The organism is Bacillus sp. FSL K6-1560, from assembly GCF_038592935.1.
Classification (GTDB): domain Bacteria; phylum Bacillota; class Bacilli; order Bacillales; family Bacillaceae; genus Bacillus; species Bacillus subtilis.
The window spans coordinates 4,005,685-4,236,370 of sequence record NZ_CP151946.1 but is presented as its reverse complement, the minus strand read 5'-3'; the positions used below and the strand labels follow the sequence as shown (position 1 = coordinate 4,236,370).

Below are 230,686 nucleotides of genomic sequence, written 5' to 3'. Positions count from 1 at the left end.
CCTTGCATTTTAGAAGCTGTGAGCAGCCCGTAATATAACACGCTGATGACGATCATGATCAGCATAGTAGGCAAAAATGCAAGCGTCATGTATTTCACTAAATACTCTTCTTCCGTCATGTAAGGGTTTGTTGCCACAGCCCCAGCTACAAAAACAGAATTGATTACAAATAGAATAATATAACTAGGAACAGATACAATAATGCCATCAATAAAATAAGCTAAAAAACGAATCCAAAATCCTGCTGGTTTTTCCATGTATTTTTCTCTCTCCTCTGAATTAATCTGGAATAGTATACTTTGAAAAACAAGTACATGCAATATAGTATGGTGATAAAATCCTGATATTACAGAAAAATGAGTCTTTTATCCTTTGTTTTTTACTATATGAATATACTAGAAATAATCATATCATTTCTGTATGTTCTGGATTTTTTTAAAAAATATAATGAATATAACATTCAACTTACTTATAATAAAAAAGGTTAATATTTCTATTAAAGGAGGAGTTTGATGTCAAAAAAAAATAGCGTGGCGATCATGACAACCATTTCTGCGTTTCTTTTTTGCGCCGTGATTGTGGCGGCTTCACTTTCGCCGCTGGCCGGAACGGGAGCGGCGGCCAATCAGTTTAATTCAGCTGGCATGTGGTCAGCTGTCGGTATGATCCTTGTCTTGTATTTCATTCCATTTCTCGTTTATATGCTCGGAGTCGATGCAATGAGGTATGTCATGGCGGTGCTTTGCGGCTTCGGGCTTTTGATTCATTTGTCTTCGGCCGGTTTTATCTTGATGTTTAGTTTCTTTAGTGACCATCTGCTTTCTGAGGTGATCTTTGTTTTGGGAGTTAGTCTCGCTGCGGCTGCTGTCAACGTCATTTGGTTTGTGGCTGCATTTCGATCGGGTGCTGAAAAAACGTCCGTGAATACTCTTACATAGTTTTCTAGTTTGTGATGTTTTTGTGAAATAGATTTATAAAATGGATGAATATGTTATGATGGTCACAAATTAGAAGTTACATATAATGGGGGTCTCAATGATGGTCAAGTCATTTCGTATGAAAGCTTTGATTGCGGGAGCTGCGGTGGCGGCGGCTGTTTCGGCCGGCGCTGTTTCTGATGTGCCCGCTGCCAAAGTGCTTCAGCCGACAGCTGCTTATGCGGCGGAAACGGTGTTTTCTCAAAATAATGGAGCATCTGGCTTTTTGACAGGAAGATATGATGTACAAGCGATGGCACCTGCCATGTTTAACTGGTCACGCGAAAGCCGGTTCGCCGGAAATACAGACGGGACGCTGAAATGGCAAAACGACATCAGAACGACTCCGCAAAATGGAGCGGGGGCTGTGATTGACGGAGACGGCACAGTATATCTTCATTCCAGAGACGGGGAAATGAAAGCCTTTAATCCAGACGGCTCAGTCAAATGGGTGACGGGCAATCTTGGAAAAACATATACGCAATCTCCTGTACTTGGGACCAACGGCGTTATCTATTTGGCATCCTATGACAAAAAGATTTATTTTATTGACAAAGAAACGGGAGAAATTTTAACAACGGTTCCGTTAAGCGGCGGGCCAAGCTCTGAAACGGTGATCGGTTCAGACGGGACGCTGTATTTCTCAACACTTGATAATTATGTTCACGCGATCAAACCGACGTCAAAATCAACCTGGACAGAGCGCTGGAAGTTGAAAACAAATGGTGTCGTCAGCTCTGTGCCGGTGCTTGCCAAAAACGGCACCGTGTATGTCGGCACATATAATGACGTGTTTTATGCGATCAACTCCGGAACCGGACAGGTGAAATGGTCCAGAACGACGTCAAATGCGTTTAAAGGATATCCGGTGATTGATAAGGATGGAAACATTTATGCCGGCAACCAAGATGGACAGCTGTATGCTTATACATCAACAGGCAGTTTGAAATGGACATTCCCGCTAAACGGGTTCTCCAGCTCATCTCCTGCGATTGATCATAATGGCAATATCTACATCGGCTCAGGAAGCGGCGAGCTGTTTTCCATCAGCAAAAACGGGGATATGAACTGGTCATTCTACACAGACGGCCCTGTCAGAACGGCGCCGCTGATTGACGCGAAGGGAACGGTTTATTTCGGGTCAGATGATATGAAGGTTTATGCGGCAGACGCAAACGGCAATGAATTATGGAGCTATCAAACCGACAGCAACGTCGTGTCTTCTCCTCAGCTCGCTGAGGACGGAACGCTTTATATAGGAAGTTATACGAAGCTGATGGCTTTTGGGAAATAGTAAAACAGGCTGGCGAGGTTAACTCGGCAGCCTGTTTTTTGATCAATCAAGATATTTATTTTTATAGACAACTTTTGTCCCGCAAATATAATCGTGTAATGCCAGTTTAGAGGGAAAGGCCGCCATGATAAAACCGATATATAAGATCTTAAATAATGTGTAAGCGAAGAAACGGCCGAAGCTGTGCCAAAAAGAAATACGCTCGCTATACTGATTGACAACGATGATGCCCATGAGTTTTTTTCCCAATGTTGCTTGCATGTTTGAGGAAGTCAGCAAGCTATAGTAAAGAATAGCGAAAATAAATATGATGGCCAAAACAGGGATTGTGCCAATGATCAACATGAAAAACTCATATCGGGCTTCTGACATGTGTGTACCTGCTTCATCAATGAGTGGCAACACAATGAAGGTGTTAATAAAATCATAATGAAAGAGAATATAGCTATAATAAATACATCAATAATAGAGGCGGCTGCCCGAATCCAAAATCCAGCTGGTTTTTCCATGTATCATTTTACTCCTTTGAAGTTTTCTGGGATATTATACGTTAGAGGCTGCAGGGTTTGGTCTCGTAGTAAAAATGGTATTTTATCACTTTTAATCTCTTTATTTAGGTGATATAAAGAAAAAAAAAGAACCTGCAAGATGATGCAGATTCTCTTCATTACGATTATTTAGAGGCTTGAATAAATACACCCTTCTCATGAGAAAACTCTTTGAATCCGTATACCCCATGATAGGAGCCGATTCCGCTTGTGTTGACGCCGCCGAATGGCAGGTTGACGTCACTAAAATGGACGACGACATCATTGATGGCCGCATTTCCTGATGTCGTGTGCTGAAGGACGTTGTCAATCAGGTCTTGGTTTTTGCTGAACACATAAAGTGCAAGCGGTTTATCGCGGTCATTTACGTAATCGATGACCTCGTCGATGTCTTCATAGTTCATCATTGGCAGGATCGGTGCGAAGATTTCCTCCTGCATGATTTTCATGTCAGGCGTGACGTTTTTCAAAACTGTTGGCGAGATCGTGCGGTCGCTGGCATCGAATACGCCGCCGAACACCACTTCCGCCCCTTTTTCGATGGCATCGTCGAACAGATCTTTGACGCGGTTGAAGTTGCGGTCATTGACGATCTGCGTAAATTTGCTGCGGTCTGGGTTATGATCATCCTCCATAAATCCAGCGTTGACGACTGTTTGTAAAATCCCCGCGAACCGGTCCTGAACGTCTTTTTTAATGAACAGGTAATCAGGTGCGATGCAGGTTTGGCCGGCGTTTACGAATTTCCCGACGGCGATCTTTTTCGCTGCGTCCATCAGATCGTATTCACTGTCGATAATCGTCGGGCTCTTGCCGCCAAGCTCAAGTGTGACAGATGCCAAGTGTTTGGCAGCCGCTGTCATGACGATTTTCCCGACATTTGTGCTTCCAGTGAAGAAAATGTGGTCGAACGGCTGATCAAGTAGTTCGGTTGCCACCTCAACCTCTCCTTCAAAAATCGCGACTTCTTTTTCATCAAAAGCGTCTCTTATCACTTTAGCGGCAATGTTGCTCGTGTTCATCGTGAAATCGGACAGCTTCACAATCGCGCTGTTTCCGGCTGCGAGAGAAGCGGCAAGCGGCGCCATCGTCAGCATAAACGGATAGTTCCACGGGCCGAGGATGAGTGTGACGCCTTTAGGCTCGTACATAAGAATTCCGTTTGCGTCAGGGCTTAACGATGAACCGACTTCTTTAGGCGCCATCCATTGTTCCAGGTTATTCATATTATCTCTGATCGCTTTTTTTGTTCCTTCGATTTCCGCTTTTTTGACTTCGTGATATGGTTTGCGGACGTCTTTGCGGATCGCTTTGATGATTTCTTCTTCATGGGCGATGACGGAATCTAAAAAGCGTTGAAGCTTTTCTCTCCGCTGTTCTGCTGTTGAAGCGCGCAATGCTTTTTGATGTTTTTTCTGAAGCTGAAAGACACGCTGGATGTCGTCCTTTACTTGCTGTTCCATTGTAAAATCCCCCTCATTTGCTTTCTTCTTTTCTCGGACCTATTATAAGGTGGTACCTTTTCTGTAAGAAAGACAACGGTGAACCATCTATACGTTACCGTACATATATCTAAGATCTGTCTAATGATTGGAGGTGTCTTTTGTGCCGGAATCTGCCGAAGCTCAAGTGAAAGAGGCGCTGCTGGCTTTATTGAAAGAAAGAGATATTCAACACATCACAATGAAAGAAATCGCTGAGAAGGCCAAAGTGAGCCGCGGATCGCTCTACCTTTATTATGAGGATAAGTTTTCAATCATTGAGGATGTGATCGAAGACATGAAGGAAGGACTGGGCAAAGCGCTTTTTGACGCCTTCAGTCATATGGATACCCTTCATTTGAACAAAAAACGGCAAACGGTGCATCCGACGCTGTCCTTTGTTCATGAGCATCGATCCTTTTTTTCTGTGATGATGAACAGAGGACATTTCCATCGTTTTTTTAGGGATGTGTTTCAGCAGGATGTGCTGCTGACTCCGGTCCATGTGAATTTGACGCCGATCGAACGGGAAATTTACGGACATTACCGGGCCTTGTACACGTACGCGATTATCCTGTATTGGCTGAATGAGGATGCGGCCGCGACTCCGGAAGCTATCAGCCAAAAGGTATGGGAGCTTGTTTCTCAAAAGAGATTTTATTGGCTGTTTGGACAAGCTGTGCCAGGAGAGCGAGAGAAGGACAAGCAAATCGACAGGCGTGTGGTTCGAACGAGAGAGGCGCTCCAGAAGGCATTTCTGGACGTGCTGGCGGAGAAAAAAGACTACGCAGCCATCACAATTTCGGATATTACCCGGAAAAGCAATATCCGCCGTGCAACCTTTTATGATCACTATGCCAATAAGGAGGAATTGCTCCAAACCATGATACAGCGATCATGTGCGGAGATCATTGATCACCTGACGATTGCCTCCAGCCCGAATGAATTTTCCTTAAAGGAAGCGGAGAAGGCGCTCGCCAGTCTGCTTTCTGCTTTGTCAAACATGCCCATTGTCTATTTTCTCAATCGGGAATGGGGTGTTCCTCATGTGATACCTGATATGTTCAAAGCGCTGGAATCGTTTTATCTGCATCAGCAAACTGATATTCACGCAGAGAAAAAGCTTTATGCCCATTATGTATCCGCAATGATTATTGGGTTGCTTTTGTATCGGCTGGATGAAGGAAAGGCGCATCCGCCTGAAGTGCTGGCGAGGGAATTTTTGCAGTTTTTGGATGTGAAAAAGTATAAGGTTGTATTGCTTTGAAAGACAAAAAGAGAGGGACATCCCCTCTCTTATTTCGTTTCTTTCTTCCATTTCTCATCAATCAGCATTTTCCCTGGCCATGTGTAGGCCATGATGCCGCCGTCTGCGGTGATGTCCTCTCCTGTGACGTATGAGCTGTCGTCTGACGCGAGGAACAGGGCCACTGTCGCCATTTCCTTCGGCTGGCCGAGGCGGCCGAGCGGCGTGACCCATTTGTTGGCTTCGCGGAATTTTTCACCCATTTCCTGTTCTTTGGTGCCTGCTAATTTGTCAATCAGCGGGGTTTCGATCGTACCCGGTGAAATGGAATTGACGCGGATGCCGTTCCGTGCGTAGTCGATCGCCATCGCTTTTGTCAGGTTGGTGATGCCGCCTTTTGCTGCGTTGTAGCCCGAGCGGTCAAGGTCCGCGGCACGGCCTGACATGGAGGAGGTGTTGATGATGGAGCCTCCATTTTCGAGCATGAGCGGAATCAGATATTTGCTGCAAAGGAATGTGCCGCGCAGGTCGACAGCGATAATGCGGTCAAACAGGTCAACCGGATATTCGTGCACCTTTCCGCCTTCCTGATCAACGCCGGCATTATTAAACAGAATATCAATCGTTCCGCATGCATCCTTGATTTGATCAGCAAATGCTTTCACACTGTTTTCATCTGACACATCGAGGTGAAAGGATTCGGCCTGTCCTCCGTTTTTTCTGATTGCGTCAACTGTTTCTTCCATTTGATCTTTATTGATATCTCCGATGATCACACGCGCGCCTTCATTGGCAAAAACCTCTGCCGTCGCTTGCCCAATGCCTGTCGCGGCGCCTGTGATCACTGCTGTTTTGTTTTCGAGTCTTCCCATGATACGAGACCTCCTTTTTCTATTTGTCTTCCCGCTATATGCAGTGATAAACATGCGAGAAAAGAAAGGCCAGCATATGTTAAGATGAATTAGAAATTGTTGGGAGGTTTGTATGTTTGAAGGTACAGCATAAGAAGGAGCTCAAGTTTTATTGCATCGTGACCATTCCATCTGCATTTGTTGTGCTGACTGTCATCTCTTTTTTATTGCAAGAGATTACGTTTCCGGTGACTGCAAGCGCATTTCTGAATGCTTCATGGCATAATCTTTTGTTTTTGATACCGTTCGGTTTGTTTTTCTACCCGGTGCATATATGGATGAAGCGGGAGTTTGGCCGCTGGAATGACACAGAAAAAAAGAGAGGATGATGAAGCCTCTCTTTTTTATGAGAATGAGTGAGAAAAAGAGTGAAAACAAATCCAACTAATGTTAAATTTACATATATATGCATCTATCAATCTAATTGACAATTGTCATCTTATGTGATAAATAGATGCTGAAAAGGGTTTACATAATGGTAAAGGAGCGATCAAGAGTGGCGAAAAAAGAGTTTAAAGCAGAGTCTAAACGCTTGCTGGATATGATGATTAACTCCATTTATACCCAAAAAGAAATTTTCCTGCGCGAGTTAATCTCCAATTCGAGTGATGCGATTGACAAAATCTATTACAAAGCGCTTACGGACGATGCGCTTACGTTTGATAAAGACAGTTACTACATAAAGGTCGCAGCTGACAAAGATGCGAGAACATTAACCATCTCTGATACGGGGATCGGAATGACAAAGGATGAGCTTGAACAGCATCTTGGAACAATTGCAAAAAGCGGTTCCCTCGCGTTTAAAAAGGAAAACGAGCTGAAAGACGGACATGACATTATCGGGCAGTTCGGTGTCGGTTTTTACGCGGCATTTATGGTTGCCGATGTCGTGACAGTCATCAGTAAAGCGCTTGGCAGCGAAGAGGCTTATAAATGGGAGTCTGCGGGTGCAGACGGCTATACGATTGAGCCGTGTGAAAAGGATTCTGTCGGTACAGACATTATCCTGAAAATCAAAGAGAACACAGAAGATGATAGCTATGACGAGTTTTTAGAGGAATATCGTTTAAAAGCGATCATCAAGAAGTACTCCGACTTCATTCGCTACCCGATCAAAATGGATACAACCATTAATAAGCCGAAGGAAGGCAGCGAAAATGAATTTGAAGAGGTGCAGGAAGAGCAGACGGTCAACAGCATGGTGCCGATCTGGAGAAAAAACAAAAGCGAGCTGACAGATGAGGATTATGAAAAATTCTATGCTGAAAAGCATTACGGGTTTGATAAACCGCTGACACACGTTCATATTAGTGTGGATGGAGCCGTTCGCTACAACGCGATTCTATTCGTCCCTGAAAACATGCCGTTTGACTACTATTCCAAGGAATATGAGAAAGGCTTGGAGCTGTATTCCAATGGCGTGCTGATCATGAATAAGTGCGCAGACCTGCTACCGGACCACTTCAGCTTTGTGAAGGGCATGGTCGATTCTGAGGATCTGTCGCTGAATATTTCCAGAGAAATGCTGCAGCATGACCGCCAGCTGAAGCTGATCGCGAAAAACATCAGCAAGAAAATCAAAAGCGAGCTGCAAAGCCTGTTGAAAAAAGACCGCGAGAAATACGAGACGTTCTACAAGTCGTTCGGCAGACAGCTGAAATTCGGCGTGTACAATGATTTTGGCGCGAATAAGGATCAATTGAAGGATCTCCTATTATTCTACTCTTCAAAAGAGAAAAAACTGGTCAGCTTAGACGAGTATGTTTCCAGAATGCCAGAGGAGCAGAAATACATTTATTACGCGACCGGTGATTCTTACGACCGCATTGAGAAACTGCCGCAAACGGAAATGGTGGCGGACAAAGGCTATGAAATCCTCTACTTTACTGAGGACATCGATGAGTTTGCAATTAAAATGCTGGCTTCTTATCAGGAAAAAGAATTCAAGTCCGTATCAAGCGGAGACCTTGGCATAGACACGGATGAGGATCAAAAGCAGTCCGAGGAAGAGGAAAGCAAGTATAAGGATCTGTTTGAGGAAATGAAAAACATTCTGTCAGACAAAGTGAAAAACGTCAGAGTCTCAAAACGGCTTAAATCACATCCAGTCTGCCTTGCTGCTGACGGCGAAGTGACAATTGAGATGGAAAAAATCTTAAACGCGATGCCTGACAGCCAAAATGTGAAGGCGGAAAAAGTGCTGGAAATCAACCCAAATCACGAGGTATTCCAAACGCTGCAGGACGCGTTTGAACAAGATAAAGAGAAGCTGAGCCTGTACACAAACCTTCTGTACAATCAGGCGCTTCTCATCGAAGGCCTGCCGATTCAGGACCCCGTGGAATTTACGAACAATATTTGCAAGGTCATGGTGTAAACAGAAAAAGGAATCGTCCCATAAGGAGACGATTCCTTTTTTTTATAATGTACGCTCATTCAGCATTTGGTTTTGGGTGCTTTTCTTCTTTTTAAACCGGTTTTTCAGGCTTGCTTCAATTTCCTCCAAGCTTCGCCCTTTGGTTTCCGGCACCATGTAGAAAGCGAAGAAAAATGAGAGAAGACAAATGACTGAGAAAACCATAAAGACCCATGCGATTCCCATTGCGCTTAGCATCAGCGGGAAGACGAGCGACACGATCAGGTTGGCTGCCGATAACACCAAAGTCGTGAACCCTGTCGCGGCACCGCGCGCTTTGGACGGGAAGAGCTCAGGCATGAGCACCCACACTACCGGACCCCATGTCGCCTGGTAAAAGACGATATAGACGCCGAGAAAGACTACTGTCATCCACGCTGTTGATGCGGAAAGCCCCAGTGTCAGGAGCACGCCTGATAAAGCAGCAAGGCTCAGTGTGATGCCGACACTTCCCCAGATCAGAAGTTTTTTGCGTCCGACACGGTCAATTAAGATCATGGCAGTGATACACATGATGACGTTGAGGATGCCGATCCCCATTGTGCCGAGCGCCGAAGCTGATGTGCCAAGACCTGCCTTCGTAAAAATGGTTGGCGCGTAGTAGATGACCGTGTTAATGCCGACCGCCTGCTGGAAAATGGCAAGGCCGACGCCAATCAGAAGCATGGGGCGAATCCATTTGGCTTTTAGGACGCTGAGTGTCGTTTCTTTTTTCTCTGCTTCTCCTTGCTTCATCTCTGCCAATTCCATTTCGATGTCTTTTGGATCATGAGTGATGTTCATGATTCGTCTCGCTTCTTCTTCACGGCCGCGCTTCACGAGCCATCTTGGCGATTCTGGCATGAACGCGATGCCGATTAATAAAAGCACGGCAGGCACTGCGGCCAGACCGACCATCCAGCGCCACGCTTCAAACGGTGTGAACAGATAGTTAACGATATAGGCGAGCAAAATCCCGGTGACAATCATTAAGTTGTTCATTGTGCCGAGTGTCCCGCGAATTTTCGTCGGTGCCATTTCGGAAAGATACACGGGCACAAGTGCCGTTGAACCGCCGACGGCCAACCCGAGTATCACCCTAGATGCAATCAGCATGCCGATTGTTTGAGAAAACGCGCAAGCGAGCGCACCGATAATAAAAATGATGGAAAGGACAAATACAACCTTTCTCCTGCCCCAGCGGTCTGAGCATGTGCCGCTCAAGGCCGAACCGAAAATCGCGCCAAGGAGCAGCATGCTGACAACCAATCCTTCTGTCAATGTCGTTAAAGGAATATCGTTATTGATAAACAGGAGTGCCCCGGAGATAACGCCTGTATCGTAACCATATAGCAGTCCCCCTAAAGCGCCGAAAAAGTAGATCATATATTTCCTTGTGTCTTTCTTCACAAATGTCTCCTCCTCAGTTGTTGAGCCAATGAGTATCTAAAAATATGTAACAAAGTTAATAGATTAGTACCCATTTCCTATCTCATTTGAAACATTTGTTTTGAAAAAACGGAAACTTTATAGCCAAAAGGCGGGGTATTGGCGATTTTTTCGTAAGTTATTAATAATGAGAGCAATGATCACGATGATGACAGACCCAATGAGCACGGGAAATACTAAATAACTCCAAGCATATGCCCCTTGAATGACAACAATCGGGTCGGCGCCGGCAGGAGGATGAGTGGTTTTGGTCAGCATCATCAAGCAAATGGCAAGCCCTGTCCCCAATGCAAAGGTCCATGGATGGGCGCCGAATATGTGAAGGACAACAATCCCGGTAAGCGCGGAAATAAAATGGCCGCCAATCACATTTCTCGGTTGTGATAATGGAGCATTCCAAGCGCTGAAGACGAGCACACAGCTTGCCCCAAAAGGCGCCATTAACCATAAGCTTGATGTATAAGCGGTCAACGAAGCCAGTGTTAATATAGTCATAAATCCTCCGATAAGCCCTGTAACAGCGTCTTTGCCGTTTACCCGTAAAGGCGTTTTTCCTGTCCCTTTCATTTTTAAAAAGAAGTTGTTTTCCAAATTTATCCCTCCAGTATGTATAGAATAATAGGTAAATACTAACCTGTCAATTTAATTTTTAGGGGTTAATTTATCAAAACAATAAAAAAACCGTTCGCTGGGGAACGGATTCTTACTCATGATTTATTTTTTTCTGATGGCGTGAGACCTTATGTCTGTTGCCGCATATCTTCATCGAGCACCATTTTCGTCTTCCTGTTTTATCAAGAAAAAGCAAAATGCACTTTTCGTTTGCGCACCGTTTCAGCTGTTGGATTTCTTTTGTGTGAATCAGCCACAACGCATCGTAAGCGATAAGCGATAAAATGGAATCATCTGGTTTTCCATTCGGAATGCGGGCAAGTTTGTCATCTATGATTTGATAAGAAAAAGGAGCGGCGGTGATTTGGTCTTGCAGGAAAGAGATAAAAGCTGGGGAAGGTTCGCTGCCTTCGACGATACGCTCAAAGTGTTTTCTCAGCTCAGCCCGGAATTGATGAATCCGCTGCAATTGTCCTCGGACTTCCTGTAGCGTCAAAGAATTGAGAAAAGGAGCAGTTTCTCCCATTATTTCAAACCATGCCATCAGATCTTTTTCTGACTGGATGAGATCGTGCCGTTTATCATAGCTTACAATTTCAGTATTCACGAGATCGAGAGAAAGGTTTTGTGTGATAAGAGGGAATTGAGCATTTGCCATTGTGATCATTCCTTTCAAAATCATTGTAAGCGCCAAAACCTTTTTGACGCAAGGATATGAGTAAAAGGAGGTTTTGCATGTTATCTCTCAGGCGGTCTGCTGATTAAAGGGGAGATGCTCTACCTGTCTACTGGAAAACCATTATAAAAAACCTTACTCACCCGGAGTAAGGTTTTGGTTTTTATTCGTCCTCGTTGACAAAAACCAAGGCGGAGAAGCCTTTTTTCTTATCAAATTGCAATTCAACGACGGTAACGTCCGGATTGAAGTTGTGGTATTCCTCTAAGAACTGAATAATGCCTTCTGAAATGTCATCTGACATAAGCTGCTTGTGGTGCAGGCCAAATGTAGCTTCAGCGAAGAACCCTGTACGCTTGTTATAAGATAGCTCCTTTACTTCAACGTCTTCAGGGTAGATATCTTCTTCATTGGAAATATACACGCAAATTCCGTCTACAATTTCTTGCTCATTTAATATTAATCTCATTGCCTAAAATCTCCTTCTGTACGTCTTTGGTGCTTTAAATGCGCGAATCAATGCGATGACAATGATTAAAATAATAATCAAAGCGATGATATCAACGATCCAGGCAATGGGTGAAGCGCCATAAGAAACATAACCGGGGCCTCCGACTGGATGATAGGTGTAACCCCATGGGTGCATCATGCTGATCATGAACATACCCATTGTAAATCCGCTATAATATCCAAACCATCCTGATGGCGCGAAACCTGCGTGATAGTAATGATTGACTGAAACATATCGTCCGCCAACATAGGCTTTAGACGTTTTTCCGCTGTATGTCTTTCCGGTTACTTTTGATGTAGCGCCGGAAAAGGTGCCTGACGATTTTTTAGAGCTTGATGAACTTGCCTTTTCCGAAGGCTTCTTTTTAAGCGAAATCGATGATGATGAATCGTCAGACGTCTTGGATTTTTTGCTAGAAGAGCTTGATCCTGAGCTGTAGCTTGATTTCGGGCTTGATTTATAGCTTCCGCTGTATGACGAGCTTGAACTTCGGCTGCTGTAACTAGATGATGAGCGGCCGCTAAAGCTCTTTGCATGAGAAATCGTTGATGGCAGCAGTACACCTAAAGCAACGGTTACTGCAACTAAGGCTTTTACATATTTAAGTTTCATTCTGTTTCCTCCATAGACCATCGAAACGGTCCGCTATTCTGACCAGCAAATAAAAGAAGCTGGGTCAGCTTTATTTCATATGAGCTAGATGATATGAACGTTTCATACTTTTGCTTTCTCAATCACTTTCTTTCTGAGATAAACTACCTTTATTTTATCGGATTTATGGCTCATTTTGTAAGGTTTTGCTTCAAAATCAGTTATTTAGGAATTTATCGCACAAAAAAACAGCCTTCTCCATTGGAGAAGGCTGTTTTCTTCTTATGCGAACAGCTTATCAATAAATGAAATATCCTCTTGAGAAAGCGTCACGTCGGCTGTTTTGATGTTATCAATCAGCTGATCGGCACGTTTTGCTCCCGGGATTAAAATATCAATTTCCGGTCTTGCTAAATACCAGGCCAATACGATGTGAGGGATATCCACGTTGTGTTTTTCGGCAATCGGCGCAAGCTTGTTGACCTTTCTGATATTTTCTTTGAAACGCTCGCCCTTGAAGTGTTCCTGTTCGTTTCGCAGGTCGCCTTCTGGGAACGTTGTATCTTCTGTATACTTTCCTGCCAATAAACCTGATACGAGAGGGAAGTAAGGGATAAATGAAATATTATGCTCCTTTGTATACGGGAAGAATGTTTTTTCCGCTTCACGGTTTAACAGGTTGTATTCGCCTTGCAATACATCTACCAAACCGTCTTTGTTTGCTTCTTTCAATTGCTCTAAAGAGAAGTTGGATACACCGATGGAGCGGATTTTTCCGGCTTTCTTCATCTCATTCAGCGCGTTAACGGCTTCATCCTTAGGCGTATGTTCGTCAGGGAAGTGAATGTAGAACAAATCGATATAATCGGTATTCAAGCGCTTCAGGCTTTCATCAACTGATTTTTTAAGAAATTCTGGTGAATTATCAAAGACAAAATCATTGCCTTGTTTTCTGTGAGCGGCTTTTGTCGCGATGACAACATCTTCACGGTTGAATTCACGCAGCACTTCACCAATTAATTCTTCGGAACGGCCGATCCCGTAAATGTAAGCGGTGTCTAACATTGTCACGCCATTACGGATCGCCTCGCGCACCAATTCTTTTCCGGTTTCTTCATTTAGGTTCGGGTAGAGGTTATGTCCTCCGACAGCATTTGTTCCTAATCCGATAGGGAATACCTGCAAGTCTGATTTTCCGAGCTTCGCTTTTTTCATGATCTGCCTCCTAGAATAAAATGGATGATAGACTCTCAACACTATTGTAAACGTTCGGCCAGATGAATGCCGATTTGATGCTCATTGCAGTACTGCGTGTACTCGTCGTCTAATGGCTGAGAGGTCACAATGCAATGCAGCCTGTCAAACGGCGCATATGTCAGAAGCGTTGATTTTCCGAATTTAGAATGGTCAGCCAATAGATACACTTCTTTTGCTTTTTCCGAAATCCTCTTTTTAATTTCATACTCCAGCAGATCCGAGTTGGTCAATCCATGTGTCAGCGTCGTTCCGGTAGCAGACATAAAGGCTTTGTTGATATTGTACTTATCAAGCATAGCCGGGTCGTCCATACCGACAAAGGAGCGGGTTTTTCTCTTATAGTTGTTTCCGATAATGATTAAGTTGATATTCTTCAAAGCTGACGCCGCATTGATAATGTCTAAACTGTTGGTTAAGATGGTGACATTTTTGGCTGGATCAAGCGTATCAAGAATAGACTTTGTCGTCGTTCCTGAATCAATGAAGACCAAATCGTGATCTTCAATAAATCGGGAAGCATAATGGGCGATTTTTGTTTTTTCATCCTGGTGCTGAATGGTGCGATTTTCAAAAGGAACTAATGCGGTTTTTTCAATAGATGTTACGCCGCCGTATACTTTTTCAATCGCACCCTTTTCTGTAAGCTTGTTGATATCACGTCTGACTGTGTTTTTGGAGACATTGAACACCTGGCACAGCTCATCTAAGGAAACAGTGCCATGCGATAAAATGTACTCCTCCATTTCCTGAATCCGCATCAGTTTCATATTAAAAACTCCTTCTTGAATCTTTACGTAACATAAATATATAATAAAAACCAAAAGTTAATCAATAGTTGCTTAAAAAATGATAACATCGGTGTATATCTTTTGCAAGGTTCGACGGGCTTCTCTTACCTCTCTTACTTGATTAAAAGATTAATATAATAAAAATAATGAAAAAATTTAGTGTTTATGATTGACTTATGGGTATTATACGATTAGAATATAACCAAGAAATGACCAAAAAGTAACCTGTTGTGCATGAAATGGTTGCTTGTATGTAAATATGCATCCGCCATTTATTTTTTTGTTTTTTTTGAAAGCGTTTAATTCTTGGCTTGCTGAAAAGTGGATATTGATATGAATCTATCCGGAACCATCCATACAAGTGTATGTGTTTACTAATGAAGGAGGCAATAAGAATGGCAGAAATCAGAAAATTAAAAAACTACATCAACGGTGAATGGGTTGAAAGCAAAACAGATCAATATGAAGATGTCGTCAATCCGGCGACGAAAGAAGTACTATGCCAAGTGCCGATTTCTACACAAGAGGATATTGATTACGCAGCGCAAACGGCTGCTGAAGCATTTAAAACATGGTCAAAGGTGGCGGTTCCGCGCCGTGCCAGAATTCTATTTAACTTCCAGCAGCTGCTGTCTCAGCATAAAGAAGAACTTGCTCATCTAATTACCATTGAAAACGGAAAAAACACGAAAGAAGCTTTAGGTGAAGTGGGACGCGGGATTGAAAACGTAGAGTTCGCCGCTGGAGCACCTTCCCTGATGATGGGTGACTCACTTGCTTCCATCGCAACGGACGTTGAAGCGGCGAACTACCGTTACCCAATCGGAGTTGTCGGCGGAATCGCGCCATTCAACTTCCCGATGATGGTTCCTTGCTGGATGTTCCCGATGGCGATCGCGCTCGGCAACACATTTATTTTAAAGCCATCTGAGCGGACTCCGCTGTTAACAGAGAAATTGGTTGAGCTTTTTGAAAAAGCGGGCCTTCCGAAAGGGGTGTTCAACGTCGTATACGGTGCGCATGACGTTGTGAACGGCATCCTTGAGCATCCCGAAATTAAAGCAATTTCATTTGTAGGCTCCAAGCCAGTAGGCGAATACGTCTACAAAAAAGGAAGCGAAAACTTAAAACGCGTTCAATCTCTGACTGGCGCGAAAAACCATACGATTGTCTTGAACGATGCGAATCTTGAAGACACGGTCACAAACATCGTCGGAGCTGCCTTCGGTTCTGCCGGTGAACGCTGCATGGCTTGTGCGGTTGTGACAGTTGAAGAAGGAATCGCCGATGAATTTATGGCGAAGCTGCAGGAAAAAGTGGCGGACATTAAAATCGGTAATGGCCTTGATGACGGCGTGTTCTTAGGACCGGTGATTCGCGAAGACAACAAGAAGCGCACGCTCAGCTATATCGAAAAAGGTCTTGAAGAAGGTGCCAGACTCGTATGTGACGGACGTGAAAATGTGTCAGACGACGGCTACTTTGTCGGCCCGACGATCTTTGACAATGTCACAACAGAGATGACGATCTGGAAAGATGAAATTTTCGCTCCGGTCTTATCTGTCATTCGTGTGAAAAACCTGAAAGAAGCGATTGAAATCGCCAATAAGTCTGAGTTTGCGAACGGCGCCTGCTTGTTCACATCCAACTCAAACGCAATCCGCTACTTCCGTGAAAACATTGATGCGGGAATGCTAGGAATCAACCTTGGGGTGCCGGCTCCAATGGCGTTCTTCCCATTCTCAGGCTGGAAATCTTCATTCTTTGGAACGCTGCATGCGAACGGAAAAGACAGCGTCGACTTCTATACACGTAAAAAAGTGGTAACGGCAAGATATCCGGCACCTGATTTCAACTAAACGACGAACAGCCGAACGGCGTCCATGTGCGCTGTTCGGACTCATTCTGCCAATAGAAAGAGGAGGGCTTCACTATGAGTTATTTGTTGCGTAAGCCGCAGTCGCATGAAGTGTCTAATGGGGTCAAACTCGTGCACGAAGTAACGACATCCAACTCTGATCTCACTTATGTAGAGTTTAAAGTGTTAGATCTTGCATCAGGTTCAAGCTATACAGAAGAATTGAAAAAACAAGAAATCTGTATTGTGGCGGTAACGGGAAAAATTACAGTGACAGATTATGAGTCGACTTTTGAGAATATCGGCACGCGTGAAAGTGTATTTGAACGAAAACCGACAGACAGCGTCTATATATCAAATGACCGTGCATTTGAGATCACAGCGGTCAGCAACGCAAGAGTGGCGCTTTGCTATTCTCCATCGGAAAAGCAGCTTCCGACAAAGCTGATCAAAGCGGAAGACAACGGAATTGAACATCGCGGGCAATTTTCAAACAAACGTACTGTTCATAACATTCTTCCGGATTCAGACCCTTCAGCTAACAGTCTATTAGTAGTTGAAGTCTATACAGACAGCGGCAACTGGTCCAGCTACCCGCCTCACAAACATGATCAAGACAACTTGCCGGAAGAATCTTTCTTAGAAGAAACGTACTACCATGAGTTAGACCCGGGACAGGGCTTTGTATTTCAGCGCGTATACACAGATGACCGTTCTATTGACGAGACAATGACTGTGGAAAATGAAAACGTTGTCATCGTTCCTGCGGGATACCACCCGGTAGGCGTTCCGGACGGATACACATCCTACTATTTAAATGTCATGGCAGGGCCGACGCGAAAATGGAAGTTTCATAACGACCCGGTGCATGAGTGGATTTTAGAACGCTAACAAGTGAGGAGTGGCTGTTTACGATGAAGTATACATTCAATGAAGAGAAGGCTTTTGACATTATTGCCATCGGCCGGGCATGTATTGACCTGAACGCAGTGGAATACAACCGCCCAATGGAAGAGACGATGACATTTTCCAAATACGTCGGCGGTTCACCTGCGAATATCGCGATCGGCAGCGCGAAGCTTGGCTTAAAAGCGGGCTTCATCGGCAAAATTCCGGATGACCAGCATGGAAGATTCATAGAGTCCTATATGAGAAAGACCGGCGTTGATACAACACAGATGGTTGTTGATCAAGATGGACACAAAGCAGGCCTTGCATTTACAGAAATCCTCAGCCCTGAAGAATGCAGCATTTTAATGTATCGCGATGATGTGGCGGATCTTTATCTTGAGCCTTCAGAGGTAAGCGAGGACTATATCGCAAATGCGAAAATGCTGCTTGTTTCCGGGACAGCGCTCGCCAAAAGCCCGTCACGGGAAGCGGTATTAAAAGCTGTTCAATACGCGAAGAAGCATCAGGTTAAAGTGGTGTTCGAACTGGATTACCGCCCGTATACGTGGCAGTCATCAGATGAAACAGCCGTTTATTATTCTTTGGTTGCCGAGCAGTCTGATATCGTCATCGGCACACGCGATGAATTTGATGTGATGGAAAACCGCACAGGCGGAAGCAATGAAGAATCCGTCAATCATTTATTTGGCCATTCAGCCGACCTCGTTGTCATCAAACACGGCGTCGAAGGCTCTTACGCATACAGCAAATCCGGCGAGGTATTCCGCGCCCAAGCGTACAAGACAAAAGTGCTGAAAACTTTTGGAGCTGGTGACTCCTATGCGTCAGCTTTTATCTATGGCCTTGTCAGCGGAAAAGACATTGAAACGGCATTGAAATACGGCAGTGCTTCAGCTTCCATTGTGGTGAGCAAGCACAGTTCGTCAGAAGCGATGCCGACTGCGGAAGAAATCGTACAGCTTATTGAAGCACAGTCATAATTGAAAAAGATCGAGTAAAGGTGGGATCGTTTGTGGGCAAGAAAATTCGCTTAACAACAGCGCAGGCGCTGATTAAATTCTTAAACCAGCAGTACATCCATGTTGATGGAAAGGAAGAGCCTTTTGTCGAAGGGATTTTCACAATTTTCGGTCATGGAAACGTATTAGGGATCGGGCAAGCGCTTGAGCAGGATGCAGGCCATTTGAAAGTCTATCAAGGGAAAAATGAACAAGGAATGGCGCATGCGGCCATGGCGTACAGCAAGCAAATGCTGAGAAGAAAAATATATGCAGTGTCTACATCCGTCGGACCGGGAGCGGCTAACTTGGTGGCGGCAGCCGGCACTGCATTGGCAAACAATATCCCAGTTCTCTTGATTCCGGCAGACACATTTGCGACAAGACAGCCAGACCCTGTACTGCAGCAAATGGAGCAAGAATACAGCGCGGCGATTACGACAAACGATGCATTGAAACCTGTATCGAGATACTGGGACCGCATTACGCGCCCTGAACAGCTGATGAGCAGTTTGCTGCGCGCGTTTGAAGTCATGACTGATCCGGCAAAAGCAGGTCCGGCAACGATTTGTATTTCTCAGGATGTTGAAGGGGAAGCATACGATTTTGATGAAAGTTTCTTCGTCAAACGGGTTCACTATATTGATCGCATGCAGCCGAGCGAGCGCGAGCTTCAAGGTGCGGCGGAGCTGATTAAATCCAGCAAAAAACCTGTGATTCTCGTCGGCGGAGGCGCAAAATATTCCGGTGCGCGCGATGAATTGGTTGCTATTTCTGAAGCCTATAACATTCCGTTAGTTGAAACGCAGGCAGGAAAGTCTACCGTTGAGGCAGATTTTGCAAACAACCTTGGCGGAATGGGCATCACAGGTACACTTGCGGCAAACAAAGCGGCCCGCCAAGCTGATTTGATTATCGGCATCGGCACAAGGTATACAGATTTTGCGACATCCTCTAAGACCGCTTTTGATTTTGATAAAGCGAAGTTTTTGAACATTAACGTCAGCCGAATGCAGGCGTATAAACTTGATGCATTCCAAGTGGTGGCGGATGCGAAAGTGACGCTTGGCAAACTGCATGGCTTGCTTGAAGGCTATGAGAGCGAGTTCGGCACAACGATCCGGGAGCTGAAGGACGAATGGCTAGCTGAACGCGAGCGTCTCAGCAAAGTGACGTTTAAGCGGGAAGCATTTGATCCGGAAATCAAAAATCACTTTTCTCAAGAGGTCCTGAATGAATATGCTGACGCGTTGAATACGGAGCTTCCGCAAACAACGGCATTGCTGACAATCAACGAGACGATTCCTGAAGACAGCGTCATCATCTGTTCAGCAGGCTCACTCCCAGGAGATTTGCAGCGTCTGTGGCATTCTAATGTTCCGAATACGTATCACCTGGAGTATGGATATTCTTGCATGGGCTATGAAGTGTCCGGGACACTCGGTCTTAAACTGGCCCACCCTGACAGAGAAGTGTATTCAATCGTCGGAGACGGCAGCTTCCTGATGCTTCATTCTGAATTGATCACGGCGATTCAGTACAACAAGAAAATCAATGTGCTGCTCTTTGACAACTCAGGATTCGGATGCATCAACAACCTGCAAATGGATCACGGCAGCGGCAGCTACTATTGCGAGTTCCGCACAGATGACAACCAAATCCTGAATGTCGATTACGCGAAAGTCGCTGAGGGATACGGCGCGAAAACCTACCGCGCAAACACAGTAGAAGAATTAAAAGCGGCGTTAGAGGATGCGAAGAAACAGGATGTATCAACATTAATTGAAATGAAGGTGCTGCCTAAAACAATGACGGACGGCTATGACAGCTGGTGGCATGTCGGGGTGGCAGAGGTATCTGAACAAGAAAGCGTTCAGAAGGCATACGAAGCAAAAGAGAAAAAGCTGGAATCTGCGAAGCAGTATTAGAGGGGAGGCACCAAGATGGGCAAAAATGAAATCCTGTGGGGAATCGCTCCCATTGGGTGGCGGAATGATGACATGCCTGAAATTGGAGCGGGAAATACACTTCAGCATTTGTTAAGTGATATCGTTGTCGCACGTTTTCAAGGCACGGAGGTCGGGGGCTTTTTCCCCGAACCTGCCATCCTGAACAAAGAGCTGAAGCTTCGGAATTTACGCATTGCAGGAAAATGGTTCAGCAGTTTTATTTTGCGTGACGGACTTGGTGAAGCGGCAAAGGCATTTACCCTGCATTGTGAGTATTTGCAGCAAGTAAACGCGGATGTCGCAGTTGTCTCTGAACAAACGTACAGCGTGCAAGGCTTGGAGAAAAACGTGTTCACAGAGAAGCCGCACTTTACGGATGATGAATGGGAGCGGCTTTGCGAAGGGCTGAATCACCTTGGCGAAATTGCCGCTCAGCATGGCTTGAAGCTTGTCTATCATCATCATCTCGGCACTGGTGTCCAAACAGCGGAAGAAGTGGACCGCCTGATGGCAGGAACAGACCCTGCGCATGTACACCTCCTCTATGATACAGGCCATGCGTATATTTCTGACGGCGATTACATGGGGATGCTTGAGAAGCATATCGGCCGCATTAAGCATGTGCACTTTAAGGATGCCCGCCTGAATGTCATGGAACAATGCAGGCTCGAAGGACAATCGTTCCGGCAATCATTTTTAAAAGGCATGTTTACGGTTCCCGGTGACGGCTGCATTGACTTTAGAGAAGTATATCAGCTGCTGTTGAAGCACAGTTATTCCGGATGGATTGTCATTGAAGCTGAACAGGACCCCGATGTTGCAAACCCGCTGGAGTATGCATTGATTGCGAGAAACTATATTGATCAGCAGTTGTTGGATCTGGCTTAATGGGGAATGAACATATGGGCAATACCAATGGAGATTCAGCCTTCAATAAACGGACAATCGCGGCAGCATTGGCCAACTATATTGATGCCGGTTCAATTGTGGCAGGCTCCGCCGGTTTATCATTATGGGTCAGTTACCTTAAGCTATCCGATACACAAATCGGGCTGCTCGGCGCGCTGAGCGCAAATGCGATTTCTGCCGCTGTCGGCGCGCTGCTTGGCGGGTTTCTGGCTGATAAAGTCGGACGGAAGGCTGTTTATACCAATAGTATGCTGGTTTATGCACTAGGGATTTGTTTGGTTTTGTTCGGGGTTAATTTCCCCATGTTGTTAAGCGGTTACATCATTATCGGTTTATCAGTAGGAGCTGATATAACCGCGTCATGGACCATTATTGCGGAAAATGCGCCAAAGAAGAATCGGGCCAGGCATTGTGGCGTAGCACAAGTCGCTTGGGCCGCGGGCGCTGTCGTTGTACTGCTCCTCTCCGTACTGGCCGGTGACTTGGGACTCCTGGGGAATAAAATCGTATTTGCCCATCTGCTTGTGATTGCGCTGATTACGTACATCCTGAGAATCAGGCTTCCGGAATCAGACGCCTGGCAGACAAAAAATCAGCCGGAGGATGCTCAGGCAGAGAAGCCGGCTGTACTGAATAAGACATCATATTTTGATTTGCTCAAGCCTATGTATCTCAAAAGTATATTGTTTTTGATGGGTGTGTACTTGGTTTGGAACTTAGCCGCCGGGGTCATGGGCTTCTTTATGCCATACATTTATCAGCAGGTCGGTGGTGTATCTGCCAACATGGCCAACCTTTTGCAAATGGGGCTGTTTATCTTCACAGGATTGGGGGTCGCCTTGATCTTCATGCCCTTTGCCGACAAATATAGAAAAACCGTATTTGGAATCGCCGCTTTCATGGCGGTGATCGGGTGGACACTGTTTCTGCTGCCAGTTGAAGGCCTGCCGATTCTGCTCCTGTTTATTGTCGTGATCGGCATCAATAACGGAGCAGGGCAGCAAGCGAACTATCAGTTATGGGCCAGTGAAATCTTTCCTACGCAATATCGTGCTTCCGCACAAGGACTGATGTTTTTCCTTGTCCGTATTTCAATAGGGATTTGGAGTCTGTTTGTCCCAATGATTATCACCAATTTCGGCATTGGAACGATGGCTGCAATTCTTCTCGGATGTGTGACGGCCAGTATGATCATCGGGCTGCTCTTTGCGCCGAATACGTCTGGCAAGTCGCTTGAACAAATTCAAGAGGAACTCTACGGATCTCCTCAGAGCCAAGTAAAGCAAGGAACAGAAAGCAAAATGATGTAACCAACAGAAGGAGTGGCTGTCAATGAGTTTACGTATTGGCGTAATTGGAACTGGAGCAATCGGAAAAGAACATATTAACCGCATCACGAACAAGCTGTCCGGCGCAGAAATTGTAGCTGTAACGGATGTTAATCAAGAAGCTGCACAAAAGGTCGTTGAGCAATACCAATTAAACGCGACGGTTTATCCGAATGATGACAGCTTGCTTGCAGACGAAAATGTAGACGCTGTTTTAGTGACAAGCTGGGGGCCTGCGCATGAGTCAAGCGTGCTGAAAGCCATTAAAGCCCAGAAATATGTGTTCTGTGAAAAACCGCTCGCGACAACGGCTGAAGGATGCATGCGCATTGTCGAAGAAGAAATCAAAGTGGGCAAACGCCTTGTTCAAGTCGGCTTCATGCGCCGTTATGACAGCGGTTACGTACAGCTGAAGGAAGCACTCGACAATCATGTCATCGGCGAGCCGCTTATGATTCATTGCGCGCACCGCAACCCGACTGTAGGAGATAACTATACAACGGATATGGCCGTAGTTGACACGCTTGTTCATGAAATTGATGTGCTGCACTGGCTCGTCAATGATGACTACGAGTCCGTTCAAGTCATCTATCCGAAAAAATCAAAAAACGCGCTTCCGCATTTAAAAGATCCGCAAATCGTGGTGATTGAAACAAAAGGCGGCATCGTCATCAATGCTGAAATCTATGTGAACTGTAAATACGGCTATGACATTCAATGCGAAATCGTCGGAGAAGACGGCATCATCAAGCTTCCCGAGCCATCAAGCATCAGCTTGAGAAAAGAAGGCAAATTCAGCACTGATATTTTGATGGATTGGCAGAGACGCTTTGTTGCTGCGTACGATGTGGAAATCCAAGACTTTATTGATTCGATTCAAAAGAAAGGCGAGGTCAGCGGACCGACGGCATGGGACGGCTATATTGCTGCTGTCACGACTGACGCGTGTGTAAAAGCCCAGGAATCTGGACAAAAAGAAAAGGTTGAATTGAAGGAAAAACCGGAATTCTATCAATCTTTTACAACAGTTCAAAACTAAAAAACAGAGGAGTGAAAATATGAAGTTAGCATTGGATCCATCCATGTATCGTGATGATTTAACTTTAGAGGAAACGGTCTATAAAACGGCGGAGCTTGGCTATGAATATATCGAATTGTCTCCGCGCGAGGATTTTTGCCCGTTTTATAAATATCCGAAAGTCGATTCAGCAAAGATCAAACAATTAAAGCGCCTTTTAAGAGATACAGGTGTTAAGCTTTCATCGCTTCTTCCTCTTTACCACTGGGCGGGTCCTGATGAAGACCGCCGGCAGGCAGCGGTGCGCAATTGGAAACGGGCAATCGAAATTGCGGTTGAACTTGAAGTGGATTTGATGAACAGCGAATTCAGCGGTTCAAAATATGATCCTTTAACAAGTGAAGAAAAATTTATCAAATCCATGGATGAGCTTCTGCCAGTCTTTGAAAAAGAAGGTATTAAACTTAATCTTCAAGCCCACCCATACGATTTTATCGAAACGCACAAAGGTGCGATGGATATGATCCGCGCGCTTGACAAGGATTGGATCAATCTTGTCTACTCGACTGCGCATACGTTCTTCTATGATGACGGCAAAGGCGACATCGAGACCATGTTTGACGAAGCCGGCGACCGCCTCACACATGTTTTATTTGCAGATACCTATAATCATAAAGCGGCTCATGGTCTTCGCTATATCGTCAATCCGCCTGACGCGAAAGTAACGGTTCACCAGCATTTGGACATTGGTCAAGGCGAGGTTGATTTTGATACGATTTTCAGAAAACTGAGAGAGATGAAGTTCGACGGAATTGCGACGAATGCCGTATTTGCTTGGGTCGATGAAAGAGCGGATGAATCAAGCCGATTTATGCTTAAGAAAATAAAAGAAGAATTAGGTCTGGCATAAGCTGAGCATGGAGTTCGGCGGGATATGGCGACAGCCTTCCTGCCGAACTCCCTTCATATCTAAAACGCAGATGGGGGAGTCTGGCATGAAACTTTGTTTTAATGAAGCGACAACATTGGAAAACTCAAACCTTAAACAGGATTTAGAACTATGCGAAAAGCACGGCTATGATTATATTGAAATCCGCACAATGGATAAGCTGCCGGAGTACTTAAAAGATCATTCATTGGCAGATCTTGCGGAATATTTTCAAACCCATCACATCAAACCGCTTGCTTTAAACGCGCTTGTTTTCTTCAACAACCGTGATGAAAAGGGCCACAACGAGATCATCACTGAATTTAAAGGCATGATGGAAACATGCAAAACCCTCGGTGTGAAATATGTGGTGGCCGTTCCGCTTGTGACAGAGCAGAAGATTGTAAAAGAAGAGATCAAAAAGAGCAGTGTAGACGTGCTGACTGAGCTGTCAGATATCGCGGAGCCGTACGGCGTAAAAATCGCACTTGAATTTGTCGGCCATCCGCAATGTACGGTCAATACGTTTGAACAGGCGTATGAGATCGTAAACACAGTTAACCGTGACAATGTCGGGCTTGTCCTTGACAGTTTTCACTTCCATGCAATGGGTTCAAATATTGAGAGCTTAAAGCAGGCGGACGGAAAGAAAATCTTCATCTATCATATTGATGATACAGAAGATTTCCCAATCGGCTTTTTAACAGATGAGGATCGTGTATGGCCGGGACAAGGGGCAATTGACTTAGATGCCCACTTATCAGCACTGAAGGAAATCGGCTTCTCTGATGTTGTATCGGTTGAGCTCTTCCGGCCTGAATACTATAAGCTGACTGCTGAGGAAGCCATTCAAACAGCGAAAAAAACAACAGTGGACGTCGTATCAAAATACTTCAGCATGTAATGGATAAAGGAGGGGTGGACATGGCTTTTGTATCGATGAAAGAGCTTCTTGAAGATGCAAAGCGGGAGCAATATGCAATTGGCCAGTTTAATATCAACGGCCTGCAATGGACGAAGGCGATTTTGCAGGCGGCGCAAAAGGAGCAATCACCGGTCATCGCCGCGGCTTCCGATCGCCTGGTCGACTATTTAGGCGGATTTAAAACGATTGCCGCCATGGTAGGGGCGTTAATAGAGGACATGGCAATTACCGTTCCGGTCGTGCTTCATCTCGATCACGGCAGTAGTGCGGAACGCTGCAGACAGGCCATTGATGCCGGATTCAGCTCAGTGATGATTGACGGCTCCCATCAGCCGATTGACGAGAATATCGCAATGACAAAAGAAGTCACCGATTATGCCGCAAAACACGGCGTATCAGTAGAAGCCGAAGTCGGCACGGTCGGCGGAATGGAAGACGGACTTGTCGGCGGGGTCTGCTATGCCGATATCACGGAATGTGAGCGGATCGTCAAAGAAACCAATATCGACGCGCTGGCCGCCGCCCTCGGCTCTGTACACGGCAAATATCAGGGTGAGCCGAATCTCGGATTTAAGGAAATGGAGGCTATCTCCTGCATGACTGATATTCCCCTCGTTCTTCACGGGGCATCCGGGATTCCGCAGGATCAGATCAAAAAAGCCATCACGCTCGGCCACGCGAAGATCAATATCAATACGGAATGTATGGTAGCGTGGACAGACGAAACACGCCGCATGTTCCAGGAAAACAGCGATCTGTACGAACCGCGCGGCTATTTGACACCCGGCATTGAAGCCGTGGAAGAGACAGTGCGAAGCAAAATGAGAGAGTTCGGATCAGCCGGTAAAGCAGCTAAGCAGCAGGTCGGCTAAAGAGACCAGAAACCGCCGAGATGGCGGTTTTTTTGTGCGGTGTTGCGTCCATATGCCCAAAACGATTATGATGATGGCAGCAGTGTAAGAAACGGGAGTGGTTCAGTTTGAATAAAATCATGATTGTGGAAGACAGTGAAGACATTCGCGGACTATTGCAGAATTACCTTGAAAAATACGGATATCAAACAGTGGTCGCCGCGGATTTTACAGCTGTTCTTGATGTCTTTTTGCGGGAAAAGCCCGATGTGGTGCTGCTTGATATCAATTTGCCGGCATATGACGGATATTATTGGTGCCGGCAGATCCGCCAGCACTCCACAAGCCCGATCATCTTTATTTCTGCCAGAAGCGGGGAAATGGATCAGGTGATGGCGATTGAAAATGGGGGAGACGATTATATCGAAAAACCGTTTTCTTATGATATTGTGCTTGCGAAAATCAAAAGCCAGATCCGGAGGGCGTACGGGGAGTACGCCGCAAAGCAGGGAGAGAAAGTGGTTGAATATGCTGGCGTTCAGCTCTTTGTGGAACGGTTTGAACTGCGTTTTCAGGATGAAAAAAGCGAGCTTTCTAAAAAAGAAAGCAAGCTTTTGGAAGTGCTGCTTGAGCGGGGAGAAAAGGTGACGAGTCGGGACCGTCTCATGGAAAAGACGTGGGACACCGACATATTCATCGATGATAATACACTTAACGTGTATATCACGCGGCTCAGAAAAAAACTGCGGGAGCTGAATGCGCCTGTTTCTATTGAAGCGGTGCGGGGCGAAGGCTACCAGCTGAGGGCGCAGTCATGAAGCTGTTTCTCCGGTCTCATGCAGTGCTGATTCTGCTTTTTCTCCTTCAAGGGCTGTTTGTCTTCTTTTATTACTGGTTTGCGGGTCTTCATTCTTTTTCTCACTTGTTTTACATATTGGGCGTGCAGCTTCTTATTTTGGCGGGCTATCTTGCCTATCGCTGGTACAAAGACCGCGGCGTGTATCATTGGCTCAGCTCGGGGCAGGAAGGGACGGATATCCCGTATCTCGGTTCCTCAGTGTTCTGTTCAGAGCTGTATGAAAAGCAGATGGAGCTGATCCGGCTGCAGCACCAGAAGCTCCATGAGACCGAAGCCAAGCTGGACGCGCGGGTGACGTATATGAATCAATGGGTGCACCAAGTAAAGACGCCGCTGTCGGTCATTAATTTAATCATTCAAGAAGAGGATGAGCCCGTTTTTGAACAAATCAAAAAAGAAGTCCGGCAGATTGAATTCGGGCTGGAGACGCTTCTTTATTCTTCAAGGCTCGACCTGTTTGAAAGGGATTTTAAAATTGAAGCGGTTTCCCTGTCCGAGCTTCTCCAATCAGTTATTCAAAGCTATAAACGATTTTTTATTCAATATCGCGTTTATCCGAAAATGAACGTTTGCGATGATCATCAGATTTACACCGATGCCAAATGGCTCAAATTTGCGATCGGCCAAGTGGTCACAAATGCGGTCAAGTATTCAGCAGGCAAGAGTGACAGACTTGAGCTGAATGTCTTCCGCGATGAAGACAGGACGGTGCTTGAAGTTAAAGATTACGGTGTCGGGATTCCCTCACAAGACATCAAGCGGGTGTTTGACCCTTATTACACCGGTGAAAACGGGCGGCGTTTCCAAGAATCTACGGGAATCGGCCTCCATCTCGTCAAAGAAATTACAGGTAAGCTCAATCATACGGTGGACATCAGCTCGTCTCCCGGTGAAGGGACGTCAGTTCGATTTTCATTTCTTACAAAAATGTAAGGCTGCGTTAAGAAAACAACATAGCCCGCTTTGTTTCCCCTTGATAACATGGATTTATGTCAAGGGGATTTTTATGTTGAACGTCCCGGCACTACATGAAAGCAGCCCAGATCAACAAGAATAAAACCATAAGGAGGATTTTCATGGCGAATATGCTTGAAGTCAAACATATAAATAAAACCTATAAAGGACAAGTATCCTATCAAGCCTTAAAGCAAATTTCATTTTCAATAGAAGAAGGCGAGTTCACGGCGGTGATGGGGCCGTCCGGGTCCGGAAAAACAACGCTTTTGAATATCATTTCAACGATTGACCGTCCAGATTCAGGCGATATCCTGATTCACGGAGAAAACCCGCATCGCCTGAAGCGGACAAAGCTCGCTCATTTCCGCCGCAAGCAGCTCGGATTTGTGTTTCAGGATTTCAACCTTCTGGACACGCTGACGATCGGTGAAAATATCATGCTGCCGTTAACGCTTGAAAAAGAAGCGCCGTCTGTCATGGAAGAAAAACTGCACGGCATCGCGGCAAAGCTCGGAATCGAAAACCTGCTCAACAAACGGACGTTTGAAGTATCCGGAGGACAGCGCCAGCGTGCCGCCATCGCAAGAGCGGTCATTCATAAGCCGTCACTCATCCTGGCCGATGAACCGACGGGCAACCTTGATTCCAAAGCGTCAAAAGACGTCATGGAAACGATGCAGAGCCTAAATCAGGATGATCATGTCACGGCTTTGATGGTGACCCACGATCCTGTTGCGGCAAGCTACTGCCGCCGCGTCATCTTTATAAAAGACGGCGAACTGTTTAATGAGATTTACCGCGGGGAAAACCGCCAAGTATTTTATGAACAAATTCTCGATGTGCTGTCTATGCTGGGGGGAAACGCAAATGACCTTTCTTCAGTTCGCTTATAAAAACGTCACGAGAAACAAAAGGGCCTATCTTGCATTCTTTTTAAGCAGCGCCTTTTCCGTTTTGATTTTCTTTACCTTTGCGATGTTCTTGTTTCATCCGGCATTAAAGGAAGGCTACCTGAATAACATCGCCAAAAAAGGCTTAACCGCTGCGGAATGGATGATCTTTGTTTTTTCTTTCTTATTTGTTCTGTATTCGGTTAACGCATTTTTGAAATCGAGAAATAAAGAATTCGGCATTCTGCTCATGCAGGGCATCACGCCGGGTCAGCTGAGAAAGCTCATTACGGCGGAAAATATGATCATCGGCGTCATGTCAATTGCAGCCGGCATTATCGGAGGATTCATTTTTTCAAAGACGTTCTTTACGGTCGGCGCTTATATTTTAGAAATGGACGCGCTGCCTTTGTATATGCCTTGGAAAGCGCTCGGTATTACGGCCTGCGGATTTCTGCTCTTATTTTTCTTTTTATCGCAGTTTACGATCCTTTTTGTCAGATCAAATACGGTTATCAAATTAATAAAGGGCACTGGCAAGGTTAAGCCGGAGCCTAAGCCGTCCGTGCTTCTGTCCTTATTCGGCATCGCCTGTCTGTGCGGCGGGTACGGCATGGTTCTGAAAGGCAATGTCCACGGGGCCGAACCGTTTATCATTTTACTGCTCACCGTCATCGGAACATATTTCTTTTTCAGCCAAAGCAGCATATGGATTCTGCGAGCGCTGAAGAAGTGGAAAACCTTTTATCTGCGCGGGAAAAATGTCATTTGGGTTTCTGACCTTGTCTATCGTCTAAAAGACAACGCCCGCCTGTTCTTTATTGTCAGCATTATTTCCGCGGTTGCGTTTACTGCGACAGGCGTGCTCGCCATGTACAAATCGACCGTCGGAGCGGAAGAGTCCGCTTATGAAATGGAGTATTTATCTTACAGCAATAATCCAAAAGAACAGACTCATTTGAAAGATATTGACCATGAACTGAAAACACACGGCTTTACGTATAAGAAAGACAAAATAGATGTTTCCTATGTTCGCTATCAGGAAGGAGAAACTGTTCCCCCTGTTTACATGATCAGTGAATCGGATGCGGCAAAATACTTCCATGTCAAAGTGAACAGCCTGAAAGAAGACGAGGCTGTCTATTTCCCGGGCACGTATGACCGCAATTTCAAAAACGAAGCGCCGGATCAGCTGAAGCTGCTGAACCAAAAAGGGGAGCTGTCTGATCAAAAACTGTCGGTAAAAGAAGTCAAAAAACCGCTGATCTCATTGAATGCCATCATCGCGGTGAATGATCAAACCTTTGATCAGCTGAAATCACTCGGTGATAAAGCGTCATTATACGGCTACAGCTATGATCATTGGAAAGACAGTCTTGAGATCAGCCAATCCTTGCAAAATGAGATTTACGGCAATTATATCGACGTGCATTCTGACTTTGCTTCAAAAGCCGGGACTTACTATGATACGGTGCAGCTGCCGAGCCTGAGTTTATTTATCGGCCTGTTTATCGCAATTGTATTCTTTGTCGCGGCAGCAAGTTTCTTATATTTCAGGCTGTTCACTGATTTAGATGAAGACCGGGAGCGCTACCGTTCACTGGCCAAAATCGGCCTGAGTGAGCGTGAAATGGCACAAAGCGTGACAATACAATTGGCGATTCTTTTCTTCTTTCCATTTGTCATTGCCGTCATGCATACACTGTTTGCCTTGAGAACATTGGCTGTGGAAGGCTATTCTGATGTCGCGGGGCCGCTCAGTCTTACCATCGGAGGGTTTTTCATTTTTCAGCTTCTATTCTTCCTCGCGGTGCGGTCAAGCTATTTGAAAAAAATGAACAAGTAAGGGGAGTGCAAAGATGAAAAAAGCAATGGCAATCCTGGCCGTCTTGGCGGCTGCTGCCGTAATATGCGGGCTTCTCTTTTTTCATAACGATGTTACAGACAGATTTAATCCGTTTATTCACCAGCAAGATGTCTATGTTCAGATTGATCGAGATGGCAGACATCTTAGCCCGGGCGGTACTGAATATACATTAGACGGATATAATGCATCCGGGAAAAAAGAAGAAGTGACCTTTTTCGCCGGCAAAGAGCTTCGGAAGAACGCGTATTTGAAGGTGAAGGCGAAAGGAAAGTATGTCGAGACTTGGGAAGAAGTCAAGTTTGAAGATATGCCGGACTCCGTACAGTCAAAATTAAAGTGATTCATAAAAAACGGCACAGCGTCATGACTGTGCCGTTTTTTTATTTTTTATTTTCTTCGGCCCGTTTGATCAGCATGTCGGTGATGATATCCACCTGTTTGCTGACAGAAATCGGGTCGTACGGGTAGAACGTGTCAAAGTCATTGATAAACACGCGATTATGTTTAACAGCGTCAAGGTTCTTCCAAATAGAGGAATTCTCCAGCTTGTCGAGTGTTTTGCTTTCGCCTTTCGGGTTGTAATCCGTAATGAACATATAATCTGCGGCATACTCAGGAATAACCTCTTGAGAGAGCTGTTTCATCTCTCCTTTTTTGATGACATCTTGCTCAATTTTTTCAGGCGCTTTTAACCCAAGTGCATTGTATACAGCTTGGCCGCCGCGTCCGCCATTGTCATTGAACACCCAGAATTCGCCCTTGTCTGTGTTTTCATAAATGCCGAAGGTCGCATCTTTGTCGATGATGCCGGCAATTTTCTTCTTAGCTGCTTCCGCTTTTTTGTTAAAGTCATCCATAAAGGATTTTGCTTTGTCTTTCGCTCCGGCGATATCTCCGAACATGCTGACTGTGTCCTCTACGTTTTTCGCTGTGTTATAAGGTATGACAACAGTCGGAGCGATTTTCTTTAATTTATCAACATTCTCTTCATTCATGACAACAATTAAGTCAGGCTGAAGCTCCATCACTTTTTCAACGCTGATTGGATCACCGACATCCTTCACATTTTTCAGCTTTGATTTTAAAAACGGATTATCAAATGACCATGAGCCTGAGCCGACCACATTGGCCCCGACAGACAGCAATTCACCGGCATAAAAATCAGTGACGATGCGTTTCGGATGTGCAGGAATGTTGACGTTCCCTTTTGGTGATTTGTATGTTCTCATTTCTATTTTTTCGGAAGCAGAATCGCTTGAGCTCCCTTTAGAAGCCGTGCCGCTGCAAGCGCTGACAAACATGAGAAGCAGCACAAGCATGCCCACGAGCAATATGTTCTTTTTCATCAAGAACCCTCCCACTATGTATCTCAATAGATTAGTAATGATTATCATTATCAATTAATAATATAGCAAGAAACCTGTTCTCCGTCTATCACTATTTTTAAGGGAGAAAGTTTTTCCCGTTTATGGGTGACGCGGTATGCCTAATCGATTATTATAGGTAAATAGGAGGAGAAAAATATGGGAATTACAAAAAGAGGTTCCGCTTGGGAATGGCTGCATAGCTGGTGGATGCTGTTTATTTTCATGCCTTTTGCCATTACCAGTTTTTTTGCCTTTTTATTTATTGGCATCAAGGTTAGAAATAGAAAGTGGATCATGTACGGCATCATTTATTTTTTCATTTTTGCGTTTGGTTTTGTTTTGCCCGATCTGCCCGGTGTTTTTATTGTGGTCCCGTTATGGGCGGTGACCATTATTCATGGATTTAAAGTGCGCCCGCTGTATTTGATTCAGCTGGATGTCTACAAAGATCATGTGGAGGCGCGGGCTTTTGCCGAGGCAAGAAGTGAAGCCGAGAGCAGATTTCATGCACCGAAACAGTCTATTCAGGATATACATATTCGCAAAGAACAGTAAGAAAAAAAGCTCAACACTCGCATTGTGTTGAGCTTTTTATATGTTACTGCTGATAGGATTGCTGCTGAAATGTCGTGTTTTGGCCGAATGGAAGTGTAGACACATTCGTATTCATGACGCTGGATTGTCCAGTAAGTTCCTGTTGCATTTGGTTGCACATGTTGACAACCTGCTGGCACTTTTGAATCGCCATGTCATGCCCGTGCAGTGCTTGCTGAATGGTATGTGCAGCTTGTTGTTCGTGGTTTAGAATCTGCTGCAGCATTTGGATGTTTTGCTGTTCCTGATGAAGCATGTGGCGATATTGCTGGCTGCTTTGCTGTGTTTGCTGAATGAGCTGCTGAGCAGTCTGGCGGCATTGATTCAGCTGCTGCAAGCCGTGTTGTGTATTATGCATGAATGATCCCTCCATGTATCGATTGACGTGAGTCGGTATTATCATGCAACCTGATTGAAAAGAAATTCTGCAAATGAGGAACTACAATTATTTTCCTCAGCCCCTCTGTCTTTGAATGAAAACGGTAAAGATTGTATACTGGGTACAAACCCTTTTTATGTAAATGTTCCGTTTTAACATATAAGAATGGCGGAAAACGAAACCCTGAGATGGGAGAATCGTATTCCGCTTTTTTTCTTTGTTTCGCTCAGAAACCGCCTTCCCCTGCAGTAAATGGGATATTCAGCCGGTTTTCTACTGTACGGAGGCGCTGATTGAGCCGGTTTAAGCGGCGTGTATGGCGTTCAACAGCCTGGCTTAGCTGATTGACCTGTTCGGCAATCCGTGCAATTTCCCGATTTTGACGGCGGTCTTCGTTTGTCAGACGGGTTAATTCTCTTGACTGCTGTTCATTTTGCCGTTCAAGTGCTGCGATTCTTCTTTCCAATGCCGGCTGTCTGTCCATTTGGTATGGATCGTATACATCCTGCTGCGGATAAGGATTGTACTCATAGTGGCTATAGTAAGGTTCCTGCTGAGGCAGCTGAGGGCTGTAATATTGATAAGGGTTCATTATGATCAATCTCCTTGTGGGTGAATTCCTTATAACTTATGTAGTCATTGGCACAGTGGCACGGCATTCGCCCAAAAAGAGGAGGAAAGGATGGTGATCCCCTTGAGAAACAAATATGGCATTTTGTTTTTAATTGCTGTATGCATCATGGTATCGGGCTGCCAGCAGCAAAAAGAAGAGACGCCGTTTTATTACGGAACGTGGGATGAGGGGCTTGCCCCCGGGCCAACGGACGGCGTGAAATCAGCAACAGTCACATTTACCGAAGACGAGGTTGTGGAAACGGAAGTGATGGAAGGAAGAGGAGAGGTACAGCTGCCTTTTATGGCATACAAGGTGATTTCCCAAAGCACTGACGGGTCTATCGAGATTCAGTACCTCGGCCCCTATTATCCGCTCAAAAGCACGCTGAAAAGAGGAGAAAACGGGACATTGATATGGGAGCAAAATGGCCAGACAAAAACGATGACAAGAATCGAATCAAAGACCGGCAGGGAGGAGAAAGATGAGAAATCAAAAAGCTGAAAGACTGGTGGCAGCGGGGCTTGTTTTACATATCATTCAATGGATATTTATATTATGGGCTTTTCTCAAAGTCAAACATTTATTTAGTGACTATACGATCTATAACCCTAATGTAATCAGCGGCTCCATGCAGTCCTTATCGTTTATACAAATGATGCGCGCTATGATGTACTCAGGGGCAATCGTGAATTATGTTTTGTTTTTTGCCCTTGTATTGCTGATTTATGGCATAGTGCTTCATGCCATCCTGATCGTTCTGGAAATGGCGGCTTACGTCATGATCAGACGGAATCCATCATCTTCATGGGGGTTCTTTTTCATCGCGGCGGGTGTGAAGCTTGCCATCTTGAATATAACCGGCATTCCTTTTCTAGCTGCCGGCTTTCTGCTGATGAAACAGAAAAAAGCAGAAAACGGCGTCAAGGCAGAAAGAAAGCGGAAACCGCGCTTGCGTATCCGAAGACAAGGGCGGCGTCTAAACAGAATCCGGAGAAAAACATCTCTTCCGGTTGAATATCAAAAAGAAAAAACGATATGATGGGACTATAGCCTGAAAACGACATGAAGGAGATGCAGGATGTACAAACTAATTGCAATTGATATGGATGGAACACTTTTAAATGATCATCATGAAGTAACAGAGGAGGTCCGCGACGCCCTTCACGCGGCAAAAGCGGAAGGTGTCAAAATTGTGCTTTGCACCGGCCGGCCTATCGGGGGTGTGCAGAGATATTTAGATGAACTGAATTTAATTGAAGAAGGCGACTATGTTATTGCGTATAATGGAGCACTTGTTCAAAATACGCATACAAATGAAGTGGTCTCAGAGCTGTCTCTCGGTTATGATGATTTGACTTCATTATATGACCTGAGCTTAGAGCTGAAGACGCCGATGCATTTCTTTGACTCATCTAATTTGTATACGCCTAACCGGGATATTAGCGAATTTACCGTATACGAATCCTATGTGACACAGGTGCCGCTTCATTTCCGCAAGATTGACGAGGTGCCAAAAGATATCCTCATCCCGAAAGTGATGTTTATTGATAAACCGGAGAACTTAAGCCGCGTCATTACATCGATTCCAAAAGACGTGAGAGAAAAATATACAATGGTCAGAAGCGCGCCTTTCTTTTATGAAATTCTGCACTCGGAAGCCAGCAAAGGAAATGCTGTACGCCAGCTGGCTCAGCTGCTTGGAATTGAACAGGCGGAAGTCATGTGCATAGGCGACAATGGGAACGACCTGACAATGATCGAATGGGCGGGCTGCGGGGTTGCCATGGCAAACGCCATCCCAGAAGTATTGGAAGCCGCAAACTTTCAAACACGCTCCAATAATGAACATGGTGTTGCGCATGCGATTCACGAGCTTGTTTTGGCTAAATAATAAAAAATCCAGCCTTCTAAAGGCTGGATTTTTTCGTTTTATTTGATGTAATGTCAATTCTTTGACGAACCGATTTGACTTTCGTTATGCTGATAAAACCAATTCGTTCACAATATGTATGATATTAATCTGAATTGAAAAGGGGACTGATCAAATGTGCACAAGTCTTACATTGGAAACTGCTGACCGTAAACATGTATTAGCGAGAACAATGGATTTTGCATTTCAGCTGGGGACGGAGGTCATTCTCTATCCGCGCCGTTACAGCTGGAAGAGTGAAGCTGACGGAAAGGCCCATCAGACACAGTACGCGTTTATCGGTATGGGGAGAAAACTTGGAAATATATTATTTGCCGACGGTGTTAATGAAAGCGGTTTATCATGTGCTGCACTTTATTTTCCTGGCTATGCGGAGTACGAAAAAACGATACGGGAAGATACCGTTCACATTGCCCCGCATGAGTTTGTGACATGGGTGCTGTCAGTCTGTCAGTCTTTGGAAGACGTAAAAGAAAAGATTCGATCTTTAACGATTGTAGAGAAAAAATTAGATCTATTGGATACAGTTTTACCGCTTCACTGGATATTGTCAGACCGGACGGGCCGAAGCCTGACGATAGAACCAAGAGCAGACGGCTTCAAACTCTATGACAATCAACCTGGTGTCATGACGAACAGCCCCGACTTTATATGGCATGTAACCAATCTGCAGCAATATACAGGAATCAGACCGAAGCAATTAGAGAGCAAAGAGATGGGCGGATTAGCCCTTTCTGCTTTTGGCCAAGGCTTAGGAACTGTTGGTCTGCCGGGGGATTATACACCGCCTTCCCGGTTTGTCAGAGCTGTTTATTTGAAAGAACATCTAGAGCCGGCGGCCGATGAAACGAAAGGTGTAACAGCCGCTTTTCACATTTTGGCAAATATGACGATACCAAAGGGCGCAGTGATAACGGAAGAAGACGAGATTCATTATACGCAATATACTTCCGTGATGTGCAACGAAACTGGAAACTACTATTTCCACCACTATGACAATCGGCAAATCCAAAAAGTAAATTTATTTCATGAAGACCTTGACTGTTTGGAGCCTAAAGTGTTTTCCGCTAAAGCAGAAGAAAGTATTCTAGAACTTAATTAAGATTCAATTAGCTGATTTCGGTATGAATCCGGGATCAGCTTATTTTTTTATGTGATGTCTCAGCTTCTGAATGAGTTGGAAAATGGACCGTTCTACGACGGCGACACGCGCGTTTATTAGCAAAGAGCAAAAGCGACGGCAAAATGCGTATGGTCGGATGTAGAGATAAGGTACAAGCTACATTTATATAAAACTTGGATCAAAACGAGGTTCAGCATCAGACTGGTTTTGCCAGTATACAGGTTGCACAAATGCCGTCCCATGATACTGCGAAATTCTTTTCAGCTTAAAAAGAAAAATTTAATCTTAACTCATTGACAAACGTCCAAGACAAAGGTACATTTTGATTTATTCATATTAAACGACTAGGAATATAGGAGTTTATTTTTCGGATTATTCAGCCTAAAAACATGATAAAAGGAGTATCGTCATGACAAGCAAAAAGAAACAAATCAAATTAGGGGTATTTTTAGCAGGTACAGGCCATCATGTTGCGTCTTGGCGGCACCCGGACGCGCCGTCAGATGCGAGCATGAATTTGGATTATTTTAAAGAGCTTGCGAAAACAGCGGAGCGGGGCAAGCTGGATATGCTGTTTTTAGCGGACAGCCTTTCTATTGACAGCAAATCACATCCAAATGTATTAACAAGGTTTGAGCCATTCACCCTGCTCTCTGCTTTGGCGCAGGTCACATCAAAAATCGGACTGACAGCAACAGCCTCCACTACATACAGCGAGCCATTCCATATTGCCAGACAGTTTGCTTCATTGGATCATTTGTCCAATGGCCGTGCCGGATGGAACGTCGTCACTTCATCTATTGAATCCACAGCGCTGAATTTCAGCGGTGAAAAGCACCTTGAACACCATTTGCGCTATCAGCGGGCAGAGGAATTTGTCGAGGTTGTAAAGGGGCTTTGGGATTCATGGGAAGAGGACGCCTTTATCCGTAATAAAGAAACGGGTGAATTCTTTGACAAAGAAAAAATGCACGAGCTGAACCACAAAGGAGAATATTTCTCGGTTCGCGGACCTCTGAACGTTTCAAGAACGCCGCAGGGCCAGCCGGTCATTATCCAGGCAGGATCATCAGGAGACGGAAAAGCGCTGGCTGCCAAAACAGCCGAAGTGATCTTCACAGCACAAAACCACCTGGAATCAGCTCAAGAATTTTATCAATCCATTAAAGAACAGGTTGCGGAATTCGGACGTGATCCAGAAAAAATTGCCATCATGCCGGGTATTTTCCCAATCATTGCCGATACAGAAGAAGCAGCGCAAGCCAAATACAAGGAGCTTCAAGATCTGATTATCCCATCTGTCGGTCTGCAAATTCTCCAAAATTACTTAGGCGGAATTGATTTGTCGGTATATCCGCTTGATGGGCCGCTGCCGAAGCTTGACGCCGAAGCTTCCAATGCGGTGAAGAGCCGCTTCAAGCTTGTTCAGGAGATGGCTGAACGTGACAATATGACGATACGAGAGCTTTACAAATACGTTGCAGGCTCCAGAGGCCACCATATCTTCGTCGGCACGCCGGAGCAGCTCGCCGACAAGATGCAGGAATGGGTGGATACGAAAGCGTGTGACGGGTTTAACATCATGCCTCCGCTTCTTCCAGAAGGAATTGAAGTGTTTGTTGATCAAGTGGTTCCGATTTTACAGGAGCGCGGCGTGTTCAGAAAAGAATATGAAGGCACAACATTACGAGAGCACTTCGGTTTGGAAAAGCCGGTAAACCGCTATGCAAAGTAAGGAGGAACGCTAGATGAAGCCACGATACCGCCTTGCAGTTGAACGTGATGCCGAACAGCTTCTCGAGCTGACATTGCGGGCTTATGAACCGATTCGAAAGCTCGGCATTCGTTTTGCTGCCGCTCATGCGGATTTGGATTTGGTGCTGAAAAATATTCGGGAAAATGCTTGCTACGTCATGGAAGAAGACGGGCGGATCATCGCGACCATCACCTTGAGAATGCCTTGGGGAAAACAGCCGGGACCGTATGGCGTTCCGCATATCTGGTGGTTTGCTGTGGACCCCGACACCGGAAAAAAAGGAATCGGAACAAAGCTGCTTCAATGGCTGGAGGAAACAATCCTTCGCGATACGTTAAAGGTTCCGTTTGTCTCACTCGGAACAGCGGATAAGCATCCGTGGCTGATTGAGATGTACGAACGAAAAGGATATGTCCGCTCAGGTGAACAAGACCTTGGAAAAGGGCATATCACAGTCTATATGAAAAAACAATTGCGACATGATCTATAAAAATAGAAAAGGCGGGAAAATCAAATGAAGATGAAAAAATGGACAGTGCTGGTCGTTGCTGCATTATTAGCGGTGCTCTCAGCTTGCGGCAATGGAAACAGCAGCAGTAAAGCGGATGACAATGTGCTTCATGTCGGTGCGACAGGACAAAGTTACCCATTTGCTTATAAAGAAAACGGAAAGCTGACAGGCTTTGACGTGGAAGTGATGGAAGCAGTCGCTAAGAAAATTGACATGAAACTGGACTGGAAGCTGCTTGAATTCAGCGGGCTGATGGGAGAGCTTCAAACAGGCAAGCTTGACACCATTTCCAACCAGGTAGCTGTGACAGACGAACGTAAGGAAACGTATAACTTTACGAAACCATACGCTTATGCGGGAACACAGATTGTCGTCAAAAAAGACAATACAGACATCAAATCAGTAGACGATTTAAAAGGCAAGACAGTCGCAGCCGTTCTCGGTTCAAACCACGCGAAAAACCTTGAAAGCAAAGATCCTGATAAAAAAATCAATATCAAAACGTACGAAACACAAGAGGGTACGCTGAAGGATGTTGCGTACGGCCGTGTAGACGCTTATGTCAACAGCCGAACTGTATTGATCGCGCAAATCAAGAAGACCGGTTTGCCATTAAAGCTTGCAGGAGATCCGATTGTTTACGAACAGGTTGCATTCCCATTTGCCAAGGACGATGCGCACGACAAGCTCCGCAAAAAAGTCAATAAGGCGCTAGATGAATTGCGTAAAGACGGAACACTGAAAAAACTCTCTGAAAAATACTTTAATGAAGATATCACAGTAGAACAGAAGCATTAAGAAACGGCGGTGACTCACCAGAATGAACACGATTGATTGGGAATTCATGATATCAGCGTTCCCGACTTTAATTCAGGCCCTTCCGATCACCTTGTTTATGGCCATAGCAGCTATGATCTTTGCCATTATCGGAGGACTTATTCTCGCACTCATTACAAAAAACAAAATTCCAGTGCTTCATCAGCTGTCAAAGCTGTATATATCCTTTTTCCGAGGCGTGCCGACACTTGTACAGCTGTTCTTAATCTATTATGGGCTGCCGCAGCTGTTTCCAGAGATGAGCAAAATGACAGCTCTCACAGCCGCTATCATCGGGTTAAGCTTAAAAAATGCAGCATATTTGGCAGAAATCTTCCGGGCTGCCCTCAATTCTGTTGATGACGGGCAGCTGGAGGCGTGCCTGTCTGTCGGTATGACAAAATTTCAGGCATACAGACGGATTATTTTGCCGCAAGCGATCCGAAATGCGATCCCGGCAACGGGCAATACATTTATCGGGCTCCTGAAAGAAACGTCACTGGCCTTTACATTAGGGGTCATGGAGATGTTCGCCCAAGGGAAGATGTACGCTTCAGGAAACCTCAAATATTTTGAGACGTACTTGGCGGTTGCGATCGTCTATTGGGTTCTTACCATGATCTACAGCATGTTGCAGGACTTGTTTGAACGTGCCATGAGCAAGCCATACCGGACTTAGAGGTGAAATCAGTTGATAACAGTAAAAAATATTCGCAAAGCGTTTAAAGATCTCGTCGTGCTCGACGGAATCGATCTAGAAGTGAAACGCGGAGAAGTGGTGGCAATCATCGGTCCGTCCGGTTCCGGAAAATCAACGCTTCTCCGGTGCTTAAATCTATTAGAGCGTCCGGATCAAGGCCTTATTGAAATCGGAGAAGCCAAACTGAACGCGGAAAAGTTTACACGCAAGGAAGCACATCGGCTTCGCCAGCAAACGGCCATGGTCTTTCAAAACTACAATCTGTTTAAAAATAAAACGGCTCTGCAAAACATTACAGAAGCTTTAATCGTGGCTCAACATAAACCACGCGACGAAGCGAAACGTATTGGAATGGAGATTCTGAAACAAGTCGGTCTGGAGCATAAGGCTGACAGCTATCCGATCACAATGTCCGGCGGCCAGCAGCAGCGAATCGGCATCGCGCGGGCGCTTGCGGTCAATCCGCATGCGATTTTGCTGGATGAACCAACGTCAGCGCTTGACCCTGAGCTCGTCACAGGGGTGCTTCAGGTCATCAAGTCCATTGCGGAAAAACAAACAACGATGATCATTGTTACACACGAAATGGCGTTTGCAAAAGAGGTTGCTGATCAAGTGATTTTTATGGCAGACGGCCATATTATCGAGCAGGGAACGCCAGAGGAATTGTTTGACCATCCGAAAAACGAACGGACGAAACGATTTATCAAGCAGGTGGGAGAGCCTGCAGAGCTTATATAAGAAGGAGAGAAGAACAATGGCCGACAAAACGTTTCATACCCGTTTAATCAATATGCGGCGTGATCTTCATGAACATCCTGAGCTGTCATTTCAAGAGATTGAAACGACGAAAAAAATCCGCCGCTGGCTTGAGGAGGAGCAAATCGAAATACTTGATGTTCCTCAATTGGAGACTGGCGTGATTGCAGAAATCAAAGGACGGGAAGACGGCCCCGTGATAGCAATACGAGCGGATATTGACGCGCTCCCGATCCAAGAAAAGACGAATCTCCCATTTGCATCTAAGGTTGATGGCACAATGCATGCATGTGGACACGATTTTCATACTGCTTCTATTATTGGCACAGCGATGTTGCTGAATCAAAGAAAGGCCGAGCTGAAAGGTACAGTCCGCTTTATCTTTCAGCCGGCCGAAGAAATTGCCGCAGGAGCAAGAAAGGTTCTAGAAGCTGGCGTACTTAATGACGTTTCTGCGATTTTCGGCATGCACAATAAGCCGGATCTGCCTGTCGGGACCATTGGTGTAAAGGAAGGTCCGCTTATGGCAAGTGTTGACCGGTTTGAGATCGTCATCAAAGGGAAAGGCGGACACGCCGGCATCCCAAATAACAGTATTGATCCAATCGCTGCAGTCGGACAAATCATCAGCGGGCTGCAATCTGTGGTCAGCCGCAATATCAGCTCACTGCAAAACGCAGTCGTCAGTATCACAAGAGTACAGGCGGGCACCTCGTGGAACGTAATTCCAGACCAAGCTGAAATGGAGGGGACGGTACGAACCTTTCAAAAAGAAGCGCGGCAGGCTGTTCCGGAGCATATGAGACGAGTGGCTGAAGGAATTGCAGCGGGCTATGGGGCACAAGCAGAATTCAAGTGGTTTCCTTATTTGCCTTCCGTTCAGAATGACGGCACATTTTTGAATGCGGCATCCGAAGCTGCGGCACGGCTTGGCTATCAAACCGTTCACGCTGAGCAGTCTCCGGGCGGAGAAGACTTCGCTCTGTATCAAGAGAAGATTCCGGGATTTTTTGTCTGGATGGGAACGAACGGGACGGAGGAGTGGCATCATCCGGCCTTTACACTGGATGAAGAAGCCCTTACGGTTGCCTCTCAATACTTTGCGGAGCTGGCGGTTATTGTATTGGAGACCATCAAATGAGCAAACAAGGGCTGACAGCAGGTCTTGCAGCGGCTGTGAGAACATCACAACCTGAGCATTCAGTTGACGCGATTCGCGAAGCAAAAAAAGGATTACTTGATTTTACTGCCGCTTCATTCGCAGGAAGAGAAGATAAAGGAATTCAAAAGCTCCTCCGTCTGATAGAGGATGAAGGAGGCCGGCCCCTTGTTCCTATTATCGGACAGGGCAAAAAGGCCGCGCCATTACAATCCGTGATGCTGAATGGATTTATCGCCCATGCATTGGATTTTGATGATGTCCACTCCGATGTAAGAGGACACCCCAGTGCCGTCATCGTACCGGCCCTTATTGCATCTGCCGCTCGCGGACATGACGAGCGGCTTCTTGGCGCTTATATTGTTGGTGTTGAAGTGATGGCACGGCTGGGAGAATCAATTGGCAGCCGCCACTATGAAAAGGGCTGGCATAATACAGGAACGCTTGGTGCCATCGCTGCTGCCTGCGCCGTAGGTTATGCTGAGGCGCTGACTCAGGAAGAGCTGGAAAAAGCAATTGGTTTTGCGGCTACACAATCTGCTGGGATGAGGGTGCAATTTGGAACAGAAATGAAACCACTGCACGCCGGTTTGGCGGCTCAGGCTGGCTTGCTGGCCGTTAAGCTGGCCCAATCAGAATTTGGCGGGTCCCGCACGGCACTTGATGGAGAAACTGGTTTCTTCAGTCTGTACGGTGACGTTGAAAAAGCACAACATACTTTGCTAAACGATTGGGGGGCACCGTGGAGAATTGTGCAGCCGGGTCTATGGTTTAAAATCTATCCATTTTGTTCCGCGGCACACCATGCTGCAGATGCGGTACGACAGCTTATCTCCGAAGAAACCATTTCTGCTGCCAATACCGAACGTATTGAAGTGATATTTCCGCCAGGCGGAGATGCTGCATTGACGGAAAGATCTCCAAAAACTGGAGAGGAAGGCCGTTTCAGCGTTGAATATGTGATTGCTCTTGCTTTGCATGGACACGGCCTGACCGTTGAACATTTCAACAGCCAGCCGATCCCAAACGGCGTTCAAACGACAATAAGGCATATTCAGCGCGTATATGACAATGCTATTCAGCCGGCTCCTCATGCCGTTCCAAAAGGCCGTTTCACGATTGTCCGGGCCTATTTATCAGACGGCCGGATTTGCGAAGCGCGTGTGGACTGCCCAAAAGGGGCGCCAGGAAATGAGCTGTCTGAAGAAGACATAAAAGAAAAATTGACATTAACGGTCCCGCAAGAAAAAGCGCGGAGCATCATAACAGCCGTTGAAAAAGCCGATATAAAAGAATTTTTAGCTCATATTGAATAAGATCAACTCTATTCGGTGATTTCAGATGATATGATAAAACCAATTATACGTTTGAAAAAGGAGAAAACCATGACGGTGAATGACGCGGTTGTATTCATTTTGGCTGCCTTTTTACTATGGGGAGCGGCGGATTATTGTTTGGGAAACAGATGTGGGCTAGGCGAGCGGTTTGCGGCCGGCTTTAAGGCTATGGGGCCGCTGGCGCTGTCCATGATCGGAATTGTGTCGCTGGCGCCCGTGCTGGCAGCAATCCTGATTCCCATTGTTGCTCCGTTTTACACAGCGATTGGCGCGGACCCTTCTTCCTTTGCGAACACCATTTTGGCGATTGATATGGGAGGATATGCGCTGGCTGGAGAAATGGCGAAAGATCCGCAGGCCGGGCTGTTTTCATGGGTGTTTTTAGGAACAATGATGGGACCGGCAATCGTCTTCACGATTCCCGTCGCTCTTGGCATCATCGAAATAGAGGATCATCCGTATTTTGCGAAAGGCATATTAATCGGGCTGTGCACAGTGCCGATCGGTTGTTTCATCGGCGGATTATGCGCGGGCTTTGACATCGGCATGATAGGTAAAAACCTTCTGATCCCGAGTCTGTTATCTGCTGTGATCGCTTTTGGATTATGGCGGTATACCGACAGTATGATTCGGTTGTTTCATCTCTTCGGGAAAGCGGTCAGTGTTGTTGCGATTATCGGGCTTGCGGCTGTCTCCGTTGAAACGCTGACAGGCATTGTGCTGATTCCGGGAATGGAGAATGTCGAGACAGGGATACAAACGACAGGGACCATTGCCATTGCTCTGGCAGGGGCGTTTCCGATGACGGCTTTTATTACAAAAACCTTTAAAAAACCGCTACAGGCTCTGGGGAAATGCCTTCATTTAGATGAGACAGCAACTGCAGGCTTGGTGACCTCTTTGGCGCACCATATCCCAATGCTGGCTTCATTAAAGGATATGACGCCGAGAGGAAAGGTCATCAATGTCGCGTTTGCGGTCAGCGGCGCTTTTGTACTCGGCAGCCACCTCGGTTTTGTGGCTGGAATGAAAAAAGAAATGGCGGCGGCCATGATCATTGGGAAATTAGCAGGCGGAGTCACAGCTGCCGCAGCGGCTGCTTGGATGACACCTGCACAATCAGCTAATCAGCAAAAACGTATCTCAGCCGGCCATAGCTGAGGCAGAAGCTGTTTCAACTTTGTCCAATCGGGAATGTTACAGTAAAGATTTCTGTGAAAGAGGGTTGGACACATGGCGGTGAAAGACCGGTACATGTCAAAAATAAAACAGGAAACCAAGCCTTGGATCAAACGATTCGGGAGGCTTGGTTATTTTGCATTCGGCGGCGTTTTTATTCTGCTTGGGGTTTTGGCCTTTATGACGGCTGCCGGGGCAGGCCGCGCGAAAGATTCGAGCGGAGCTCTCCAAACGCTATCACGCATGCCGTATGGGTCACTATTGCTTTTTTTAATAGGTATTGGCCTTATCGGCTATGTGATCTGGATGGTGTTAAGCGCGATCAAGGACACGGAGGGGCACGGAAATAGCAGGCGAGGCCTGTCACGGAGAATAGGAAACTTTTTCAGTGCCGCCGTTTATACATCCATCGCTTGGAATGCCTTGCGATTTGTGTTTGGCCAAGGGGACGGCGGCACTTCAGAACAGACGTGGTCCGCTTATGTATTGGCGCAGCCATTCGGCCAATGGCTCACAGGGCTTACGGGTGCGGGTTTTATCGTATTTGCGATTGTTCAATTTATGAAAGGCGTTCGGGCTGCTTTTATGAAAGAATTCGATACATCAAAAATGAACAAACAGATGATATGCATCACGAAAAACACCGGGCGCGCAGGCAATATCGCCCGCGCCATTATTTTCTCAGCCATCGGCTATTTTCTCATCAAGACAGCCATGACCGCTGATCCTGACGACACAAGAGGCTTTGACGGTGCGCTCGCCGAACTCGCGCAGCAGCCGCATGGCAAATTGATTCTATCTATATTGGCATTAGGCCTGATCCTATATGGAATGTACGCCATTATGAAAGGCATTTATCAGCATATGACCTGGGAGAAGTAAGCTCTGGGCAGGTCCGCGCCCAGAGCGTTTTTCAGTTTCTTAGAAATCAGGTGGATGAAAGTCGGCGCCAGCCTGTATAATAAAAGCAAATCAAAAGCAGTTTTATCAGGACTGATCCACAGGGAGGTGCAGAATGGATCGGGAAAAACAACAATTAAGCATAGAAGCGGCAAGGCTTTACTATCAGTCTGACTACAGTCAGCAGCAAATTGCTGAGCAGCTCAACATTTCAAGGCCAACCGTTTCCCGGCTGCTGCAATATGCAAAGGAAAAAGGGTATGTCCAGATTCGCGTCATGGACCCTTTTGAGGATTTGGATGCGCTCGGTTCCATACTTGAAGAGAAATACGGGCTCCTTGAGGCGCATGTTGTGTTTTCCCCGACACCCGATTATGCAGGAATTACACATGACCTAAGCCGCTATGGTGCAGAATATATGCATGAAACGGTAAAAGACGGCGACATTGTCGGCGTCAGCTGGGGAACCACCATGTATCAAATCGCGCAAAACATGCAGCCGAAGCAGGTAAAAGGCGTCGAGGTCGTCCAGCTAAAAGGCGGCATCAGCCATTCCCGGGTAAACACGTATTCGGCTGAAACGATTCAGCTGTTTGCAGAGGCTTTTCAAACGATGCCGCGCTATCTCCCGCTTCCCGTCGTGTTTGATAATGCGGATGTGAAGCGAATGGTGGAGAAAGACCGTCATATTGAGCGGATCATCGAGATGGGAAAGCAGGCGAATATCGCTCTCTTCACGGTGGGGACTGTCCGTGATGAAGCGCTGTTGTTCCGACTCGGATATTTTAACGAAGAAGAGAAAGCCCTGCTGAAAAAACAGGCCGTGGGGGATATTTGTTCACGCTTTTTTGATGCGAAAGGGAATATTTGCAGCAGCGCCATCAATGACCGGACCATCGGTGTTGAGCTTCAAGACCTTAGACTGAAGGAACGCTCCATTTTAGTTGCCGGCGGAAGCAGAAAAGTATCTTCCATTCACGGAGCATTAACCGGAAAATATGCCAACGTTTTAATCATTGACCAGCATACCGCGAGGGCGCTTGTTAATGATTTGTGACACGTTCAAACCTTTCATTGAACAAAATTTCAATTACCAATTTACATATGTTCAAAAGTCGGTTATGCTAAAAAATATCTTAACAAAAAAGGAAGTGTGCGAAGGATGTCATTAGCCAACATAATTGATCATACAGCTTTGAAACCGCATACACAAAAAGCGGACATTCTAAAACTAATTGAAGAAGCGAAAACATACAAATTTGCTTCAGTATGTGTCAATCCGACATGGGTGGAGCTTGCTGCAAAAGAGCTTAAGGGAACTGGAGTCGACGTTTGTACGGTCATCGGCTTCCCGCTCGGTGCCAATACAACTGAAACAAAAGCGTTCGAGACAAAAGACGCCATTTCAAAAGGCGCCACTGAAGTGGATATGGTCATTAATATTGCCGCTTTAAAAGACAAGGAAGACGATGTGGTGGAAGCTGATATCCGCGGTGTAGTGGAAGCTGCAGCCGGAAAAGCGCTTGTCAAAGTCATTATCGAAACGTGCCTTCTGACTGATGAAGAAAAAGAACGTGCATGCCGTTTAGCGGTGTCTGCGGGAGCGGATTTCGTAAAAACATCAACAGGCTTTTCTACAGGCGGCGCAACGAAGGAAGATATCGCCTTAATGCGCAAAACAGTAGGACCTGATATCGGCGTGAAAGCATCTGGCGGAATCAGAACGAAAGAAGATGTAGACACAATGGTAGAGGCCGGAGCAAGCCGAATTGGCGCCAGCGCAGGCGTTTCTATCGTAAAAGGAGAAAATGCATCAGGCGGAGACAACTATTAAGAGCTGACGGAAGGCAGACTGCTTTCCGTTTTCTGAGGAAACAGTAATTGTAAGCGAATACAAATAAAGGAGAAACACATATGAAGTATTTGATTGGGATTATCGGTTTAATCGTGTTTTTAGGCCTCGCGTGGATCGCGAGCAGCGGCAAAAAAAGAATTAAGATCCGCCCAATTGTTGTTATGCTCATTTTGCAATTTATTCTTGGCTACATTCTCCTCAATACCGGAATAGGGAATTTCCTCGTGGGAGGATTTGCAAAAGGATTCGGTTATCTGCTTGAATACGCGGCTGAGGGAATTAACTTTGTGTTTGGCGGCTTGGTGAATGCGGACCAAACGACATTCTTTATGAATGTTCTCTTGCCAATCGTGTTTATTTCCGCTCTGATCGGGATTCTGCAAAAGTGGAAAGTCCTCCCGTTTATCATTAGATATATCGGCCTTGCCCTCAGCAAGGTAAACGGTATGGGAAGATTGGAATCGTATAACGCAGTGGCTTCTGCGATTTTAGGGCAGTCAGAAGTATTTATCTCCTTGAAGAAAGAACTCGGTCTTTTAAATCAGCAGCGCTTGTACACGCTTTGCGCATCTGCGATGTCAACTGTGTCAATGTCGATTGTCGGCGCGTATATGACCATGCTGAAACCGGAATATGTTGTAACAGCGCTGGTTTTGAACTTATTTGGCGGTTTCATAATTGCTTCTATTATTAATCCGTACGAGGTTGCAAAAGAAGAGGATATGCTTCGTGTTGAGGAAGAGGAAAAACAATCCTTCTTCGAAGTGCTCGGAGAATACATCCTTGACGGTTTCAAAGTAGCGGTTGTCGTCGCTGCGATGCTGATTGGATTTGTCGCGATTATTGCCTTGATCAATGGCATTTTTAATGCAGTATTCGGTATTTCGTTCCAAGGCATTCTTGGATATGTGTTTGCTCCATTCGCTTTTCTTGTGGGTATCCCATGGAATGAAGCTGTTAATGCGGGAAGCATTATGGCAACAAAAATGGTATCGAATGAATTTGTCGCCATGACGTCGCTTACGCAAAACGGTTTCCATTTCAGCGGCCGTACAACAGCGATCGTATCGGTATTCCTTGTGTCCTTTGCGAACTTCTCCTCAATCGGAATCATTGCCGGTGCCGTAAAAGGACTGAATGAAAAGCAAGGAAATGTCGTCGCTCGTTTCGGCTTGAAATTATTATACGGTGCTACGCTTGTCAGCTTTTTATCAGCAGCAATTGTGGGCTTGATTTACTGAACTTAATCGAAAAGGATCGGTGACCAAACATGAGAATGGTAGATATCATCATCAAAAAACAAAACGGAAAAGAACTCACCACTGAAGAAATTCAATTTTTCGTGAACGGCTACACAGACGGAAGCATTCCTGATTATCAGGCAAGCGCGCTTGCTATGGCGATTTTCTTCCAGGATATGAGTGACCGTGAACGCGCGGACTTGACGATGGCTATGGTGAACTCCGGTGAAACGATTGATCTTTCTGCCATTGAAGGAATTAAAGTGGATAAACACTCCACCGGCGGCGTCGGCGACACGACAACACTCGTTCTCGCTCCGCTTGTTGCGGCTCTTGACGTACCGGTTGCCAAAATGTCCGGCCGCGGCCTCGGCCATACGGGCGGCACGATTGATAAGTTAGAGGCAATCGACGGCTTCCACGTGGAACTGACGAAGGATGAATTTATTAAACTTGTGAACCGCGACAAGGTTGCGGTCATCGGCCAAAGCGGCAATTTAACGCCGGCTGATAAAAAACTGTACGCGCTTCGTGATGTAACGGGAACGGTCAATTCCATTCCGCTCATTGCAAGCTCGATTATGAGCAAAAAAATCGCTGCCGGGGCGGACGCCATCGTGCTTGACGTAAAAACGGGAGCGGGCGCCTTCATGAAAACAGAAGAAGACGCTGCTGAACTTGCCAAAGCGATGGTACGGATCGGAAATAACGTCGGCCGTCAAACAATGGCTGTCATTTCAGACATGTCCCAGCCGCTCGGCTTTGCGATCGGAAATGCGCTTGAAGTCAAAGAAGCGATCGACACACTCAAAGGCGAGGGACCTGAGGATCTTCATGAGCTTGTCTTAACGCTCGGCAGCCAGATGGTTGTGCTTGCGAAAAAAGCCGATACATTGGACGAAGCAAGAGCGAAGCTGGAAGAAGTCATGAAAAACGGCAAAGCGCTTGAGAAATTCAAGGATTTCCTGAAAAACCAAGGCGGCGACAGCTCAATTGTTGACGATCCGTCTAAGCTTCCGCAAGCCGCATATCAAATTGATGTGCCTGCCAAAGAAGCGGGTGTCGTCTCTGAAATCGTCGCGGACGAAATCGGCGTCGCGGCGATGCTGTTAGGTGCCGGCCGCGCCACAAAAGAAGACGAAATCGATTTAGCCGTCGGCATCATGCTCCGCAAAAAGGTCGGCGACAAAGTAGAAAAAGGGGAACCGCTCGTAACGCTTTACGCCAACCGAGAAAACGTCGATGAAGTCATCGCAAAAGTCTATGACAACATCCGCATCGCAGCGGAAGCGAAGGTGCCGAAGCTGATTCATACGTTAATTACAGAATAAAAAATAAAGCACATCCCATGCTGAGCGGGGTGTGCTTTTTTAATTATAGGATGTGATCGGCTGGATATTCCTCTTGGCTGATTTTTTTCGCTTTTGTAACATTTCTTTTGAAATGGTAGATGAGATAGCAAAGGATGATACAAGGAACTCCGCAGAAAAGTGCGATTCTTTGATTGGGATCAAAAGCAAGACCGATACAAGAAGCAGAACATAATAAGAGAGCGGCTATAGGCATAAGAGGATAAAGCGGCGTGCGAAATGTCAGATCTTTTACATTCCCCCCTTTTTTCAGAAATCTCTTTCGAAACAAGAGTTGGGACAAGGCAATGCTCATCCAGACCACGACTCCTGCAAATCCAGCAATTGCGACCATCACCACATAGACAGTTCCAGGGGCCACGATACTGGAAACGAGAGATAAACAAGATACAGCCATACTGATCATTAAGGCATTTAAAGGAATGCCTTTAGATGTGACTTTCTTAAAACGGGAGCTGATCATGTTTTCATTTGCTAACGACCACATCATACGGGTCGAAGCATATAAGCCTGAGTTGGCGACAGACAGCAAGGCTGTTAATATCACGAAATTCATAATATCAGCAGCGTAAGGGATTCCGATCTCCGCAAATACGGCTACAAACGGGCTTTCAATCACGCCTGCGTCCTTCCACGAAATCAACCCGGATAATATGAAGACAGCGCCAATGAAAAAAATCACGGTTCTCCATGCGACATTACGGATGGATCGCGGAATATCCTTTTGAGGATTTGCTGATTCTCCTGCTGTAACGCCGATTAACTCTGTACCAGAAAAGGCAAAACTCACAGATATCATTGCGATAAAAACGGCGAGAAAGCCATTCGGAAACAATCCGCCATGGTCCGTGAAGTTTGACAACATAGGAGCATCCGCCGTTCCGTTTAAAGAGATCAGGCCAAACATGGCGGCTCCTCCTAAAATGATAAATAAAATAATGGTGACAATCTTTACGCTGGAAAACCAAAATTCAGTTTCCGCAAATAACTTAACTGAAAATGCGTTGCATATAAAAAGAAGGGCTGCAAAAATCGCACTCCACATCCATACACTGCTGTCAGGGAACCAGCGCTGCATGAGAATACCGGATGCGGTAAACTCAGAGCCTACCGTCACCACCCAATTGATCCAGTACATGATGCCGACCATAAAACCGGTAGATGGACCGATAAATGTTGTAGCATATTTTTGAAAAGAGCCGGTTACCGGCATTGCAACCGACAATTCGCCGAGACATTGCATGACGAGGTACATCATCAACCCGCCGATTACATAAGCGAGTATCGTACCGCCGGGTCCGGCTTGATGTAGCGTATAGCCCGTACTGAGGAAAAGTCCTGTGCCTATGACGCCTCCCAATGAGATCATAAATAGGTGCCTGCTTTTCATTGTGCGTTTTAGCTGTTGGCTGCTGTTCTCCTGAAGATTCACTGTCTCGCCCTCCTTTTAGCTGCCATTCCTAAGGCAGATGAGTTTCTTATACCCAAAATACAACCTGCCAGAAGATCACTTGAATGTGGAGAGTTTCATTCCTTTTAATGCGTGTAACAGAACATGAGCTGCAGCTCTGCTTGTCATATCTCGAAAATCGAGGGTAGGGTCGACTTCAACAATTTCAATCCCGGCAACATTGGGCTGTTGTGCGATGTACTTAACTGCTTCAAGCAATTCGTCTGTATAGAGGCCGCCCGGGCCAATCGCTGGACAGCCGGGTGCATGGGACTGGTCTAAGACATCCATGTCAACAGAAATAAAAATGAAATCTGTTCTATTTTGAACGGCTGGCAAAACCTCTTTTATCGTGGAGATGAGCCCTTTTTCCCGGATCATGTCCATCGTGTGAATGTTCACGTTATGTTTTTTTGCATATGCTTCATAGGCCTGGCTGTTGCTGAATTCTCTGATACCCAGCTGGATCAAATGTTGACCTTCAATGATCTCTTCATCCAAAAGGCGGCGGAAGGGGGTGCCGTTTGTCGGCCCCCCGTCCTCCGTATTGCGAACATCGTGATGGGCATCAAATTGAATCACCGCTGTCGTTCCTTTTGTTTGTGCTATCGCTTTTATGGTGGAGTAGCTGATAGAGTTATCTCCCCCGAGAATGAGCGGCACCCAATCCGGATGGTCCGAAAGCAAAGCGTGCATGGTTTGGAAAATGTGATGATGTGACTTTGCGATATCAGTGACATGAATATCGATATCCCCCAGATCATATAGAAGCTCTGATACGACGTGCTCTCCAAGCTCAGCAGAATAGGCTGATGAATGTTTCAGAGCCTGGCGTATTGTTCCGGGTGCAAAGGAAGCGCCTGAATGACTGATGGAGGATTTTGATAGGGGGACACCTATCAACGCCGGTCCCTTAATGTCCTGACCGTCCCATGTTGCGATCAGGTCGCTCATTTTTGTGACATCCCGGTCTTTAAACGAAGATCCGGCCTCTTTGAGAAAAGGGTACTTATCCAAGAATGGCTCCCTCCCTGTTGACAACAATTGTTCCGTTTTTCATGACTTGATGTACATGATTGACCCCGTAGTGATACGGAATATACATATAGTTCGAGGCTTGCCAAATGACTAGATCAGCTGAGCGGCCGACTTTGAGCTGACCGGCTTCTTCTCCTTTCCCTATGGCATATGCGGCATTGACTGTGACCGCATGCCAAATTTCTTCTGCAGTCATTTTCAGATGAAGCGCGGCAATCGACATGATCAGCTGGATATTTTCAGTCGGCGAGCTGCCAGGATTAAAATCCGTTGCCAAGCTGACACATACACCTTCATCAATCATAGCTCTAGCCCTGGCGTATGTGCTTTTGCCAAGATAAAATGTCGTGCCCGGCAAGAGGACGGCGATCGTTCCTGCCTCAGCCAATTTCTTTATGCCTTCGTCCGATGCACCTACCAAATGGTCGGCTGAGAAGGCCTTTAGCTCACCTGCTAATTCAGCGCCTCCAAGCGGATCGATTTCATCTGCGTGTATTTTTAATCCGAAGCCTGCCTCAGCTGCTTTTTGTAAATAACGGCGGGATTGGCTGACTGTAAAAACGCCTGTTTCTGTAAAAATATCAGCAAAGCTGGCGAGCTCCTGCTCTTTGATTTCCGGCAAAAGGGAAAGCATTTGATCCAGAAATTCATCTGGATCGTTTTGATATTCGGGAGGAATCGCATGGGCTCCCATAAATGTGGAAACAAGGTCAACAGGCTGGCTTTCATGCAGTTTCTTTGCGACACGCAACTGTTTGAGCTCTGTCTCTTTTTCCAAGCCGTAGCCACTTTTCACTTCTGCTGTGGTTGTGCCGTAGGACAGCATTCTTTGCAGATGAAAATGGGCTTTTTGCAGCAGCTCTTCTTCTGAAGCCGCCCTGGTATCCTTGACTGTAGACAGAATCCCGCCGCCCTGCGCCAGAATATCCAAATATGAAATGCCCTGAAGCTTAAGGTTCATCTCCTTTTCACGAGATCCGCCAAATACAAGATGGGTGTGCGGATCAACGAGGCCAGGCGTTACAAGGCGTCCCGAACAGTCAATGATTTCATCTGCCTCGTAACCGGCTTCAGCCCCTTTTTGTCCGGCGAACACAATTTTCTGTTCATGGATGCCGACAACAGCGTCTTCGATCACATGAAGATCCTGCATGCTTTTGCCTGCCCGCGGGCCGCTGCTTTCCATCGTCAAAAGCTGACCGATGTTGATGAGAATCGTATCAATTTGCTTTGGCATGTCATCACTCCTTTATTTTTGCATCGGCACGATAATGTCCTGTTCCTTCGCTACTTCAACGGCACGTTCATAACCCGCATCCGCATGACGGATAATGCCCATTCCTGGGTCGCTCGTTAAGACCCGCGCGAGCCGCTCGTCAGCCAGCTCACTTCCATCGGCCACTGCGACCATGCCGGCATGAAGGGAATAGCCCATTCCGACGCCGCCGCCATGGTGGAAGGAAACCCAGCTTGCACCCGCCGCCGTGTTGACAAGCGCATTTAGCACAGCCCAATCACCGACAGCGTCACTTCCATCCTTCATCGCTTCTGTTTCCCGGTTTGGAGAGGCGACAGACCCGCAGTCCAAATGATCTCTCCCAATAACGACAGGCGCTTTTAGCTCCCCGGTTCTAACCAGCTCGTTAATGGCGAGGCCCATCTTTTTTCGTTCTCCATATCCAAGCCAGCAGATACGGGACGGCAAGCCTTGGAAGGTGACTTTTTCCTGTGCCATATCAATCCAGCGGTGAAGGGCTTTATTTGTCGGGAACAGCTCTTTTAATAACGCATCCGTACGGTAAATATCTGCCGGATCTCCGGAAAGCGCCGCCCAACGGAACGGCCCTTTTCCTTCACAGAATAAGGGGCGGATGTAGGCAGGGACAAACCCCGGAAAATCGAAGGCATTCTCCAGCCCTTCATCCTTTGCGACTTGCCGGATATTGTTGCCGTAGTCAAATACAATAGAGCCCTTTTGCTGAAAGGCCAGCATGGCTTCGACATGTTTTTTCATGCTTTGCTTCGCAAGGCGCACGTAAAGCTCTGGAGTGTCTTGACGCAAACGGTCAGCTTCATCAAGGGAATAGCCCTCGGGAACATAACCGATTAAAGGGTCATGGGCAGATGTCTGATCTGTCACAATATCAATTTTGACGCCTCGGTTCAAAAGTGTGTGATGCACCTCAGCTGCGTTTCCGAGAAGTGCAATGGACAAAGGTTTTCCTGCCCGCTTTGCCTCTTCAGCCCAAGCTAAGGCTTCCTCAATCGATGCTGTTTTTCGATCGCAGTATTTTGTTTCGATCCGCTTGTCGATGCGTTTCTCGTCAACCTCGACGGCAATCACGACGCCTTCATTCATCGTGACTGACAGCGGCTGGGCGCCTCCCATTCCGCCGAGACCCGCTGTCAGCGTCAACGTTCCTTTTAAGCTGCCCCCGAAGTGCTGTTGCGCCAGCTCAGCGAAGGTTTCATAGGTTCCTTGCAATATGCCTTGTGAGCCAATGTAAATCCAGCTGCCAGCCGTCATCTGTCCGTACATCATCAACCCTTTTTTCTCAAGTTCGTGGAAATGCTCCCAGTCTGCCCACTTCGGAACAAGAACAGAATTTGCTAAGAGCACGCGCGGGGCCTGCGGGTGTGTACGGAACATGCCAACGGGCTTTCCGGATTGCACGAGCAATGTTTCATCATTTTTTAGTGTTTTCAAGGAATGCTCAATGGCGTGAAAAGCGTCCCAATCTCGTGCGGCTTTGCCAATCCCGCCATATACGATGAGGTCCTCCGGCTTCTCGGCGACTTCTGGATCAAGGTTGTTTCGAAGCATCCGAAGCACTGCCTCTTGCTCCCATCCTAAGCATTCAAGCTCTGTTCCTCTGTTGGCACGGATTGATTTTTTTACATCAGTCATATGTTCATCCCCCTTAGTTCTTTATTCTGATGATCAGGTATTAAAGATTCCTTCTTCAGCCAGTCAGTCAAGCGTTCAATGTCATAGGAAAAAACACGGTCCTGCTGAATGGACGGCACGACTTTTCTCATTTCTTGAAAAAGCTGTTTCGTATAGGACGCAGCATGTTCTATGCCTCTGTATTCAACAGCCTGCAATGCGCAAATGGCTTCGATCGCAATGACTCTCCTTGTATTTGCGATCACCTGATAAGCATGCCGAGCGGCGATGGTTCCCATGCTGACATGGTCCTCTTGGTTGGCGGATGACGGAATGGAATCCACACTTGCCGGATGGGCCAGTGTTTTATTTTCAGAAACGAGTGAGGCCGCGGCGTACTGCATGATCATTGCACCGGATTGCAGACCGGGATGAGGGCTCAGGAACGGCGGCAGGTCATTCAGCTGCGGATTCACAAGTCGTTCGATCCGGCGCTCTGCGACATTCGCAAGCTCTGATATTGCGATTTTCAGAAAATCCATGGCAAAGGCGATCGGCTGTCCGTGAAAGTTTCCGCCGGAAATCACTTTGTCACCGTCATTGAAAATGAGAGGATTGTCTGTAGCTGCGTTCATTTCAATCTCTAATTTCTCTTTGACATAGCCTAGTGTCTGCCAAGTCGCACCGTGTACTTGCGGAATACAGCGCAATGAATAGGCATCCTGGACCCGCAGTTCTCCCTGGGAAGTTGTCAGGCCGCTGTCAGATAGATAAAAGCGAATTCGTTCTGCGACATCGATCTGCTCCTGATAGCCGCGGGCTGAGTGAATATCCTCGTCAAATGCATCGATAATTCCCCGCAACCCCTCAATCGTTAAGCTGGCAATGCGTTCTGTTTGATAGGCTAGTTTCTCAGCTTCAATGTAGGCGACCACCCCCATTGCAGTCATGGCCTGAGTCCCGTTAATCAAGGCAAGCCCTTCCTTGGATGTCAGCGTTACCGGTTGAATACCTGCTTTTTTCAAGCCTGTCATTGCCGGCATTCTTTCCCCCTCAAAAAAGACCTCTCCTTGTCCGATCAGCGCAAGCGCCAGGTGGGAAAGCGGCGCCAGATCTCCGCTTGCGCCAAGTGATCCCTGCTGGGGGATGACAGGATGGACGCGTTTATTTAAAAAAGCAAGCAACTGTTCGATCAGCTCAGCGCGTACACCGGAAAAGCCTTTTAACAGCGCATTGGCACGCAAAAGCAGCATTGCCCTAGAAACGCACTCAGGAAAAGGGTCGCCGACTCCGCAGGCATGAGAAAGGATTAAATTCAGCTGCAGCGCCGCCGAGTCTTCTTTCTGAATCAGGACATCGCTGAATTTGCCAAATCCGGTGTTGATGCCGTAGATTGTCTTTTCGTCGCGTACAATCCGTTCCACTGCCGCTCTGCTTTTTTTCACGCGCTCCATACTTTCCTCGGAAGCCGCTGCCTCCTCAAAATCAAACAGCACACGAGCGACGTCGGCTGTTGTCAATGAAGAACCGTCTAAAGTCACCATAAGCCCAACTCCTTTTTCTTTACTTTGGTAAAGCGCCCATACAAAAAGGAGCTATGCTGTGAACATCTGTTTTCACGCATAGCCCCCTATCGTCTAAGATCTATGGGCTGTTTCATATGTGATTAATTCCAACACCGAATGTCTCGTGCTCAAGACCTTTAATCGGCGCCCCGATTGTTCCGTAAAGCGAGACAGCAATCCAATCGCCTTCCGCTTCACTTTCATAAGGATTTCCCCTCAAAACGGCAAACCTCAAGCCCACCGTCCGAAGCAGCGATCCCAGCAGCATTTCACCTCTGGTCACGCCATGCAAAGCCTCCATCGTCGCATGATAAAGCGCATGTGACTCCCGATAACCCTCAGATTGAATGACACCGCTCTTTTTGGAAGCGGTTTCAATTGCGGCTACTACTTTATGCGCGTCCATTGATCCTACCTTGCCAAGACAGACCTTCCATCCGTCTCGCTCCAGCTCCTCAACCTGCGTACTCTCTTCAGCCTCATTCAGCAGCAGGAGAACAGACAGCCGTCCGATCCGACGCTCTTTATGCAGTGTCATATGAATCACTCAATTCCTAAAAATTCTGATAACTATTAACTGAGTATTATATTAATTGGTTCAGCAGCAGAAGTCAAAAGGTTTTTTACAGTCTTTAACAAGTTAGATTGCTATTGTAATAGCGTGACGCAGAAAGCAGAACAGGTTTTTTCAGCGATTGCACACGATATCCAGACAAGGAGGCAAGCGCCGCTGTCTAACTCTCAATATGCGTTTACAAAGTCGCATTTTTCGTAAGGCGTTTTATAAAGAGCCAGCCGAATGACTCCGGTGTTGACGGGCAATCAGGCATCATCTTAAAAACCGCCGACAACGAAATGGCTGTATCACAGTCGATGCAAAACCTGACAAAGCAGTTATTACATGTACGCGAATGAAAAACAGAGTGATGAAAGAAGGAGAAACAGCAAAAGAGTTGAACTATGAAGGAGAGGATATGCAAGCAGCAGTTCTGCGCAAAACAGCCAGACATCAGTCTGACTATGGAAGAGAACAGTGAGAAATCACCTATCTGTTTGAATATGAAAACATTCGGCTGTTTTAATAGGCCGGGGTATCTTCATAGGGAAATGTAAGCGTTTAAAATTTAATAAAAAAGAGAGGCGAATTGTTTAGATGTTCAACCGATTGTTCCGTGTATGTTTTCTTGCAGCTCTTATCATGACCTTCACCCTACCAAACTCCGTCTATGCACAAAAACCTGTATTTAAAGAAGTCAGCGTCCATGACCCTTCCATCATTGAAACAAACGGCACCTTTTATGTTTTTGGATCTCATCTCGCTTCAGCAAAAACAAATGACCTTATGCAATGGCAGCAGCTGACCAACAGCGTAAGCAATGACAACCCACTTATTCCGAATGTCTATGAAGAATTAAAAGAAACCTTCGAATGGGCCCAATCGGATACTCTTTGGGCGGCTGACGTCACGCAGCTGGCGGACGGCAAATACTACATGTACTACAACGCCTGCCGCGGCGACTCACCAAGATCCGCCATGGGTGTTGCCGTCGCTGACAACATCGAAGGGCCATACAAAAACAAAGGCATCTTTTTGAAATCAGGAATGGAAGGCACAAGCAACGATGGAACACCGTATGACGCAACAAAACATCCGAATGTCGTCGACCCGCATACCTTCTTTGATAAAGACGGCAAGCTGTGGATGGTGTATGGATCATACTCAGGCGGCATTTTCATACTTGAAATGAATCCGAAAACGGGCTTCCCGCTTCCTGGACAGGGATACGGGAAAAAACTGCTTGGCGGCAACCATAGCAGAATCGAAGGCCCGTATGTTCTCTACAATCCAGACACCCAATACTACTACTTATACCTATCATATGGCGGTCTTGATGCAACAGGCGGCTATAACATCCGTGTGGCCCGCTCCAAGAAACCAGACGGCCCTTATTATGATGCAGAAGGCAATCCAATGCTTGATGTCCGCGGCAAAGAAGGCACATTCTTCGACGACCGTTCCATCGAACCATACGGCGTCAAACTCATGGGCAGCTACACTTTTGAAACAGAAAATGAAAAAGGCACCGGGTACGTTTCACCAGGCCACAACTCCGCATACTATGACGAAAAAACCGGGCGTTCCTATTTAATCTTCCACACCCGCTTCCCGGGCAGGGGTGAAGAACACGAAGTCAGAGTCCACCAATTGTTCATGAACAAAGACGGCTGGCCGGTAGCAGCGCCATATCGTTACGCAGGTGAAACACTGAAAGAAGTAAAACAAAAAGACATCACAGGAACATACAAACTCATCCAGCACGGAAAAGACATCTCAGCCGACATCAAAAAAACCATCAACATCAAGCTCAACAAAAACTACACCATTTCCGGGGAAATGACCGGAACATGGAAGAAAACCGGAAAAAATACAGCCGACATCACGTTAGCGGGCAAGAAGTATAACGGGGTATTTTTACGCCAGTGGGATTCGGTGAGAGAGAAGAACGTGATGACGTTTAGTGTGTTAAATGGCAGCGGTGAGGCTGTATGGGGATCTAAATAAGATGGAGAAGGCGCCTTCTAGAGAAGGCGCTTTTTTATGAGCTTTATTGACTATAAGAAATGGTTGAGCGAGAGAAAAAACAGAAGTGATAGCGGGGTTCAAGACCTAAACGAAAAGTCCCCATCATGATGATTCTCCCTCTTACAAAGTTATGAAATTGAATTTTTAGCTATTTAGAACCGGGATAAAGCTCCTCAAGACAATCCTTTTTACCTATTTATCCAATATGACCCATCATGTAATATGAAAATAGTCTGTATTGTAAAGAATTTACACAGTTTGATAGAAACACGAGGTGTTGCGGCATGCATAGTGAAATGTTGTTACATTCGGTCAAAGCCGACTTACATGAAAAGCAGGAACAGATCCATCAATTAAAACGAGTGCTGCACGAAATCAGGCAAATCAAACACGAATTCTCCGAGGCCCAGCATCTCATTCACCGGCCTCATCTTAACCGGGAGGCATGGAGAGGAACACATGCTCAGCGGTTTGAAGATATTCGTGAAGGAATGAACAAAGCATATCAGCAAATCAAAAGCGATCAAGTCAGCGGAATCATCGAAAGCATAGAAGGAAAAATCCACTCATTAGAGGGCGATGTCTATTCCATAAGACGCCAAATTACGAGGATAGAGCATGAAATAGAGAAGGAAAAACATAAAAAGTGAGGTGAGCACAAATGGCACAGGAAATTAAAATGGTGTATGGCACAGTGAAGAAAGGGCTTTCTCAGCTCAAGAATTCAGCTGAACTCAAGTCCTCCTTACCCGGCCATCTCTCAGGCAGAAACCATTTGAATGTTGTGAAGTCCATCGAGCAATTAAATAAGGACATCAAAGAGCTCACTGAAGCATATGCGTCTGTTCTGGCCAAGCATATCGCACAAACGGAAAGCGCGGTAAACGCCATGAAGGAAACGGACGAAAACATATCATCTTCCATGAAATAAAGCACGGGAGGACAAGGGATTGAAAACATTAGATGTCCACGCTCTTCACGAGGGCATTCAGCATACGATTGAGAAACTGGACAAGCAAAAACAACAGCTGGAGAAGCTGGAAAAAAGCGTTGAGCATCTGGCAGGCATGAAGGATGCGCTGAAAGGAAAAGGCGGAGATGCCATCCGGACCTTTTACGAGGAGTGCCACAAGCCTTTTCTCCTTTTCTTTGGCATGTTTATCGACGAATACAAAAAAGTGCTGAAACAAACACAGCATGCGATTTCCTCTGTAGAATCTGACTCCCATGGCATGATTGCAGAGGCTTTTCTCTCACACGATGCAAGACACGGGGTCAAGCATGCACGAGAAGTGACAGAGCAGCTCACAGACGCAGTGAATCGCCAGACATCAGCCATTGATCACATCGTCAGCCTGCCGACAGTCAATGATTCCTTTTTTCGGATGGAAACAGAACAGGCTGAGCGACTGATTTCGGACACCCTGAATAAGCTCTTTCAATTTGACGGCCAGCAAACCCAAGCACTAGAAACCGCAAAATCAGATTTTCAAACGATGAAAAAATATATAGACCAGCTTGAAACCATGTACACCGGTCCGAAAATTGAAATCACAGGCTACAAAAGCGGCTCCATCTTGAAATCGCAGGAGGAAGAAAACATCAACCAAACCTTCGGCGCCATTAACCCGCAAATGAAGCAGGCGGATGATTCTCCGATGGAGATGATGTTGAAGAAATTAGCCGAGAATGAAAAGTCTAAAGTGGATTCAGTTGTCAAAACGGGTCATTCTAAAAAGGTAAGTAAAAATATCATCGTTATCAATGGTAAAGTGTATAATACGAGTGAACATAGAGAACATATAAAAACTGATTTCTCAAATGCAGAGGTTAAGCAAGTCGTTTATAATGATACACTTTACAATGTATACATATCTGGTAATGACATGAAGCTTGAACCTGTCGTCTCGCTTTCGGACATTAAAGTGGATGAGAATGGATATGTGAAAATTTTAGAGACAGCTGTAGAACTTACCGGCGTGTATGATCTTTTTAAGGCAGCCACGGGCAGAGATCCGGTATCAGGCGAAAAAGTCACTGGGAAAGACCGTGTTGTTGCCTCCATAAACTCAGTACCATTTGCCAAAATAGCTAAGTTAGAAAAGTTAATAGATATTAATAAACTTATTAATGATGGGAAAAAGGCTAAGAAGGCTTCGGAAGTTAAAAACGTTGCTAAGGATACGGGTAATGGTGTACCTTCTTATGGAAAGAAGTCAGTACCTAAAGGACCTTACAGAGAAGTACATGGATTCCCAGTTAAAGTAAAGCCAGGTGCTCAAGAGAAACATATTCCTAATACGCCAAATTACAAACAAGAAATAGCAAATGGTAAAAACAAGAGTGTTTTCTATGGTGATAATAAAACAGCACAGGAATTGCTTGATAAGTTTGCAGGAAAAGGCGATTTCTTAAAAAATGGCAGGGAAAGAGTAGACTTTGGAAAACCAATAGGAAAATATTATGATCGTAATACTGGTGAATATGTTGAGACTACTAAAGGATTAATACATTATGGAAAAGACGGAGCGCATATAGTACCATCTAGGCCATAAAAATAAGAAAAGAGGGATCGTATGGGCTATGATTCTTTAATTGAAACTTTAATAAAATATGAAAATAATGACTTGATACTAGAATGGACAAGTGGGTTAAGGATTATTGGAAAACTAGATACTGTTTTTGAAACAGACAATGGATTGGACGAAGATGATAATAATTATACAGAATATGATGCAGCTGCATTTAAAGTAAATAAAATATTATCCAAACCGATTCAGAATGAAGGCAATGTATATAATTGGTTGAGACAAGAAAAAAGTTCATTGGTTGAAATCTCTCTCTATGATGATCCACCAAGTACAGTTTTATTAACTGATGGTCAAAGAGTGTGGAAAAGCGATAATTAAATTAACAAATTTTAAATTGGGACCTTGAAATTGGTTAAAACCTTTCAAGGTTCTTTTAGGTTGGAAACACAGCACCTATTATGTTTGGGAAATACTCATTATATTGCTTGTGTTAATTCACACCATCTACCGGTGAATAAGAAATAACGGAGATAGTATATTGCTCAAATATAAATATGCAATTGAATATATAGATGATTATGATGAAGTCATTTTGGATTTGGAAAAAGAGAAAATACTTAAAAATGGTTACCTTATTAGTAATTCGTTAGGATCTGATATATTTAGTGATTTCGATAGCATAAAGGAAGAAATTGATCAATTATTAAAAGTATTGTCTGGGGAATTACCAATATTCGAAAGTGGCGGGAATTTAAATTTAATTAGTTCTGATAAACATAAAACAGTGATTGAAGATATTTTCGCAGATGAAGATGAAGGAGATTGTATATGCACAATAGAGACGGTGGAATATACCAAGATCATTTTAATCTGGGCAAAAGAAAGTATTAAGTACAAAAACAAAAGAGGCGTTCTATCAGCAGAAGAAGCTGATGAAAGAATAGGTTGGATAAAAGAAAAGTGGAGTGAATTGAATTTTACTAATTGAGGAATAAACAGTGGCGGTATACATTTTATTACTAAAAGAATATGAAGATAATGAAACTGTGGTTTACAAATTGGGGCCTCATGAAAATACTATGGGCAAAATGAAATTAAATAAAATAATTAGGAAGTTTTCAGAGTTAGAAGAAATTCCTGATAAAGATCTCCCGTCAACATTTTATTTTGATCTAGCTGTACAAAGATTAGCAGTTTGTTTAGAAAGAGAAGAGGTTGTATTTCCAGAAAAAACGGCTTTTGAGTCTTAGCAATAATAAAACCTTGATTGGCAACACCCCCTTTCAAGGTGTTAAGCTGTATTCAATATAATAAAAAACAAAGAGGTTCTCCTATGATATATAATGCATTTGTTAAAGGGCTTGATTCACATATAGAAGAGGAAGTGATTCTCGAAATAGAAGGGATAGAATTTACAGGTTTTTCTTCTGTCTGTCCTTATGAAATTGAAGTAGGGAAAAAATATCCTGTGTTAGTTGGTTTTACGATTTTGGATGAGTTAGTTATTCGTGAAAGTATAGAAAAAACAAAAGAATTAGAACAAATTGGTTTAGGATATCAATATTATATTAGGGGAATTTTGCAAGAGGATTCAATTGATGCTGGAATCGTTCTTACTGATGAAGATGAGTATTTTTCTGAATATCCTTATTTAATTGGGAAAAATGTTGAGATGAAGGTTGACAGGATAAGTATAGAATTTTTAAGGGAGGCTGTTTAAATATAAAAAGTAAAATGATTATAAAAATGGAAACTTAAATTTTTTTATGAGAAGGCTTTGTTCTTGGACATAATCAGAAAAAATTATGAAGGAAACCTTGATTGACACTGCCATAAATAATAGCTGAAGAAATACATAAGGTGATTGTAGAGAGTGAAGAAGATAGATGAGAAATTTTTATTGAGAAAAATAAATGAATCATTATTAATCATTCAGATTGTTTTGCCCCTAGCAGGAATAGTTCTAACTATCACGACAATATGGTTAGCAAATACCAATCAAGTTAACGATATAGAGTTATATGTAATTGCTGGTTTTTCATATGGTGTATTTTTCTTTTTGTTCCCTTTAGGTATTTATATATTTAGGAAAAGAATACTTATAAAAAAATTAAATGATTTAGACGGATATCAATAAGTTTCTAATACGTGAACGTACAGTCTAAGAGCCATTGGGTTGAAAAAAATCTATTCAAGAAAGTCATCCGGGAATAGGGTTTGAAACTATTATTAGAAGGTCATTTGAAATTATGTTAAAAACATTAGAATGTAGAGATAAAAAGCCTATGAAAGTAGAATTTGATGTCTATACACCAATTAATATAAAATTTGGAAATTAGGATATATCAGAAGATAAAACGGTATACTGGAGAACCGGAGATTTTAAAAAATCATTAATCGAAATAGGATTTGCACAAAAAACAGGAGAAATTCGTTCTATTACATTAAATCTGTGTGAAAGTGTTTATAAATCTAAAGAATGGAATATTGAAAACATTGAACCAATAAAAGGAGTTCCTGTTCTTAGCGTAGACCGACAACAGAATGAAACGTATATCGATGAAAAAGGAATATTAAACGTATATATAACAGATAAGACAGTTTATATTCAATTTTCAGCTCATGAGATAGAATCTCTTATAGAAAATAATCACGTATTATTTTGTTTGGATTGTGATGACAATATTTGTGGTGTCATTATAAACGATGTAGGAGATAATGAAATCAACATATTAGAACAGGCATTAAAATAATAATAAAAGAAAAACCTTGAAGGGTGAACCTTTCAAGGTTTTTGACAATTATCATCTTTTTCTAGCAACAACAAATAAAAAGTTAAGGGGCAGTTTAAAAATGTTCACTACTTACAATGAATATGATTTATTAGAACTATTTGAAAGTGAGCCAATAAGCGTGGTGAGTGATCCCCTTGCAGAAATATTCATGTACTCTATCCAAGATATGAAAGGCTTTAAACTGATTCTGACAATGGATGTATACGCTTTGGAGTGCAATCTAAGTCTCACCTTCAATGAGTTGCTTGTTTTTGAATCTAAGTTTATAAATGTTACTCAATTAAAGAGATGTAATTCTGATCTATTTATATATATTCATAACGAACCAAAGGTAAAGGTTATATTTAAAAAGCAACTTGGAATTATTTTTGTTTAATGACATATATGAAAGCAAGGATGTTAGAAATTAAAAATCGCTTTAAATACTTTCAAAGTACATCATGTAAATGACGATTGGAAAACTCTTTACGTTGGGTTGAAGCAAGGGTGGATAAACAAAATTGAAGTAATGAATTATGCTGTTGAATATTTGATGAACCATCCCGGTGTACAACAAGAAGAAATTCTAGAACTGGCTTGGGGAGACAAGGATGATATTGAAGAAGCCATTTTGAATATATTACGAGTTGAAGAAAATAGTTTCTATGCTATTGAAAAAAGAAAATGGAGATATGTTATTCTTCTTGAAGTAAAATCAAAGTATAGTGATCATGGAATTGAACTTTTGAGCAAGCTTGCGGAAGTTTATGCAGATATGAATTACCCTGAAGATATGGCGGGTTTTATTCATTATCATCCTTTTAATAACGGGTGTAACTCGCATTTACATTCCTATGAAAAAAATATAAATAGATTATGCAATTTCAAGATTTTTTAGTAAGGAAAAAACAAAATATACAAAATGGCTTACCGTTATAAAAAATAGTCCTTATTGAGCAATCACCTTAGTCAACACCAAAAATGAAAGCGTTGACATCCCGAGAATCTAGTGCTAAAGCATACCTACAAACAAATACAGCGACCCGTCAGGATTGTTACTGCGAAAGCAGGCAAAACCTAAATGGTGCAGGTGCAGGAGGAGACTCTCGCAATCTGTGTCATTTAGGTTTTTTTTATTCTCTTTTAGGAGGTGATGCAGCATTTGATAGAAAAAAAGCTGGTGAAAGGCGGCCACCTTTCATCCAGCAGTCCCCCATAAAAAGGAGGTATACACATGGATTATGATAAATTATCGAAGGACATATTACAACTCGTAGGCGGTGAAGACAACGTTCAGCGCGTGATCCACTGCATGACGAGGCTGCGTTTTAATCTTCATGACAACGCGAAGGCGGATCGCAGTCAGCTGGAGCAGTTGCCTGGAGTGATGGGCACCAATATCAGCGGCGAGCAGTTTCAAATCATTATCGGAAACGATGTGCCGAAGGTGTATCAGGCGATTGTGCGGCACAGCAATCTCAGTGATGAAAAGAGCGCTGGTTCATCCTCTCAGAAAAAGAATGTGCTGAGTGCGGTCTTTGATGTGATTTCTGGTGTGTTTACCCCGATTCTGCCTGCGATTGCGGGAGCGGGGATCATCAAAGGGCTTGTTGCGCTGGCAGTTACGTTTGGCTGGATGGCGGAGAAGAGCCAGGTTCATGTCATTTTGACGGCTGTCGGTGACGGCGCGTTCTACTTCCTGCCGCTCCTGCTAGCGATGAGTGCGGCGAGAACATTCGGAAGCAACCCGTACGTCGCGGCTGCCATTGCGGCGGCGATCCTGCATCCGGATTTGACAGCCCTGCTCGGTGCGGGGAAACCGATTTCCTTTATCGGGCTTCCTGTAACCGCTGCCACTTATTCGTCAACGGTCATCCCGATTTTGCTGGCGATTTGGATTGCTTCGTACGTAGAAAAATGGATTGACCGTTTTACACACGCATCTCTCAAATTGATTGTGGTTCCGACATTCACGCTATTGATTGTCGTGCCGCTGACATTGATTACAGTCGGTCCGCTTGGCGCTATTTTAGGAGAATACTTGTCTTCTGGGGTCAATTATTTGTTTGATCATGCAGGGCTTGTGGCGATGATTTTGCTGGCGGGTACATTCTCTTTAATCATTATGACGGGCATGCACTATGCCTTTGTGCCGATCATGATCAACAACATCGCTCAAAACGGCCACGATTATTTACTGCCGGCTATGTTTTTGGCGAATATGGGGCAGGCGGGAGCATCATTTGCCGTCTTCCTTCGCTCCAGAAACAAAAAATTTAAATCACTTGCGCTTACCACAAGCATCACGGCGCTGATGGGGATTACAGAACCTGCGATGTACGGCGTGAATATGCGATTGAAAAAGCCGTTTGCGGCCGCTTTGATTGGCGGTGCAGCCGGTGGCGCGTTTTACGGCATGACGGGTGTTGCTTCCTATATCGTCGGGGGGAATGCAGGTCTCCCGAGCATCCCTGTCTTTATCGGCCCAACGTTTATTTACGCGATGATCGGCCTTGTGATTGCGTTTGCGGCGGGAACAGCAGCTGCGTATTTGCTTGGATTCGAGGATGTGTCTTCTGACGGCAGCCAGCAGCCGGCAGTGCATGAGGGCAGCAGAGAGATCATTCACAGCCCGATTAAGGGAGAAGTGAAAGCCTTAAGTGAAGTCAAAGACGGAGTGTTTTCTGCCGGGATCATGGGAAAAGGATTTGCCATTGAGCCTGAAGAAGGAGAAGTTGTGTCGCCTGTTCGTGGAAGCGTTACCACCGTTTTTAAAACAAAACACGCAATTGGCATTACGAGTGATCAGGGAGCTGAAATACTCATACACATTGGATTGGACACGGTAAAGCTGGAGGGACAATGGTTCACGGCTCACGTCAAAGAAGGCGACAAGGTCGCACCGGGAGATCCGCTCGTGTCCTTTGATCTGGAGCAAATCAAAGCCGCGGGATATGACGTCATTACCCCGGTGATTGTGACCAACACAGACCAATATTCGTTTTCGCCGGTGAAAGAGATCGGTAAAGTGCAGCCAAAAGAAGCGCTGCTTGCTTTATCTTAAAAAACTGATGGGGTGATCAATATGAGTTCAAATGCAAAACAATTTCCAGAAGGATTTTTATGGGGCGGCGCAGTTGCTGCCAACCAAGTGGAGGGTGCTTATAACGAGGGTGGTAAGGGGCTTTCGACAGCTGACGTATCGCCGAACGGGATCATGTCTCCATTTGATGAATCAATGACTTCCTTGAATCTGTATCACAACGGGATTGACTTTTATCATCGTTATAAAGAGGATATCGCCTTATTTGCAGAAATGGGATTTAAGGCGTTCCGCACATCGATTGCGTGGACGAGAATTTTTCCGAATGGCGATGAAGAGGAGCCCAATGAAGACGGTCTCAGATTTTATGATGATCTGTTTGATGAGCTGTTAAAGCATCATATTGAGCCTGTCGTAACCATCTCTCATTATGAAATGCCGCTCGGTTTAGTGAAAAATTATGGCGGCTGGAAGAATCGCAAAGTCATAGAGTTTTATGAACGCTATGCCAAAACGGTTTTCAAACGCTATCAACACAAAGTGAAGTATTGGATGACGTTTAATGAAATTAACGTAGTGCTCCATGCGCCATTTACCGGAGGCGGTCTTGTTTTTGAAGAAGGAGAAAACAAATTAAACGCGATGTACCAGGCGGCACACCACCAATTTGTGGCCAGTGCTCTTGCTGTCAAAGCGGGTCACGACATCATTCCTGATTCGAAAATCGGCTGTATGATAGCGGCAACGACAACCTATCCGATGACTTCTAAGCCGGAGGATGTCTTCGCGGCAATGGAGAATGAGCGCAAAACACTTTTCTTCTCAGATGTTCAGGCAAGAGGCGCATACCCGGGATATATGAAACGCTATCTGGCAGAAAACAATATTGAAATTGAAATGGCTGAAGGCGATGAAGAGCTCTTGAAAGAACATACTGTGGATTATATTGGATTCAGCTACTACATGTCGATGGCGGCGAGCACAGATCCGGAAGAGCTTGCAAAATCAGGGGGCAACCTGCTGGGCGGAGTCAAAAACCCTTACCTCAAATCATCAGAATGGGGCTGGCAAATTGATCCAAAAGGCTTGCGCATCACGCTCAACACCTTATACGACCGTTATCAGAAGCCGCTGTTCATCGTTGAAAACGGCCTTGGCGCTGTAGACAAGGTTGAAGAGGACGGCACGATTCAGGACGATTACAGAATCAACTATCTGCGTGATCATTTATTTGAAGCGCGCGAAGCCATTGCGGACGGCGTTGAATTAATCGGATACACATCATGGGGGCCAATTGACCTTGTCAGCGCATCTACTGCGGAAATGAAAAAACGCTACGGTTTCATTTATGTGGACAGGGACAATGAAGGAAATGGAACATTTAACCGCATCAAGAAAAAAAGCTTCAACTGGTATCAGCAGGTTATCGCCACAAACGGAGAGAGTCTCTGACAAATTTTTGAAAACTCATGCACTTCAATTGACAATAACGAAATGCAGACGGACAATAAAAGAGAAAGATGAACCACCCACAGTCCGAAAGGCGGGAAGAGCATGTTTAACAAAATGTTAGTAGCGATTGACGGATCAGACATGAGTGCAAAAGCGCTTGATGCCGCAGTGCATTTGGCAAAAGAGCAGCAAGCGGAACTAAGCATTCTTCATGTGGGGAGAGAAGCCGTCGTCACGACTTCTTCTCTGACGGGAATTGTCTATGTGCCTGAACACTTTATTGATGAAATCAGGAACGAGGTTAAAAAAGAGGGCCTGAAAATCCTTGAAAATGCAAAAGAAAAAGCAGCCGAAAAAGGCGTTCAAGCTGAAACCATTTACGCGAATGGCGAGCCGGCGCATGAGATACTAAATCACGCAAAAGAGAAAGGCGTCAGCCTGATCGTAGTCGGCAGCCGTGGCATCAGCGGCCTGAAAGAAATGATGCTTGGAAGCGTCAGCCATAAAGTGTCTCAATTATCAACATGCCCGGTTTTGATTGTTCGATAGATTTGTAAAAAAAGCGCCCAAGGGCGCTTTTTTTTATCTATTAGAAAATGTAACTAATAATATATCTCGATGCGCGCCATCTGCATTGGCAGTGCCGACCGGTGTAACCGCATGAAAGACCTTTTGCCCGAGAGCAAGTGTCTCAAGCGGGTCTGTCAGCCGCAGCACTTTATCAATTTGCTTAACAGACGGAGCAATTAAGTTATCTCCTCCGATAGCATCTTCGCTCAGCTGAAATAGATGGACGAAAACAAGCGGTTCATCGTCACGATGCAGCCAAATGGGTGAGCTGTATGAAGGCGCGTCAGGTGTCACTTGATATCTGACTTGGTGAAGCCCGACGATCACTTCTTTCTCCCAATCTACAAAATCGGTTTGGCGAGCCATTTCTACATTTGAATGTATCATGTGCCGCGTTACAGGATGCTGTAGAAACTCATCTGATATTTTTTCAAATTGTCTGACGATACCGCCATCATCATAATTATATTCTTTTGATTGGAAATATCCATTATCCGGATCTAATTCAAGAGTGTCGGAGTGAGGAGCCAAAATGTAGCGGGAATGCGCTCTGTAACGGCCGCCTCCTTTAGGATCAGCTTTCAAATCATCATATGTAAGCTGTAGTTCGCGGACTGCAGCGTCCGTTGTTTTCTGCTGATAGAAATCTGCTGGGATATACGAATAGCCGTTTTCCTTTAAAAAAGAAGCATATTTAGAAATATCGGATGTCAACTCTTTTTGTACGTTTGAAACTTGAACCATATGAATCTCTCCTTAAAAAGTAGATGATTTTTTTAGTAATTTCCTGTATGATAGAAAATGTGGAAAATAGAGGATGTAGTGCAATGCTAAATTATTTGTAATATATTGTCAAATAATAATATTCAGATTATTACAAATTACCAAAATGAAAAAAGGCAGAATGTAAAATGATGAAGAAAAAGAATATAATGATAACTGGGGCAAATAGCGGAATCGGCTTTGCGGCGGTAAAGCAATTTCTAACAGAAGGCTTTCGAGTCGTTGGAGTGGATATTCAAACGAATAAAATGTCAGAATTTATAGTAAACAGTGACTTTTACATGGATAAAGCAGACTTGTCTGATGTCCGGCAGGCGGAATCTTTGATGCCAAAGCTTGAACAAAGCCAATTGATTCCGGACATCTTAATCAATGCAGCAGGGATAAGGGAAATCACCCCTGTTCTTGAATTATCGGCAGAATCATTCAAAAAGGTCATAGACATTAACCTCACGGCCGCCTTTATTCTTTCTCGGGACGCGGCAAGGCTGTGGTCAAAGCTGGGGAAACAAGGCTGTATAATCAACATCGCCTCTGTGTCCGGGCTGATGGCAGAGCCTGCGCGGGCTGCCTATGTGTCTTCCAAGCATGCGGTCATCGGAATGACGAAGCAGCTCGCTATGGAATTCGGATCAAAGGGGATCAGGGTGAATAGCATTTCACCGGGCGTGATCCAAACAGAATTAACGGAAGAGTATTTTCAAGACGATGAAATGGTTCAGCTGATCAAGGATAACCATGCCCTTCATACGTGGGGGCAGCCGAGTGATATCGTTTCCTGTATGAAGTATTTGGCTTCTGATGAGGCGCACTTTATTACAGGTTCAAACTTTGTCATAGACGGCGGCTGGACGGCCGGCAAGAAACTATAAAAAAAGGAAAAGCACCTTGCAGTTGGGGTGCTTTTCCCTATACATAATTGGAGGTAGAATACGCTTGATGCAGCAAGATCTCTCAATCACACCAAAACAAAAATCAACAGCCGTAATCAAAATGGTCATCTCTATGGTGATTTTCGGCTCCATCGGCTTTTTCTCAGAGCATACCAATCTGCCGTCATTTGAATTGGTCTTTGTCCGCTGCCTTTGCGCGACGCTGTTTTTAGGCCTTTGCTGGCTGGCGTCCGGCCAGTATAAAACTGAAAAATGGAGCAAGAGAGACGTGCTGCAAACATTGGCGTGCGGTTTCTTTCTTGTATTCAACTGGGTGTTCTTATTTAAGTCTTTTGAAGAAACGTCCGTTACAATTGCCATCTCCGTTTATCATCTAGCGCCGGTGCTTGTTCTTCTTCTGGGTAGCTTCCTCTACAGAGAGAAATTAAATGTGATCTCCGTCAGCTCCATTATCATCTGCTTTCTGGGAACTGCGCTGATTTCCGGGATTAACGGCAGCACTTCATTGACACAGCTGATGGGATCAGGGATCATATGGGCAGTTCTCGCCGCACTGTTTTATGCGTTCACCACTTTATTGGGAAAAGGCATTCACAATCTCAGTCCTTACACGACCACCTTCTTGCAGACGGGTTTAGGGGTTATCATCCTGATTCCGTTTATTCACTTTGGCGCTTTTGCTGACCTATCTCAGGGAAACTGGATTATGGTGGTATCTACCGGCATCATCCATACGGGTATTGTATATTTGTTGTTTTTTGACAGTTTGCGATTTTTATCAACGAAATTTATTTCAATCATTGTATTTCTCGACCCCGCTGTCGCGATCGTGCTAGATACCGTCTTCACAGGCTTCCGCCCTGACCTCTATCAAACGCTTGGCATCATGCTGATCTTTGCGGGTATGGCCTTGACGCTTGTCAGGAGGCAGGGGAAGGCGAATGTGGCAGCTGAGGGTACGGATATTGAACAAATGCAATAATGGAAAATGTAAAAAGGCCTATGGGGCCTTTTTTTGTTTTAGGTCAATTGACTCTCGCTAATCCTTAAAATAAGATAAATTTTCTAGAAAAATATTGTAATAATATTTCAGTCTAGTTAAGATTATTGAGTGAATATTACTTTTATTACAAAAGGAGAGAGAAAATGAAAAAAAGAAAGAGGCGAAACTTTAAAAGGTTCATAGCAGCATTTTTAGTGTTGGCTTTAATCATTTCATTAGTGCCAGCCGATGTACTAGCAAAATCCACAGAAGAAGAGAATGGAAATCGTATTGCTGCCGATGATCCAGAAGAAACTCTTCAGAAAGAACAAACTGAGGAAGCTGTACCTTTTGATCCAAAAGATATAAACAAAGAGGGTGAGATCACCTCTGAAAGAACAGAAAATACAAAACTCTATTATGAAGGTGACGGTGTCTATAAACAGGAAGTATATCTTGATCCTATTCATACAAAGGAAACACCTGATGCCGACTGGGAAGACATTTCTCCTGAGTTAAAAGAGTCGACAAGCAAACAAGTCGAGACAGAGAACGCCATTTTGAATTCAGATTTTCAAAAGCAAATGAAGAACGGGCTTTACGCGACTTTTGAGCATAATGACCATAAGGTTACATATTCACTTGTAGAAGCGAAAGGCCCGAATAAAACTTCACTTACTCCGAAAGATACCTCAGCAGATTATAAGACTGACAGTAATGAGATTGTGTATCCGGATGTGTTTCCGAATATTGCTCTTCAGACTTTCACATTCAATGAAAACATAAAAGAAGATTTAGTCCTTCATCAGTATAATGGATACAACACATTTACATTTCAGTTAAAAACCGATTTGCAGGCTAAAGAACAAGAGGATGGATCCATTGATTTTTCTGATGAAAAAGGAAAAGTTGTTTTTTCTGTGCCTAAGCCTTTTATGACGGATTCAAAACTAGATGAGCTTTCCGGCGAGGTTGAACGGTCAGACAAAGTCAGCTATAAGCTGGAAAAGAATGAAGAAGGGTATTTGCTTCATCTTACGGCTGACGAGAACTGGCTGAAAGACCCAGAACGCGTATATCCAGTATCTATCGACCCGTCAACTTCTTTATCTGTTTCATCGGATACGTTTGTCATGAGTGCCTACCCGACGACGAACTATTCGGCCTCCTCACAAAAATGGGATGCTAATTTAAAGGCCTATGTACTGAAAACGGGCTATTATGACAAAACAACAGGCACAAACTATGCGTTCATGAAATTTAACAACCTAAAGCCAATTCAAAATATGACTGTCACTAAAGCTACATTAAAAACATACGTAGCCCATTCCTATTATGGAACAAAGGCAACCGGGCTTTGGCTGGATACGGTCAACAGCAATTATGATAATGCAAAAGTGACATGGAACACCAAACCGGCATCTAAAAATATCGGAAAAGCCGACGTCCATAAAGGACAGTGGGCGAGTTATGATGTGACCGCTGCTGTAAAGTCATGGAACACCGGCGGGGCCAACTATGGATTTAAGCTTCATACAAACGGAAACGGTAAGGAATACTGGAAAAAACTAATTTCTTCAGCGAACTCCGCCAATAAACCGTATATTGAAGTGACGTATACCATACCAAAGGGAAACACCCCTACAATTAAAGCCTATCACAATGGTGATTCCACTGGTTATTTCGATATCAGCTGGAAAAAGGTTGAAGGTGCGAAAGGGTATAAGGTATGGATTTACAATGGTAAAGAATATCAAGCGATTTCTACAGGCAACGTCACGTCGTGGAGCACAAAAGGGAAAAAAATCTGGCCTACGAGCGCAGAAATTGCTTCCAAGAGATATAAACTGCATCTGGACGGCAAGGACGGAGCCGAATTGGCACTAGACCCATCCCCGGTCTATAAGAACTCCGGCGGAAGCTATGCCACAAGCAAAAACTATTGGATTGGCGTCAGTGCAATATTTGACCAAGGTGAAGGAGCGATGTCCGCACCGGCAAAGCCCGTTATCCCTAATGTAGGAAAAGCACAAGCACCATCAGCAAAGGGCTACAATAATGGGAATGCCACAGGATACTTCGACCTTTCTTGGAAAGCTGTATCCGGTGCAACCGGCTATAAGGTTCAGGTGTTCAATGGGAAAGGCTTTGAGACACTTGATCTCGGAAATCAGACGTCTTGGACCACAAAAGGGAAAAAGATCTGGCCGACAAGTGCAGAAATCAAGGCGGGAAAATATGCTCTTCACCTAAAGGACGGAAGCGGAGCAGAGCTGCCGATCAATCCTGGACCAACCTATAAAAACGCCGGGGGAGATGGAGCCAAAAAAAATTACTCGTTTAAAATTATCGCATACAACAAAGACGGCGAAGCCATTGCATCCCCGGCTGCTAACCCGGCACTTCCTGATATCGCTAGGCCAAAGAATGTAACTGGCTATTTGTATACAAATACAAAATCGAGTCAAACGGGTTATGTGAATTTGATATGGGAAAAGGTTCAAAATGCGAAGGGCTATAAAGTTAACATTTACAACGGTAAAGAATATCAGTCCTTTGATGTTGGTGATGCTGATCATTGGACAACCCAAAATAAAAACATCTGGCCGACTTCTGAGGAAATCAAAGCCGGAAGCTATAAGCTTCATACAGATGGAAAAGGCGGGGAATTAGCCCTCGATCCATCACCTGTCTATAACAATGCAAATGGGAATTACAAAGGGAAGAAGAATTATTCTTTCACGCTTGTCGCCTATGATGCGAATGGTGAAACGATTCCAACGGCGCCCTTTAACCCAACGTTCCATGAAGGCGCAGAATTCCTAGGTACAGAAGAGTACTGGTCTATCATTGATATCCCAAGCGGCCAGTTAAATGGTGCGACAGGCAATGTCATTGTGAATGAAGAAGATTTGTCAATTGACGGACGCGGTCCGGGACTTGGCTTATCGAGAACCTACAACAGTCTTGACAGCTCTGATCATTTATTTGGGCAAGGCTGGTATGCTGATGCAGAAACATCTGTCATCTCAACGGATGGCGGGGCAATGTATATCGATGAAGACGCTACGACACATCGATTCACGAAAAAAGCCGATGGCACGTATCAGCCGCCGACCGGTGTATATCTTGAATTAACAGAAACAACTGATCAGTTCATATTAAAAACAAAGGATCAAACCAACGCTTATTTCAATAAAAAAGGCGGCAAACTCCAAAAGGTAGTGGATGGCCACAACAATGCAACTGTCTATACTTACAATGACAAAAATCAACTGACCGCCATTACAGATGCATCAGGCCGCAAGCTTACATTTACCTATGATGAAAACGGCCATGTGACGTCCATCACCGGACCTAAGAATAAGAAAGTCACCTACTCATATGAGAATGATTTGCTGAAGAAGGTTACAGATACAGACGGGACTGTCACAAGCTATGACTACGATAGCGAAGGGCGCCTTGTCAAACAGTATTCAGCCAACAGTACCGAAGCAAAGCCTGTCTTTACCGAATATCAGTATAATGGACACCGTCTTGATAAAGCGATTAACGCTAAGAAAGAAACATATGTCTATAGCTATGATGCTGATAAAAAGACGCTTCTCATGACACAGCCGAATGGCCGGAAAGTACAGTACGGCTATAATGAAGCGGGAAATCCGATTCAGGTCATTGATGATGCGGAAGGGTTAAAAATTACAACGAATACAAAGTATGAAGGCAACAATGTTGTAGAAGATGTCGATCCAAACGACGTCGGCACCGGAAAAGCAACGGAAAGCTATCAATATGACAAAGATGGCAACGTTACGTCTGTTAAAGACGCATATGGAACTGAGACATACGAATACAACAAAAACAACGATGTCACAAAAATGAAGGATACCGAGGGCAATGTCACGGATATTGCTTATGACGGACTGGATGCTGTATCCGAAACCGATCAGAGTGGAAAATCATCGTCAGCAGCCGTTTATGATAAATACGGAAATCAGATTCAATCCAGCAAAGATTTATCAGCTTCAACTAATATTTTGAAAGATGGAAGCTTTGAAGCGCAAAAATCCGGCTGGAATCTGACTGCTTCTAAAGACAGCGGCAAAATCTCAATTATCACCGATAAAAGCGGGGTTCTTTCCGGATCAAAGGCATTGGAAGTCTTGAGCCAATCAACGTCTGCCGGAACAGATCATGGGTATTCGTCAGCAACACAAACAGTTGAGCTGGAGCCGAATACAACCTATACATTAAGCGGGAAAATCAAAACAGATCTTGCGAAATCAAGAGCCTACTTTAACATTGATTTGCGAGACAAAGATCAAAAACGGATTCAATGGATTCACAATGAATACAGTGCATTAGCCGGAAAAAATGACTGGACAAAACGGCAAATCACTTTTACGACTCCAGCAAATGCAGGAAAAGCTGTTGTGTATATGGAAGTTGATCATAAAGATAAAGATGGCAAAGGAAAAGCATGGTTCGATGAAGTCCAGCTGGAAAAAGGCGAAGTATCGTCAAGCTATAACCCAGTTCAAAACAGCAGTTTCACAACAGCAACGGAAAGCTGGAATGTAAGCGGGGCATCCGTTGATTCTGAAGAAGGCTTTAATGATGATGTATCATTAAAAGCTGCCCGGACCAGTGCGTCCCAAGCCGGATCAGTAACAAAACAAACCGTTGTCTTAGGGCAAAGCGCAAACGACAAACCAGTTTATCTCACACTGACAGGCATGTCGAAAGCAAGCAGCGTCAAATTTACAGATGAAAAAGACTATTCTCTGCAGGCTAATGTCACTTACTCGGACGGCAGCACAGGCGTATACAATGCGAAATTCCCTTCTGGAACACAGGAATGGAACCGCGCAGCTGTGGTTATACCAAAAACAAAGCCGATTAATAAAGTCGATATCAGCATACTGTTCCAAAAGAGCGCAACAGGAACAGCGTGGTTTGATGATATCCGTCTGATTGAAGGAAGCCTTCTAACAAAAAGCACGTATGACAGCAATGGAAACTATGTGACCAAGGAAGAAGATGAACTAGGATACTCTACTTCAACTGATTATGATGAAACTGGTAAGAAAACGTCTGAAACGGATGCAAAAGGTGAAAAAACAACCTATACGTATGATCAGGCAGACCAATTGACAAACATGACGCTCTCCAACGGCACGTCTATCCTTCACAGCTATGATAAGGAAGGCAATGAGGTAAGCAAAACCATCCGGGCGGGAGCAGATCAAACCTATAAATATGAATATGATGTCATGGGCAAGCTTGTCAAAACAACTGACCCTCTCGGCAATGTGCTAGCAAGCGAATATGATGCCAACAGCAATCTGACCAAAACCATTTCACCGAATGGCAACGAAGTATCTCTTTCTTATGATGGAACAGACCGGGTGAAATCAAAGTCGTATAACGGTATAGAAAAGTACAATTTCACGTATGACAAAAATGAAAATGAAACGTCGGTCGTTAATAAAGAGCAGAACACCACAAAGAAACGGACATTTGACAATAAAAACCGTTTAACCGAATTGACTGACCGCGGCGGCAGTCAAACTTGGACATATCCTAGTGACTCCGATAAGCTGAAAACCTTCTCGTGGACTCATGGGGACCAAAAAGGAACGAATCAATTTACGTATAACAAGCTGGATCAAATGATTGAGATGAAAGACAGTACATCTTCATATTCATTTGATTATGATGAAAATGGCAACGTCCAAACCTTTATTACGGGCAACGGCGGCGGAACAAGTTTTTCATATGACGAAAGAAACCTTGTAAGCTCGCTGCATATCGGTGACAAAAACGGCGGAAGCATTCTGACGGAAAGCTATGAATATGATGCCAACGGCAATCGCACAACGATAAACAGCTCAGCAAGCGGCAAGGTGCAATATGAGTATGGGAAGCTGAATCAGCTTGTCAAAGAAACCCATGAAGACGGTACTGTCATTGAATACACATATGATGGATTCGGGAACCGGAAAACCGTTACAACTGTAAAAGACGGCTCAAGCAAAACGGTGAACGCTTCCTTCAACATCATGAACCAGCTGACAAAAGTCAATGATGAAAGCATCTCCTACGATAAAAACGGCAACCGCACATCCGACGGCAAATTCACATATACGTGGGATGCAGAAGATAACCTGACCGCCGTTACCAAAAAAGGCGAAGACAAGCCATTCGCAACATATAAGTATGACGAAAAAGGAAACAGAATCCAAAAAACCGTCAACGGAAAAGTCACGAACTACTTCTACGACGGAGACAGCTTGAACGTCCTGTATGAAACAGACGCGGACAACAACGTCACAAAATCATACACGTACGGAGACAGCGGCCAGCTGTTATCCTACACAGAAAATGGTAAGAAATATTTCTATCACTACAACGCTCACGGCGACATCATCGCGATCTCAGACAGCACCGGAAAAACGGTTGCAAAATATCAATACGATGCGTGGGGAAATCCAACAAAAACCGAAGCAAGCGATGAAGTGAAAGATAACCGTTACCGCTACGCAGGCTACCAATACGACGAAGAAACCGGCCTGTACTACCTCATGGCCCGCTACTACGAGCCAAGAAACGGCGTGTTCCTATCGCTCGACCCAGACCCGGGCAGCGACGGCGACTCATTGGATCAGAATGGGTATGCTTATGGAAATAATAACCCAGTGATGAATGTTGATCCTGATGGGCATCTAGTCTGGTTAGCTATAAATGCTGGCTTTGCAGCTTATGACGGATATAAGGCATACAAGTCAGGAAAGGGCTGGAAACATGTAGTAGGTGCTGCTGCTCTAGGTTTTGTTGGTGGAGCAAGAATAAAAGCAGCAAGTCGATTGTATAAAGCGGCACATTCTGTTTATGTATTAAAAAAAGGAAAGAAAGTTGTTTATGTCGGAAGAACCAAAAATTTGAAAAGAAGAGCTGCCGTCCATAAAAAAAACCATCCAGATGCGCGAATGGTAAAAAAAAGAGGAGGATTAACATATGCGCAAGCAAGAGGATTAGAGCATCGATATTATTTAAAATATGGCGGTAAGAAAAAACTTAGGAATAAAATTAGACCAATAAGTCGTAAAAATAAGAAATATAAATATTATATGAGTTCCTCAAGAAGATTTTATAGGTAGAGAAAGGAGACCATTCTGTGGGATTTTGGGAAGAAGATCATAAAAACAAGAAAATTATAGTCGGTGATGAAGGATTAGATATTTGTTTCGAATTGATAGAAGAATTTCACAATATGTATAAAGAGCATTTAGACAGAGGACCGACTCTAGAAGAATTTCTTAAAACATTACTTATTGTAATGAATACAAACGGAGATTCTTATTTTCCGGAATTAAGTGATAAACAAGTAGTGGATTTAAAGACCATTACTAAAAAAGTCAAATCAACAGCTAAAGTCATACCGGGAGCAATCATTCAAATACCTTTAAAGAAAATCGACAAGTATACGTATGCTTGGGTAATTAAGGGGGATCTATCGAAGAATAAAGACGATGATATTCTTATTCAGTATTATGATATTTGTACTGATAAAGAATTAAGCAGAGGTGAAGTCATTAGTTCGATGAAAGAAGAAAGGGAACTTTTTGTGGCTAATACTGGATATACTGGCCTGTTACAAGGTGACTGGAAGGTAATTTCAAAAATGCCTCAATACCTAATAGAGAAAACTGATAGTTCTCAACTTAAATTTATTATTTATGAAGAAGGAAAATATCTCATGAGTGAGGGAGATTCATTTGCATCAGAAGATCAATTAGTAGAATTAGATGAGAAGGATGGGAGAAAAATCTTCAATCCGCTGGGTATTTTTGGGCATTTGAGTATAGAATCTATTCTCTATAAATACTTTAATGGAATTACAATGGAGGAAATAATAAAGAATGAATTATGAAAATGTTATAGGAGGATTTATTATATAAATTTAGATTGTCTTAATGTTTAGTCAGTATTATTTTGTACAAAATGAATTTTCATTTATTGTATACTTGCCAAACTGAACTGTTTGTACTGCAAGTATTATTAAAAGGTACTAATTCTAACTAGATTTTTCATACATTTCTTTAATTTAAAAAACCCCAGCCTTCACTCAAGGTTGGGGTTTCTGCGTTTGACTCGCCAAATTTTGAAGACAGCGGCTGCGTAAGTGAGGGTAGCCGGAATAGTGATGGCGATGAGAAAGACAAAAAGGATGTGTATGGTGTTATTAAGTATGGAAGCTTCAGCAGAAATAAACATACTCCTGATGACAGTGAAAACCGCAGTAAGACAGAACATGAACAATGTGATATAGCGGAGGGTATATTCACTTTGTTTGTATTTATCAATCATGGTTGAACGGTCGGAGTAAATCGGCTTCGTTCCGGGTGCGGCGGCAAAGATATGTGTGGTGTATTCAGAACAAACATGCTCCCATCCGGCATTTTCGAATATTTCAAGGTACTCATCTATGTTGTCATTATCGACGGCACGATAGTCTAAGCTGTAGATCAATTTCCGCGGCTCAGTTTTTCTAAGCTTATACCCCATAAACGCAAAAGAATCGAGTACCCAGCCTTTGCTGGCCATATCACTTAGTCTCTTCATATCCTTTTCTTCTGAAAAGGCCAATCCTTCAGACATCATAAATTTTTTCTGTTTCATGACTAATCCCCTTTCAATTGTTGAAAAGCACGTTGACCGTGTTCAGCCATCACTTTTCTGCGCTGAATTTCTTTTTTGAGTAGTTCTTGGCCGTGCAAGGTGGTTTGGTACACTTTGCGCCGTGGGTTGTCATTGTTGACAAGCTTAATGATTTCTTCTTGCAGTAATTTCTTTAACAATGTATATAAGGTAGCCGGGCCGATCGTAAAGGAGTCATCGGTCATGTCCTCAATCTCCTGCATGATCGAATATCCGTGTTTTGGCTCCAGCAAGGTTAACACAATATAATAGGCTGGATCGGTAAGCTGATCCATTTCCTGCGGACGCTGCTTTGGCAAGCGGTCACCTCATTTCTTATATCAACTAATGATATATCACTTATTGATATAATAAAATCTTCCTTTTTGTTTGTCAACGCAATTTTTTTCTCCCTTCTGTCATCATAAAGAAACAATCACCGAGTATGCATTAATGTATTCGTTTTCATAGAGGGGGAGTCTTGATGATAAAATGGATGGCAGCGGTTTTTGTGATGATGTTGATGCTGGGTTTTGGAGGGATTGAGAAAGTGAAGGCGGCGGAGCCGAAGGTGTATCAATTTGACTTTGGAAGCGGTTCGGTGGAGCCTGGTTATATTGGTGTCAGGGCGTCTGATCGGTATGACCGGTCAAAGGGCTACGGTTTTCAAACACCGGAGAATATGAGGGATGTGGCGGCATCCGGGACTGGTGTGAAGAGGGATGCGGTTCAGTTTTTAGCGTATGGGACGAAAAGCAATAACACGTTTAATGTGGATCTCCCGAATGGGCTTTATGAGGTGAAGGTGACGCTTGGTAATACGGCAAGGGCCAGTGTGGCGGCGGAGGGCGTGTTTCAGGTCATTAATTTGACAGGGGATGGCGCGGAGGATACGTTCCAAATTCCCGTCACCGACGGGCAGCTGAATCTGCTGGTGACAGAGGGGAAAGTTGGCACCGCTTTTACGCTTAGCGCCTTGAAAATAAAGAAATTGTCTGATCAGCCGGTGACGAACCGAACCATTTATGTCGGCGGCGACTCGACGGTGTGCAATTATTATCCGCTCAACAGCAGCAAGCAGGCGGGCTGGGGGCAGATGCTGCCTCACTATATCGATAAACATACCTTTCAAGTGAGAAACATGGCGTCTGGCGGGCAGATCGCGAGAGGGTTCAGAAATGATGGACAGCTTGAGGCGATCCTGAAGTACATCAAGCCGGGGGATTATTTTATCTTGCAGCTTGGCATTAATGACACAAATCCGAAGCATAATGAATCTGAAGCGGAATTTAAAGAGATGATGCGTGATATGATTCGTCAGGTAAAAGCGAAAGGAGCGGACGTCATCCTATCAACGCCTCAGGGCCGGGCAACCGATTTTACTTCTGAAGGCATCCATTCGTCTGTAAACAGATGGTACAGGGCCTCTATTTTAGCTTTGGCCGAAGAGGAAAAAACATATCTCATTGACTTAAATGTCCTCAGCTCGGCATACTTTACATCGATCGGTCCGGAAAGAACACTCGGGCTTTATATGGATGGAGATACGCTGCACCCGAATCGCGCGGGGGCCGACGCACTGGCGCGATTGGCTGTTCAGGAGCTAAAACGCCAGGGAATCGCTGGCTTTTAATACATCATTTTTCGACAAAACACATATGCCTTGGTCAATTAGAGTATAATGAGAACATCTGCAAGAGACAGGAGTTTATACATGAGTCATTTTAAAAACTATCAAATCAGTCATGACATTTTACGAGCATTGGAAGGACTGGGATATACAGAACCGACCAAGGTGCAGGAGAGTGTGATCCCCGCTGCCCTTGAACGAAAGGATCTTGTCGTCAAATCACAGACGGGAAGCGGGAAAACGGCTTCGTTCGGGATTCCTCTCTGTGAGCTGGCGGATTGGGATGAAAACAAGCCGCAGGCGCTTATTTTAACTCCAACCCGTGAGCTCGCGGTGCAAGTAAAGGAAGATATCACGAACATCGGACGATTTAAACGAATCAAAGCGACAGCCGTATTTGGAAAATCCTCCTTTGATAAACAAAAAGCTGAGCTTAAGCAAAAAAGCCACATTGTTGTCGGCACGCCGGGACGTGTTCTGGATCATATCGAAAAAGGCACGCTTCCGTTGGATCGTCTCTCTTATTTGGTCATTGATGAAGCGGATGAGATGCTGAATATGGGCTTCATTGAGCAGGTGGAGGCGATTATCAAGCATCTGCCGACTGAGCGCACGACGATGCTGTTTTCAGCGACGCTTCCGCAGGATATCGAGAAGCTGAGCCGTCAATATATGCAAAACCCCGAGCATATCGAGGTCAAAGCGGCCGGCCTAACCACAAGAAATATTGAACATGCGGTGATTCAAGTAAGAGAAGAGAATAAGTTTTCATTGCTGAAAGATGTGCTGATGACGGAGAATCCCGACAGCTGCATCATTTTCTGCCGAACGAAGGAGCACGTCAATCAGCTGACCGATGAATTGGATGACTTGGGATATCCATGCGATAAAATTCACGGCGGAATGATTCAGGAAGACCGATTCGACGTCATGAATGAATTTAAACGTGGCGAGTACCGTTACTTAGTGGCGACGGATGTCGCCGCGCGCGGGATTGATATTGAAAATATCTCCCTTGTCATCAACTATGATCTGCCGCTTGAAAAAGAAAGCTATGTCCACCGCACGGGCCGAACGGGACGCGCAGGGAACAAAGGAAAGGCCATTTCGTTTGTCACGGCCTTCGAAAAACGGTTTTTAGCCGACATTGAAGAATATATCGGATTTGAAATCCAAAAAATAGAAGCACCTTCTCAAGAGGAAGTGGCAAGGAAGAAACCAGAATTTCTAGCTAAACTGAATGACCGTCCGGAAAGCAAAAAGGACAAAAGCGAAGAGCTGAATAAAGACATTATGAAGCTGTATTTTAACGGCGGAAAGAAAAAGAAAATCAGAGCCGTTGATTTTGTAGGAACGATTGCCAAAATTGACGGTGTGTCAGCTGACGACATCGGCATTATCACGATCATGGATAACGCCTCATACGTTGAGATTTTAAATGGTAAAGGCCCTCATGTTCTCAAAGTGATGAAGAACACAACCGTCAAAGGGAAACAGCTGAAGGTGAATAAAGCGAATAAATGATGAATGACCTGCTCCCAGTTAAAGGGGCAGGTCATTTTGCTGCTGGCTGACATCTGTGCTGGTTTCCTCAGGAACAAAGGCAAGAATCACAATACCAATCACAAACAAAATGATTAGGCTGAACACGGCAGTCGAGGATTTCCCGGTCAGCTGGGCGGTAACGGCAATGAGCAGCGGCCCCATAATTGAGGCGAATTTTCCAAAAATGTTGTAAAAACCGAAGAATTCATTAGCGTGGCGCTTTGGCACAAGCTTGGCGAAATAGGAACGGCTTAGGGCTTGAATACCGCCCTGCGAGGTGGCGACAAGCATAGCCAGTATCCAGAAATCAAGCGTTGTCTTCATAAAATAGGCATACACGCAAACGATCATATAAATGACGATCCCGACGTACAGCATGGTCTTCCCCGTGAAGCGTTCTGCCAGTTTTCCGTATACAATCGAAAACGGCGCGGCGACTACCTGGGTGACAAATAGGATGATCAGAAGGCTTGAGGAGCCGATCCCTAAATCTGATCCATAGGATGTCGACATCGTAATAATCGTGCCGACTCCGTCGATATAAAAGAAATAAGCGAGCAAGAAGAGGAAAAGTGCCCGGTATTGCCTGATCCGTTTCATCGTTTGGCCGAGCCGCTTAAAGCTGTTGATGACAATATGAGGTTCTTTTTTGATGTAATAGCGTTGATGGACATGTTTAATCATTGGGATGGTGAACAGCCCCCACCAGGCAGCCGTTATGAAAAAGGACAGCTGGCTTGCGGCCGATACAGACACTGGAATAGTCTCTGCTTGTGCGAGCAGGATGACAGCAATACTGATGATAAATGGAATCGTGCTGCCAATGTATCCTAAGCCAAAACCCCGTGCCGAGACGAGATTCATCCGCTTCTCAGGCGTGACGTCCACGAGAAAGGCATCATAAAACACATTGGCGCCGGAAAAACCGATAGCCGATATCGTATAAAACAGCAGCAATAGCAGCCAATGCTCACTTGGGATAAAGGCGAGCATCGCGGTGCTGGCGACACCGGCTGACACAAAGAAACCGAAGAACTTTTTCTTGCACCCTTCATAGTCGGCGATTGTGCCTAAAATAGGGCCGAGCATCGCAAGAATAAACGTTGAAATCGCAATGGTATAGCCCAGATAGGCAGTCGATTGAGCGGCGCTGACACCGCTTTCCGCAGCTGCTGATTTATAAAATAACGGAAATACCGCGGTGGTCACGACAATTGAGTAAGCAGAATTTGCCCAGTCATATAATACCCAGCTGTTTTCTTGTTTCGTAAAACGTTTCATCATCAGAGCCCCTCTCCGGTAACGATACTTCTATTGTACGAGAAATGGGCCTGAAAAGAATGGAATGCACGTCAATTTTTACAAAATATTTATGTTTTTTCGCTTCAAATCATACTTTTGATTTATTGCTGGGGTTAGGTGTATCTGGTACCATTTAACTATATTTTATGGTATTTTCCAGAAGGGATTCAGCAGAGAGGAGACAGAGCATGAGGCGAATAGGCTTGTGTATAAGCCTGCTGGTCACAGTTCTTGTGATGAGCGCATGCGAAAGTGAAGGTGAGGCTCAGATGTTCGCAGACTGTGATCAAAAGACAGTAAAACAAACCGCAGCCAAACCGATGAACAGTAAGAAAAAGCAGGATTTCCAAGCCCTCGCAAGCGACAGTCAGCTGGCCATTGTGTTCAGTTCCATGATACAAGTGAGCGAAGCATTTGATTATGGAATCGGCAATCCAGAATACTTCGTGCGAATCAGCATGACTGAAGAAGAAGCAGACATTGCGAAGGAGAATCTCGAATCGATTAAGCTTGAGAACAAATCGCTCAAAAAATAAAACAGCGAGGCGGTTGCCTTGCTTCAAAAAACGCGTAATCAAGATATGAGCCGCATCGAAATTCAGCAGCTGACAGAAAATAGAGCCGGTTTTTTTGAGACCGCAGACAGTATGATCAAACTCATCAACCAAGTCACACCGAAAAACGCGAAGAAGACAAGACAGCAGCTGGATCAGCTGAAAAAACAATATACACAATACAGTGCTGAAAGCATTAAAATCATGAACAGCATTGTCAAAAAGCAGAAAGCTGACAAGGCATCATTTGAACGCCATCTGGAGGCGCTGCTTCAAAAACAGCCCGGGCAGCAGGTACGGGGTGAATTGTACTGACCAGCTTCCGTCTTTCCCTGATGATATTGACCTAGTACAAAAAGAATGTACAATCAAGATATAGTCTGTTCTTAGTAGATTTGGAGGGACATGCCATGAAAATTGCGAAGGTGATCAACAATAATGTGATCAGCGTGGTCAATGAACAGGGGAAAGAATTGGTCGTCATGGGCAGGGGGCTCGCGTTTCAGAAAAAGTCCGGCGATGATGTCGATGAAGCCCGCATTGAGAAAGTGTTCACGCTCGATAACAAGGATGTATCAGAAAAGTTCAAAACCCTTTTGTATGATATACCGATCGAGTGTATGGAAGTATCCGAAGAGATTATCAGCTACGCAAAATTACAGCTCGGCAAAAAGCTCAACGACAGCATCTATGTGTCGCTGACCGACCATATTAACTTTGCCATCCAGCGCAACCAGAAAGGGCTTGATATCAAAAACGCCTTGCTGTGGGAAACAAAACGGCTCTACAAAGACGAATTTGCGATCGGCAAAGAAGCGTTGGTTATGGTAAAAAACAAGACTGGTGTGTCTCTGCCAGAGGATGAAGCAGGCTTTATTGCTCTGCATATTGTAAATGCCGAGCTGAATGAAGAGATGCCCAATATTATCAACATTACAAAAGTCATGCAAGAGATTTTGAGTATTGTAAAATACCATTTTAAGATTGAATTCAACGAAGAATCGCTTCACTATTATCGGTTCGTCACCCACTTAAAGTTTTTCGCGCAGCGTCTATTTAACGGCACTCACATGGAAAGCCAGGACGATTTTTTGCTGGATACAGTGAAAGAAAAGTATCATCGCGCGTATGAATGCACGAAGAAAATCCAAACCTACATTGAGCGGGAGTATGAGCACAAGCTCACAAGTGACGAGCTGCTGTATTTAACCATTCACATAGAAAGGGTAGTTAAACAAGCATAATGAGAGCGCTGACATTTGTGTTTCCTTGTGTTCACTTTTTCTTACATTCACATATGAAAATGCTAGGATTGTTACTGATAAAGCAGGCAAAACCTAAATTACAATGAGTGCGGATCATCTCTGTCTGTGCTGATGGTAATTTAGGTTTTTATTTTTTTCAGAGGGAAGATGATGATAGTTACAGGATTCAAGTTAGTAAGATTCGATATTATCATTATTTTGACCGATGTTCCCTTTTAAAAGAATCATGTAAGATCAACATAGAAAACGCTTTCAATGAAAGGGGAATGCCAATATGCCTTATCTGAAACGAGTGTTGCTGCTTCTTGTCACTGGATTGTTTATGAGTTTGTTTGCAGTCACTTCTACTGCCTCAGCTCAAACAGGTGGATCGTTTTTTGACCCTTTTAACGGCTATAACTCCGGTTTTTGGCAAAAAGCAGATGGTTATTCGAATGGAAATATGTTCAACTGCACGTGGCGGGCTAATAACGTATCAGTGACGTCATTGGGTGAAATGCGTTTAGCGCTAACAAGCCCAGCTTATAACAAGTTTGACTGCGGGGAAAACCGTTCTGTTCAAACATATGGCTATGGACTTTATGAAGTCAGAATGAAACCAGCTAAAAACACAGGGATCGTTTCATCGTTCTTCACTTACACAGGTCCAACAGATGGAACTCCTTGGGATGAGATTGATATCGAATTTTTAGGAAAAGACACAACGAAGGTTCAATTTAACTATTATACAAATGGTGCAGGAAACCATGAGAAGATTGTTGATCTCGGGTTTGATGCAGCCAATGCCTATCATACGTATGCATTCGATTGGCAGCCAAACTCTATTAAATGGTATGTCGACGGGCAATTAAAACATACTGCAACAAACCAAATTCCGACAACACCTGGAAAGATCATGATGAACTTGTGGAATGGCACGGGTGTCGATGAATGGCTTGGCTCCTACAATGGTGTAAATCCGCTATACGCTCATTATGACTGGGTGCGCTATACAAAAAAATAATGCCAAATGTGAAAGAGCCTGCTGCAATATAGCAGGCTCTTATGATTGTAATGAGGAGTTGTTGGCATGAATCTTCTATTCACTCATAATATCCTATTTGATCTTCTCCCCTCTGTAAATCACGTACTCACTCAATGCTACGATCAAGCTCATACATTTAGAAAGAAATAATCCCAATCAAAAGCGCCGCAATGGTCATCACAATCGTTGTTCCCACGGCCCATTTAATAGTGAATTTTTGATGGTCGCCAAAGCTGACGCCTGCCATTCCTACCAATAGATAGGTGGAAGGCACAAGTGGGCTGAGCAGATGCACAGGCTGCCCCAGCAAGGAGGCCCTCCCGATTTCAGCGGCGTCTATTCCGTAAGCGGAAGCGGCTTCGGCGATGATGGGAAGGACACCGAAGTAAAAGGCGTCATTCGACATGAAAAAGGTGAAGGGCATGCTGACGATCGCAGTGATCAACGGCAGGTGCGGGCCCATGGCATCAGGGATGAGTGAAACGAGAGAATGCGCCATGGCATCCACCATTTTTGTGCCGGAGAGAATGCCTGTGAATATGCCCGCAGCAAACACCATGGAGACAACGTTTAACGCATTACCCGCATGCGCCGAGATTCGTTTCTGCTGCTCTTTGACATTTGGATAGTTAACCATCAAGGCCACGGCGAACGCAGTCATAAAAAGAACAGGAAGCGGCAGCAGGCTGGTGATCAGTGCGGCCATCAGAGCGACAGTCAGCAGCAGGTTAAACCATTGAAGAGCAGGACGCTTGAGCGGTGCGGCCTCCGGATCGGAAGACGGTGCGTGATCAATCGAAATGACGCCGAGCCGCTTCCGCTCTTTCTTTCCGAGGATATAAGCAACGGCGATCACCCAGAGAATGCCGGCGATCATAGCGGGAATCAGCGGCGTGAAGACCTCTGACGTGTCCAATTTTAAGGAAGCCAAAACCCTCGCAGTCGGCCCGCCCCACGGGATAATATTCATAACCCCCGAACCGAGCATCGCTATTCCCGCTAACACCAAACGGTTCATGCCGAGCCGTTTGTAGAGAGGCAGCATCGCTGCAATGGTAATCATATAGGTTGTTGTCCCATCTCCGTCCAGCGAAATGGTCATGGTCAGAACCGCTGTGCCTACGGCGATTTTTAACGGATCTCCTTTGACAAACGATAAGATTTTGGCAATGAGAGGATCAAACAGGCCTGAGTCAATCATAATGCCGAAATACAGGATGGCGAATAACAGCATGATACCGGTAGGGGCGAGGTCTGTAACGCCCTGAATCATCATCTCGCCGAGATCTTTGCCAAATCCGCTGATCAGGGCGAACACAATAGGAACGACAATCAAAGCAATAAGAGCGGAAAGCCGGTTAGACATAATAAGGTACATAAAGACAATCATCATCACAAAACCGAGTATGGCAAGCATGATATGACCTCCCCTATTCAACAGCTTTTTTTGGTAAGCGCTTCCATCCTTTCTTTCTGTGAAGAAGGCTTATTTCAAATGTGTATGACCGCATATTTATATGTAGACCAAAAATCCTAATGAGCGGATTAGCAGTTTATATGAAGAACGCCACGGGTAAATGTGCTGTAGAATGTTTCGTTTTAAAAAGGGGGAACAGACATGAGTGATGACCAAAACAAACGTGTAAATGAACACTCAAAGGACGAGCAGCTTGAGCAGTACAGGACCGATAACAGCGGGAAGAAAATGACGACAAACCAAGGCTTGCGGGTGTCAGAGGATGAGCATTCGTTAAAAGCCGGGGTTCGCGGCCCGACGCTGATGGAGGATTTTCACTTCCGGGAGAAAATGACGCACTTTGACCATGAGAGGATTCCAGAGCGCGTTGTGCATGCGCGCGGATTTGGCGTGCATGGCTTTTTTCAGGTTTACGAGCCGATGACGGAATATACACGGGCCAAATTTCTTCAGGACCCTTCGGTGAAGACACCGGTATTTGTCCGTTTCTCTACGGTTGCGGGTTCTAAAGGCTCCGCAGACACGGTGCGGGATGCCAGAGGCTTTGCGACAAAATTTTATACTGAAGAAGGAAACTATGACCTTGTGGGAAATAACATTCCGGTGTTTTTCATTCAGGACGCAATCAAATTTCCGGATTTGGTTCACGCGTTTAAGCCTGAGCCTCACAATGAAATGCCTCAGGCCGCGACTGCCCATGATACGTTTTGGGATTTTGTCGCCAATAACCCTGAGTCTGCCCACATGGTGATGTGGACGATGTCTGACAGAGGCATCCCCCGCAGCTACAGAATGATGGAGGGCTTCGGCGTGCACACGTTCCGTTTTGTCAATGAACAAGGAAAGGCACGTTTCGTGAAATTTCACTGGAAGCCGGTGCTGGGCGTGCATTCTCTCGTATGGGATGAAGCGCAAAAAATTGCCGGGAAAGATCCGGATTTCCATCGCCGTGACCTGTTGGAAACAATTGAAAACGGCGGCAAGGTTGAATACGAGCTCGGCGTGCAGATGATTGATGAGGAAGATGAATTCAAGTTTGATTTTGATATTCTTGATCCGACTAAGCTGTGGCCGGAAGAGCTTGTGCCGGTGAAGATCATTGGGAAAATGACGCTGAACCGCAACCAGGATAATGTGTTTGCGGAAACAGAACAAGTCGCATTCCACCCGGGAAATGTCGTGCCGGGCATCGATTTTACCAATGACCCGCTATTGCAGGGGCGACTTTTCTCTTATACGGATACACAGCTGATTCGTCTTGGCGGTCCGAACTTCCATGAGCTTCCGATTAACCGGCCGGTATGTCCATTCCATAACAATCAATATGACGGCTATCACCGGATGACGATCAATAAGGGACCTGTCGCTTATCATAAAAACTCACTGCAAAACAATGATCCGTCGCCAGCGACAGCTGAAGAAGGCGGCTACGTCCACTATCAGGAAAAAGTCGAGGGCAAAAAAATCCGCCAGCGAAGCGACAGCTTCAACGATTATTACTCACAGGCGAAGCTTTTCTGGAACAGCATGTCTCCTGTGGAGAAACAGCACATCATTTCTGCTTTCTGCTTCGAGGTCGGGAAGGTCAAAAGCAAAGACGTACAGCGGCAGGTCGTTGATGTCTTCAGCAATGTCGATGCAGATTTAGCAGAAGAAATCGCCAAAGGAGTAGGCGTGGCGACGCCCGCGAAGCGTAAAGCATCTAAAGAAATTCTTACTTCGCCTGCGTTAAGCCAAGCCCGTACAGTGAAAACTGCGTCAACAAGAAAAGTCGCTGTACTCGCCGGAAACGGATTTCATGAAAAAGAGCTGCAAACAGTGCTGGAAGCCTTAAAGCAAGAAGGAATCACAGTGGATATCATCAGTCAAAATCTGGGGTATATGACAAGCGGCAGCGGACAGCAGCTTGAGGCCAGCGGCACGTTCCTGACGGTTGATTCTGTTCTGTATGATGCCGTCTATGCCGCAGGAGGGCTGGAGTTAAAAGACAACAAACAAGCGATGGCGTTTATCAGAGAAGCTTACAATCACTACAAGGCGATCGGTGCGGCAAATGAAGGAATTGGCCTTCTTCAATCCTCTGTCGGGACAACAGAGGGGCCAGGCATCGTAACGGCTAAAGATGAACCTGACTACACCGCTTTCAGCAAGGCATTTATCGATGCTGTTGCTGCTCATCGCCATTGGGATAGACGAATTTGACCTGCTCCTGTATCTTTAAGGAAGATACTTTTCATAAGGAGCATGGCAAATGAACGAAAAACAGCTAGCTGAAGCTTACGAACGCGATGAAAATATGATGATTTTGGTGTTTGCCCAATGGTGCGTGAACCATGATCTTGATCCGATGGAGCTGTACGCCAAAGCGTATCCGCAGCAAAAGCTGAATGAAAGCTTGAAAAAAACCATGGACGATCTGGTCGTGCCAAAACACGAAGCAGAGCACATTCCGGACCAGACTGTCATTGCGGTATTAGAGATGTTCGGAAATACAGATTTGGCACAGGCCGTTCATGAAGCGATTTCTGGGCGCAAACAGTAAAAAAAGAGACATCCTGTGTCTCTTTTTTTATTGGAAAAATCATGCTGTTAGACCTAGAAACTTCTTTCGATCTAATCAGTCTATAAAAGTGTGTATTGCTTAAATAAGGGAATGTTAAACAACGACATCAAAGGAGGAGAGCGTATGAAATGGAATAACATGCTGAAAGCAGCGGGGATTGCAGTCTTGCTTTTTTCCGTAGTTGCATATGCGGCCCCATCTTTAAAAGCAGTTCAAACGAAAACACCAACTGTCAGCACTCATACGTACAAAAAGATCAAGGAGTTAACGTATCCACAAGTGCATCACATCGGGAATGCCGTGTTTGAAAAGAAAATCAATCAAGAGCTGGAAGCCTACATTGAACAATCGTATCAGGAATACCTGAAAAACAAAAAAGCAGGCGAACAGCAGGGCTTTAAAACGGAATATCAAACATCCTTCAGCGTCAAATACAATGCGGCAGGCAAGCTCAGCATTCAAACACTCAATTATATCTATTCAGGCGGCGCCCACGGTTTAACGTCTGTCCAGTCCTTCAACTATGACTTGAAAGCACAAAAGCGGGTGACGCTGGATCAGATTTTGAACACCAAAACAAAAGTCAGCAAAACGAGAGATTACCTATATAGCTATATCAAAAAACACGATGAGCTGTTTTTCCCTGATGTTAAGAAAGAGGATATAACCCTAAATAAAGACACAATGTTTTACTTTACGGCAAACGGGATCGCCATCGTCTTTGGTCAGTATGACTTGGGGCCTTATGCAGCGGGAATCCGGGATGTGCAGGTGCCAGCCTCTATTTATCAATAATGAAAAGAGCCATATCCGAAAAGGGATATGGCTCAATGTTTCTACCACACAAACAGGCCGACAATCGCAGCACTTAATAAAGATACCGCAATTCCGCTGACGAGCAGTTTCCACACGTTTCTCCCGATGACCGTTGACTTTTCTCCGTCAAGGATCGAATTGTACGTGCCGTAAATCATGCCGACCGTACTGAAGTTTGCAAAGGACGTCAGGAATGTTGTCGCCACCGCAACGGTGTGAGGCGGGAGGGATTTGAGATTGTTTTTCAAGTCAAGCATAGCAACAAACTCGTTCGTTGCTAATTTCATGCCCATCAGCTGAGCAACATACATCGCATCGTGGACTGGCAGCCCAAGCAGGAATGCGAACGGACTGAACAGATAAGCAAAAATCGTCTGGATGGTCAGGCCGTGTACGAAAACGCCAAGAATGCCATTAACTGCTGACGTTAATGCGACATATCCGATCACCATTGCCAAAATAACGATCACCATGTTCATGCCGACAAGCATACTGTTAGAAATCGTAGAGAAAAAGTCTTTCTTCTCTTCTTTAGGCGGTGTATAGATGATATCTTCATCCTCCGGCACGTGAACAGGATTCAACAGGTTTGCGATAATCAGCGCGTTTAAGCAGTTCAAAGGAATGGCTGTAAACACGTATGTCGCAGGCACCATTGAAAGATAAGATCCGATAATGGAGCCGCTGATGCTGCTCATGCTCATTAAGCCGAATGTGAGCAGGCGGTTGTTGCTTAAAACCGTTAGCTGCTGGCGGATAACCGCAAGTGCTTCGGTATTTCCAAGAAACATCATTTGAATAGAGAAAAAGCTTTCTAATTTCGGCAAGCGGGAAGCCTTTGAAATCACCCATCCGATTTTATCAATCAGCCAAGGCAAAATGCCGAAATACGTTAAAATATCAAAGAATGTGACGATAAAGATAATTGGAAGAAGCGCACTAAAGAAAAAGTCTACTGTTTCATTCGCCATCACTGACGGAAAGGCAAACGCGATACCGTCACTGGCGCAAGCAATCAGCCAAGTGAAGAAATCACCGATTTTACCGATGGCCCAGCTTCCGACTTTTGTTCCCAGCATAAACCAAGTAATCAGCAATTCCAGAACAATTAACGTAATGATCGGGCGCCACTTGATTTTCTTTTTCTGCGGAGAACATAGGAATACAACTGCCATAATCACAATGAGACCGACAAGGTTTAGTAAAAAGTACATGATAGCAACTCCTATGAGGGTTATTATGGAAACAAAAAAAGCTCTTATCCTTCACAAATTCTGGAAGTGCAGAAAGTGTGAAAAATAAGAGCAAACAGAAAAGAACTTGTCCTTTTCAACTCGTTCAAATTTATTCAAACTTTCTTGTAGTCTAGTTTTTTACGGTTACTAGGTAGAAACAATCAGACCATATTACTGATCATATACAAGAATGTCTTTTTCTAAGATGATAGCAGTATTTTATCCTTTCACTTTTTGAAAATCAACCTTTTTAACTATTTTCACAATAATAAAATTTATATTCTGAAATGAGAAAATAAAGGAAAAATATGCTGGATTGCTATGCTGATATGATGTTGGCGGGATACCAGCATGTCAGTACTGATTTTTCCTCACCATAAGATTCCAGCTCCTGGAGATTTGTTGTATGATGGAAATGGGGAAACCCATACAGCAGAAAGGGAGTTTTTTTCATGATTATCCAATTCATTCGTTATAGATAATGACAGGTGTAGACAAACTGCCAGCCTGGCCAATTTTTGAGATAGGCCTAGGTTTATTTGTCTATGCCTTTTTCATTTATCTAAAAATGAATGAATGGGGTGTTTTTTATCATGAAGCAAACAGTTGACTTCAGCATGTTTCGATGCCCGCTCTGTGATTCTTCTATGGATGCGGCATCAGGGAAAAGCTTGATTTGTACAGAACGAGGACATACATTTGATCTATCTCGGCACGGCTACGTGAACTTTCTGACCAAGCCGGTCAAAACCAGTTACGGTGCTGAGCTTTTTGAAGCGAGGAGCAGGCTGATTGGAGAATGTGGTTTTTTTGACCCGCTCCATGATGCGATTGCAGAACTCATCAGTCATCCCAAATCTGGTCATGAGGCATTCACCATCCTGGACAGCGGTTGCGGTGAGGGTTCTCATTTGAATGCGCTTTGCGGGTTTGATTATGCAGGGATAGCAGCGATAGGAACCGGCATCGATCTTTCGAAGGATGGGATTTTAAAAGCTTCTAAGGCATTCAAAGATCAGATGTGGGCGGTTGCCAATGTGGCGCGTGCTCCTTTTCATGATCGCCAATTTGATGTTGTGCTGTCTATTTTTTCCCCGTCCAATTATGCAGAGTTTCATAGACTGCTGAAGAATGATGGCATGCTCGTAAAAGTAGTGCCGCGAAGCGACTATTTAATAGAATTAAGGCAATTTTTATATACTGATTCACCAAGGCGCACGTATTCCAATGCGGCAGCTGTTGAGCGTTTTACAGCACATGCGGCGCACAGCCATCCTGTCAGGCTGCGCTATGTAAAATCACTTGACCAGCAGGCGATCCACTGGCTTCTCAAGATGACGCCGCTTGCCTGGTCGGCGCCGAAAGACCGAGTCAGCGTGCTGAAAGAGATGAAATCAGCCGATATTACGGTTGATGTTGATATCCTAGTAGGAATGAAATGAATGGCAGAGGAAAGCTCCGAAAAAAGGAGCTTTCCTTTTTTAATCGGAATAGTTGGCCCACGCTTCTCGTACATATGGAAAGGGGACGGAAACAGCCGATGCGGACAGGTTTTTGTAAACGCTTTCTAGTTCGCGGAAACGGGGGATGTGTGTGTGGAACTGATCATCATTCTATTGGCGTTAGGTTTGCTGATGTTTACGGCGTATCGGGGATTTTCTGTCATATTGTTTGCGCCGATTTGCGCGTTATTCGCGGTGCTGCTGACAGATCCAAGCCATGTGCTTCCTTTTTTCTCATCAATTTTTATGGAGAAGATGGCTGGTTTTATTAAATTGTATTTCCCAGTGTTTTTGCTCGGTGCCATTTTTGGAAAGGTCGTTGAAATGGCCGGGCTTGCGGCATCAATCGCGAAAACAATTGTCCGGCTTGTCGGGGCAAAAAGAGCGATACTTGCCATTGTGCTGATGGGCGCTGTCTTGACGTACAGCGGCGTCAGCCTGTTTGTTGTCGTATTTGCCGTATATCCTTTTGCGAAAAACATGTTCCAAGAAGCAAACATACCAAAACGCCTCATCCCGGGAACGATTGCTTTAGGGGCTTTTACGTTTACGATGGACGCACTTCCGGGAACGCCGCAAATCCAAAATGTCATCCCGACGTCGTTTTTCAAAACAGACATTTATGCCGCCCCTTGGCTGGGCTTGATGGGCGCAGTGATTGTGCTGGCAGCTGGGATGCTCTATTTGGAATCAAGGCGGAAGAAAGCGCAGGCATCTGGCGAAGGCTATGGCGGTTTTGATTCGCAGAATGCTCCTGCTCCTGAATCGATTGAGTCCGCGGCTGAACCGGACAAAAGTCCGATTCGGCACGCGCTTGCCTTTGTCCCGCTTATTCTCGTCGGTGCAGTGAATAAATATTTCACCATTTACCTGCCAAAGTGGTATCCGAATGGATTTGATTTTTCTTCCATAGGATTAAAGGAGTTCGGCAGGCTTGATATTTCTTCAGCGGCTGCTATTTGGTCGGTGGAGATTGCTTTAGTGATTGGCATCATCACAACGATTTTATTTGATTGGAGAAGTGTGTTTGCCCAAATGAAGGAAGGGCTGAATGAAGGGATCGGCGGCGCCTTGCTGGCATCTATGAATACGGGTGCCGAGTACGGGTTCGGCGGCATTATCGCCGCGCTGCCGGGGTTTCATAAGCTGAGCAGCGGAATTTCACATACTTTTACCGATCCGCTTGTAAATGGCGCCGTTACGACAACTGCGCTGGCGGGAATCACCGGCTCGGCTTCAGGAGGAATGGGCATTGCGTTAAGCGCGATGTCAGAACAATACTTACAGGCGATTCAGGCTTACAATATTCCGCCAGAGGTGATGCATCGGGTCATTTCAATGGCATCAGGCGGGATGGATACACTGCCGCATAATGGCGCCGTTATCACGCTTCTGGCCGTGACGGGTTTGACCCACCGGCAATCCTATCGCGATATTTTTGCGATCACGCTCATTAAAACGGCTGCCGTATTTGCTGTGATCGCGATTTACAGCCTGACTGGTCTAGTGTAGAAGAAAACGAAAGGAGCATCAATATGGGAAAAGTGCTGTCATCAAGCAAGGAAGCTGCGAAACTGATTCATGATGGGGATACGCTGATCGCGGGAGGGTTTGGGCTGTGCGGCATCCCTGAACAGCTCATTTTGTCTATAAGAGATCAGGGAGTAAAGGATTTAACCGTTGTCAGCAATAACTGCGGAGTCGATGACTGGGGGCTTGGTTTGCTTCTGGCTAACAAGCAAATCAAGAAAATGATTGCTTCCTATGTCGGTGAAAATAAAATTTTTGAGCGGCAGTTTTTAAGCGGAGAGCTTGAGGTCGAGCTTGTTCCCCAAGGAACGCTCGCTGAGAGAATTCGTGCAGGCGGTGCAGGCATACCGGGATTTTATACGGCGACAGGCGTCGGCACCTCCATAGCCGAGGGAAAAGAACATAAAACATTCGGCGGCCGGACTTATGTGCTGGAGCGAGGCATTACCGGCGATGTGGCGATCGTCAAAGCGTGGAAAGCGGACACCATGGGCAATTTGGTTTTTAGGAAAACGGCGAGAAATTTCAATCCCATTGCCGCCATGGCAGGCAAGATCACGATTGCCGAGGCGGAAGAAATCGTGGAAGCAGGAGAGCTCGATCCAGATCACATCCATACGCCGGGAATTTACGTACAGCATGTCGTGCTTGGCGCGAGCCAAGAAAAACGGATTGAAAAACGAACAGTTCAGCAAGCATCGGGAAAGGGTGAGGCCAAGTGAAGGAAGCGAGAAAACGAATGGTCAAACGGGCTGTACAAGAAATCAAGGACGGCATGAATGTGAATCTCGGGATTGGAATGCCGACGCTTGTCGCAAATGAGATACCCGATGGCGTTCACGTCATGCTTCAGTCGGAAAACGGCTTGCTCGGAATTGGCCCCTATCCTCTGGAAGGAACGGAAGACGCGGATTTGATCAATGCGGGAAAGGAAACGATCACTGAAGTGACGGGCGCCTCTTATTTTGACAGCGCTGAGTCATTCGCGATGATAAGAGGCGGGCATATCGATTTGGCTATTCTTGGTGGAATGGAGGTTTCGGAGCAGGGTGATTTGGCCAATTGGATGATCCCGGGCAAAATGGTAAAAGGGATGGGCGGCGCTATGGATCTCGTCAACGGGGCGAAACGGATCGTTGTCATCATGGAGCACGTCAATAAGCATGGTGAATCAAAGGTGAAAAAAACATGCTCCCTTCCGCTGACAGGCCAGAAAGTCGTACACAGGCTGATTACGGATTTGGCTGTATTTGATTTTGTGAACGGCCGCATGACACTGACGGAGCTTCAGGATGGTGTCACAATTGAAGAGGTTTATGAAAAAACAGAAGCTGATTTCGCTGTAAGCCAGTCTGTACTCAATTCTTAATGGGAAGGTGTTTGACATGAGAAAACAAGTCGCCTTGGTGACAGGGGCTGCCGGCGGAATTGGATTCGAAATGGCAAGAGAATTCGCCCGGGAAGGTGCCAGCGTCATCGTTTCAGACCTCCGTCCGGAAGCATGTGAAAAAGCAGCCTCCAAGCTTGCAGAAGAAGGCTTTGACGCGGCGGCCATTCCGTATGATGTGACAAAGGAAGCGCAAGTTGCTGATACGGTGAACGTCATCCAAAAACAATACGGCCGCTTGGATATTCTGGTGAACAATGCCGGTATTCAGCACGTCGCTCCGATTGAAGAGTTTCCGACAGACACCTTTGAACAGCTGATCAAGGTCATGCTGACGGCCCCCTTTATTGCAATGAAGCATGTTTTTCCGATCATGAAAAAACAGCAGTTTGGCAGAATCATTAATATCGCGTCTGTTAATGGATTAGTCGGCTTTGCAGGGAAATCCGCTTATAATAGCGCCAAGCACGGCGTCATTGGACTCACAAAAGTAGGGGCGCTGGAAGGCGCGCCCCACGGCATTACAGTCAATGCGCTCTGCCCGGGTTATGTCGATACCCAGCTTGTACGCAATCAGCTTAGCGAACTATCGAAAACTAGAAATGTCCCTTACGACTCTGTACTTGAACAAGTCATTTTTCCGCTTGTGCCGCAAAAGCGACTGCTTTCCGTCAAGGAAATTGCGGATTATGCCGTGTTTTTGGCAAGCGAGAAGGCGAAGGGCGTCACTGGGCAGGCTGTCGTCCTTGATGGGGGCTACACCGCACAGTGACATAAAAAAAAAAACACACTTGCTCCGCTAGGGAATCAAGTGTGTTTTTTCTTTGCTTATTTCCAAACATCATTAGCGATCTCAACCACATGGCGGAGCTTCGCCCATTGCTCTTCTTCAGTCAGCTTGTTGCCTTCCTCAGTTGAAGCAAATCCGCATTGAGGGCTGAGGCAAAGCTGGTCTAAGCTTACATAACGGGACGCTTCTTCGATACGGCGTTTCACGTCATCCGGATTTTCAAGCTCACCGAATTTAGATGTCACTAAGCCAAGAACAAGCTGAAGATCAGACCGTTTTACATAACGGAGCGGCTCAAATCCGCCTGAGCGTGAATCATCATACTCTAAGAAAAGTCCGTCAAGATTCAAGCCGTCAAAAATGGTTTCGGCTGCTGCGTCATAGCCGCCTTCCGCTGTCCAAGTGGACTGGAAGTTGCCGCGGCAAATATGCATGGTTACCGTCAAGTCATCCGGGCGGTCTGCAATCGCGTCGTTAATCGATTTCGCAAACAGCTGGCGAAGCTCATCAGGCGTTGTTCCGAACGCTTCGATTTGTTTTAAGCCTTTTTCTGATAAGAAAACGGCCCACGCTGTATCATCAAGCTGGAGGTAGCGGCAGCCTCTGTCATAAAACGCTTGAATCGCTTTTTTATATGCTTTGGATACATCATGCTGGAAAAGGTGATAGTCGTTTTTGTATGCACCTTTTTCCAATTTCCCGCGGAAAAACAGCATATTCGGGCTTGGAATGGTCATCTTTGGCGTCGCGTCACCGGCAATGCTATGGAGAAATGAGTAATCTTCAAGCATTGGGTGAGTTGAAAAGTCGATATCGCCTGTGACTTTAATGCCGCGTGCTTTTGTCTGTACGTTATGGAATTGAATGCCTTGCTCAGGAGTAAACGGCTCAACGCCATCTAAGTTTTCCAGGAAATCAAAGTGCCACCATGCTCTGCGGAATTCACCGTCTGTCACGACGTTCAGGCCGGTTTCCTTCTGTTTTTCCACAATGCGGATGATTTCATCGTTTTCAATTTGGCGAAGCTGCTCTGCGGTCATTTCGCCGGCCGCTTTTTGCAGCCGCGCTTTTTTGACGGGCTCAGATCTTAGCAGGCTTCCGACTTGATCCGCGCGAAACGGCGGTTTTTTTCTTTGAAGTGATTTTTGTTCTGCGGGTGTTGTTTGTTGTGACATGTTGTCCATTCCTTCTTTCCATTCAAATGTAAAAAAGCTCTTCCTTTGGATAAGGAAGAGCTTGCGTGACAATCTCAACCTTATCTTCAAGAGCAATCATTGCTCTAAAGGATTTAGCACCATTCTGTTAAACAGCGGTTGCCGGGTATCGCAGGGCCAGTCCCTCCACCTCTCTTGATAAGGAAAACCTTTTTATGAAATTTTCTGATAGTATCTATTATTCACACATTTTCTATTTCTGTCAATGATAGATTATCTCCACACATCGTTGGCAATGTCGATGACATGGCGAAGCTTTGCCCATTGCTGCTCCTCTGTCAGAAGGTTGCCTTCTTCTGTAGAGGCGAAACCGCACTGCGGGCTCAGGCATAGCTGGTCCAAGCTGACAAAACGCGCGGCTTCATTGATACGGCGTTTCACATCCTCAGGATTTTCAAGCTCGCCGTATTTCGATGTGATCAAGCCGAGCACAATTTGCAGATCCTTGCGCTTCACAAAACGGAGCGGATCAAAGTTTCCGGAGCGGTCATCATCGTATTCCAAGAAAAGGCCGTCAAGGTTTAAGCCGTCCAAAATCGTTTCCGCTACAGCGTCGTACCCTCCTGATGCCGCCCAGGTTGAGCGGAAGTTGCCGCGGCAAATGTGCATTGTGATCGTTAAATCGTCAGGCCGGTCTGCGACGGCATCGTTAATTGTTTTGGCAAATATGGCTGGCAATGTTTCTGGATCACCGCCGAGCGCCCGGACAACCTCTCTGCCTTTGTCCTCAAAGAAGAGAGACCATGACGTATCATCAAGCTGGAGATAACGGCAGCCAGCATCATAGAAGGCTTTGATTGCTTTTTTGTACGCTTGGGCCAGATCATGAAAGTATTCCTCTTGATCGTCATAAATCCCTTTATCCGCCTTTTCGCCAAAAAACAGCATATTTGGGCTGGGAATGGTCAATTTTGGCGTCGCGTTACCGGCAATCTCATGTAAAAATTGATAATCAGCAAGCGCTGGGTGGCTCGTAAAATCGAGTTTTCCCGTCACTTTGATGCTGCGCGCTTTCGTTTTTGTGTTATGGAACTGAATCCCCTCAGCCGGGATGAACGGTTCCACACCGTCAAGCCCTTCCAGGAAGTCATAATGCCACCAGGAACGCCGGAATTCCCCGTCTGTTACCACATCGAGACCGATTTCTTTTTGTTTTTCCACGATGCGGGTGATCTCTTGATTTTCGATATCACGAAGCTGTTCCGCTGTCATCTCACCAGCCGCTTTTTTTTGCCGGGCTTCCTTCACCGGAACGGAACGAAGCAAACTGCCGACATGATCGGCGCGGAAAGGTGCTTTGCGTTGTTTTTCTGTTTTTTGTCCTGCAACATTCGTTTGTTGAGCCATGTTATTCGCCTCTTTTCTGAAATATTGAGCATGTAAAAAGCTCTTCCTTTGTGCAAGGAAGAGCTTGAACGATCAAATCTCCGCCTCATCTGCAAGAACGCAATGTTCTTAAGGATTTAGCACCATTCTGTTTGAAACAGCGGTTGCCGGGTATCATAGGGCCAGTCCCTCCACCTCTCTTGATAAGGTACAACTTCATATTCAGATTTCAATTATCTTAATATTATTACTTTTGGATCAATTGTCAATGCTTTTTAGAAAATACTTTCATCTTCATCGTTATATAAAACCATGTCAAGCACGATAGCGATGGCAGTGCAAATCAGAACATCTTCCTCGTTTGCAATCTGCAAGTGATAGGAATCACCCCAGCTGAGCCACTTTTTGCTCACTGACATCCGGACATTTTCCCCGTCCGTCAGCTGGAATTCATCCCTCCATAAATCACCATCGATTTCCCAGTTAAGCCCGGAAATCACAAATTTCGGTTTGAAAAACGTTACTTTCTTCGTTACCTCACAAATTGTTTTCCCGCCAATTGAAATCTCATAGCGCGGCAATAAAGACATTAGTTTTTGTTCTATGGAAACGAGCGTTTTCCCAGATGAGTCTGTCATTTGTAATGAGTCTCCTAACGAGAAAAAACGCCCCTCCACCTTGAATGTTTCTTGTTCATCCCGGTCATAAATGTGAAATGCATCTTTAAATGAGAACATTTTTTGTTTCATAAATAACTCGATCATTGCTGAAGTCTCCTTTGGATTTGCCTTGTATGAAATTACGGATAGGTGGCGAAAAGGTTTCAGGCTCTAAATCAAAACAATTTTAAAAGGCTGCGTGATTCAGCAGCCTTTTCGTTTGAAATATAGAATTAGGAAAGATGCATCCGGCGTTTTTGGCGGATGGCGTCAAGGTCGATTAGGTTGTTGTGATGAGGTGCGGCTGCTGGCAGAGGGCTTGTCTTTTGCGGTTTGCGGCGATTGTCCTTGCTGAAAGAAAAAAGAAGATAGCCGCATAATGCGATGATAATAAATAGGATCATATTACATACCTCCCAAAAAAAGTTTTGGTACTCTCTATTGTACGGATAAAAAGTCAAAAAGTATTCAAAAAATTCTAAATCAATAAATAACAAGAAACTGTCCCTCTAAAACAGTATAACCTGATGACCTGAAAATAGTCTTGAATCACGCTGTTTGCTCTTGTTGATGATTGGTTCTATAGTTACTATCGACGATAAAATAAATTCCTTTATATAACTTTTAACCTAAGTTTGCGTAATTCGAATTGCCTGTTTTTGGGTGCTGTATTCTTGCTTGTTTGGTTTATACCCTATTTTGCGGAATTGAACACAAAAAACCCAAATTACGGAGCATTTGGGCGGTACGGGTGAATACGGATTGTATTTAGGGGATTTGAATGTTTTATTTGAAGAAGCGTTTGAACATTTTTCTGATTTTTTGAAATGGGCTGGATTTCTTTTGCATGTTAAGCGGCCTGGAAATGATCCATTTTTTCAAGAGACTCTTTGCAGCGATTGCATGTTTTGTCATTGTTTTTCCTCCTCATTTGTTAATACTTGTTTTACGGAGGACGCGTTTAAAATGTTTCATTTTCACACAAAAAAGCCAGTCCTTATTTGGACTGGCTTTTGGCGTTATGCTTGCGCTTCAAACTGCTTTGCAATCTCAACGATGACATTTACGGCTTTGACCATATTATCAACTGAGATGTATTCAAATTTGCCGTGGAAGTTTTCCCCGCCTGTAAAGATGTTTGGCGTCGGAAGCCCCATGTAGGACAGCTGCGATCCGTCGGTGCCGCCGCGGATGGGAGAAATCTTCGGTTCGATGCCGAGGTTTTCCATCGCTTGCTTGGCAATGTTGACGATTTCGATGACAGGTTCAATTTTCTCTCTCATGTTGTAGTATTGGTCGTTCATATCCAGCAGAATCCGGTCTTGCCCGTATTCGTTTTGAAGTTCTTCAACGGCACGCTTCATTGTTTCTTTTCTGTTTTGGAAATTCTCTTTGTCAAAGTCTCTGATAATGTAGTGGAGCTTTGTTTCCTCTACGTCTCCTTGAATCGACAGCAGGTGGTAGAAGCCTTCATAGCCTTCCGTATATTCAGGCGCTTCGTCTGCCGGCAGCAGGCTGTTCAGCTTCATCGCGATTTTCGCAGAGTTGATCATTTTTCCTTTAGCTGTTCCGGGATGTACGTTGTTGCCTTTAATCGTAATTTTTGCGGCAGCGGCATTGAAGCTTTCATATTCAAGCTCGCCGAGCGGCCCGCCGTCAACCGTGTAGGCAAAGGATGCATTGAACCGTTTCACATCAAATTTGTGCGGCCCTCTTCCGATTTCTTCATCAGGCGTAAAGGCGACTCTGATTGTGCCGTGCTTGATTTCAGGGTGTTTGATGAGGTAATCCATGGCTGTCATGATTTCAGTGATACCGGCCTTATTGTCTGCGCCGAGAAGGGTGGTGCCGTCTGTGGTGATGAGTGTATGGCCCTTATAGCCGGACAGCTCAGGAAATTGATCAGGTGACAGGGTGACCTGCAGCTTTTCGTTAAGAACGATGTCTTTTCCATCATAGCTTTCGATGATTTGCGGATTCACGTTTTTGCCGGTAAAGTCTGTAGCGGTGTCGACGTGAGCGAGAAAACCGATTGTCGGCACGTCTTTTTCAGTATTGGAGGGAAGAGTTGCCATGACATAGCCGTTTTCATCAATGGCTGCATCCTGCATGCCGATGGACTTCAATTCATCAACGAGCATGTTTCCTAATGTCAATTGGCCGGGTGTGGAAGGACAAGTGTCAACGGATTCATCGGACTGTGTGTCGACTTTTACATATGTAGTAAACCGTTCAATGATTTCTTCTTTCATTTCCAATCATCTCCTTTGTCTTATTTTAGCATGGCGGGATGAGAGATTTCTATTGCACAATACCGTTTCGAATGGCAAAAACGACTGCCTGTGTCCGGTCTTGGGCATTGCATTTTTGCAGGATGCGGTGCACGTGGGTTTTCACAGTGCTTTCACTGACGAAAAGCTTTTCAGCAATATCCTCATTTCTCAGTCCGTAGGCCATTTGCTGAAGAACCTCAAGCTCTCTTTTGGTGAACGGCTCTGCCAGTTCTTCTGGATGGGGCTGTTGCTTCGCCCGAAATGTCTCACTGATAATTTTAGCAGCTGTGACTGTACGGAAAATCGCCTCGCCTCTGGCCGCAGCGCGAATCGCATCTATCAACTCTTCAGGAAGTGTATCCTTCAGCAGATAGCCGACTGCGCCCGCACGGATGCCTTCAAATACGTATTCCTCCGTGTCAAAGGTCGTTAAAATGACAATCTTTGTATCTGGAAGGGCGGACATGATGTCTTTCGCCGCTTCGATGCCTGAGCAATGCGGCATCTGGACATCCATGAGGATGACATCGGGTTTTGTTTGTTTTGCGAGTGCTATAATATCGCAACCGTCGCCGGCCTCACCAGAAACCGTCATATCCGGCTGTGCGTTGATGACGTAGCGGAAGCCTTCACGCACAAGCGGCTGATCATCGGCAAGCGCGACGTGTATTTTATCTTTGTTCATCTTTTTGCTCCTTATGCGTTGTCATGAGCGGCAATGACAGCTCAATTTTCAGGCCGCTCGGCTGTACGGCACTGAAAGTAAGGGAACCGCCTGCTTTTTCTGTGCGCTCTTTCATTCCTGTCAGGCCAAATCCATAAGTAAGGCTGCCGGTGAATTGTCCGTCGTCGGTGATTGTGATATAGAGATGGGACTTGTCGTTAGAAATGACGGCCGCCGCATGAGAAGCGTCAGCGTGACGAATGATATTGGTCAGCGCTTCCTGCAAGATGCGGTAGATCGTTTCGCTCACGTTTGGAGGCCAAGACTTTTCTGACAGTCCGGCAGTATCTAAAGAAACGTGCAAGCCGCTCCGTTCCTCCACTTGATGAATGAGCCCCCGCAAAGCGGTAAGCCCCACCATCGATTCACTACGGCCCATTTGGTGAACGACAGACCGTACTTCTTGAAGACATTCCCTGGCGACACTCAGTACATTTTGAATGACTTTTTCTGAATCCTCCTTGCTGCTTTTGAGGATATAGGGAAGAGATTGAAGCTGAACAATCACAGAAGTCAGCTCGTGACCGATACTGTCATGAATGTCGCGGGCGATTCTTGTACGTTCCTCAAGGACCGCGTACCTTAATGAAAGAACAGAAGCCTCCTGCAGCTCTGCATGCGCTTTCTGGAGTTCTTTATGAGCATGCTCCAGCTGCACATGCATTTTTGCCAATTCAGCATGATTCCGTTCAGCCTCCTTTCTCGCTTCTCGTCTGAAACGCATGGAGGAGAAGAAGACGTAGAGTCCGATCATGATCGAGATGTTGCTGATGATATCGTCCCAGCTGCTGTCAAAAACAGAATACAAAAAGAAAGCATTGCCCCCAATTAGGCACACTGTAAGGATCAAAGACAGCCGTGCAGGAAGCTTTATGGCTGCATAAACCATTAAAAATACGAGTAAAAAAAAGGCGGCTCCCTGCTCTTGGCCGGAAACAGCCCAAAGAAAAACGGTCAGGATCCAAAGCCCGACGAATATGCTCAAACTAACAGCGGTGGATGCCACATAGGGAATGATCCAAATGAATGCTAAGTATACCGCAAATACAAATGCTAACAAAATGGGATCAGCCTTAGTTGGATGAGATAAAAATTGTATGCAATTCAAAATGAGAATAAGGCTCGGCACAAGCTTCTTGTAGTAGTGCCGAGCCGGAGTTTGTCCGTTCATGCTGGTCCTTCTTTCGGTTATTGAATGGATACTTTGCCGGCGGTCAGCCGTCTGTATGCTTTGTAAAGCATGATGTTGCGGGCTGTGATGGTGCCGAGGGGAACGAAGAACATAGAATGAATAATGGCAATAAACATCTCGTTGCTCTCAGGCAGCCATGTTCTCGCGGCCATGCGCAAAGAAAGTATCACTAGAATGAGGATAACACTCCCAAGTGAGCCGCGTGAAGTGACCTTTCCGGTTTCCGGGTGAATCCGCACATTTACCATCTTCCCAATGCCAAACCCGCAGGCCAGCCCGATCAATAATAAAATGCCGCTGATCGCCACATGTAATACGGAATGAAAATACGCCGGCTGAAACGATGCTGATACGCCCCATAAGAGCAGCAGCGGAATGATCAGCAACTTCCCGGGTCTGACAGCTTTCTCTCGGTACATCGATAAAATAATAAGAATCAATACAATAAAAATATATGGGCTCATCGCCATGTCATCAAATCCTTTCTGCATTAAGCATAGCGAAAAAGGGAAAGGAAAACGTCAACCGGCAGATTGATTTTTCAGCAGCTATACTTGTTCGCGCTGCATAAAGTCATGTAACATGGCGTGAAAATGCTGAATGTCTTCGCTGTTTCTTTTCCACATCATAAACGTTTGGGACGCAGGCAATTCTAGATGTGCAGGCGTGCTGACAGCCATCAGCTTTTTTTCGGCTTCTTCCTGTTTGATAATGTAGGTAGGGAGGAAAGATGCCCCCATTCCCGCTTTCATCATGTGGACAGCCGTATCCGTCTGCCCGACAGCCATCATTTGAAGAGACGGGTAATGTGATCGGATGTTATCTAAAAAGGCATCCCCATATGACGGATGATCATGCGTTAGCAGCCGATAGCGGGTTAAGACGGATGCAGCATCCGGCCTGCTTTCTTGGAAAGGAGCCGCCAGACAAAGCGTACCTTCGCATATGTGCTGATAATAAAGAGTGTTGGTGTTCGGGTCTTTCCGCGACAAACCAATATCAGCTTCATTGTGTTCCACCGCTTGTTTAATAGCGTCAGATCCAGCCACATGAGTTGAAAGCTCGACATTCGGATGTTTTTGGATATAGGCTGGCAGAAATCGAGGCAAGATATAGGACGCAATGTAGGGGTGTACGGCCAGCGTGAGTGATCGGCTGTACCCCTGTTTCCATTGGCTGACTTTCTGCTTTCCAGCTTGGTAAACATGGATCATTTCTTTGGCATAAGGCAAAAAGAGCCTGCCTTCGTCAGTCAGTACGACTCGTCTTCCGCTATGCAAAAACAACCTCATGCCCAGTTCATCTTCCAATTTCCTCATATGCTGAGAAACGGCAGGCTGTGTGAGATACAGACGCTCAGCCGTCTTCCTGAAGCTCTCTGATTCCGCTGCGGCAATAAAGGTTTGCAGCCACTTTAAATCCATGAAATATCTCCTTCACTGCAAGTTATCCATAACAAATTGTTACGTTTACATGCGCATTTGTTTATCACTGATTATACATCCATTCGTTTAGTATACCTATAGAACGAGAAAATAGAGAGAGGGATTCATATGAACATATACGTAGAAGCAAATCCATATTTACATGACAAGTATTCAAAATACGCGGATGAAAAATATAAGAGAGAAGGAAACCCATTTGTATCCTTTCCGATTCATTTTGATGACATCCCGTCCGGAGCAAAGACGCTCGCACTTACTTTCATCGATCATGACGCCATTCCCGTATGCGGATTCAGCTGGATTCACTGGACAGCGGCTAATATTCCGGCTTACATCGGAGAGCTTCCTGAACATGCGAGTGAGGAAAGACAGGACTTGATGATACAAGGGCAAAACAGCTTTGCTTCACCGCTTGCGGGAAGCAACGATCCAAAGGTGATTCACCAGTATTGCGGGCCGACACCGCCTGACAAGGATCATGCGTATACATTGACGGTCTATGCTTTAGATGCTGAGCTGAATCTTCAGCCGGGCTTTTACTTGAACGAGCTCTATCAAGAAATGAAAGAGCACATTCTTGCTGAAGCCTCTATCGAATTGCTGGCAAGGGTTTAAGCTAAAAAATATGAAAAAACTATTAATAAACGATTAAACTTCTTAAAAATGGATGTGGACCGGTTTTAAACACTATATAATGAAAACAGGTCATTTTTTAGGAGGGTTACATCATGGCAATACTTGTTACTGGCGGTGCCGGGTACATTGGCAGCCACACATGTGTTGAACTATTGAACAGCGGCTACGAGATTGTTGTTCTTGATAATCTGTCCAACAGTTCAGCTGAAGCGCTGAACCGTGTCAAGGAGATTACAGGAAAAGATTTAACGTTCTACGAAGCGGATTTATTGGACCGGGAAGCGGTAGATTCCGTTTTTGCTGAAAATGAAATCGAAGCTGTGATTCATTTTGCGGGGTTAAAAGCAGTCGGTGAGTCTGTTGCGATTCCGCTCAAATATTATCATAACAATCTGACAGGAACGTTTATTTTATGCGAGGCCATGGAGAAATTCGGCGTCAAGAAAATCGTATTCAGTTCATCTGCGACAGTGTACGGCGTTCCGGAAACATCGCCGATTACGGAAGACTTTCCATTAGGCGCGACAAATCCTTATGGGCAGACGAAGCTCATGCTTGAACAAATATTGCGTGATTTGCATAGAGCCGACAATGAGTGGAGCGTTGCACTGCTTCGTTACTTTAACCCGTTCGGCGCGCATCCAAGCGGACGGATCGGTGAAGACCCGAACGGAATCCCAAATAACCTTATGCCGTATGTGGCACAGGTAGCAGTCGGGAAGCTCGAGCAATTAAGCGTATTCGGAAATGACTATCCGACAAAAGACGGGACAGGCGTACGCGATTATATTCACGTCGTTGATCTCGCAGAAGGCCACGTCAAGGCGCTGGAAAAAGTATTGAACTCTACAGGAGCCGATGCATACAACCTTGGAACAGGCACAGGCTACAGCGTGCTTGAAATGGTCAAAGCCTTTGAAAAAGTGTCAGGGAAAGAGGTTCCGTACCGTTTTGCGGACCGCCGTCCGGGAGACATCGCCACATGCTTTGCAGATCCTGCGAAAGCCAAGCGGGAACTGGGTTGGGAAGCGAAACGCGGCCTTGAGGAAATGTGTGCTGATTCCTGGAGATGGCAGTCTTCTAATGTGAATGGGTATAAGAGTGTAAAATCATAAAAAGAAGGGCAGGGTTTTTCCCTAGCCCTTCTCTTTATTTATCTAAGTTTATTTCAAATGTAAATGGATTGATTGTAATATCATAGTTTTCGGAAGATCCTTCTAAAATAATGTTTGCCGTTTCGCTGTCGATTTTAGGGAAAACAATAACCCCTTCAGTTTTAACCCCAGGTAAGATTTCGCTTTGAATTTCAGGATATTCTGATAGGTCGGATTTAGGCTCAATCTGTTTATTATCAGCTGTAATTTTGGCATTGAAGTCATAAAAGCTGATTTCATCTTGTGATTTGTTTTCTATCTTTACATAAAGGCGAGTTTCTTTTTCAGCAAGTTCCACTTTTTGAAGCGTGAGTGCAAATCCGTGTTGATTCTGTGTTTTATTCACATTAATTGTTTTTTGAGCTGGAGCAAAAGCTGTTGCATAGTCGCTTTTTTCGATGGAATCGGCAATGATTCTCGGTGCTGAAACGGAACCGCCCAAAGCGTTTTCACCATCATATTTGTCTTTCACCGTACCGACTACATGAATAATGTCGTCATCTTTAATGTCTAAATCAGAGTCGTCGCTCATTATAAGCGTATTTTTGCTTAACTTTTCTGGATTGTTGTAGCCTTGAAGATATGTACCATCATCGTCTTGTTCAACGTCAAAAACCTTTACATACAGATCAACTTTATAATTTTTAAATTGATCGGCATTGGTATAAAGTTTTTCTATATCAGTCTTTTGTACTGTTTTTGTCGACTTTTTAGAATCGGAGCTGGTTGTTGTAGTAGAAGCTTGGGAATCTCCACTGTTTCCAATGTTTGCAATAATGATAATGAGTACTATCGCTAGAATGATCGTAATGATTTTATGTCTCATAAAAAAATTACGTTGGTCTTTACCGCAGTTCGGACATTTTTTAACACCCTTTGCAATCTCTTGACCGCAAGCTTTACAGTGTGTTAGTTTACCTGACATAATATTTCCTCCTATGTAATTAAATGTTTAATATATATTCTATTTTGCCTATATATTTATGTGTAGTCAATGATAAATCAGAAATATTATTTTGGTTTTTTCTTAAAAAAGGTACTTTGTATCATATCGGTCAAATTTTTCATTTATTAACAGCAGTCATCTTTTTTATTCCTATTAATTTACCGACGAAAACTCCGCAAATACCCCTTGAACCAATTCGAACCGTCCCTTATAATGCTAATATTGGAAAGTGAAAAGGATATGATAAAAACAGTGGTTTTCTAGGGTTCCGCAATGCAAATTGGACTGTGACCGAGAGAAAACACATAGCAGCTTGGCTGTTATGACACGGTGGGATAAAAGCCCAGGAGTTTCTGCTCTTTTTCGAGAGCGTTCTCCTGGGTTTTTTTATTTGCTAGAACAGAACAATGAAAAGGAGTGTTTTCGTGATGAAAAAGAGAATGCTGGATGTACTTATGCTTGTGATTGGCGCTTTTTTCTTCGCGCTTGCGGTTAATTTATTTGCGATTCCCAATGATCTTGGGGAAGGCGGAGTCACTGGGATTACGCTGATTTTGTATTATCTGTTTCAATGGTCTCCTGGTGTCACGAACTTTATCTTAAATGCGTTTTTGCTTTTAATCGGCTACAAGTTTCTTGATGGAAAAACAACGATTTATACGATCGTTGCGGTTGCGGCAAATTCGCTTTTTCTGCATCTGACACATGGGTGGAGCATTCCGTCTGATGAATTGATCATTAATACGATTTTCGCAGGTGTATTTGCCGGAGTCGGGATCGGCATGATTATCCGGGTCGGCGGGACGACGGCTGGTTCCGCGATTCTGGCCAGAATTGCCAATAAATATTTAGACTGGAATATCAGCTATGCACTCTTGTTTTTTGATTTAATCGTAGTATTTAGCTCTTATTTTATTATTGGTGCAGAAAAAATGATGTTTACGATCGTGATGCTGTATATCGGTACCAAGGTGATGGACTTCATTATTGAAGGTTTGAATACGAAAAAAGCCATTACGGTCATTTCAGAAAATAAGAGTGAGATTGCAGAGCAGGTAAATACCTTGATGGATCGGGGCGTGACGATTTTATCAGGGAAGGGAAATTATACGGGCCAATCAAAAGAGATTTTGTATATCGTCATTAACAAACAGGAGCTGTCTATGCTGAAAAAAATCATTAGAAGCTGCGACAAAAAAGCGTTTGTGATCGTTCATGATGTACGCGACGTGTTTGGCGAAGGGTTTGTGGATATATCTAAATAAAGAAAAATCCCTCTGTACTTGAAGCAGAGGGATTTTTTCATTTAGAACGGATATTTGCGGTATTGCTTCTGTATCGAAATCCATTTGGTCACGGTAAATTCCTCGACGACCCACGGATTGCCGAAACGGCCGACACCGCTTGCTTTGTTTCCGCCAAAGGCAATATTCGGCGAATCATTGACTGACTGGTCGTTGACATGGGTCATGCCGCTGTCAATTTGCAGGGCGAACTTTTCGCCTTTTTCTAAATCAGAAGTGAAAACCGCAGAGCTGAGGCCGTATTCAGTATCATTTGCCATGTCAATCGCTTCCTGGTCGCTGGCAGCTTTAATAATGGTTGCGATTGGGGCAAACAGCTCCGTTTGGGCAATTTTGCTGTTGTTGTCCGCACCCACAAAGACGTACGGCGTCAGCACGTTTCCGACGCGTTTTCCTTCAACCGCAAGCTCAATGCCGTCTGCCTTTGCCTGCTCAATGATCTCCAGCGCTTTCTCGATTTGGCGCTCGTTGATCAGCGGGCCGACAACGGTTTTCGGATCGGTTTGATCGCCGTACGGAAGCTGTTTGACACGGGAGGTGAACTTTTCTACAAACTCATCGTATACATCTTGATGAACGATGATCCTGTTGATAATCATACAGATTTGTCCCTGGTGAATAAATTTTCCGAAAATCGCGGCATCCACAGCACGATCGACATCCGCATCTGAAAGAACGGCAAATGGATTGTTGCCGCCGAGCTCAAGTGCCATTCGTTTGAAGGCACGCCCGGCGATTTCACCGATGTGGCGCCCGACTGCTGTTGATCCCGTAAAGCTGATTAATCTCGGGATTGGATTGGTGAGCATGCCGTCCCCGATTTCCTTTACATCCGTCAGCATGACGTTAAGGACACCGGCAGGAAGACCGGCGTGTTCAAACGCTTTCGCAATGATGGTCCCGCCGGAAATAGCAGTTTGGATATCAGGCTTGTGAACAACACTGTTACCCAGCGCAATTGCGGGCGCAATGGATCTCATAGATAAATTCATTGGAAAATTAAATGGAGAAATCGATGAAATGACACCTAGCGGAAGGCGGTAAATCTTATTGGTTTTCCCTTCAATGTCGGATGGCACCTCTTTGACGCCGCCTAACTCACCAGTATACGTCATGGCTTCATCTAAAATCGCAATCGTTTGTTCCAGCTCGATTGTTGATTTAATGATCGTTCCGCCAGTTTCGCGGGCGATCATCATAATGATGTCTTCACGGTTTTCCTGTAAATAGCCGCGCGCTTTTTGCAGGACGGCTTTTCGGTCTTCCGTTGTGCTCTTGGCCCACTCTTTTTGGGCTTTCTGTGCAATGTCAAACGCATCCTCCAGCTGTTTGCCCGTTGCCAAAGATGCTGCTGTGATCACAGACTGGTCATACGGATTCAAAATGTCCTCCGTACGTCCGCTTTCTCCCTCAGTCCATTTTCCGTTGATAAAACTTTTGTTTAACGTTTCGAAACTCATAAGATGGCCCTCCTTTGGTCCTGCATGTCTTCTTCTATTTCCGCTGAAGCCAATATGTAAACGAATGAGGTTTCCCTTTTACGGCGCTGCCACTGACCCAGACAGCTGGGGAATCCGCGAGCATGACGTTGAGGAATTTTCTGAAATTATCGAGCGCCACGGTTTATGGGATACAGGCATTGAAACATTTGCCGAGGCAGTACGTGAAGCTGATCACCAAATGAGCATTTCTGATGTGCAGCGTCTATCGAGGGTGAAATAATTGGGGGTAGTCAGAAACTTTATATTAGGGGATTTTGCATGCATCGGAACCGAACGTGAGTTCGTTTTAGTTATGAAAAATAAAATATACGGTCCCTATGAGAATAGCAAGTTTAAAGCCATTTTGTATGCGTTGGAATGTGGACTAAAGAAAAATAATGGTGGGAGGCAAACGGAGAATGCGAGAAATTAAATTTCGGGTCTGGGATATCGTTTGGAAAAAGATGCTTACACATGAAGATTTGTGGGACGCTCCTTTTAACGAGTTATTTATATCTACTCCGGATCAAAGACCTTATAGCATCATGCAATACACTGGATTGAAAGACAAGAACGGCCGAGAGATTTATGAAGGGGATATTGTAGTTGATGGACGCGAGAACTCTGCAGAAGTAGTTTTTGATGATGGCTGTTTCTGTGTAATTGGATATTTGGGAGATTTACGGACCCATCCACTACGTGATTCCCTATTTTGTGGAGAAAGATTTGAAGTCATAGGAAACATTTATGAAGATCCTGAGCTTTTGGAGGGTGCGGAGTGATGAAATGTCCATCGTGTAAAGGTGAGGGGTTGGAAAGGCTGTTTTTTGATGAAGGAGAACACTGGCATCATGACCCTACAGTCCCATGCGAAGAATGCAAGGGTACAGGAGAAGTTAAGGAGGGCGCGGAGTGATTATCTCTATTATAGCTGCTCTCTTCATGTTGAACTCATTTGCCCTCATTGTGTGGGTTTGCTTAACTGAACGACGAATACAAAAATGGGAACGCGAAAAATAGAGGAAAGGAGGACGGGTGTGACAGAACAACTTTCATTCCTTCATCCTGTGGATTTGAAGGCAGTCCGAAAAATCGTGATCAAAGAACTCAAAGATTATCGTGCTTTGAAAGTACAGCTTGAGAATAAAAAGGAATCGGTTGACGCTGGCATCAGCCCGTTTCCTTCTATCAGAGATTCTTTCATATTAAATGAATTGAAGGTCAAACAGATGGAAAGGGCGTTAGAAAACAGCCTGGACGATGAAGAACGGATGATCATTGAGAAAAAATACTTAACAGCCAGCCAAACAAAAGACATTCATATCTATATGGAACTTGGCATGAAAAAGGACACCTATTATGAAATAAAACATCGTGCCATTTTGCGCATTGCTACAGCACTCGGAATTATCTGAGTGCTTTTTTTGTCGACAAATTTCCGATAAAACAGGGGACATTTTAGGGGACAAAAAGGGGGACTATTTATGTTTGAAATCTCGATAAACTTTTCTTATCAACTTCAAGGGAGTGTGGATTTTAAAAAATATCAAGAACAACTTCATAGCACGGGAAAAGCGCCTATCCCTTATCAAGGCGAATTCGGATACTCAAATTAAAGCGTTGAGGAATGAGTGATCATTCTGAGCTGGATCGCGCTAGTCTTGCGACTTTGGTATCGGGAGATATTTTTTGTAAACTGCTTCCGGTAAATCTCAGGATAGACTATTGGCGGTTAACAGCTTGAGTGCGGTGGCAGTTTAGAAAGAATATAAGGAGGAATAACAATGGCTAAACAAATTATCAATAAAACAGCTCACGGCGTAATGGTATGGGACACAGAGGAGAAACGATCATACCTGCTGACAAACGATGAGGCTGCCAAGCTTGAGAAGGAGCAAGGCACAACGGAAGAACCTGCAGCAGATAAGGCAGAGGAAAAGCCAAAGCAGACCAAAACCAAACCTGCAGCAAAGAAAGAAGAAACGACTGACGGCGAATGAGGTACTGTATTTCTAACGGCTGCACCTCATTAGTCGAGGAAGGTACTTACTATTGTACTGACCATAAGCCAAGGAAAAGAAAGCGTGACGGCTTTCAGTCTGCAAATAAATCATTTTATAGGACAGATGAATGGAAAGACATGAGAGCATATGTCTATCAACGTGATAAAGGCGTATGTCAGTGTTGTGGCAAATTCGTATTTGGTCGAGATGCACACGTCCATCACATCGAGCCGATTTCAGAACGTCCAGACTTAAAGCTAGATGAAGAGAATTTGATTCTGTATTGTCCGAAGTGTCACGCCGAAGAAGAAAACAAAAATAAAAAGAAATCCCCCCCTACCATTTTCCAAAAATACTTTTAGTTTGGGGATAGGATAGGGGGAGTCACGTATATACAAAAATGAAATTTTGAAGGGGGGTGTGAGCGAAAATTGGAAGAAATTACACCACAACAGCGTGCTGCACAAACGAGGAAATTAAACAAAATTCGAAAAGAGGAAGAAACTGAAATTCATGCTTGGTTAAAAGAATCCGGCACCTATTCCGAAACACTCACACCTCTAATCGAGACATATTTAGATGCTCATGTTGTTTATACACATATGTACGAAAAGTGGCGAGATGAAGGGTTTCCGGCCACTCGGATGCATACGAATAAACAAGGGCACACCAATGAAATGAAGCACCCATTAGCTCAGCAAGTAGCAGATTGGAATTCGAAAAAAAGCAAGTTGTTAGAGCAGCTTGGACTTACTCCGAAGCTTCAAAAACAAGTCGGTGGCCAACCGAATTCTACAACAGACGCCTTCCAGAATTTTAATTCAAAATGGGGGGCAGACAAGTGATAGAACCGGGTGTGAACTATGCTGATTTATATGCTGACCACGTATTGAAGAATAAGAAAGACCACTGTAAATCAGTAATAAAAGTCGTTGAACGATACAAAAGGATGAAAAAAAGGAAAGACGTCTGGTTAGATGTGAACGAGGCGAATAAAGTCATGGATTTTATTGAGACGTTCTGCAAGCACTCAAAAGGGGAACTTGCCGGGCAGCCTATCACATTAGAACTATGGCAAAAATTCATCTTCACCAACATATATGGCTTTTATAAAAAAGACGATAAAGGCAGGACTGTCAGGGCTGTGAGAACTGTTTATGTTCAAATCCCACGGAAAAACGGGAAAACTGTTTTGGCTGCTGGCGCTGCTACTTATGCAATGTACGCTGATGGAGAGAAGGGCGCAGAATGTTTTACAGCTGCAACCGATTCTGAACAAGCTAACATCGCAGCAAAACAAATCGCGGCAACTATTCAAAATAGCCCTGATTTAAATTCCCGCACTCAGATTTATAAGGGTGCTAAGGGGCACATAAACGCAATTATTTACCGTTACACCATAGGCGGTACAAAGTTTGAAAATAGCATCTTGCCTTTGTCCAAAAACACTCAAGGGCTTGACGGGAAAAACCCTCACTTTGTATTACTAGATGAAGTGCACGCCCAAAATAACGCCGATATGTACGATGTTTTAAAATCTGGCATGGGTGCCCGGCTGCAGCCTTTAATGTTTATCATTTCTACAGCTGGAAAGGGAACAACATCTGTTGGCTTGCAAATATATGATTATGCTCGGGGCTTATTGAACAATAAGAATGAAAAAGAAGAAGATATTTCATACTTCACGTTTATTACTGAGCCCGATAAGGGAGACAAATGGGATGACCGAAAAGTTTGGAAAAAAGTAAACCCAAACTGGGGCGTCAGTGTCCAACCAGACTTTTTAGAAAGTGAATTTAAAACTGCGCAAATGAGCGCGGAACGAAAGGACGAGTTTTTGGCAAAGTATCTAAACATTTTCGTCCGAAGTACCGGAACCTATTTTGATAAAGACATTGTTCAAAGAATGATTGAAGATAAAAACGGTGAGATTATTAAGGATTTAGGAGACCTGTCGGGGGAACAAGCTGTCATTGGTCTTGACCTTTCCCGTACAACAGACTTGACCTGTGTCTCTATCAATATTCCTTCTCACAATGACGAGGGTAAGTCTATGCTGAAAGTTAAGCAAATGTACTTTATACCTGATCATAACCTCGAAGGACGTGAAAAATTAGAGAATATCTCTTACCGGCACTTAGCTGAGGCGGGTTTTTTGACGTTGTGTCCTGGAAAAACGATTGATTACGACATGGTTGTGGAGTACATTGTGGAATGCTCAAGAATCTATAGCGTTGAACAGGTGAATTATGATCCGGCACTCTCTCAGAAAGTAATAGAGGCGCTTGAGGCAGAGGGTTTACATTGTGTAGAGGTGAAGCAGTATTCATCTGTGCTTAACGCTCCGTTCGATGATGCTGAGGTTTTAATGTTTGAAGAGCGGATCAAGACGGATAATCCCCTTTTTGTCTATTGCACAGAGAACGTTGTTGCTGATAAGAACTTTCAGGGGCTTAAACGGCCATCTAAAAAGCAAAGTAAAGCGAAGATTGACGGCTTTGTGGCGTTTTTAAACGCCCATAAAGAAACAATGATGATGCTCGTTGATTTCGACGAGGATGATTATGACGAAATGCTTCAACAATTGTATAGATAGGGGGTGAAATCGTGGGGATTATTCGCAGCATGTTAGACCGATTCACCAAAAGAAGTTTTGATTTCATCGGGAGCTCTTATTTTAATTATGGTTCATACGTAAATGATGAAAATATATTAAAATCCAGTGATACTTTCAACTTAATGAAGTTGATTAGTGATCAAGTTGCCTTAGCTGAATTTGATGTTGAGGACATAGTATCAGGAAAGAAATCTAACGACCCGCGGGCTGCTCATGCTTTGCGGGTTTTATCATGCCCGAATGATTATTTAACCGGTTTCGAATTTAAAAAGCTGCTGACAAATGTGTATTTGCTCCGTGGCGACGTTTACCCATTTTATGATGGGCGCCAGCTGCACATTTTAAATAATGCTTATTCAGAGTTGACTAATTCCGGTATTGAAAAAATCACAGTTGCCGGCGAAGTAGTACCGGGAAATATGGTCAGGCACATAAAAAATATCGGGCTCAGTCATTTAGAAGGTGTTGGCCTCTTAGAATTGGCAAAAGAGACGCTGGAAGGTGTAATGAACGCAGAAAAAGCATTGACGGAGAAATACAAAAAAGGCGGGCTTATGGCTTTTCTTCTTAAATTAGATGCTCATTTGTCTCCGGCGAACAAAACACAAAATAAAACCGTTAATGCAATTCTTGATCAACTTGAGGACATTGAAGATTCCGGCAAAGTGAAGCTAATTCCATTAGGTAAAGGGTACGAAATTGAAGCGCTTGAGTCGCCAGTTGATGATGAAAAAACGTTGAAATACCTGAGTGTTTATAAAAAGGATTTAGGTAAATTCTTTGGACTTGATAAGGATTTGCTGGATAAGCTCGAAGAGAAAGACATGGAACAAGCCATGATGAAACTTTACACCAGCTGCCTAAAACCTATCTTTCGCAATATAGAAGAACATCTGTCCATTTTGCTATTCGGTAAAAACAGTGGGCTGCGTCTCAAGCTGCGACACAATCTTTTAGATTATGTCGGTATGAAAACAAAAACCGATATTGCTTACAACTTGGTGCGGACCTCTATTGCTGTTCCGGATGATGCCCGGGAAATGTTGGGCTTCAAACGGTTGGATACAGAAGAATCAAGCAAGCTTTATATCAGTAAAGACCTCGTGGGCCTTGATCGACTTGAGGATAGTTTAGACAGTTCGCTGAAAGGTGGTGAGGATGATGGATAAGGAGCAACGGACGTTTAGTATTAGCGGATTGGAAATTAGAAACCTTGAAGAACAGAAGGAAACGCCACAAATAACCGGTTACGGCGCGGTTTTTAATAGCCCGGCAAACATCGGAGGGATGTTCACTGAGATTATTGCGCCGGGTGCCTTTTCGAGAGCCCTTGCGAATCAGTCAGATGTAAGGGCTTTGTTTAATCACAATTGGGATTATGTACTCGGTCGGACACGCAGCGGCACCTTAACGTTAGAAGAGGATGACAAGGGGCTCAAATTCACGGTTACGCCTCCGGCAACGTCATGGGCCAGCGATTTACGCAGCAGCATGGAACGCGGTGACATTAATCAGTGCTCTTTCGGTTTCAACGTCATTAAGGATGAATGGAACTATGAAACTGAGCCGGTGACACGGACAATTCAAGAGGTTGAGCTTTTTGAAATTAGCGTGGTGGCGTTCCCGGCTTATGAGGAAACTGAAGCGGTTCTCCGTTCCGGTGATATTTACAAACGGGCGAAAAAAGAACACGAATTACGGATGAAGAAACAACAGATCATTAATAAAATTCAGGAGGCTACAAAAAAATGAAAAAGATTCTTATGAGACGTAAAGCAGCAATCGAAGCACGAATGAACGAAATCCGGGCTGATCTGGAAGGCGATAAAACAGAAGCTTCTGCGGTGGAACAGCTACAAAAGGAAGTTGATGATTTAGCTGCAGAGTTGGAAGAAATCAAAAAAGCGTTAGAAAATCCAGAGGACGACGAAGATCCGGAAGATGAACCGGAGGCACCAGCAGGCGGCGAAGAAGGGCGTACAGGGGATGATCCTGAACCAAATGAAAATCGCAGCGGCATTGATCCGGAGAAAAGAAATGCACTTGTTAATAATATTATGCGTTCATTGTCCTCTGAAAGCCGTACAAAGGCGAAAGAAGGCGAACAGCGCAAAGCCTTTGCAAACTACCTTGTCGGGCGCATTAGTGAATCTGAGGCCCGTGCAATGGGTGTTGAAACAACAAACGGGAAAGTATTAATCCCTGAGACGTTAGCAAAGGAAATTATCACATACGCTCAAGAAGAAAACTTGCTGCGTAAATATGGAACTGTGATTAGAACAAAAGGTACACAGGGATATCCTATTCTTGTTAAGAAGGCCAAAGCGCAGAGGATTAAAACCGAGAGAACGCAAGACAATCCTATTCCGCAAACAGACATTGACTTCGATGAAGTAAAACTAAATCCTACTGAAACTGATGCACTCGTGCTTGTTACGAAAAAATTACTTGCCATGACTGATATGCCTGTGGAACAGACGGTTATTGAGGAATTGAAAAAAGCGTATGTTGATCAAGAAGCAAACTTTTTCTTTAACTCTACTGACAACCCGGGCTCTCTGATTCAAAAGGCAGTTGCGTTTACACCGGCTGACATGGAAGTCTATGACAAACTTGTTCGTTTGAAAAATACCGTACCAACATCGAAACTCAAAAACTCTCGTTGGATGATGAACAGAGCAGCATTAACAGCAGTTGAAACAATCAAAGACAAAAACGGAAATCCACTGTTACGAGAAGCATATATCGAAGGTACATTCGGTTATAGAATTCTGGGTTATCCAGTGGATGTAACTGATTATGTTGACGGCGGCACGCCAGATACCCCACGCCTTTACTTTGGTGATTTTAGTTCCTTCCGTATTCAGGATGTCATTAATTCAATGGAAGTGAGCAAACTTCTTGAGAAATACAGTGACACAAACCAAGTAGGCTTTAAAATCTGGCATTTGAATGATGGTCAATTGGTCTATGGACCGTATGAGCCGACTGTATTCAAATTGGAGTTAACAGATGGCACTACATCGGCTTAATGACAGGTTAATAGAGCATTTGAAACTAGATGACAGCGAAGAAGAATCTTTGCTGTCTTTTTATTTGGAGTCGGCCACGAATTATATCAAAGCCGCCACAGGGTACGAGAATGATCATCTGATTATTTTGCTTGCCGGTATTTTTTATGAATACAGGGTGACAGAGAAAAGCATGGCCCTTGCTGTCGATGCTTTAACACCGTTAATCATCTCGGCGGAAATGAGGGGTGAGGACAGTGGGAGTGAATCCGGGGGATCTGAAACATCGAATTAGAATTGAGAAACGGGAGCCCGGGCAAGATCCGGTTACTCGAAAGCCGAAACATGTCTGGACTCTATTTGCAAAATCATGGGCTGAGATTATGCAGCCAAAGGATCGCTGGATCATCCAAGCAGCTGCAGAGCATCAAGAAACAACGGTCTGGTTCCGGATACGGCACCGAGAAGGTATAGAAGCAGGAGAAATGCGTGTCGTTTATAAAGGGCAGCCTTACAAAATAAAAGAAGTGATTCCGGATTTACAAAATAAAGGACTCATGACGCTCCAATGCGAGGGGTGGGACAATGAGAGTATCACTTGATATTGAGGGTTTAGACGATATGATCAGTCAATTGGAGAGAAAGGGAAAGGACATGCAGAAAGTAACACCCAAAGCACTGAGAGCCGGCGGACGTGTCCTTGCTCAAGGCATGAAAGACGAGGTTCCTGTCTCTGACATTGATCATGTGCATATAAGGGATGACATTAAAGTCAGACAGACGCCTAAGAAAGACCGGCCGATGCCTGATGTTATCACCTTTGATATTGGACCCGGTAAGGAAACAGCGTGGAGAGCGCGGTTTGTTCATGACGGATTCGTGGCTGCTAACGGCCGATTCGTCCGGGGCAATCCGTTTGCCGTCCGCGCTTTTCGTATTAAGAAAGAACAAATAGTGCAAGCCATTGCGCGAGAGTATCAAAAGGCAATGAGGTGATTTTATGATCAACTATGAGCCGGTCATTGCAACTGAACTATATGAAGATGAAACAATCAATCAATTAACGGGCGGCCGGGTATATGCGGGGGAGTTTCCGAGCGAATTTTCCAGTCAGTATCCTCACATTCTTGTTGCCGAGATGGACAACGTTGATGTGAGCTATACAGACAATAAGGCCCGAGCGTCAGAAATAGATATTCAGGTGAATATCTGGGTCAAGGCTGACGATAACATAGGCCCGTTACAAACGGCAGTTGATAACAAAATGAAGTCTCTTAATTGTAAACGAATCACAGTTTCCTCTTTCAATGAGAGCGAAAGAGGCGCGTTCAGAAAGGCTTTTTTATATAGAACCATAGTTAAATTAGAGGAGGAAAACAAATGAGCGTCATCGTAGGTTTAGAGAATGCGGTCTATGCAAAATTGATTAAAGATGAAAAGGGAAATATTCAATATGGTGAAGTCAAACCGTTTGCTCCGGCCATTCAAGCAAAAGTAGATACATCATCCGAAAATTCAACAATTTACGCTGATAACGGCCCAATTATCGTTTTATCAAGTATCGGGGAAACAAAGCTGAATTTCAGCACTACTGAGATTCCTCAAGAAGTCTTGTCAGATATTACAGGTCAAAAAATGGTGAAGGGTGTTATTGCTTGGCGTCAGGATGCCGTTGCTCCTTATGTGGCTTTCGGTTTTACAGGAACGAAAGAGGACGGCAATGTGCGGCATGTATGGCTGACAAAAGGGAGATTCGGAATCCCTTCAGCTGACTGGAAAACGAAAGAAGAGAAGATTGACGGGCAGACGGAAGAGATCGAGGGCACATTCGTACAGCGGGCGGATAAAGTCTTTAAAATCACAGGTGATAGCAGCGTGGAAGGTTTTGAGGAATATAAAGATACATTCTTTGATCAGGTGTTTGATTTAAGCAAATTAGACGAAACTGGCGCGACAGCTGCCTCCCTTGAAAAGAATGAATCAAATACTGATGCAGCGGGGGTGACTGAATAATGAGCAAGCCTTTAGAGATTACACTAAGAATTGATGGTGAATTCCGTACCTTTACGCAGGAATTTGTTCCGTTTAAGATCAAAAGAAAAGCACTTGAAATTGAAAAGTTCATTCAAGAAGAAAAGCCGGATATTGAAGAAGTTGAAAAAAGACATTTTAACCTGATCGTTGAGATTTTTGAAAAGAAATTCACGTTAAAGCAGCTTGAAAATGGCTTGAATGCTATTGGTCATAATGAAGTGATTTACGACATTATCGGCGTTGGTATTTTAGGTTATAAATCACGGGAAGAGATTGAAAAGGAAAAAGAGGACCTAGACTTGGGAAAGCTTCTGGAAAAAATAATGGAGGAAAACCAACAGTCACCCTCGACGAAGCAATAGACCGAATTAAAGACATATATTTGGATTTATTAAAGCAAGGATGGACGCTGCATGACATTGATAACAGCGACTATCCTTTTTATGTTGAGCTGCTTGAGCATCAAGCGAAAAAGAATGATCCGGTAGAACAGCGAAAAAAATCTTGGGAACAAGCCCAAGTAGTACCGATTGACCATGTATTCTAACGGGGAGGTGAGGGAATGGCTACCGAAAATCTAGGAAATATGATTATGCGTCTCGGTGTCGATGACAACGGCGTATCGAGCAGCATGGAAAATATCACTGAGAAAATGAAGCTCGTACGAAGTGAAATGAAAGCCTCCGCCTCCCAATTTGGTCAGTTAGGTGATGCTTCTGATAAGTTACGTCAGAAACAAGACGGGCTTTCAAAACTGTATCAATTACAGGGTTCAAAGATTGAGCAACTCAAGAAAAAATATGATCAACTGGCGGCCGAGAAAGGTGAAAACACAAAAGCAGCCCTTGATCTTGCTGAGAAAATCAACCAAGAAGTCGCTAATTATAATCGACTTGGTCAAGCCTTAGAGCGTACTACGGTTGAAATCAATACACAAAACTCTGCTTGGACAAAAGCCGGAAAGACTTTAAAGGAATACGGCGAAGATTTAGAAAAACAGGCCAATCGAATGAAAACAATCGGGACCGTTGGTTTTGCCGGAATTACGGCACCGATGGGAGCGCTGGGGCTTATGGCAATTAAATCAGCCTCAGACGTAAAAAAAGCGCAGGGATCAATTCAAGCGCAAATGGGGCTCACAAAACAAGAAGCTGAGGAAGCCACAAAAGCAGCAACAAATCTATGGAAAGAGGGTTTCGGCGAGGACGTTGGCGACGTTACAAACGTAATTAGCATCGTCCGCAGAAACATTGAATCATTGGGTGATGCATCGAGCGAGACTGTTCAAAGAGTGACGAAAGACACGATGACAATTGCTGAGTCGTTTGACCAGGAGGGCAATGACATCACAAAGTCAGTCAACGCCATGCAAAACTCTTTTGATAATCTGTCCGTTGATAAATCTATGGACTTGATTACCTCCGGTTTCCAGAAGGGCTTAAACTATTCTGACGAGTTTCTAGATTCTATCAATGAATATTCGAATCAATTCTCTGCTGCAGGCTTTTCAGTTGAGCAGATGTTTTCTATTTTCGAGGCTGGCGCAGAATCCGGAGCCTTTCAGCTGGATAAGGTTGGCGATTTAATCAAGGAAATGAATATCCGTTTGTCCGATGGGACGGCGGATGACGCTATGGGGAAACTGTCCAAACGCACACAAGAGTTGTACGCCGAATTCAAAAAGACCGGCAAAGGCGGCGATGAGGTTTTTTCTGCTGTTATGAAAGACATTGACGGCATGAAAAACAAAAGCGAAGCCTATGTGATCGGTCAGTCTATTATGGGTACTCAATTTGAGGACTTAGGACAAAAAGGCGTCTCTGCGCTTGCGAATGTAAAGAACAGTTTCGACAACGTAGACGGAGCCACGAAAAAGGCCAGTCAGTCATTAAAAGACAACTTCGGTGACCGTGTGACAAAGGACATGCGCGAGTTACAAACTAACCTGATTCCAGTTGGTGAAATCCTGCTGGATAAGATTGAACCGGCTTTGCAAAAGACAGGTGAAATGATTGGCGATTTTACTGAGTGGTTTCAGAATCTTTCACCGTCCATGCAGAATACCGTTGTTATAGCCGGTCTGGTGGCTGCGGCATTCCCTCCAGTTGTCATTGCATTAGGCGCGGTTGTTTCAAGTGTCAGCACCCTTGTAGGCGCTATGGGACGAGGCGCGGCTGCGTTTGGTCGTTATCGTGCAGAGGCAGCATTGACACGTACTTCTACAGCTCAGCTGGCAGCGGCAAACACTGCTGCCTCTGTGAGCTTGGCAAAAGGTAACGCTGCAGTTACCCGGACCACTCGGGGCATGAGAGGAATGAATACCGCGACTGTGGCGGCTTCCGGGGCTATGTCTGCATACGGCGGGAAATGGGGCAATGTCCTCAGCATCGCTACTATGTTTCTCCCTGAGATTTTAAAGGGCGGAAAAGGACTTCTTGGCTTCGGGAAAAACGCTGCCTCTGCTGGAACAGGACTTCTCGGCTTTGGAGGAAAAGCAAAGACAGCGAGCACCGCGGCTACCACATTAAGTACCGGGGCAGCACAAACAACCGGGAAACTGGCCGGATTAGGCGGCAAAGCGTTGGGCCTTGTGAAAAGCTTCGGAAGTGTTGCCCGTGTTGCCGGCGTTGCGCGCCTTGGTTTCAGTGCTTTGGGCGGTCCTGTGGGCTTGACTATCACAGGGGTTTCCTTGCTTGCAGAAGGCGGATACAAGCTCTATAAGCATATGAAAGAGGAAACAATCCCGACGCTTGATAGTTTCGGGGATAGCGTCTCAAAATCCACGACAAAAGCTGTTTTGGGTTACAAAAACTTAAACGATAAGGCTACTGCTCAATTGAATCAGCTGAATTGGTCAGGGCAAAAGGTTTCGAAAGAAGCTGCGGACAATATCAGCAAGAATTTTAGTCAGATGGGCGATAAAATCAAAACGACTATCCAGACGAAAGGAAATGAGAGCTATCAATCCCTTAGCAAATTCCTTTCCAGCAGTAAGACTTTGAGCAATAAAGAGCAGCAAGCCATTCTTGATAATGTGAAGAAAAAGCAGGATGACCAAACGAAAAAGGTCAACGATGCACAAAATCAAATCAAAGCGATTTTAACCAAAGCCAGCAATGAAAAGCGGTCTTTGACGAAGTCAGAACAAGAAAAAATCAATTCTATTCAAAAGACCATGATGAATACTGCTGTTAAAACAATGAGTAAGAACGAAGCTGAACAAAAAATGATTCTCGGCCGGCTCAAAAACGAGTCATCCAATATCACAGCGCGGCAAGCTGCAGACACAATCAAAAACAGCATAAAAGCCCGTGACGGCTCTGTCAAAGAAGCGAAAAAGAAATACAAAGAGACGAAAAAGGCAATCGAATATGAGCGGGATGTCACCGGCTCTATCAGTGTTGAACAAGCGGACAAGATGATCAAAGAGGCAAAGCGCCAGAAAACAGATTCGATTGACGCTGCAGAGAAAATGCACAAAAAAGTTGTCAAGGAAGCCAAGGCGCAAGCCGGGGAGCACGCTGACGAGATCGACACAGAAACGGGCGACGTAAAAAACGGCTGGGACAAGATGATGGACAAAGTTGACAGCGCTTGGAGCTGGATCAAAGGTCTATTCTCAGGCGACGATAAGAAATCAAAGCCTAAAGAATCCAAGAAAAAGTCAGCGCCAAAAACTGCCGGCCGGTCATTAGGCGGCAACCAGATAGGAGCATACGCCAAAGGAACGTCAGCCTCCGGGCATCCGGGCGGCCTTGCTATCACAAGTGAAAAAGGGCGCGAGTTGATTCATGAGCCGGGAGTTGGTACTTATCTATCAGGCGATAACGGGCCGGAATTGCGGAATCTTCGCCCGGGTACTTCTGTTCTTCCAAATAAACACACGGAACGACTCTTGAAAAATTACGGTTTTCCGGGGTATGAGGGCGGTATCGGTAAATATTTTGACTGGATCATGAAAGGCTCGGAATATTTATGGGACAAAGCTTCTGGCATGTTCGGCATTGCAGACAAGTTAATTCCCAGCTGGTTCACCAAAAACAGCGGAAGCCCATTAAAAGCCATTGGCAAGCTGGCGCGTATCGGCGTTGATAACCTTATGGGCTCTATTGGTTCATTCTTTACTGGCGGCGGGGGCGGCTCTGCTGCCGTGAAAAAGTGGGTTGCGGAGGCTCTATCTATAAAAGGGCTTGGGACTCAATATGCTTCTGCACTAGAGACAATTGCCATGAAAGAATCAGGAGGCAACCCGAATGTCGTAAATACATGGGATTCAAACTGGAAGGCTGGGCACCCATCACAGGGGCTTATGCAATTTATTCCGAGCACTTTCAACGCCTACAAGGAGCCGGGGCACGGAAATATCAAAAATCCGGTGGATCAGGTGTTGGCTGCAATCAACTACCTCAATAGAAGATATGGCGGCATCTTAAACCATCCGGGGCTCGTTTCTATGTCAAAGGGCGGTCCATATGTGGGCTATGCCATGGGCGGGACGTCTCCGGGAACCGGCGGTACAAAGCTTGCTGCATTGAATGAGCGAGGTTACGACGAGCATATTATCACGACTGATCCTAAATATCGTGAGCGCGGTATCGGAATTTGGGCTAGAGCCGGGGCGGAACTTGGCGTTTTATCACAAACTGTTCCGGAAATCCCTTCAATTGAACCGATTACGCAGCGCCAAGACGCTCAAATTGCATTACTGCAGGAGCAAAACAGTTTCCTCAAAACCATTGTAAATTCGGTCAAAGGCGGAATTACAGCGGTTGTCGATGTGAATACCTTGGGGGATGCAATAGGGATGAGGTCTGAAAGAATTGTGAATCAGAAAATCCTTCTGCAAGGAGCATTATAAGCCAATGAAAGAACTAGATTTAATATTGCCAGATGGAACATATATAAGTGAGCGCCTGCCGGGTGTCTCACTTCTTTCTTTTAAGCCGGAATCAGCGAGATTCGAAAGAAATACATCTAACACCCATCCGTTGCGGAACGGTCTTTTGATGCCGAGAAAAGGAAATAAGGGGCGGTATGCGGAGCGTAAAGTTGTTGTGAAACTGCTTATAGATGCGCGAAATTCGCAGCATTTTCACTTGATCAGGGATGATCTGTCCAGACTTTTCACAAGGGAAGACCCTTTTTATATCGGTTACACGTACCAACCTAACAAAAGGTGGCTTGTAACGGGGGATGATGGTTTTACTTTAGAACAAGACTCTAACAAAACGTGGAAAGAGCAAGAAATCACACTGACTGATATTCAAGGGCTGGCAGAATCACTTTATGATACGTCGGTGCCTTTTAAAATTGGCAATTGGAGTCTCGGCATGAATATGGGGCTAATTGATAAGCCTGTATTTACCTTCAAAAACAAATCAAGTTTTGAAGTATACAACTTTGGAGATACAGAGATATCTCCTATTGAACACAAATATAACGTTGAAATGTATCTAGAGGGAAAAGACATACAAATTTTGAACGAGACTACAGGCCAAAGCTTTACCATAGTTGGAAGCCAATCTAAAAAGAATAAGCTGACTATACTTAAACATTACGTATTAAAAGGCTCGTCAATTATTACAACAAAAGGCTCTTCTTTTCCATCATTAGTTCCAGGAAAAAACAAATTTAAAATTGTTAATGCAACTTATAGTCAATTCAAGTTTATAACTCATTTTTATTACAAATAGGGGGTGAGCCTTATGAGCGTTATGTATGTTATGGACAAGATGAACAATACACCGTATTTAATTCCTGATGTGGACGCGGTATTGACTGATAGTATTGACGGGACAAAGGATTTGACGTTTTCAATCACTCTCACTCCAAACAATGTAATTCCATTCAATGCCTTAGTGGGCAGAAACTTTATTCTGGTTGATGAAATTAAGCACAAAAGCCAACGGTATTTTATTAATGCTCCGACTCTCAGACAAGAAGGTGAGCAGCTGGCAAAGGACATAACAGCAACTCATATATATGTCTTTCGGCTTGGAAAGCACTATATAAGCGGAGCAATCAGCGGCGAAAAGTCTCTAGATGAAGCCTTAAAATTCGCCTTGAGGGACAGCGGATTTACTCATGTAATTATGAAAGATGCTGAAAATATTTCTTCTCAGAAACTTGAGGGTTTTGGGAATAAATATTCGTTGGAATTGATGAACGATATCATTTCAACTTATTCAGTGGAATTGGATGTTGATAATACAACCATTTACGTCTATTCAAAAATCGGAAAGAAATTAAAGAAAAAGCTGCATTCGGGTGTCAATCTGACGTCCTTACAAATCACAACCTCAGAGGATAACACCTATACCAGAATAAAAGGGTACGGCAAGAAGAAAGAAGAAAAAGACATTCTCGGTGATGAGTCTATATCTTATGAATCTAAAACAGGTGAATGGTCTTATGATTCAACGTTGAAAGCAGATTACACCAAAAAAATAGGCGCTACCTTCACTTTTTCGTTTACAGGGACAGGATTCAAATTCAAAACACTTGTCTCCAAACTCGGAGGTAAATGGGAATTTAAAATAGATGACCAAACCAAAACAATCTCGGCCTATAGTGATTCTGATCCAAAAGAAAAAACATTCGATGTAATTCGCGGCTTAGATAGCAAAACTCATAAGGTCGTAGCGACATTCAAAGGAAAAGACAGTAAAAATCCTAATACCAAGGGTACAAAAGGTGCAGCGCCGGTCATGTACCTGTTACGCGGGGATATTTTTACAATCTATCGTTCATTCAAGAATGAAAATGAGGAATACGTTTTCCCTCCGGTCATCTACATTCACCCGGATGAAAAAAAGTATTTGATCGAGGGTAAGCCTTCATGGGCTCCTAATTACACAGACGATTCCATCACAAAAGAAGCGGACATGATCAAGGTTTTGAAAACCAAGGTGAATCCTTACGCTGAAACAAGCTATTCAGTTAACTACAATGAGGTTTTTGAGCTTCTTGAAATTGAAGAACCAGTAGAAAAAGGCGATACAATAGAGGTTTTTGCTGAGACTGCTTTAAACGGCGTTACATTTGAGGATTCAATAAGAATTACAGCCGTTTCATACAATCCGAATGATTTAACACAAGCGCCAAGCTTAACGATTAACGGTGGGAGGAAAACACCTGAGGATCGAATTGCCGAAGAAAGAAGGCGTGCCAAAGAGACAGAACGGTCGTTAAGGGCGATAAAAAATGAGTATTCTGCACAGATTTCAGCAGTGAAAAATGAGTTGCAGCAAGCTATTTTAAACAGCCAGCAAAGTAATTACGCTCAAACCTTCCCATATACTCTGCAATATGTGGGGGGAGTATGGTCAGTACCTTCTGGCGGTGGGGTTACAACCACATTAGAAAAAGAGATTGCGCTCAATACTGATGATGAAATCAATATCAAATACGTTTCTTCTGAGCCTTCATCGTTATTGAAACAAAACGGGATCGCTGTGTCAGTGGATTACAAAGAGAAAACGACAGATCAATTTATTGTGACTTTTTATCAAAATGGACAGCAAGTTAACCCGTATGTATTACCCGATAACTCTAAAGTCACGGTTTTGATTAACGGATTCATGGAGGAGTGAAATAAGTGGCGATTTATTTAGATAAAAACCATACATTGGACCCAGCCTCCGGCCTAGTGGATACTCTTAATGAAAATGCGAGGCTTTCAGAACTTGCTATTAATGGGCTTGACCAAAAACTATCTTTACATAAAAGAGATAGCAAGGCACACCGTTCTGATCAAATCACGCATGATTTAACAACAGTCGAGAACATGCTCAAAAACTTGAGGAACACCTTGGCTAACATTATCACGGAGGCAGACGGGACAAATATCAAAGAACTGATTGCATTAAGAGTGGCCGAAGATGCGACGGTTCATGAAACCGCAAAAGACCGGGTAGATTATGACTTCCGGCGCTTAAATAGACGACTGGACATGCTGCCGCAAGTGAATGTGTTGGAATTTGGGGCAGACCCCACCGGCGAAATTGATTCAGCCCCAATGATTCAGAAGGCTCTTGATTTAGCTAAGAATGGTGATGGAGTTCACATTTATATACCGAACGGCTGCACATTTAAGCTTGAAGCACCTCTAATTTTTTGGGCAAATACGAAAGTTAGCGCTCACGGAGCCAAAATGCTCAATTATTACGGGCAATATATGGGTGTCAATGGTGATGGTACTGTAAATTATCACGGTTACGAGGGTAACGGAAATATCATTATTGAGGGCGGGGTTTGGGATTGTCGTGGGCTGCATATTCAACGTGGAACTAACGCATTTTCATTCGGCCATGGTCGCAATATTTATGTGAAGAATGTGATTATCAAAGATGTTCGAAGTTATCACGGCATTGAATTTAACGCATGTGAGCGTTTCGGGTGTATTGATAGCGATTTTCTAGGATTCTTTGATCCAGACGGCACGCGTTCGTTTTCAGAAGCCATTCAAGTTGACTTAGCGCAACGTTCAGGAGTGTTTGGTGCGTTTGGTGAATATGATTTCACAGTGTGCCGAGACGGCAAAGTGACAGGCTGCTATTTTGGGGCATCTGGAACGCCTGGTACTCAGGCGTGGCCGCGGGGTGTCGGTTCTCATTCATCTACGATTGGGTATTGGCATGAGAATATCACTGTTAGAGACAACACTTTCGATGGGACAACCGGATGGGCCATAAGAGGGTACAACTGGAAGCACTCAAGCGTCACAGGAAACACCCTAAGGAAATGTCACTATGGAATCACTATAAGTGCAATTGATCCAACTAATGAAGGGCATACAAAAAATGATAAATTCGAACAGCTGTCTAAGTCTCAAGATTTTTATGATATTACGATATCAGGCAATAAAATCTATGACACAGTAAAGAATGAAGCTATTTATGTTAGAGGCTTTATCAATGATGAAGGGATTGGCCGCAATGTTGTCATTACGGGGAATCTCATTGATGGTGTCGGTGGTTCATATCAGGCCGGAATTAGGTTGGATGCCATTCGTGGTGGAGTCATAACAGGAAATCTTATTTCAGATATCTCCGGTGATGGCGTGCGCTTAAATGACTGCATAGGAATTAATACATCGGGAGCAAATATCATTAGTTTTGTTGGCCGTGATGGAATTGCGGCATTCGGTGGGTGCTCTGATCTTATCACCTCAAACAATATTATACGAAGACCTGCCAGATATGGGATTGAACAGTCTCATGTCTATTTTTCTATTGTGGAGGGGAATTTGATTACGGGTGCCGGTAACAGTAAACATGGTGAATATGAAGCAATTCGAATCGCAAACGGATCAAAACGGATCAAAGTATCAAACAATACGTGTCGCTCTATTTCGACAATCACGAATTTAGCCAGAGCCGGTATTTATATTACAAGCTCAGTGAGAGAAGTTGTTCGCTTCGGTAATGACTGTCGCGGAAATTGGACAATCAGCGGTATTGTAGATAATTCATCTGATTCAAAAACAGATGCGAAAGACGTTTATTAAGGAGGGCTGCAGATGTTTATTGTAATGGGAAAAGATCGAGTGGAGGTTGCCTCTGCCTTTTTATCAGAAGATAGGAAAAGTGTCTCTGGCTTCCGAGAGGACGGCAGCAGAGTGATTCTACTTGAGGGTGTGAATTTTGAAAACGTGTGGCTTGAGAATGAACAGGGTGAACGAGTTGAATTTCAAGTCAAGCCGAACACAGATGAAGAACTTGCAGACTTGAAACAGCAGCTTAAAGAGCTTACGGAAAAAATGCAGCAAATGACAGAAGAAAAAACGGTGATGGGTTCATGATTTTTAGACAGTCTACATTGAACTTTGATATTACATCTTATTCTCAAGCCGTTATTCGAACAAATATTCAAATGTCTACACAGGATAAAGGAACGGCCAAACTCATTTTCAAGCTCACTAAAAATGGCGTCTCATTGCCTTTGTCGGGTGTCAATCTTGTTCTCACCATGTTTTTTTCAGACGGCAGCCGTTCTGATCGTTCCCTATCAATCGTGGACAAGATTAACGGCATAGCTGAATATGTTTTGTCCAATGATGAGATCAAGCACTATGGGAAAGTGGAGGCTGTTTTAAATCTCTATTATGTGAACAAACAAGCGTTATCAGCCCATGAATTTACATTCGAGATTGTAAGAAATTTAGTTGATCGAGATATTGTTCCGGTAGCTGAGTATTACATTGATGAATTTGAAAAGCTAAAAGTGATGATTAATAAGCTATATGATGAAACTATCCAAACTATTGAAGATTTACGGAAGAAATTTGAGGACTTAGAGAAGATTGAGACAAAGGAAGGCGCTCAAGCGAAGGCTGACGAAGCGTTAACGAATGCAAAGACATATACAGACACACACATTATTGATACATCTAATCCACACAAAGTGACGAAAGATCAAGTGGGACTTGAGAATGTCCTAAATGAAAAACAGGCTACAAAAAAAGAATTTGATTTACACACAGAGGATGTAGTAAGGCATGTGACAACTACTGAAAGAAACAAATGGAACTCTGCTGAAACCAATGCAAGAGCATATACAGACACACACGAAGGCAGAAAAGACAACCCACATGAAGTAACAAAGGAGCAAGTAGGACTAGGGAATGTAGACAATGTGCAGCAAGCTTCTTTAGTAGAGTTTAGACAACACAATTACAATCAGGAACGACATACATCCGCAGCCGAACGAGCGAAATGGAATGGAGCTGTTACTTATGCGAATATCACTTTGAAAAACGGTGCTACAGTTGGCACACGAACAGCAATTTATGCGCGGTGGGGACCTTTATTGTTGATTCGTGGTCATATCAAAACAGAACCTGAGATCATTTTTGGCTCAATTCCTGCTTCGTCTGTACCTGTCGGTGGCGCAGTGGCTTCGGTAGCACTCAGCGGAACTGGCGGAACGGCTAACCTTGTTATTTATGAAAATGGTGATCTTAAAATTAAATATTCTAATCCTGTAGACCCAAGTAAGTTTGTAGGTGGTTACTATATTGACGCTGTAATAGGATTTCAGGAGGGAAGTGTGTCATGAAACAGGTTTATGGATATGATGAAAACTTCTTTTTTACGGTTCCTCTAACAATTGAGCCGGATGAAGAAGGAATTTATAGTGTTCCTGAAAATTGCACAACCATTCAGCCCCCATCGTTTGTTAAACCAAAGTATCACCCAGAAGATCAGGCGTGGACAGAAGAAGCTACAAAAGAAGAGATTGCTCAACTATATGAAAAGGCAGCCAGTGAACGGGAACAGTCTCCGATTGATATTCTTAAAATCCAAAATGCAAAGCTAACATTGCAAATAGCTGCAGCAGAAAAGGAAAATGCTGATCGACGAAAAAGAGAGGCTGAACAGGCACTTATAATAGCACAACTGCAGCAGGCAATTAATGATCTGAAAGGGGAGAGTTAAATGTCTCTTTATCCGGATTTAGAAGATATCAAGCAATTCTATAAATGGGAATGCTACACAGACGATGACATAAAAAAGTATGTTGATATTGGATGGATTACGACAGATCAATACAAAGAAGTAACGGGAAAAGATTACCCGACTCCCAGCGACGCCCCTTCTGGGGAAACTAGCGAACCTGCTGGGGCTAAATAAAGAAGGATAAACGCTTAATAGGCGTTTTTATTTTTGCCTCTAAGGAGGTGATAACAAGAAATGGAGGAGACAACGGTGTTTATTAATTTTGAAACATTGGATTTAGCGAGAGTTTATCTGTTTGGGGGTGTGAAATATCTTGATTTAATGCTGGTGCTAAACATCATTGATATCCTTACCGGTGTGGTGAAAGCGTGGAAGTTTAAGGAGCTCCGCAGCCGGAGCGCTTGGTTCGGTTATGTACGTAAGATGCTCAGTTTTTTGGTGGTCATTGTGGCAAATATCGTAGATACAATCCTCAATCTGAACGGTGTCCTGACATTTGGAACCGTTCTTTTTTATATCGCCAATGAAGGGCTTTCCATTACGGAGAACCTGGCACAGATCGGCGTTAAGATTCCAGCGGCCATTACTGATCGGCTTCACGTAATCGAAAATGACAACGAACAAACAAATGATAAAGACGAACAGGCTGCTGGATAAAACCGGCGGCCTTTTCTATATCAAAAATAAAGGAGAGAACATTTATGACAATCACAGTGAAAAAGAATTTTGTATCAGAAGCAAAATACGGTTTGAAATGCCCTAATCACATGGACGCTGAATACATTACCATCCACAATACAGCCAACGATGCGTCAGCTGCTAACGAGATCAGCTATATGATCGGGAATACAAGCTCGACAAGCTTTCACTTTGCAGTCGATGATAAAGAGGTGCGGCAGGGTATCCCTACAAATCGCAATGCATGGCATACAGGAGACGGCACAAATGGTCCCGGGAACCGTAAGTCTATTGGCGTAGAAATCTGCTACAGCAAGTCAGGAGGGCCTAAATACTATGCTGCTGAAAAGTTGGCAATCAAGTTTGTGGCGCAGCTGCTTAAAGAACGCGGCTGGGGTATTGATCGTGTGCGAAAGCATCAAGATTGGAGCGGAAAGTATTGCCCGCATCGTATTTTAGACGAGGGACGCTGGAATGAGGTTAAAGCGGCTATTGATGCTGAATTAAAAGCACTTGGCGGCAAAACATCGAGCAAGAAAACAACTTCGTCCAAGGCAGTGAAAAAACCAAGCTCAAGCAAAAAGAAATCATCCTTTAATCTGCCCTCTGGCATCTTTAAAGTGAAAAGCCCATTGATGCACAGTGCTGCTGTTGAGCAGATTCAAACAGCGCTGGCGGCTTTACATTTCTATCCGGATAAAAAAGCTAAAAACTTCGGGATAGATAGTTATTACGGACCGAAAACAGCTGATGCCATCAGACGGTTCCAGTTGATGAATGGACTAAATCCTGATGGCATTTACGGACCGGAAACGAAAGCGAAAATCGAAGCGAAATTAAAATAAAAAAGAAGAGCCCTGGAATTAGGGCTCTTACAAACTTAATTCTTTTTGATTTATATAATTTAGACATACATTATAACAGTCTTCAATGTGAGATTTTCCAAGGCTTTTCATTGCGAAAAAACTAATTGATCCAGATGCGACTTGACCTACAACAGGGATAAACTTGGCTGTGCTTTTAGTTGCAATTTTTTTCAACCCAATCTTTTTGAGTAAGGTTGTAATTGTTTTTTTAGAAATCATTTTCCCAATCATTTCACTGCCAATGGATGTTGCTAAAACGAGTATCATTTTTTTAGACTCGACATCTAATTGTTCAATCTGTTCTTCACTTAAACCAAATTTTCTATTAATTTTCGGAATTAACTCCATCATAATAGCTACGTCAGTTCCTACGTCAACACCTGGTACCGGTATTGCTCCAGCGAGACCAGAAGCGGTTGCTCGTTTGTTAACCATTTTTAGGCAATCTTTTTTTATTTTGTCCAATTCTGCTTTGGATGACGGTATCAATTTACTTCCTCCTAATTACTTGCTCATGTCCTGTTATTGTTACTATCGGTTAAATACTTCAAATTATTAGCATTTTTTGATTAAGAGAGAGTATGTTTTTTTGTTATATCTATTGACGATCGTAAATAGATATTGTATAATTAAGGTATAGAAAGGAGGTGCTGAAGTGGACGAGGTGAGAAACTGGATTCTTGCTATCGCTGGTATCGTGACCATCATTAAACACATCTACGACATATGGCAAAAGGAAAGCGAAAAGCATAGCAAGAAAAAGAAAAAGCGCTCCCGCCGGACAAGCAAGAAGCGCTGATACTAGTGAGACAAGGGGAGAAATCCCCTTGCTCATACATTATATCACGTCCACGATAGTATGAAAAAATATTTTAAGCAGTACAGCACAGGTGACTTTGCCGTTTTGCTCATATTGGTTGCCGGGATCGTTGCAATTGATCTAACCGATGAGGGTATGTCTGGAAAGATTGCGCATACTGTATTGATGATAGCTGTTGTTATTACCTTGTTAAAAGGATTCATTATGATGTGGAGAGAAAGCCGACATGAAAGAAAGCGAAAAAATTAAGTTTATCAAGGAAGAAGTTTTGACTGCAGCGGAAGCGGGGGAGCTGCTTGGAGTCACTCGGCAACGTTTAAGTACGCTTGTGACTTCCGGAAAGCTCGAGCCGGTTAAAAAGGTTGGGACAGTCGCATTGTTTTTGCTTGGACATGTACAAGCTCTTAAAAAAGAATTAGAAGCCGGCCGGAAGAAGTACCGGCCGTATGATGAATGAAACCCTTCTGCAAATTCAGAAGGGATTTTCATGTAATAATTTGTAATACGAATGCCACCTATAAAAAAAGATTATGATCTAAATTGTAATACTATATATTGATTAGATGACCTAAAATCAAGCGTTTTATCTATATATAGTGATTTGTTCTGTTTTAGAGAGAAAACGAAACACTATATATAGATGATTACCCGGTCTGAAAAATCAAGATATGGATTATACAATATTTATTGAAATAAATCAATCAAAAATATTGTTTTCATCAAAAAAGTAGTCTAATATGAGAAATATATAGATTGACAGGGAAATTTTTCAATACAGAAATCACCATAACAGAAAAAAGTTCAATTGTGTGTATAGAATAAAGTGATGGGGTACAGTATGTTAAGGGCAGAAGATGTAAAATTCGATGTAACAATTATTGGATTTCATGGAACGTTATTAGAGAAGGCGAAAAAGATTATAGCCGATAAAAAATTCGAATTCAGTGAATATCGAAAAGATCATTGGCTCGGTCAGGGAATATATTTTTTTAGAGAAGACTATCATCAAGCCAAAGCATGGGCTTTGACCAAAGTAAAGCGACAAAAAGAAAATGGAGCTATACTAAAAACAATATTAAAAGTAGATAAATCTTCTGTATTAAACCTTGATGCTAGAGATGATTTAATATTCTTTACTGAATTCAAAAAAGAATTTGTGAAGTATTGTACTGAAAATAAAATTAAGTTATCTGCAGATCCTAATGTCTTTAGGTGCACTATATGCGATGAATTACCTCAAGAAATAAAGGTAATACAAAGAACTTTTCCTGGTGAAGGTTATTTTAATGGTGATTTAAAAGAGATTGATTTAGTTCTTCATGGAGTTCAAGTCTGTGTAAGGGATAAAAGTCTGATTGACTTTAAACAGACTAATATCTGTGGAGTTGTTAATTACATTCCTCCTATTGTAAGTAAAAACACCAAGAAAAGAAGAAAAAAGAGAATCTTTTCTAATAAGGAGTGATTAATATGAAATTCGAATTCGACAAAGACAGAATTATTAACAATATAAAAAGATTGGGTGGAGAGGTAGAACTTAATTCATCTAATCCAGGAGTTTTCACTGTAAAGGACGGAAAAGAAAAACCACTATCGATGGAGGATATTTTTCCAGACTCCAGTAACGGCATCAAAGAAAGTAATGTTTTAAAAGATGTACATGTTACTATGGATGAAACATCTCATTTTGTGATATCAAAAGTTGATATATCATTTGCAAAAAATAATCTTTCTGGAGCGGCATAATATTATGAAAGCAGTACTACAGTTTATTGATTACCATGTAACAAATATAGAATATCTGTATGATCCATCTTTTATAGAAGATGAAGCTGATTTAAAACCAGATTTCTCGTTTGAGTTAGAATTTGCTGACGAAAACAAAGAACAAGCAAATTTACAGTTAGGGATTGAATTAGGCGATCGTAATTTAGAGAAGAATTCAATTTACGTAAATTGTAAAGTCAAAGGTGAATTTATAATAGAAGCAGCTAACGAACTAGATGAGGGAGATAAAATAGACTATTATAGAATTAATGGTGTTGCTATTTTATATCCTTACTTAAGGTCGTTGGTATCTGATGTAACTGGTAAAGGTAGTGAACAACCGGTCATTTTACCAACTATGAACATCATAAAGATGATTCAAGATCAAGAGCAAAAAGCCCATCAGTAGGGCTTTTTATATTATCCACTTTTTCTGCAATTTATCCCATTTCAATTCGCCTTTCATCAAAAGGCTTTTCACAGCTGCACGAATATCCTCTTCATCCTTTCCTGTTTTCCTTTTTATATCGTTCAAAGTTGGATTCTTTCCATATAAGTGCATGTTCACTATGATCCGGTATAACTTACGTTCAAAATCTGTCATGACCATCTGCGTTACCACCCGATTTTATTCACAAGACATTCCGACAGGAGGATCATAGTATGTACCAACTGGAGGATCAAGTTTGTCTTTCTTCAAAAATCTCATCTCCTTTATTTGAATAAGTTTCTCATAAGTTTATTGGTTGTTTTGCCTGCGGCACGGCGAGCAAGTCGTTTCCCGAGAGTGCCGTTTTTAGCAGCATTTACGTCACCTAAAATTTTAGCCGACTTGTATAAAGCTGATCTGATTTTATTAATGTTCATTTTTCCTCGTCCCTTTCTAGTTGGTGATTTTATTATAACTTATACTGCTTGAATGTGGGCACCCACAAAGACACCCACAAAAGTAAATAAAGTAAAAAAAGATTACGGTATGCGTTTTTCAAAAACGTTGATATACCGGTCTCTAAGTGAAGATAAAAACCCTTAAATAATCCCTTGATGAAAGAACGTAAAAAATACGGTCTTAAAGGCGCTCGTCGTGCACCTCAGTTCTCAAAACGTTAATTTTACGTTTTCAAAAAGCTCTCGACCTTGGGTTGGGAGCTTTTTTCTTTTAATATAACGTGGCCAGCTCCGCATCAAAATAACACTGAATGGACGCTTGACGGGGTTAAACAATTTGTTTGTTTATAAACGGTCTTACTGTAAAAATCAGATAGCTTTCATTTTTATTCAATTGGAAGTTCGGTCAATGTTTATTATCGTTATGTCGACAGCCCAGCTCCATTTAACCACTGTATCTCATCCGTTAAAGTTCACTGCTGATTAACCCGGAGAACAATAGCTCTCATTGCTAATGGCTTTATGTAACGAAGTAAAAGTAAATCTGATGATATAAATCACATATCTCCTTTGTGATTTTTTTGCGTTTTTATGAACTTTTTTCTAAATATACAAAGGGAAAGCGATATCAATCTAGAAATATTTGTTATACTCTATACATTAAAGTAAGGAGAAGATTCATGAATGCGTTAGTAGCTCATAATAGCAAAGCCTGGGATAAAAAAGTAGAAACAGGCAATGAATGGACTGTTGCTGCTGAGCAGCAGGTTATCGAACAAGCAAAAAAAGGTAATTGGGATATAAGGGTAACGCCAATGAAAGATGTGCCGAAGGATTGGTTTCCGCCTATCAAAGGTCTGAAAGTACTCTGTTTAGCCTCAGGCGGTGGCCAGCAGGGTCCAGTTTTGGCAGCCGCAGGTGCGGATGTCACCGTATTAGATAACTCAGAAAAACAGCTGAATCAGGATAGAATGGTTGCTGAGCGAGATGGTCTCACGATACACACTGTCAAAGGAAGCATGGACGATTTAAGTGTATTTAATGATGAATCATTTGATGTCATTGTACATCCTGTTGCCAATGTTTTTGTTGAGAATGTCCTCCCGGTATGGAAGGAAGCGCACCGTGTGTTGAAAAGGAACGGTGTTCTAATCTCGGGTTTTGTCAATCCTGTTGTATTTCTGTTTGATACAGAATTAGAACAGCAAGGTGTTTTAAAAGTAAAACACTCCATTCCATATGCTGACCCAGAAGATCTTCCGAAACATAGAGTGAAAAAACTGATCGAAAATAATGAGGCTCTGGAATTCGGCCATTCCTTAGAAGACCAAATCAAAGGCCAAATTGATGCTGGTTTTATCGTTACTGGTTTTTATGAAGATAAAGGCGGGTTTGTATTAGACCAATATATCCATACATATTCTGCAACAAGAAGCGTGAAAGTATGAAAAGCAGCGACCTGTTAGAGGGGCTGCTTTTTTTATAACTAATTACAGAACGTTTGTTCCTGACCCTGCAGAAAGTTGATTTTTTATCGATTTTACACCTTCATTTGGGCGAATTTCCAACCGAATTCGGGCATTGTTTCATTATCCAAACCTCAAAATAATCGATAAAAGGAGAGTGAATTTATATGGCAGAAGTACTGTCTTTTATGGATGTGAAACGCCAAAAGGATTTTGAATTAGAAAAGAACTTGCTCAAAGAACTCTCTCTGAGACAAATTATCCAGTCTGTTAAGGATTGTTTGGAACCATTATTTCCATTTTTACATGATGAACGAGATATTATTACTGAAGGCTGTATTGATTTTGCGATTGAAGCTTATTTGTTAGGCGGGCGTTTTGGGATATTCGGCTATTACGGAGAATCCATGCAAAGTATCAGTGCCCGCTCTGCAAGAGAAGAAGAAGAGCTACGTATGGAGTTTTTTGATTATCTCTATAATTGGATACACGAGCAATACGCAACATTTGATAAAAACACGGTTTATGAAGCGGCACGCAAGTTCATTAAAGATTGGTGGACAGCGGGGTTTGTTCAAAGAGAAAAACAGTGTAAGCTTCGCATGCGATAATCATATTTCCCGGCCCTGTCCCATAGTTATGTAATAACGGACAAGCGGGAGGGGAAGGGATGAGGAAAAAGCTTAAATGGCTCAGTTTTTTGCTAGGCTTCATCGTATTACTATTTCTGTTCAAATATCAGTTCAGCAATAACGACTCTTGGAAGCCGTGGAGCCTGCCCTTGAGCGGTAAAATCATTTATCTAGATCCAGGTCATGGCGGGCCTGACGGCGGAGCAGTCGGCGGAAAGCTGTTAGAGAAGGATGTTACCCTGGAAGTGGCCTTTAGAGTCAGGGATTATCTTCAAGAACAAGGAGCGCTTGTTATCATGACCAGAGAAAGTGATACTGATCTCGCTCCGGAAGGAACAAAAGGCTATAGTCGACGAAAAGCTGAGGATCTAAGACAACGAGTCAAATTAATAAACCATTCAGAGGCGGAGCTCTATATCAGCATTCATCTTAATGCGATTCCGTCACAAAAATGGAGCGGAGCCCAAAGCTTTTATTACGGGAAATATGCGGAAAATGAGAAAGTCGCAAAATACATCCAGGATGAGCTGAGAAGAAATCTGGAAAACACAACCCGGAAAGCAAAGCGGATTCATGGTATCTACTTAATGCAAAACGTCACCAAACCGGGGGCGCTTATAGAAGTCGGATTTTTATCCAATCCAAACGAAGCAACGCTGCTCGGTAAACCGAAATATCAAGACAAGGTGGCATCTTCCATATATAAAGGCATTTTGCGATATTTCACAGAAAAAGGAGACCCTCCGGAGTAATGGAGGGTTTTCTTGTGGTTCTAAGCATAAGACACCCGCCATTTATGTATGATATAATAATAATTGTAAACGAATACACAAAAGGGTGAGGTTCGATGATAAGAGAAGATGAAGTAAGAAAACTAGTCGGAGAAATGCGCGAACCTTTTCTTCAAAGACCTCTGGGAGAATTGGATGCCGTTAAGGAAATTAAAATAAAGCCTGAAAAACGGCATATCAGTGTAAAAGTCGCTCTTGCAAAAACAGGAACTGCAGAACAAATGCAGATTCAGCAAGAGATCGTAAACGTATTAAAAGGGGCAGGAGCTGAGACAGTCGGCCTTCGATTTGAAGAGCTGCCTGAAGAAACGGTTGCTAAATTCCGGGAGCCGTCAGCTGAGAAAAAAACATTATTAAATATGGATAACCCGCCAGTCTTTCTTGCTGTAGCAAGTGGAAAAGGCGGCGTAGGCAAGTCAACTGTGTCAGTAAACCTAGCTATTTCTCTGGCTCGTCTAGGGAAAAAGGTTGGTTTAATTGATGCGGATATTTATGGGTTCAGTGTGCCGGACATGATGGGTATCACTGTGCGTCCAACAATTGAAGGAGAGAAACTTCTTCCTGTTGAACGCTTTGGAGTAAAGGTCATGTCAATGGGCTTTTTCGTAGAAGAAAATGCCCCGGTCGTATGGAGAGGGCCGATGCTCGGCAAAATGCTGAATAACTTTTTCCATGAAGTAGAGTGGGGAGAAGTAGACTATATTGTTCTTGATCTTCCGCCTGGTACAGGGGACGTTGCTCTCGATGTACATACAATGCTTCCGAGCTGCAAAGAAATTATCGTATCTACGCCACATCCGACAGCTGCTTTTGTCGCGGCCAGAGCGGGCTCTATGGCGATTAAAACCGATCATGAGGTCGTGGGTGTTATAGAGAACATGGCTTATTATGAAAGTGCAAAGACAGGGGAAAGAGAATATGTGTTTGGAAAAGGCGGAGGAGATAAACTGGCTGAGGAACTAAACGTGCCTTTACTCGGCAGAATCCCATTGAAACAGCCCGATTGGGATAAGGACCAATTTGCTCCGTCTGTTTATGACGAAAATCATCCAATCGGAGAAATATATCAGGACATCGCAAAAAAAATAGATGCAAAAATGTCAGTGCAGGTATAAAAGGTGAACCGGGATTCCAGATCCCGGCTTTCCCTTTATTCACTTTCTTTGGCCGTGTCTTTTGCTGCTTTTTTCAGTTCATCTTCGAACTGTTTTTTGTAAAGCGGACTAGAAAGTGTTTCGTTAATAACCTCTTCTAAATAACTGCGGAATTCTTGGCTTTTTGCCAGCTGGCTGTACTTTTTATCCATGCCGGGATCCTGCATAACGCTCATCAGCATCTTCTGGTAATCTGGATCCTTCATCAGCTTTTTAATCACTTTTTCATGCTCTGTTTGAAGAGTTTTGGCAAAGCCCTCAGCAAAATCAGTGTCTTCAAAGATGTTTTTCCAAAATTCTTCACCTTTTTTAGATGTGAGTGTTTTTTCTATTGTTCCTTTAATTGCATCTTGGTCAATCACCAGCGCTTCATTCATGGCATCATCATTTAATAATTCCTTAATAGCTTTCTTTCCATCATCAGTTTTTAATATATCAACAACCATTTTTTTGGTCTGATCATAGTCCATATCCGCTGCTTGGTCTTTTGGAGCGCAAGCTGTTACAGATAATATTAAAAAACAGCTCATCAATAGCGTTTTGGCTTTTGACATGCTTAAGCTCCTTTCACATACTTGTCTTACCTTTAATATGATTCATCTGTTTGGAATTATACATAACAAAATATCGCTGTTCGCGATTTTTGAGGGGATGAATAAAGAAATGAAAAGCCGTGGTTTAGTTCGTTTTTTCTTTTCTATTTTAGCTGTCGGGGCGCTTATCACGAGTATTGTGGGTTTTGCTTTAAAATGGGGAGAATATAGAGGGCTGTTTCTGACATTTGAAGCGGGACAGATTTTCTCTGTTTTATTTTGGTTTATCGGTGTAGGCATGATTTTCAGTGTGATCAGCCAAATGGGTTTTTTCGTGTTTTTAACAGTCCATCGGTTTGCGCTTGAGATATTAAGGTCCTCCTCTTTGTGGAATTTGCTGCAGTTGTTTTTCATCCTGTTTGTTGCTTTTGATTTAATGTACGTGCGTTTTTTATTTTTTGGAGAGAGCGGAGAATCGCTGGCTGGGTATGCGTGGTTACCGGTGTTTTTATTGATCTTTGGAGTGATTACAGCTTATATAAAGCAAAAGCAGTCCTCTAAGAAAACATTTGTGTCATCGTTGTTTTTGATGGTTGTGATTACCGCATTAGAATGGTTCCCTGCATTAAGAGTAAATGATGAGGACTGGCTTTATTTAATGCTTTTTCCGTTAATGGCATGTAATGCCTTCCAATTGCTTATGCTGCCGAAGTTTGCAGCAAAGTAATTACTTTACCTCTGCGGATCTGGCATCAGAATTTGCGATGAGATCACCCACGGTTACATTTTTTAATCCTTTTTCTTTCAGCTGATGGATGATATCAGGCAATGCTTCTTCTGTTTGTTTTGCCGAATCGGAGGCATGTAAAAGAATAATGTCTCCACCGGAAACTTGCTTGGTCACATTGTCGATGATTTTTTCAACTCCGGGATTTGTCCAGTCTTGAGAGTTCACACTGTAATGAACGACTGTATAATTGTATTGCTTTGCGACCTTTAGAACATTCTTATTGAATTGGCCGGTAGGGGGTCTTAATAGCTGTATGTCTTTGACCCCTAACTTTTCAAAGGCTGTTTGCGCACGGTTCATGTCCTTTTTTATTTCGCTGCTCTCTAAATTGGCATAGTTTTTATAAGCGTAGCCCATGCTCCCGATTTGATGTCCGTCCTTTACGATACGGGCCACTGTGTCGGGATGGCGTTCTGCCCAAGAAGCGGAAAGAAAAAACGTTGCATTTTTAATCCCGTTTGCTTTCAGAGTATTAAGTATCGGTTCTGCTCTCTCATCACCCCAGCTGATATCGAAAGTAAGTGAAATATCTTTAGAGTCTGTTTCTCCTTTATAAATGGCTTTAGGTCCGGTGTCAGTTGAAAACACGGGAAGCGGGACAGCTCTTTGGATATAAAAAAAGCTGGCAGCTGCAAATGCGGCGATAAGTATAATAATTAATTGTTTTACCCGTTTAATGTGCCACACATAGAAGTGATTCACTGATGATGCCTCCTTATCTTGTCCATCATTCTTGTTTTACATCTTATGAGCATGGACAATTGAATATAACCGATAAAATGTCTCTTCACATAGCCTAAATTAGGTGTTGACCTTTTGATAATATCCGTGATATATTATTATTCGTCGCTGATAAACAGCTGACATCAACTAAAAGCTTCATTAAATACTTTGAAAAAAATTATTGACTTAAAAGAAGCTAAATGTTATAGTAATAAAGCTGCTTCGTTAAGCGGCGGTAATGATCTTTGAAAACTAAACAAGACAAAACGTACCTGTTAATTCAGTTTTTAAAAATCGCACAGCGATGTGCGTAGTCAGTCAAACTACTTTATCGGAGAGTTTGATCCTGGCTCAGGACGAACGCTGGCGGCGTGCCTAATACATGCAAGTCGAGCGGACAGATGGGAGCTTGCTCCCTGATGTTAGCGGCGGACGGGTGAGTAACACGTGGGTAACCTGCCTGTAAGACTGGGATAACTCCGGGAAACCGGGGCTAATACCGGATGGTTGTTTGAACCGCATGGTTCAAACATAAAAGGTGGCTTCGGCTACCACTTACAGATGGACCCGCGGCGCATTAGCTAGTTGGTGAGGTAACGGCTCACCAAGGCAACGATGCGTAGCCGACCTGAGAGGGTGATCGGCCACACTGGGACTGAGACACGGCCCAGACTCCTACGGGAGGCAGCAGTAGGGAATCTTCCGCAATGGACGAAAGTCTGACGGAGCAACGCCGCGTGAGTGATGAAGGTTTTCGGATCGTAAAGCTCTGTTGTTAGGGAAGAACAAGTACCGTTCGAATAGGGCGGTACCTTGACGGTACCTAACCAGAAAGCCACGGCTAACTACGTGCCAGCAGCCGCGGTAATACGTAGGTGGCAAGCGTTGTCCGGAATTATTGGGCGTAAAGGGCTCGCAGGCGGTTTCTTAAGTCTGATGTGAAAGCCCCCGGCTCAACCGGGGAGGGTCATTGGAAACTGGGGAACTTGAGTGCAGAAGAGGAGAGTGGAATTCCACGTGTAGCGGTGAAATGCGTAGAGATGTGGAGGAACACCAGTGGCGAAGGCGACTCTCTGGTCTGTAACTGACGCTGAGGAGCGAAAGCGTGGGGAGCGAACAGGATTAGATACCCTGGTAGTCCACGCCGTAAACGATGAGTGCTAAGTGTTAGGGGGTTTCCGCCCCTTAGTGCTGCAGCTAACGCATTAAGCACTCCGCCTGGGGAGTACGGTCGCAAGACTGAAACTCAAAGGAATTGACGGGGGCCCGCACAAGCGGTGGAGCATGTGGTTTAATTCGAAGCAACGCGAAGAACCTTACCAGGTCTTGACATCCTCTGACAATCCTAGAGATAGGACGTCCCCTTCGGGGGCAGAGTGACAGGTGGTGCATGGTTGTCGTCAGCTCGTGTCGTGAGATGTTGGGTTAAGTCCCGCAACGAGCGCAACCCTTGATCTTAGTTGCCAGCATTCAGTTGGGCACTCTAAGGTGACTGCCGGTGACAAACCGGAGGAAGGTGGGGATGACGTCAAATCATCATGCCCCTTATGACCTGGGCTACACACGTGCTACAATGGACAGAACAAAGGGCAGCGAAACCGCGAGGTTAAGCCAATCCCACAAATCTGTTCTCAGTTCGGATCGCAGTCTGCAACTCGACTGCGTGAAGCTGGAATCGCTAGTAATCGCGGATCAGCATGCCGCGGTGAATACGTTCCCGGGCCTTGTACACACCGCCCGTCACACCACGAGAGTTTGTAACACCCGAAGTCGGTGAGGTAACCTTTTAGGAGCCAGCCGCCGAAGGTGGGACAGATGATTGGGGTGAAGTCGTAACAAGGTAGCCGTATCGGAAGGTGCGGCTGGATCACCTCCTTTCTAAGGATATTATACGGAATATAAGACCTTGGGTCTTATAAACAGAACGTTCCCTGTCTTGTTTAGTTTTGAAGGATCATTCCTTCGAAACGTGTTCTTTGAAAACTAGATAACAGTAGACATCACATTCAATTAGTAATACAAGATATCACATAGTGATTCTTTTTAACGGTTAAGTTAGAAAGGGCGCACGGTGGATGCCTTGGCACTAGGAGCCGATGAAGGACGGGACGAACACCGATATGCTTCGGGGAGCTGTAAGCAAGCTTTGATCCGGAGATTTCCGAATGGGGAAACCCACCACTCGTAATGGAGTGGTATCCATATCTGAATTCATAGGATATGAGAAGGCAGACCCGGGGAACTGAAACATCTAAGTACCCGGAGGAAGAGAAAGCAAATGCGATTCCCTGAGTAGCGGCGAGCGAAACGGGATTAGCCCAAACCAAGAGGCTTGCCTCTTGGGGTTGTAGGACACTCTGTACGGAGTTACAAAAGAACGAGGTAGATGAAGAGGTCTGGAAAGGCCCGCCATAGGAGGTAACAGCCCTGTAGTCAAAACTTCGTTCTCTCCTGAGTGGATCCTGAGTACGGCGGAACACGTGAAATTCCGTCGGAATCCGGGAGGACCATCTCCCAAGGCTAAATACTCCCTAGTGACCGATAGTGAACCAGTACCGTGAGGGAAAGGTGAAAAGCACCCCGGAAGGGGAGTGAAAGAGATCCTGAAACCGTGTGCCTACAAGTAGTCAGAGCCCGTTAACGGGTGATGGCGTGCCTTTTGTAGAATGAACCGGCGAGTTACGATCCCGTGCAAGGTTAAGCAGAAGATGCGGAGCCGCAGCGAAAGCGAGTCTGAATAGGGCGCATGAGTACGTGGTCGTAGACCCGAAACCAGGTGATCTACCCATGTCCAGGGTGAAGTTCAGGTAACACTGAATGGAGGCCCGAACCCACGCACGTTGAAAAGTGCGGGGATGAGGTGTGGGTAGGGGTGAAATGCCAATCGAACCTGGAGATAGCTGGTTCTCTCCGAAATAGCTTTAGGGCTAGCCTCAAGGTAAGAGTCTTGGAGGTAGAGCACTGATTGGACTAGGGGCCCCTACCGGGTTACCGAATTCAGTCAAACTCCGAATGCCAATGACTTATCCTTGGGAGTCAGACTGCGAGTGATAAGATCCGTAGTCGAAAGGGAAACAGCCCAGACCGCCAGCTAAGGTCCCAAAGTATACGTTAAGTGGAAAAGGATGTGGAGTTGCTTAGACAACCAGGATGTTGGCTTAGAAGCAGCCACCATTTAAAGAGTGCGTAATAGCTCACTGGTCGAGTGACTCTGCGCCGAAAATGTACCGGGGCTAAACGTATCACCGAAGCTGCGGACTGTTCTTCGAACAGTGGTAGGAGAGCGTTCTAAGGGCTGTGAAGCCAGACCGGAAGGACTGGTGGAGCGCTTAGAAGTGAGAATGCCGGTATGAGTAGCGAAAGAGGGGTGAGAATCCCCTCCACCGAATGCCTAAGGTTTCCTGAGGAAGGCTCGTCCGCTCAGGGTTAGTCGGGACCTAAGCCGAGGCCGAAAGGCGTAGGCGATGGACAACAGGTTGATATTCCTGTACCACCTCCTCACCATTTGAGCAATGGGGGGACGCAGGAGGATAGGGTAAGCGCGGTATTGGATATCCGCGTCCAAGCAGTTAGGCTGGGAAATAGGCAAATCCGTTTCCCATAAGGCTGAGCTGTGATGGCGAGCGAAATATAGTAGCGAAGTTCCTGATTCCACACTGCCAAGAAAAGCCTCTAGCGAGGTGAGAGGTGCCCGTACCGCAAACCGACACAGGTAGGCGAGGAGAGAATCCTAAGGTGATCGAGAGAACTCTCGTTAAGGAACTCGGCAAAATGACCCCGTAACTTCGGGAGAAGGGGTGCTCTGTTAGGGTGCAAGCCCGAGAGAGCCGCAGTGAATAGGCCCAGGCGACTGTTTAGCAAAAACACAGGTCTCTGCGAAGCCGTAAGGCGAAGTATAGGGGCTGACGCCTGCCCGGTGCTGGAAGGTTAAGAGGAGCGCTTAGCGTAAGCGAAGGTGCGAATTGAAGCCCCAGTAAACGGCGGCCGTAACTATAACGGTCCTAAGGTAGCGAAATTCCTTGTCGGGTAAGTTCCGACCCGCACGAAAGGCGCAACGATCTGGGCACTGTCTCAACGAGAGACTCGGTGAAATTATAGTACCTGTGAAGATGCAGGTTACCCGCGACAGGACGGAAAGACCCCGTGGAGCTTTACTGCAGCCTGATATTGAATGTTGGTACAGCTTGTACAGGATAGGTAGGAGCCTTGGAAACCGGAGCGCCAGCTTCGGTGGAGGCATCGGTGGGATACTACCCTGGCTGTATTGACCTTCTAACCCGCCGCCCTTATCGGGCGGGGAGACAGTGTCAGGTGGGCAGTTTGACTGGGGCGGTCGCCTCCTAAAAGGTAACGGAGGCGCCCAAAGGTTCCCTCAGAATGGTTGGAAATCATTCGCAGAGTGTAAAGGCACAAGGGAGCTTGACTGCGAGACCTACAAGTCGAGCAGGGACGAAAGTCGGGCTTAGTGATCCGGTGGTTCCGCATGGAAGGGCCATCGCTCAACGGATAAAAGCTACCCCGGGGATAACAGGCTTATCTCCCCCAAGAGTCCACATCGACGGGGAGGTTTGGCACCTCGATGTCGGCTCATCGCATCCTGGGGCTGTAGTCGGTCCCAAGGGTTGGGCTGTTCGCCCATTAAAGCGGTACGCGAGCTGGGTTCAGAACGTCGTGAGACAGTTCGGTCCCTATCCGTCGCGGGCGCAGGAAATTTGAGAGGAGCTGTCCTTAGTACGAGAGGACCGGGATGGACGCACCGCTGGTGTACCAGTTGTTCTGCCAAGGGCATCGCTGGGTAGCTATGTGCGGACGGGATAAGTGCTGAAAGCATCTAAGCATGAAGCCCCCCTCAAGATGAGATTTCCCATTCCGCAAGGAAGTAAGATCCCTGAAAGATGATCAGGTTGATAGGTCTGAGGTGGAAGTGTGGCGACACATGGAGCTGACAGATACTAATCGATCGAGGACTTAACCATATTTTGAATGATGTCACACCTGTTATCTAGTTTTGAGAGAACACTCTCAATTTGTTTGGTGGCGATAGCGAAGAGGTCACACCCGTTCCCATACCGAACACGGAAGTTAAGCTCTTCAGCGCCGATGGTAGTCGGGGGTTTCCCCCTGTGAGAGTAGGACGCCGCCAAGCAGATTTATTAATTCTACCATGTTTGTTTATGAAGCTTTATATTATTCCGCAGTAGCTCAGTGGTAGAGCTATCGGCTGTTAACCGATCGGTCGTAGGTTCGAATCCTACCTGCGGAGCCATTGCTTCCATAGCTCAGCAGGTAGAGCACTTCCATGGTAAGGAAGAGGTCAGCGGTTCGAGCCCGCTTGGAAGCTTATCTAAAATACGTTGATCTTATGCAGTTTCCGCGAAATATGGAACTGTTATTTTTTTTGTCTAAAATAGTTGGGTGTCATACGGGTGGCAAATTAGAGAATTTCTCTAAAATGTCCCCGTTTTTAATATATTATTGATTGCATCAGCGACTAAAATATCTGATTCACGATTAGCGTGAGTGTAAATATTCAACGTGGTTTGGACGTTAGCATGGCCAAGCCTCTGAGAAATAGCTTTAATGTTTAATCCAGGTACTTTCCCAATTTGATTTATTAACATTGTTGCGTGAGAGTGTCTCATATCATGAAGACGTCCTGGCTTGATATTGTGCCTCTTAGTGAATCTCTGCCACCAAGTATTAGGTGAGGTAGGATACTGGGGTTGCCCCATATCCCCACCAAATAACAAAAGCTTATCTGTTCCTCTCCACAGTTCACCCAACAGTAATTTATTTTTCTTGATCTCTCGTAGCAAAATAGATGCTTCTTGCATTACATCAGGTGGCATCGTAACTTTTCGGAAAGAGTTACTTTTAGGATCTTTAAACCGATAACCTTTCTTCTTTGTATATTGTAAAGACTCATCAATTCTGACTTCATTAGTATCAAAAAATAAATCTGTTTCATCGATTGCTAATAGTTCACCTCTACGAAATCCACCAGTAAAAGCAAATTTAATCATAACTCTGTTCCTCAATGGAGCGTGTTCATCTAATAGCTTAAAAATTTCCTTTATTTCTTCTTCAGTATAAATTTCGTATTCATTGTATTTTTGTTTTGGCCGCTTTACGTTTTCTGCAGGGTTTTCTTTTATAATTTTCCACTCAGCTGCTCTTCCTAAGATATCTCTAATGATTCGATATCTTGCATGAATGCTTGATGTTGAGACATCATTTTCCCTTTGGTATTCTTCTAAGAAATTTAATATGTGAATAGGCTGAATCTCGTCTAAGTACATGTCTCCAAAATAGGGCTGTATTTCTTTCCCCATAATATATTCATAAGTTTCACGAGTTTTATCATCGAGATGGTCCAGGGCATATTTTTTCTCCCAATCCTCTATAAACATATTGAATGTGCGTTTGTGCGGTGTGATATAAGCGCCGGCTTCAACTTCTGTTTTGAATTTATACCATTCGCTTTCTAGGTAATTGCGCAGCTTTTTAGTGGTTTTTAATAAAGCGGAATCCTCTATTCTAATTGTTTTGACCTTTCTTTTACGCTTACTCTTTGTACCAATATCAACAACTAATCGAAATGACTTTTCGCCTCTTTTTTCAATTGTTGGCATATAAGATTTTCTCCCTTTCTTGATTTTTTTTAATCATGAATGATTGATATTTAAAGCTGATTAGCTTACGAAGGTACATATCTAGTCTTTTTTCTGCAAAAGGATAAGTAACTTGGAATAGATCAGATATGAGACTTATAGATTCCCGCTTGGTTGCAGGTAATCTGATGTTTTTCAGCATAAAGCTAGGTACAGCAAAGTGATACATAAAGGCATTTGCCTGATTCTCCTGTAATTCTCTAAAAAGTGAGGGTAATTTGTATTGAACACCCACATGATTTATGTGATGGCACAGTTCATGGGAGAAGTCTTCCCATTGCTTTTTTTTGGATAATCGCGAATCAAGAATAATGCAAGCCATTCCCAGCAGTTTTACTGCTACAGATGAACGGTTTTTATAATGGACTATTATTTTTAACCTATCTGCAATTAGTTCCAAGTCCCATGAACCAGGCTCTGTAATACCGATGCCGGTGTAAATTGTCTGTATTCTTTCCTCAAGAAGTGATAAATGATACAAGATAAAGCCTCCTGCTAACGAAGTACAAACTTATGTTCGGTTTTGTTTTCTAAAGAAAAGCCCCAAAATAGGGCTTGTTTCTAATGCTCTAAGTTAATTTTTAAATCTAGATCGTCACCTAAAGCATTTGCGTCCTCATCAACCGGAAGGGAGATTCTTAGCCGAATTGAATCTAAGTCTTTTATATCCTCTTCGTTTTCAAAAATAAAAAATACGGATCCACTATCGTTTACTTTTCCCACATACTCTCCAAGAAACTTTTCATTTTCGTTAGTAGATGGCTCATCGATTTGTACCCCAGTGCTTGTTGCTAATTTTGAATCATCTAGGCCGAAATAAACAACTTTATCTGATGTGTTTTCCGCTTCAAGTTGAACCTCAATATAAGGTGTTTGTTCGTTGGCTACAGCGGCAATTACTTTTTTTACAGTTACTTGCATCGGGCCAGTTTTCGCAGTGGCTTCTTTATTGCTGATGGCCATTACTTTGGCTGTACCGCTCTCAATTTCATATACATCCCCAACTTTTTCAGGTCCATTAGAAGAGATGTCTTGGCTTTCTGATGTGTTGGTATCAGTTGCATTGTTTGTGTCTTCAGAAGACGAAGAAGACTCTTCACTATTCTTGCATGCTGCGAGCAATATCAGTGAAGTGATTAATAGTAAAGTCCCCAATTTTTTAAACATTTTAGTTCCCCTTTTTACTCCAGTTAAGTTTTCTTTATCTTTCATTTAACTCAATGAATGTTAAACAGTTTGTTTTACAGCACGCATCCATGAAAAACCCTTGATATATCTATGTTTTCAGGGAGTGCAAAAAGTTTTATTTAACACTTAGGTTTCTTTTTGTTAAACAAATGTTTAACAAATGTTTTACCAGAAGAAGAATTAAAGAATTAAGAATAAAGAATAGCTGCTACTGTTCATCGAACCCTTTTTTCAAAAGATAATCCAAAAGTTCTTTTGCTTGTTCTTTAGTGATTTTTCCATCACGACCAGCAATTAGGGTTTCAGGATCATTTAAAAGTTCATCTATTTGAGAGTCGTTTGAATTTCCCTTTAACAGATAGTCTGTTGTGACATCCAAGACCTCAGCTAACTTGATTATTTCTGAATCAGTAATAGGTCGAGTGCCTTTTTCTATACGGTTCATAACAGCATAATTTAGGTCTACACGGCGGGCTAGTTCCCTTTGGGACCAACCTTTTCTTTCTCTTAATAAAACTATCCGATCACCTATATTCATTGTTTTCACCACTTTCTAAGTAAGACAAATGATAACATGTTTCCATTATGGAAATAAAAAAAGTTTCTAAATTGTAAACAAAACTTATTGACATTTCTATTTTAGAACTGTATTATGTGGTTACAAAGTTTCTGAAACAGAAACGAAAGGAGTGAAAGATATGCAGAAACTCGATTTGGTTTTTATCAAGAAAAGACGAATCGAATTAAAAATTTCTCAGCGAGATCTAGCAATAAAGCTAGGATTAAAAACTGGTTCAAGTTATTTAAAGTATGAGCAGGGTGTTTATGCATTTAAAGCAGATCAATTGCCAACCTTAGCGCAACATTTAAAATGCAAAATCACAGATTTTTTTGCTGAAAACGTTTCTGATTTAGAAACGAACAGTGCTTAGGAGGATTTCATTATGAGCAACAAACCATTAAGCCCTCAGGAAGCTGCTAGTTTACTGAGGGTTCATAAAGAAACCATTTATTCCTTGGTTAGAAATAAGGAAATTCCGCATTTCAGAATTGGAAAGAAAATATTTTTCCGACCTGAAACCCTAAATGCTTGGATAAGCCAATTAGAACAGAACAGTGTTGATGATTCTGCTTAATATCTTTTAACTAAAGTTTACCAATATACGGTTAAAAATTTGGTAGAAAAAGGAGAGGTTCAAAGTGAAATTTGGTAGAGCACCGAAAGCATTAAAAAGCGCTCGTAAAGAGGCGGAACTTACACAACAGCAGTTATCTATGGACGATGAATTATTTCTTTCACGTGAATCTGTATCTCATCAGGAATGCGGCCGCCACAAAGTTCAGCCGGAGGTGGCCCAGTATTTTGCTGAGAAACATAATGATCCACGGGCTGCCCTTGAAGCTGCTTCTGATTATACAGGCTGGGGACCCTTAATCTTGGATGGGGAAACAGCGGATTTGCATAGGGTGAATCTTCTTGTTCAATCCAAGATACAAATGACAGAAGCCATGGACGCTCTACAAAATTCAGTTGAACATATTTCAGTCAATCCCAAAACATTGTCAGATACAAAAATGATTGAGAAATCGATTCAGGAATGTTTAGACGTCATAACAGCTTTAACTCAACTAATCGTTGTTCTCTGTAAGGAATACTCGATTTCATGGGTGAAGATGTGGGGCAAGCATAAAATGAAGCTTTTAACGAGGGGGTTAATCAAAGGTGCTTCTTGAGGACAAGGTTTTGAAAAAACACTTTAATTCAGCAAGGCGAGAACAAATTTTTATAGAGGAATACTCAAAGCTCTTGATCAAAGCTGTTGCTAACGGAGATATGAAAAAGGCGAATGAAACGGTTAATGAACTTCGCAAATCTGTAAAACAACTAGATCAGTACATAAAATCCAAGCGAGACTTCGATCGCATTGTTGAAGTTATTCCGTCAAAAGATTTTTTTGAAAAAAAGTTAGAGGGGATGATTTGAATGAAATTTGTATTATCTGCAAGCCGGTTAATGAAAGCTTCTGAGGTTGTGAATCATTGTCGGGAAGTAAAGAGGAATCCAGCACAGATTCTTCTGGTGAATGCCGAGGCGAAGAAGGCTATTGAAAATATAAAAAAGCAGCAAGCTCCTACACTCACTGCTTAAGGAAAATATAAAACGTTATGAAAGTATTATATCGCTCTTTATTGAGCACGGCAAGCTTGTTCTTGTCGTCAGGCCAGGGGGAGATCTTTTTTATCCATCCTAAACCCCCTTTATTTTACCACCATCCTCTCTCTGGTCTGACGATGCGCACAAGCATCAGAAAGGAGGATTTTCGGTGTTTTACCTGGTTATTCCGCCAAGGAAGTGCCCTAATTGCGGAAAGGTCGAAGAACGATCTTACAAAATTTATTGCAGCAAATGTGAACACAAAATTCCTGATAGTGTTCAGGAACTACTTCAAAAAGTGAAATAAAAAAAGCTCGCTTTGCAGAGCGAGCCGTAGAAGGTGTTACAAACTTTGGTATTGATAGTGTACTGTATCACCTTCCAAAAATCAAATCTTTGGAGGTCTTTGACAAATGAATGAAGTTTTTTACACTGAGCCGTTTAGTGATCATCGTCGCGATCAAATTAATCTTACCACTGTAGGCGGATCAATTTCCTATGATCTTAAGGGGAATCCATGTTTTCACTTCCCGACAGCTGAGGCGCGAAATGAGTATCTTTCTCGCAAGTTTAAAGAGAAAGGACGTGAAGCCAAATGAAAAAGGAAATTAAACTGCTCAAATTAGAACTGCGTAATTTTAAGGGGATTAAACATTTTACTCTTGATACTCAAGGCGAGAACGTCAAGGTCTTCGGTGATAATGCAACAGGAAAAACAACATTGTTTGATGCTTTTATTTGGCTCTTATTCGATAAGGACAGCCAAAACAAAAAAGATTTTCAGATTAAAACTCTAACAAAAGAAAACAAGCCTATTAGCGGACTGGATCATGAAGTTAGCGGCTTGTTTTTGATCGATGGAGCTGAATTGTCTCTGAAAAAGGTGTACTCCGAGAAGTGGACAAGAAAGCGGAGTAGTGCTGAAGCAGTATTCTCTGGACATACCACTGACTATTTTATTAACGAAGTGCCATCAAAGAAAAAAGAGTTTAATGATCGTGTCAGCTCAATTATTGCAGAAGACAAATTTAAACTCATTACTTCTCCATCATTCTTCAATGAGCAATTGAAATGGCAAGACAGACGGAAGATTCTACTTGAGATTAGCGGCGATGTAACAGCCGAGGAAGTATTCAGTAAAAACCCTTCTGTGGCTGCCCTGGAAAGCATCTTAAAGAAACGGTCGCTTGAAGAGCATAGAAAGGTGATCGCGGGAAAACAGCGTGAAATAAATAAACAGCTCGATGCAATACCGGTAAGAATCGATGAAGTCCAGCGCACAGTCGAAGATACATCTGGTCTAGATGAACAAGAATTACATGACGAGATAAATTTTCTTCAAAAAGAAGTTGAGTCATTGGAGGAGAAACTTCGTTCAGCTCGTAATGGTGAAGCTATTTCTGAGAAGAGGAAAGTAATTCTCCAGCTGCAGAATGATCTTCAGGAAATCAAAAATGATCATCAGGAAAAAGAATACAAAAAGATCAATGAGATTAAAGAGCAGCTATACCCTGTGAAAAGCAAGATTGATAAAATTTTAATGGAGATTAAGTCGAATCAGCGGCAGTTATCACTTGAAAAAGACAATTTGGATCGATTAAATACGGAAATCGAGTCGCTGCGCCAGAGTTGGTGCGACAAGAATGAGGAGACGTTTGATCAACATCAAACTGAATGCCCTACATGCGGCCAAGAATTACCGAAAGAAAAAATTGATCAAGCCATTGAAAAATTCAATTTTCATAAAAGCCAAGCTTTAGCTGAAATCAATGAAAAAGGCAAGTCGGTTAAAAGTCAAAAAGAAAAGTCTGAGGATGCTATTCAGGAATTAGAAGCTGCAATATCTAATTTGCAGGATGCCTATAAGAGTGAAGAAGAGACTTTATTATCACTTGAAAAAGAATTAGAGGGCGCGCAAAGCAATAGATCAGATATTTCAGCGGATCCAATTTATCAAAATAAACAAGCTGAAATTGAGGTCGTACGGAATGAAATTCAGCATTTAGAATCTTCCATAGATCAAGCCGTTCAATTGATTAAGGATGATATCAACAGTAGAAAACAAGAGATTTTGCTGCTTCAAAAAGATCAAGCGAAAATTGATCACGCAAGGCATGTTAATGATCGGGTAAGGCAGCTTGAGCAGGAACAAAAAGAGTTAGCAGAACAATATGAACAGCTACAACATCAACTCTTTTTGACTGAAGAATTTGTTCGCACTAAGGTGCATCTCCTCGAAGAGAAGATAAACAGTAAGTTTAAATATGCTCGTTTCAAGCTCTTCAAGGACCAGATCAACGGGGGACTGGAAGAGACATGTGAAACCCTTTATGAAGGTGTGCCGTATTCGTCCGGCTTAAACAATGCTGCACGTATTAACGTTGGGTTAGACATCATTAATACCCTTAATGATTACTACGGAATCACTGCTCCTATTTTCGTTGATAACTCTGAAGCGGTGACGAAATTGATCAACACAAATTCACAGATCCTCAGTCTGATTGTTTCCGAGAAAGATAAACAGCTTCGTGTTGAGTTTCAAGACGAACTCGTTCAGGAGGCAATCTAATGGGAGCCTATTACATTATCGAACATGTTGAGACCAAAACTACTAAATCGTTAATTGTTGCTGACAGCGCACAGGATGCTTACAGATGTCTTGAACGTGGCTATTATGACGAGTTTGACAGTGAAATCAAAGTTGAAACTCATGTAAGTGTCAAAGAAGCATGTACTCCAAGGGAGAAGCAACTATTATTGACTGCGCCACAAGAGGGGGATTCAAATGAATAGCCAGAATCAATTGGCAATTATTCAAAAAGATATAACCGATGATGTGAACAAAAGTTTAACCAGATTGCAGGACGATGGTTTAGTTCTGCCTTCTAACTACAACGCAAGTAATGCTTTAAAAAGTGCTTTTTTTAAACTGCAAGAAGTAAGAGATAAAAACGGAAAGCCAGCATTAGAAGTGTGTTCTAGGGAATCAATAGCTAACTCTTTGTTAGATATGGTTGTTCAAGGTTTAAGTCCAGCAAAGACACAGTGCTACTTCATAGTTTATGGAAACCAACTACAACTTAACCGTTCTTATTTTGGAACACAAGCTGTGCTTAAACGGCTGACCAATGTCAAGGATATTTGGTCAAACGTAATTTTTGATGGTGATGTATTCGATTACGAGATTGTGGGCGGGCGCGAAAAGCTACTTAAGCATGAAACCAAATTCCAGAACAGAGACAACGAAATTTTAGGGGCTTATGCAGTTATAAAAACAATAGAAGATGAAGAAATATTAACTGTTATGACGCGTAAAGAAATTGAAACTTCATGGACTCAAGCGAAAACAAAGAGCGTTCAAAACAAGTTTCCTCAGGAAATGGCCAAAAGAACTGTTATCAATCGTGCCGCAAAATCTTTTATAAACACAAGTGATGACAGCGATTTACTTGTACAGGCGATTAATAATTCAACAGAAAATGAATATGACAACGAACGTGTAGATGTAACTCCAGCCGAAGTACAGAAGCAAATTGAGGAAAACGCAAATACAGAGGTTATCGATATCGAGCCTATTCCGGATCCACAAACAGAACAGCCAGAGTCCCAACCAACAAAAAAAGATGAGAAGCCCTCAGTCTTTGAATCGGACGGACCAGATTTTTGATTGAAATTACAGCCCTGTCATCGAGTAGTAAGGGGAATTGCTATCGGGTCACCGATGGTAAGACCCCACTTCTTTTGGAATGCGGCATCAACTTTAAACAAATGCAGAAGGGGTTTCAGTATAAAATGTCTCAATTCGCTGGCTGCCTTGTTTCTCATGAGCATGGGGATCACTGCAAAGCAATTAAGGATGTTCTGAAAGCCGGCATTGATTGTTACATGTCTCCTGGGACGGCCAGAGCAATTGGCATTTCTCATCACAGAATAAAGCCTGTGCACGCTAAACAGCCGTTTAAAGTTGGTTCTTGGTCTATTATGCCCTTTGACGTGCAGCACGATGTGGCGGAGCCGTATGGCTTTCTGTTGGCTAATGAGGATGGTGACAAGCTTCTGTTTGCCACTGATACCTATTACATCAAATATAAGTTTCCAGGACTCACTCACATTATGGTGGAATGCAATTACTCGAATGAAATACTGAACGAAAACATCGAAAGCGGCCGTACACCGCCATTTATGAAAAGACGACTCTTACAGTCGCACTTCAGTTTAGAAAACGTAAAAGAGTTTTTGAAGGCAAATGACTTGAGCAGGGTTCAGGAAATTTGGCTGCTACATCTTTCTGAATCAAACAGCGACGAGGAGCTTTTTAGAGAAGACATCATGAAATTGACTGGAAAGGTTGTTTATATACCATGACTGACAATGACTTAATTGCGGTTCCGTACCCTTATTGTTATGTGTCGTTGGCCAAGACAGTGGCCCCAGATATGCGTAAGGACACTCTATTAATGTACGTTTCAACCTATTTTCGAAAATATGAACCTGATCTTACTCTTGTGACAATCAAAGGGTTAAAAGCTATCTGCAGAAAGAAATAGCGATGGAAAGGAGGCGGAGCCCTTGGCTGGATGGGTGAGACTATATAAGTCAATGGTCGATCATGAGATTTTTACAGATAATGTCGGCTTTAGGTTGTTCACTTTTTTAATTACAAAAGCTGCGTTTCAGGACGGTATGAAAATTAATGATTATGAGCTGAAAAAAGGTCAGTATATCCGCTCATATTCAAAACTATGTGATGACTTAGCGATTAAAAAGGGCAGAGGTTTAACAAAATTCACAAGAGCCGCAGTAAAGGCTGCAGCTGAAAGGCTTCAGGCAAAAGGAATGATTACTGCAGAGGAAACTGAATACGGAATGCTTTGGACCGTATTAAATTATTCGAAATTCCAAGGTGCTGCTGAAGTACCTGCATATGAAAGTAAGGCTAAAGACAAGCCAAGAGCACCTCAGCTGAAGGACGAGGGCTCGACTTCTTTCCAAAAAATCGAAGATAAATTTACTTCGAGAAAAGGCTCTATATTTTTATCTGCTATAGATACAGCGGCAATTAAAAGGGTCATAGAGGCAGAGATACCTATCGATGATGTTTTGACTTGGATAGATGAAATTTTTGATCAATATAAACCTAAATATCCAGGTGACAAGATAAATTCTTTTTCTTACTGTGAACCAATTATTCGTGATAGATGGGTTGCTAAACAAAGCGAAAAACAGCCTTCTAATGTCTCAGAATTTAGGCCGCGAGGATCGATACAAGAAAAAAGCTTTGCTGCTCTCGAGGATTATGCTAGAGAGAACGGCATTAAGGTGAATTAGGAAGGTGATTACTTTGGAAAAAGCAGAAGCAATGAAATTATTGTTGCGGCTTTCCGCAGCATATCCGCGTTTTGATTTAAGCGGCGATGTTGGGAAAGAGCGAATTGAATTGTGGATGGACCATCTTCAAAAAATGCCGTTCGAAGCCGCAAAAATAAAGATAAATGAGCATATTGCAAATAAACCATTCCCTCCAACAATTTCGGAGATTAGCGTCAAACAACCAGAGAAAAATGAATTTTTAGAGCAACAGAAAGAGTGGGAACGAAATGCAAAACATGCTAAAAAACCTTGAAGCAGAAGAGAGCCTGTTGGGCTGTATCCTTATTGAAGGCGAGCTGATTAAGGAAACCACTTTGGAACCAAAGCATTTTGCAGATGAGCGGCATAAACGGATTTTTAAGGCTATGCGTGATGTTGATTCCTCCGGACAGCCTGTTGAAATGGTGACAGTGGTTACAGAGTTAGGAGATACAGTCGAAGCGATCGGCGGCACCTCTTATCTTGTAGATCTAGCAAGTGCGGTTCCTTCCGTTATTAATTTTGAAACCTATCAAACATTAATCTATGAAGCTTTTAAACTTCGAGATATGCAAAAGACCGCGCTTGATTTTGCAAACAATCCAAGCGATGAGGGTATTTTGCAAGTCTATCAGAAGACCGTGGAGCTGCAGGAGATTGGAATTAAAAAACATCGAACCAAGATGGATGTTTTAACTGAAATATACAACGACATGTATCAAGAGAAAGGCGAAATAACAGGAGTGGAAACTGGGCTAGCTGATCTAGACGCTATGACCGGAGGTTGGCAGGATAGTGATTTAATTATCGTAGCTGCCCGGCCTTCCATGGGAAAGACAGCTTTCGCTCTAAATTTGGCGCAGAATGCGGCGCTAAAAGGTGGGGTTGTGGATGTTTTTTCTTTGGAGATGTCCGACCGTCAACTCGTGAACCGGATGCTCAGCAATTTAGGTTCAATCGAAGGTACAAAATGGAGAAACCCGCACAAGTATTTCAGTGAAAAAGATTATGAAAACGCGAATCGGGCCATCGGTGAATATGAAAAATTAGACATCTATATTCACGACAAACCGTCACAGTCAGTGGCTGATATTCGTTCTGCCATTCGGAAGACCACAAAGGACCATCCGGATCAAAAGCATTTGGTTGTGATTGATTATCTTCAATTAATCCGACCTATTGGAAAATTTGAAACGAAAAACTTAGAGGTCGCAAGCATAACAGGCGAATTGAAGAACATAGCCCGGACCTTCAATGTTCCAATCATTCTACTTTCTCAACTTTCTCGTGGTGTTGAGCAACGGCAAGATAAGCGGCCGATGATGTCTGATCTTCGAGATTCAGGCAGCATTGAGCAAGATGCCGATATCGTTAGTTTTCTCTATAGGGATGACTATTACGATAAGCAAAGCAACCTAAAAAACATAGTGGAAATCATATTTGCAAAACAAAGAAACGGCTCGGTTGGCACTGTCATGGCTGCCTTTATTAAAGAGTACGGCCGATTCTTAAACCTTGATAGACAAATGGAAGCGAAGCTCGCTTAAAAGAAAGGAGCACATATTATGCCTTCAGATATAACACAGACTGCCACAGACGAGCGGCGGGAATTTTTAACGAATGAGCTTATCAAGTATGGCCAGTATGAATCGGAGGACGGGCAACAGCTGTATGAACTGCCTTTGCCGGAACTGGAGCGGCTACATATTAACGTTAAATGTAAGTTTGGCCGTGAAATGTCCTTCGAGGAGGGAGATTGATGCTCGGCACGCTCCGCTCCTTAACATTCATAATCATGAACGCGGATTTAATAATGACTGAAATAGAGCAGCTGGAAGCAGCTGACGGGAGGTAACAGCATTGATTAGTTTTACAATTTACGGTGAGCCAGTAGCCCAAGGGAGACCGAGAGCCACCACGGTTAATGGGATGACCAGGCTATATGATCCAAAAAAATCAAGAGACTTTAAGCAATATGTAAAGCTGGCTGCTTCAGATTATCGCCCATCTAAATTGCTAGAAGGACCACTTGAATTGTCAGTAAGGGTTTATAAATCCACTTTGAAAAGCTTCAGTAAGAAAAAAGTTGCAGAAGCAGAACAAGGGTTGTTGAGGCCAAGCAAAAAGCCAGATGTTGATAACTATATAAAAGGTATTAAGGACGGACTAAATAAAGTCATCTGGTATGATGACAGCCAAATTGTAGACCTTCATGTCAGTAAGTATTATAGCCAAAATCCAAGAATCGAAATACAGGTAAAGCCATTATCACAAGAGGAGGAGCAGTTATGTCTTTCATTAATCTAAAATCTCTCGTTAAAAAGGTGAATATGAAGCCAAAAGGTATTACTGAAATCGTTTTGGAGGTCAGCACAAAAGAATTAGGTGGATCTAGGATATCACGTCTTTCTGAAATGATTGATAAAGAAGTACAAGCTCAGCTGGAATCAGAAACAGTTCAATATGTCTTAGAAATAAATGCGAAAACTGAGAAACCAATTACAAATTACACGGTTGATCGAAGAGGAATTGTTAATGTTGCGGATCCTGAACCGGAACAACTCGAGGCAGAGTTGGGGCTTTCAGAAGAAAAACCAAGAATTGAAGAAAAACCAATGGAGATAGATCGGGAAATTGTTGATACTTTCATCACTGAAGGTACGCCTCCAGTTCGTGATGGTTTTCCTGAAAATATTGATGAAATTGCAAAACGCCGTATTGAAGGGGAATCATACCGCAGGCTTGCAGATGAGCTTGGAATGTCTCCAAGTGCCACTATAGACCTCATTAATGAGTACAGAAAAGAAATTGCTCCAATTGCTGAAGCTTGGTGGGATTGGAAACAAGATCAAGCTGCAGAAGCGGAACCTTTGGAAAAAGAAGCGCCCCCTGTTCCTATAGATCAAAACAATGAAACTGATCCGTCCTCCTCAGATGAAAAAGAAGAAGACAACCAGAATGAGGGCGAACACGGAGCGGCTTAATGGTTAAAAGGCAGCGGCGTTGGTACTTGCTGTTTCGCATGGAGGATGGACGAGCTGTCCACCTCTATGAGCCTTTGAGAAAATACGAGCTGCTCCAGCGGCTTAAAATTGGATGGAGGGTTATTGGTGGCCTCAAGGAGAGAGTATCTTATAAAACGTCTTACGGAAGATTTCAGGATGGTTCCAGGACACGGACCTGACTTTTCCCAGATGACAGATGAAGAACTTGAAAAGCAATTGAGATTTTTAGAATCTGCTTTTGAGATGGCTTGGGAAGAAGAAGAGAGCGAGGAGGAAGAAGATATATAAAAAACCGCAGCACAAGGCCCCGGTTTAGTTAATCTCGACAATTAATTATAACACGGGGAGTGCTGAAAAATGAACCGGCCTATTGAACTTGAAAACTTACACCAACTTTCCGTTGGAGACTTGATTGAACGAAACAAAATAAAGCTAGTTATTCTTGACGGTAAGGATGGCTGCGCATATTTAGCAGATACACCTGAGTACGGCATTACAAACGTGCATACCAGAGACAATGAATATACAAGAATCCATTTTGACTATGGATATAAGCCGTGAAAATGTTATTTATTCTTAAAGGAACTTTTTTTGTGAATTTTTAGGATGGGTAATTGACTTTCCAGAATGTAAAGGTATTCTTTATTCATGGAGGAGATGTTAACTTGCCTAGAAGTAATGATATTATTTATCTAAAAGAACTTTACCAAGACTTTAACGAATGGTTAAAGTTTTCAGAAGCAAAAAATGCTGGATTATTAACTTTTAATGGAGCTTTATTATTTGGTGCGACAGAATATGTTCAACAATTACATGGAAAGATGTCTTTAGGGTTAAAAACTTGTTTAATAATACTAATAATAAACCTATTAATAAATCTTTACTCATTTATACCCTCTAAAGGCGTAAAATTTAAAAACAATTGTAATTGCATGAATCAGAATCATCTTAATAACTTATTGTTTTATAAGAATGTAGAAAATCTAAATCAACAGTCTCTTATTAAAGGCCTAAATGAAAGATACGGTTTGGATATTTCCTATAATGATAACTATTCATATGACTTAGCAACACAAGTTATTTCTATTGGGGCTCTTATAAGAAGGAAAAATAAATTTTTTAGCGTTAGTAGCTTGATAACAATTTTAATTGTCCTCTTATATATTGTATTAGAGCTTATTTGACTTTTTAAAAGTAGGTGTGGAATTTGAACGCAACAAAAAGAAGGGCAATAAATGATATTGCAACTTCAATCATGGATGCATTAAATTTGGAAATACCAGTGGAAATTGAAAGAGTTCCTCAAATGTTAGGAGGTAGATTGACTTATCAGGATTTTGATGATGATAGGTTAGAGGCAATGATTTATAAGGTAGAAGAGAGTTTTACAATTCAAATATCTCCTAAAAGTTCTTTAAATAGAAGGAGATTTTCAATTGCACACGAACTTGGACATCTGTTTTTGCATATGGGATATTTAATTGATGATGAACTTTGGGAGTCAGTTGGTGATTACAGAGACTCTGTGTATTATAGACTTGGACATAGTGCAGAAGAATATGAAGCTAATGAATTTGCTGCTGCAATTCTGATGCCAGAACAGAAGTTTTTAGAAGTAGCTCGTGCTAATTTAGAGGATGGGCTATTCAATATTACAAATATAGCTCAGGCTTTTGATGTTTCAGAAGAAGCTGCAACAAATAGAGGGCGATGGTTAGGCATTTTTAGCTGGGGGTGATATGAATGGAAATTCAATCAATTAGAGAATTACATGAAAAGATTAGAGCAAGTTTTCAGGATTTAGTGCCAAATTTAGTTAAAGTAAAAGATCTCGATAATAGTGAATATAACGGTGTTTACCTATTCTTTTCTTTTGACCTAGTCAATTCAACCATTTTTAAATCTTCGAATATTTGGCAAGAGGTATTCAAAAGGTTTTATGAACTTATTGAAACTATGCTGAAAAAAGAATTTAAAGAAATTAGACTTTGGAAATATATTGGAGATGAAGTGTTATTATTTCTTAAGGTCACAAATTTTGACCAACTGTATAAATGTGCACCTGTTTGTAGCAAGGTTGTAAGAGAAGTAATTCAACAATTATACAAGGACTATCCAGACTCTAAAAAAATAATATTTATAAAAAGTACTATTTGGATGGCAGATGTTACTTTTCAAAATCCTAAAGTGCCAACAGGAGTTAGTCCTGTTGAAGAGAAAGCGAAAAATATTGTTTTTTTTGTAGGGAATAGTCCTAGCTGGATGGATGGACTTCAGGTTGATTTTTTAGGGCCAGATATTGATTTGGGATTCAGACTCTCTAAATTCGCTCAAAAATCAAAAGTCCTCATTAGTGCAAACCTAGCTTACATACTAAATAGAAAAAAAGGAGACATTGAATCTTACGAAAGAGAAGACAGAATGGTAATTGATGACTCGTATAAGATAATATCTTATGAAATTTTAAAAGGGATTTGGAATAATCGACGTTACCCAATTATATGGTATGGTGATAGTTGGAGTAAAGAAGAGTATGATTATGACGAACATATTGAATCTCCTTTAGTCATGAATGTGGTAAACAATAAATATCAAGATATAAATAAAATCGGGAAAATAATATCTGATTTAAACAAAACAAAAGAACTAGAAGATATAATGCAAGACATTGAAAATAGTAAAGCAGAGGAAAGAAATCGAGAAGTAACCTATAATGTACCGGAAGAAAGATTAGCTGAAATCCATTGTGCAGTGGTCTGCTTAGATAATAAAAATCGAGTATTACTTGCCAGACGTTCTGAAAAAAAGAAACGGCTAGCTAATCTATGGGAATTTGGCTGTGGCCAGCTAACTATAAATCAATCTATAAAAAAATGTTTAGAAGAGAATTATAAAAAAGACTTTAATGCAGATCTAGATTTTATTGAAAAGGATCCTTTACCAGTTAAGACGTATAATGTATTTATAGATGAAGAAGACAGAGTTGTGCCTGGAATTTTATTTGTTGCTGAAATACTGAATGTGGATAATCTTACTCTTAATGAGAAAAATCATTCGGAAATACGGTGGGTGGAAAAAGATAAAATAAGTGGGATAGACCCAGAAGATTGTGTTCCTGATTTTCATGATACAATCGAAAAGGCATTTAGAATATATAATTTATATAAAAATAAATGATCATGGACATTTGATAATCATCAAGTGTCTATTTTATTTATAAAGGAGAGTATCTATGCAAGTAATTAGACAATTGACATTCCTGCCAGAATTAAACGAAAAGGAAGTGCGAAACATTGTCATTAAAGAACTGAAAACTTATAGATCACTAAAAATTCAAGCGGAGAATAGGAGAGAGCAAAAGGAAAAGGGAGTCATTGGGTTATTCCCGCAGCTGCGGAAAAGCTCCGAATATAATGAGCTGAAGGTCAAGCAGATGGATAGAGCGCTAAAGCACTGCCTTGATCAAGATGAATACAGCATCATAGAAAAAAAATATTTGTCTCCAGAAAAAATAAAGGATCTTGAAATCATGATTGAACTGGGCCTCAAAAGAGATAAGTTCTATCAGGTGAAAAGACAGGCTATATACAACATCGCGACAGCGCTCGGAATAATCTGAGGGCTGTTTTTATTAACCAGTTAAGCATAAAACAGGTTATAATATTTAGATCAGGGGGGAGATAAATGGAAACAACAGTACCAACTTTATTATTTAAATTTATTGACAAAGAAAATTTATCGGATTTCATAAATGATGGAAACTTATTTTTTAAGAATACTGGATATTTTATTGATCTGGAGGAAAAATACGGAGATACAATATTTGGCGATAAATATGAGGGAACACATTTTTTACATTTCGACCCTAAGAGGCACAGTTTATTTATTGAATACGAAGGAAAAAGAATACCAATAGAGTTTGAAAGTGGTTATTCAACTAAAAAATATGAATCAGTTAAAGACTTTCAATTAACCTGTTTTGTTGCTCCTGATTTGGAAGATTTTATAAGTGAAGATAATAAAACATTTTTCTTCAAAAATAGTGTTATTGAAGAGCTTAAAAGAGAATTTAAGGATCGTGCGGTTATAATCATTCATAATCCTGAGGGTTTTATTGGAGCATTAAAAGAAAGTGCACAAAAAATTAACTTAGGTTTTAAGTATGGAAAGGTTAATTACTTTGATCCACGTAGTGAGACACCACTAGATTATAAAGAATTTGAAAAAGACATAGCTAAAGCCTTTTTTAATAAACGTAAAACATATCAATATCAAAGAGAATTTAGAATTGTCACTCAGCAACCAATTAAAAAAGATTATATCAAAATTCACATAAGAAACATTAAAGACTATGTTACTTTAATAAATGACATAGATGCTTTAAAAACCGATTTTTCTATGATAATAGACACTCTATAAAGAGTGTTTTTTTATTGCTGTAAAAACAGATAAAATGCCGACAAAAACCCGACAAAATGGGGGATAAAATGGGTACTTTTTTCAATCGCGTTTTGTCATACGATAGAAACAAGAAAACGAACGTGAATAACAGTCCAAAAAGGAGATACCTACGGACGCTGATCTTTTGTACATGGGAATTTGTACAGCTGATTAGTGGCCGTTTTTTTTATGGCCATACCAGGAGACGCACCTTTCCTTTATCAAGTGTGCACTCGGATGTATCGAATGACTATGAAGGTCGTTAGCTTCACAGGAGGAGCGGCTGGAGTCTATGCAGTATTGCGCGCGATAGTCACGGGGAACGCAAGCGGTGAGATCCCGATTGCAAGGAAAGTCTTTAAACCGGCTCTCCATTTTCTTTGCTTACCTCCTGGGGGAAATCGGCGGGCTACAAATAAATCAAAGCGAATAGCGTAAGGCGGTGCTTATTCGGCAAGGAGTAATGAAAAATGAAGATGAGAGACGTTTTATCTGCTGACACGAAACAGCAGCTTAAAAAAGTGTTAAGTCCCCCAACAAAGGCAAATGAACCTTTGACGAGAAGGGATTGGGAAGAAATCATGGGAACAAGACGTGACACCTTCAGACGTGTAGGCGGCCGGATCCGGAGAAAGTGAAATGATGGGAACAGCCGTCATATATCGGGAGTATGGCTGCCGGTGCTTTGGAGAGGGATAGGAGCACAAAAACAAAATAAGGGAGGAAATCGGAATGGCTTCATTAAAGGGAGTTAGCGCCAATCCAACAAAACAGAATCATATTTTAGGAGAGGATAAGGTCGTTAAGGTCGCAGTCAAAAATGACAATGACTATATGGCAGGTCCTAACCTTATTCCTCAGCGGAAAGAGAGCGGGAAGTGGAAGACTCTTAACTCGAATTCTCCAAACCCACTTAAGCCCGATGAGAAGGATTATGATGATTGGGGCATCAAGGAGATGTTCGATAACAAAAAAGGAACATATCGCTTTAAAGTTGAAGTTGAGCGCTATAATTCCAAAGGAGATCCCGTCAAAACAGAAGGAACATTCTATACTGACGAATTTTATATTAAGTAAGTGCTACATCTTTAGTTCCTAAATTTTGAAAAATCACCTCCGATATAGACTAGGAGGTGATTTTTATGAGTAAAAGTAAAGAAATAAAAGAGTTTGGTGAGATTAAGAGCGTCCTCGTATATTTAGAAGAAGTTAAAAAGGGAGTACATAACAAAAGCTTATCCGAACAAATTGAATTCAAAAAAGAAATCAAAAAGCGGCATGATAAGAAGCAAATACAAGTGTTCTTGGGAAAGCTTGAAGACAAGATTGAAATTAAAAAAGCCACAAGTCATTTAGTTACTGCATTCTTTGCAATTGTATCTTTAGTAATAGGAGGTACAATGAGTTTCCTTCTAGGTATTATAAAAGAGAATGGTTTTGATTTAGAAGTAGCTTCTTTTGTGATTCTCTATATCTGTTTTATTGCTGGAACAGCATGGTTTATTCTATCAAGAGTAGAGTTTGCAGGGTTTGGGAAATTAAGCGGTTATAAAAGATTATTACAAGAGTGTTTAGATGAAATGCCAGATAAAAGACATTTTAGAAGAAGAGTATAAACAAGCACCAGACACCTTAATGAATAAGGTGTTTTTTTATTGGAGGCGAAACATCATGGATATTAGAACTATACCAGTAGAAAAGATTAACCCCGCTCCCTACAATCCCCGGATTGATCTTCAGCCAGGTGATCCCGATTATGAAAGAATAAAAGCATCTATTGAACGGTTCGGAAATGTCGAGCCGCTTGTTTGGAACGAAAGAACAGGAAACCTTGTAGGTGGCCATCAGAGGTTCAAAATACATATGGAGAATAACCCTGCAGAGCTTACTGTTTCGGTGGTAAATCTCGATGATAACGAGGAAAAAGCCTTAAATATTGCACTAAACAAAACAGGCGGCGATTGGGATGAGTACAAGCTCGAACAAGTTTTAAGAGAGTTGGAAGAAAATAATTTTGACCTGTCCTTCACTGGCTTTTCTGAAGGCGAACTAGAAAGTATTTTAGAAGATCTGACAGAACATGCAGGGAACGGCGGGAAAGTTACCGATAATCATGAGATTGATCTTGATGATTACGAGGAGGACCAATTTGAACATACCTGTCCTAAATGTGGGTTCTCTTTCAATGAGTAGGTGAGCAACAATGAACAGTTATAGATGGTATCTGTCTGATCTGAAAAATGTTGAGCAGAACGGATTGAAGGTTTTTAGTACGTTTTCATGTGGCGGAGGTTCCTCCATGGGTTATAAGCTTGCTGGATATAACCTTCTCGGAAACTGTGAAATTGATCCGCAAATGATGAAAATCTATAGGAAGAATCACAATCCTAAATACTCGTTTTTAATGGATATCAGGAAATTCAACAAATTGGACGATCTGCCGGAGGAATTATTCGATTTGGATATTTTCGATGGATCCCCTCCATGCAGCGTATTTTCAATGGCAGGTGATCGTGAGGATGCTTGGGGGAAGGAAAAAGCTTTCAGAGAAGGACAGGTCAAGCAGTCGCTTGATGATTTGTTCTTCGATTACCTGGATGCAGTTGAAAGACTGAAACCAAAAACTTTTGTAGCCGAGAATGTGAAAGGCATGATCATTGGCAAAGCGAAAGGATATGTGAAGCTTGTTATAGAAAGAGCGAAAGAAATCGGATATGACGTTCAGGTGTTTTTGTTGAATGCTGCCACAATGGGAGTCCCGCAAAGAAGAGAGCGGGTCTTTTTTATTGGTCGGAGAAAAGATCTGAACCTGCCTCAGTTAAAGCTCTCATTTAAAGAGCGGCCTATCCCTTATAAAGAGTTTAGGAGCGGGCGTGGATCCAGATTGAAAGAGGCATCAAAATTGTATAGGAGATGGGTGAAGAGAAGGCCGTCAGATAGCAACATAGGTGACATAACGAAAAGGACAGAAGGGAAAGAATCTAATTTCAATACGATTTTAGTGAAAAACAGTCTTGTGCCGCCTACTCTTGCAAGCGGTTCTGTCTTTGTACGATATGACGAGCCTTATTACATCTCTGAACGAGACATTATTTTGATGCAATCATTTCCTCTCGATTATGATTTTATGGACGCTTCAGTGCAGTATGTTTGTGGTATGAGTGTGCCGCCTTTAATGATGAAGGGGATAGCGGAGCAGATTCACAAACAATGGTTTTCATAGTATCCAATCTTTAGTGGAAATTTGTCAATTAAAGTATTACAGTGAAATTAAACAAATTATATTAAGGGAGTAAATATCATGGAAACTGAAAAAAATAGTACAAAAAATGTTGTGAAATTTGCAACAGCTGCTATGGCTAGCGTCATGTTCCCGGTGGGACCTACGCTTGAAATAATTAAGTATTTTGATGAGCGGGCAGAGAAGATAAGCGATAAATCAAAAAATTTAAATGAACTAGAAGAACAAGTATTGCGGAAGGAGCTTGCTAATAGAATATCAGAGGCAGAGGCTAAAGCCTTTCAAGAACTCGCTATAGCCAATAGGATTGCACAAGCTCATGAAGTAGAAATTGAGGAGTATTATGATACGCAAGGTGATGGGGCTGCAGGAGTTCAATATAAGGAATCAAATCTGAACATAGGGGCCTCTGGTTCTGGTCGTAAAATTAGCAAACGAGTGTATCGATTTAAAGGTTTCCAAGAGTCTGAACTACAATCAGATGAATTGCAATCAGAAGAGAAGCAACAAACAGAGGAATAGTTAGAACAAACCGTCTTTATCAATAAGGCGGTTTTTTAATGAGAAAAGAGGGTGCGCTAACACCCTCCCTTTCTAAACAGAGAGAATCTCCCTGTCAAAGAGCGTGATCAAGACGCGGCCGCGTTGTGGGAAAACATCACGCTCTCATCTCATATTGTAATGGAGGACAGGGAGGATGGCAATAGAAAATAGAAACATATGTTCCCTTTCTGATGATGAAAAAGAGAATCTCCTTCTCCTGCATAGTGCCGAGTTGTTAGAGAACATCAGTCAATCAAAAGAGAAATACCGAAAAATCATTCAGGCAGGTATCGCCCAGTGGGTCAAAGATTTTCAAAGTGGCCATATTAAGGTGAACACTGTGGACGACTTAAAAAAACTCATAGAGCTTGACATAGAGCTTCAGAAAGATGAAGAAATTTAACTTGTGATTTTTATTTGTCGAATATAGTAGCTGTTACAGTAGTTCCTGCTGGACTATAAGGGACCACATAAGTTTCCAGACGATATTGTACTCCTTTACTGAGGAAAACATCAGTTGCCTTATAGTTTGGATCACTTATGGACCAATCAACAAGAGGAGGCTCTCCAGTTATTTTGGTTGTTGTGAGCTTACATTCAGCCGCAAGATATAGACTAGGGGTAGGGGCTTGGTTGTGAACACATTTAATCCGCATGTACTTACCATTCCCTGTGAAAGTTGTAGAGTGGAATTGTCCATCTCGTACTGCTGTAACACTGGCAAGGGTTGCAGCTTCAGCTGTGGAAGATAAAAGACCTAACGATAACATAAGTAGGATCACTAAAGAAAAAATCTTTTTCAATGAATTTCATCTCCTTAAATTGTAATTTTGTTTACAATAAATGTTATTCGTCAAGAAAATACAAAAATCCTTTTTTATCTGCAAATTTATATAAAACAAACTCAAACTTAATTATGAGGTCCGGAGGTGGGTGAAATGTAATGCCGAGACCGCGAGATCCTAAACGAGATGAAGCGTTCCGTCTGTGGGAAGAAAGCGGCGGAACCCGCTTGCTAAAAGATATTGCTGAGGAGCTCGGTTGCTCCCCGTCACTTATTCGTAAGTGGAAAAACCAAGATCATTGGGAAGAAAAATTAAATGGTAACGTTACTAAACAAAATGATAAACCCAATGGTAACGTTACTAAACGCCCTGGCGCTCCAAAAGGAAGTAAGAACGCCAAAGGGAATAAGGGAGGAAAAGCGCCGCCTGGCAATCAAAACGCAAAAGGGAATAGAGGCGGCGCAGCCCCAAAAGGAAATAAAAACTCTGTCCGTACTGGTGAGTATGAATCAATCTTATTTGATTTTATGGATGATACAGAAAAAGAGCTGTTTGGCCAGATCGAAACAGACCCACTCTATCAAATTGATCTAACAATAAGGGAGCTGAGCCTTCGGGAGCGGCGGATGATGCAGAGAATAAGCCGCATAGAGAATGGCTTGAATGAAACGCAACGCCGTGTCCTTCAGCAATTGCGAAAGGTAAAAGACATCGTTCCGACCAAGGACCAGAAAACAGGTTTAGTAAAGCACCAGGCACTTATGAATGAGCGCCTTGTCGTTACTGAAATTGAAGAGGTATCTGAGCCGAGTGTAGATAAGATTCTTCGTTTGGAAGAAGCGATGACTCGCGTCACTGATAAGCGGTTAAAAGCAATCCGCCAGAAATACGAAATGATTCGATCCATGGATGAACATGAATTAAAGCTGCGCGGCATTTATCTGACAAATGAGACGAAGCAAGCAGAGCTTGAACGACTCACAGCTCGCCCGGTTGATAATTCAGTTCACATAACGATAAAGCGCAAGCGTAAGGATGAGGACAAATGATTGAAAAGGTAAAGCCAGTAAATCCGCACTTTGAGGATTTTCTTTTTGATTGGAATCAAAAGTTTCAGTTTCTAGTCGGCGGTTATGGATCCTCGAAGAGTTATCATGTGGCACTCAAGATTGTTCTTAAATTACTGGAAGAGAAGCGGACCGTTCTTGTCGTGAGGGAAGTATACGACACGCATAGGGACTCAACCTTTTCCCTCTTTGATGAAATTATCAATGACCTTGAGATCGATCATATTGTTAGATGCGTTTCTTCACCAATGCAGATCCGCTTTCCGAACGGCGGCCGGATCATATTTAAAGGCCTGGACAAGCCGGCCAAGCTGAAATCGATCAATAACGTTTCTCTCATATGGATTGAGGAATGTTCTGAGGTGAAGTATGAGGGGTTCAAGGAGCTGCTTGGACGTCTGCGTCACCCGACATTGCCGCTTCATATGATTCTTTCAACAAACCCGGTCGGAGAAGATAACTGGACATATAAGCATTTCTTCAAAGATGACCGCCAAAAACGGTTTGTGCTCGACGATAAAGAGCTATACGAAAAGCGGACTGTCGTAATTAACGACACCTATTATCATCACTCAACAGCGGACGATAATTTATTTCTTCCGAAAAGCTATGTGAAGCAGCTCGATGAAATGAAAGAATACGATCCAGACCTTTACCGAATTGCGAGGAAAGGTCATTTTGGCGTGAATGGGGTTCGCGTGCTGCCGCAGTTTGAAGAGTGGCCGCATGAAGAGGTTATGACAGCAATCGCTAATATTAACCGACCACTTAAACGAGTAGGCATGGACTTTGGTTTTGAAGACTCATATAACGCCGTTGTTAGGCTTGCTGTGGATCATGAAAAGAAATACCTCTATATCTATTGGGAGTACTACAAAAACAAAATGACGGACGATCAGACGGCTGAAGAACTCAATGAATTTGTTGAGACTAAGGAATTAATCAAAGCCGATTCTGCAGAGCCCAAAACGATCCGTTATTTTCAACGGCAAGGACTCAACATGGTGGGTGCTCACAAATACAAAGGATCCCGCCTTCAATATACAAAGAAGATTAAGCGGTTCAAGAAAATCATATGTTCTGATCGATGCGAGAATACGGTCTATGAACTGAAGCCGCTCACCTATGCCAAGGATAAGTTGGGCCACATCATAGAAGATGAGTTCACCATAGACCCGCATACACTTTCAGCAATATGGTACGCGCTTGATGATTACGAGGTAACCGATCTGAAAGAAGAATCAAAAGGAAGACCTAAACGGTCAAGACCACGAAGCAGAGAAAGGGGGGAAGTGAATGAGTAAATCTACAGTTAAAGCGCGAGTATTTAAAGCTGCTCCGCCTAATGAAACAACAAAGCAGATTTATGAAGATGAATTTGCGGAAATGTACGGAGAGAATATCATAACCCCGCCGTATAACCTGAAAGAGCTTAAACACATCGCAGAGTATTCGACGATCTTACAGCAGTGTGTGGATGCGTACAAAACCAATATAGTAGGCTTCGGCTTCGAGATGAAATACTCAAAGGATATCAATTCTGATGAAGTGGATTCTGCAGAAAAAACGGCAGCGGATAAAGAATGGCAGCAGCTTGAAGAATTCATCAAGTATATTCATTTTGATGAATCAGCTGAAACATTACTCGGCTTTAGCATAGAAGACCGGGAAAAGACCGGCAACGGATATATAGAAGTGATCCGAGACGGAGCCGGGAAACCGGCTGGCATTGAACATATGGCATCTGAGTATGTCCGAGTTTGCTCATTATCAGAACCTATTGAGGTTCCATACAATTATTTTGAGTCAGGTACATTAAAGAAGATCCAGCGTCAAAAGCGCTTCCGGAAATATGTGCAGATCATCAATGGAAAAAGGGTGTTTTTCAAAGAATACGGAGACCCTCGGATCTTGAATTCCGAAACAGGAGAATATGATGAAAAGACTCCTTTTGATAAACAGGCCAATGAGGTTGTGCATTTTAAAATAGGGAGCGGAGCATATGGGAAGCCGCGTTGGATTGGCCACATTGTTAATTTATACGGTGCGCGTAAGGCTGAAGAGTTGAATTTCATGTACTTCAAACAGGGCCGGCACGTTCCCGCTGCTATAACCATTGAAAATGGAATGCTGTCTGAAGACTCATATAAGCAACTGCAGGACTATATGAACGGTCTTGAAGGTGTGGAAAACGCTCATAAGTTCCTTTTGCTTGAAGCGGAAGGGATAGCCAAGGGGAAAAACATTCAAGGTGATGAGGAAATAACGCCAGTTAAAGTGGAAATCAAGTCACTGGCTGAAATCCTTCAGCAAGACGCATTATTTCTTGAATACGATCAAAAGAGCAGGGACAAACTCCGCTCCGCCTTCCGGTTGCCGCCGCTCTATACTGGCGAAGCCCAGGACTATAACAAGGCGACAGCTGACACGGCCAGAAAGATCACTGAGGAACAAGTATTTCAGCCAGAAAGAAAATTAATCACAGGTAAGCTGAATGCTTTATTCTTAAATGATCTTGAAATTCATAAGGTCGAGCTGCAGTTAAAAGGACCGGATTTCCGGGATCCTATTGAGATAGCAAAGGTTCTGACTCCTTTTATTAATGCTGGCGCAGTCTCACCGAATGATCTGCGTGATCTTGCTGGACGTATTCTTGGTAAAACACTTGAAGAATGGCCAGAGGAAGAGTACAGCAGGCCGATAGGTAAAAATACCGCCGCGCCCGCTTCTGATCCGTTGGCTGCGCTCTTTAAGTCGAAAAGCGGGACTCCTAATGTAATTGGGATACTAAAAGATATGCGGGATGTTCTGGAGGATATGAAGCGATGAACAAAACGGATAAGCTGCTGGAAAGCTTAACTGCTTTTATTCAAAAAGCCGAGGAAGATGAGAGAGAGAAGATCGTGGAGGTCGTACCTGATTTCCCCGGCCTGTCTAAGATACCCGATTTTGTCGAAGAATATGAAAAAGGCATCGCCAGATTGCTCAGACGCCAGCGTAAGAAGTTTTTAGATGGTCTGAATGGTTTTATAGGCAAAGACTCAAAAGAGACGCTGGAAGCCCTTCTGGTGTTTTTTACCCAGAACCTATTTGCAGAGGATGACTTTGAGGAGGAATTTCAGGAGCTTACCGAGGGATTTCTGCAGCAGACCGTCGAGGAGCTCGCTGAAGTAATCATGGATTCATTGGATCCGGATGTTCCATTTGAAGCTTTATCAACCAGGGCGGCGGATTGGATCAAAGGTTGGTCTGAAAAGCTGGCCGAGATCATGAAGCTGAATACTCATGAAGCAGTGGAAAACGTGCTGACGGATGCTATTGAGAACGGGGCATCTATCCAGGACATTGAATTGACTCTCAAAGACATGCCGCAGTTTGATAGGGAGCGGGCCCGGACAACGGCCATCACTGAAGTTCTTGCGGCTTCCTCCGCCGCGCAGCATGAATCATATGCACAATCGCCGGCAGTAAAGAAAAAGAAATGGCGGCACAGCGGAGGGAAGAAGAACAACCCACGTGAAAATCACATCGATCTTGACGGTACAGTCATTGGAGTAGATGAAGAATTTCAGATACCAGGCAGTAGCGAAACCTGCATGTTTCCGAGGGATCCTAAACTGTCAGCAGGAGAGCGAGTTCATTGCCATTGTGTTTTGTCGCCTGTGGTAGATGACGAGATTTTAGGATTGTCAGCTGAGGAAAAAGAAGAGATTCGCAGAGAAGTCTTAGCAAACATGGAATAAAATAGTATAATCTCCATATCAAATTAGGAAATGGAGAATTAGCTATGGAATGGGGCAAAGTTTTTGATCTTCTAAAAACAATCTTAACTTCTTGGCCGTTGGCTGCAGTAGTAATAGTTTTTGCTATTAGAAAAAGTCTAAAGGCTGTAATAGAAAATAGGCTGTTTAGTTTTAAAGTAGGGAACGTGGAAATTATTTTCGACCAACTGCTAAAAGAAGCTGCAAAGGGTCTAGAATCTGGGGATGATGGATCAAAGAGCGAAACAGAAAACGTCGAAGCGAGCGATTTGGCTGAAAATGCTGATGCAAGTAATTCAACTGAAAAGGACGAGGAAAAGAGTCACGATGCTCATGTTGAAAAAGAGACAGAGGCAATACCATACCACATTAAAGATTCAAAAGAGAATTATAATTATAAAAGAAAACATTTCACTACTGTAAGACATCTAGCAAAGGAATCTCCTGGTTTAGCTATTGAATATACATGGAGTTTGGTGAGGTCTGAGTTAGTCGACATATTACTTAAATATGGAGCTTATGAACATGTCGAAAAAGACGATAAAGACATTATCGAAACTTTACTCTATAACAGTATAATTACAAAGGATTTAGCTAAAGCACTTTATAGCTTAAATGAGATATCTGAACTTCATAACGCAAAAAAAATTAATTATTTTATGGTGCTCCAATATTATGAAGGTTGCATTAATGCAGTAGACAAGCTAAAAGAGATAAAAGCTGAGACACGCATTACCTTCGCTTGAAAGGAGGTGAACAACATGCCAAGAGAATTGGTGAACGCAAAAATCACACATGTTTCATATGTCGACAAGGCTGCTAATCAAAAGCAGTTCTTTTTTATGAAGTCAGAAAAACAGCCAGACTTTCAAAAGGAAGTCAAGGTCATTGCAAAAGAAGCGGACGAGCAAAAACTTGTGTACGGTATTGTATATGAGCCTGATACAGTGGACGCCCACGGGGATTTCATGACAGCTGCAGAAATAGAAAAAGCCGCTCATGGATTTCTGAAAGATGCTCGTGAAATTGACAAGCAACATGACTTTCAGGGCGGCGTTGGTGAAGTGGTAGAGTCCTATGTTGCACCCGCTGACTTTGAAATGAATGGGGAAACCATTAAAAAAGGATCCTGGGTCCTTGTGACAAAAGCCTCCGAGGAAGTATGGGAGGAAATTAAGAAAGGCGAGATCACCGGTTATTCCATGGCCGGTGTAGCTGATATAGCAAAACAAGAAGAGCCTGTTTCTCCAGACGAGAAAGGGCTTTTTAATTTTCTCAAAAACTTCTTTGCCGGGAATATCAGCCTTTCTAAAGGCACTGTACAGGACAAGTATGATGAAGGACGTAAACGCCGTGAGTTTTGGGCGGCACAAGATGCGTTAAACTCTGCTTTATTCAAATGGGATTACTCCGAAGGTATGGAGACGGATCCCGAAAAAATCAGAGAAGCCCTGCAAGACTTTGTGAATATCGCCCAGGAAGTGTTGATCTCTAATGACATTTTAAAAACTATCGGATCAAAGCCTGAAGAACTGCAAAAAGCCGGCCGGAAGTTTTCGGCTTCAAACTTACAAGAAATTAAAAGCGCTCATACCGCTCTCGGCAATTTGTTGAGTCAGGTGGAGACGGAAGGAGAGGAAGAAGAAATGAACGCAGAGGATGTAGCAAAATCCATCGAAGAAGCATTAGAGCCAATTCAGAAGCGGCTCACGGAATTAGAAAAGGATGAAGATCCTAAAAAGAAGAAAGACGAAGAAAAAACGGCTGAGGATGAAGAGGCTGAAAAAGAAGCTGAGAAGAAGTTGAAAAAAGCTATTACTGATGCTGTTCAACCGCTCGCTGATCGTATTGGAGCGATTGAAAAAAGCCGTGGAATCTCTAAACAAGATGAAACAACTTCCGAAACTGAAACACAAGTTAATAAATCAATCTGGTCAGGGCTCCTTTAAACCCTGACTCTTTTTATAAGGAGGAAATGAAGTGACAAACCAAGAGGCAATTAGAAAAGCAGAAATGACGCTGTCCAGCTTAAAAAGCGGCGGTTTAATGAATCCTACACAGGCACGTGCATTTATTCGAATGGTTCAAAATACACCAACTATCCTGAAGGATTCTCGTGTTATTCAAATGGATCACGACACTCAGAAAATCGAAAAAATCGGGTTTGGCCAACGTATTTTAAGAGCAGCCCAAGAAGGAAAGGCTCTGGCTGATGATCAAAAGGCAGTACCGACAACAAGTACCGTCAACCTCAGCACAAAAGAAGTAATTGCAGAGATTGATATCACTTATGACACTCTCGAAAATAACATTGAAGGAGAAGGTCTCCAGGATACAATCATGCAAATTCTAGCGGAGCGGGCCGCCGTTGATATTGAAGAGTTGATTGTTAATGGAGATACATCTTCATCAGATCCGTTTCTGGCTCAGATAAACGGTATCCGTAAACAAGCCGCTTCCCATATTGTTGACGCGGCGGGCGAAGAACTGTCACGTCAGATATTTAAACGTGGATACAAAGCTGTTCCGCCTAAATATTTGCGTATTCCGCAGGAGTTCCGCTTCTATACTTCTCCTGGTATTGAAGTTGAGTGGAAAGATCGTGTTGCTGATCGACAAACGAGCTTAGGGGATGCAGCTGTTCAAGGTGGTCTTTCTTCAGCTTTTGGTGTTCCGGTCAAAGGAATTGCGAACATGCAGCCTTATACGATTGGTGAAGCGGATGCGACAACTGACGTTTCTGACATTATCCTAACCCATCCGAAGAATATCATTCTCGGCTTCTCTCGTAATATCAGAATTGAAGTAGACAAAGATATTAGAGCACGTAAATTTATCATTGTCCTGACAGCTAAGCTGGACAGCAAATTCGAAGAGGAAGATGCTGTGGCTAAAATCGTGAAAGTGAAAGAGTAGGTGAGGAGATATGTATAAAGCTAAACTCATTAAAGGCAAGAACTATCACGTGATGGACAAAGTCTTTAAAATCGGAGAAGAACAGCCGGTTTCAAGAAAATTGTATCTTTACTTGAAGCAAAACGAAGCCTTTGAAGTAAATGAGGTGCAAGACAAGAAAAATGGCAGAGAAGAGCCGACACATTATACAGAAGATCAATTGAAAGGTATGCACAAACCGGATCATGAAACCATTATTTCTAATCTTGGTGGCAATCCGTCTCACTTCAAAAACGCAGACGAAAGAATTGCCTTCATCCTTAATCAGCAAGAAAACAGCGGGGAGTGAGCGGCGTGTTAATCACTCCTGCTGACCTTAAGAATTACACTGTTTTTGATTCTGTAAAGGATCGGTCTGATTCCCTTCTTACTCAGGACATCATAGAAGGTATAGCTGAAATAACCTATCAAGTTGGCCATGATTTTTCTGGCCCAGAATATGATCCGCTCCCTGAAACGGTTCGGCTGGCTTTATTAAAAATGGCGCAGTATTTCGCGTTAATTAATTCTGATGAGTCAATCACCAAAGGATATACAACCGAGAAGATCGGAGACTATTCATATTCTCTTGGAAACGGCAGCTCTATTCAAAAACCAGACGTCTACACACTCATTAAAGATTATGTTGTATCATCTGAGCCAAGTTTGGAAGGTACAGAAGTAAAAATGCGGATGAGGTCCATATGAGCTATCGATCTTTATTAACTCATCGATGCGACGTTTATCACCTGCAGGAGAAAGCAGAAAACAAAAAACAATCTTATGGAGTGCCGGTTGAAGATGTTCAGCCGGCATTTTCATATCCTGAAGTTCCAGATGTAGCGGGACAACCGTGTTACTTCACAGAAAAGAACCAATCCATTGTGCAGCAGGAACCGAACACGGCCATATATCAATCATTTCTGGTCCATTTCCCAGCTTCTGCAGATATTCGCTTGAACGACAGGGTTATTTGGGAAGGTACAGCTTATAAATTACAAAAGCCGCGCAAGATCAGGAATCATCATTGGGAAGTGACGGCAGTCCGGGAGGTGGAATACTTGTGAAAATAAAGGGACTTGATCAGTTCATACAGTCATTAAACCGGGCATCTCGAGGAGGGCTACAAAGGAAATATGAGCAGTGGCTTGAAGCTATGGGTTATGAATTTATTGATATCGTACAAGACGAAATCATCAGGACAAAAACAGTAGATACTCGCCGCTTGCTAAATTCCTTTCAACGCGGTGACCAGGACAATATTTTTTCAATGACATCAGGCAGCTTAAAACTGGATGTCGGAACAAATCTGGAATACGCCTCCTATGTGAATGACGGGCACTTTACAGTTGATCCGTCTAAAAATCAGGATCGCCGGTGGGTCCCCGGACGCTGGAAGGGTGAACGGTTCGAATATGATCCCGCTACCAAAACCGGAATGCTGCTTAAATTCCAATGGGTTGACGGGTCCGGCTTTTGGGATAATGCTATGGCCATCTTTGAACTAATGTTTGAGAGAAGTCTTGAGCGGAAGCTTCAGCAGTGGATCGATGAAGAATTTTAAGGCGGTGCTGCCATGAATCAAGAAGTGGGCTCAATTATGGGCTACCTATACAAACTGTATCCTGTACAAGTGTATAGTGAAGAAATACCGCAGGACTTTGTTGTCCCATCTCTTTACATTCCACCGGCTTCCACAGTCGATGGGGTGGACACAGTATCAACGTTTCAAAAATCCTATGTTCTAAACGTGAAACTCTTCCATAAGAACGCGCAGGAGGCTCATAACGAAGCGGAAAGGATCGCGGATACACTTAGGGGTAAGAGGGGGTTAATTCCGCTCATGCGGGAATCTGGTGAAGATACGGGGGATTTTATTCGCTTATCACGTATAGAAACCCGGATCTCAGATGATTATGCGAGCATCGTTCTAAATTGGATGAGTCGCTATTGGTATGAACGAGAACAGCATCCCTCTCTTGAAAACTTTGAATTTACAAGCGGGGTGAAATGATGGCCACGAAAAAGGAAAGAACAGAAAATGCTTTTTATATTAAGGATTTGCGAGAGCACAGTCGAGAGCTCTTTGGGGTAAGGCCCGAGGTGTTTGACGGTGCTCTTTTTCATACAGAAAAAAACAGAATCACTAAATCAGAAGCGAAGAAGCTGATTGATCAGTTTCTTCAGAAGGAGGTCAAATAAATGAACGGCGGAACATTTACAGTCGGCAAGGAAAAAGAGCGTGCTGGTATTTATTTTAACTTTAAAACGACCGCAGAAGATCGTGTATCAGTAGGCGAACGCGGAACAGTTGCGCTGCCGATAGCATCCAGCTGGGGAGAGGTTAAGAAATTCATTTCTATCTCTTCAATCGAGGACTTGAATAAAAAAGTGGGATTAAACATTGATGATCCTTCATTGTTGCTTCTTCGTGAGGCAATGAAGAAGGCAAGTACAGTCTTACTTTACCGTTTGACGGAGGGGCTGCGTGCTCAAGCAGACATTAGTGAAGGCGTAAAGGCAACCGCTCTTTATGGCGGAACTAAAGGAAATGACATCATTATCAGAATTACAGAAAACGTTATTGATTCTTCAAAAGTTGATGTCACAACCTATCTTGATCAGTCAGAAGTCGATAAGCAAACGGTATCTAAAGCCGAGGAACTGAAAGCAAATAAACTTGTCGAATTTACAGGCAAAGGGGATCTAACAGTTTCGATTCCCCTAACAGGAACAGCTCCGGAGGATGTCAGCGGGGACCTTCCGTCATCTTCCGGAATCCGCTTGTCAGGTGGAACAGACAAGACACCGACAAATGCTGATTACACAGCTTTCTTGGAAGCGGCTGAAACTGAATACTTTGACACAATCGCGCTACCTGTTGAGGATAACGAGCAATTGAAAGCGACGTTTGTCGCATTCATCAAACGGCTGAGAGATAATCAAGGCTTAAAGGTTCAAGGCGTACTCTCTAATTACAAAGGCGATCACGAAGGTATTATTAATGTCACAGGTGGGGTTCTGCTTGAAGATGGAACGGAGATCACTCCGGAAAAAGCCACTGCTTGGGTTGCCGGCGCCAGCGCGGGAGCGACGTTCAATCAGTCGCTTACGTTCGTAGAATATGCGGGAGCGGTGGACGTCCTTACTCGACTGGATAACGACCAGGTAATTCAGCGGCTGGCGAACGGGGAATTCCTGTTTACTTATGATTCTCGAGACAAATCTGTTTCTGTTGAGAAGGATATTAATTCTCTCACAAGTCTTACAGCTGAGAAGAATAAGATGTTCCAGAAAAACAAAATTGTGCGGGTGCTGGATGCAATCAATAATGACCTGACATCACAATTGAAAGCATTGATTAAGTCCCGTAAAGCGAGCGGCAGCGACGTTCCTGCTACAAATGACGGTCTTCAATTCGTGAAAACATTGATTACTCAATACTTGAGTGTTCTTCAAGATAACGGGGGCATTACCAATTTTGATTCAGAGAATGACATCACAATTGCCCTGAATAGCGATCGTGACGGTTTCCTGATTGATCTTGCTGTGCAGCCAGTTGATGCAGCTGAGAAATTCTACTTTAATGTGGAGGTGAAGTAAGGTGGCTTTTAAAGCACAGAATACGATATCTGGTAAAGAGGGACGCCTTTTCTTGGACGGTGAGGAACTGGCGTTTATCAAAACATTTGAAGCGAATGTGGAGAAAAATAAATCGGAAGTCAACGTTATGGGGCGCCGCATGACCGGTCATAAAACGACAGGCGCAAACGGTACAGGAACAGCGACATTTTATAAAGTCACATCCCGCTTTGTGCAGCTGATGCTTAATTATGTGAAAAAAGGTGAAGATCCGTATTTCACTCTGCAAGCGGTGCTTGATGATAAATCATCTGGCCGTGGGACTGAGCGGGTTACTCTCTATGATGTGAACTTTGATTCTGCAAAGATTGCGGGACTGGATGTGGATTCCGAAGCATTAGAAGAGGAAGTACCGTTTACCTTCGAGGACTTTGATCTTCCTGAACAGTTGAAATCAACATTCTAATTTTTAGATAAATAAAGTAACAGAAAAAGGTTACAGATGACACAAATAATTATATAAATGTGTTATAATCACTTCCAACGGGAATAGTATTGATAGTATCGATACTACTGATAGTAACTAGATAAGCTTCAATGTATTTCTTTTTGTTGAAATGCATAAAATAAAAAAAGACCCGGCGGCCACCGGGTCGGTACAAATGAATGAGGCCCAATGGGCAGCTCATTGAAGGATTTTCGAATAGACCAATCCCTTAGAACTTTAGCGGGCTCTCAAGGGTGGGTCTATTTTTTCTTTAGTAGCGACAACAAGGCAACGATGAACGTCAGAAGGCTCACGGTGAACATACCGAAAGCAATCATTAAGTAAATCGCTTGATAAGTTGTCATGGCAACACCCCCTTTCTGAAGGGTGTAGCCGCCCACCTTGAAAGCCGAATCATTTGTACTTAAACCATATTGTACCATAACACTCTCAAACTCCGAGAGTGTTTTTTTATTGCCTAAAGACAACCAAAACAAAAGGAGCTAATTAACATGAGCGAAAAACAAAACGAAAAAGTATATGATCTTTCATTCTTTATGCCAGGACAAACAATCGAAGCGGAAGAAGTAGAAGTGCCGATTTCTAAACGTTTTGTTGATAAAAAAGGAAATATCGTACCATTTATTTTCAAAGCGATCACGACAGAACGCATTGACGAGCTTGAGAAAGAAAACACCACTTACAAAAATGTAAAAGGACGCGGCCGTGTAAAAGATTTGGACAGCCAACGCTTCTATGCTCGTATTGCCGTAGAAACGACTGTTTACCCGAACTTTAAATCTAAAGAGCTGCGCGAAGCTTACAAAACAGAAGATCCGGTGGAAGTTGCAAAACGTGTTCTTTCGGTCGGCGGTGAATATGCAAACTGGCTGAACAAAGCGATTGAGATCAACGGTTTTGAGGATGATCCCGAAGACCTTGAAGAAGCAGCAAAAAACTAATAAAGGGCGGGGATAAAGAGACCGTGTATCTTTATTACGCTATGCACGAGCTCAAATATGCCCCGTCAGAATTACAAGAACTATATGAGGCGCCGAGAGAATTCAAGGCGCTCTTATATGGTTTGATCAGTTACAAGCTTGAGCTGTTAGAAAAGGAAGCGAAGAAGGGAGGTAATTAACTATGGCTAAACTAACAGCTACGTTTGATTTACAAGATAAGATCACCCGAAAGCTACGAAAGATACAAGGGAATGCAGAGAGACTTCAGAGGGCCGCTAATGGCCCTCTTATTTTTGATGCTGAAGATCGAACAGAGCGGGTTATGAGACGAATTGACCGATCAGCAAGCCGCTTGACTGGGCGGGCTCGATCAATTGAAGTCGGTTTAGATGATAGGGTTTCAAATGGTTTGCGTTCTATACGTCAGCAAACAGAGGATCTTACTGAGGGTAGCCATGAGGTGACGGTTTCCGTTAATGATCAAGCTACACCACGGTTTCGCTTAATTCGTGGAGGTCTCTCTGATTTGAATCGCTCGCACGCTGAACCTACTGTTTCAGTTCGTGATCATGCGTCAAACCAATTAGATGAGATCCGGCGCCATGTGTCCGATGTAGACAGCGAACATGCTGAGCCTACTGTTTCTATTAAGGACAAGGCTTCAGCGGTTCTGGATGCAATTGAGGCAAAATTAGACGGCCTGAAAAACGCTACTGTCACCCTGGCTGTTGGCGGCGGACTGTCGGCTGGTGCAATTATGGGTAGCGGGAAAAGCGCTATGTCCCAAGACGCTTATGTTTCAGCGACTTCGAAAGTCAGCAAAAAAGACGCTGCTAGAATGACAGACCAGATCTATTATGACAACAAAGCAGGAGGATCCCGGGAAGAAGTCAGCTTATCTCTGAGAACCTTGTCACAACAGACAGGGGCATCTAAAAAAGCCCTAGCTGAATTGACTGAGTCATCTAGCAAGATCGCACAGCTCATGAATGCTGATCAGGCGGAAGTGGACCGGGCCTTCAGCTCAATGTATAACAACTTGAAAATGTCCGGGAAAGACAGTGGGGATTTAATCGCGTATGTGTACCGGAACGCCGGTGACCAGGCCGACGATTTGCTGGACACGATGAATGAATACAGTTCCACTTTTAAAGACATGAAACTCACAGGCGGCCAGATCGCTAATGCCATGATTAAAGGAACAAAGGGCGGGGCGAGAAACTTCGACAACCTCGCTGACAGTATGCGTGAATTTAACATTCGCCGTACTGAAATGTCTGATAGTCAAGTGGACGCGTTCAAATCGCTGTTCGGTGCCAAAGAAACAGAGAAGATGTTCAAAGGGTTTAAAGATGGCTCAATCAGTGGTCAAGAAAGTTTATTTAAGGTTGCTGATGCCTTATCAAAAGTCAAAGACAAGACTAAGCGGGCATCTATCGCCACGGAGCTAATAGGAACGCAATATGAAGACCTGAAGCAGCCGATTTTAGATATGGCTGAAGGCATTGGGACAAGTGCAAAAACAACAGGCGAACTGGAACGCAGCTTTTCTCAGCTTCGGGATAATAACCCGATGACACCGATTAATGACGCCATGCGGGATTTTGAAAGCATATCTAAGGATATGGGAACTTCACTGCTTACCGGTTTAGGCCCAGCCTTTGACAAGATCGACTCGTTCCTAAACAGCAAGGAAGGTCAAGAAAAACTCAAAGAGATCAAAAAGGATATTACTGATCTTGGCGAGGCCATAGGTGACAAGCTGAATGTGGCCATTGAGTGGACGGTGAATCATTGGGACGATTTAAAAACAGCCTTTAAAGTTGTGATTCCTTCTTTAATTGGATTGATTGCATATTTGAAAATCCTACGGCCGCTCTTAAAAGGAATTGGAACTGTCGGAAGTGATGCAGCGGGAGTAATTCGGAAGTTGATTCCCAATCGTACTCCCAGCGGTGACCCTAATACACGAAGCGGCAGACGTAATGGAAAGGCTGCTCGTGGTTCAGGGGGAAGGGGCGGAAGTTCCGGATCTGCTTCGAGTCCAACAAGTCTACCACGGAGCGGTAGCTTAACATGTTGTTGCTGTAGCGGTATCGGCGGAAGTGACCGCAACCGTAAAGGAAGAGGGAAAAATGCTTCTGGCCGACGTGGTAATCCAACCAGTGTGAACCCTTCTAATAGATCTATCACTGTATCATCCGAACAGCTGGAAAGACGTCGTTCAGGAAGAACGGCAGCGAACGCAGGGGGCGGTTCGAGAGCTTCAGTAAACACCACCAGATCAGAACTTCGTGCAGCAGGCCGAGCAACAGGCGGAACCTCAAAATTTGGGAAAGTTTTAAGTCCACTAAAAAGCGTGGGTAAATTTGCAAAAGGTATCCCTCTTTTGGGAACTGCATTAGCGGCAACCGATTTGCTGGGTATGAACAAGGAAAATGCAGGTGAAAAAGTTGGTTCCTTTGCGGGGAATCTTGGCGGAGCAGCTGCAGGAGGAGCCGCGGGTGCAGCCATTGGTTCTGTCGTCCCTGTTGTTGGCACTGCTGTCGGCGGCGTTGTCGGTAGTATTGCAGGCGGCATCGGGGGTTCAGATTTAGGATCATCCATTGGCAAATGGTTTGATGATGGCGGCGCTTCTAAAGCATGGGATGGAATTCAGGACGGTGCAGGAAACGCCGTTGATTGGATCAAGGATACTTGGTCTGATTTCTCAGATTGGTTTATGGATAACGTTTGGACCCCTGTTAGTGATTGGGCCGGAGACAAGATTGATAAGATCACCGATAAATTTGAGGATGCTAAGAAATGGCTGACTGATACCTGGAATGACGTGTCATCCTGGTTTGTGGATAACGTGTGGACTCCTATTTATAACACTGCAGTTCCGATCATAAATTTAGTAGTAGGTGCCTTTTTATTTGCCTGGGATGGTATCCAAGCTCTTTGGAAGATTGTTTCAACTTGGTTCATGGATAATGTCTGGAATCCATTAGTTGACGGTGTCACTGATGCTGCTGATTGGATTTGGACAAAAATAAATGACGCTTGGACTTGGATCTCAGACACTTGGTCCACTGTCTCAACTTGGTTCATGGATAATGTCTGGAATCCTATTAGTAATGCAGTGGCAACTGTTGCCGGATGGATCCAAGCACATATTGATTATGCGCGAATCTGGATCCAATTAAAATGGCTTCAGGTGGCAACTTGGTTTTATGACAATGTCTGGAACCCAATCAGTACAGCTGTTAGTAACGTAGCAAATTGGATTTGGACGAAGATCAACGAAGCATGGACTTTTATTTCAGAATTATGGTCTACAGTCTCAACTTGGTTTATGGAAAATGTGTGGACGCCGGTAAGTGACGCTGTCACTAATGCAGCAAACTGGATCTGGACAAAGCTTAACGAAGCATGGACGTGGATTTCTGACAAGTGGAGTGCAGTCTCGACATGGTTCAGTGAAAATGTTTGGAATCCAATTGTCTCAAAAGTAGAAGATGCCAAAAAATCCATTTCAGAAAAATTTGAGTCAGCAAAAACTGCAGTGACAGACGCATGGAAAGGCGTTAAAACTTGGTTCACTAAAAATGTGGGTGATCCATTAGGTGAAATTGCTGACGGAATTAAGAAGAAGTTTGAAGATACCTTCTGGTGGGTCATTAAGCTAAAAGGATTAGCTGACGCTGGAGGGGAGATCATAGGCAATATCATAGGGAGAGGTGAAGATGCAACAGGTCTTCATCAAAAGAAATCCGGTAAATCCTCATCGGGTAAAAATTCTAGCGGTGGTGGAGGAATTGGCCTTGCTCAGTCTCAGTCATCAGCGCCAACAAGTATTTTTCCTAAACAAAAAAGCGTTCTTGAAAGGAATGCTACGGGCGGCTATATTACGAAACCAACTATTTCTTGGATTGGTGAAGCAGGTAAGGAGTTTGTGATCCCTGTTGATAACAACAAGGGTCGCGGTAAAATGCTTCTTTCACAGGCCGCTTCTAAACTAGGGATGAGCGTTGTTGATGACATGGCTTCTGCTTCCTCTGCAGGTGGAGAAGCTGCTGTTTCTCCATTAGCCGGCGGATCAACAGTTTCCGCTACAGTATCTCCTACCGTTGACACCTCGAGCCTTAATGAACAGGCTGCTTCTTTTGGTCAACAGTTCACGCAAGGCTTTGATCAAGGTATTGGCGATAATGTCGTTTCAATGGACGCTTGGAAACTGAAAAACGTTGGCCAACCTATGAAAAATTTGATCTCCTACTCTCCGAATTACGGAAAGCAAGTGGTCAATGGTTATGCTAACGGCCAGAACAGTACAGCAACCGGAACAGATGGCTTCCTACAGACGAAAGTTAAAACACCATTCCAGAGCACTGTGAATAAATCCTCTTCATGGGGAACTGGTACGATCAAAGGGTTTGCTTCCGGTCAAAATAGTTCACAAACTGGCACTGATCAGTATGTAAATACACATGTGAATAAACCGTTTATCCGCTCTAAAGAATCATCAAACGGTTGGGGAAGCGGTATGATCGGTAATTTTGTTACAGGTATGACTTCAAAGGGCAGTGAGGTCCATGAGGCAGCCAAGGAACTAGCAAAAAAAGTCGAGAAAGCTTTCCGTGAAGAGTTAGATATTCATTCACCTTCACGTGTCATGATGAGCTTGGGGCGTTTTGCCTCTGTTGGTGTTGTAAAAGGTCTGGATTCTGTCGATGTGAAAAAATATGCTGAAAAACAAGCAGGATCACTGGCAGCTGCTTATTCCGGAATGGGTGCAGTAGGCGGAAACGTGAAACAGTGGCTTATGGCTGCAATGATGGCCACAAAAACACCATTAAGTTGGCTTCCAGGATTGATGACAATTGCAAAGTTTGAATCAGGAGGCAACCCTAACGCCATTAACCTGTGGGATAGTAACGCGAAGGCAGGCAATCCATCCCAAGGGCTCATGCAGACAGTACCAACCACTTTTAACGCACATAAAGCGCCAGGCATGGGTAACATTAGAAACCCGATTCATAACGCTGCTGCCGCAATCGGCTACATCAAAAGCAGATATGGCTCTATTGACAATGTACCTGGTATTAAAAGCATGAGACGCGGTGGACCGTATGTTGGTTACGCTAACGGCGGACTCATTACCAAAGAGCAGATTGCACGTGTTGGTGAAGGAAATAAACGTGAATGGATCATTCCGGAGGAGCGGGGCATACGTGGCCGCTATCTGTTGGCTCAAGCAGCTAAAGCTCTCGGAATGGAAGTCACGGATCCTGCACAAAAAGGCCAAACTGAATTATCATCTGGCCAGGTAACTGCTGCCACGACAAGCAGCCAACAAACAACTGTTACTGCTGCAGGAGGTAAAGAGGTCGTTATTCAGATTAACGGCGACCAACATTTTTACAATGATCAAGACGTGAACAGTCTGGTCTCAAAAATTAAGCAGGCCCTTGTCGCTGAGCTTGAACAGGATATTAACATCGGTACGAAGGGAGTCGTCGCGTTTGACTAGATCTGTTTATGAATTCTGGATTTCACAAGGGAAGGACAAGCTGCGGCTTCCTGTCCTTCCTGAACAAATTGATATATCCAACACAATTCAAAATGAATCAGTAAAAGTGGCCAGTTTTGGGGAGATCACTTTTATAGATAAACCGGGAGCGATAGAGATTTCGTTCTCTTCTTTTTTTCCAAAGAAACACAGTCCGCTTGCTGAGTATAAGGGATTTCCTTCTCCTGAAAATGCTATCGCTAAGATTGAGAAATGGGCAAAAGCGAAAAAGCCGGTTCAATTTTTGATTACTGGCACGAAAATAAACTTCACCTGCAGCATTGAGGGCTTTTCTTATAGTGAGGGTCAAAAAGACATAGGTGATCGTGATTATGAAATCAAATTGAAGGAATACAAAACCGCTGCGCCGCGGAAGATCAAGCAAAAGAAAAAGACGAAGAAAAAACGGCCGTCTAAATCAGCTCCTAAAACATACACGGTTAAAAAAGGGGATACCTTGTGGGACCTTGCCGGCAAATTTTATGGGGACAGCACAAAATGGCGCAAGATTTGGAACGTCAATAAAAAGGCGATGATCAAACGAAGCAAACGGAATATCAGGCAGCCAGGACATTGGATCTTTCCTGGTCAAAAATTAAAGATACCGCAATAAGCAGGTGATGACATGATAGAACTTTTCGTCATTAAAGAAACGGAATGGCTTGAGCTGGTAACTGAAAGTGTTTCCCTCGAAGGGCAACGGTATCAGGCGCCGCGATCGATCACGGCCAAGATCATTACAAAACAGGGAACCCACTCATATTACAGCGTATCTGAAGGGGATACAGTTTTATTTAAGTGGAAGGGCAAAGAACTGTTCCGGGGCATTGTGTTTTCTCGCAATCCGGAAGAACACGGGCTGACCTTTACGGCTTATGATATGCTGCAATATCTGGTCAAAAACAAGGATGTTTATGTTTTCTCTAATAAGCGTGCAGACGAGATCATAAAACGTCTGGCAAGAGACTTTCAGATTCCCACAACGTCTATTGCAAACACAGGTCATACAATTAAATCACTTGTGTTCAAAGACGATACGAGCCTTTATGACATGATTCTGAAAGCCTTGAAACAAACGAAAAGCCAAACCGGAAGGAATTATCAATTATATTCTGCGAAGGGAAAGCTTGGCCTTCGCGCTTGGCCTGATCCGTCGGAAGTATGGGTGCTGGAGACGGGTGTGAACATTACCGGCTATCAATACAGCACTTCAATTAATGACACGGCCACAAAAGTAAAGCTCCGCCGGCAGAAAGACAATAAAACATACACAGCCACCGCAAGTGACAGCTCAGGCATCAGTAAATATGGTGTGCTTCAGTATGTCGAAACGGTTTCTGATAACATTAACCAGGCTCAGCTTCAGGAGCGTGCGAAAGTCAAACAAGCACAGAAAAAAGGTGTTAAAAAAGAACTCAAGAGTATTCAAGCGATTGGGATTCCGGATCTTCAGAGCGGCTTGCCTGTCTATATCTCAATTCCGGAAGTTGGGGTTAAGAAAACATACTGGATCGATACAGATAAACACGAATTTAAAGGATCGACACACACGATGACCATTGATGTGGTTGAGAAAAATTCTATCCCTGATGGTGTTTCCTCATGAGATTAAGTGAAGCAATCAAACATTTGGCTGTCGGTGCAGTTGATTCTGAGTCACCGGTGGATATTATGCCGGCTGAAGTGGTTTCCGTTTCTCCTGTTGGAATTAAACTCTACGAAAATGAAAAGCTAATTATTCCGTCTGATTTGATTATTATTCCTAAGCGGCTGCGCGCTGGAGGAGATGAAGAACTAAAGATGAATGAGAATGTGATGGTTGTCTCCTTAAAAGGCGGACAATCATTTTTTATTCTCGACAAAATATAGGGGGTGCCCGGGTTGGCCCTTTCGCCAGAAATTGAATTTGATGATATTGAAGATGACAGCGAAGTCATAGAGACCTCGCAAACCTACAAAATAGATTTTGAAAATGGCCGTATCACAAATGAAATGATCACAGGCCTTGAAGCCATCAAGCAGTTTGTATATTTATCCCTCCATACTGAGCGATACGCCTATTCTGTTTTCAGTCATGACATTGGAAATGAGCTTCAAGACGTCCTGGCAGATAATGAAACAACAGACGCATATAAGAAAATGGAGATTCCGCGGCTGATAGAGGAGGCACTGATCTATGACGATCGTGTTTCTTCTGTGTCAGATTTTGAAATAGAAAAACAAGGCGATTCGTTCCATGTTTCCTTTACAGTCGAAACTGACGAGGGAACATTAGAGATCGAGGAGGTGCTCGGTGAAGATGTTTGAAGATCAAACTTTTGAAGAAATTATGGACCGGATGCTGAACAGAATTTCAGCTGACATTGATACAAGGGAAGGAAGCGTGATTTATAACGCGTTAGCTCCTGCAGCTGCAGAATTGGCCAAGTCTTATATTTGGCTCGATACGGTGCTGGAACTTGTCTTCTCGGACACAGCACAAGGGGAATTTTTAGATCGTCGGGCTACTGAAGCCGGCATCGAGCGAACGGCTGCCACGAAAGCAGTCAGGGCAGCGGAGTTTACTGAAAGAATAACCATTCCAGTGGGTTCCCGCTTTTTTGTTGATAATCTGTATTTTCAATACACAGCTGACGGGACGTTGGAATGTGAAACAGCCGGAGAAGCGGGGAACGCGAATATTTCCGGCCAGAATCTATTGTCATTGGATACCATTCCAGGACTTCAAAAAGCAATTGTGAAAGAGATCCTGATTCCTGGACGCGAAGAAGAGGATGATGACAGTTTAAGAGCGAGATATTTTACCCGCGTACGCCGGGAAGCTGTTAGTGCAAATAAAGAGCATTATAAGCAGTGGGCGGAAGAAGTTGACGGAGTCGGTAAGGCAAAAATCTTTCCGCTTTGGAATGGGGACGGAACGGTCAAAATTGTCGTGACCAACGCCAACTTGGAACCTGCATCCGATATTTTAATATCCAAGGTCAAGAACTATATTGATCCTGAACCGGGACAAGGCGAAGGACAGGCGCCTATTGGTGCCTTTGTCACGGTGGAGAGTGCGGTTTGGAAAGAGATTGAGATATCAGCTGAGGTGCTTCCTGAGGTCAATAGCTCTATTGAGCAGGTGAAGAAAGAAATCGAATCAGGTGTATTAAACCTCTTTAAAAAGATGGCGTTCGAAGACAATGTCATCCGCTTATCGCAGATCAATAATATTGTCTATAATTCGCCCTCAGTAAGTGATTATGCAGATATCAAAATCAACGGCGTGGCCGAAAATTTGGTTCTGAGTGACGTGGAAATCCCTAAATTGGGGCAGGTGAACATCATTGAGCAAACTCGATGAAATGACTGCTTACCTGCCGCCGTTCCTTACCAAATTGAAAGAAATGGCGGAACTTCTTCAGGCAGAAGCTCCGGAATTTGAAAAGCAAAATAATAGCATCTTTGATCTGACAGATCAGTTGTTTGTCACAACAGCAACCTGGGGACTTGAACGGTGGGAAAAAATATTGAACGTGCCTCGAGAGTCCGGTGATACGTACGAAATCCGCCGACTGCGGCTGATCTCGAAAATGTCCAATATACCGCCCGCAACATATAGGGCCATTGAACATGCATTGAACCGATTTCTGAAGAATCCATCCGCACAGGTCCGGCTACTTCCTGGTGAGTACCGCTTTAATGTTGATATTGATATAGATGATATGCAGCATATGAGCGAGCTCATAGAGACACTGGAGAACATGAAACCGGCTCACTTGGCGTATACCTTGCGAGCTGCTTTAAATGAGCCACTCCAGATAAAAGATACTGTCATTTTGAATAACAGACGATATCGAAAGGTAAGTGAGCTGATGGTGGGCTATTCCGTCACGCTCAATAATAACGAGGTGGTATTACCATGATTACGCAAGTTTATAGAGAGCGTACAGCTGCAGATTTGAAAAGTAGAATATCGAAAGTGCTGCTGAATGGGAAGGAAACAAAGATTGTGGAAATAACCATTCAGGGCGCAGTTGTTACAGTGCTTACCCATCGGGAAGAAGATATCAAACACATTGAAAGTGTTCAGATTCTTGATGAACAGAACAACGTGATTACGGAAAGAACAACAGATTTAGATGTAAGTAACAATAGAACGCTGGACTTTAGATTTACTTTTGAGGTGGTGTAATAAATGGCATATGAAGCAAAAACAGACTGGCTGCCGGATGATCCGATCAATGAGGATGATGTAAACCGTTGGGAGAAAGGTATTCAAGACGCGCATAAAGATTTAGCAGCACATAAAAATGACATGAACAACCCTCACAATTTGACAAAGGAACAATTGGGATTGGGGAATGTTGATGACGTCAAACAGGCTGATTATTATGAGTTTCGACAACATAATTTTAACAATGAGCGCCATGTCTCAAAAAATGAGAAAGACAAATGGAATGCAGGACAGCTCTATAAACTAACGCAAGATAATGGCAGGGTATTTTATAAAACCAGCAGTGAAACAACGGATTACAATGAACTTACTGACACTGGGATGTATCTGATATACAATGCCGGATTAAACGGGCCAGGCTTGACCCAATGCTTTCTCCTTGTTATGAGCTATGGAAATACGCTCGTTCAAACTGCGTATGATGCTACGAATGGTTTGAAATCCTTCAATCGAATCCGTAAAAACGACTGGGAAACATGGACACCTTGGATTGAGATGGAAACCGAAGAGGGAGCTCAAAAGAAAGTCGATGCGCATGCCAATAAAACAGATATCCATGTTACTAAGAGTGATAAAGACAAATGGAATGGTGCACAATTATCAAAAATTACAGCAGATCATGGCGGTGTGTCAATCGCCGCAAATGAAGGAGAGGACATACTCCAAAAAATAGTTGATCAGGGCCGGACAATGGGTACTTTCTACGCCCATGGAAAAGCTGTTAATTCTCCTTCAATATTTTCAACAAGAGGGATATTTCATCTTACGGGCCTTTCTTCTGATGGGAAAGGTATGTATGGTTGGGTTTACGCTACAGATTACAAGAATAATGTCTTTACAAACTACTATGACGGCAGCACAACGAATTGGCAGGGGTGGAAGAAGCTTGAGACAGAAATAGCATCACAAGAGAAAGCTGATAAGGCTCTTTCAGATGCAAAAGCCTATGTTCAAGAAAACTTTACTAATCAAAAACTGACCGTTCTTACAGGAACAAACGCAATTCAGGATGCGAGAACAAGTGGAGAATCATATCCACTCGGCCTTACTCTTATGGATATTGGCCAAGGTAACACAACTGGATACCCTTTGCGATACGGAATTGTAAAAAACGAGAAATATAATAATTCCCGCTTCACACAATACTTTTACGGCACAGGTAATGAGTCAGGGACTTATCTTGATAGCACTGGTGTATGGGTTAGGCATTGGTGGAGCGGTTCCGGCTGGACTCCGTGGGATAAAATTTCAGGATTTGCGCATGCAAACATAGGAACTACAGGTATTCAATATTTGAAAAAGATTGACCACACTAAAATCGCTTTTAATAGGAAAATCAAGGACAGTCACAATGCTTTTGACACAACAAATAACCGATTTATTGCGCCGAATGACGGAATGTATTTGATTGGGGCCGGAATATACACAGTAAACTACACCTCATATATAAATTTTCATCTGAAAGTGTACTTAAATGGGAAAGAGTATAAGACGCTTCATCATATGAGGGGAGACTTTACTGAAAAGGATAACGGAATGAATCTCGGCCTAAATGGGAATGCCACTGTACCAATGAATAAAGGAGATTATGTTGAGATCTGGTGTTATTGTAACTATGGTGGAGATGAAACACTAAAAAGAGCAGTAGATGATAAAAACGGTGTTTTCAACTTTTTTGATATTCAAGAACTTGGAGGCCGCAATTATCCAAGATTTTAGGAGGTAACAATGAATATAGGCGAAGCTATCCTTTATAAGTACCCGACAGCGGATCCCACAAAGGACTTTATCGTTCAAAATAATGGTGATGGATCTCCGTCCTATATAGCGGAATGGAACATCAGGGCTCCGATACCGACACAGGAAGAATTACAAGCTTGGTGGGAAGAATCAAAAAGCAATCCACCATATGAGCCTCCTGATCAGGTCGCGTTGCTTGCACAAGAATTGTCGCAAGAAAAGCTGGCTCGCAAACAGCTTGAAGAATTAAACCAGACATTAGGAAATAAGCTGTCTGAAGTAAAACTGCAGCTGCTTTCCTTACAAGGAGAGGATAACGTATGAATTATTGGGTATTGGCTTTGTATTATAACTGGGCTACCCCTGAAATGGTAAAGCAAGCAATCCACTATAAAGATTGCTCAGCTGAAGATTTACAGGAAGGAATAGAAAAAAATCTAATCACTGCAGAGCAGTATAAAGAGATCACTGGAGAAGCCATTTAGGGCTTTTTTATTTTGCCTGAAAGGGGGTGGGCACGATGTAAAGGCTATGATTGACCGCTAAAGATCAACAATAGCAAGGAGGATTTCAAATGGTGAAGTATAGTTTTCAATTTCCAACAGATGCAGCGGGTAAGCCGGGAGCGGCCAAGCCTTACAGAGAAGGAAACAGAGATTTTGTGGTGCCGACGGCTGCCATTTCGGGTAATGCAGAGCTGCTGACAAACAAAGTCTTAAAAGCAACTGAAGTGTATACACAGTATGGCCAAGATCGATTAGGTCAGGTTTTAATTTCAAAAGTAAAAGGTCACGCTTATTCTGATCGTGAAGGGACCTTATTCATCGAAGAAAGTAATGATATGAATACGTGGACCACAGTTTCTTCATTAGTTTTAAAAGCGGGAACGCTCGGTGAGACTGACTGGATCCACTTAAAACAACGATATTTCCGCTTTAGGTATGCAAACGGTAACTTGCAACAGTCCGATTTCTTGCTTTATCAGTCGCTTGGCGCTGGGGAAGAAGATATAAATATTAGACAAGCTGTTCCAATTACGACAGCTGCTCCGCTCACTATGCAAATAGATAAGAGCGGCTTAACCGATGATGGCCGCTTAAAAGTTCAGACTGAAGGCTTGAATATTAGCTCATTGGACACTCAAGCAAAAACAATGGATGTTGTTTTTCATGATAAAACAGAAACAGTGGGGGAAGGTACCCCGTTCACTGTTGGATCATTTAAAACGTTGCTTATTGAGGTTTATGGGACAGCTGAGACAAGCGAATTAATATTCTGGGGTAAATCCTTATCTGGAACAAAACGAGCCCTAAGAGGGCAAAAAGTGGACGATGGCACGTTTGCCACTAGCACAAAAGGTAAATCAGAAGCCTGGTCTTTTGATATTACTGGTTTTAAAGAAATTGTGATGGAACTAAAATCTTTGACGAATGGAAACTTTTCAGTAAGAGGGACGGCCGTCTCATAAAATCCGGCTGTCCTTTTATTTTGCCTCGAAGGAGGTGAAGAAGATGAAATAAAAGGGGGGCGTACTGATGTCACAACCGACGGAGGTACCTGATGTGAATATTTTTCAGCAGGATTTAGCAGACATGAAAGGTGAGCACAAAGCGCTTGAACAGAGAGTTTCCGCATTAGAGCGCGTGTCTGACCGACAGGACCAGCAAATCATGACGCTGAACGAAAAATTAAACAAAATCGACGAGAATACAACCTGGATCAAACGCACAATCACGGGCGCTATTATTACAGCAGTTTGCACAGGGATTATAGGGGGAGCAATCGCAATTCTTTATAATCTGTTGCAAAAATAAGGAGGAATTACGAATATGAAAAAATATGACAAAGGCACGGTCATTCGGACAGTGCTTCTTTTAATTGCACTTATCAACCAAACTATGCTGATGTTTGGTAAATCACCCTTGGATATTACTGATGCACAAGTGAACCAACTGGCGGATGCGCTATACACTGTCGGCTCTGTGATCCTTACTATCGGCACGACACTGGCAGCTTGGTTCAAAAATAACTATGTGACAGACAAAGGTCACCAACAGAAAGCAGTTCTGAAACAAAACAATCTAACTAAATGAGGTTGCCGGCTGGCAGCCTTTTTTAACCTTTAAAAGAATAGGAGAGGAAATATCATGGCCATTAAAGTGGTAAAAAATCTAGTTTCTCAAGAAAAATACACTTTGAAATGTCCGAATCCTATGGTTCCGGAATATATCACTATTCACAATACAGCAAACGATGCTTCAGCAAAAAATGAAATTTCATTCATGAAGAATAACACGAGCTCTACAAGCTTTCATTTTGCAGTGGATGATAAAGAGGTTATTCAAGGACTGCCGTTAAATCGTAATGCTTGGCATACAGGCGACGGTACAAACGGCACTGGGAACCGTAAGTCTATCGGCGTTGAAATCTGCTACAGCAAGTCAGGAGGCGCTAAATACTACGCTGCTGAAAAGCTGGCTATCAAGTTTGTTGCACAACTGCTTAAAGAACGCGGCTGGGGTGTTGATCGAGTCCGCAAACATCAGGACTGGAACGGGAAATACTGTCCTCACCGGATTTTGTCAGAGGGTAGATGGGATGAAGTAAAAGCCGCTATTGCTGATGAATTAAGCAAAATCGGAGGCAAAAGCTCAGCGTCTTCAGGCGGCTCTTCAGAATCCGGAACAACATATACAGTGAAAAAAGGTGATACTCTTTCTGCAATAGCAAAAGAGCACGGAGTGAGTGTGGCAAATCTTCAGAGCTGGAATAACATTAAAGATCCGAATAAAATTACAGTTGGAAAAAAGTTGAAACTAAAAGGATCCAGTTCATCCAGCAGCACTAAAACAAGCGGCAAAAAGACATCATACCCGCTTCCTTCCGGAATTATTAAAGTGACAAGTCCGATGACGAAAGGGACAAATGTCAGACAAGTTCAAAATGCTCTTGCTGCTCTTTATTTTTACCCGGATAAAGGGGCGAAAAATAACGGCATTGATGGCGTTTATGGGCCGAAAACAGCAAATGCAGTCAAACGATTCCAGTCAGTAAGTGGTCTGACTGCTGATGGCGTTTATGGACCTAAGACAAAAGCGAAAATTGAAGAGAAATTGAAATGAAAAAGGCCCTGCCTCTTTATGAGGGGGCCTTTTTGTTTTTATCTCCATCTCCAGTTTATTTCGTTATCTTCTTCGTAGATTCCTGGTAAAGAAATCCCTACTTTTTTTTGCTCATCATCGATGATAAACCAATTATCATCATCTAGTAGAGCATCATCAAACTTCTCGATTGCAGAGGGATCATCTTCATCCACCACTGCTCTAAAAAAATCTTTGAATTTTTCCATATTGTCATTAGGTTTGATTTTTCCATAAGCCCAAGGTCCTTCTATTGTTGCTCCATCTATTTCACCTAAGCACTCATTTTGATAATAAAGAAACATTCTCTTCACTCCTTAGGAAACATTTTGAAGTATTCTTTTGGTATCTCACCCTTAACAAAATACTCTGTATCTCTACTAGTCCATTTTAGAGCTTTTTTCTTCCAGTTTTCTGTTTGTCTCGTGTCGTTTTTTATAAGTCTCTCAATTTGTTTTGGGTTTAGGATAGCAACTCCTTTTAGTTCTCCAGAACGTATGGCTTTTCGTAGAGCTGATATATTTAATTCAATAGTATATTCTCCGTAACCTTTTGCTATCTTTTTGTTAATTGTAAAACTGGTATATGGACTATTGGATTTTCCACCTTTCCTATACCCTCCTAAAATATGTTCCGTAACAGTTACCTGACGGCCTTGATACATTCCACTTTTGTTTGCGGGGACAAGGTTCCCGGTCTCAGGTGAAATATGAGATTTACCGATACCATTTGGTCTTTTTGTTGCATAAGGGAAATCTTCTCCTCTGAATAAGTTGGAAGGTTTACCTGCGCCGGAATTTATTTTTAATGCTTTAACTGCACCAATCATTCCTATCGGAGCAATTGAGGCAAGCGCACTGTTTAAGCTGTTTTCACGTCTCTCCTCGGAAATCTTATTCCCAAACATATCGCGGCCGGTTATTGCTTCACTAAAACCATTCGCTGACGCAAGACCGTAGAGTCCTTTACTGGAGTTTTGAAGGGCAGGGAATGTCTTAGAAGTTTTATAGATATCAAGCGCTTTGTCTGCCCTATAGATGGCTTTGCTCGTTGAGTAAACAGCTTTTCCGCCTTTGGCTAATTTCCCGGCCCAGCCAACTATAGGGATGTATCCTGCCGCAGCCATTGCGCCAGCTGCCACCCGTTGTCCATCAGTTAATTTTTCACCGGTGACTGGATCGACGCCATCAGCAGCTCTCTTATAATCATAATATCCGGAGACTTCCCCCGTAAAATTACAAACGACATCCCAGGTCTTTTCATACCATGGCCTATTTGCGAGCTCCTCTTGTTCCTTCGCAATTCTTCTTTGTTCGGCCTGCTGATCTTTAAAGGAAATATAGTCAGTAGTTTGTTTTTTTACATCCTCGGTCATCTTATGAATTTCACTGTCTCTATAAGCTTTTGCATTATAGTGGATAGGGGAGGCGTTTTTACCTTTTGCTGTAGCGTTCATGAGTGCTTGATAATCAGCCTGAATCATTTGTTCATTTGCTTCTGAGAGTGCATATTCAGATGTTAAATTTTCATCGACTTCATGAATTTTTTTGATGGCCTTGGTACGTTTGTTGTCGGCTGAAGAGAGTTCGTCTTTAAAAGTTTTTGTGGAGAATAAATCTAGTGGTAGTATGTCGTTGATGTCATTTAGAATGTCTTTTATTGCTTTTTTCTGTTCTGACATGATGGATTTTGATTTAGTATAAGCGTTGGCCAGCTCGTGTTCTAAAAAAGATTCTTCTATGTAGGCATCGGATAAGCTTGCGTCTTCCAGGATGCCAATAATACTCGTGAGAAATGCAATTTTCATGTCGATCAAATCAATCCACTGGTCAGCGATCCCTGCTTGATCTACATAAAATGCCTTTATGTTATTGGCGCCTTTACCTGAAAACTCACTGTCATCAAGATCAGCCACTGATTTGAAGGCATTCTTTAATTTGACCATTTGGTTCCTTGTATCTTTGTATTCCTTTGCACGGTTTTCAGCTTCAGAAAGCAATGATTTAGCTTCAAATACCTTCATGATCATATCCTTTCTTGTTAGCTTTGTGGTTCAATAACTAACAAAATTTTACCATAAAAAGAAAGGAGAAATACAAAATATCTTTTTATTTGAAATGTGATCAATCAACGAAATGAACCGAAGAAATAGTTTGCGGTTTTTTTGCGGTTCAAACACTTTTTGGAAATGTTAGAATATTACATAAAAAGAAACAAAAAGGAGGGATCCTGTGAATCCGGTTTTACCTTCCTCACATGTAGGGGTTAAGATTACCGAATGGTATAAGATGATACGTCAGTTTAGTGTTCCGGATGCTGAAATTTTAAAAGCAGAAGTTGAAAGAGAAATTAAACAGATGGAAGAGGATGAGTATTTACTAATTTATTACTCACTCATGAGCTTTCGACACCAACTTATGCTCGACTACTTAGAGCCAGAAAAAAAGTATAGAACAGCACGTCCAACCATCTCAGAATTACTTGAAAAAATTGAAGCTCCCCAAAAGAAATTAACCGGTCTCCTGAAATATTACTCACTATTTTTCCGCGGTATGTATGAATTTGATCAGCAAGAATTCGTGGAAGCTATTAACTATTACCGTAAAGCTGAAAAAGAACTTTATGCTGTTACTGATGAAATCGAACAAGCTGAATTTCATTTTAAGGTAGCAGAAGCTTATTACAACATGAAACAAACTCACGTTTCCATGCATCACATTTTAAAGGCATTAGAGATTTATGATCAGAATCCGCTGTATACTGTAAGGAAAATTCAAAGCTTGTTTGTAATCGTAGGTAACTATCTCGATTTTAAACATTATGAAAAAGGGTTAAAACATCTTGAAGAAGCCCTGAAGCTTTCTAAGGAATTAGGGCACGACAGACTAATAAGTTCTGCTTTGTATAATTTAGGTGAATGTTATCATTACATGGGACAACCAAGTAAAGCCGAAGGATATTTGAAAGAAGCAGCTGAGGTTGCAGAAAAAGCAAATTTAAGGACACTTCCTCATACGCTCCATTCGTTGGCCACAGTTTTATTCAAGCAAGAAAAGTTTAATGAAGGACAGAAGGTTTTGCAGCAAGGGATCGAAACAGCACAAAAATTTAATGATGAACTTTTCTTATCGATGAATCAGTTTCTTAATGCCCTATATATTGAGTCTGTTGATAAACAGGGTATCCTCAATATATTGAATAATCTTAATGAAAGTCACATGTTCTCATTTACGGAACACATAACGCTGCTAACTGCAGAATATTATAGAGAAGGCGGAGAATTTGAAGAATCCAGTTTTTTCTATGATAAAATGGTTGAAGCGCAGCTTCAAATTCAGCGAGGTGACTGTTTATATGAGTATTAAAAAAGGTGTTTGCGTATTTCTCTCTGCTGTTATTGTAACCACTGGTTTATTTGCGTTTACTGCAGCTCCTGAGCAATCCGACCAGCATATTGAGGCCCATACGACTAATACTGAAATGCAAATGGCAGGAATCAGATTACAGACTTGACCTATATTAGACCCTCTCTTACATGAGAGGGTTATTCTGTTTTAACAGATGTTAGTGAGTCGAACGCGATAATATTAGTATCCCCTTTTAAATCCTTCACATGTAACTGTTGTTTAATTTCATTTATGTAATGAACATGTCCGATTACCTCTTCAATGAAGCCACTTCTGTAATAGCTTATGTTTAGTGCAGAATTGAACTCCATTGCTTCAGAAATAACCCGCGCCATTTCTTCGAGCTGGTATTCATCGAGAACAGGCTTCTCGATTTTTTTGGTTTCGATCTTTCTATGTAATAATGCTTCTCTATGTTCGGGCAGAATAAATTTTTGTTCCCACCGCTTATCATAAATTACTTCAAACATGTTCATCACTCCTTAAGTAAATAATACCAGAACAAACATTCGCTTTTCAATTTGAAATAGAACTAACGTTCGTATAAAATAATGGTAAAGAAGGAGGAGGAAAGCATGGAATCGATTTTAAAACGTTCATTAACTGAGAAAACCGCATTAGATATGATTTATATGAGAAATGACGGCCTTATCACAAAGAGATCAATTATTGTTCGGCAAATTAATCAGAGTTACATTCGAGCTTATTGTTTCACCAGCCGACAAACAAAGACGTTTACTATCGAAAATATCCTTGCTGTTTCTCCTGCAACTACTAAAAGAGGGGTCAGGAATTATGCGTAAAATCACAGAGAGACAATTAGAAGCGTTGAAGGCAATTGAAAAACATATAAAGGATAAGGGGTTTCCTCCATCATATAGAGAACTAATGAAAGAATTAAGTTTGAAATCAACAAGCTCAGTAAAAGGCCTTTTGGATGCATTAAGAAGAAAAGAATATGTAACTTGGGAAGAAGGATTACCAAGAACCTTGAAAGTTGTTAAATGAAAACCATCTTATAATAGATGGTTTTTTATTTTGCACTCATTTAATGAATTATTTGTACGGGGTTAATTTCAGGTGTCCGCCACCCAGGGTGGCAGAAAGGTGGCAAACACGATTATTCGCCACCTTTCTAAATTTGTCTAAACCGTATTGACATTTATCAAAACCCTGCTATAATTACCTTTGTCCTAAGAAACCGGATTTAAACTTTCAAGATGCTCTTCCATGGTAAGGAAGAGGTCAGCGGTTCGAGCCCGCTTGGAAGCTTTATTAAATGTATTATTACCAAGGTTTCTCATAAGGAGAAAGCTTTTTTTATTGCGATATGCGGAAGTAGTTCAGTGGTAGAACACCACCTTGCCAAGGTGGGGGTCGCGGGTTCGAATCCCGTCTTCCGCTCCATTTATCCCAACGGGATATTGTAAATTGAATTGCGCCCGTAGCTCAATTGGATAGAGCGTTTGACTACGGATCAAAAGGTTAGGGGTTCGACTCCTCTCGGGCGCGCCATATCTTTTAATAGAATAGATAGGGAATCGGGAAGTAGCTCAGCTTGGTAGAGCACATGGTTTGGGACCATGGGGTCGCAGGTTCGAATCCTGTCTTCCCGACCATTTTTTATGGGGCCTTAGCTCAGCTGGGAGAGCGCCTGCTTTGCACGCAGGAGGTCAGCGGTTCGATCCCGCTAGGCTCCACCAAAAGTTTTTTAAAAAAAGTTGTTGACTTTGAAGAAGTGACGTTGTATACTAATAAAGTTGCTTTAACAAAGCGGACAAACAAAATGATCTTTGAAAACTAAACAAGACAAAACGTACCTGTTAATTCAGTTTTTAAAAATCGCACAGCGATGTGCGTAGTCAGTCAAACTACTTTATCGGAGAGTTTGATCCTGGCTCAGGACGAACGCTGGCGGCGTGCCTAATACATGCAAGTCGAGCGGACAGATGGGAGCTTGCTCCCTGATGTTAGCGGCGGACGGGTGAGTAACACGTGGGTAACCTGCCTGTAAGACTGGGATAACTCCGGGAAACCGGGGCTAATACCGGATGGTTGTTTGAACCGCATGGTTCAAACATAAAAGGTGGCTTCGGCTACCACTTACAGATGGACCCGCGGCGCATTAGCTAGTTGGTGAGGTAACGGCTCACCAAGGCAACGATGCGTAGCCGACCTGAGAGGGTGATCGGCCACACTGGGACTGAGACACGGCCCAGACTCCTACGGGAGGCAGCAGTAGGGAATCTTCCGCAATGGACGAAAGTCTGACGGAGCAACGCCGCGTGAGTGATGAAGGTTTTCGGATCGTAAAGCTCTGTTGTTAGGGAAGAACAAGTACCGTTCGAATAGGGCGGTACCTTGACGGTACCTAACCAGAAAGCCACGGCTAACTACGTGCCAGCAGCCGCGGTAATACGTAGGTGGCAAGCGTTGTCCGGAATTATTGGGCGTAAAGGGCTCGCAGGCGGTTTCTTAAGTCTGATGTGAAAGCCCCCGGCTCAACCGGGGAGGGTCATTGGAAACTGGGGAACTTGAGTGCAGAAGAGGAGAGTGGAATTCCACGTGTAGCGGTGAAATGCGTAGAGATGTGGAGGAACACCAGTGGCGAAGGCGACTCTCTGGTCTGTAACTGACGCTGAGGAGCGAAAGCGTGGGGAGCGAACAGGATTAGATACCCTGGTAGTCCACGCCGTAAACGATGAGTGCTAAGTGTTAGGGGGTTTCCGCCCCTTAGTGCTGCAGCTAACGCATTAAGCACTCCGCCTGGGGAGTACGGTCGCAAGACTGAAACTCAAAGGAATTGACGGGGGCCCGCACAAGCGGTGGAGCATGTGGTTTAATTCGAAGCAACGCGAAGAACCTTACCAGGTCTTGACATCCTCTGACAATCCTAGAGATAGGACGTCCCCTTCGGGGGCAGAGTGACAGGTGGTGCATGGTTGTCGTCAGCTCGTGTCGTGAGATGTTGGGTTAAGTCCCGCAACGAGCGCAACCCTTGATCTTAGTTGCCAGCATTCAGTTGGGCACTCTAAGGTGACTGCCGGTGACAAACCGGAGGAAGGTGGGGATGACGTCAAATCATCATGCCCCTTATGACCTGGGCTACACACGTGCTACAATGGACAGAACAAAGGGCAGCGAAACCGCGAGGTTAAGCCAATCCCACAAATCTGTTCTCAGTTCGGATCGCAGTCTGCAACTCGACTGCGTGAAGCTGGAATCGCTAGTAATCGCGGATCAGCATGCCGCGGTGAATACGTTCCCGGGCCTTGTACACACCGCCCGTCACACCACGAGAGTTTGTAACACCCGAAGTCGGTGAGGTAACCTTTTAGGAGCCAGCCGCCGAAGGTGGGACAGATGATTGGGGTGAAGTCGTAACAAGGTAGCCGTATCGGAAGGTGCGGCTGGATCACCTCCTTTCTAAGGATATTATACGGAATATAAGACCTTGGGTCTTATAAACAGAACGTTCCCTGTCTTGTTTAGTTTTGAAGGATCATTCCTTCGAAACGTGTTCTTTGAAAACTAGATAACAGTAGACATCACATTCAATTAGTAATACAAGATATCACATAGTGATTCTTTTTAACGGTTAAGTTAGAAAGGGCGCACGGTGGATGCCTTGGCACTAGGAGCCGATGAAGGACGGGACGAACACCGATATGCTTCGGGGAGCTGTAAGCAAGCTTTGATCCGGAGATTTCCGAATGGGGAAACCCACCACTCGTAATGGAGTGGTATCCATATCTGAATTCATAGGATATGAGAAGGCAGACCCGGGGAACTGAAACATCTAAGTACCCGGAGGAAGAGAAAGCAAATGCGATTCCCTGAGTAGCGGCGAGCGAAACGGGATTAGCCCAAACCAAGAGGCTTGCCTCTTGGGGTTGTAGGACACTCTGTACGGAGTTACAAAAGAACGAGGTAGATGAAGAGGTCTGGAAAGGCCCGCCATAGGAGGTAACAGCCCTGTAGTCAAAACTTCGTTCTCTCCTGAGTGGATCCTGAGTACGGCGGAACACGTGAAATTCCGTCGGAATCCGGGAGGACCATCTCCCAAGGCTAAATACTCCCTAGTGACCGATAGTGAACCAGTACCGTGAGGGAAAGGTGAAAAGCACCCCGGAAGGGGAGTGAAAGAGATCCTGAAACCGTGTGCCTACAAGTAGTCAGAGCCCGTTAACGGGTGATGGCGTGCCTTTTGTAGAATGAACCGGCGAGTTACGATCCCGTGCAAGGTTAAGCAGAAGATGCGGAGCCGCAGCGAAAGCGAGTCTGAATAGGGCGCATGAGTACGTGGTCGTAGACCCGAAACCAGGTGATCTACCCATGTCCAGGGTGAAGTTCAGGTAACACTGAATGGAGGCCCGAACCCACGCACGTTGAAAAGTGCGGGGATGAGGTGTGGGTAGGGGTGAAATGCCAATCGAACCTGGAGATAGCTGGTTCTCTCCGAAATAGCTTTAGGGCTAGCCTCAAGGTAAGAGTCTTGGAGGTAGAGCACTGATTGGACTAGGGGCCCCTACCGGGTTACCGAATTCAGTCAAACTCCGAATGCCAATGACTTATCCTTGGGAGTCAGACTGCGAGTGATAAGATCCGTAGTCGAAAGGGAAACAGCCCAGACCGCCAGCTAAGGTCCCAAAGTATACGTTAAGTGGAAAAGGATGTGGAGTTGCTTAGACAACCAGGATGTTGGCTTAGAAGCAGCCACCATTTAAAGAGTGCGTAATAGCTCACTGGTCGAGTGACTCTGCGCCGAAAATGTACCGGGGCTAAACGTATCACCGAAGCTGCGGACTGTTCTTCGAACAGTGGTAGGAGAGCGTTCTAAGGGCTGTGAAGCCAGACCGGAAGGACTGGTGGAGCGCTTAGAAGTGAGAATGCCGGTATGAGTAGCGAAAGAGGGGTGAGAATCCCCTCCACCGAATGCCTAAGGTTTCCTGAGGAAGGCTCGTCCGCTCAGGGTTAGTCGGGACCTAAGCCGAGGCCGAAAGGCGTAGGCGATGGACAACAGGTTGATATTCCTGTACCACCTCCTCACCATTTGAGCAATGGGGGGACGCAGGAGGATAGGGTAAGCGCGGTATTGGATATCCGCGTCCAAGCAGTTAGGCTGGGAAATAGGCAAATCCGTTTCCCATAAGGCTGAGCTGTGATGGCGAGCGAAATATAGTAGCGAAGTTCCTGATTCCACACTGCCAAGAAAAGCCTCTAGCGAGGTGAGAGGTGCCCGTACCGCAAACCGACACAGGTAGGCGAGGAGAGAATCCTAAGGTGATCGAGAGAACTCTCGTTAAGGAACTCGGCAAAATGACCCCGTAACTTCGGGAGAAGGGGTGCTCTGTTAGGGTGCAAGCCCGAGAGAGCCGCAGTGAATAGGCCCAGGCGACTGTTTAGCAAAAACACAGGTCTCTGCGAAGCCGTAAGGCGAAGTATAGGGGCTGACGCCTGCCCGGTGCTGGAAGGTTAAGAGGAGCGCTTAGCGTAAGCGAAGGTGCGAATTGAAGCCCCAGTAAACGGCGGCCGTAACTATAACGGTCCTAAGGTAGCGAAATTCCTTGTCGGGTAAGTTCCGACCCGCACGAAAGGCGCAACGATCTGGGCACTGTCTCAACGAGAGACTCGGTGAAATTATAGTACCTGTGAAGATGCAGGTTACCCGCGACAGGACGGAAAGACCCCGTGGAGCTTTACTGCAGCCTGATATTGAATGTTGGTACAGCTTGTACAGGATAGGTAGGAGCCTTGGAAACCGGAGCGCCAGCTTCGGTGGAGGCATCGGTGGGATACTACCCTGGCTGTATTGACCTTCTAACCCGCCGCCCTTATCGGGCGGGGAGACAGTGTCAGGTGGGCAGTTTGACTGGGGCGGTCGCCTCCTAAAAGGTAACGGAGGCGCCCAAAGGTTCCCTCAGAATGGTTGGAAATCATTCGCAGAGTGTAAAGGCACAAGGGAGCTTGACTGCGAGACCTACAAGTCGAGCAGGGACGAAAGTCGGGCTTAGTGATCCGGTGGTTCCGCATGGAAGGGCCATCGCTCAACGGATAAAAGCTACCCCGGGGATAACAGGCTTATCTCCCCCAAGAGTCCACATCGACGGGGAGGTTTGGCACCTCGATGTCGGCTCATCGCATCCTGGGGCTGTAGTCGGTCCCAAGGGTTGGGCTGTTCGCCCATTAAAGCGGTACGCGAGCTGGGTTCAGAACGTCGTGAGACAGTTCGGTCCCTATCCGTCGCGGGCGCAGGAAATTTGAGAGGAGCTGTCCTTAGTACGAGAGGACCGGGATGGACGCACCGCTGGTGTACCAGTTGTTCTGCCAAGGGCATCGCTGGGTAGCTATGTGCGGACGGGATAAGTGCTGAAAGCATCTAAGCATGAAGCCCCCCTCAAGATGAGATTTCCCATTCCGCAAGGAAGTAAGATCCCTGAAAGATGATCAGGTTGATAGGTCTGAGGTGGAAGTGTGGCGACACATGGAGCTGACAGATACTAATCGATCGAGGACTTAACCATATTTTGAATGATGTCACACCTGTTATCTAGTTTTGAGAGAACACTCTCAATTTGTTTGGTGGCGATAGCGAAGAGGTCACACCCGTTCCCATACCGAACACGGAAGTTAAGCTCTTCAGCGCCGATGGTAGTCGGGGGTTTCCCCCTGTGAGAGTAGGAGGCCGCCAAGCAATTGCACGTTAGTGTAATTTTTTAAAAAAGTTGTTGACTTTGAAGAAGTGACGTTGTATACTAATAAAGTTGCTTTAACAAAGCGGACAAACAAAATGATCTTTGAAAACTAAACAAGACAAAACGTACCTGTTAATTCAGTTTTTAAAAATCGCACAGCGATGTGCGTAGTCAGTCAAACTACTTTATCGGAGAGTTTGATCCTGGCTCAGGACGAACGCTGGCGGCGTGCCTAATACATGCAAGTCGAGCGGACAGATGGGAGCTTGCTCCCTGATGTTAGCGGCGGACGGGTGAGTAACACGTGGGTAACCTGCCTGTAAGACTGGGATAACTCCGGGAAACCGGGGCTAATACCGGATGGTTGTTTGAACCGCATGGTTCAAACATAAAAGGTGGCTTCGGCTACCACTTACAGATGGACCCGCGGCGCATTAGCTAGTTGGTGAGGTAACGGCTCACCAAGGCGACGATGCGTAGCCGACCTGAGAGGGTGATCGGCCACACTGGGACTGAGACACGGCCCAGACTCCTACGGGAGGCAGCAGTAGGGAATCTTCCGCAATGGACGAAAGTCTGACGGAGCAACGCCGCGTGAGTGATGAAGGTTTTCGGATCGTAAAGCTCTGTTGTTAGGGAAGAACAAGTACCGTTCGAATAGGGCGGTACCTTGACGGTACCTAACCAGAAAGCCACGGCTAACTACGTGCCAGCAGCCGCGGTAATACGTAGGTGGCAAGCGTTGTCCGGAATTATTGGGCGTAAAGGGCTCGCAGGCGGTTTCTTAAGTCTGATGTGAAAGCCCCCGGCTCAACCGGGGAGGGTCATTGGAAACTGGGGAACTTGAGTGCAGAAGAGGAGAGTGGAATTCCACGTGTAGCGGTGAAATGCGTAGAGATGTGGAGGAACACCAGTGGCGAAGGCGACTCTCTGGTCTGTAACTGACGCTGAGGAGCGAAAGCGTGGGGAGCGAACAGGATTAGATACCCTGGTAGTCCACGCCGTAAACGATGAGTGCTAAGTGTTAGGGGGTTTCCGCCCCTTAGTGCTGCAGCTAACGCATTAAGCACTCCGCCTGGGGAGTACGGTCGCAAGACTGAAACTCAAAGGAATTGACGGGGGCCCGCACAAGCGGTGGAGCATGTGGTTTAATTCGAAGCAACGCGAAGAACCTTACCAGGTCTTGACATCCTCTGACAATCCTAGAGATAGGACGTCCCCTTCGGGGGCAGAGTGACAGGTGGTGCATGGTTGTCGTCAGCTCGTGTCGTGAGATGTTGGGTTAAGTCCCGCAACGAGCGCAACCCTTGATCTTAGTTGCCAGCATTCAGTTGGGCACTCTAAGGTGACTGCCGGTGACAAACCGGAGGAAGGTGGGGATGACGTCAAATCATCATGCCCCTTATGACCTGGGCTACACACGTGCTACAATGGACAGAACAAAGGGCAGCGAAACCGCGAGGTTAAGCCAATCCCACAAATCTGTTCTCAGTTCGGATCGCAGTCTGCAACTCGACTGCGTGAAGCTGGAATCGCTAGTAATCGCGGATCAGCATGCCGCGGTGAATACGTTCCCGGGCCTTGTACACACCGCCCGTCACACCACGAGAGTTTGTAACACCCGAAGTCGGTGAGGTAACCTTTTAGGAGCCAGCCGCCGAAGGTGGGACAGATGATTGGGGTGAAGTCGTAACAAGGTAGCCGTATCGGAAGGTGCGGCTGGATCACCTCCTTTCTAAGGATATTATACGGAATATAAGACCTTGGGTCTTATAAACAGAACGTTCCCTGTCTTGTTTAGTTTTGAAGGATCATTCCTTCGAAACGTGTTCTTTGAAAACTAGATAACAGTAGACATCACATTCAATTAGTAATACAAGATATCACATAGTGATTCTTTTTAACGGTTAAGTTAGAAAGGGCGCACGGTGGATGCCTTGGCACTAGGAGCCGATGAAGGACGGGACGAACACCGATATGCTTCGGGGAGCTGTAAGCAAGCTTTGATCCGGAGATTTCCGAATGGGGAAACCCACCACTCGTAATGGAGTGGTATCCATATCTGAATTCATAGGATATGAGAAGGCAGACCCGGGGAACTGAAACATCTAAGTACCCGGAGGAAGAGAAAGCAAATGCGATTCCCTGAGTAGCGGCGAGCGAAACGGGATTAGCCCAAACCAAGAGGCTTGCCTCTTGGGGTTGTAGGACACTCTGTACGGAGTTACAAAAGAACGAGGTAGATGAAGAGGTCTGGAAAGGCCCGCCATAGGAGGTAACAGCCCTGTAGTCAAAACTTCGTTCTCTCCTGAGTGGATCCTGAGTACGGCGGAACACGTGAAATTCCGTCGGAATCCGGGAGGACCATCTCCCAAGGCTAAATACTCCCTAGTGACCGATAGTGAACCAGTACCGTGAGGGAAAGGTGAAAAGCACCCCGGAAGGGGAGTGAAAGAGATCCTGAAACCGTGTGCCTACAAGTAGTCAGAGCCCGTTAACGGGTGATGGCGTGCCTTTTGTAGAATGAACCGGCGAGTTACGATCCCGTGCAAGGTTAAGCAGAAGATGCGGAGCCGCAGCGAAAGCGAGTCTGAATAGGGCGCATGAGTACGTGGTCGTAGACCCGAAACCAGGTGATCTACCCATGTCCAGGGTGAAGTTCAGGTAACACTGAATGGAGGCCCGAACCCACGCACGTTGAAAAGTGCGGGGATGAGGTGTGGGTAGGGGTGAAATGCCAATCGAACCTGGAGATAGCTGGTTCTCTCCGAAATAGCTTTAGGGCTAGCCTCAAGGTAAGAGTCTTGGAGGTAGAGCACTGATTGGACTAGGGGCCCCTACCGGGTTACCGAATTCAGTCAAACTCCGAATGCCAATGACTTATCCTTGGGAGTCAGACTGCGAGTGATAAGATCCGTAGTCGAAAGGGAAACAGCCCAGACCGCCAGCTAAGGTCCCAAAGTATACGTTAAGTGGAAAAGGATGTGGAGTTGCTTAGACAACCAGGATGTTGGCTTAGAAGCAGCCACCATTTAAAGAGTGCGTAATAGCTCACTGGTCGAGTGACTCTGCGCCGAAAATGTACCGGGGCTAAACGTATCACCGAAGCTGCGGACTGTTCTTCGAACAGTGGTAGGAGAGCGTTCTAAGGGCTGTGAAGCCAGACCGGAAGGACTGGTGGAGCGCTTAGAAGTGAGAATGCCGGTATGAGTAGCGAAAGAGGGGTGAGAATCCCCTCCACCGAATGCCTAAGGTTTCCTGAGGAAGGCTCGTCCGCTCAGGGTTAGTCGGGACCTAAGCCGAGGCCGAAAGGCGTAGGCGATGGACAACAGGTTGATATTCCTGTACCACCTCCTCACCATTTGAGCAATGGGGGGACGCAGGAGGATAGGGTAAGCGCGGTATTGGATATCCGCGTCCAAGCAGTTAGGCTGGGAAATAGGCAAATCCGTTTCCCATAAGGCTGAGCTGTGATGGCGAGCGAAATATAGTAGCGAAGTTCCTGATTCCACACTGCCAAGAAAAGCCTCTAGCGAGGTGAGAGGTGCCCGTACCGCAAACCGACACAGGTAGGCGAGGAGAGAATCCTAAGGTGATCGAGAGAACTCTCGTTAAGGAACTCGGCAAAATGACCCCGTAACTTCGGGAGAAGGGGTGCTCTGTTAGGGTGCAAGCCCGAGAGAGCCGCAGTGAATAGGCCCAGGCGACTGTTTAGCAAAAACACAGGTCTCTGCGAAGCCGTAAGGCGAAGTATAGGGGCTGACGCCTGCCCGGTGCTGGAAGGTTAAGAGGAGCGCTTAGCGTAAGCGAAGGTGCGAATTGAAGCCCCAGTAAACGGCGGCCGTAACTATAACGGTCCTAAGGTAGCGAAATTCCTTGTCGGGTAAGTTCCGACCCGCACGAAAGGCGCAACGATCTGGGCACTGTCTCAACGAGAGACTCGGTGAAATTATAGTACCTGTGAAGATGCAGGTTACCCGCGACAGGACGGAAAGACCCCGTGGAGCTTTACTGCAGCCTGATATTGAATGTTGGTACAGCTTGTACAGGATAGGTAGGAGCCTTGGAAACCGGAGCGCCAGCTTCGGTGGAGGCATCGGTGGGATACTACCCTGGCTGTATTGACCTTCTAACCCGCCGCCCTTATCGGGCGGGGAGACAGTGTCAGGTGGGCAGTTTGACTGGGGCGGTCGCCTCCTAAAAGGTAACGGAGGCGCCCAAAGGTTCCCTCAGAATGGTTGGAAATCATTCGCAGAGTGTAAAGGCACAAGGGAGCTTGACTGCGAGACCTACAAGTCGAGCAGGGACGAAAGTCGGGCTTAGTGATCCGGTGGTTCCGCATGGAAGGGCCATCGCTCAACGGATAAAAGCTACCCCGGGGATAACAGGCTTATCTCCCCCAAGAGTCCACATCGACGGGGAGGTTTGGCACCTCGATGTCGGCTCATCGCATCCTGGGGCTGTAGTCGGTCCCAAGGGTTGGGCTGTTCGCCCATTAAAGCGGTACGCGAGCTGGGTTCAGAACGTCGTGAGACAGTTCGGTCCCTATCCGTCGCGGGCGCAGGAAATTTGAGAGGAGCTGTCCTTAGTACGAGAGGACCGGGATGGACGCACCGCTGGTGTACCAGTTGTTCTGCCAAGGGCATCGCTGGGTAGCTATGTGCGGACGGGATAAGTGCTGAAAGCATCTAAGCATGAAGCCCCCCTCAAGATGAGATTTCCCATTCCGCAAGGAAGTAAGATCCCTGAAAGATGATCAGGTTGATAGGTCTGAGGTGGAAGTGTGGCGACACATGGAGCTGACAGATACTAATCGATCGAGGACTTAACCATATTTTGAATGATGTCACACCTGTTATCTAGTTTTGAGAGAACACTCTCAATTTGTTTGGTGGCGATAGCGAAGAGGTCACACCCGTTCCCATACCGAACACGGAAGTTAAGCTCTTCAGCGCCGATGGTAGTCGGGGGTTTCCCCCTGTGAGAGTAGGACGCCGCCAAGCAAGCTTAAACCCAGCTCATTGAGCTGGGTTTTTTATTTTATATCTGTGCCGATTTGCTTTCGTCAGTATCCATTTTATCAAGCTTCTGCTTTTTAAGTTTTCTAATATTTTTGAATCCCAATACAATCACCAGCATGATCAACATGAGAGTCATAAATAATCAAAATGCAGGTTGTACGGGAGACTCATCCAGACTCCATCCGACTGCGATTGGCAGGATAGAGCCGCCAATCCATTGGCAGCGAGCAGCATGCCTGTCGTTTGTTCGGAAACCGGCTCGGGTTGCCAAATGGGAGAAAAGATATTACTGTCATTAAAACGATTCTTGGTTTCATCCGGATATGATAAAATGTCTCAGACTATATTTGAGCCATTTTTTTCTTCAGCATTCATCTTGCGTAATTGATAAAAATTTATTATGATACTCTTTGTATGACAACTCCTTGCCTCAATACAATATACTCAACGTTTCCCCGTTTTCTCCGGTCGTTTTTCTTTTCATTTTCTCCCGTAAAATAAAAAAAGCTCCCAATACAATAGATATGGTGCGGATAAATTTTTACTAAAAAGGAGTCGTTATATTTGAATAATAGTTTTACATTAAAACAGCAATGGTTCGGGAATATCCGAAAAGACATTCTTGCTGGCATTTTAGTTGCGTTAGCGTTAATACCTGAAGCGATTGGCTTTTCTATTATAGCCGGCGTGGATCCGATGGTCGGTCTTTATGCGTCATTTTGTATAGCCATTATTATTTCTATTTTTGGCGGCAGACCTGGCATGATTTCAGCTGCGACAGGCTCAATGGCAGTCGTTATGGTGTCGCTGGTTGCTGATCATGGGCTTCAGTATTTATTTGCGGCTACGATTTTGACAGGCATTATTCAGGTGATTTTAGGTATCAGTAAAATTGCAAGATTAATGAAATTCATCCCGCGTTCTGTGATGATCGGGTTTGTGAATGCGCTGGCGATCCTTATTTTCTCTGCGCAGCTTCCCCAGTTTGAAGGTGCTTCTTGGAGCATGTATGCGATGCTTGCCGGGTCGTTGGTTATCATTTATGTGCTGCCAAGGTTTACGACTGCTGTTCCGTCTCCGCTTGTGGCGATTATTGTGATGACAATTATTGCGGTCACTTTCCATGTGGATGTGCGGACGGTTGGTGATATGGGCAATATTTCTAGTTCATTGCCTCATTTCTTAATCCCTGATGTTCCGTTTACCTTTGAAACACTGCAAATTATTTTTCCTTATTCAATTGCTTTAGCGTTTGTCGGGTTGCTTGAATCTTTGCTGACAGCGCAGATTATTGATGAAATGACGGATACGGACAGTGATAAAAATAAAGAGAGCCGCGGACAGGGAATTGCGAATATCGTGACTGGATTCTTTGGCGGAATGGCAGGCTGCGCTATGATCGGACAATCTGTCATTAATACAAAAGCGGGCGGTCGCGGACGTTTGTCAGCATTTGTTGCCGGTGCTTTTCTGATGTTTTTAATTGCGGTGTTAAGTCATGTCGTGGTGAAAATCCCAATGGCGGCGTTAGTAGCTGTAATGGTTATGGTGTCTGTCGGCACTTTTGATTGGTCTTCCTTAAAAGGTCTCAAAAAAGCGCCGCTCACGGACTCGATTGTCATGGTTGTGACTGTGGTTACGGTTGTTGTGACGGATGACTTATCTAAGGGTGTATTTGTCGGTGTTCTTTTAAGTGCCGTGTTCTTTGTGGCAAAAATCTCGAAGCTGAAAATCGTTTCTCATGCAGAGGATCAAAAGCTTAGAACGTATCAAGTGAAGGGGCAAATCTTTTTTGCGTCAGTGACGGATCTTGCAAATGCGTTTATTTATCAAGAGGATATTGAGCGGGTCGTGATTGACTTAACTGAAGCTCACGTATGGGACGATTCTGGAGCGGCCGCACTTGATAAGATTGTTGCGAAGTTTAAAGAACAAGGCATTGAAGCCGAGTTGAAAGGTTTGAATAAAGCGAGTAAGTCTCTAATGAAACAGATGGCATAAAATAGGAAAGCCCAGATTAACGAGATCTGGGCTTTTTTATATAACATACGGTTAAGCAGCATTGATATAATAGAGAGAAGAGAAATTTAAAATAGGGGACTTGCATATGATGCTTCAGAAGCTGAACCGTGTATTGGGGAGGGTGATGCCGCTTTTAACCCCGACTAGTGTGGTGTTGGGTGTGCTGCTGTCTCAATTTTTAAATGGATATGAAAGCGCAGTGCCTTGGATCTTTGCGTTTATTACGTTTGCAGGCAGTTTAAGCGCGAACTTTCAATCTTTGAGACATGCATTATCTCACCCTCTCCCTATGATTCTTGCACTATTTGTTCTTCATATTTTTATGCCGCTTTTTGCTTGGGGCAGCGGCCATCTTATCTTTAAAGGCGACCCTTTAACGATCACTGGTTTAACGTTGGCTGTCGTAATTCCTACGGGGATTACAAGCTTGATTTGGGCAGCGATGTACAAAGGGAATGTCGGTTTGACACTTTCGATTATTTTAATTGATACTGTGCTGTCACCGCTAATCGTACCGCTGAGTCTTTCATTGCTGGCCGGCGCTCAGGTTCATATGGATGTGTGGGGAATGATGAAAGGTCTGATTGTAATGGTCGTGATTCCTTCTTTTCTGGGCATGCTGTTTAATCAGATGTCATCTCCAGAAAGAACTTCGTCTTTGAGCAGTGCGCTGTCGCCTTTTTCAAAGCTTTGCTTGATGGCAGTGATTGCGATTAACAGTTCAGCCATTGCTCCTTATTTCAAATCCATTGATTTGAGATTTGCAGGAATAGCTGTAACGGTATTCTTTATCGCGTTAACAGGTTATGCCGCTGCTTGGCTGATCGGAAAAATGATGAAAAGGCGGCAAGAGGAAATAGTCTCTCTTATATTTACGGGAGGCATGAGGAATATTAGTGCCGGCGCAGTTCTTGCCGTTACGTTCTTCCCGTCTCAGGTTGCCGTTCCTGTTGTGATTGGCATGCTGTTTCAGCAGATATTGGCTGCTTTGTTTGGCTATATGCTGAATCGTTTTGAATTAAAACCAATGTTGCAGAAAGTATAAAAAACCGCTCATAGGGTTGAGCGGTTTTTTCCGTATAGCCATTCGAGCGCGTTGATGAACTGTTTGCAGAAATACTTGCGGTGGTGCACCGCTCCTTTTTCAATTGAAAGACACAACTGGTCTTCAGTGAAGCCTTTTTCTTTTAGACTTTGATGAACTTGCTTTGTTTTTTTCAGCATATTTCGCTGAATGGATTGTTTTTCACGGCCTTCTTCACTCCCGACAGACATGAAAACACGTGCAGTGCCAGGCTTTAAAGAAGATATATGAATGGTTTCCGCTGCGTTCTCGTACCAGTATGAACCTGATATAGAGCCTATTTTCCCGAACATTGACGGATATTTTAATAAGGCGAACATTGAGATGAGCCCGCCTAATGAGGCACCGATCATTCCTCTTGACTGCGGTTCCCTGGTGACGTTCCAGTTTTCTTCGATTAGCGGAATGAACTGGTTCGTTATATCAGACAGATAGTGATATCCCATTCCGCCGAAGTCCGTGAACCGATCACTGAGTGATGCAGCCGGCCAAGGTGTGTATTCATTTAGCCGGTTTTTGGGTTCGATACCGATCAGCACGAGTTCAGGGAGCCTTTGCTGTTGAAACATGCTTTCTAAAAATTCAATTTCGTCGTGAAACAAAGAACTGCCATCTTGCACATAAACAGCAGGAAATCCCCAGCTGTTTGTGCTGTAGGAAGGAGGGAGGTACAGCGTGAACCTCCTGTTGCCGGCTTTGTGTTCTGAAAGAGATCCTTTCAAGCATTCTCCCCCTTTTTTTGCTTGAAAAGCAGATATAAGAAATAAGGAACTCCGAGGATCGCCAAAATGATGCCTGCGGGAACTTCTGCGGGCTGAAAAAACAGTTTTCCGGCAAAGTCTGCGCTTATCACAAGAAGCATCCCGATTAAACCGCTCAGTGGCAGGATATAGCGATGTTCGACGCCAGCCAGTCTCCGTGAGATATGGGGAGCAATTAAGCCGACAAACGCCATGCTTCCCGCTACGGAGACACAGGCGCTGATGATTGCTACACAGGCTACGAGCAGGATGGTTTTTTCTTTATTTGATGAAATGCCGAGGCTTCTGACTGTGTCTTCATCAAAACGAATGGTGTCGAGCAGGCGGGATTTGCCGATAAGAATCGGTATAAACAGCAGCATCCATGGGAGTACGGCTGTGATATACGTCCAGTTGGCAGACCAGATGCTTCCGTTTTTCCACACCATGGCCATTTGATAGTCTTGCGGGTCCATTTTTAAAGATAAAAACAAAGACAGGGCGCTGAATCCTGAATTGATCGCAATCCCTACCAGAATAATTCTTCCTGAATCTAAATTGCCTCTGTGCCATGCAAATATGTAAATCAGGATCGCCGCGATGAGCCCGCCTATCAATCCGAAGAGCGGCATTCCCATCGCTGCAGCTATGGATGTCACTTCCTTCTGGCCTTGGAATAAGAGCATAAACGCTACAATGCCGGCTCCTGCCCCTGCGTTGATTCCGAGAATTCCAGGGTCAGCAAGCCCGTTTCTCGTGATGGCCTGGATAACAGCGCCTGCAATGCCAAGACCGAGTCCAATAATAGCAGCCATGACAACCCGCGGCAGCCTTAAATCGAACAGCAAAATTTCATACTGCGGATTCGGGTAGATTTGAAAAAGAGTGGAGAGCAGCTCAGCAGGACGAACAGAAAATGATCCGCTCGTTAAGCTGAAATAACTGACAACTAGAATCAAAGCGATGAACAATGCATATTTTTTAGCCATTTTGCTCCCCTCCTTTTCGTTTAATTAAATAAAGGAAGAAAGGTACGCCGATAATGGATGTTACGACCTCAATCGGTGTTTCAAACGGATAGTTGATAAATCTGCTTGCGAGATCACACAGGGTTAAAAAGATTCCGCCCAAAATACAGGAGCACGGAATCAGCCTGCTGTAATCAGAGCCGACGAGAAATCTCGTGATATGCGGAACAACCAACCCGACAAACGCAATTTTTCCGGCCAGCGCTACGGCACTGCCGGTTAGAATGATGACGGAAAGCATCGCCATGATTTTAATGGTTTTTTTCTTTTGCCCCAGGCTTTTAGAAATGTCGTCCCCTAATGATACAGCGGTTACCTTTTTGCTGAGAGAAATGGCCATTATAATGCCAATCAGGAAAAACGGAGCGGCAAGCTTCAGGAAATCCGGATTCATTTGATGAAGTCTGGCACTGTACCAGAAACTGAGATCCTGAGAAATTTGAAAATAAATCGACATGGCCGCTGATAAGCTGCTGAGCAGCATGCTTGTGACTGTGCCGATGATGGCGAGCTGCACGGGGGTAAATCCGTTTGGCATCATGGCGGCAAGGCCGAATACTAACACCGCTCCTAACGCTGAGCCGATAAAAGAGTATATCATCATTTCAATCGAAGATGATTGCGGGAGCAGAACCATGCAAAGCGTAATGATAAACGCTGAACCATCTGAAACACCCATAATGGATGGCGAAGCTAAATAATTGCGCGTGATGCCCTGCATAAGCGCTCCAGAAACAGCAAGGGCTGCCCCTATGAGCAGAGCGCCGGCAGCCCTTGGAATCCGGGAGTGCCATATAATTTGATGGTCTGTGTTTCCCGGATCGAAATGAATAAGAGATGTAAAAACAATATCTGTGCTAAGATGCTTTGCCCCATAAAGGATTGAAAGCAAAAGCGACAGCGTTATAGCAAATGGAGAAGTAATCAATATGATACGTGTCCACTGTTTTGAATACATACAAAAACCTACTCTGAATTAGTTTTGTGTCAATTTTTCAGCAGCCGCTTTCAGGAAACGGACTTTGCTCCAAGCTGTGCCGCCTTGTGCGAGAGGGTCCACTGAGTTGACATACACATGGTCTTCTTTGACTGCTTTAAGGCTTTTCCAGATTGGATTTTTCTCTAAATCTTTTAAGGCATCAGGTTTGTCTGCATTTTCATCATCAGAAAATTGGACGAAAATATGGTCCGGGTTCATTTCACTTAATTTTTCTAATGAAATCAGCTCTTGCGCTTTTGCAGCTTTTACTTCGTTCGGCGCCTTAAGGCCTAAATCACCGTATAGTGTGGAGTTGAAATACACCTGTTCAGGGTAAATGTAAATGTTGCCTTGTCTGATTCTGATGACAAGCGCTTTTGAATCTTTCGCTTTATCGTTGATTTTTGTTTTTGTTTCTTTTAGATCCTGTTCATAGTCTGCAATAATTTTCTTTGCTTTTTTTTCTTTTCCAGTCAACTGGGCAAGCAGCATCATGTTTTCCTTCCAGTTTGAAGAGATATGAGAAACTGGGATCGTCGTGCCTGCTGTGCTGATTTTTTGCAGCGTTTTTTCCGGAAACTTTGTTGAAGCTAGGATAACATCTGGCTTCATTTCAAGAATCTTTTCAATATTTGGCTCCATTTTTTCTCCGGTTGGTTCGGCTTTATCAGTGATGTCTTTGAACATATCAGGGAATTTGCCGGAGAATGAAATTGCGCCTTGCGGATGAACGTCAAGCAATTTCGCGTCTTCCATTGATTCAACGCTTCCCGTAATGGCGATTTTGTCTGTCGGTACAGTTACTTCATATGTTTTATCAAGGTATTCAATTTTCTTCTTCTCAGATGCTGTGCCGCTTGCCTTGCTGGCAGTTGATTCATTTTTGCTGCCGCAAGCTGCCGCTGTCAGCGCGAGAAGCAAGATTAATAAGGTAAGAGATATCTTTTTCATCTATAGAGCCTCCTGTTCAATTGATAACTATTATCAATTGGAATTATAGAGAATGAACAGATATAACACCATGGACAAATTCCTGATTTATCATGGACAATCTCCGGAAAATAAAGAAACAGTTTGCTGAACGATGCGTTCGTGCCCGCAAGCTGAGTATTCATTCCACGGATCAAGGGATAGAAGATAAACACGGTTATTCCGTACCGCGCTTAGGTTTTGCCATGCTTCTGTCTGCTGTAATTGCTGGTAGTAAGCTATGGTCTCCGGCTCTTTAAAAAGAAAAAGCATCATACAGTCAGCTTGGTAATTTGCGATATTTTCTAACGAAATCGCTTGTTCTGAAGGTGTGTCAGCCGTTGTTGCCGAGCTGAATCCTAAATCCCCAAAGAAAACTTCACGAACGCTTCGGTTATGAGCCAAATAGAAGTTTTGCTTATGCAGCCTCAAAAAGAGAAAACGCAGCCCTTGAACGTGCTGAAGTGTTTTATTGGCGGCTGTTGTCTGCTGGTCATAATCCGCTAGCCACTTTTCTGCTTCGGACTCCTCCTTTAAAAATGAGGCAGTTTGCAGAAAGTGGGTTCTCCAGCTTTCTTCTGAAGGAAGGTACATGACTTCTGCGATGCGATTCAGGCGATCTTGTTCTTCTGGGGAAATAGAATCCATGCTGACAATCACATCTGGTTCTGCCTGTGATAACGTGTACAGGTTTTCTTCCCACTTTTCATTAAACCGGTATGCACTGAGCTGGACGGGTATATCTGTCGAATAATGCTGATAGTAGTAAGACGTCCATTTCGGATGCAGAGCGGCCGCAAAAGGTATGTGGTGAAGAGGGATGAGATGGCCCATTGTGCCCCTTCCGTATGCGGCGATTTTCTTTCGGCGTTTTTTCATATAGCTTGTAGGTGAACAGCCTGTATGTTTTTTAAAGATTCTGCTGAAATAAAATTCATCTTGATAACCGGTTTGGTGTGCAATTTCTTTCAATTTGCAGTTTGATTTTGCCATGAGCCGTTTTGCCTTTGTGATTCGTGTTTTCGTAATAAATTCTGTTACGCTCTGTCCTGTCCATTTTTTAAAGCTTTCACTGTAGTGTTTGGCACTGATTCCTGCCATTTGCGACAGCTGGGCAAGCGTGATTTTTGTATCGGCATGGGTTTCGATATAGTGTTTTGTTTTTTCGATTGCTGAATGTGTATCCGTTTGATCAGATAAACTGGCAGTAAAAAGGTCATAAATCAGGCTTTGTACTTCAATTACACATTTTAGCTGAGAAAGCTGAGACGATTCATTCCATAGTGCGGCAAGCTCTTGAAGCCGGACGGCAAGATTTTCGATATGTGAAACATTCATAAGCTTCAGTTTGGCTAATTCCGATTCTGTGCACGGTGTGAAAATATCTTGCCCGGTTTCCTTGATATAGCTTTGAAGCCTGATCATACAGGCATCTATATGTCCATCGGCTGCCGGCGTAAAGCCAAAGGTCTCGTTAGGCGGACAAACATAAAGTGTCTTTTTTTGCAGAGGATTGGTGTTTGTTCCGATCGAAATATAGCCATTTCCTTTTAAATGAAAAATCAGCACGAATGAATCGGCTAATTGCTGTTCTGAGAAGAGATCACTTGTCTTTTTTAGATATTTAATTTGTATCGGTTGATAAATCACTGCTTTTTGCACGAGTAGACCACCTTTTCAGAAACTTTCAACTGATAATCATTTTCAATAAAAATTGTACCAAATAAATGAAAGTTTTCCTATATAAAGCTGGTGGGTTTTTAGAATGAAAAAAACCCTTACACATGTGTAAAAGTAAGGGTCTTTCGTTCGGTAAGAATATGTTACACGTGTAACATACGATGCTTACGTTCTAATAAATGAGATATTTTTTTCTTGTTTTGCTGAATTGTTGGAGTGTTTTTTCATAGCTGTTTATGATGTTCTCAATCGAAGTTCCATTTTTAATTTTTGTCCTGATCCAGCCGTTGCCTGCCAGTTTATCGAATGAACCTGTTGACAGGAACTCAAAATCCTCAGGATAGAGATCGTGTATGGTTTTAATGACTGAAAGACCCGTTTTAACGGCTTCAAACTTATCTCTGTCTGTCACATAGAGCTGCACACCGTGGCAAAGCGTTCCTTGATGTTTAGAAAACGTCGGTGTGAAGGATGCTGCCCTAAATGTAACGCCCGGCAAATGGAGGCTGTTTAATGTTTCTTCAAGTTCTGTGCTTTTGATAAAGGGAGCTCCGATCAATTCGAATGGCTTTGTTGTCCCTCGCCCTTCGGATATATTTGTTCCTTCAATCAGCCCGGTTGCAGGATAAACAAATGTGCTTTCCACCGTCGGCATGTTAGGCGAAGGGAGGACGAAAGGCAATCGGGTATCGTCAAAATCCAGTTTTCGCTTCCAGTGTTTCATTTTTACCACTGTAAGATCGGCATTAATACTAAATTCTTTGTTGAACAGTAAAGCCAATTCGCCTATCGTCATCCCATGCTTCAATGGAATGGGATACAATCCGACAAATGAGGCGTATTCAGGTTCTAAGATTGGTCCTTCAATATGATTCCCTCCTTGAGGATTCGGACGGTCCAGCACCATAAATGGAATGCCGTTTTCTTTAGCGGCTTCCATTGCGTATGCCATTGTATAAATGTACGTGTAGAAACGGGTCCCGACATCCTGAATGTCAAACATTAGAATATCGACATTTTTCAGCATTTCTGGAGTCGGTTTTTTCGTTTTTCCGTAGAGGCTGTATACGGGAACCCCGGTTTTTTCGTCAATGTAAGAGCCTACTTCGTCTCCAGCCTGGGCGTCACCGCGGACGCCGTGTTCAGGGCCGAATAAAGCTGTCAGTTTGATATCTGGGTTCTCGTAAAGAATATCGACACTGCTTTTCAGAGATGCGTTTACTCCGGTTGGATTGGTGATCAGTCCGATGCGTTTTCCCTTGAGCTGTTTTTTATAGTCTGGCAAGAGCGTGTCTATCCCAGTCTGGACTTTAGGTTTTTTAGCCGTTTGATTCTTTGAATCGGGTGAAGCAGAGGCAGCGGTTATCGTTCCGAATATCATGAGCCCTGTCAGAAAAGCGAATATTGTTTTTCTCATGTGTCCCTCCTTATTAAAGCGGTCTTCCCGTTTTGATATTTAATCCGTAGCCAAATGGGTAAAGGGTGTTCCCTGGTTTCGTGACTGACGGAATGTCAACTGGAAGTGTGCCTTTAGGTTTTGCCTGACCGAATATCGCCATCACTCCGGCCGGAATATTAGGTTGAAGATAACGGCCATTTGCGTATCCTTTAAAGCCATAGACTGCAATCAGTGCCTTTGCTTCTTCGAAATTGGCTGCGTCATAGGGGTTGCGCAGGCTCATTAAGACAAATGGTTTGTTGTGCTGCAGTGCGGCTTTCATGACAGCTCTCGGAAACACGGTGGCCCATTTGCTTGAATCTGATATTGTGTCGTCGATGACACCGTCGTTGACGACAGGGTCATTTTTGACGACATAGGAGCCGGTAATGATATAATCAGCCTCTTTTACTTGTTTTTCATGCTCGGCCTTAAATACTTGGTTGGCAAAGTTCATTTTGCTGAGGGATACGGGTTTGATTTTCTTCCGCTTGATGAGATCGTGAATGGTTTGTTCGATTGAAGCAGTTTGTTCTTCGTAAGGTGCCACAATTAAGATTCGGCTGCCTTTTTTAGGCTTGAACGGCAAAGTGTGCTGTTCATTTTTTAATACAGTTACTGCTTTTTCAGCTATTTTTTTCTCTGCTTTCAGGTGCTGCTTGCTTCCTACGATTTTTTGGGCTTTGGCTATTTTTTCTTTTGTACTGTCGCTGTTTCGCGCTGGATACATGCCGCGTTTTATTTTCAGGGAAATGATTCTTTCAACTGAATTGTTGATTTGTTGTTCAGGAATATCCCCGTTTTTCACGGCTTCTTTCAAAGCTTGAATAACACGTGCGAATTTCTGCTCTTCTTTCAATGAAGTGACTGAGGCTGGCATTAATGCAATATCGACACCAGCTTTTACGGCCATGACCACAGCCTCTTCCTGTCCGAAATGATCTGCGATTGCCTTCATATTGAGTGCATCGGTAACGATCACACCATTAAAGCCCATTTCCTGACGAAGAAGACCTGTCATCACTTTTTTTGAAAGTGTAGCTGGAACCAAAATGTCCGATCCATCGAGTTTGCTTTTGTATATGGTGTCGTCGAAGGCAGGGAATTGAACATGGGCTGTCATCACCATATCAGCACCAGCATCAATTGCTTTTTGGAAAGGATAAAGCTCGACCTCACGAAGCCGTTCTTGGCCATGGGAAACGAGCGGCAGTCCATAATGGCTGTCAACGTCCGTGTCTCCATGTCCCGGGAAATGTTTGAGGGCAGAGGCGATATCCTGCCGCTGCAACCCTTTCATCGTATATAAACCGAGGCGTGATGTCAGTTCTCGATTGGAGCTGAATGACCGTACGCCGATTACAGGATTATCGGGATTATTGTTAATGTCCACGACAGGGCTGAAATCTGTATTGATGCCTAAGGCAGAGAGCTCTTTCCCGATGATGCTGCCGGTCTGATACGCATTGATTCTGCTTCTGGCTGCGCCCAGTGCCATATTCCCTGGGAAATTAGTGCCCTCCCCTAACCTCGTTACAATGCCGCCTTCCTGATCAATACTCAGCATGAGCGGGATTTTTGGACTTGCCTTTTGGTAATCGTCTGTCAGTTGGACAGTTTGTTTTGTTGTTTTTACATTTTCTGCAAAAAGGATGATGCCTCCGAATTGATATTTCTTGACGAGGCTGGCGACTTCATCATTCATTTCTGTAAGGGCTTGCGGAGAGGACTCGCCTTCCTTTTGCCAATTTCTAAAATCAGGCATCAGCATCTGGCCGAGTTTTTCATCTAACGACATACGATTGACAATCTGATTGGCATCGATTGAACGTTTTGATGCAGAGGCTTCTGTCTGTCTGGCCCCGAAAAAGCATGAAAGAAAGAGAACGGCTGAAAGGATAAGCGGAAAGACAGGTCTCATAGAAACTTCCTCCTATCGTCTAATCATTCACTCCATCGCTTCATAAATCGCGGTTATGACACTTCCATAACTGCCTGTTGCAAATTGATCACCCTCAAAGACGTTTGGATTTTCTTCCGGATCAATAACTGGTGTATGCTTTTTATTTGTTAACAATGCGATGCCTAAATTGTATGCTGGATCAATAATTGTAACTGTCCCTGTCCAGCCGGTATGCCCGTAAGCATTTTCACTGGCATGAGGGCCAAACATCCATTCCATGCTTTTACTTCCGTTCCGCCTCCAGCCAAGAGCGAATGTCGGGTCTGTTGCTGAAGGTGCTTTAAACAGGTCGGCTGTTTTCTGATCAAATAAAGAAATGTTTCGGTATGAACCTTTGTTTAACATGACTTGCAGCAGTATGGCCATATCATCTGCATTTGAGAACAATCCGGCATGCCCAGACACGCCATCCATTGAGTAAAACGCTTTTTCGTCATGCACCTCTCCTTGCAGCGTGTTTGTGCGGATGTTAGGGAATTGAATAACGCCGTCACGTGTATTGCCCATGCGTTCAGTAGCTGCGAACTGTTTCGGTTTAAAGCCCTTTTGCAGCGGATTGTACAAGGTATGCTTCAGCCTGAGCGGTTTGTAGAGCTCTTGCTCCGTGTAGACATCAAGCGGTTTGCCGGTGAGTTTTTCGACAATACATCCGAGTAGCATATATCCAATGTCACTGTATACGTGCTTTGTCCCAGTTTGGTAATCGAGCGGAATTTTCGTCAAATATTCAATCGTTTTGTCCCGTTCCTGGGAATAGTACTTGCCGGCTTTTTCCGGCGTGTAAAAGTAAAAGCTTGATGGGAGCCCTGATTGGTGCTGGAGGACATCGATGACACGTATCTTGTCTTTTCCTTTTATGAGGTCACCCGGCTGATCCTTGAAACCCGGCAAATATGCAGAAACTTTTTCATAGACGTCAAGTTTTCCTTGGCTGACTAAGCGCTGCAATGCAAAATTTGTTGCGTACATTTTTGTATTTGAGGCTAAGTCAAACATCGTGCGGGTTTTCATTTTGGCCGGACGGCGCAGCAGTTCTGATCCTTCGTACTTTTTACTGTAGCCGTATGCTGCTTTTTTTATGATGCGTCCATCCTTCACCACCACAAGAACGGCGCCTGGAAATCCTGCTGCAATATCCCGTTCTATCATCTGATCTACCTTCCTTAGCTTCTTCGTGGAGAATTGTGCAGTTTCTGCATTTATGGTTTTCGGCTCAACCAAGTTGTCTGCTGTTTGTGCGAAGGTTTCATTTGGCGCGAATATCGATAGGGTTAAAATGGCACTGAATATGAACAGTGTCTTTGTTTTCACAGGCTAGCCCCTTTCTGTGCTTCTATCCCGTTTACTATCCCTAATACAGAAACAATTTAATCGAACTGAGAAGCCATTTCATCTTTATATCCGAATGCATAGGTCAATAAAAAGCCGGCCGCGTAGGAAATAAAGAGCCCAACGATATACAGGATGATTTGCGAAGGCAGGACTAGAAAAGAAAGCGGCAGTCCGGAGACACCAATCGCAATGGTGGCTACTTGAAAATAAGCTTGAAAGGCGCCGCCGATTCCAGCTCCTAAACATGCTGTTAAAAACGGACGGCCAAGCGGCAGCGTGACTCCGAAAATAAGCGGTTCACCAATGCCGAGCAGTCCCGATGGAAGCCCGCCGGCGATTGCTTTCCTCAGTGTTGTTTTTTTCGTCTTCACGAAAATGGCAAAGGCCGCGCCTACCTGTCCTGCACCTCCCATAGCCAAAATAGGGAGCAGAGGATCATTGCCAATTGAATTGATCAGTTCCATGTGCAC

235 protein-coding genes, 6 tRNA genes, 9 rRNA genes, 7 pseudogenes and 4 riboswitches (2 of these 261 running past the window's edge) are annotated in these 230,686 nt (G+C 43.8%); of the genes and pseudogenes, 195 read left to right on the top strand and 62 right to left on the bottom strand.

Translation table 11 applies throughout. The features are described 5' to 3' along the window. Positions 1–257 carry the 5' portion of an RDD family protein gene (locus NYE22_RS22475; protein WP_019712603.1) on the bottom strand. The gene continues 199 nt to the left of window position 1, outside the view, so 257 of the gene's 456 nt are visible here — the first part of the coding sequence; the start codon lies at positions 255–257; its stop codon lies off the left edge, out of view. 255 nt (positions 258–512) lie between these two features. Between NYE22_RS22475 and NYE22_RS22470 the strand changes: the two genes are divergently transcribed. Both NYE22_RS22470 and NYE22_RS22465 read left to right on the top strand, forming a co-directional pair. Beyond that, positions 513–938, top strand: a complete 426-nt coding sequence (locus NYE22_RS22470) for a DUF5391 family protein (RefSeq protein ID WP_003242533.1) — start codon at positions 513–515, stop codon at positions 936–938. 100 nt (positions 939–1,038) lie between these two features. Further along, positions 1,039–2,271, top strand: coding sequence for a PQQ-binding-like beta-propeller repeat protein (locus tag NYE22_RS22465; RefSeq protein ID WP_342412799.1), 1,233 nt, complete (start codon positions 1,039–1,041; stop codon positions 2,269–2,271). Between the two features lie 42 nt (positions 2,272–2,313). Here the strand turns inward: NYE22_RS22465 and NYE22_RS22460 are convergent. After that, positions 2,314–2,780 (bottom strand): annotated as a pseudogene (locus tag NYE22_RS22460) (RDD family protein). Positions 2,781–2,944: 164 nt separating this feature from the next. Then, positions 2,945–4,282 carry an aldehyde dehydrogenase family protein gene (locus NYE22_RS22455; RefSeq protein ID WP_187001986.1) on the bottom strand — a complete coding sequence of 446 codons (1,338 nt, stop codon included), beginning with the start codon at positions 4,280–4,282 and terminating at the stop codon, positions 2,945–2,947. Positions 4,283–4,424: 142 nt separating this feature from the next. Between NYE22_RS22455 and NYE22_RS22450 the strand changes: the two genes are divergently transcribed. Further along, a complete protein-coding gene (locus NYE22_RS22450; RefSeq protein WP_187001985.1) occupies positions 4,425–5,567 on the top strand; it encodes a TetR/AcrR family transcriptional regulator in 1,143 nt (380 codons plus the stop codon). Between the two features lie 29 nt (positions 5,568–5,596). Here the strand turns inward: NYE22_RS22450 and NYE22_RS22445 are convergent, their stop codons facing one another. After that, on the bottom strand, positions 5,597–6,418 hold the full coding sequence (locus NYE22_RS22445; protein ID WP_015385126.1) for an SDR family oxidoreductase: 822 nt from the start codon (positions 6,416–6,418) through the stop codon (positions 5,597–5,599). Between the two features lie 116 nt (positions 6,419–6,534). Here NYE22_RS22445 and NYE22_RS22440 point away from each other — a divergent pair, with 116 nt between their 5' ends. Both NYE22_RS22440 and htpG read left to right on the top strand, forming a co-directional pair. Beyond that, a complete protein-coding gene (locus NYE22_RS22440) occupies positions 6,535–6,786 on the top strand; it encodes a hypothetical protein (RefSeq protein ID WP_003244458.1) in 252 nt (83 codons plus the stop codon). 167 nt (positions 6,787–6,953) lie between these two features. Then, positions 6,954–8,834: a molecular chaperone HtpG gene (htpG, locus tag NYE22_RS22435; protein WP_342412203.1), complete on the top strand. Its 1,881-nt coding sequence runs from the start codon at positions 6,954–6,956 to the stop codon at positions 8,832–8,834. A gap of 42 nt (positions 8,835–8,876) precedes the next feature. Here htpG and NYE22_RS22430 read toward each other — a convergent pair whose 3' ends face one another. The 7 genes from NYE22_RS22430 to iolR form a co-directional block, all read right to left on the bottom strand. Beyond that, the gene (locus NYE22_RS22430; RefSeq protein WP_103749150.1) at positions 8,877–10,262 is read right to left on the bottom strand and encodes a sugar porter family MFS transporter; all 1,386 of its coding nucleotides are present in this window, start codon (positions 10,260–10,262) and stop codon (positions 8,877–8,879) included. Between the two features lie 117 nt (positions 10,263–10,379). Then, entirely contained in the window at positions 10,380–10,868 is a 489-nt protein-coding gene (locus NYE22_RS22425) for an HPP family protein (protein ID WP_223497743.1), read from the bottom strand. A 136-nt stretch (positions 10,869–11,004) separates the two neighbouring features. Then, positions 11,005–11,571, bottom strand: a complete 567-nt coding sequence (locus NYE22_RS22420) for a CGNR zinc finger domain-containing protein (protein ID WP_342412202.1) — start codon at positions 11,569–11,571, stop codon at positions 11,005–11,007. Between the two features lie 181 nt (positions 11,572–11,752). Further along, positions 11,753–12,058, bottom strand: coding sequence for a YxcD family protein (locus NYE22_RS22415; RefSeq protein ID WP_021481035.1), 306 nt, complete (start codon positions 12,056–12,058; stop codon positions 11,753–11,755). 3 nt (positions 12,059–12,061) lie between these two features. Beyond that, the gene (locus tag NYE22_RS22410) at positions 12,062–12,712 is read right to left on the bottom strand and encodes a hypothetical protein (protein ID WP_003244225.1); all 651 of its coding nucleotides are present in this window, start codon (positions 12,710–12,712) and stop codon (positions 12,062–12,064) included. A 261-nt stretch (positions 12,713–12,973) separates the two neighbouring features. Then, positions 12,974–13,906, bottom strand: a complete 933-nt coding sequence (locus NYE22_RS22405) for an aldo/keto reductase (RefSeq protein ID WP_003227049.1) — start codon at positions 13,904–13,906, stop codon at positions 12,974–12,976. Positions 13,907–13,947: 41 nt separating this feature from the next. After that, positions 13,948–14,715 (bottom strand): myo-inositol utilization transcriptional regulator IolR, encoded by a 768-nt coding sequence (gene iolR, locus NYE22_RS22400; RefSeq protein ID WP_038828963.1) that lies wholly within the window; start codon positions 14,713–14,715, stop codon positions 13,948–13,950. A 416-nt stretch (positions 14,716–15,131) separates the two neighbouring features. On the opposite strand from iolR, the gene iolA reads away from it, so the two are divergent. From iolA to NYE22_RS22325, 15 genes are all read left to right on the top strand, one after another. Next, a complete protein-coding gene (gene iolA, locus NYE22_RS22395; protein ID WP_032725032.1) occupies positions 15,132–16,595 on the top strand; it encodes a methylmalonate-semialdehyde dehydrogenase in 1,464 nt (487 codons plus the stop codon). Between the two features lie 74 nt (positions 16,596–16,669). Beyond that, positions 16,670–17,485, top strand: coding sequence for a 5-deoxy-glucuronate isomerase (iolB, locus tag NYE22_RS22390; RefSeq protein WP_187001984.1), 816 nt, complete (start codon positions 16,670–16,672; stop codon positions 17,483–17,485). Between the two features lie 23 nt (positions 17,486–17,508). Continuing rightward, positions 17,509–18,486 carry a 5-dehydro-2-deoxygluconokinase gene (iolC, locus tag NYE22_RS22385; protein WP_014478485.1) on the top strand — a complete coding sequence of 326 codons (978 nt, stop codon included), beginning with the start codon at positions 17,509–17,511 and terminating at the stop codon, positions 18,484–18,486. 32 nt (positions 18,487–18,518) lie between these two features. Further along, on the top strand, positions 18,519–20,432 hold the full coding sequence (iolD, locus tag NYE22_RS22380; protein ID WP_003242642.1) for a 3D-(3,5/4)-trihydroxycyclohexane-1,2-dione acylhydrolase (decyclizing): 1,914 nt from the start codon (positions 18,519–18,521) through the stop codon (positions 20,430–20,432). Between the two features lie 15 nt (positions 20,433–20,447). Further along, positions 20,448–21,341, top strand: a complete 894-nt coding sequence (gene iolE / locus NYE22_RS22375) for a myo-inosose-2 dehydratase (protein ID WP_064671727.1) — start codon at positions 20,448–20,450, stop codon at positions 21,339–21,341. A gap of 14 nt (positions 21,342–21,355) precedes the next feature. Then, on the top strand, positions 21,356–22,672 hold the full coding sequence (gene iolF / locus NYE22_RS22370; protein WP_342412201.1) for a myo-inositol transporter IolF: 1,317 nt from the start codon (positions 21,356–21,358) through the stop codon (positions 22,670–22,672). 22 nt (positions 22,673–22,694) lie between these two features. Beyond that, positions 22,695–23,729 carry a bifunctional inositol 2-dehydrogenase/D-chiro-inositol 1-dehydrogenase gene (iolG, locus tag NYE22_RS22365; protein ID WP_014481414.1) on the top strand — a complete coding sequence of 345 codons (1,035 nt, stop codon included), beginning with the start codon at positions 22,695–22,697 and terminating at the stop codon, positions 23,727–23,729. A 19-nt stretch (positions 23,730–23,748) separates the two neighbouring features. Then, positions 23,749–24,618: a sugar phosphate isomerase/epimerase gene (locus tag NYE22_RS22360; protein ID WP_064671729.1), complete on the top strand. Its 870-nt coding sequence runs from the start codon at positions 23,749–23,751 to the stop codon at positions 24,616–24,618. An 85-nt stretch (positions 24,619–24,703) separates the two neighbouring features. Beyond that, positions 24,704–25,540 carry a 2-keto-myo-inositol isomerase gene (gene iolI, locus NYE22_RS22355; protein ID WP_015483926.1) on the top strand — a complete coding sequence of 279 codons (837 nt, stop codon included), beginning with the start codon at positions 24,704–24,706 and terminating at the stop codon, positions 25,538–25,540. Between the two features lie 20 nt (positions 25,541–25,560). Then, positions 25,561–26,433: a 6-phospho-5-dehydro-2-deoxy-D-gluconate aldolase gene (iolJ, locus tag NYE22_RS22350; RefSeq protein WP_064671730.1), complete on the top strand. Its 873-nt coding sequence runs from the start codon at positions 25,561–25,563 to the stop codon at positions 26,431–26,433. 107 nt (positions 26,434–26,540) lie between these two features. Further along, the gene (gene yxdJ / locus NYE22_RS22345) at positions 26,541–27,230 is read left to right on the top strand and encodes a two-component system response regulator YxdJ (protein ID WP_003243527.1); all 690 of its coding nucleotides are present in this window, start codon (positions 26,541–26,543) and stop codon (positions 27,228–27,230) included. Then, positions 27,227–28,204: a two-component system sensor histidine kinase YxdK gene (yxdK, locus tag NYE22_RS22340; RefSeq protein WP_021481026.1), complete on the top strand. Its 978-nt coding sequence runs from the start codon at positions 27,227–27,229 to the stop codon at positions 28,202–28,204. The genes yxdJ and yxdK overlap by 4 nt, the downstream gene beginning before the upstream one ends. Positions 28,205–28,347: 143 nt before the next feature. After that, the gene (gene yxdL, locus NYE22_RS22335; RefSeq protein ID WP_021481025.1) at positions 28,348–29,121 is read left to right on the top strand and encodes an ABC transporter ATP-binding protein YxdL; all 774 of its coding nucleotides are present in this window, start codon (positions 28,348–28,350) and stop codon (positions 29,119–29,121) included. Beyond that, the gene (gene yxdM, locus NYE22_RS22330) at positions 29,096–30,964 is read left to right on the top strand and encodes an ABC transporter permease YxdM (RefSeq protein WP_342412200.1); all 1,869 of its coding nucleotides are present in this window, start codon (positions 29,096–29,098) and stop codon (positions 30,962–30,964) included. The genes yxdL and yxdM overlap by 26 nt, the downstream gene beginning before the upstream one ends. 13 nt (positions 30,965–30,977) lie before the next feature. Beyond that, complete coding sequence (locus NYE22_RS22325) at positions 30,978–31,325, top strand: YxeA family protein (RefSeq protein WP_003227084.1); 348 nt, start codon at positions 30,978–30,980, stop codon at positions 31,323–31,325. 40 nt (positions 31,326–31,365) lie between these two features. Here NYE22_RS22325 and NYE22_RS22320 read toward each other — a convergent pair whose 3' ends face one another. Beyond that, complete coding sequence (locus NYE22_RS22320; RefSeq protein ID WP_342412199.1) at positions 31,366–32,331, bottom strand: iron-hydroxamate ABC transporter substrate-binding protein; 966 nt, start codon at positions 32,329–32,331, stop codon at positions 31,366–31,368. 177 nt (positions 32,332–32,508) lie between these two features. Between NYE22_RS22320 and NYE22_RS22315 the strand changes: the two genes are divergently transcribed. Next, positions 32,509–32,907 carry a hypothetical protein gene (locus NYE22_RS22315; RefSeq protein WP_003227087.1) on the top strand — a complete coding sequence of 133 codons (399 nt, stop codon included), beginning with the start codon at positions 32,509–32,511 and terminating at the stop codon, positions 32,905–32,907. 43 nt (positions 32,908–32,950) lie between these two features. Here the strand turns inward: NYE22_RS22315 and NYE22_RS22310 are convergent, their stop codons facing one another. Beyond that, positions 32,951–33,304 carry a hypothetical protein gene (locus NYE22_RS22310; protein WP_342412198.1) on the bottom strand — a complete coding sequence of 118 codons (354 nt, stop codon included), beginning with the start codon at positions 33,302–33,304 and terminating at the stop codon, positions 32,951–32,953. A gap of 247 nt (positions 33,305–33,551) precedes the next feature. Next, the gene (gene cotNE, locus NYE22_RS22305) at positions 33,552–33,917 is read right to left on the bottom strand and encodes an inner spore coat protein CotNE (protein ID WP_003227093.1); all 366 of its coding nucleotides are present in this window, start codon (positions 33,915–33,917) and stop codon (positions 33,552–33,554) included. A gap of 90 nt (positions 33,918–34,007) precedes the next feature. Here cotNE and NYE22_RS22300 point away from each other — a divergent pair, with 90 nt between their 5' ends. From NYE22_RS22300 to NYE22_RS22220, 17 genes are all read left to right on the top strand, one after another. After that, positions 34,008–34,442: a DUF3255 family protein gene (locus NYE22_RS22300; RefSeq protein WP_015715009.1), complete on the top strand. Its 435-nt coding sequence runs from the start codon at positions 34,008–34,010 to the stop codon at positions 34,440–34,442. Then, entirely contained in the window at positions 34,423–34,980 is a 558-nt protein-coding gene (locus NYE22_RS22295) for a hypothetical protein (RefSeq protein ID WP_342412197.1), read from the top strand. The genes NYE22_RS22300 and NYE22_RS22295 overlap by 20 nt, the downstream gene beginning before the upstream one ends. A 39-nt stretch (positions 34,981–35,019) precedes the next feature. After that, positions 35,020–35,832, top strand: a complete 813-nt coding sequence (gene yidA, locus NYE22_RS22290; protein ID WP_003243315.1) for a sugar-phosphatase — start codon at positions 35,020–35,022, stop codon at positions 35,830–35,832. A gap of 154 nt (positions 35,833–35,986) precedes the next feature. Further along, positions 35,987–36,973, top strand: coding sequence for a penicillin V amidase (gene yxeI / locus NYE22_RS22285; protein WP_161986574.1), 987 nt, complete (start codon positions 35,987–35,989; stop codon positions 36,971–36,973). Positions 36,974–37,403: 430 nt separating this feature from the next. After that, positions 37,404–38,729, top strand: coding sequence for an LLM class flavin-dependent oxidoreductase (locus NYE22_RS22280; RefSeq protein WP_342412196.1), 1,326 nt, complete (start codon positions 37,404–37,406; stop codon positions 38,727–38,729). Positions 38,730–38,742: 13 nt separating this feature from the next. After that, on the top strand, positions 38,743–39,240 hold the full coding sequence (gene snaB, locus NYE22_RS22275) for a sulfur-containing aminoacid acetyltransferase SnaB (protein WP_003242734.1): 498 nt from the start codon (positions 38,743–38,745) through the stop codon (positions 39,238–39,240). 24 nt (positions 39,241–39,264) lie between these two features. After that, complete coding sequence (locus NYE22_RS22270) at positions 39,265–40,059, top strand: amino acid ABC transporter substrate-binding protein (RefSeq protein ID WP_342412195.1); 795 nt, start codon at positions 39,265–39,267, stop codon at positions 40,057–40,059. A 22-nt stretch (positions 40,060–40,081) separates the two neighbouring features. Then, a complete protein-coding gene (locus NYE22_RS22265; protein ID WP_003227111.1) occupies positions 40,082–40,756 on the top strand; it encodes an amino acid ABC transporter permease in 675 nt (224 codons plus the stop codon). A 12-nt stretch (positions 40,757–40,768) separates the two neighbouring features. After that, positions 40,769–41,518 carry an amino acid ABC transporter ATP-binding protein gene (locus NYE22_RS22260; protein WP_003243284.1) on the top strand — a complete coding sequence of 250 codons (750 nt, stop codon included), beginning with the start codon at positions 40,769–40,771 and terminating at the stop codon, positions 41,516–41,518. A gap of 16 nt (positions 41,519–41,534) precedes the next feature. Further along, positions 41,535–42,677, top strand: a complete 1,143-nt coding sequence (sndB, locus tag NYE22_RS22255) for an N-acetyl-sulfur-metabolite deacetylase SndB (RefSeq protein ID WP_342412194.1) — start codon at positions 41,535–41,537, stop codon at positions 42,675–42,677. After that, positions 42,674–44,011, top strand: coding sequence for an MmgE/PrpD family protein (locus NYE22_RS22250; protein ID WP_342412193.1), 1,338 nt, complete (start codon positions 42,674–42,676; stop codon positions 44,009–44,011). Before sndB ends, NYE22_RS22250 begins: the two co-directional genes overlap by 4 nt. Before the next feature lie 69 nt (positions 44,012–44,080). Beyond that, positions 44,081–45,193: an ethanolamine utilization protein EutH gene (gene eutH / locus NYE22_RS22245; RefSeq protein ID WP_342412192.1), complete on the top strand. Its 1,113-nt coding sequence runs from the start codon at positions 44,081–44,083 to the stop codon at positions 45,191–45,193. Positions 45,194–45,265: 72 nt separating this feature from the next. Beyond that, positions 45,266–46,093 carry a DUF1206 domain-containing protein gene (locus NYE22_RS22240; RefSeq protein ID WP_015385093.1) on the top strand — a complete coding sequence of 276 codons (828 nt, stop codon included), beginning with the start codon at positions 45,266–45,268 and terminating at the stop codon, positions 46,091–46,093. A gap of 133 nt (positions 46,094–46,226) precedes the next feature. Next, a complete protein-coding gene (deoR, locus tag NYE22_RS22235) occupies positions 46,227–47,168 on the top strand; it encodes a DNA-binding transcriptional repressor DeoR (RefSeq protein ID WP_003227124.1) in 942 nt (313 codons plus the stop codon). 105 nt (positions 47,169–47,273) lie between these two features. Further along, positions 47,274–47,945 carry a deoxyribose-phosphate aldolase gene (gene deoC / locus NYE22_RS22230; RefSeq protein WP_014481389.1) on the top strand — a complete coding sequence of 224 codons (672 nt, stop codon included), beginning with the start codon at positions 47,274–47,276 and terminating at the stop codon, positions 47,943–47,945. A gap of 80 nt (positions 47,946–48,025) precedes the next feature. Further along, complete coding sequence (nupC, locus tag NYE22_RS22225; protein WP_003244143.1) at positions 48,026–49,207, top strand: nucleoside permease NupC; 1,182 nt, start codon at positions 48,026–48,028, stop codon at positions 49,205–49,207. Between the two features lie 29 nt (positions 49,208–49,236). Beyond that, the gene (locus NYE22_RS22220; RefSeq protein WP_342412191.1) at positions 49,237–50,538 is read left to right on the top strand and encodes a pyrimidine-nucleoside phosphorylase; all 1,302 of its coding nucleotides are present in this window, start codon (positions 49,237–49,239) and stop codon (positions 50,536–50,538) included. 43 nt (positions 50,539–50,581) lie between these two features. Here NYE22_RS22220 and NYE22_RS22215 read toward each other — a convergent pair whose 3' ends face one another. The 6 genes from NYE22_RS22215 to hutP form a co-directional block, all read right to left on the bottom strand. Further along, positions 50,582–52,009, bottom strand: a complete 1,428-nt coding sequence (locus NYE22_RS22215; protein WP_032725050.1) for an amino acid permease — start codon at positions 52,007–52,009, stop codon at positions 50,582–50,584. A gap of 75 nt (positions 52,010–52,084) precedes the next feature. Further along, on the bottom strand, positions 52,085–53,044 hold the full coding sequence (hutG, locus tag NYE22_RS22210; RefSeq protein WP_342412190.1) for a formimidoylglutamase: 960 nt from the start codon (positions 53,042–53,044) through the stop codon (positions 52,085–52,087). Then, positions 53,037–54,302, bottom strand: coding sequence for an imidazolonepropionase (gene hutI / locus NYE22_RS22205; protein WP_213419453.1), 1,266 nt, complete (start codon positions 54,300–54,302; stop codon positions 53,037–53,039). The genes hutG and hutI overlap by 8 nt, the downstream gene beginning before the upstream one ends. 12 nt (positions 54,303–54,314) lie before the next feature. Further along, entirely contained in the window at positions 54,315–55,973 is a 1,659-nt protein-coding gene (hutU, locus tag NYE22_RS22200) for a urocanate hydratase (RefSeq protein WP_342412189.1), read from the bottom strand. Next, a complete protein-coding gene (hutH, locus tag NYE22_RS22195; protein WP_015714995.1) occupies positions 55,970–57,496 on the bottom strand; it encodes a histidine ammonia-lyase in 1,527 nt (508 codons plus the stop codon). Before hutH ends, hutU begins: the two co-directional genes overlap by 4 nt. Positions 57,497–57,608: 112 nt before the next feature. Beyond that, positions 57,609–58,055, bottom strand: coding sequence for a hut operon transcriptional regulator HutP (hutP, locus tag NYE22_RS22190; RefSeq protein WP_003243875.1), 447 nt, complete (start codon positions 58,053–58,055; stop codon positions 57,609–57,611). A gap of 317 nt (positions 58,056–58,372) precedes the next feature. Between hutP and NYE22_RS22185 the strand changes: the two are divergent. The 15 genes and pseudogenes from NYE22_RS22185 (at position 58,373) to NYE22_RS22115 (ending at position 70,450) form a co-directional block, all read left to right on the top strand. Continuing rightward, positions 58,373–58,535: pseudogene (locus NYE22_RS22185) on the top strand (hypothetical protein). Between the two features lie 135 nt (positions 58,536–58,670). Further along, a complete protein-coding gene (abnB, locus tag NYE22_RS22180; protein ID WP_342412188.1) occupies positions 58,671–60,080 on the top strand; it encodes an arabinan endo-1,5-alpha-L-arabinosidase AbnB in 1,410 nt (469 codons plus the stop codon). A 305-nt stretch (positions 60,081–60,385) separates the two neighbouring features. After that, a complete protein-coding gene (locus NYE22_RS22175; protein WP_003218945.1) occupies positions 60,386–60,751 on the top strand; it encodes a DUF5082 family protein in 366 nt (121 codons plus the stop codon). Between the two features lie 11 nt (positions 60,752–60,762). After that, positions 60,763–61,032, top strand: a complete 270-nt coding sequence (locus NYE22_RS22170) for a YwqI/YxiC family protein (protein WP_021481005.1) — start codon at positions 60,763–60,765, stop codon at positions 61,030–61,032. A 19-nt stretch (positions 61,033–61,051) separates the two neighbouring features. Continuing rightward, positions 61,052–62,656, top strand: a complete 1,605-nt coding sequence (locus tag NYE22_RS22165; RefSeq protein ID WP_342412187.1) for a T7SS effector LXG polymorphic toxin — start codon at positions 61,052–61,054, stop codon at positions 62,654–62,656. Positions 62,657–62,677: 21 nt separating this feature from the next. Continuing rightward, a complete protein-coding gene (locus tag NYE22_RS22160) occupies positions 62,678–63,010 on the top strand; it encodes a hypothetical protein (RefSeq protein ID WP_163135996.1) in 333 nt (110 codons plus the stop codon). Between the two features lie 160 nt (positions 63,011–63,170). After that, positions 63,171–63,620 (top strand): hypothetical protein, encoded by a 450-nt coding sequence (locus tag NYE22_RS22155; protein WP_163135994.1) that lies wholly within the window; start codon positions 63,171–63,173, stop codon positions 63,618–63,620. Positions 63,621–63,630: 10 nt separating this feature from the next. Continuing rightward, a complete protein-coding gene (locus NYE22_RS22150) occupies positions 63,631–63,882 on the top strand; it encodes a hypothetical protein (RefSeq protein ID WP_163135992.1) in 252 nt (83 codons plus the stop codon). 83 nt (positions 63,883–63,965) lie between these two features. After that, complete coding sequence (locus tag NYE22_RS22145) at positions 63,966–64,352, top strand: hypothetical protein (protein WP_163135990.1); 387 nt, start codon at positions 63,966–63,968, stop codon at positions 64,350–64,352. A 153-nt stretch (positions 64,353–64,505) separates the two neighbouring features. Then, on the top strand, positions 64,506–64,769 hold the full coding sequence (locus NYE22_RS22140; protein ID WP_014665973.1) for a hypothetical protein: 264 nt from the start codon (positions 64,506–64,508) through the stop codon (positions 64,767–64,769). Between the two features lie 716 nt (positions 64,770–65,485). Beyond that, on the top strand, positions 65,486–65,803 hold the full coding sequence (locus NYE22_RS22135) for a hypothetical protein (RefSeq protein WP_276354381.1): 318 nt from the start codon (positions 65,486–65,488) through the stop codon (positions 65,801–65,803). Between the two features lie 36 nt (positions 65,804–65,839). Continuing rightward, positions 65,840–66,304 (top strand): DUF2247 family protein, encoded by a 465-nt coding sequence (locus tag NYE22_RS22130; protein ID WP_124072585.1) that lies wholly within the window; start codon positions 65,840–65,842, stop codon positions 66,302–66,304. Positions 66,305–66,640: 336 nt separating this feature from the next. Continuing rightward, entirely contained in the window at positions 66,641–68,470 is a 1,830-nt protein-coding gene (gene bglP / locus NYE22_RS22125) for a PTS beta-glucoside transporter subunit IIABC (RefSeq protein ID WP_276354378.1), read from the top strand. Between the two features lie 21 nt (positions 68,471–68,491). Next, the gene (gene bglH / locus NYE22_RS22120; RefSeq protein WP_342412186.1) at positions 68,492–69,901 is read left to right on the top strand and encodes an aryl-phospho-beta-d-glucosidase; all 1,410 of its coding nucleotides are present in this window, start codon (positions 68,492–68,494) and stop codon (positions 69,899–69,901) included. A 102-nt stretch (positions 69,902–70,003) separates the two neighbouring features. Then, positions 70,004–70,450, top strand: coding sequence for a universal stress protein (locus NYE22_RS22115; protein WP_003227162.1), 447 nt, complete (start codon positions 70,004–70,006; stop codon positions 70,448–70,450). 33 nt (positions 70,451–70,483) lie between these two features. On the opposite strand, the gene NYE22_RS22110 is transcribed toward NYE22_RS22115, so the two are convergent. Next, positions 70,484–71,215 (bottom strand): 2OG-Fe dioxygenase family protein, encoded by a 732-nt coding sequence (locus NYE22_RS22110; protein WP_103330309.1) that lies wholly within the window; start codon positions 71,213–71,215, stop codon positions 70,484–70,486. A 167-nt stretch (positions 71,216–71,382) separates the two neighbouring features. Here NYE22_RS22110 and NYE22_RS22105 point away from each other — a divergent pair, with 167 nt between their 5' ends. From NYE22_RS22105 to NYE22_RS22090, 4 genes are all read left to right on the top strand, one after another. Continuing rightward, positions 71,383–72,126 (top strand): SDR family oxidoreductase, encoded by a 744-nt coding sequence (locus NYE22_RS22105; protein ID WP_342412185.1) that lies wholly within the window; start codon positions 71,383–71,385, stop codon positions 72,124–72,126. A 67-nt stretch (positions 72,127–72,193) separates the two neighbouring features. Next, positions 72,194–73,129, top strand: a complete 936-nt coding sequence (locus NYE22_RS22100; protein WP_342412798.1) for a DMT family transporter — start codon at positions 72,194–72,196, stop codon at positions 73,127–73,129. Positions 73,130–73,293: 164 nt separating this feature from the next. Further along, positions 73,294–80,289, top strand: a complete 6,996-nt coding sequence (gene wapA, locus NYE22_RS22095; RefSeq protein ID WP_342412184.1) for a tRNA nuclease WapA — start codon at positions 73,294–73,296, stop codon at positions 80,287–80,289. A gap of 17 nt (positions 80,290–80,306) precedes the next feature. Further along, positions 80,307–81,062: an Imm26 family immunity protein gene (locus NYE22_RS22090; protein ID WP_187953909.1), complete on the top strand. Its 756-nt coding sequence runs from the start codon at positions 80,307–80,309 to the stop codon at positions 81,060–81,062. Between the two features lie 191 nt (positions 81,063–81,253). Here NYE22_RS22090 and NYE22_RS22085 read toward each other — a convergent pair whose 3' ends face one another. Further along, a complete protein-coding gene (locus NYE22_RS22085) occupies positions 81,254–81,811 on the bottom strand; it encodes a DUF2812 domain-containing protein (RefSeq protein WP_342412183.1) in 558 nt (185 codons plus the stop codon). 2 nt (positions 81,812–81,813) lie between these two features. Further along, positions 81,814–82,149 (bottom strand): helix-turn-helix transcriptional regulator, encoded by a 336-nt coding sequence (locus NYE22_RS22080; RefSeq protein ID WP_014478431.1) that lies wholly within the window; start codon positions 82,147–82,149, stop codon positions 81,814–81,816. A gap of 164 nt (positions 82,150–82,313) precedes the next feature. On the opposite strand from NYE22_RS22080, the gene NYE22_RS22075 reads away from it, so the two are divergent. Together NYE22_RS22075 and dbpA are read left to right on the top strand one after the other, a co-directional pair. Next, positions 82,314–83,462, top strand: coding sequence for a GDSL-type esterase/lipase family protein (locus NYE22_RS22075; RefSeq protein WP_342412182.1), 1,149 nt, complete (start codon positions 82,314–82,316; stop codon positions 83,460–83,462). Between the two features lie 81 nt (positions 83,463–83,543). Next, entirely contained in the window at positions 83,544–84,983 is a 1,440-nt protein-coding gene (gene dbpA / locus NYE22_RS22070) for an ATP-dependent RNA helicase DbpA (RefSeq protein WP_072173215.1), read from the top strand. Positions 84,984–85,001: 18 nt separating this feature from the next. Here dbpA and NYE22_RS22065 read toward each other — a convergent pair whose 3' ends face one another. Further along, positions 85,002–86,288: an MFS transporter gene (locus NYE22_RS22065; protein ID WP_342412181.1), complete on the bottom strand. Its 1,287-nt coding sequence runs from the start codon at positions 86,286–86,288 to the stop codon at positions 85,002–85,004. A 206-nt stretch (positions 86,289–86,494) separates the two neighbouring features. Here NYE22_RS22065 and NYE22_RS22060 point away from each other — a divergent pair. The 3 genes and pseudogenes from NYE22_RS22060 to bglS all read left to right on the top strand — a co-directional run bounded on the left by NYE22_RS22060 (position 86,495) and on the right by bglS (position 89,128). Beyond that, a pseudogene (locus NYE22_RS22060) lies at positions 86,495–87,175 on the top strand (hypothetical protein). A gap of 95 nt (positions 87,176–87,270) precedes the next feature. Further along, complete coding sequence (gene licT / locus NYE22_RS22055) at positions 87,271–88,104, top strand: transcriptional antiterminator LicT (RefSeq protein WP_003242598.1); 834 nt, start codon at positions 87,271–87,273, stop codon at positions 88,102–88,104. Between the two features lie 295 nt (positions 88,105–88,399). Then, positions 88,400–89,128 carry a beta-glucanase gene (gene bglS, locus NYE22_RS22050; RefSeq protein ID WP_342412180.1) on the top strand — a complete coding sequence of 243 codons (729 nt, stop codon included), beginning with the start codon at positions 88,400–88,402 and terminating at the stop codon, positions 89,126–89,128. A 157-nt stretch (positions 89,129–89,285) separates the two neighbouring features. Here bglS and citH read toward each other — a convergent pair whose 3' ends face one another. Next, a complete protein-coding gene (gene citH / locus NYE22_RS22045; RefSeq protein ID WP_003227205.1) occupies positions 89,286–90,566 on the bottom strand; it encodes a citrate transporter CitH in 1,281 nt (426 codons plus the stop codon). A gap of 201 nt (positions 90,567–90,767) precedes the next feature. Between citH and NYE22_RS22040 the strand changes: the two genes are divergently transcribed. From NYE22_RS22040 to NYE22_RS22030, 3 genes are all read left to right on the top strand, one after another. Next, positions 90,768–92,828 (top strand): catalase, encoded by a 2,061-nt coding sequence (locus tag NYE22_RS22040; protein ID WP_342412179.1) that lies wholly within the window; start codon positions 90,768–90,770, stop codon positions 92,826–92,828. 49 nt (positions 92,829–92,877) lie between these two features. Continuing rightward, positions 92,878–93,168, top strand: coding sequence for a hypothetical protein (locus tag NYE22_RS22035; protein ID WP_014478421.1), 291 nt, complete (start codon positions 92,878–92,880; stop codon positions 93,166–93,168). Positions 93,169–93,312: 144 nt separating this feature from the next. Further along, entirely contained in the window at positions 93,313–93,984 is a 672-nt protein-coding gene (locus NYE22_RS22030; protein WP_087614814.1) for a DUF3298 and DUF4163 domain-containing protein, read from the top strand. 41 nt (positions 93,985–94,025) lie between these two features. Here NYE22_RS22030 and NYE22_RS22025 read toward each other — a convergent pair whose 3' ends face one another. Continuing rightward, positions 94,026–95,219, bottom strand: a complete 1,194-nt coding sequence (locus tag NYE22_RS22025; RefSeq protein WP_003227216.1) for a NupC/NupG family nucleoside CNT transporter — start codon at positions 95,217–95,219, stop codon at positions 94,026–94,028. A gap of 127 nt (positions 95,220–95,346) precedes the next feature. Next, positions 95,347–95,448: riboswitch (purine riboswitch) on the bottom strand. A 385-nt stretch (positions 95,449–95,833) separates the two neighbouring features. Here NYE22_RS22025 and NYE22_RS22020 point away from each other — a divergent pair. The 5 genes from NYE22_RS22020 (at position 95,834) to NYE22_RS22000 (ending at position 100,431) form a co-directional block, all read left to right on the top strand. Further along, a complete protein-coding gene (locus tag NYE22_RS22020) occupies positions 95,834–96,682 on the top strand; it encodes a methyltransferase domain-containing protein (protein WP_161986602.1) in 849 nt (282 codons plus the stop codon). A gap of 153 nt (positions 96,683–96,835) precedes the next feature. Continuing rightward, the gene (locus tag NYE22_RS22015; protein ID WP_029318622.1) at positions 96,836–98,254 is read left to right on the top strand and encodes a GntP family permease; all 1,419 of its coding nucleotides are present in this window, start codon (positions 96,836–96,838) and stop codon (positions 98,252–98,254) included. A gap of 23 nt (positions 98,255–98,277) precedes the next feature. Beyond that, positions 98,278–98,994, top strand: a complete 717-nt coding sequence (locus NYE22_RS22010) for a succinyl-CoA--3-ketoacid CoA transferase subunit A (RefSeq protein ID WP_014481335.1) — start codon at positions 98,278–98,280, stop codon at positions 98,992–98,994. Continuing rightward, the gene (locus NYE22_RS22005) at positions 98,991–99,641 is read left to right on the top strand and encodes a succinyl-CoA--3-ketoacid CoA transferase subunit B (RefSeq protein WP_003243049.1); all 651 of its coding nucleotides are present in this window, start codon (positions 98,991–98,993) and stop codon (positions 99,639–99,641) included. The genes NYE22_RS22010 and NYE22_RS22005 overlap by 4 nt, the downstream gene beginning before the upstream one ends. A gap of 16 nt (positions 99,642–99,657) precedes the next feature. Next, positions 99,658–100,431 carry a 3-hydroxybutyrate dehydrogenase gene (locus NYE22_RS22000; protein ID WP_161986605.1) on the top strand — a complete coding sequence of 258 codons (774 nt, stop codon included), beginning with the start codon at positions 99,658–99,660 and terminating at the stop codon, positions 100,429–100,431. A 56-nt stretch (positions 100,432–100,487) separates the two neighbouring features. On the opposite strand, the gene NYE22_RS21995 is transcribed toward NYE22_RS22000, so the two are convergent. From NYE22_RS21995 to NYE22_RS21950, 10 genes are all read right to left on the bottom strand, one after another. Beyond that, entirely contained in the window at positions 100,488–101,624 is a 1,137-nt protein-coding gene (locus tag NYE22_RS21995) for a 5-methyltetrahydropteroyltriglutamate--homocysteine S-methyltransferase (RefSeq protein WP_064671767.1), read from the bottom strand. 77 nt (positions 101,625–101,701) lie between these two features. Further along, a riboswitch (SAM riboswitch) is annotated at positions 101,702–101,808 on the bottom strand. 68 nt (positions 101,809–101,876) lie between these two features. After that, entirely contained in the window at positions 101,877–103,010 is a 1,134-nt protein-coding gene (locus NYE22_RS21990) for a 5-methyltetrahydropteroyltriglutamate--homocysteine S-methyltransferase (RefSeq protein ID WP_140600083.1), read from the bottom strand. 82 nt (positions 103,011–103,092) lie between these two features. Then, a riboswitch (SAM riboswitch) is annotated at positions 103,093–103,199 on the bottom strand. 65 nt (positions 103,200–103,264) lie between these two features. After that, positions 103,265–103,753 (bottom strand): LURP-one-related/scramblase family protein, encoded by a 489-nt coding sequence (locus NYE22_RS21985; protein ID WP_077670889.1) that lies wholly within the window; start codon positions 103,751–103,753, stop codon positions 103,265–103,267. Between the two features lie 128 nt (positions 103,754–103,881). Further along, positions 103,882–104,145 carry a hypothetical protein gene (locus NYE22_RS21980; RefSeq protein WP_072173222.1) on the bottom strand — a complete coding sequence of 88 codons (264 nt, stop codon included), beginning with the start codon at positions 104,143–104,145 and terminating at the stop codon, positions 103,882–103,884. A 289-nt stretch (positions 104,146–104,434) separates the two neighbouring features. Then, the gene (locus NYE22_RS21975; protein ID WP_003227241.1) at positions 104,435–104,563 is read right to left on the bottom strand and encodes a hypothetical protein; all 129 of its coding nucleotides are present in this window, start codon (positions 104,561–104,563) and stop codon (positions 104,435–104,437) included. 104 nt (positions 104,564–104,667) lie between these two features. Beyond that, complete coding sequence (pepT, locus tag NYE22_RS21970; protein ID WP_038828902.1) at positions 104,668–105,900, bottom strand: peptidase T; 1,233 nt, start codon at positions 105,898–105,900, stop codon at positions 104,668–104,670. A 49-nt stretch (positions 105,901–105,949) separates the two neighbouring features. Next, the gene (gene yxjL, locus NYE22_RS21965) at positions 105,950–106,606 is read right to left on the bottom strand and encodes a two-component system response regulator YxJL (protein ID WP_161986606.1); all 657 of its coding nucleotides are present in this window, start codon (positions 106,604–106,606) and stop codon (positions 105,950–105,952) included. After that, entirely contained in the window at positions 106,593–107,816 is a 1,224-nt protein-coding gene (locus NYE22_RS21960) for a sensor histidine kinase (protein ID WP_161986608.1), read from the bottom strand. Before NYE22_RS21960 ends, yxjL begins: the two co-directional genes overlap by 14 nt. Before the next feature lie 17 nt (positions 107,817–107,833). Continuing rightward, a complete protein-coding gene (locus tag NYE22_RS21955; protein ID WP_072173225.1) occupies positions 107,834–108,307 on the bottom strand; it encodes a CcdC protein domain-containing protein in 474 nt (157 codons plus the stop codon). A gap of 78 nt (positions 108,308–108,385) precedes the next feature. Continuing rightward, positions 108,386–109,261, bottom strand: a complete 876-nt coding sequence (locus NYE22_RS21950; RefSeq protein ID WP_122895761.1) for a LysR family transcriptional regulator — start codon at positions 109,259–109,261, stop codon at positions 108,386–108,388. 129 nt (positions 109,262–109,390) lie between these two features. Between NYE22_RS21950 and NYE22_RS21945 the strand changes: the two genes are divergently transcribed. Beyond that, positions 109,391–109,897, top strand: coding sequence for a YbhB/YbcL family Raf kinase inhibitor-like protein (locus tag NYE22_RS21945; RefSeq protein ID WP_015385045.1), 507 nt, complete (start codon positions 109,391–109,393; stop codon positions 109,895–109,897). Positions 109,898–110,010: 113 nt separating this feature from the next. Further along, complete coding sequence (gene galE / locus NYE22_RS21940) at positions 110,011–111,033, top strand: UDP-glucose 4-epimerase GalE (protein WP_342412178.1); 1,023 nt, start codon at positions 110,011–110,013, stop codon at positions 111,031–111,033. 757 nt (positions 111,034–111,790) lie between these two features. Here galE and NYE22_RS21935 read toward each other — a convergent pair. Then, positions 111,791–111,997 (bottom strand): annotated as a pseudogene (locus NYE22_RS21935) (DUF4352 domain-containing protein); the annotation flags it as partial. A 270-nt stretch (positions 111,998–112,267) separates the two neighbouring features. Continuing rightward, positions 112,268–112,370: riboswitch (guanidine-I (ykkC/yxkD leader) on the top strand. A gap of 76 nt (positions 112,371–112,446) precedes the next feature. On the opposite strand from NYE22_RS21935, the gene NYE22_RS21930 reads away from it, so the two are divergent. Beyond that, positions 112,447–113,283, top strand: a complete 837-nt coding sequence (locus NYE22_RS21930; RefSeq protein WP_342412177.1) for a YitT family protein — start codon at positions 112,447–112,449, stop codon at positions 113,281–113,283. A gap of 41 nt (positions 113,284–113,324) precedes the next feature. On the opposite strand, the gene NYE22_RS21925 is transcribed toward NYE22_RS21930, so the two are convergent. Further along, the gene (locus tag NYE22_RS21925; protein WP_342412176.1) at positions 113,325–114,782 is read right to left on the bottom strand and encodes an aldehyde dehydrogenase family protein; all 1,458 of its coding nucleotides are present in this window, start codon (positions 114,780–114,782) and stop codon (positions 113,325–113,327) included. Between the two features lie 64 nt (positions 114,783–114,846). On the opposite strand from NYE22_RS21925, the gene NYE22_RS21920 reads away from it, so the two are divergent. The 28 genes from NYE22_RS21920 (at position 114,847) to NYE22_RS21785 (ending at position 137,450) form a co-directional block, all read left to right on the top strand. Continuing rightward, positions 114,847–115,044, top strand: a complete 198-nt coding sequence (locus NYE22_RS21920) for a putative metallopeptidase (RefSeq protein WP_342412175.1) — start codon at positions 114,847–114,849, stop codon at positions 115,042–115,044. A gap of 178 nt (positions 115,045–115,222) precedes the next feature. Next, positions 115,223–115,585, top strand: coding sequence for a YopX family protein (locus tag NYE22_RS21915; protein WP_342412174.1), 363 nt, complete (start codon positions 115,223–115,225; stop codon positions 115,583–115,585). A gap of 255 nt (positions 115,586–115,840) precedes the next feature. After that, the gene (locus tag NYE22_RS21910; RefSeq protein ID WP_014479863.1) at positions 115,841–116,218 is read left to right on the top strand and encodes an ArpU family phage packaging/lysis transcriptional regulator; all 378 of its coding nucleotides are present in this window, start codon (positions 115,841–115,843) and stop codon (positions 116,216–116,218) included. A 69-nt stretch (positions 116,219–116,287) separates the two neighbouring features. Continuing rightward, positions 116,288–116,419, top strand: coding sequence for a hypothetical protein (locus NYE22_RS21905; protein ID WP_014479864.1), 132 nt, complete (start codon positions 116,288–116,290; stop codon positions 116,417–116,419). 168 nt (positions 116,420–116,587) lie between these two features. Further along, entirely contained in the window at positions 116,588–116,803 is a 216-nt protein-coding gene (locus tag NYE22_RS21900) for a hypothetical protein (protein WP_042975081.1), read from the top strand. Continuing rightward, complete coding sequence (locus NYE22_RS21895) at positions 116,800–117,168, top strand: HNH endonuclease signature motif containing protein (RefSeq protein WP_342412173.1); 369 nt, start codon at positions 116,800–116,802, stop codon at positions 117,166–117,168. Before NYE22_RS21900 ends, NYE22_RS21895 begins: the two co-directional genes overlap by 4 nt. Positions 117,169–117,237: 69 nt before the next feature. Further along, positions 117,238–117,651: a P27 family phage terminase small subunit gene (locus NYE22_RS21890; RefSeq protein WP_052719999.1), complete on the top strand. Its 414-nt coding sequence runs from the start codon at positions 117,238–117,240 to the stop codon at positions 117,649–117,651. After that, the gene (locus tag NYE22_RS21885) at positions 117,633–119,402 is read left to right on the top strand and encodes a terminase TerL endonuclease subunit (RefSeq protein WP_342412172.1); all 1,770 of its coding nucleotides are present in this window, start codon (positions 117,633–117,635) and stop codon (positions 119,400–119,402) included. Before NYE22_RS21890 ends, NYE22_RS21885 begins: the two co-directional genes overlap by 19 nt. An 11-nt stretch (positions 119,403–119,413) precedes the next feature. Beyond that, entirely contained in the window at positions 119,414–120,592 is a 1,179-nt protein-coding gene (locus NYE22_RS21880) for a phage portal protein (protein WP_159376604.1), read from the top strand. Continuing rightward, positions 120,582–121,175, top strand: coding sequence for an HK97 family phage prohead protease (locus tag NYE22_RS21875; RefSeq protein ID WP_201449125.1), 594 nt, complete (start codon positions 120,582–120,584; stop codon positions 121,173–121,175). The genes NYE22_RS21880 and NYE22_RS21875 overlap by 11 nt, the downstream gene beginning before the upstream one ends. Next, positions 121,172–122,455 (top strand): phage major capsid protein, encoded by a 1,284-nt coding sequence (locus tag NYE22_RS21870; RefSeq protein ID WP_342412171.1) that lies wholly within the window; start codon positions 121,172–121,174, stop codon positions 122,453–122,455. The genes NYE22_RS21875 and NYE22_RS21870 overlap by 4 nt, the downstream gene beginning before the upstream one ends. Continuing rightward, positions 122,436–122,729 (top strand): head-tail connector protein, encoded by a 294-nt coding sequence (locus NYE22_RS21865; RefSeq protein WP_017695867.1) that lies wholly within the window; start codon positions 122,436–122,438, stop codon positions 122,727–122,729. Before NYE22_RS21870 ends, NYE22_RS21865 begins: the two co-directional genes overlap by 20 nt. Continuing rightward, positions 122,692–123,036, top strand: coding sequence for a phage head closure protein (locus tag NYE22_RS21860; protein WP_342412170.1), 345 nt, complete (start codon positions 122,692–122,694; stop codon positions 123,034–123,036). Before NYE22_RS21865 ends, NYE22_RS21860 begins: the two co-directional genes overlap by 38 nt. Next, positions 123,020–123,430: an HK97-gp10 family putative phage morphogenesis protein gene (locus NYE22_RS21855; protein ID WP_042975091.1), complete on the top strand. Its 411-nt coding sequence runs from the start codon at positions 123,020–123,022 to the stop codon at positions 123,428–123,430. The genes NYE22_RS21860 and NYE22_RS21855 overlap by 17 nt, the downstream gene beginning before the upstream one ends. A 4-nt stretch (positions 123,431–123,434) precedes the next feature. After that, complete coding sequence (locus tag NYE22_RS21850; RefSeq protein WP_342412169.1) at positions 123,435–123,818, top strand: hypothetical protein; 384 nt, start codon at positions 123,435–123,437, stop codon at positions 123,816–123,818. Next, positions 123,815–124,447 (top strand): major tail protein, encoded by a 633-nt coding sequence (locus tag NYE22_RS21845; RefSeq protein ID WP_282913446.1) that lies wholly within the window; start codon positions 123,815–123,817, stop codon positions 124,445–124,447. The genes NYE22_RS21850 and NYE22_RS21845 overlap by 4 nt, the downstream gene beginning before the upstream one ends. Next, the gene (locus NYE22_RS21840) at positions 124,447–124,830 is read left to right on the top strand and encodes a hypothetical protein (RefSeq protein WP_017695872.1); all 384 of its coding nucleotides are present in this window, start codon (positions 124,447–124,449) and stop codon (positions 124,828–124,830) included. The genes NYE22_RS21845 and NYE22_RS21840 overlap by 1 nt, the downstream gene beginning before the upstream one ends. Positions 124,831–124,850: 20 nt before the next feature. Then, entirely contained in the window at positions 124,851–125,015 is a 165-nt protein-coding gene (locus NYE22_RS21835) for a hypothetical protein (protein ID WP_164972451.1), read from the top strand. 15 nt (positions 125,016–125,030) lie between these two features. Further along, a complete protein-coding gene (locus NYE22_RS21830) occupies positions 125,031–129,326 on the top strand; it encodes a phage tail tape measure protein (RefSeq protein WP_342412168.1) in 4,296 nt (1,431 codons plus the stop codon). 4 nt (positions 129,327–129,330) lie between these two features. Beyond that, positions 129,331–130,161 (top strand): phage tail domain-containing protein, encoded by an 831-nt coding sequence (locus tag NYE22_RS21825; RefSeq protein WP_128993368.1) that lies wholly within the window; start codon positions 129,331–129,333, stop codon positions 130,159–130,161. A 12-nt stretch (positions 130,162–130,173) separates the two neighbouring features. Then, the gene (locus NYE22_RS21820; RefSeq protein ID WP_342412167.1) at positions 130,174–132,060 is read left to right on the top strand and encodes a phage tail protein; all 1,887 of its coding nucleotides are present in this window, start codon (positions 130,174–130,176) and stop codon (positions 132,058–132,060) included. Positions 132,061–132,065: 5 nt separating this feature from the next. Then, a complete protein-coding gene (locus tag NYE22_RS21815) occupies positions 132,066–133,976 on the top strand; it encodes a right-handed parallel beta-helix repeat-containing protein (RefSeq protein WP_342412166.1) in 1,911 nt (636 codons plus the stop codon). Positions 133,977–133,988: 12 nt separating this feature from the next. Beyond that, positions 133,989–134,270, top strand: coding sequence for a hypothetical protein (locus NYE22_RS21810; RefSeq protein ID WP_255238363.1), 282 nt, complete (start codon positions 133,989–133,991; stop codon positions 134,268–134,270). Next, entirely contained in the window at positions 134,267–135,526 is a 1,260-nt protein-coding gene (locus NYE22_RS21805; RefSeq protein ID WP_342412165.1) for a phage baseplate upper protein, read from the top strand. Before NYE22_RS21810 ends, NYE22_RS21805 begins: the two co-directional genes overlap by 4 nt. Further along, positions 135,523–135,906 carry a hypothetical protein gene (locus tag NYE22_RS21800; RefSeq protein WP_342412164.1) on the top strand — a complete coding sequence of 128 codons (384 nt, stop codon included), beginning with the start codon at positions 135,523–135,525 and terminating at the stop codon, positions 135,904–135,906. Before NYE22_RS21805 ends, NYE22_RS21800 begins: the two co-directional genes overlap by 4 nt. Continuing rightward, on the top strand, positions 135,907–136,101 hold the full coding sequence (locus tag NYE22_RS21795; RefSeq protein WP_041345133.1) for an XkdX family protein: 195 nt from the start codon (positions 135,907–135,909) through the stop codon (positions 136,099–136,101). Between the two features lie 60 nt (positions 136,102–136,161). After that, positions 136,162–136,584, top strand: a complete 423-nt coding sequence (locus NYE22_RS21790) for a holin family protein (RefSeq protein ID WP_151267868.1) — start codon at positions 136,162–136,164, stop codon at positions 136,582–136,584. A 44-nt stretch (positions 136,585–136,628) separates the two neighbouring features. After that, positions 136,629–137,450: an N-acetylmuramoyl-L-alanine amidase gene (locus tag NYE22_RS21785; RefSeq protein ID WP_342412163.1), complete on the top strand. Its 822-nt coding sequence runs from the start codon at positions 136,629–136,631 to the stop codon at positions 137,448–137,450. A 27-nt stretch (positions 137,451–137,477) separates the two neighbouring features. On the opposite strand, the gene NYE22_RS21780 is transcribed toward NYE22_RS21785, so the two are convergent. Beyond that, positions 137,478–137,960, bottom strand: a complete 483-nt coding sequence (locus NYE22_RS21780; RefSeq protein WP_015715413.1) for a hypothetical protein — start codon at positions 137,958–137,960, stop codon at positions 137,478–137,480. A gap of 166 nt (positions 137,961–138,126) precedes the next feature. Here NYE22_RS21780 and NYE22_RS21775 point away from each other — a divergent pair, with 166 nt between their 5' ends. The 5 genes from NYE22_RS21775 (at position 138,127) to NYE22_RS21755 (ending at position 140,467) form a co-directional block, all read left to right on the top strand. Then, positions 138,127–138,270, top strand: a complete 144-nt coding sequence (locus NYE22_RS21775; protein WP_015715414.1) for a hypothetical protein — start codon at positions 138,127–138,129, stop codon at positions 138,268–138,270. Between the two features lie 247 nt (positions 138,271–138,517). Continuing rightward, positions 138,518–138,748, top strand: a complete 231-nt coding sequence (locus NYE22_RS21770; RefSeq protein ID WP_015715416.1) for a DNA-binding protein — start codon at positions 138,518–138,520, stop codon at positions 138,746–138,748. Positions 138,749–139,129: 381 nt separating this feature from the next. Beyond that, positions 139,130–139,756, top strand: coding sequence for a hypothetical protein (locus NYE22_RS21765; RefSeq protein WP_015715417.1), 627 nt, complete (start codon positions 139,130–139,132; stop codon positions 139,754–139,756). Between the two features lie 5 nt (positions 139,757–139,761). Next, the gene (locus NYE22_RS21760; protein ID WP_015715418.1) at positions 139,762–140,037 is read left to right on the top strand and encodes a hypothetical protein; all 276 of its coding nucleotides are present in this window, start codon (positions 139,762–139,764) and stop codon (positions 140,035–140,037) included. Positions 140,038–140,041: 4 nt separating this feature from the next. Further along, positions 140,042–140,467 (top strand): protein-export chaperone SecB, encoded by a 426-nt coding sequence (locus NYE22_RS21755; RefSeq protein WP_015715419.1) that lies wholly within the window; start codon positions 140,042–140,044, stop codon positions 140,465–140,467. A 6-nt stretch (positions 140,468–140,473) separates the two neighbouring features. On the opposite strand, the gene NYE22_RS21750 is transcribed toward NYE22_RS21755, so the two are convergent. Both NYE22_RS21750 and NYE22_RS21745 read right to left on the bottom strand, forming a co-directional pair. Further along, positions 140,474–140,662: a hypothetical protein gene (locus tag NYE22_RS21750; RefSeq protein WP_342412797.1), complete on the bottom strand. Its 189-nt coding sequence runs from the start codon at positions 140,660–140,662 to the stop codon at positions 140,474–140,476. A 110-nt stretch (positions 140,663–140,772) separates the two neighbouring features. Beyond that, positions 140,773–140,925, bottom strand: a complete 153-nt coding sequence (locus NYE22_RS21745) for a hypothetical protein (protein ID WP_342412162.1) — start codon at positions 140,923–140,925, stop codon at positions 140,773–140,775. 177 nt (positions 140,926–141,102) lie between these two features. Here NYE22_RS21745 and rpsI point away from each other — a divergent pair. From rpsI to salA, 5 genes and pseudogenes are all read left to right on the top strand, one after another. Then, positions 141,103–141,168, top strand: a pseudogene (gene rpsI / locus NYE22_RS21740) (30S ribosomal protein S9); the annotation flags it as partial. 458 nt (positions 141,169–141,626) lie between these two features. Continuing rightward, the gene (locus NYE22_RS21735) at positions 141,627–142,394 is read left to right on the top strand and encodes a class I SAM-dependent methyltransferase (RefSeq protein ID WP_021482000.1); all 768 of its coding nucleotides are present in this window, start codon (positions 141,627–141,629) and stop codon (positions 142,392–142,394) included. 185 nt (positions 142,395–142,579) lie between these two features. After that, complete coding sequence (locus NYE22_RS21730) at positions 142,580–143,023, top strand: YbaK family protein (RefSeq protein WP_003235118.1); 444 nt, start codon at positions 142,580–142,582, stop codon at positions 143,021–143,023. 59 nt (positions 143,024–143,082) lie between these two features. After that, positions 143,083–143,796, top strand: coding sequence for an N-acetylmuramoyl-L-alanine amidase CwlD (gene cwlD, locus NYE22_RS21725; RefSeq protein ID WP_015252979.1), 714 nt, complete (start codon positions 143,083–143,085; stop codon positions 143,794–143,796). 95 nt (positions 143,797–143,891) lie between these two features. After that, positions 143,892–144,950 (top strand): iron-sulfur carrier protein/transcriptional regulator SalA, encoded by a 1,059-nt coding sequence (salA, locus tag NYE22_RS21720; protein ID WP_038827773.1) that lies wholly within the window; start codon positions 143,892–143,894, stop codon positions 144,948–144,950. Positions 144,951–144,985: 35 nt separating this feature from the next. Here the strand turns inward: salA and gerD are convergent, their stop codons facing one another. Further along, complete coding sequence (gene gerD, locus NYE22_RS21715; protein ID WP_172861589.1) at positions 144,986–145,543, bottom strand: spore germination lipoprotein GerD; 558 nt, start codon at positions 145,541–145,543, stop codon at positions 144,986–144,988. A 109-nt stretch (positions 145,544–145,652) separates the two neighbouring features. Here gerD and kbaA point away from each other — a divergent pair, with 109 nt between their 5' ends. Further along, positions 145,653–146,249 carry a KinB-signaling pathway activation protein gene (gene kbaA / locus NYE22_RS21710; RefSeq protein ID WP_004399693.1) on the top strand — a complete coding sequence of 199 codons (597 nt, stop codon included), beginning with the start codon at positions 145,653–145,655 and terminating at the stop codon, positions 146,247–146,249. On the opposite strand, the gene pdaB is transcribed toward kbaA, so the two are convergent. After that, positions 146,250–147,014, bottom strand: a complete 765-nt coding sequence (gene pdaB, locus NYE22_RS21705) for a polysaccharide deacetylase family sporulation protein PdaB (RefSeq protein WP_021481998.1) — start codon at positions 147,012–147,014, stop codon at positions 146,250–146,252. Positions 147,015–147,363: 349 nt separating this feature from the next. Between pdaB and NYE22_RS21700 the strand changes: the two genes are divergently transcribed. From NYE22_RS21700 to NYE22_RS21680, 5 genes are all read left to right on the top strand, one after another. After that, positions 147,364–148,913 (top strand): 16S ribosomal RNA (locus tag NYE22_RS21700). A 170-nt stretch (positions 148,914–149,083) separates the two neighbouring features. Further along, positions 149,084–152,011: ribosomal RNA gene (locus NYE22_RS21695) — 23S ribosomal RNA — on the top strand. A 54-nt stretch (positions 152,012–152,065) separates the two neighbouring features. After that, a 5S ribosomal RNA gene (gene rrf / locus NYE22_RS21690) occupies positions 152,066–152,181 on the top strand. The 16S, 23S and 5S rRNA genes sit together here with 2 tRNA genes alongside, the layout of an rRNA operon. Positions 152,182–152,226: 45 nt before the next feature. Then, positions 152,227–152,301, top strand: a tRNA-Asn gene (locus NYE22_RS21685). 2 nt (positions 152,302–152,303) lie between these two features. Beyond that, a tRNA-Thr gene (locus NYE22_RS21680) sits at positions 152,304–152,376 on the top strand. Between the two features lie 106 nt (positions 152,377–152,482). Here the strand turns inward: NYE22_RS21680 and NYE22_RS21675 are convergent. From NYE22_RS21675 to NYE22_RS21660, 4 genes are all read right to left on the bottom strand, one after another. Beyond that, positions 152,483–153,667 carry a tyrosine-type recombinase/integrase gene (locus NYE22_RS21675; RefSeq protein ID WP_213391423.1) on the bottom strand — a complete coding sequence of 395 codons (1,185 nt, stop codon included), beginning with the start codon at positions 153,665–153,667 and terminating at the stop codon, positions 152,483–152,485. Continuing rightward, on the bottom strand, positions 153,654–154,187 hold the full coding sequence (locus NYE22_RS21670) for an ImmA/IrrE family metallo-endopeptidase (protein WP_213391421.1): 534 nt from the start codon (positions 154,185–154,187) through the stop codon (positions 153,654–153,656). Before NYE22_RS21670 ends, NYE22_RS21675 begins: the two co-directional genes overlap by 14 nt. A gap of 80 nt (positions 154,188–154,267) precedes the next feature. Next, a complete protein-coding gene (locus tag NYE22_RS21665; protein WP_198508138.1) occupies positions 154,268–154,918 on the bottom strand; it encodes a hypothetical protein in 651 nt (216 codons plus the stop codon). A gap of 184 nt (positions 154,919–155,102) precedes the next feature. Continuing rightward, on the bottom strand, positions 155,103–155,432 hold the full coding sequence (locus tag NYE22_RS21660) for a helix-turn-helix transcriptional regulator (RefSeq protein ID WP_017696738.1): 330 nt from the start codon (positions 155,430–155,432) through the stop codon (positions 155,103–155,105). Positions 155,433–155,592: 160 nt separating this feature from the next. On the opposite strand from NYE22_RS21660, the gene NYE22_RS21655 reads away from it, so the two are divergent. The 30 genes from NYE22_RS21655 (at position 155,593) to NYE22_RS21510 (ending at position 174,030) form a co-directional block, all read left to right on the top strand. After that, positions 155,593–155,826 carry a helix-turn-helix transcriptional regulator gene (locus NYE22_RS21655; RefSeq protein ID WP_017696739.1) on the top strand — a complete coding sequence of 78 codons (234 nt, stop codon included), beginning with the start codon at positions 155,593–155,595 and terminating at the stop codon, positions 155,824–155,826. 12 nt (positions 155,827–155,838) lie between these two features. Beyond that, a complete protein-coding gene (locus NYE22_RS21650) occupies positions 155,839–156,030 on the top strand; it encodes a helix-turn-helix domain-containing protein (RefSeq protein WP_017696740.1) in 192 nt (63 codons plus the stop codon). A 64-nt stretch (positions 156,031–156,094) separates the two neighbouring features. After that, a complete protein-coding gene (locus NYE22_RS21645; protein WP_010330168.1) occupies positions 156,095–156,628 on the top strand; it encodes a helix-turn-helix transcriptional regulator in 534 nt (177 codons plus the stop codon). Continuing rightward, complete coding sequence (locus NYE22_RS21640) at positions 156,618–156,878, top strand: hypothetical protein (RefSeq protein WP_014112368.1); 261 nt, start codon at positions 156,618–156,620, stop codon at positions 156,876–156,878. The genes NYE22_RS21645 and NYE22_RS21640 overlap by 11 nt, the downstream gene beginning before the upstream one ends. Next, positions 156,879–157,043: a hypothetical protein gene (locus NYE22_RS21635; protein WP_014112369.1), complete on the top strand. Its 165-nt coding sequence runs from the start codon at positions 156,879–156,881 to the stop codon at positions 157,041–157,043. Positions 157,044–157,462: 419 nt separating this feature from the next. Next, positions 157,463–157,648, top strand: coding sequence for a hypothetical protein (locus NYE22_RS21630; RefSeq protein ID WP_017696744.1), 186 nt, complete (start codon positions 157,463–157,465; stop codon positions 157,646–157,648). Beyond that, positions 157,645–159,618, top strand: coding sequence for a hypothetical protein (locus NYE22_RS21625; RefSeq protein ID WP_342412161.1), 1,974 nt, complete (start codon positions 157,645–157,647; stop codon positions 159,616–159,618). Before NYE22_RS21630 ends, NYE22_RS21625 begins: the two co-directional genes overlap by 4 nt. Continuing rightward, positions 159,618–159,842 (top strand): hypothetical protein, encoded by a 225-nt coding sequence (locus NYE22_RS21620; RefSeq protein ID WP_017696746.1) that lies wholly within the window; start codon positions 159,618–159,620, stop codon positions 159,840–159,842. Before NYE22_RS21625 ends, NYE22_RS21620 begins: the two co-directional genes overlap by 1 nt. Beyond that, positions 159,835–160,716, top strand: coding sequence for a RecT family recombinase (locus tag NYE22_RS21615; protein WP_131226991.1), 882 nt, complete (start codon positions 159,835–159,837; stop codon positions 160,714–160,716). Before NYE22_RS21620 ends, NYE22_RS21615 begins: the two co-directional genes overlap by 8 nt. Further along, complete coding sequence (locus tag NYE22_RS21610) at positions 160,713–161,414, top strand: MBL fold metallo-hydrolase (protein ID WP_342412160.1); 702 nt, start codon at positions 160,713–160,715, stop codon at positions 161,412–161,414. Before NYE22_RS21615 ends, NYE22_RS21610 begins: the two co-directional genes overlap by 4 nt. 204 nt (positions 161,415–161,618) lie before the next feature. After that, on the top strand, positions 161,619–162,377 hold the full coding sequence (locus tag NYE22_RS21605; RefSeq protein WP_342412159.1) for a hypothetical protein: 759 nt from the start codon (positions 161,619–161,621) through the stop codon (positions 162,375–162,377). A gap of 13 nt (positions 162,378–162,390) precedes the next feature. Further along, positions 162,391–162,672, top strand: coding sequence for a replicative helicase loader/inhibitor (locus NYE22_RS21600; RefSeq protein ID WP_341030665.1), 282 nt, complete (start codon positions 162,391–162,393; stop codon positions 162,670–162,672). Continuing rightward, the gene (dnaB, locus tag NYE22_RS21595; protein ID WP_342412158.1) at positions 162,647–163,945 is read left to right on the top strand and encodes a replicative DNA helicase; all 1,299 of its coding nucleotides are present in this window, start codon (positions 162,647–162,649) and stop codon (positions 163,943–163,945) included. The genes NYE22_RS21600 and dnaB overlap by 26 nt, the downstream gene beginning before the upstream one ends. 18 nt (positions 163,946–163,963) lie before the next feature. Beyond that, entirely contained in the window at positions 163,964–164,158 is a 195-nt protein-coding gene (locus NYE22_RS21590; RefSeq protein WP_202658154.1) for a Fur-regulated basic protein FbpA, read from the top strand. Between the two features lie 100 nt (positions 164,159–164,258). After that, on the top strand, positions 164,259–164,705 hold the full coding sequence (locus NYE22_RS21585; RefSeq protein WP_342412157.1) for a RusA family crossover junction endodeoxyribonuclease: 447 nt from the start codon (positions 164,259–164,261) through the stop codon (positions 164,703–164,705). Continuing rightward, complete coding sequence (locus tag NYE22_RS21580; RefSeq protein ID WP_342412156.1) at positions 164,687–165,382, top strand: hypothetical protein; 696 nt, start codon at positions 164,687–164,689, stop codon at positions 165,380–165,382. The genes NYE22_RS21585 and NYE22_RS21580 overlap by 19 nt, the downstream gene beginning before the upstream one ends. A gap of 126 nt (positions 165,383–165,508) precedes the next feature. Then, positions 165,509–165,691 (top strand): hypothetical protein, encoded by a 183-nt coding sequence (locus tag NYE22_RS21575; protein WP_342412155.1) that lies wholly within the window; start codon positions 165,509–165,511, stop codon positions 165,689–165,691. A 69-nt stretch (positions 165,692–165,760) separates the two neighbouring features. Beyond that, a complete protein-coding gene (locus NYE22_RS21570) occupies positions 165,761–165,964 on the top strand; it encodes an XtrA/YqaO family protein (RefSeq protein WP_342412154.1) in 204 nt (67 codons plus the stop codon). A 104-nt stretch (positions 165,965–166,068) separates the two neighbouring features. Beyond that, complete coding sequence (locus NYE22_RS21565; RefSeq protein ID WP_342412153.1) at positions 166,069–166,587, top strand: hypothetical protein; 519 nt, start codon at positions 166,069–166,071, stop codon at positions 166,585–166,587. 14 nt (positions 166,588–166,601) lie between these two features. Next, positions 166,602–167,141, top strand: a complete 540-nt coding sequence (locus NYE22_RS21560; RefSeq protein WP_342412152.1) for an ImmA/IrrE family metallo-endopeptidase — start codon at positions 166,602–166,604, stop codon at positions 167,139–167,141. Between the two features lie 5 nt (positions 167,142–167,146). Further along, complete coding sequence (locus NYE22_RS21555) at positions 167,147–168,580, top strand: hypothetical protein (RefSeq protein WP_342412151.1); 1,434 nt, start codon at positions 167,147–167,149, stop codon at positions 168,578–168,580. Between the two features lie 55 nt (positions 168,581–168,635). Next, the gene (locus tag NYE22_RS21550) at positions 168,636–169,022 is read left to right on the top strand and encodes an ArpU family phage packaging/lysis transcriptional regulator (protein ID WP_342412150.1); all 387 of its coding nucleotides are present in this window, start codon (positions 168,636–168,638) and stop codon (positions 169,020–169,022) included. A gap of 65 nt (positions 169,023–169,087) precedes the next feature. Then, the gene (locus NYE22_RS21545) at positions 169,088–169,822 is read left to right on the top strand and encodes a hypothetical protein (protein ID WP_342412149.1); all 735 of its coding nucleotides are present in this window, start codon (positions 169,088–169,090) and stop codon (positions 169,820–169,822) included. A gap of 491 nt (positions 169,823–170,313) precedes the next feature. After that, the gene (locus NYE22_RS21540; protein ID WP_342412148.1) at positions 170,314–170,481 is read left to right on the top strand and encodes a hypothetical protein; all 168 of its coding nucleotides are present in this window, start codon (positions 170,314–170,316) and stop codon (positions 170,479–170,481) included. Between the two features lie 94 nt (positions 170,482–170,575). Continuing rightward, a complete protein-coding gene (locus NYE22_RS21535; protein ID WP_342412147.1) occupies positions 170,576–170,920 on the top strand; it encodes a structural protein in 345 nt (114 codons plus the stop codon). A gap of 65 nt (positions 170,921–170,985) precedes the next feature. Next, positions 170,986–171,459 (top strand): hypothetical protein, encoded by a 474-nt coding sequence (locus NYE22_RS21530; protein WP_342412146.1) that lies wholly within the window; start codon positions 170,986–170,988, stop codon positions 171,457–171,459. A gap of 55 nt (positions 171,460–171,514) precedes the next feature. After that, positions 171,515–172,036 carry a ParB N-terminal domain-containing protein gene (locus NYE22_RS21525; protein WP_019712756.1) on the top strand — a complete coding sequence of 174 codons (522 nt, stop codon included), beginning with the start codon at positions 171,515–171,517 and terminating at the stop codon, positions 172,034–172,036. A 10-nt stretch (positions 172,037–172,046) separates the two neighbouring features. Further along, entirely contained in the window at positions 172,047–173,066 is a 1,020-nt protein-coding gene (locus NYE22_RS21520; protein ID WP_342412145.1) for a DNA cytosine methyltransferase, read from the top strand. Positions 173,067–173,144: 78 nt separating this feature from the next. Continuing rightward, a complete protein-coding gene (locus NYE22_RS21515) occupies positions 173,145–173,606 on the top strand; it encodes a hypothetical protein (protein ID WP_174223687.1) in 462 nt (153 codons plus the stop codon). 175 nt (positions 173,607–173,781) lie between these two features. Beyond that, on the top strand, positions 173,782–174,030 hold the full coding sequence (locus tag NYE22_RS21510; RefSeq protein WP_019713103.1) for a hypothetical protein: 249 nt from the start codon (positions 173,782–173,784) through the stop codon (positions 174,028–174,030). A 10-nt stretch (positions 174,031–174,040) separates the two neighbouring features. On the opposite strand, the gene NYE22_RS21505 is transcribed toward NYE22_RS21510, so the two are convergent. After that, complete coding sequence (locus NYE22_RS21505) at positions 174,041–174,430, bottom strand: hypothetical protein (RefSeq protein ID WP_342412144.1); 390 nt, start codon at positions 174,428–174,430, stop codon at positions 174,041–174,043. A gap of 140 nt (positions 174,431–174,570) precedes the next feature. On the opposite strand from NYE22_RS21505, the gene terS reads away from it, so the two are divergent. The 15 genes from terS to NYE22_RS21430 are packed head-to-tail and all read left to right on the top strand — an operon-like array spanning position 174,571 to position 186,222. Beyond that, complete coding sequence (gene terS / locus NYE22_RS21500; protein WP_342412143.1) at positions 174,571–175,461, top strand: phage terminase small subunit; 891 nt, start codon at positions 174,571–174,573, stop codon at positions 175,459–175,461. Then, positions 175,458–176,783, top strand: coding sequence for a PBSX family phage terminase large subunit (locus tag NYE22_RS21495; protein ID WP_342412142.1), 1,326 nt, complete (start codon positions 175,458–175,460; stop codon positions 176,781–176,783). Before terS ends, NYE22_RS21495 begins: the two co-directional genes overlap by 4 nt. Beyond that, complete coding sequence (locus NYE22_RS21490) at positions 176,776–178,308, top strand: phage portal protein (RefSeq protein WP_342412141.1); 1,533 nt, start codon at positions 176,776–176,778, stop codon at positions 178,306–178,308. The genes NYE22_RS21495 and NYE22_RS21490 overlap by 8 nt, the downstream gene beginning before the upstream one ends. Then, positions 178,305–179,222: a phage head morphogenesis protein gene (locus NYE22_RS21485; protein WP_342412140.1), complete on the top strand. Its 918-nt coding sequence runs from the start codon at positions 178,305–178,307 to the stop codon at positions 179,220–179,222. The genes NYE22_RS21490 and NYE22_RS21485 overlap by 4 nt, the downstream gene beginning before the upstream one ends. 44 nt (positions 179,223–179,266) lie before the next feature. Continuing rightward, positions 179,267–179,986, top strand: a complete 720-nt coding sequence (locus NYE22_RS21480; protein WP_342412139.1) for a hypothetical protein — start codon at positions 179,267–179,269, stop codon at positions 179,984–179,986. Between the two features lie 15 nt (positions 179,987–180,001). Next, complete coding sequence (locus NYE22_RS21475) at positions 180,002–181,189, top strand: XkdF-like putative serine protease domain-containing protein (RefSeq protein WP_342412138.1); 1,188 nt, start codon at positions 180,002–180,004, stop codon at positions 181,187–181,189. Positions 181,190–181,220: 31 nt separating this feature from the next. Continuing rightward, complete coding sequence (locus NYE22_RS21470) at positions 181,221–182,156, top strand: phage major capsid protein (protein ID WP_326331026.1); 936 nt, start codon at positions 181,221–181,223, stop codon at positions 182,154–182,156. Between the two features lie 10 nt (positions 182,157–182,166). Beyond that, positions 182,167–182,484, top strand: coding sequence for a YqbF domain-containing protein (locus NYE22_RS21465; RefSeq protein WP_342412137.1), 318 nt, complete (start codon positions 182,167–182,169; stop codon positions 182,482–182,484). A gap of 5 nt (positions 182,485–182,489) precedes the next feature. Beyond that, positions 182,490–182,882: a DUF3199 family protein gene (locus NYE22_RS21460; RefSeq protein ID WP_010330131.1), complete on the top strand. Its 393-nt coding sequence runs from the start codon at positions 182,490–182,492 to the stop codon at positions 182,880–182,882. Beyond that, positions 182,879–183,241, top strand: coding sequence for a YqbH/XkdH family protein (locus tag NYE22_RS21455; RefSeq protein WP_044430426.1), 363 nt, complete (start codon positions 182,879–182,881; stop codon positions 183,239–183,241). The genes NYE22_RS21460 and NYE22_RS21455 overlap by 4 nt, the downstream gene beginning before the upstream one ends. Next, on the top strand, positions 183,238–183,738 hold the full coding sequence (locus NYE22_RS21450; RefSeq protein WP_342412136.1) for an HK97 gp10 family phage protein: 501 nt from the start codon (positions 183,238–183,240) through the stop codon (positions 183,736–183,738). The genes NYE22_RS21455 and NYE22_RS21450 overlap by 4 nt, the downstream gene beginning before the upstream one ends. Before the next feature lie 12 nt (positions 183,739–183,750). Next, positions 183,751–184,188: a DUF6838 family protein gene (locus tag NYE22_RS21445; protein WP_342412135.1), complete on the top strand. Its 438-nt coding sequence runs from the start codon at positions 183,751–183,753 to the stop codon at positions 184,186–184,188. Beyond that, positions 184,185–184,376, top strand: a complete 192-nt coding sequence (locus NYE22_RS21440; RefSeq protein ID WP_080010045.1) for a hypothetical protein — start codon at positions 184,185–184,187, stop codon at positions 184,374–184,376. The genes NYE22_RS21445 and NYE22_RS21440 overlap by 4 nt, the downstream gene beginning before the upstream one ends. Beyond that, the gene (locus tag NYE22_RS21435; protein WP_342412134.1) at positions 184,377–185,777 is read left to right on the top strand and encodes a phage tail sheath family protein; all 1,401 of its coding nucleotides are present in this window, start codon (positions 184,377–184,379) and stop codon (positions 185,775–185,777) included. A 1-nt stretch (position 185,778) separates the two neighbouring features. After that, on the top strand, positions 185,779–186,222 hold the full coding sequence (locus tag NYE22_RS21430; protein WP_010330125.1) for a phage tail tube protein: 444 nt from the start codon (positions 185,779–185,781) through the stop codon (positions 186,220–186,222). A gap of 281 nt (positions 186,223–186,503) precedes the next feature. On the opposite strand, the gene NYE22_RS21425 is transcribed toward NYE22_RS21430, so the two are convergent. Continuing rightward, positions 186,504–186,608, bottom strand: a complete 105-nt coding sequence (locus tag NYE22_RS21425; protein ID WP_164834088.1) for a putative holin-like toxin — start codon at positions 186,606–186,608, stop codon at positions 186,504–186,506. Between the two features lie 147 nt (positions 186,609–186,755). On the opposite strand from NYE22_RS21425, the gene NYE22_RS21420 reads away from it, so the two are divergent. The 17 genes and pseudogenes from NYE22_RS21420 to NYE22_RS21340 all read left to right on the top strand — a co-directional run bounded on the left by NYE22_RS21420 (position 186,756) and on the right by NYE22_RS21340 (position 201,840). Continuing rightward, positions 186,756–187,205, top strand: a complete 450-nt coding sequence (locus tag NYE22_RS21420; protein ID WP_010330123.1) for a phage portal protein — start codon at positions 186,756–186,758, stop codon at positions 187,203–187,205. A 41-nt stretch (positions 187,206–187,246) separates the two neighbouring features. Beyond that, a complete protein-coding gene (locus NYE22_RS21415; protein ID WP_180960774.1) occupies positions 187,247–187,384 on the top strand; it encodes a hypothetical protein in 138 nt (45 codons plus the stop codon). Between the two features lie 2 nt (positions 187,385–187,386). Further along, positions 187,387–192,720, top strand: coding sequence for a phage tail tape measure protein (locus NYE22_RS21410; RefSeq protein WP_342412133.1), 5,334 nt, complete (start codon positions 187,387–187,389; stop codon positions 192,718–192,720). Continuing rightward, positions 192,713–193,372: a LysM peptidoglycan-binding domain-containing protein gene (locus NYE22_RS21405; RefSeq protein WP_342412132.1), complete on the top strand. Its 660-nt coding sequence runs from the start codon at positions 192,713–192,715 to the stop codon at positions 193,370–193,372. The genes NYE22_RS21410 and NYE22_RS21405 overlap by 8 nt, the downstream gene beginning before the upstream one ends. A 12-nt stretch (positions 193,373–193,384) precedes the next feature. Further along, positions 193,385–194,365, top strand: a complete 981-nt coding sequence (locus NYE22_RS21400; RefSeq protein ID WP_017696791.1) for a hypothetical protein — start codon at positions 193,385–193,387, stop codon at positions 194,363–194,365. Beyond that, positions 194,362–194,628: a DUF2577 family protein gene (locus NYE22_RS21395; RefSeq protein WP_342412131.1), complete on the top strand. Its 267-nt coding sequence runs from the start codon at positions 194,362–194,364 to the stop codon at positions 194,626–194,628. Before NYE22_RS21400 ends, NYE22_RS21395 begins: the two co-directional genes overlap by 4 nt. A gap of 12 nt (positions 194,629–194,640) precedes the next feature. After that, positions 194,641–195,066 (top strand): DUF2634 domain-containing protein, encoded by a 426-nt coding sequence (locus tag NYE22_RS21390; RefSeq protein ID WP_044430388.1) that lies wholly within the window; start codon positions 194,641–194,643, stop codon positions 195,064–195,066. Then, positions 195,059–196,105: a baseplate J/gp47 family protein gene (locus tag NYE22_RS21385; protein WP_342412796.1), complete on the top strand. Its 1,047-nt coding sequence runs from the start codon at positions 195,059–195,061 to the stop codon at positions 196,103–196,105. Before NYE22_RS21390 ends, NYE22_RS21385 begins: the two co-directional genes overlap by 8 nt. Beyond that, positions 196,089–196,667 (top strand): YmfQ family protein, encoded by a 579-nt coding sequence (locus tag NYE22_RS21380; protein WP_048655169.1) that lies wholly within the window; start codon positions 196,089–196,091, stop codon positions 196,665–196,667. Before NYE22_RS21385 ends, NYE22_RS21380 begins: the two co-directional genes overlap by 17 nt. Further along, the gene (locus NYE22_RS21375; protein ID WP_186453309.1) at positions 196,664–196,936 is read left to right on the top strand and encodes a hypothetical protein; all 273 of its coding nucleotides are present in this window, start codon (positions 196,664–196,666) and stop codon (positions 196,934–196,936) included. Before NYE22_RS21380 ends, NYE22_RS21375 begins: the two co-directional genes overlap by 4 nt. Before the next feature lie 930 nt (positions 196,937–197,866). Continuing rightward, positions 197,867–198,697, top strand: a pseudogene (locus NYE22_RS21370) (terminase); the annotation flags it as partial. A 9-nt stretch (positions 198,698–198,706) separates the two neighbouring features. Then, entirely contained in the window at positions 198,707–199,042 is a 336-nt protein-coding gene (locus NYE22_RS21365; protein ID WP_043858277.1) for an XkdW family protein, read from the top strand. Next, a complete protein-coding gene (locus NYE22_RS21360; RefSeq protein WP_043858278.1) occupies positions 199,039–199,203 on the top strand; it encodes an XkdX family protein in 165 nt (54 codons plus the stop codon). The genes NYE22_RS21365 and NYE22_RS21360 overlap by 4 nt, the downstream gene beginning before the upstream one ends. Positions 199,204–199,292: 89 nt before the next feature. After that, positions 199,293–200,186 (top strand): hypothetical protein, encoded by an 894-nt coding sequence (locus NYE22_RS21355; RefSeq protein ID WP_043858279.1) that lies wholly within the window; start codon positions 199,293–199,295, stop codon positions 200,184–200,186. Between the two features lie 67 nt (positions 200,187–200,253). Then, positions 200,254–200,532, top strand: a complete 279-nt coding sequence (locus NYE22_RS21350) for a hemolysin XhlA family protein (RefSeq protein ID WP_043858280.1) — start codon at positions 200,254–200,256, stop codon at positions 200,530–200,532. Positions 200,533–200,547: 15 nt separating this feature from the next. Then, positions 200,548–200,811, top strand: coding sequence for a phage holin (locus tag NYE22_RS21345; RefSeq protein ID WP_043858281.1), 264 nt, complete (start codon positions 200,548–200,550; stop codon positions 200,809–200,811). Between the two features lie 54 nt (positions 200,812–200,865). Next, positions 200,866–201,840 carry an N-acetylmuramoyl-L-alanine amidase gene (locus tag NYE22_RS21340; RefSeq protein ID WP_342412130.1) on the top strand — a complete coding sequence of 325 codons (975 nt, stop codon included), beginning with the start codon at positions 200,866–200,868 and terminating at the stop codon, positions 201,838–201,840. A 38-nt stretch (positions 201,841–201,878) separates the two neighbouring features. On the opposite strand, the gene NYE22_RS21335 is transcribed toward NYE22_RS21340, so the two are convergent. Both NYE22_RS21335 and NYE22_RS21330 read right to left on the bottom strand, forming a co-directional pair. Further along, on the bottom strand, positions 201,879–202,163 hold the full coding sequence (locus NYE22_RS21335) for a hypothetical protein (RefSeq protein WP_014112422.1): 285 nt from the start codon (positions 202,161–202,163) through the stop codon (positions 201,879–201,881). Positions 202,164–202,168: 5 nt separating this feature from the next. Next, positions 202,169–203,881 carry a T7SS effector LXG polymorphic toxin gene (locus NYE22_RS21330; RefSeq protein WP_342412129.1) on the bottom strand — a complete coding sequence of 571 codons (1,713 nt, stop codon included), beginning with the start codon at positions 203,879–203,881 and terminating at the stop codon, positions 202,169–202,171. 208 nt (positions 203,882–204,089) lie between these two features. Between NYE22_RS21330 and NYE22_RS21325 the strand changes: the two genes are divergently transcribed. Both NYE22_RS21325 and NYE22_RS21320 read left to right on the top strand, forming a co-directional pair. Continuing rightward, positions 204,090–205,223: a tetratricopeptide repeat protein gene (locus NYE22_RS21325; protein WP_213391343.1), complete on the top strand. Its 1,134-nt coding sequence runs from the start codon at positions 204,090–204,092 to the stop codon at positions 205,221–205,223. Continuing rightward, the gene (locus NYE22_RS21320; RefSeq protein ID WP_213391341.1) at positions 205,213–205,371 is read left to right on the top strand and encodes a hypothetical protein; all 159 of its coding nucleotides are present in this window, start codon (positions 205,213–205,215) and stop codon (positions 205,369–205,371) included. Before NYE22_RS21325 ends, NYE22_RS21320 begins: the two co-directional genes overlap by 11 nt. A gap of 31 nt (positions 205,372–205,402) precedes the next feature. On the opposite strand, the gene NYE22_RS21315 is transcribed toward NYE22_RS21320, so the two are convergent. Beyond that, entirely contained in the window at positions 205,403–205,735 is a 333-nt protein-coding gene (locus tag NYE22_RS21315) for a YolD-like family protein (protein WP_213391339.1), read from the bottom strand. A 105-nt stretch (positions 205,736–205,840) separates the two neighbouring features. On the opposite strand from NYE22_RS21315, the gene NYE22_RS21310 reads away from it, so the two are divergent. The 12 genes from NYE22_RS21310 to rrf (NYE22_RS21255) all read left to right on the top strand — a co-directional run bounded on the left by NYE22_RS21310 (position 205,841) and on the right by rrf (NYE22_RS21255) (position 216,963). Then, positions 205,841–206,068: a hypothetical protein gene (locus NYE22_RS21310; RefSeq protein ID WP_213391337.1), complete on the top strand. Its 228-nt coding sequence runs from the start codon at positions 205,841–205,843 to the stop codon at positions 206,066–206,068. After that, positions 206,061–206,273: a transcriptional regulator gene (locus tag NYE22_RS21305; protein WP_087961652.1), complete on the top strand. Its 213-nt coding sequence runs from the start codon at positions 206,061–206,063 to the stop codon at positions 206,271–206,273. Before NYE22_RS21310 ends, NYE22_RS21305 begins: the two co-directional genes overlap by 8 nt. A 324-nt stretch (positions 206,274–206,597) precedes the next feature. After that, positions 206,598–206,672: transfer RNA gene (locus tag NYE22_RS21300), tRNA-Gly, on the top strand. A gap of 31 nt (positions 206,673–206,703) precedes the next feature. Further along, positions 206,704–206,780, top strand: a tRNA-Arg gene (locus NYE22_RS21295). Positions 206,781–206,807: 27 nt separating this feature from the next. After that, positions 206,808–206,884 (top strand) — tRNA-Pro (locus tag NYE22_RS21290). 8 nt (positions 206,885–206,892) lie between these two features. Further along, positions 206,893–206,968: transfer RNA gene (locus NYE22_RS21285), tRNA-Ala, on the top strand. Positions 206,969–207,141: 173 nt separating this feature from the next. After that, positions 207,142–208,691 (top strand): 16S ribosomal RNA (locus NYE22_RS21280). Positions 208,692–208,861: 170 nt separating this feature from the next. Further along, positions 208,862–211,789 (top strand): 23S ribosomal RNA (locus NYE22_RS21275). Between the two features lie 54 nt (positions 211,790–211,843). Continuing rightward, positions 211,844–211,959: ribosomal RNA gene (rrf, locus tag NYE22_RS21270) — 5S ribosomal RNA — on the top strand. A gap of 186 nt (positions 211,960–212,145) precedes the next feature. Next, positions 212,146–213,695: ribosomal RNA gene (locus NYE22_RS21265) — 16S ribosomal RNA — on the top strand. A 170-nt stretch (positions 213,696–213,865) separates the two neighbouring features. Further along, a 23S ribosomal RNA gene (locus tag NYE22_RS21260) occupies positions 213,866–216,793 on the top strand. Positions 216,794–216,847: 54 nt separating this feature from the next. Then, positions 216,848–216,963: ribosomal RNA gene (rrf, locus tag NYE22_RS21255) — 5S ribosomal RNA — on the top strand. A gap of 37 nt (positions 216,964–217,000) precedes the next feature. Here the strand turns inward: rrf (NYE22_RS21255) and NYE22_RS21250 are convergent. Then, positions 217,001–217,233, bottom strand: a pseudogene (locus NYE22_RS21250) (MFS transporter); the annotation flags it as partial. A 312-nt stretch (positions 217,234–217,545) separates the two neighbouring features. On the opposite strand from NYE22_RS21250, the gene NYE22_RS21245 reads away from it, so the two are divergent. Beyond that, on the top strand, positions 217,546–218,982 hold the full coding sequence (locus NYE22_RS21245) for a SulP family inorganic anion transporter (RefSeq protein ID WP_080528835.1): 1,437 nt from the start codon (positions 217,546–217,548) through the stop codon (positions 218,980–218,982). Between the two features lie 145 nt (positions 218,983–219,127). Beyond that, entirely contained in the window at positions 219,128–220,048 is a 921-nt protein-coding gene (locus tag NYE22_RS21240; RefSeq protein ID WP_342412795.1) for a bile acid:sodium symporter family protein, read from the top strand. A gap of 8 nt (positions 220,049–220,056) precedes the next feature. Here NYE22_RS21240 and NYE22_RS21235 read toward each other — a convergent pair whose 3' ends face one another. The 9 genes from NYE22_RS21235 to NYE22_RS21195 form a co-directional block, all read right to left on the bottom strand. Next, complete coding sequence (locus NYE22_RS21235) at positions 220,057–220,809, bottom strand: alpha/beta hydrolase (RefSeq protein ID WP_342412128.1); 753 nt, start codon at positions 220,807–220,809, stop codon at positions 220,057–220,059. Continuing rightward, positions 220,806–221,816 carry an iron ABC transporter permease FeuC gene (gene feuC, locus NYE22_RS21230; RefSeq protein WP_029726921.1) on the bottom strand — a complete coding sequence of 337 codons (1,011 nt, stop codon included), beginning with the start codon at positions 221,814–221,816 and terminating at the stop codon, positions 220,806–220,808. The genes NYE22_RS21235 and feuC overlap by 4 nt, the downstream gene beginning before the upstream one ends. Continuing rightward, positions 221,809–222,813, bottom strand: a complete 1,005-nt coding sequence (locus NYE22_RS21225; RefSeq protein ID WP_163117710.1) for an iron ABC transporter permease — start codon at positions 222,811–222,813, stop codon at positions 221,809–221,811. The genes feuC and NYE22_RS21225 overlap by 8 nt, the downstream gene beginning before the upstream one ends. 18 nt (positions 222,814–222,831) lie before the next feature. After that, a complete protein-coding gene (feuA, locus tag NYE22_RS21220; RefSeq protein ID WP_014475620.1) occupies positions 222,832–223,785 on the bottom strand; it encodes an iron ABC transporter substrate-binding protein FeuA in 954 nt (317 codons plus the stop codon). A gap of 90 nt (positions 223,786–223,875) precedes the next feature. Continuing rightward, a complete protein-coding gene (gene btr / locus NYE22_RS21215; protein ID WP_342412127.1) occupies positions 223,876–225,465 on the bottom strand; it encodes a bacillibactin transport transcriptional regulator Btr in 1,590 nt (529 codons plus the stop codon). Positions 225,466–225,655: 190 nt separating this feature from the next. After that, complete coding sequence (locus tag NYE22_RS21210) at positions 225,656–226,900, bottom strand: exo-beta-N-acetylmuramidase NamZ domain-containing protein (RefSeq protein WP_342412126.1); 1,245 nt, start codon at positions 226,898–226,900, stop codon at positions 225,656–225,658. A gap of 13 nt (positions 226,901–226,913) precedes the next feature. Then, positions 226,914–228,842, bottom strand: coding sequence for a beta-N-acetylhexosaminidase (gene nagZ, locus NYE22_RS21205; protein ID WP_165634625.1), 1,929 nt, complete (start codon positions 228,840–228,842; stop codon positions 226,914–226,916). A gap of 27 nt (positions 228,843–228,869) precedes the next feature. Next, complete coding sequence (gene amiE, locus NYE22_RS21200; protein ID WP_038827952.1) at positions 228,870–230,195, bottom strand: N-acetylmuramoyl-L-alanine amidase; 1,326 nt, start codon at positions 230,193–230,195, stop codon at positions 228,870–228,872. A gap of 56 nt (positions 230,196–230,251) precedes the next feature. Further along, a protein-coding gene (locus tag NYE22_RS21195; protein ID WP_342412125.1) for a PTS transporter subunit EIIC crosses the window boundary here: on the bottom strand, positions 230,252–230,686 show its end. The gene runs 933 nt beyond the window's last position; only the last 435 of its 1,368 coding nucleotides appear in the window; its start codon lies off the right edge, out of view — the gene reads right to left on this strand; the stop codon is at positions 230,252–230,254.

Excerpts from the sequence above, each read along its gene's own strand:
- NYE22_RS22470 (WP_003242533.1), top strand. The coding sequence starts at position 513 with ATGTCAAAAAAAAATAGCGTGGCGATCATGACAACCATTTCTGCGTTT.
- NYE22_RS22465 (WP_342412799.1), top strand. The coding sequence starts at position 1,039 with ATGGTCAAGTCATTTCGTATGAAAGCTTTGATTGCGGGAGCTGCGGTG.
- NYE22_RS22455 (WP_187001986.1), bottom strand. The coding sequence starts at position 4,282 with ATGGAACAGCAAGTAAAGGACGACATCCAGCGTGTCTTTCAGCTTCAG.
- NYE22_RS22445 (WP_015385126.1), bottom strand. The coding sequence starts at position 6,418 with ATGGGAAGACTCGAAAACAAAACAGCAGTGATCACAGGCGCCGCGACA.
- NYE22_RS22425 (WP_223497743.1), bottom strand. The coding sequence starts at position 10,868 with ATGAAAGGGACAGGAAAAACGCCTTTACGGGTAAACGGCAAAGACGCT.
- NYE22_RS22420 (WP_342412202.1), bottom strand. The coding sequence starts at position 11,571 with ATGGCAAATGCTCAATTCCCTCTTATCACACAAAACCTTTCTCTCGAT.
- NYE22_RS22415 (WP_021481035.1), bottom strand. The coding sequence starts at position 12,058 with ATGAGATTAATATTAAATGAGCAAGAAATTGTAGACGGAATTTGCGTG.
- NYE22_RS22410 (WP_003244225.1), bottom strand. The coding sequence starts at position 12,712 with ATGAAACTTAAATATGTAAAAGCCTTAGTTGCAGTAACCGTTGCTTTA.
- NYE22_RS22405 (WP_003227049.1), bottom strand. The coding sequence starts at position 13,906 with ATGAAAAAAGCGAAGCTCGGAAAATCAGACTTGCAGGTATTCCCTATC.
- iolR (WP_038828963.1), bottom strand. The coding sequence starts at position 14,715 with ATGAAACTGATGCGGATTCAGGAAATGGAGGAGTACATTTTATCGCAT.
- iolA (WP_032725032.1), top strand. The coding sequence starts at position 15,132 with ATGGCAGAAATCAGAAAATTAAAAAACTACATCAACGGTGAATGGGTT.
- iolB (WP_187001984.1), top strand. The coding sequence starts at position 16,670 with ATGAGTTATTTGTTGCGTAAGCCGCAGTCGCATGAAGTGTCTAATGGG.
- iolC (WP_014478485.1), top strand. The coding sequence starts at position 17,509 with ATGAAGTATACATTCAATGAAGAGAAGGCTTTTGACATTATTGCCATC.
- iolE (WP_064671727.1), top strand. The coding sequence starts at position 20,448 with ATGGGCAAAAATGAAATCCTGTGGGGAATCGCTCCCATTGGGTGGCGG.
- iolF (WP_342412201.1), top strand. The coding sequence starts at position 21,356 with ATGGGCAATACCAATGGAGATTCAGCCTTCAATAAACGGACAATCGCG.
- iolG (WP_014481414.1), top strand. The coding sequence starts at position 22,695 with ATGAGTTTACGTATTGGCGTAATTGGAACTGGAGCAATCGGAAAAGAA.
- NYE22_RS22360 (WP_064671729.1), top strand. The coding sequence starts at position 23,749 with ATGAAGTTAGCATTGGATCCATCCATGTATCGTGATGATTTAACTTTA.
- iolI (WP_015483926.1), top strand. The coding sequence starts at position 24,704 with ATGAAACTTTGTTTTAATGAAGCGACAACATTGGAAAACTCAAACCTT.
- iolJ (WP_064671730.1), top strand. The coding sequence starts at position 25,561 with ATGGCTTTTGTATCGATGAAAGAGCTTCTTGAAGATGCAAAGCGGGAG.
- yxdK (WP_021481026.1), top strand. The coding sequence starts at position 27,227 with ATGAAGCTGTTTCTCCGGTCTCATGCAGTGCTGATTCTGCTTTTTCTC.
- yxdL (WP_021481025.1), top strand. The coding sequence starts at position 28,348 with ATGGCGAATATGCTTGAAGTCAAACATATAAATAAAACCTATAAAGGA.
- yxdM (WP_342412200.1), top strand. The coding sequence starts at position 29,096 with ATGACCTTTCTTCAGTTCGCTTATAAAAACGTCACGAGAAACAAAAGG.
- NYE22_RS22325 (WP_003227084.1), top strand. The coding sequence starts at position 30,978 with ATGAAAAAAGCAATGGCAATCCTGGCCGTCTTGGCGGCTGCTGCCGTA.
- NYE22_RS22320 (WP_342412199.1), bottom strand. The coding sequence starts at position 32,331 with ATGAAAAAGAACATATTGCTCGTGGGCATGCTTGTGCTGCTTCTCATG.
- NYE22_RS22315 (WP_003227087.1), top strand. The coding sequence starts at position 32,509 with ATGGGAATTACAAAAAGAGGTTCCGCTTGGGAATGGCTGCATAGCTGG.
- NYE22_RS22310 (WP_342412198.1), bottom strand. The coding sequence starts at position 33,304 with ATGCATAATACACAACACGGCTTGCAGCAGCTGAATCAATGCCGCCAG.
- cotNE (WP_003227093.1), bottom strand. The coding sequence starts at position 33,917 with ATGAACCCTTATCAATATTACAGCCCTCAGCTGCCTCAGCAGGAACCT.
- NYE22_RS22300 (WP_015715009.1), top strand. The coding sequence starts at position 34,008 with ATGGTGATCCCCTTGAGAAACAAATATGGCATTTTGTTTTTAATTGCT.
- NYE22_RS22295 (WP_342412197.1), top strand. The coding sequence starts at position 34,423 with ATGAGAAATCAAAAAGCTGAAAGACTGGTGGCAGCGGGGCTTGTTTTA.
- yidA (WP_003243315.1), top strand. The coding sequence starts at position 35,020 with ATGTACAAACTAATTGCAATTGATATGGATGGAACACTTTTAAATGAT.
- yxeI (WP_161986574.1), top strand. The coding sequence starts at position 35,987 with ATGTGCACAAGTCTTACATTGGAAACTGCTGACCGTAAACATGTATTA.
- NYE22_RS22280 (WP_342412196.1), top strand. The coding sequence starts at position 37,404 with ATGACAAGCAAAAAGAAACAAATCAAATTAGGGGTATTTTTAGCAGGT.
- snaB (WP_003242734.1), top strand. The coding sequence starts at position 38,743 with ATGAAGCCACGATACCGCCTTGCAGTTGAACGTGATGCCGAACAGCTT.
- NYE22_RS22270 (WP_342412195.1), top strand. The coding sequence starts at position 39,265 with ATGAAGATGAAAAAATGGACAGTGCTGGTCGTTGCTGCATTATTAGCG.
- NYE22_RS22265 (WP_003227111.1), top strand. The coding sequence starts at position 40,082 with ATGAACACGATTGATTGGGAATTCATGATATCAGCGTTCCCGACTTTA.
- sndB (WP_342412194.1), top strand. The coding sequence starts at position 41,535 with ATGGCCGACAAAACGTTTCATACCCGTTTAATCAATATGCGGCGTGAT.
- NYE22_RS22250 (WP_342412193.1), top strand. The coding sequence starts at position 42,674 with ATGAGCAAACAAGGGCTGACAGCAGGTCTTGCAGCGGCTGTGAGAACA.
- eutH (WP_342412192.1), top strand. The coding sequence starts at position 44,081 with ATGACGGTGAATGACGCGGTTGTATTCATTTTGGCTGCCTTTTTACTA.
- NYE22_RS22240 (WP_015385093.1), top strand. The coding sequence starts at position 45,266 with ATGGCGGTGAAAGACCGGTACATGTCAAAAATAAAACAGGAAACCAAG.
- deoR (WP_003227124.1), top strand. The coding sequence starts at position 46,227 with ATGGATCGGGAAAAACAACAATTAAGCATAGAAGCGGCAAGGCTTTAC.
- deoC (WP_014481389.1), top strand. The coding sequence starts at position 47,274 with ATGTCATTAGCCAACATAATTGATCATACAGCTTTGAAACCGCATACA.
- nupC (WP_003244143.1), top strand. The coding sequence starts at position 48,026 with ATGAAGTATTTGATTGGGATTATCGGTTTAATCGTGTTTTTAGGCCTC.
- NYE22_RS22220 (WP_342412191.1), top strand. The coding sequence starts at position 49,237 with ATGAGAATGGTAGATATCATCATCAAAAAACAAAACGGAAAAGAACTC.
- hutI (WP_213419453.1), bottom strand. The coding sequence starts at position 54,302 with ATGCCAAAGCAAATTGATACGATTCTCATCAACATCGGTCAGCTTTTG.
- hutU (WP_342412189.1), bottom strand. The coding sequence starts at position 55,973 with ATGACTGATGTAAAAAAATCAATCCGTGCCAACAGAGGAACAGAGCTT.
- hutH (WP_015714995.1), bottom strand. The coding sequence starts at position 57,496 with ATGGTGACTTTAGACGGTTCTTCATTGACAACAGCCGACGTCGCTCGT.
- hutP (WP_003243875.1), bottom strand. The coding sequence starts at position 58,055 with ATGACACTGCATAAAGAGCGTCGGATCGGACGGCTGTCTGTTCTCCTG.
- abnB (WP_342412188.1), top strand. The coding sequence starts at position 58,671 with ATGTTCAACCGATTGTTCCGTGTATGTTTTCTTGCAGCTCTTATCATG.
- NYE22_RS22175 (WP_003218945.1), top strand. The coding sequence starts at position 60,386 with ATGCATAGTGAAATGTTGTTACATTCGGTCAAAGCCGACTTACATGAA.
- NYE22_RS22170 (WP_021481005.1), top strand. The coding sequence starts at position 60,763 with ATGGCACAGGAAATTAAAATGGTGTATGGCACAGTGAAGAAAGGGCTT.
- NYE22_RS22160 (WP_163135996.1), top strand. The coding sequence starts at position 62,678 with ATGGGCTATGATTCTTTAATTGAAACTTTAATAAAATATGAAAATAAT.
- NYE22_RS22145 (WP_163135990.1), top strand. The coding sequence starts at position 63,966 with ATGATATATAATGCATTTGTTAAAGGGCTTGATTCACATATAGAAGAG.
- NYE22_RS22135 (WP_276354381.1), top strand. The coding sequence starts at position 65,486 with ATGTTCACTACTTACAATGAATATGATTTATTAGAACTATTTGAAAGT.
- bglP (WP_276354378.1), top strand. The coding sequence starts at position 66,641 with ATGGATTATGATAAATTATCGAAGGACATATTACAACTCGTAGGCGGT.
- bglH (WP_342412186.1), top strand. The coding sequence starts at position 68,492 with ATGAGTTCAAATGCAAAACAATTTCCAGAAGGATTTTTATGGGGCGGC.
- NYE22_RS22115 (WP_003227162.1), top strand. The coding sequence starts at position 70,004 with ATGTTTAACAAAATGTTAGTAGCGATTGACGGATCAGACATGAGTGCA.
- NYE22_RS22110 (WP_103330309.1), bottom strand. The coding sequence starts at position 71,215 with ATGGTTCAAGTTTCAAACGTACAAAAAGAGTTGACATCCGATATTTCT.
- NYE22_RS22105 (WP_342412185.1), top strand. The coding sequence starts at position 71,383 with ATGATGAAGAAAAAGAATATAATGATAACTGGGGCAAATAGCGGAATC.
- NYE22_RS22100 (WP_342412798.1), top strand. The coding sequence starts at position 72,194 with ATGCAGCAAGATCTCTCAATCACACCAAAACAAAAATCAACAGCCGTA.
- wapA (WP_342412184.1), top strand. The coding sequence starts at position 73,294 with ATGAAAAAAAGAAAGAGGCGAAACTTTAAAAGGTTCATAGCAGCATTT.
- NYE22_RS22085 (WP_342412183.1), bottom strand. The coding sequence starts at position 81,811 with ATGAAACAGAAAAAATTTATGATGTCTGAAGGATTGGCCTTTTCAGAA.
- NYE22_RS22075 (WP_342412182.1), top strand. The coding sequence starts at position 82,314 with ATGATAAAATGGATGGCAGCGGTTTTTGTGATGATGTTGATGCTGGGT.
- dbpA (WP_072173215.1), top strand. The coding sequence starts at position 83,544 with ATGAGTCATTTTAAAAACTATCAAATCAGTCATGACATTTTACGAGCA.
- NYE22_RS22065 (WP_342412181.1), bottom strand. The coding sequence starts at position 86,288 with ATGATGAAACGTTTTACGAAACAAGAAAACAGCTGGGTATTATATGAC.
- licT (WP_003242598.1), top strand. The coding sequence starts at position 87,271 with ATGAAAATTGCGAAGGTGATCAACAATAATGTGATCAGCGTGGTCAAT.
- bglS (WP_342412180.1), top strand. The coding sequence starts at position 88,400 with ATGCCTTATCTGAAACGAGTGTTGCTGCTTCTTGTCACTGGATTGTTT.
- citH (WP_003227205.1), bottom strand. The coding sequence starts at position 90,566 with ATGCTTGCCATACTCGGTTTTGTGATGATGATTGTCTTTATGTACCTT.
- NYE22_RS22040 (WP_342412179.1), top strand. The coding sequence starts at position 90,768 with ATGAGTGATGACCAAAACAAACGTGTAAATGAACACTCAAAGGACGAG.
- NYE22_RS22035 (WP_014478421.1), top strand. The coding sequence starts at position 92,878 with ATGAACGAAAAACAGCTAGCTGAAGCTTACGAACGCGATGAAAATATG.
- NYE22_RS22030 (WP_087614814.1), top strand. The coding sequence starts at position 93,313 with ATGAAATGGAATAACATGCTGAAAGCAGCGGGGATTGCAGTCTTGCTT.
- NYE22_RS22025 (WP_003227216.1), bottom strand. The coding sequence starts at position 95,219 with ATGTACTTTTTACTAAACCTTGTCGGTCTCATTGTGATTATGGCAGTT.
- NYE22_RS22020 (WP_161986602.1), top strand. The coding sequence starts at position 95,834 with ATGAAGCAAACAGTTGACTTCAGCATGTTTCGATGCCCGCTCTGTGAT.
- NYE22_RS22010 (WP_014481335.1), top strand. The coding sequence starts at position 98,278 with ATGGGAAAAGTGCTGTCATCAAGCAAGGAAGCTGCGAAACTGATTCAT.
- NYE22_RS22000 (WP_161986605.1), top strand. The coding sequence starts at position 99,658 with ATGAGAAAACAAGTCGCCTTGGTGACAGGGGCTGCCGGCGGAATTGGA.
- NYE22_RS21995 (WP_064671767.1), bottom strand. The coding sequence starts at position 101,624 with ATGTCACAACAAACAACACCCGCAGAACAAAAATCACTTCAAAGAAAA.
- NYE22_RS21990 (WP_140600083.1), bottom strand. The coding sequence starts at position 103,010 with ATGGCTCAACAAACGAATGTTGCAGGACAAAAAACAGAAAAACAACGC.
- NYE22_RS21985 (WP_077670889.1), bottom strand. The coding sequence starts at position 103,753 with ATGATCGAGTTATTTATGAAACAAAAAATGTTCTCATTTAAAGATGCA.
- NYE22_RS21975 (WP_003227241.1), bottom strand. The coding sequence starts at position 104,563 with ATGACAAAACATGCAATCGCTGCAAAGAGTCTCTTGAAAAAATGGATC.
- pepT (WP_038828902.1), bottom strand. The coding sequence starts at position 105,900 with ATGAAAGAAGAAATCATTGAACGGTTTACTACATATGTAAAAGTCGAC.
- yxjL (WP_161986606.1), bottom strand. The coding sequence starts at position 106,606 with ATGAACAAAGATAAAATACACGTCGCGCTTGCCGATGATCAGCCGCTT.
- NYE22_RS21960 (WP_161986608.1), bottom strand. The coding sequence starts at position 107,816 with ATGAACGGACAAACTCCGGCTCGGCACTACTACAAGAAGCTTGTGCCG.
- NYE22_RS21955 (WP_072173225.1), bottom strand. The coding sequence starts at position 108,307 with ATGGCGATGAGCCCATATATTTTTATTGTATTGATTCTTATTATTTTA.
- NYE22_RS21950 (WP_122895761.1), bottom strand. The coding sequence starts at position 109,261 with ATGGATTTAAAGTGGCTGCAAACCTTTATTGCCGCAGCGGAATCAGAG.
- NYE22_RS21945 (WP_015385045.1), top strand. The coding sequence starts at position 109,391 with ATGAACATATACGTAGAAGCAAATCCATATTTACATGACAAGTATTCA.
- galE (WP_342412178.1), top strand. The coding sequence starts at position 110,011 with ATGGCAATACTTGTTACTGGCGGTGCCGGGTACATTGGCAGCCACACA.
- NYE22_RS21930 (WP_342412177.1), top strand. The coding sequence starts at position 112,447 with ATGAAAAAGAGAATGCTGGATGTACTTATGCTTGTGATTGGCGCTTTT.
- NYE22_RS21925 (WP_342412176.1), bottom strand. The coding sequence starts at position 114,782 with ATGAGTTTCGAAACGTTAAACAAAAGTTTTATCAACGGAAAATGGACT.
- NYE22_RS21920 (WP_342412175.1), top strand. The coding sequence starts at position 114,847 with ATGAGGTTTCCCTTTTACGGCGCTGCCACTGACCCAGACAGCTGGGGA.
- NYE22_RS21915 (WP_342412174.1), top strand. The coding sequence starts at position 115,223 with ATGCGAGAAATTAAATTTCGGGTCTGGGATATCGTTTGGAAAAAGATG.
- NYE22_RS21905 (WP_014479864.1), top strand. The coding sequence starts at position 116,288 with ATGTTTGAAATCTCGATAAACTTTTCTTATCAACTTCAAGGGAGTGTG.
- NYE22_RS21900 (WP_042975081.1), top strand. The coding sequence starts at position 116,588 with ATGGCTAAACAAATTATCAATAAAACAGCTCACGGCGTAATGGTATGG.
- NYE22_RS21895 (WP_342412173.1), top strand. The coding sequence starts at position 116,800 with ATGAGGTACTGTATTTCTAACGGCTGCACCTCATTAGTCGAGGAAGGT.
- NYE22_RS21885 (WP_342412172.1), top strand. The coding sequence starts at position 117,633 with ATGGGGGGCAGACAAGTGATAGAACCGGGTGTGAACTATGCTGATTTA.
- NYE22_RS21875 (WP_201449125.1), top strand. The coding sequence starts at position 120,582 with ATGATGGATAAGGAGCAACGGACGTTTAGTATTAGCGGATTGGAAATT.
- NYE22_RS21870 (WP_342412171.1), top strand. The coding sequence starts at position 121,172 with ATGAAAAAGATTCTTATGAGACGTAAAGCAGCAATCGAAGCACGAATG.
- NYE22_RS21865 (WP_017695867.1), top strand. The coding sequence starts at position 122,436 with ATGGCACTACATCGGCTTAATGACAGGTTAATAGAGCATTTGAAACTA.
- NYE22_RS21855 (WP_042975091.1), top strand. The coding sequence starts at position 123,020 with ATGAGAGTATCACTTGATATTGAGGGTTTAGACGATATGATCAGTCAA.
- NYE22_RS21850 (WP_342412169.1), top strand. The coding sequence starts at position 123,435 with ATGATCAACTATGAGCCGGTCATTGCAACTGAACTATATGAAGATGAA.
- NYE22_RS21845 (WP_282913446.1), top strand. The coding sequence starts at position 123,815 with ATGAGCGTCATCGTAGGTTTAGAGAATGCGGTCTATGCAAAATTGATT.
- NYE22_RS21840 (WP_017695872.1), top strand. The coding sequence starts at position 124,447 with ATGAGCAAGCCTTTAGAGATTACACTAAGAATTGATGGTGAATTCCGT.
- NYE22_RS21830 (WP_342412168.1), top strand. The coding sequence starts at position 125,031 with ATGGCTACCGAAAATCTAGGAAATATGATTATGCGTCTCGGTGTCGAT.
- NYE22_RS21825 (WP_128993368.1), top strand. The coding sequence starts at position 129,331 with ATGAAAGAACTAGATTTAATATTGCCAGATGGAACATATATAAGTGAG.
- NYE22_RS21820 (WP_342412167.1), top strand. The coding sequence starts at position 130,174 with ATGAGCGTTATGTATGTTATGGACAAGATGAACAATACACCGTATTTA.
- NYE22_RS21810 (WP_255238363.1), top strand. The coding sequence starts at position 133,989 with ATGTTTATTGTAATGGGAAAAGATCGAGTGGAGGTTGCCTCTGCCTTT.
- NYE22_RS21805 (WP_342412165.1), top strand. The coding sequence starts at position 134,267 with ATGATTTTTAGACAGTCTACATTGAACTTTGATATTACATCTTATTCT.
- NYE22_RS21800 (WP_342412164.1), top strand. The coding sequence starts at position 135,523 with ATGAAACAGGTTTATGGATATGATGAAAACTTCTTTTTTACGGTTCCT.
- NYE22_RS21795 (WP_041345133.1), top strand. The coding sequence starts at position 135,907 with ATGTCTCTTTATCCGGATTTAGAAGATATCAAGCAATTCTATAAATGG.
- NYE22_RS21790 (WP_151267868.1), top strand. The coding sequence starts at position 136,162 with ATGGAGGAGACAACGGTGTTTATTAATTTTGAAACATTGGATTTAGCG.
- NYE22_RS21785 (WP_342412163.1), top strand. The coding sequence starts at position 136,629 with ATGACAATCACAGTGAAAAAGAATTTTGTATCAGAAGCAAAATACGGT.
- NYE22_RS21770 (WP_015715416.1), top strand. The coding sequence starts at position 138,518 with ATGAAAGAAAGCGAAAAAATTAAGTTTATCAAGGAAGAAGTTTTGACT.
- NYE22_RS21765 (WP_015715417.1), top strand. The coding sequence starts at position 139,130 with ATGTTAAGGGCAGAAGATGTAAAATTCGATGTAACAATTATTGGATTT.
- NYE22_RS21760 (WP_015715418.1), top strand. The coding sequence starts at position 139,762 with ATGAAATTCGAATTCGACAAAGACAGAATTATTAACAATATAAAAAGA.
- NYE22_RS21755 (WP_015715419.1), top strand. The coding sequence starts at position 140,042 with ATGAAAGCAGTACTACAGTTTATTGATTACCATGTAACAAATATAGAA.
- NYE22_RS21750 (WP_342412797.1), bottom strand. The coding sequence starts at position 140,662 with ATGACAGATTTTGAACGTAAGTTATACCGGATCATAGTGAACATGCAC.
- NYE22_RS21745 (WP_342412162.1), bottom strand. The coding sequence starts at position 140,925 with ATGAACATTAATAAAATCAGATCAGCTTTATACAAGTCGGCTAAAATT.
- NYE22_RS21735 (WP_021482000.1), top strand. The coding sequence starts at position 141,627 with ATGAATGCGTTAGTAGCTCATAATAGCAAAGCCTGGGATAAAAAAGTA.
- NYE22_RS21730 (WP_003235118.1), top strand. The coding sequence starts at position 142,580 with ATGGCAGAAGTACTGTCTTTTATGGATGTGAAACGCCAAAAGGATTTT.
- cwlD (WP_015252979.1), top strand. The coding sequence starts at position 143,083 with ATGAGGAAAAAGCTTAAATGGCTCAGTTTTTTGCTAGGCTTCATCGTA.
- salA (WP_038827773.1), top strand. The coding sequence starts at position 143,892 with ATGATAAGAGAAGATGAAGTAAGAAAACTAGTCGGAGAAATGCGCGAA.
- gerD (WP_172861589.1), bottom strand. The coding sequence starts at position 145,543 with ATGTCAAAAGCCAAAACGCTATTGATGAGCTGTTTTTTAATATTATCT.
- kbaA (WP_004399693.1), top strand. The coding sequence starts at position 145,653 with ATGAAAAGCCGTGGTTTAGTTCGTTTTTTCTTTTCTATTTTAGCTGTC.
- NYE22_RS21675 (WP_213391423.1), bottom strand. The coding sequence starts at position 153,667 with ATGCCAACAATTGAAAAAAGAGGCGAAAAGTCATTTCGATTAGTTGTT.
- NYE22_RS21665 (WP_198508138.1), bottom strand. The coding sequence starts at position 154,918 with ATGAAAGATAAAGAAAACTTAACTGGAGTAAAAAGGGGAACTAAAATG.
- NYE22_RS21660 (WP_017696738.1), bottom strand. The coding sequence starts at position 155,432 with ATGAATATAGGTGATCGGATAGTTTTATTAAGAGAAAGAAAAGGTTGG.
- NYE22_RS21655 (WP_017696739.1), top strand. The coding sequence starts at position 155,593 with ATGCAGAAACTCGATTTGGTTTTTATCAAGAAAAGACGAATCGAATTA.
- NYE22_RS21650 (WP_017696740.1), top strand. The coding sequence starts at position 155,839 with ATGAGCAACAAACCATTAAGCCCTCAGGAAGCTGCTAGTTTACTGAGG.
- NYE22_RS21635 (WP_014112369.1), top strand. The coding sequence starts at position 156,879 with ATGAAATTTGTATTATCTGCAAGCCGGTTAATGAAAGCTTCTGAGGTT.
- NYE22_RS21630 (WP_017696744.1), top strand. The coding sequence starts at position 157,463 with ATGAATGAAGTTTTTTACACTGAGCCGTTTAGTGATCATCGTCGCGAT.
- NYE22_RS21625 (WP_342412161.1), top strand. The coding sequence starts at position 157,645 with ATGAAAAAGGAAATTAAACTGCTCAAATTAGAACTGCGTAATTTTAAG.
- NYE22_RS21620 (WP_017696746.1), top strand. The coding sequence starts at position 159,618 with ATGGGAGCCTATTACATTATCGAACATGTTGAGACCAAAACTACTAAA.
- NYE22_RS21615 (WP_131226991.1), top strand. The coding sequence starts at position 159,835 with ATGAATAGCCAGAATCAATTGGCAATTATTCAAAAAGATATAACCGAT.
- dnaB (WP_342412158.1), top strand. The coding sequence starts at position 162,647 with ATGCAAAACATGCTAAAAAACCTTGAAGCAGAAGAGAGCCTGTTGGGC.
- NYE22_RS21590 (WP_202658154.1), top strand. The coding sequence starts at position 163,964 with ATGCCTTCAGATATAACACAGACTGCCACAGACGAGCGGCGGGAATTT.
- NYE22_RS21580 (WP_342412156.1), top strand. The coding sequence starts at position 164,687 with ATGTCTTTCATTAATCTAAAATCTCTCGTTAAAAAGGTGAATATGAAG.
- NYE22_RS21570 (WP_342412154.1), top strand. The coding sequence starts at position 165,761 with ATGAACCGGCCTATTGAACTTGAAAACTTACACCAACTTTCCGTTGGA.
- NYE22_RS21555 (WP_342412151.1), top strand. The coding sequence starts at position 167,147 with ATGGAAATTCAATCAATTAGAGAATTACATGAAAAGATTAGAGCAAGT.
- NYE22_RS21550 (WP_342412150.1), top strand. The coding sequence starts at position 168,636 with ATGCAAGTAATTAGACAATTGACATTCCTGCCAGAATTAAACGAAAAG.
- NYE22_RS21545 (WP_342412149.1), top strand. The coding sequence starts at position 169,088 with ATGGAAACAACAGTACCAACTTTATTATTTAAATTTATTGACAAAGAA.
- NYE22_RS21540 (WP_342412148.1), top strand. The coding sequence starts at position 170,314 with ATGAAGATGAGAGACGTTTTATCTGCTGACACGAAACAGCAGCTTAAA.
- NYE22_RS21535 (WP_342412147.1), top strand. The coding sequence starts at position 170,576 with ATGGCTTCATTAAAGGGAGTTAGCGCCAATCCAACAAAACAGAATCAT.
- NYE22_RS21530 (WP_342412146.1), top strand. The coding sequence starts at position 170,986 with ATGAGTAAAAGTAAAGAAATAAAAGAGTTTGGTGAGATTAAGAGCGTC.
- NYE22_RS21525 (WP_019712756.1), top strand. The coding sequence starts at position 171,515 with ATGGATATTAGAACTATACCAGTAGAAAAGATTAACCCCGCTCCCTAC.
- NYE22_RS21520 (WP_342412145.1), top strand. The coding sequence starts at position 172,047 with ATGAACAGTTATAGATGGTATCTGTCTGATCTGAAAAATGTTGAGCAG.
- NYE22_RS21515 (WP_174223687.1), top strand. The coding sequence starts at position 173,145 with ATGGAAACTGAAAAAAATAGTACAAAAAATGTTGTGAAATTTGCAACA.
- NYE22_RS21510 (WP_019713103.1), top strand. The coding sequence starts at position 173,782 with ATGGCAATAGAAAATAGAAACATATGTTCCCTTTCTGATGATGAAAAA.
- terS (WP_342412143.1), top strand. The coding sequence starts at position 174,571 with ATGCCGAGACCGCGAGATCCTAAACGAGATGAAGCGTTCCGTCTGTGG.
- NYE22_RS21495 (WP_342412142.1), top strand. The coding sequence starts at position 175,458 with ATGATTGAAAAGGTAAAGCCAGTAAATCCGCACTTTGAGGATTTTCTT.
- NYE22_RS21490 (WP_342412141.1), top strand. The coding sequence starts at position 176,776 with ATGAGTAAATCTACAGTTAAAGCGCGAGTATTTAAAGCTGCTCCGCCT.
- NYE22_RS21485 (WP_342412140.1), top strand. The coding sequence starts at position 178,305 with ATGAACAAAACGGATAAGCTGCTGGAAAGCTTAACTGCTTTTATTCAA.
- NYE22_RS21480 (WP_342412139.1), top strand. The coding sequence starts at position 179,267 with ATGGAATGGGGCAAAGTTTTTGATCTTCTAAAAACAATCTTAACTTCT.
- NYE22_RS21475 (WP_342412138.1), top strand. The coding sequence starts at position 180,002 with ATGCCAAGAGAATTGGTGAACGCAAAAATCACACATGTTTCATATGTC.
- NYE22_RS21465 (WP_342412137.1), top strand. The coding sequence starts at position 182,167 with ATGTATAAAGCTAAACTCATTAAAGGCAAGAACTATCACGTGATGGAC.
- NYE22_RS21455 (WP_044430426.1), top strand. The coding sequence starts at position 182,879 with ATGAGCTATCGATCTTTATTAACTCATCGATGCGACGTTTATCACCTG.
- NYE22_RS21445 (WP_342412135.1), top strand. The coding sequence starts at position 183,751 with ATGAATCAAGAAGTGGGCTCAATTATGGGCTACCTATACAAACTGTAT.
- NYE22_RS21440 (WP_080010045.1), top strand. The coding sequence starts at position 184,185 with ATGATGGCCACGAAAAAGGAAAGAACAGAAAATGCTTTTTATATTAAG.
- NYE22_RS21435 (WP_342412134.1), top strand. The coding sequence starts at position 184,377 with ATGAACGGCGGAACATTTACAGTCGGCAAGGAAAAAGAGCGTGCTGGT.
- NYE22_RS21425 (WP_164834088.1), bottom strand. The coding sequence starts at position 186,608 with ATGACAACTTATCAAGCGATTTACTTAATGATTGCTTTCGGTATGTTC.
- NYE22_RS21420 (WP_010330123.1), top strand. The coding sequence starts at position 186,756 with ATGAGCGAAAAACAAAACGAAAAAGTATATGATCTTTCATTCTTTATG.
- NYE22_RS21415 (WP_180960774.1), top strand. The coding sequence starts at position 187,247 with ATGCACGAGCTCAAATATGCCCCGTCAGAATTACAAGAACTATATGAG.
- NYE22_RS21410 (WP_342412133.1), top strand. The coding sequence starts at position 187,387 with ATGGCTAAACTAACAGCTACGTTTGATTTACAAGATAAGATCACCCGA.
- NYE22_RS21400 (WP_017696791.1), top strand. The coding sequence starts at position 193,385 with ATGATAGAACTTTTCGTCATTAAAGAAACGGAATGGCTTGAGCTGGTA.
- NYE22_RS21395 (WP_342412131.1), top strand. The coding sequence starts at position 194,362 with ATGAGATTAAGTGAAGCAATCAAACATTTGGCTGTCGGTGCAGTTGAT.
- NYE22_RS21385 (WP_342412796.1), top strand. The coding sequence starts at position 195,059 with ATGTTTGAAGATCAAACTTTTGAAGAAATTATGGACCGGATGCTGAAC.
- NYE22_RS21375 (WP_186453309.1), top strand. The coding sequence starts at position 196,664 with ATGATTACGCAAGTTTATAGAGAGCGTACAGCTGCAGATTTGAAAAGT.
- NYE22_RS21365 (WP_043858277.1), top strand. The coding sequence starts at position 198,707 with ATGAATATAGGCGAAGCTATCCTTTATAAGTACCCGACAGCGGATCCC.
- NYE22_RS21360 (WP_043858278.1), top strand. The coding sequence starts at position 199,039 with ATGAATTATTGGGTATTGGCTTTGTATTATAACTGGGCTACCCCTGAA.
- NYE22_RS21355 (WP_043858279.1), top strand. The coding sequence starts at position 199,293 with ATGGTGAAGTATAGTTTTCAATTTCCAACAGATGCAGCGGGTAAGCCG.
- NYE22_RS21350 (WP_043858280.1), top strand. The coding sequence starts at position 200,254 with ATGTCACAACCGACGGAGGTACCTGATGTGAATATTTTTCAGCAGGAT.
- NYE22_RS21345 (WP_043858281.1), top strand. The coding sequence starts at position 200,548 with ATGAAAAAATATGACAAAGGCACGGTCATTCGGACAGTGCTTCTTTTA.
- NYE22_RS21340 (WP_342412130.1), top strand. The coding sequence starts at position 200,866 with ATGGCCATTAAAGTGGTAAAAAATCTAGTTTCTCAAGAAAAATACACT.
- NYE22_RS21335 (WP_014112422.1), bottom strand. The coding sequence starts at position 202,163 with ATGTTTCTTTATTATCAAAATGAGTGCTTAGGTGAAATAGATGGAGCA.
- NYE22_RS21330 (WP_342412129.1), bottom strand. The coding sequence starts at position 203,881 with ATGAAGGTATTTGAAGCTAAATCATTGCTTTCTGAAGCTGAAAACCGT.
- NYE22_RS21320 (WP_213391341.1), top strand. The coding sequence starts at position 205,213 with ATGAGTATTAAAAAAGGTGTTTGCGTATTTCTCTCTGCTGTTATTGTA.
- NYE22_RS21315 (WP_213391339.1), bottom strand. The coding sequence starts at position 205,735 with ATGTTTGAAGTAATTTATGATAAGCGGTGGGAACAAAAATTTATTCTG.
- NYE22_RS21310 (WP_213391337.1), top strand. The coding sequence starts at position 205,841 with ATGGAATCGATTTTAAAACGTTCATTAACTGAGAAAACCGCATTAGAT.
- NYE22_RS21305 (WP_087961652.1), top strand. The coding sequence starts at position 206,061 with ATGCGTAAAATCACAGAGAGACAATTAGAAGCGTTGAAGGCAATTGAA.
- NYE22_RS21240 (WP_342412795.1), top strand. The coding sequence starts at position 219,128 with ATGCCGCTTTTAACCCCGACTAGTGTGGTGTTGGGTGTGCTGCTGTCT.
- feuC (WP_029726921.1), bottom strand. The coding sequence starts at position 221,816 with ATGGCTAAAAAATATGCATTGTTCATCGCTTTGATTCTAGTTGTCAGT.
- NYE22_RS21225 (WP_163117710.1), bottom strand. The coding sequence starts at position 222,813 with ATGTATTCAAAACAGTGGACACGTATCATATTGATTACTTCTCCATTT.
- feuA (WP_014475620.1), bottom strand. The coding sequence starts at position 223,785 with ATGAAAAAGATATCTCTTACCTTATTAATCTTGCTTCTCGCGCTGACA.
- NYE22_RS21210 (WP_342412126.1), bottom strand. The coding sequence starts at position 226,900 with ATGAGAAAAACAATATTCGCTTTTCTGACAGGGCTCATGATATTCGGA.
- nagZ (WP_165634625.1), bottom strand. The coding sequence starts at position 228,842 with ATGAGACCTGTCTTTCCGCTTATCCTTTCAGCCGTTCTCTTTCTTTCA.